The sequence below is a fragment of the Frigoribacterium sp. PvP032 genome (genome assembly GCF_017833035.1).
In the GTDB taxonomy this organism is placed as follows: Bacteria; Actinomycetota; Actinomycetes; order Actinomycetales; family Microbacteriaceae; genus Frigoribacterium.
Genome location: NZ_JAFIBM010000001.1, coordinates 1,875,719 through 2,106,404 on the forward strand (window position 1 = coordinate 1,875,719; position 230,686 = coordinate 2,106,404).

The following is a 230,686-nucleotide window of genomic DNA, read 5'->3' on the forward strand; positions in this document are numbered from 1 at the left end:
CTCCCGCTCCCGCTCCCGCCGCCGTCGAGCCGGCCCGGCCGACCGCCCAGGGCGAGCGGCCCGTTCGTCCCGCGTCGCGCCTCCTCGTCGTCGTCGGCCTCGTCCTCGCGGGCCTCGTCGTCCTCGCTGCGGTCGTGCTCACCCTCGTCGCTCCTGCCCTCCTCGCCTCCGCCGTGCTCGCCACGGTGGCGGTTCCCGTGGCCGGCGGCCTCGGCGCGGCAGCCGCCCTGCTCGCGGTCGTCCACGGCCCGACGGACGCGGAGCGCGTGGCGGTCCGTGGACCCGTCGCGGTCGTCGCGGGGATCGTCGTGTCCGCCGCCCTCGGCTACGGCGTCCTCGTGACCGTGCCGGCGTCGCTCGCCTGGCAGGGCTGGCTCGTCCGGCTCGTCGGCTTCACGGGCATGACGCCAGGGGTCGCCGTCGTCGCCGCGGTCCTCGTGGCGGCTGCCGCCGCCTTCGTCGTGGCCGTGCTCACGACGGGCCTGCGCCCGACCTCCCGCCGCTAAGCTGAGGGGGTGTCCACCCTCGCTTCCGTCAACGCCGTCGTCGAACGACTCTGGCCCCTCGCGGGCGCCGAGCCGTGGGATTCTCCGGGCATCGTCGTGGGCGATCCCGACCAGCCCGTGACCCACGTCCGCCTCGCCGTCGACGCGGTCCTCGAGGTCGTCGACGAGGCCGTCGACATCGGCGCCGACCTGCTGCTCGTGCACCACCCGCTCCTGTTCCGCGGCGCGACGACGATGGCCGAGAGCACGACGAAGGGCGCGGTCGTCTCCCGCCTCGTGCGGGCCGGGTGCGCCCTGATCGCCGCCCACACGAACGCGGACGTGGTCGAGACCGGCACCTCGCGCGTCGTCGCCCACCAGCTCGGCCTCGTCGACCAGCGGCCGATCACCGAGGGGGCCACTAGCTCGACCGGGCTCGGGGTGACCGGCCGCCTGCCCCGGCCCATGAGCCTCGTGTCGTTCGCGCGGCAGCTGGGCGAGCTGCTGCCTCCCACCGCCGCGGGCATCAGGGTCGCCGGCGACGCCGAGCGCGTGGTCGAGACCGTCGCCCTCTGCGCCGGGGCGGGCGACTCCCTGCTCGGTCACCCCGACGTCCTCGCGGCGGACGTCTACCTGACGAGCGACCTGCGGCACCACCCCGCGAGCGACGCCCGCGACCTCATGCTGCTCGGCCGCGGTCCCGCCCTCGTCGACGTCTCGCACTGGGCGAGCGAGTGGCTGTGGCTCGACACGGCCGCCGCCCAGCTGCGCGAGGCGCTCGACGACGTCGAGGTCACCCTGAGCGACCTGCGCACCGACCCCTGGGACTTCACGGTCGTGCAGTAGCCGACCCCCGCCTCCTCGTCTCCGGGCCGACCGGCGACGCCCCGTCACGACCGCTGCACCACGACCACGAAGCAGGCACCATGGCCCTCCAAGCAAGCCCCGCCGACCAGGCGCTCCTCCTCGACCTCCAGGCTCTGGACACGACGCTGCAGCAGCTCGCCCACCGCGCCGCGAACCTGCCCGAGATCGCCGTGCTCGCCACGATCGACGGCGACGCCTCGCGCCTCCGCAGCCGCCTCTCGTCCGAGCAGGGCGCCTGGGAGGACGCGCAGACCGAGCTGACGCGCATCGAGTCCGACGTGGCCGTCGTGGTGGCCAGGGCCGAGCGCGACCGCACGCGGCTGGCGTCGTCCTCGTCCGTGAAGGACGTCGCGGCCCTCGAGGGCGAGCTCGTCGCCCTCGCCCGTCGGCAGAGCGACCTCGAGGACGCGCAGCTCGAGGTGATGGACCGGGTCGAGTCGCTGGGCGCCGTCGCGGCGCTGACGAAGTCCGAGCTCGACCAGATCGAGACCCGGCGTGCCGAGGCCGCCGAGGGCCGCGACGCCGGGCTCGGCAGGCTCGAGGTCGAGAAGCGCGAGGTCGAGGCCGACCGTGCCGCGATCGCCGAGAAGGTGCCGGCCGAGCTGCTCGCCCTCTACGAGCGCCAGCGGGCGCGCTACGGCGTCGGCGCGTCGCTGCTCCGCGGCGGGGTCTCCAGCGCGAGCGGCGTGACGCTCACCGGCAGCGACCTCGCGGCCGTGCGGTCCGCCTCCGCGTACGACGTCGTGCTCTGCCCCGACAGCGACGCGATCCTGGTGCGCACGGGCGAGTCCGGCATCTGACCTGCCCGTCGCGGGGGCGCGCGACGCCCGCTAGCATGGTCGACGCGGATGGGTCGGCAAGACGGTCGCGTCACCACGGGGTCCGCCCCGCGGTGCCGAGGAACGTCCGGGCTCCACAGAGCAGGGCGGTGGGCAACACCCACCCGGGGCGACCCGCGAGACAGTGCAACAGAGAGAAGACCGCCCCGGTCGTCGTCGAGAGGCGGCGCCGGGGTAAGGGTGAAACGGCGGTGTAAGAGACCACCAGCGGTTCGGGTGACCGACCGGCTATGTAAACCTCGCCCGGAGCAAGGTCAGACAGAGGACGCCGAGGCTGCTCGCCGAGTCCTCGGGTAGACCGCTAGAGGGCTGCGGCAACGCAGTCCCGAGAGAGATGGCCGTCCATGGTGCTCACGCACCGGGACAGAACCCGGCGTATCAGCCGGCCCGTCCGCCTCAGCCGTGCACGCGGCTGACCACACGACGAGAGGGACCCTGGTCCAGGAGGCGCGCCTCCTGGACCAGGGTCCCTCTCGTCGTGACGGGGCCGGGTCCGCCTCAGGCGGCCGGCTGCGAGCTCGCGGCCAGGGCGGCCGCGCCCATGATGCCCGCGTTGTTGCGCAGGACTGCGGGCACGATCTCGGCACGCAGGTCGAGCAGGGGGAGGAACTCCTCGTGGTGCTTCGAGACGCCGCCGCCCACGATGATGCGCCGCGGGTAGAGCAGCGCCTCGAGGTGGGAGTAGTACTTCTGCAGGCGCTTGGCCCAGTGCTTCCAGCTGAGGTCGTCGCGCTCCTTGGCAGCGTACGAGGCCTTCGTCTCGTAGTCCTTGCCGCCGATCTCGAGGTGGCCGAGCTCGGCGTTGACGATCAGGACGCCGTCGTTGATGAGGGCGGTGCCGATGCCCGTGCCGAGCGTCGTCATGACGACGAGGCCGGGCACGTCCTTCGCCGCACCGTAGCGGGTCTCGGCGTAGCCGGCCGCGTCGGCGTCGTTCACGAAGTGGATCGACCTGCCGAGGGTGCTCTCGAACAGCTCCTCCGCCTCGAAGCCGATCCACTTCTTCGAGACGTTCGCCGCCGACAGGGTCTTGCCGTCCATGATGGCGGCCGGGAAGCAGACGCCCACGGGGATCGCGTCGTCGTCGAGGCCGAGCTCGTCGACGATCTGCTTCACGACCGCGACGATGGCGTCGGGCTCGCCGCCCTCGGGGGTCGGCTTCTTGATGCGGTCGGTGAGGAGCTCGCCCGACTCGACGTCGACGATCGCCCCCTTGATGCCGGTGCCGCCGATGTCGATGCCGACTGCCTTCTGTGCCACGGGTCGTCCTTCTTCCTGGTGCTCGTCGTCAACTGAGGGTGAGGACGTCGGCACCGCGTTCGGTGACGACGAGGGTGTGCTCGAACTGGGCCGTGAGCGACTTGTCACGGGTGGTGACCGTCCAGCCGTCGGCCCAGATGTCCGCCTCGACGCCGCCGAGGGTGAGCATGGGCTCGATGGTGAAGACCATCCCGGGCACCATGACGTCGTCGAACTGCGGAGCGTCGTAGTGGGGGATGACGAGGCCGGAGTGGAAGGCACGACCGACGCCGTGGCCGGTGTAGTCGCGCACGACCCCATAGCCGAAGCGTGCGGCGTACGACTGGATCGCACGGCCGATCACGTTGACCTCGCGACCGGGGGCCACCGCCTTGATGCCTCGTCGCAGGGCCTCTCGGGTGCGGTCGACCAGGTCGATCGTCTCCTGCGGCGCGTCGCCCACCAGCAGGGTGCGGTTCAGGTCGCCGTGCACGCCGTCCTTGAACGCCGTGATGTCGATGTTGACCAGGTCGCCCTCGACGAGCACGGTGTCGTCGGGGATGCCGTGGCAGATGACCTCGTTCACCGAGGTGCAGACCGACTTGGGGAAGCCGCGGTAGCCGAGGGTCGACGCGTAGGCGTCGTGGGCCACCAGGAACTCGTGCGCTACCCGGTCCAGCTCGTCGGTCGTCACGCCGGGGCGGACCGCGGCCTCGACGGCGTCGATCGCCTGCGAGGCGATGCGGCCGCTCGCGCGGATCAGCTCGACCGTGGGGGCGTCGTACACGTCGCCGCCCGTGTAGGGAGCGGGCCCCGCCTTGCCGACGTACTCGGGTCGGGCGATGGAGGAGGGGACCGGGCGCAGAGGCGAGACCCGGCCAGGGGTCAGTGATCCGTCGAGGTCCCTGGGCATGCCGTCCAGCTTAGGGGGAGGGCGGCTCCGCCGGACGCGTCGGCGTCGGGGACGTCGCCCGGGACGACGACGCGGCCGAGCGGTAACCTCGGCCCATGACGACAGAGTTCTGGTTCAACACCCGCACGCACGAGGTCGAGGAGGGCAAGGTCTCGCCCGCCGTGGACCGTGCCGGCCCCTACTCGACCCGCGAGGAGGCGGCGGCCGCGATCCGCACGATCCAGGAGCGCAACGCCCGCCTCGACGCCGAGGACGCGGCGGACGACTGACGGATCCGAGACTGCCGTGACCTTTGCCGACGGACGCGTCCACTAGCCTCGACGCAGAGCAGAAAGGCTGTCGATGGACAAGCAGAGGGACTTCGTCCTCCGGACGATCGAAGAACGCGGCATCAAGTTCATCAGGCTCTGGTTCACGGACGTGATCGGCACCCTGAAGTCGGTGGCCATCGCCCCGGCCGAGGTCGAGGGCGCGTTCGCCGAGGGCATCGGCTTCGACGGCTCCGCGATCGAGGGCCTCACCAGGTCGTACGAGGCCGACGTGCTGGCGCAGCCCGATCCGACCACGTTCCAGATCCTGCCGTGGCGCGGCGAGATCGACCCCACGGCGCGGATGTTCTGCGACATCACGACGCCCGACGGGCAGCCGGCCGTCGCCGACCCCCGCAACGTGCTCAAGCGGACGCTGGCCAGGGCCGGTGAGCGCGGGTTCACGTTCTACACGCACCCCGAGGTCGAGTTCTACCTCCTGAAGGACGCGCAGGGCGGCCCCGACGGCCCCCAGCCGGTCGACTCGGCGGGCTACTTCGACAACGTCCCGGGCGGCACCGCGCACGACTTCCGCCGCCGCTCCGTGCGCATGCTCGAGGACCTGGGCATCTCCGTCGAGTTCAGCCACCACGAGGCAGGCCCCGGCCAGAACGAGATCGACCTCCGCTACGCCGACGCCCTGACGACCGCGGACAACATCATGACGTTCCGCACGGTCATCAAAGAGGTGGCGATCGAACAGGGCGTGTACGCCACGTTCATGCCCAAGCCCTTCAGCCAGCACCCCGGTTCGGGCATGCACACGCACATGTCGCTGTTCGAGGGCGACGGCAACGCCTTCTACGAGGCGGGGGCCGAGTACCAGCTGTCGCGCATCGGTCGCCAGTTCATCGCGGGCCTCCTGCGCCACGCTCCCGAGATCACGGCGGTGACGAACCAGTTCGTCAACAGCTACAAGCGCCTCTGGGGCGGCGACGAGGCCCCCAGCTTCGTCACGTGGGGCCACAACAACCGCTCGGCGCTCGTCCGCGTGCCGCTCTACAAGCCCAACAAGGGCAACTCGAGCCGGGTCGAGTACCGGGCGATCGACTCGGCGGCGAACCCGTACCTCGCCTTCTCGCTCATGTTGGCCGCTGGCCTCAAGGGCATCGAGGAGGGCTACGAGCTGCCCGCCGAGGCGGAGGACAACGTGTGGGGCATGAGCGACGCGGAGCGTCGCGCCCTCGGCTACAAGCAGCTGCCGGCGAGCCTCGACCACGCGCTCTCGATCATGGAGGACAGCGAGCTGGTGGCCGAGACCCTGGGCGAGCAGGTCTTCAACTACGTGCTGCTCAACAAGCGGCAGGAGTGGAAGTCCTACCGCGCGCAGGTGACGCCCTTCGAGCTGCGCTCCAACCTCGAGATCCTCTAGCGGGCCGGCACCGTCATGCCCCGAGCCGCGACGGCGCTGTCCGACCTGGCACGGCTCGGGTTCGCCGAGCTCGGCACCGCGCGCGAGCGACTGGACCGCCTCGTCGAGGCGACCCCGTCGCTCGCGTCGGCGGTCGCCTCCTTCGCCCGAAGTCCCGATCCCGACCAGGCCCTCCTCCACCTCGAGCGCCTGCTCGAGCGTGCACCCGAGGGCGTCGTCGACCTGCTCTCGGCCGGGGGAGGGGAGCGGCTGCTGCGCCTCTTCGGGTCGTCGTCCGGCCTCGCCGAGTTCCTGGTGCGCCGTCCGGCCGAGCTCGACCTGCTCGCCCGCCCGGTGCCCGCTCCCTTCTCGCACGACGTCTACGTCGACGACCTCGTCTTGCGCGTGGCCGGGCTCGTGGACGAGGAGGCGAGGGTCGCCCTCCGCGTCGGCTACCGCCGTCACCTCGTGCAGATCGCCAGCTGGGACCTCGACCGCCCCGACCCCGTCGAGGCGCTGCCCGTCGTCGCTGCCGCCCTGGCCGACCTGGCGGGCGCCGCGCTGCACGCCGCCCTCGACGTGGCCAGGCGCGAGGTCCCGTTCCCCGCGGACGACGTGGCCCGCTCCCGCCTCGCCGTCATCGGGATGGGAAAGGCCGGTGCCCGAGAGCTCAACTACCTGAGCGACGTCGACGTCGTGTGGGTCGCCGAGGGCGCCGACGGCCTCGAGAACGGGCGGGCCGTCGAGATCGGCACCCGGCTGGCGATGCACACCGTGCGCGCGATCACCGACCTCGCCCTCGAGCCCGAGCTCTGGGAGGTCGACTCGAACCTGAGGCCGGAGGGCAAGGACGGCGCCCTCGTCCGCACGCTCGAGTCGCACGTCGCGTACTACGAGCGGTGGGCGAAGGGGTGGGAGTTCCAGGCGCTCCTCAAGGCGCGACCGCTGGCAGGGGACGCCGACCTGGGCGAGCGGTACGCCGAGCGCATCGCTCCCTTCGTCTGGTCCGCCGCTCAGCGGGAGGCCTTCGTCGAGTCGGTGCAGGCCATGCGCGAGCGCGTGACGGACCTGCTGCCCGCGGACGAGGTCGACCGCCAGCTCAAGCTCGGCCCCGGCGGCCTCCGCGACGTCGAGTTCACGATCCAGCTGCTGCAGCTCGTCCACGGCCAGGCCGACGACGGCGTGCGGCAGCGGTCGACGCTGGAGGCGCTGGCCGCCCTGGCGAGGCGAGGCTACGTCGGCCGCGCCGAGGCCGCGGAGTTCGACCGCGACTACCGGGTGCTCCGCGTGCTCGAGCACCGCGTCCAGCTGACCGACCTGCGCCGGACGCACCTGATGCCCACCGACGAGAACGCGCTCCGTGTCCTGGCCAGGGCCTCGGGGCTCAGCTCCTCGGGCACCGGCCTCGTCGAGACCTGGCACGAGGTGAAGCGGCGCGTCCGTACCCTGCACGAGCGTCTCTTCTACCGGCCCCTGCTCTCGGCGGTCGCCGCGCGCCCCGAGGAGGACCTGGCGCTCAGCACCGACCAGGCCGCCGCCCGGCTCGCCGCGATCGGCTTCGCGGACCCCCGTGGCGCCCTGGGGCACATCGCTGCGCTGACCGGGGGAGTCTCCCGGCGCGCGAGCATCCAGCGTCACCTGCTGCCTGCGATGCTGCAGTGGTTCGCGGACGGCACCGACCCCGACCTCGGGCTGCTCGCCTTCCGCCGGCTCAGCGACGGGCTCGGGGAGTCGTACTGGTTCCTCCGCATGCTGCGGGACTCGTCGGGGGCCGCCCACCGTCTGACGACCGTGCTGTCGTCGTCGACCTTCGTCGCCGACCTGCTCGACCGCACGCCCGAGGCAGCCGCGTGGTTCGAGTCCGACTCCGAGCTGCAGCCGCGGACACTGGCGAGCCTCCTCGACGAGACCCGCGCCACCGTGGGTCGACACGAGTCGCGGGAGGCGGCGGCCGGCGTGCTCCGGCAGGCTCGGCGCCGGGAGATCCTGCGCTTGGCGATCTCGGGGATCCTGGGGCTCGTCACCATCGACCAGCTCGCGCAGGGACTGACCGACGTGACGACGGCAACCATCACCGGCGCCCTCGCGCTGGCCCGCCGTGACGTGCCCGACGTCGAGATGGTCGTCGTGGCCATGGGCCGCTACGGCGGACGGGAGCTCGGCTTCGGGTCGGATGCCGACGTGCTCTTCGTCCACCGCGGGGCCGAGGGCGACGACACGGCCCAGCGCCGCGCGGCCGGCGTGGTCGCCGAGATGGGCCGGCTGACCTCTGACGCCCTCGTCCCGCTCGACCTCGACACGGGGCTCCGCCCCGAGGGGGGCAACGGGCCGGTCACGAGGTCCCTCGCCTCCTACCGGGCCTACTACGCCCGCTGGTCGCTCACGTGGGAGGCGCAGTCCTTGCTGCGCGCCCGCGTCGTGGCCGGCGACGTCGGCCTGGGAGCCGAGTTCACCGCGTTGGCCGACGAGGTGCGCTACCCGGCCTCGCTCTCCGAGCAGGAGGTGCGCGAGGTCAAGCGCATCAAGGCACGCGTCGAGGCGGAACGCCTCCCCAAGGGCGCGGAGCCCTCCCGTCACCTCAAGCTCGGCCGCGGCTCGCTGAGCGACGTCGAGTGGTTCGTCCAGCTGCTCCAGCTGCAGCACGCGCACGACGTTCCCGGCCTCCGCACCACCTCGACCCTGGCCGCCCTCGACGCCGCCGAGAAGGCCGGGCTCGTCGACGCCGACGACGCGGTCAAGCTGCACGACGCGTGGCTCATGGCCTCGCGCGCCCGCTCGGCGGTCGTCCTCTGGACCTCCCGGACGTCGGACGTCCTGCCGACCGACCGTCGCCAGCTCGAGGGTGTCGCACGCCTGATGGAGTACCCGCCGGGGTCCGCGACGCGGCTCGAGGAGGACTACCTCGCGGCGACCCGGCGTGCCCGCGCCGTCTTCGAACGCGGCTTCTACGGGCTGGACGAGGGGCCGGAGCCTACTGCCTGAGCTCGCTCCGCTCGACCGATCACCCGGGCGCCGAGTCCGACACGCCCGGGATAGCCTCACCCGGGGGGTGACGCCCGAATTGGTCACGGGTGATTTTCGCGTACCCCGAAAAGGGGGCGCGTACCCCGGTCGAGATGTCCGTCGCGTTTCGGCCACGTCACGGCCGGATGTGCCTACGATCTCGATTCCCTGCGGTTCCCTCACGTCGTCGCCCTGGGTCGACGCCGGCGGCCCGGGATGCAACACGGTCGTGAACTGGGATTTCACAGCGGCTCGCCGCGGCCGCCCTGCTGAGCGACGTCCGAGCATTCCCTGACGTCCGAGCCGTCGCGACAGGCCGTCCTGCCCTGTCGGCATTTCGTGCGACACCGATGAGGGGACACGTGCGTACCCCGCGGCATCGAGTCGAGTCCCCGAACGGGTGGCTGGTTGTGAGTCACCTCCGAACCGCCGCAAGATTGCACCGACCCGACAGACCCCCTTTCCTCGATGACGCGGAATCATCCTTTTCCCATCCCCGTGAGGCGGCCCTCGTGTTGACTTTCATCCTCCAGATCCGTTCGATGGCAGGCGGCCACGCCGAGCTGTACCTGTTCGCGGTCTACTCGGCCTTCATCTGGATCCTGTGGATCATCAAGGTGCTGCTCTCGCGGCGCTACCGCCCGTTCACCGGCGAGTTCTCCGGCACGACGAGCGTCGTCGTCCCGGTGGTCGACGAGCCCCTCGACCTGTTCCGCGACGTCATCGGCCGCATGGTCGAGCAGCAGCCAGGCGAGATCATCGTCGTCATCAACGGCAAGCCGAACCCCGAGCTGGCGGCCGTCTGCGACGAGTACGCCCCCCTCGTCCGCTGGGTGCACACCCCCATCCCGGGCAAGCGGAACGCCGTCATGATCGGCACCGAGCTCAGTCGCGGCGACATCACCGTGCTGGTCGACTCCGACACAGTCTGGACGCCGGGCACGCTCTCCGAGCTCGTTCGTCCGTTCGCCCACGAGAACGTCGGAGGCGTCACCACGCGTCAGCGCATCCTGGAGCCCGAGCGCAGCTGGATCACGCGCTGGGCCGACTGGCTCGAGAACTCGCGGGCCCTCTACTCGATGCCGGCGCAGAGCGTCCTGGGCCAGATCGGCTGCCTCCCCGGCCGGACGATCGCGTTCCGTCGCGAGATCCTCGTCCGCGTCATGGACAAGTTCATGACCGAGAAGTTCATGGGCGTCTTCCTGGAGGTCAGCGACGACCGGACCCTCACGAACCTCACCTTGAAGGAGGGCTACCGCACGGTGTACCAGCACACGAGCCTCGTCTACACCGACGCTCCGCTCGAGGTGAAGAAGCTCTTCAAGCAGCAGCTCCGCTGGGCCCGCGGCAGCCAGTACAACACCTTCCGGATGATGCCCTGGATGCTCGGGCACGCCCCGATGCTCGCGTTCTTCTTCGCGATGGACATCGTCCTTCCCTTCCTGCTGATGGGCGTGATCGGCGGCTGGATCTACCGGGGGATCACGGGCCAGGGGATCAACCTCTACCGCGGCATCCTCGCGGAGTACGGGGTCTCGACCGGGCTGATCAGCATCGTGGTCCTCATGGTGCTGTCGTCCGTGCTCAGCATGGCCATCCGACAGATGCGGCACCTCGCCGAGAAGCCGTCCGACTTCCTCCGCCTGCCGGTCTTCATCATCGTGTCCACCTTCTTCCTCATGCCGATCCGCGTGATCGGGTTCTTCCGGATGGGGCACGCCAGCGGCTGGGGCACCCGAGCCGGGGCCTACGCGGGCGGCGCCGCGGACGACGCGGCGCAGCAGATGGCGCACGAAGCGACGGGTGACGACTCCCTGCGGGTGCTCGAGCGTGAGTTCGACGACGAGTCCGACCCCGGCGTGGACGCTCTCTTCGACTTCGGCGGCTCCTCGAGCCCGGCCGGCCCCACGTCGGACGCGACGACCGTCCGACGCGACGACACCGGCGTGGTGCTGGTCCGCAGCCACCGCGCCGAGACCGCTGTCGAGACCGCGCCGTCGCCCCTGGGCGACGCCGTGACGACCTCGTCGGCGACCGCCTTCGCGGCCGCTTCTGCTCCAGTGGCCGCAGCCGCGCCTCCTCGTCGTCGCCTCAACCCCAAAGCCGGCTTCCCGTACCTGATCGGTGCCGTCATCATCGCCCTGGAGGTCTGGTTCATTGTCTGAGTCACCGCAGACGTTCGTCGCCCCGCTGCACGTCCAGTCCGGAGCCTGGTGGGCCTCGTCCCACGGGAACGCCCGGCGCACCGCCCTCGGCGCGACCGCCGCCGTGGTCCTGTTGGCCATGATCTCGTGGCTCATCTGGATCTCGCCGTCGGACAACCCCGTCCGCACGGCCGTCCAGCAGGCGGTCGGCACCTCGCCCGCCCAGGTCACGGCCATGAAGGAGGACCGCTCGGCCCTGCTCGACCAGCTCGTCGCGGCGAAGCAGCAACTGGCGGCGAGCAAGACACAGCTCGCCGACGTCCAGCAGCAGGCGTGGACGTCGGAGGGGCAGCTCACCGACGCACAGGCCCGTCTCGCCTCGGCGCAGGACGCGCTGCGGGACGCTCAGGCGGCCACCGGGGGCGACTCGGCGTCCGGAGGCTCCGGGACGGCGAACGGCGCGGGCGGCGGCGGCTCTGGCAGCGGCTCTGCCGCGGTCGTCCCCGGGACGAAGGGCGGTGGCTCGGGCAACGGGAACGGCTCCGGCTCCGGCAACGGGAGCGGCAACGGCAACGGCAACGGGAGCGGCAACGGCTCCGGCGACGGGGGCGGCACGACGGGTCCCGTCCCGATCACGGCTCCCTCCCTCGCGGACATCGTGTCGCCCGAGTCGCGCTACTTCGGCCTCTACACGACCCAGTCGCCGTTCAGCTGGTCCGAGTTCGACGACGTCAGCGCGAAGGTCGGCGTCCAGCCGAACATGGCCGGCTACTTCCAGGGCTTCGACCAGGAGTTCAACGCCACGGCCGTGAACCGGTCGTGGGCGAAGGGCGACCTGCCGTTCCTCACGTGGGAGTCGCGCCCGATCGCCGCCGCGAACGACGCGGTCGTCGAGCCCGACTACGAGCTCAGCAAGATCGTCGACGGCGACTTCGACGAGTACCTGACGCGCTGGGCCGACGCGCTCGTGGCCAACGGACTGCCCATGGCCATCCGCCTCGACCACGAGATGAACGGCAACTGGTACCCGTGGGCGGAGGGCGTGAACGGGAACGAGAAGGGCGAGTACGTCGAGATGTGGAAGCACGTGCACGACCTCTTCGAGGCCCGTGGCGCCAACGAGCTCGTCGCCTGGGTCTGGGCCCCCACCCGGGTCGAGGGCGTGCCCACCAAGAACAGGGGCGTCGAGTACACGGAGAGCCTCTACCCCGGCGACGACTACGTCGACTGGGTCGGCATGACCGGCTACCTGCGCAACAGCGTGGAGACGCCCCAGAGCGGGGACTTCCAGGGCACCTTCGGCAAGACCCTGACGCAGCTGCGCCAGATCACGTCGAAGCCGATCATCCTCGCCGAGATGGGCGCGGCCGAGCTCGGCACGACGAAGGACGCCCAGAAGCCCAGGTGGATCGACTCGCTGTTCACCGAGCTCGCGAAGCCGGAGAACGACGACATCCTCGGCTTCTCCTGGTTCAACCTCACGGCCACGACCGTGTCGAGCGGCTCGTACCTGACGAACGACTGGCGGATCGCCTCCCGGCAGGACTCCCTCGAGGCGTTCCGGCGCGGGATCGCCAGGACCGACACCGACTTCGCATTGAGGACCGCGCCGTGACCGCGGAACGTCCGTCACGGCCACGGTCGCCGCGGCCACGGCCCACCACCACCTCACCAGCACCCCTGACTGCAGCACCCCAGATCGCGAGGAGCGCATCATGAGCAAGAACACCAGCCCGGTCGACAGCGCCGGCACCGACCCCCAGTCCGTCGACGCCGCGGTGACGTCGGCCTCGACCAAGCCCCGCATCAGCGTGATCGGCACCGGCTACCTCGGCGCCACGCACGCTGCGGCGATGGCCGAGATGGGCTTCGACGTCATCGGGGTCGACACGGACCCCGCCAAGGTCGAGGCGCTCAGCCAGGGCCGCGTGCCCTTCTTCGAGCCAGGGCTGCCCGAGCTCATCCTCCGCCACGTCGAGTCGGGGCGCCTGCTCTTCACGACCGACATCGCCGAGGCCGTCGCCCTGTCCGACGTGCACTTCATCTGCGTCGGCACGCCGCAGCGGCGGGGGAGCCACGCCGCGAACCTCAGCTACGTGGAGGAGGCCACCCGCAAGGTGGCCCAGTCGCTCAGCCACGACGGCCTGATCGTCGGCAAGTCCACCGTGCCGGTCGGCACCGCAGCGCGGCTCCGCGAGATCGTCGCGGGCGCCCTGCCCGCCGGGGTGTCGGCGGACGTCGTCTGGAACCCCGAGTTCCTCCGCGAGGGCCACGCCGTCGAGGACACCCTGCGACCCGACCGCATCGTCTTCGGCGGGACGGACACGCGCACCGAGGCGATCCTCCGAGAGGTCTACGCCGAGCCGATCGCGACGGGCACCCCCGTCATCTCGTGCGACCTGCCGACGGCCGAGCTCGTCAAGGTGAGCGCGAACGCGTTCCTCGCGACGAAGATCTCGTTCATCAACGCCATCAGCGAGCTCTGCGAGGCAGCGGGCGCGAACGTCACGACCCTCGCTGACGCCCTCGGCTTCGACGACCGGATCGGCCGCAAGTTCCTCAACGCCGGCCTCGGCTTCGGCGGCGGCTGCCTGCCGAAGGACATCCGTGCCCTGATGTTCCGCGCCAACGAGCTCGGGGCGCACCGGGCCGTCGGGCTCATGCAGCAGGTCGACGAGATCAACATGGCCCAGCGCCAGCGGGTCATCGACCAGGCCATCGACGCCTGTGGTGGTTCGGTCCTCAACCGGCGCATCGCCGTCCTCGGCGCGGCCTTCAAGCCGCACACGGACGACGTCCGCGACTCGCCGGCCCTGAACGTGGCCGCCGCCCTGCACCTGCGCGGCGCCCAGGTGCTGGTGGTGGACCCGGAGGCGACCCAGACCGCCCAGCGCAGCTTCCCGACGCTGTCGTTCGCCGACACCATCGAGGAGGCGGTGTCCGACGCCGACGCCGTCCTCCTGCTGACGGAGTGGCCCGAGTTCGTCCACGCGGAGCCCTCCGCCCTCGCCGACCTCGCGGCCAACCCCGTCGTGATCGACGCGCGCAACGTTCTCGACGCCGAGGTGTGGTCGGGCGGCGGCTGGGAGGTGCGTCCCCTCGGGGGCCGTCGCACCCCGGCTCAGCGTCGCGTCCTCACCGGGAGCAGCATCCCCGCCTGACGACCGTCCCGCACACGGCAGGAGGCCCGCACCCCCGAGGGGTGCGGGCCTCCTGCCGTGCCGGCGGCCGACGCGAACGGGACGCGACCGGATCGGTCACGCCCCGTCGGCCTCGGCTAGACGCCGAAGTAGAGCTCGAACTCGAAGGGGTGCGGGCGCTGCGCCATCGGCAGGATCTCCTTCTCGCGCTTGTACGCGATCCAGGTCTCGATGAGGTCCTCGGTGAAGACGTTGCCCTTCGTGAGGAACGCGTGGTCGGCCTCGAGCGCGTCGAGGGCGCCGTCGAGAGACGCGGGCACCTGGGGGATGCCCTTGGCCTCCTCGGGGGGCAGCTCGTAGAGGTCCTTGTCGACGGGCTCGTGCGGCTCGATGCGGTTCTGGATCCCGTCGAGGCCGGCCATCAGCTGGGCCGCGAACGCGAGATACGGGTTCGACGCCGCGTCCGGGACGCGGAACTCGATGCGCTTGGCCTTGGGGTTCGTGCCGGTGATCGGGATGCGGATCGCGGCCGAGCGGTTTCCGGCCGAGTAGACCAGGTTGACGGGGGCCTCGAAGCCGGGGATCAGGCGGTGGTAAGAGTTGATCGACGGGTTCGTGAACGCGAGCACGGCGGGTGCGTGCTTGAGCAGGCCGCCGATGTACCAGCGGGCAAGGTCGGAGAGCCCGCCGTAGCCGTTCTCGTCGTAGAACAGCGGCTTGCCGTCGCTCCAGAGCGACTGGTGGGTGTGCATGCCCGAGCCGTTGTCGCCGAAGAGCGGCTTGGGCATGAAGGTCGCGACCTTGCCCCACTGCTCGGCCGTGTTCTTGACGATGTACTTGAACTTGAGGATGTCGTCGGCCGCGTGGACCATCGTGTCGAACTTGTAGTTGATCTCCTGCTGGCCGCCGGTGCCCACCTCGTGGTGCGCGCGCTCGAGCTCGAGGCCGGAGTCGATCAGCTTGAGGCTGATGTCGTCGCGGAGGTCGGCTGTCTTGTCGACCGGGCTGACGGGGAAGTAGCCGCCCTTGTAGGCGGTCTTGTTTGCGAGGTTGCCGCCCTCCTCGACGCGGCCCGTGTTCCAGGCGCCCTCCTCGCTGTCGACGCTGTAGAAGCTGGCGTTCTGCTTCACCTCGTAGCGCACGTCGTCGAAGATGTAGAACTCGGCCTCGGGGGCGAAGAACGCGGTGTCGGCGATGCCGGTCGAGGCGAGGTACTTCTCGGCCTTCTTGGCGACCTGGCGCGGGTCGCGGCTGTAGAGCTCGCCGTTCCGCGGGTTGAAGATGTCGAAGACGAGCACGAGCGTGAGCTCAGCACGGAAGGGGTCGACGTAGCCGGTGGTCACGTCAGGGATGAGCTGCATGTCCGACTCGTGGATCGAGGCGAAGCCGCGGATGGAGGACCCGTCGAAGAGCTGGCCGACGGAGAAGAACTCCTCGTCGACGGTGGACGCGGGGATGTTGAAGTGCTGCTGGACGCCGGGGAGGTCCGTGAACCGGATGTCGAGGAACTTGACGTCGTTGTCCTTGATGAACGTCAGCACCTCGGAAGAATCGGTGAACATCTAGGTGTCTCTCCAATGGGCTCAGATCGGTCAGACTGCCGGTCGCAGCCTTCGATGACGCTAGGGGGGCGCGGTTTCGTCGCGGTGTCCCCATTGTTTCAGAGATGTTACGGGTGGCGCGTCGATAGGCTCGTCGTCATGCACGACGACCGCTCCCGCCCTCCGTCCGACCCCCTCGACGGCGGTGCGGCCCCGCGGCAGGACTGGCCGGGCCAGCGTCTCGGCCTGCCGCGCACGGGCCCGCGCTCGATCGCGCGACTCGGTCGCCGGATCGCCGGGGTGACGATCGACTGGGGCCTCGCCTACGTCGTCGCATTCGCCTTCTTCGACGGCCAGGGCCTCGCCATCACGGTGATCTTCAGCGTCGTCCAGATCGTGTTCCTGGTCACGCTCGGCGGCACCGTCGGCCATCTCGTCCTCGGGATGCGCCTCGTGCCGATGGCGGGCGGGCGCATCGGCCTCTGGCGCCCGGTCGTCCGCACGCTGCTGCTCGCCCTCGTCATCCCCGCGGTCGTCTGGGACCAGGACCAGCGGGGCCTGCACGACCGCGTGGCCGGCACGGTGCTCGTCCGCGTCTGACGACGACCGGACAGACGGAGGCGCCCGTCCCCTCGAGGGGGACGGGCGCCTCCGTCTGTGGCTGGTTCGATCAGCGGATCGCGTCGATCAGCGCGGACGCCCGGCGCGGACCTTGAACGGGTCGACGCCCTTGGGGATCGGGAGGCCGTTCTTGCCGAGCGACTGGAGGCGGTTGCTGACGGCGAGCACCTCGTTCCGGTTCAGCGACGACTTGATCTTGTTCATGCGGCCCGCGATCTTGTGCAGCGGGACCGACTCGGCGTCGGGTCCGACGTTCAGCACCGTGATGGGGACGTTCGGCAGGATCCGGGCGACCTTGCGACGCTCCTCGTCGACGAGCTTCTTGGTCTGGGCGACCGAGCCCTCGCCGATCAGGACGACGCCGCCCTTGCCGACGGCCCGGTAGACGGCGGCCTGGGAGCGGCCCTGCACGGCGACGGGCATCTCGGCTGCACGCCACGATCGGCGCAGGCCGCTCTTCATGACGGCGCCCACCGCCCCGGGCTGGCCCTCGATCTGCGAGTACGCGGCCCGCTCGGCCTTGCGGCCGAGGACGATCAGCAGCAGCAGGATGCCGAGCATCAGGCCGACCACGATGTAGAGCACGAGTGCCAGGACGTTGCCGGCGGAGAGGAAGATCCCCGCGAGCACGCCGGCGGCCACGGGCAGCAGCAGTGCCAGCAGCATCAGCGGCAGCGCAGTCTTGTCGACGCGGCGGGTCATCTTGAACACCTGCCACATCTGCTTGAAGCGGCCCGGTTCCTTGGGCGGCTTCGGGGACGTGTTCTCCGGTGACGTGCGACGTGCCATGCAGATCAGGATACGGGGTCGCGAGCCGCCGTGGGTCCTCCCCGGGTCGGCCACGGTCGCCGTCCCTCCCCACCGCACCCGAGGAGGGGCGGCTCTGGGCCTGCCCGTCGGCCACGATGGCCCCATGGTCACCTCCTCGCTCGGTCCGTACGTGCTCGCGCCGGGCCGTTCCTGGCCCCCCGGCCGGGACGAGAGCGCGGAGGGCACGGCCCCCGACGGGCGCCGAGTCGTCCTCCGGCGGGCATCGCCGGCCTTCGTGGCAGTGGTCAGCTCGATGCCGCACCCGCACCTCCTGCAGCCCGTCGACGTGCTCGCCGACGACGACGGCGCCCTGGTCGTGGTCTCGGCCGAGCCCGGCGGGGAGCGTCTCGACACCTGGGCGCGGCGACGCGGGACGATGTCCGCGGGAGAAGCCGTGACCGTCCTGCTCCCGGTGCTCGCTGCCGTGTCGCACCTCGCCCGGCGTGGGGCGGTGCTCGGAGGCATCGGTCTCCAGCACGTCGTGATCGACGACCGGGGCGCACCCGTCCTCGTGGGCGGCGTCGTCGCGGCGTACCCCGTGCGCCGGCCTCCGACCCCGGGGCGTCTGCCGCCCGAGACCGTGCCGGAGGGCGCGCGTACCTTCGTCGAGGCCCTGGCCCTCCAGCTGTCCCCTCACGACAGGGACGAGCTCCTGGGGTCGGAGGGCATCGGCACGAACATGGACGAGCTCGTCGAGCTGGTCCACGACCTGGCTGCGCCGGTCGCGTTGCCGACGACGACGCCCGGCAGCGGCGTCGAGGAGGCGTCGGTCGTCTGGCGCCCGCCGCCGGGGGAGCCGCCGAGGTCCGGCTGGACCAGCGCGCTGCCCGAGTCCGCCCTGCTGGACGGCCTGGCGGACTGGTGGGAGGCGGTGTCGGCCGTGCCGATCGTGGAGCGGTTGCGTGCCGTGCGACCGCGTTCCTGGGCACTGGGCGGTCTCGTGGCGGTCTCGCTCGTGATCGGGGTGGCCCTCGTCCCCGACGGGGCGTCACCGGACGTCCCGACGTCGGACGCGTCCGGTCTCGGTGCGCCGGCACCGGACCCGGACCCGGACCCGGGCCTCGCTCACGGTCCCGCGACCAGTCCCACTGCCACGGCGACGGCGACGGCTTCGCGCACGGACGAGGCCTCAGTGCGGGGCGACGACGCAGCGGCCGCGACGGCGGTCCTGCTGCGCGCCCGGATCGACTGCGTCAGGGAACCCTCTACGTCGTGCCTCGCGGCCGTGGACCAGGCCGGGTCGCCCGTGGCCGGTGACGATGCCCGGGTCCTGGACGATCCCGCGTCGACGGACGGCCTCGTCCTCCCTGTCCGGGTCGAGTCCGAGGTGCAGCGACTCGGGGAGACAGTGCTGCTGGCGTGCCGGACGGCGGACGACGAACCGGCCTCGGTCCTCGTGGTGAGGACCGAGGCCGGTTGGCGTCTCAGGGAGGTTCTGCAGCGCTGAGAGGTTCTGCAGCGCTGACGCACCGCATCAGACGGACGAGGTCAGATGCCCAGCACGCCCGCGAAGTCGCCGGCCTCGAGACGGGCCTTGACCGCCACCAGGAACCGGGCGGCGTCCGCACCGTCGACGATGCGGTGGTCGTACGAGAGGGCCAGGTAGACCATCGACCGGACCGCGATCGCGTCCGCTCCGTCGACCGAGACGACGACGGGTCGCTTCACGACGACGCCGGTGCCCAGGATGGCGACCTGGGGCAAGAACACCACGGGCGTGTCGAAGAGCGCCCCGCGCGAACCGGTGTTCGTCACCGTGAAGGTGCCCCCGGCCAGCTCGTCGGGCTTCAGCTTGTTGTCGCGGGTCCGCTGCGCGAGGTCCGCGATCTGGGCGGCGATGCCGGCCAGGTCGAGGTCCGACGCGTCCTTGATGACGGGCGTGAGCAGACCTCGTTCCGTGTCGACGGCCATGCTGACGTTCTCGTGGTCCGGGTAGACGATGGAGTCGCCGTCGACCGTCGCGTTCAGCTTGGGGTGCGCCTTGAGGGCCTCCGCCGCCGCCAGGGTGAAGAACGGCAGGAACGACAGCTTGTTGCCGGTCTTCTCCAGGAACGCGGCCTTGTTGGCGTCGCGGAACTTCGCCACGGCCGTGACGTCGACCTCGACGACGCTCGTGAGCTGCGCCATGGCCTGCATCGACTGGACGGCGCGCTCGGCGACGACCTTGCGGAGACGCGTCATGGGCACGGTCGTGCCGCGCAGCGGCGAGACCTCGACAGGAGCCGGCGCCGACGTGGCGGCGGACGACGCGGACGAGGCGGCCTCGGCCGCGGCGAGCACGTCCTCCTTGCGGATGCGACCGCCGACCCCGCTGCCGCTGAGGGTGGAGATGTCGACGCCCTTCTCGTTCGCGAGCTTGCGGACGAGAGGGGTGACGTAGCCCGTCGGAGCAGAGGACGTGTCGGCCGGGGCCGACGACGCGGCGGCGGCGGGAGCAGCTGCGGCGGGTGCCGGAGCTGCTGCTGCCGGAGCTGCCGCTGCCGGTGCTGCGGGAGGCGCCGCGGCCGCGGGCGCCGCAGCCGCCGCAGGGGGTGCCGCCGCAGCCGGGGCGGTGGCGGGGACGGCCGGGGCCTGGTCGGCAGGCTGCTCGGCTGCAGGGGCCGGGTCCACGTCGTCGGCCGGGGCAGGAGCGTCGGAGTCCGCCTCCTCGCCGGGGGCCGGTGCCGCAGCGGACGCGACGACGGCGTCGTCCGCGTCGTCCTGGCCGCCCTCGGCGGGGGCCTCCGGCTGCTCGGCCTCGGTGGTCTCCTCAGCGGGGGCGTCGTCGGCGGAGTCGCCGCCCTGGCCGGAGCCGTCGCCGATGCGGACCAGCGCGGTCCCCACCTCGACGGTCTCGTCCTCGGCCACGAGGATCTCCTCGACGACGCCTGCGACGGGGGAGGGGATCTCCGTGTCGACCTTGTCGGTCGAGACCTCGAGCAGGGGCTCGTCGACCTCGACCCGGTCGCCGACGTTCTTCAGCCAGCGGGTGACCGTGCCCTCGGTGACACTCTCTCCGAGTGCCGGGAGGTTGACGGATTCGCTCATGCGGGGGACTCCTTCGAAGACATCGTGTGTCTCTGTGATCGGGTGGTACGGAAGTGTGGTGCGGGTGCAGCGGAGGTGGTGCCCACCGGGCTACATGGCGTGGAGCGGCTTGCCGGCCAGGGCCAGCATCGCCTCTCCGAGTGCCTCGTTCTGGGTCGGGTGCGCGTGCACGAGCGGGGCGACGTCCTCGGGGTAGGCCTCCCAGTTGACGGCCAGCTGGGCCTCGCCGATCAGCTCGCCCACCCGGGCGCCGATCATGTGGACGCCGACGACGGGGCCGTCGACGACCCGGACGACCTTGACGGAGCCGCTCGTGCCGATGATGTGGCTCTTGCCGTTGCCGGCGAGGTTGTAGTCGTAGCTCGTCACCTTGTCGGCGCCGTGCTTCTCCACGGCCTTCGCCTCGGTGAGGCCCACGGACGCGACCTCAGGGTCGGAGTAGGTCACCTTCGGGATGTTGGTGTCCTCGATGACCTGCGGCGCGAGGCCGGCGATCTCCTCGGCCACGAAGATGCCCTGCTGGAAGCTGCGGTGGGCCAGCTGCAGGCCAGGGACGATGTCCCCGATCGCGAACACGCCGGGCACGCTGGTGTGGAGCCGCTCGTCGGTGATGACGAAGCCGCGGTCGATGGTGACGCCCACCTCCTCGAAGCCGAGGCCCTGGGTGGAGGGCCCGCGCCCGACGGCCACCAGGAGGAGGTCGGCCTCGATGGTCTTGCCGTCCTCCAGGGTCACGACGACGCCGTCGTCGTTCTGCGTCACGCTCTGGAACCGGACGCCCAGCGAGAAGCCGATGCCGCGCTTGCGGAAGGCGCGCTCGAACTGCTTCGAGATGGACTCCTCCTCGTTCGGGACGAGGTGCGGGAGGGCCTCCACGATGGTGACCTCGGAGCCGAAGGACTTCCAGACGCTGGCGAACTCGACGCCGATGACGCCGCCGCCGAGGATGGCGACCCGCGCCGGCACGTGGTCGAGGGCCAGGGCCGCCTCGCTCGTGATGACCTTGCCGCCGATCTCGAGGCCGGGGAGGCTGCGCGAGTAGGAGCCGGTCGCCAGGACGACGTTCTGGCCGGTGAGCGTGGTGTCGCCGACCTGGACGGTCGTCGGGGACGTGAGGCGCCCCTCGCCCTCGACGACCGTGATGCCGCGGGCCTTGACCAGGCCCTGCAGGCCCTTGTACTTGCTGGCGACGACGCCCTCGCGGTAGGCCGTCACGGCCGGCACGTCGATGCCGTGGAAGTCGGTCGACACGCCGTACTTCGCGGACTCCCGCGAGACGTCGGCGACCTCGGCCGAGTGCAGCAGCGCCTTGGTCGGGATGCAGCCCCGGTGGAGGCAGGTGCCGCCGAGCTTGTCCTTCTCGACCAGCGCGACGCTCAGCCCCAGCTCGGTGGCCCGCAGGGCCGCGGCGTACCCGCCGCTGCCGCCGCCGAGCACCACCAGGTCAAAATTCTGTTCCGACACCCAGCAACTCCCTCGTGCGTTCGGAGGTGCCCGAGGCGGTGGAGGCGCCGTCGTGGTGACGTCGGCGTCGCGTCCGCGTCCACCTCGGTGAGGAGGAGGCGGCGTCGCCCGGGGAACCGATCTCGGCGGGTCGCTCCCGCCTCCTCGACCCTACTACGCGGCCGAAAACTCGCGGGCCAGCTCTAGCAGCGTTCTCACGGAAACACCGGTGGAGCCCTTGCCGGTGTAGCCCCAGCCGCCGCCCTTGTTGTTCGACGGCCCGGCGATGTCGAGGTGCGCCCACGGCAGCGGTGCGCCAGTGGCCTTCCTCTCGCCCACGAACTCGTTCAGGAACACGCCGGCGAGGAGCATCCCGGCGGCGGTGTTGCCCGGGGTGGCGTTGACCAGGTCGGCCACGTCGGACTTCAGACGGCTGCGGAGCTCGCCGGGCAACGGCATGCGCCAGGCGGCCTCGCCGGCCAGGTCGGCGAGCTCGACCACGCGCGAGGCGAGCTCGTCGTTGCCCATGACGCCGACGGTGCGCGTGCCGAGCGCGACGACCTGGGCGCCCGTGAGCGTGGCGACGTCGACGACCGCGTCGGGCTGCTCCTCGCTGGCGGCGACGAGGCCGTCCGCCATGACCAGGCGGCCCTCGGCGTCGGTGTTCGTCACCTCGACGGTGGTGCCGCCGCGGATGGTGAGGACGTCGTCGGGCCGGATGGCCGTGCCGCTCGGCATGTTCTCGGCGACGCAGAGCCAGGCGGTCAGGCGGACGGGCAGCTCCAGGCGTGCGGCCGCGACGATCACGGCGAGGACGGTGGCCGCCCCCGTCATGTCGTCCTTCATGCCGAGCATGCTGCCGGCGGGCTTCAGCGAGAGGCCGCCGGTGTCGTACGTGATCCCCTTGCCGACCAGGGCCAGGTGCTTGGCGGCGCCCGAGGGCGAGTAGGCGACCTTGACGAGGCGCGGGCCGCGGCTCGAGCCCTGGCCGACTCCGAGGATGCCGCCGAAGCCGCCCTCGCGCAGCTCGTCCTCGGCGAGGACGGTCACGTCGAGCGGCAGGTCCGCCGCGAGCTCGGCGGCGTGGTCGGCGAGGGCCTGGGGGAACATCTGCTGCGGGGGAGTGTTGGCGAGGTCCCGGACGGTGTGGACGGCCTGCGCGACCACGGCCGCCTGCCGCACCGTCGCCTCCTCGACCTCGAGCTCGGTCGCGAGCACCAGGGTGCGGGCGTGACGGCGCGACTCCGAGGCGGACGAGCCGCGGAACGCGTCGAACTCGTAGGAGGCGAGGGCCGCGCCCTCGAGGACGGCCAGGGCCTCGGCCTCGGTCGAGACGGGCAGGTCGAGCACGACGCGGTCGACGCCCGTCAGCTGGCGGACAGCGGCACCGGCCGCGTAGCGCAGGGACTCGGCGTCCACGACGTCGCCGAGGCCCACGAGGGCCGTCACGGTCGCCGAGCCGGTGCCGGGGAGCCGCACGAGCTCGTCACGGGCGCCGCTGACGCCGAGTGCACGGAGATCGGCGGGCAGGCCCGGCAGGTCGCGGGTGACCGAGGGGCCGTCGGCTCCCGTGAGGACGCCCACGACGAGGACGTCGGCCTCGACCTCGGCTGCGGGGGAACGGGTGGTGGACAGGAAGAGCTCGGTCATCCCTCGATCGTAGCCACCGCGGGTGTTCGCTCAGGGCACGTCGCCGGAGTCGGCCGGTGCCGGACTGGTTGCCTAGCATTGGAGGCATGCACGACCCCGCCGGACTCTACGACCTCGCTCTCGACGCCTCCGACGTGCCCGAGGGGCTGCCCCTCGTGGCGGGCCTGACGGGCTCCTCCGACGCGGGGGGCGCGGTCGGCCAGCTGGCGGAGTTCCTCGTGGGCGAGCTCGACCACTCGCTGGTCGCCTCCTTCGACGCCGACGAGCTGCTCGACTACCGCGCTCGTCGTCCCGTCTTCACGTTCGACCAGGACCACATCTCGGAGGTCGCGACCGCGACCCTCTCGCTCCGGCTGATGACCGACGACATCGGCCAGCCCTTCCTCTTCCTGTCGGGCTTCGAGCCCGACTTCCAGTGGCAGCGGTTCACGTCGGCCGTCGTCGACCTCGTCCGCCGCTACCGGGTGTCGACGACCACGTGGGTCCACTCGATCCCGATGCCCGTGCCCCACACGCGTCCGATCGGCGTGACCGTGAGCGGCAACCGCGCCGACCTCGTGGAGTCGCTGTCGGTGTGGCGGCCGGTCACCCAGGCGCCGGCGAACGCGCTGCACCTGGTCGAGCAGCGGCTCGGCGACTCCGGCCACCCCACGGCCGGCTTCGTGCTCCTCGTGCCGCACTACCTGGCCGACACCGAGTTCCCCGACGCCGCGGTGGCGGCCCTCTCGAGCATCAGCGCCGCGACCGGCCTGATCTTCCCCACCGACAGGCTGCGGTCCGAGGGGCGCGACTTCCTCGCCAAGGTCGACGAGCAGGTCCACGGCAACCACGAGCTCTCCCGCCTCGTGTCCACGCTCGAGGAGAGGCACGACACCTACATGGAGGGCAACCCGCTGCCCTCGCCGCTCACCGACCAGGACGGACAGGTCCCGTCCGCCGACGTCCTGGCCGCCGAGCTGGAGCGGTTCCTCGCGGGGCGCCGCGCGGACGAGGAGTCCTGACCGACGCGGGCCCTCGACGGTCGCGTCGTCAGCCGTCAGCCGTCTGCAGGGGCAGGTCGGAGGCTAGGGTCGTCGGGTGAACTCGTCGCGTGCCTGGATCGTCTGGGGCGCCGCCGTCCTCGCCTACGTCGTCGCCGTGCTGCAGCGGTCCTCGCTCGGCGTCTCCGGCGTCGAGGCCCAGCAGATCTTCGGCATCTCGGCCTCGACCCTCTCGACGCTCGCCGTCGTCCAGCTCGTCGTCTACGCGGGCCTCCAGATCCCCGTGGGCGTGCTGCTCGACCGCGTCGGCCCGCGGGCGCTCATCGTCGCGGGTGGCGTCCTGCTCGTCGTCGGGCAGGCCGTCGTCGCCCTCGCGCCCCCGCACATCGGTCTGGCGATCCTCGGGCGCGTCCTCGTGGGCGCCGGCGACGCGATGACCTTCATCAGCGTCATCCGACTGCTGCCCGCCTGGTTCCGCGGGCCGATCCTGCCCCAGATCTCGCAGTGGACCGGCAACGTCGGCCAGCTCGGGCAGGTGCTCTCGGCCGTGCCCCTGTCGCTCGTCCTGCACGGCAGCGGCTGGCGGCCGGCCTTCCTCGGCGCGGCCGGCCTCTCGGTCGTCGCCGTCGTGCTGGTCGTCCTCCTCGTGCGCGACTCGCCGCTCGGCCGTCCCGCCGAGTCGGCAGGGACGACCTGGCGCGACGCCGGCCGTCAGCTCGGCGAGAGCATCCGTCGACCAGGCACGCGCCTGGGCTTCTGGTCCCACTTCGTGACGCAGTCGTCCGGGACGGTGTTCAGCCTGCTGTGGGGCGTGCCCTTCCTCGTCGGGGCACTCGGGTTCTCCGCGGCGCAGGCCTCAGGGATGCTGACGCTGCTCGTCGCGTCCGGCGTCGTCGCGGGGCCGGTCCTCGGCCTGCTCACCGCCCGCTTCCCGCTGCGCCGGTCGAACCTCGTCCTAGGCATCGTCACGGCGCTGGGGGCCACGTGGACGGTCCTGCTCGCCTGGCCGGGGCAGCCGCCGCACTGGCTCGCCTACGTGCTCGTCGTGGTGCTGGGCGTCGGCGGGCCCGGCAGCCTCATCGGCTTCGACTTCGCTCGCTCGTTCAACCCGATGCGCAGCCTCGGCGTCGCCAACGGCATCGTCAACGTCGGGGGGTTCCTGGCGAGCTTCGTGATGATGTTCCTCATCGGCGTCGTGCTCGACCAGCTCGACGCGGCGCGGGTGGCGGGCGGGGCGCCGAGCGATCTCTTCTCGTTCGAGTCGTTCCGCATCGCGTTCCTCGTCCAGTACGTGGTCGTCGGGGCAGGTGTCGTCGGCCTCGTGCGGGAGCGTCGCCGCACGCGGCGGCTCCTGCACCTCGAGGAGGGAATCCAGGTGGCCCCCCTGTGGGTTGCACTGAACAGGAAGTGGCAGGCCAGGAGGCGCCGGAGGTCCTGACGGCCGATGGCGCCCGTGGTCGGCGTGGCCGACCAGACGTGCAACAATGGGAGTCGGACCCGTTCATGTCCCGTGCAGGTGCTCGACTCTCGTCGGTGTGCTCAGCCGCGAGGACTTGACATGGGTCCTAGTACTGCCCGAAAGGCCCGTGCACTGCCCTCAAGGCCCAGTGCAGAAGAAGTGGAAGGTGTTCGCATGGCTACTCGCAGCAAGGCGACCACGGTCGCCGACGAGACCGTGACCGACGGCGCGGTGCTCGAGACCGAGCCCGCGACGACCGACGAGGCGCCTGCGGCGCCCGAGAAGGCCCCCGCCAAGCGGGCGCCTGCCAAGAAGACGACGGCTGCGAAGGCACCCGCCGCCAAGAAGGCGGCACCCGCGAAGGCGGCCCCGTCCAAGGCGGCAGCCGCCAAGGCGGCGAAGGCTGCAGAGCCGGAGGACGAGGCCGAGCCCGTCGACGCCGACGCGGCCGACACCGACGTGGACGGCGACGGCGACAAGCCCGCAGCTCCCGAGCTGCTCCCCAAGGGCGCGCTCGTCATCTCGCAGGACGACGACGACGAGATGCCCGTCTACTCGACGACGATCACCGGCGCCACCGCCGACCCCGTCAAGGACTACCTGAAGCAGATCGGCAAGGTCGCCCTGCTGAACGCCGCTGAGGAGGTCGAGCTCGCCATGCGCATCGAGGCCGGTCTCTTCGCCGAGGACAAGCTCTCGAACAGCACCGGCCTCAGCAAAGAGCTGGAGCGCGAGCTGCGCTGGGTGTCCCGCGACGGCCAGCGCGCCAAGAGCCACCTCCTCGGGGCCAACCTGCGCCTCGTGGTGAGCCTCGCGAAGCGCTACACCGGCCGGGGCATGCAGTTCCTCGACCTGATCCAGGAGGGCAACCTGGGCCTCATCCGTGCGGTCGAGAAGTTCGACTACACCAAGGGCTTCAAGTTCTCGACGTACGCCACCTGGTGGATCCGGCAGGCCATCACCCGCGCCATGGCCGACCAGGCCCGCACCATCCGCATCCCCGTGCACATGGTCGAGGTCATCAACAAGCTGGCCCGCGTCCAGCGCCAGATGCTGCAGGACCTCGGCCGCGAGCCCACGCCCGAAGAACTCAGCCGCGAGCTCGACATGACGCCCGAGAAGGTCGTCGAGGTCCAGAAGTACGGGCGCGAGCCCATCTCGCTGCACACGCCCCTCGGCGAGGACGGCGACAGCGAGTTCGGCGACCTCATCGAGGACACGGAGGCGGTGGTCCCGGCCGACGCCGTGGGCTTCACCATGCTCCAGAAGCAGCTCGAGTCGCTGCTCGACAGCCTGTCCGAGCGTGAGGCCGGCGTGATCCGCATGCGCTTCGGCCTCGGCGACGGCATGCCCAAGACGCTCGACCAGATCGGCGACACCTTCGGCGTCACGCGTGAGCGGATCCGACAGATCGAGTCCAAGACGATGGCCAAGCTGCGCCACCCGTCCCGGTCGCAGTCGCTCCGCGACTACCTCGAGTAGGCCCGTGCGATACCTCCTGCCCGTGCTCGCGGGCCGTCTCGTCCGTGCGGTGGCGCGTCTCCGCGGCGGCGGGTCGGCCTACCCGGGCCGCACCGTCCTCGCGCTGGCGCCCGACTTCCTCACCCATGTCTCGTCCCAGTTCGAGCAGGGCGTCGTCTTCGTCCTCGGCTCCAACGGCAAGTCGACGACGACGATGATGCTGACCGAGACGCTGCGGGCCCACGGGCTCCGCGTCTTCACGAACCCCACGGGCGCCAACCTGCCGCAGGGCATCGCCTCGGCGTTCCTCCGCGAGGTGACGCCCTTCGGGAACGTCAGGCACGACATCGGCGTGATCGAGGTCGACGAGGCCTTCGCCGTCGAGCTCACCCGGTCGCTGCACCCGTCGACCGTGCTGATGCTCAACGTGCAGGTCGACCAGCTCTACAGGTTCTTCGAGACCGAGCGCGTCGGCACGATGATGACGGACACCGCCGCCTTGGCCACGCGCTTCGTCGTGACCAACCGCGACGACCAGCACCTCGCGCCGTACGAGGCGCGGCCGGGCCAGACGGTCACCCGCTTCGGCGCCTCGGCCGACGTCGTGGCGGCCGCGCCCAACGGGCTGCAGAACGCGAACGACTTCTCCCGCGAGGCGGACTCCACACGTCCCGTCGAGGCCGAGGTCGTCAGCATGGACGGCGACCGGGCGGGCATCAGGGTCGGCGAGACGACCGTCGACGTGCGGCTGCCCGCCCGCGGGCTGCACTACGCCGTCGACGCCGCCGCAGCCCTGCAGACCGCGTCCGTCGTCCTCGGACGGCCCGTCGACCAGGAGGCGGTGGCTCGCGCCTTCGACACGATGAAGCCGGCCTACGGACGGGGCGAGCGCATGTCGCTCGGCGCCGACGAGGCCGAGTTCATCATGTTCAAGAACGCGGCGAGCCTGCAGCTGAACCTCGACGCCCTCCCGCAGGACACCGAGCAGGTCATGCTCGCGATCGACGAGGGCACGCCCGACATCTCCTGGATCTACGACATCGACTTCTCGCGCCTCGACCACGTCGACGTGCTCGCCGGCGCCAAGGCCTGGCAGCTGGCCCTGCGCCTCGAGCACGAGGGGATCCCGGTGCACGTGATCGAGGAGGACATCGCGAAGGCGATCAAGCTGATGCGTGCGCTGCCCTCGCCGAGCGACCACACGAAGCACTTCGTCACCAACTACGAGCAGATGATGCTGGCCCGTCGCATCCTCGGCCACCCCGACCTGGAGAAGACCGCGTGAGCGCCGACACCCTCCGCATCGTCCACCTCTACCCCGAGCAGCTCGGCGTCAGCGGCGACCGGGGCAACGTGACGACGCTCGTCGCTCGTGCTCGGCGCGCCGGCCTCGAGACCGAGGTCGTCGAGTACCGGGCCGGCGACGGCGTGCCGACGGTGGCCGACGTCGTGCTCCTCGGGCACGGGCCGCTCTCGGGCGTCCGCTCCGTGAGCTCCGACGCCCAGCGTCTCCTGCCGGCGCTCGAGGGATTCGCGGCTTCCGGCGTGCCCGTCATCGGCGTCGGCGGCGGCATGGAGCTGCTGACCAAGGGCGTCGTCACCGACGAGGGCGAGACAGTCCCCGGCATCGGGTTCTTCGACGCCGTGGTGCGCCGTGGTGCTCCGCGCCGCACGAACTACTTCCAGGTGACGACGACCTACGGCGGGGACGAGCTCACCCTCTTCGGCTTCGAGGACCACGCCGCCCACCTCGAGCTCGGTGCCGGCGTCGAGGCCTTCGGCCGGGTGGTGCACGGCGGGGGCAACGGTGCCGACGGCGCCGAGGGCGTCGTGCGCGGCGCCTCCTTCGGCACACAGCTGAAGGGACCCTTGCTGCCGCTCAACCCCGCGCTGAGCGACCGAGTCCTGCGGGCGGCGCTGACGCGTCGCAGCATCTCGTACCACCCCGGAGACGCGCACGCGAAGCTCGACGAGTACGCGGCGCAGTCCCAGCGGGTCGTCCGCGAGAACCTCGAGCGGGCCTTCAAGGCCATGTGACCCCGGCACGGTGTGCTCGCGCGGCACCGTGCGGTCGCACGAAGGGCCCGCATCCAGGAGGATGCGGGCCCTTCGTCACGTCGCCGGGGTGCTGCGCCCCGGACGACCTCAGTTCTGGTGGAGCTTCGAGCTCTCGTCCAGCCACTCGACGGCGGTGGGCTGGAGCTTGTCCTTGACCTTGGCACCGTGGTGCGCGCAGAAGAGGAGCTCGCCGCTCGCCATGGTGACGCGGACGTAGGCCTGGGCCCCGCAGCTGTCGCAACGGTCGGCGGCGGAGAGCTGGTAACGGGAGCCGAGCTCGTCGACGGCGGTGTGGTCGGTGGCCATCTGAGTCATGTGATGCTCCTCCTGACGATGGTGCTGCGGATGTGTTGCCCTCATCAAAACACGCGCTCCCGAGTATCGGGTGCGATCCGAGCCGATTTCGCTCATCGCGTAGTGACGGAGGGGGGACGAGCGCCTCCCGGGACTGTCCGTGGACGCTCGTAGGATGGAACCAGACCCCCGCCTCCGGAATTCCCGCCGGTCGGCTCTGCCTCGCGTCAGGAGATCACCATCGCCACGTCGGACTACTCGGCCCGCCACCTGTCCGTGCTCGAGGGGCTCGAGGCCGTCCGCAAGCGTCCGGGCATGTACATCGGGTCGACCGACTCGCGAGGCCTCATGCACTGCCTGTGGGAGATCATCGACAACTCGGTCGACGAGGCCCTCGGCGGGCACGGCGACGCCATCGACGTCGTGCTGCACGCGGACGACAGCGTCGAGGTGCGCGACACGGCACGCGGCATCCCCGTCGACATCGAGCCCAAGACGGGGCTGACCGGCGTCGAGGTCGTCTTCACCAAGCTGCACGCGGGCGGCAAGTTCGGCGGCGGCTCGTACGCGTCGTCGGGTGGCCTGCACGGCGTCGGGGCCTCGGTGGTGAACGCGCTGTCCGAGCGGCTCGACGTCGAGGTCGACCGTGGCGGCAAGACCTGGGCCATGTCGTTCCGCAGGGGCGAGCCCGGCACGTTCGCCGACGACGGCGAGCCCACGCCCGACGCCCCGTTCACGCCCTTCGTCTCGGGCAGCGTGCTGCGCGAGGTGGGCAAGGTCAAGCGCGGCGTCACCGGGACGCGCATCCGCTACTGGGCCGACCGCCAGATCTTCACGCGCGGCGCCTCGTTCCAGCCTGACGAGCTGTCCGGCCGCGCGCGTCAGACCGCCTTCCTCATCCCCGGCCTCACGCTCCGCATCCGCGACGAGCGCCCCGGCTCGCTGACCGACGGCGGGTTCCCGCACGAGAGCACCTACCGCTTCGACGGCGGCATCAGCGAGTTCGTCGAGTTCCTCGCCCCCGACGCCCCGGTCACCGACACCTGGCGCATGACGGGCACGGGCACGTACACGGAGACGGTGCCCGTCCTGACCGAGGGCGGTGCGATGGTCGCCACCGAGCTCGAGCGCGAGTGCGAGGTCGACATCGCCCTGCGCTGGGGCGGCGGCTACGAGACGGTCCTCCGCAGCTACGTGAACATCATCGCGACCCCGAAGGGCGGCTCGCACCAGACCGGCTTCGAGGCGGGGCTGCTCAAGTTCATGCGACAGCAGGTCGAGCTCGCGGCCCGGCGGCTGAAGGTCGGCACCGACAAGATCGAGAAGGACGACGTGATGGCGGGGCTGACCGTCGTGCTCACCGTCCGCCTCCCCGAGCCGCAGTTCGAGGGCCAGACGAAGGAGATCCTCGGGACGCCCGCCGTCCGGGCCATCGTGGCGAACGTCGTCCAGACGCGCTTCGCCGAGCTCTTCGCATCGACCCGCCGCGAGGACAAGGCCCAGACGGCCCTGGTGCTCGACAAGGTCGTGTCCGAGATGAAGTCGCGCATCGCGGCGCGTGCCCACAAAGAGACCCAGCGACGCAAGAACGCCCTCGAGAACTCGTCGCTGCCGGCGAAGCTCGTCGACTGCCGCTCGAACGACGTCGGCAACAGCGAGCTCTTCATCGTCGAGGGCGACTCGGCGCTGGGCACGGCGAAGCTGGCCCGCAACAGCGAGTACCAGGCCCTGCTGCCGATCCGCGGCAAGATCCTCAACGTGCAGAAGGCGTCGGTCAGCGACATGCTCTCGAACGTCGAGTGCGCCTCGATCATCCAGGTGCTGGGCGCGGGCTCGGGCCGGTCGTTCGACATCGACGCAGCCCGCTACGGCAAGGTCATCATCATGAGCGACGCCGACGTCGACGGCGCTCACATCCGCACCCTGCTGCTGACCCTGTTCTTCCGCTACATGCGCCCGATGATCGAGCAGGGCCGCGTCTTCGCAGCCGTGCCGCCGCTGCACCGCGTCGTCGTGATCAACCCCGGCAGCAAGCCGAACGAGACGATCTACACGTACTCCGAGAAAGAGCTGCAGACGCTCCTCGCGAGGCTGCGTCGCTCGAACAAGAAGTTCCAGGACCCGATCCAGCGCTACAAGGGCCTCGGCGAGATGGACGCCGAGCAGCTCGCCACGACCACGATGGACCGCTCGGGCCGCATGCTCCGCCGCGTGCGCGTCGACGACGCCGAAGCAGCCGCCCGGGTCTTCGAGCTTCTGATGGGCAACGAGGTGGCTCCCCGCAAGGAGTTCATCATCGACGGCGCCGGACTGAGCCGGGAGCGCATCGACGTCTGACCGACCGAGACCGGTGGCCCGGCCGTCTCGACGACGGCCAGGCCGGGCTCATCGGGCTCATCCGGGCTCCGGGCTCCGGGCTCACTCGGGCTCGGTGCCGGCCGGTGCTCCCGTGGCGGCGTCGGTGACGTGGGCCAGCGACGCGCCGACGGCGGCGACCACAGCCTCGAGGGGCGTGCCCGAGGCGTCGCGACGCACAAGCGTCTCGGGGAGCGAGCGGACGCCTCCGTCGGAGGCCACCGCCCGAGCCGGGGCGGGCCCCACCCAGGCCAGCGACAGCTCCGACTCGCCCTTGAGCAGCGCGTGCGACCGCACGCCGCCGGTGGCGCGGCCCTTGGCGGGGAACTCGGAGAAGGCGCTGATCTTGGCGCGGCCGGGGTCGGTGCCCTCGAGCGCTCCTGCGGCGGACGAGATCGTGGCGACCACCGCCTCCTGCCCCTCCGGCACGGCGCCGAAGAAGACGACGCGGGCGTCGGGCGCGACCGAGACGCCGGCGACTCCGCCGCCGGCGGGTCCCTGCGGGCGGACCGACGACGCCGGGAACCGCAGAAGCTGCGTGCTCGACGTCACGAAGACCAGCTCGTCGTCGTCCGCGCCCTGGGCCGCCCCGACGACGGAGTCGCCCTTCTTCAGCGTGATGACCGGGAACTCGGGCTTCGGCGGGTACTGCCCCGTGGCCACGCGCTTGACGACGCCCCTGGCAGTGCCGAGGGCGATCGGACGGTCGGCCGTCAGCGAGACGAGCGCCAGCACGCGCTCGGACTTGTCGGCGAGGCCGAGGTAGTCGCGCACGGGGACGCCGGCCCCGAGCTGCACCGAGGTGGGCGGCACCGCCGGCAGGTCGACCGGCGTGAAGCGGAGCAGCCGCCCCGACGTCGTCACCGCGCCGATCTCGGCCCGCGTCGTCGTGTCGATCGACGAGAGCACGGCGTCGTGCGACGTCCGGCGCGACGGGGGAGCAGGTGTGGCGGCCGACGGGTCCTGGTGGTCGACGCGCAGGAGGCGCCCCGTCGTCGACAAGAACACCCGCGTGGGCGTGTCGGCGATCTCGAGCACCGGGGCGTTCTTGCCGCGGCCCTGCTTCGCGATGCTCGGGGCCGCCTCGGTGAGGAGGGTGCGGCGGGGCGTCCCGAACTGGTCGGCGATGTCGGCGAGCTCGCTCGAGACCAGCGCACGCAGACGCGCGGGGTCGCCCAGCAGCGCCTGGAGCTCGGCGATCGCGGCGCGGAGCTCGTCGCGCTCGGTCTCGAGCTCGACGCGGCTGAACTTGGTGAGGCGCCGCAGCTGCAGGTCGAGGATGTACTCGGCCTGGATCTCGCTGAGGTCGAAGACCTCGCGGAGGCGCGCGCGGGCGGCGGCCGTGTCGTCGCTCGAGCGGATCACCTGGATGACCTCGTCGATGTCGAGGATGGCGATCAGGAGGCCCTCGACCAGGTGGAGGCGCGCCTCCTTCTTGCCGAGGCGGTGACGAGTGCGTCGGGTGACCACCTCGATGCGGTGGCCGACGTAGACCTCGAGCATCTCCTTCAGGCCGAGGGTGCGCGGCTGGCCCTCGACGAGGGCGACCGCGTTGATGCTGAAGCCGTCCTCGAGGGGCGTGTAGCGGTAGAGCTGCTCGAGCACGGCCTCGGGGCTGAAGCCGGTCTTCACGCCGATGACGAGGCGGAGGCCGTGGGTGCGGTCGGTCAGGTCGGTGACGTCGGTGATGCCCGTGAGCTTCTTCGCCTGGACGCCGTCCTTGATCTTCTCGATCACCTTCTCGGGGCCGACGAGGTAGGGCAGCTCCGTGACGACGAGCCCGGACTTGCGGGCCGTGATGCTCTCGACCTGCACGCGTGCCCGGGTCTTGAACGACCCTCGCCCGGTGGCGTAGGCGTCGCGCACCCCGGCCAGGCCGGAGATCGTGCCCCCTGTCGGCAGGTCGGGACCGGGCACGAAGGCCATCAGGTCGTCGAGGCTCGCATCCGGGTGGTCGATCAGGTGCCGGGCGGCGCCCACGACCTCGACGAGGTTGTGCGGGGCCATGTTGGTCGCCATGCCCACCGCGATGCCGCTCGCCCCGTTCACCAGGAGGTTCGGGAACGCCGCGGGGAGGACCTCGGGCTGCATGAGCTGGTTGTCGTAGTTGGGCACGAAGTCGACGACGTCCTCGTCGAGGCTGCGCGTCATCGCGAGCGACGCCTCGGCCAGGCGCGCCTCGGTGTAGCGAGGGGCGGCAGGCCCGTCGTCCAGGGAGCCGAAGTTGCCGTGCCCGTCGATCAGCGGCACCCGCATCGTGAACGACTGCGCCTGGCGCACCATGGCGTCGTAGATGGCGGTGTCGCCGTGCGGGTGCAGCTTGCCCATCACCTCGCCCACGACCCTGGCGCTCTTGACGTGGCCCCTGTCGGGACGCAGGCCCATCTCGGACATCTGGTAGAGGATGCGGCGCTGCACGGGCTTCAGGCCGTCGCGGGCGTCGGGCAGGGCCCGCGAGTAGATGACCGAGTAGGCGTACTCGAGGAACGACCCCTGCATCTCGAGGGAGACGTCGATGTCCTCGATGCGCTCCCCGGAGTCAGCGGGCCCGGTCGTGTTCTCGGTCGTCGTCATGCACTTCTCTGCGGCAGGAGGTGCGCGAGGCACCTGGGCGGGTGGTCGGTCTCGGGAGGAGGCGGCAGCGGCGGCCGGGGAGTCCCCTCACGGAGCCGCTGTGCCAGACTGGTGCCGATGACGACCATCGTACCGGCGCGTCCCCCCGGCGCGGTGAGCCTGGCCGACGTCCTCCCGTCCGTCCTGGCCGCCCTGACCGGCGGCGCCGGGGCCGTCCCGCTGCCGCCCGCCCGCTCGGCCGTCGTGCTGCTCGTCGACGGGCTGGGCTCCGCGGCCCTCGGAGCCCGTCGCGGCCACGCCCGGCACCTCGGCAGCGTCTCCGGCAGCCTCTTCTCCGGTTTCCCGACGACCACGGCCTCCGCCCTCACGACCTTCACGACGGGCCGGCTGCCGGGCGAGCACGGGCTCGTCGGCTACTCGGTGCTCGACGCCGAGCGCGACCGCGTCGTCAAGCAGCTGTCCGGCTGGGACGCCGGCATGCGGCCCGGCACCTGGCAGCTCAGCCGAACCGTGTTCGAGGCCGCCGCCCATCTCGGCGTCCGGAGCGCCGCCGTGGGCCCTGCGCGCTACGCCAGGTCCGGTCTCACCGAGGCTATCCTCCGAGGGGCGTCGTACGAGGCGGCCGAGTCGATCGCCGACAGGTTCCGGCGTGCGCGTGAGCTCGTCGCGGCTCCCGGTGCGACGATCGTCTACCTCTACGTGCCCGAGCTGGACATGATCGCGCACCGCCTCGGCTGGCAGAGCGACGAGTGGACGGCCGCCCTCGAGGAGGTGGACGGCGAGGTCGGGAGGCTCGCCGCCTCCCTGGGGCCCGACGAGGGACTGCTCGTCACGGCCGACCACGGCGTGCTCGACGTGGGGGAGCGCGGCCGCGTCGTCTTCGGCGACCAGGCCGCGCTCGTGGACGGGGTGCGCCACGTCGCGGGCGAGCCCCGCTGCCTGCAGCTGCACTTCGAGCCGGACGCGTCGGAGGCCGTGCGCGCGAGCACGCTGGCGGCCTGGCGATCGACCGAGGCTGACCGCGCCTGGGTCGTCACCCGCGAGGAGGCGGTGCAGGCAGGCTGGTTCGGTCCCGTCGACGGCGTGGTCGCGCCGCGCATCGGGGACGTGCTGGTCGCCGCCCGCAAGGGCGTCGTCTGGTACGACGGCCGCTCGACCGGCGGCCAGGCCGGATCGATGGTCGGCCAGCACGGCTCGTGGTCGAGCGACGAGACCCAGGTGCCCCTGCGCAGGTTCGGCGCCTTCGCCCGCTGAGCGAGCCGCTACCCGCGTCGGGCGCGTTGCCGCCGGGAGGCCGGCCGGGCCCGGCTCAGGCGGGGTCGTCGTCCGAGCGGGCGCCGAACACGATCTCGTCCCAGCTGGGCATCGAGGCGCGGCCCCGCGCCTTCTTCGCTCCGCCCTGCCCGGGCACGATGCCGTCCGGTCCCGGCACGGGACGTCGCCCGCCGCGGACCTGACCGACCGTGCGGGGGCGCTGTTCGCCTCCTGCGACGGGTGCCGGAGGCCCAGGCAGGACAGCCTGAGGAGTCGTCTCGCCCTCTGGCAGGCCGAAGTCGTCCAGCGGCACGTCGATGACGCGGATGGAGCTGGTCGCGAGGTCGTCCCGTGACGAGTCGTCCGAGAAACGGGCAGCCTCGCGTTCGCCCCGACGTCGGCGGAGCGCCTCGAGCAGGTCGGCCGTCTGGGCGTGCGGGTCTCCCGCCGAGGCCTCGGGGTCGCGGTTGGTGGCCGCGAGGGAGGCGGGGGAGCGGACGTCCTGCCGGGCGAGCGCCGCGGGGCGGTCGCCCCTGTGGTCCTCGGGCGCTGCCTGGTCCGGACGCTCGTCCTCGGCGTCCTGGGGCTCGACGAGGAACGCGCCGCTGTCGAAGCGCCCCGTCACCGGCTCGTCGTCCCCTGGCAGGAGGCTGACGGCACGGAGGCGGGGCACGAGCGGCCCGGCGTCGGCCGAGTGCTGGGAGAGGGTCCGGGCGTCGCCGGCGTGCGGGACGAGCGAGAGCGCCTTCGGGTCGAAGCGCCAGGTGGCGTCGCGCGCCACCTCCTGCGTCACGTAGGAGACGGACACGAGCCAGCCGTGCTCGGCGTCCTTGTAGCTGGTCCAGTGACGGTCAGTCGCGGCGGCCGTGTCGAGACGGGCCTCGATGACGCCCCCGAACGACGAGGAGTCGCCGTCCGGCTGGACGTCCGAGGCGACGGTGACCGCGACGCCGAGGGCGTTGCGGAGAGCGTGCGACCTCTCGGCGAGGACGGGGCCCTCGAAGCGGCGGACGTAGGCCAGGTCGGCTCCCGTGCGCTCGGCCGTCTGCTCGGGCGAGAGCCCGGAGCGGATCAGGGACTGGATCTCACGCGGCGGCGCCTTGCGCTCGACCGGCGTGCTGTCGGGGGCGGCGGCGCGCAGCTGCGACCTCAGCGACGGGGTGACGGGCAGCCGGTACTCGGCCCCGCCGTCGGCGGCGACCACGAGCGCTCCGCTCTCGACCCCGATGACCCTCAGATCCTGCATCTCGCACGCCTTTCCACCGTCGTGTCCTGGCCAGAAGCGTCCCACGTCAGAGGCGTGTTCCCGGGAATGGAACGGGCGTGCCGCGAGTTCCTCCAGGGCGGCCGAGAGGCCCCTTCGGCGGGTTTGCTATTCGACAACGAGTGATGCAAACTGTGCCCGCCGAATTCGGTACACGAACTTCGGTACACGAACTATTGAAGAACTGGATGGGCATGGCCACCGACTACGACGCACCTCGCAAGAACGACGACGACGGCTCGGAGTCGATCGAGGGGCTCAAGGAGCGCACCCCCGACAAGACCACCGGAGTGATCGACGACGACGCGGACAACCCGGGCTCGTTCGAGCTCGCCGGCCAGGACCTGTCCGACCTCGACCTCGACGTGGTCGTCCTGCCCCCGCAGGTGGACGAGTTCACCTGCGTCGAGTGCTTCCTGGTGAAGCACCGCTCGCAGCTCGACCACGAGACCAAGCTCGGCGCTATCTGCCGGGAGTGCGCTGCCTGAGCGCCTCCAGGCGACGGACGACCTCGTCGGGCCGTCGCGTCGACACCAACCAGTAGGGTGCGGGATCCGTCTCGTCGGTGAGGGAGATCCTCACCACCGGCCTCACCCAGCCACGGAAGAGGGTCCAGGCTCGCGCGTCGAGCCTGGGCCCTCTCTGCTGTGTGGCCTCGGCTCCCGAGAAGCCCCGCACCTCGCCGATCTCGTGCGGGAAGAGGCGGGCGCGCCCGGCGGAGAAGCCCTCGTCGTCGATGGTGAGCACCGGCGAGGTGAAGACGAGGGCGACCACGGTCGCCGCGTAGAAGAGCACGGCCACGACCACGCCGACGAGCTGGTCGATCGGCAGGAAGACGAGCAGCGTCGCCGGCACCACCAGGGCGGTCGCGACGAAGACGGTGGCCGGCGGCGTGAGCCGTTCGCGGTACGGGTTCATGGGTCCATTCGACCAGACTTCTGCACTAGCCTCGACACGTGACCCCGACCCTCGACGTCCTCTTCACGGCCGACCGAGCCGGCGCCTCCTCGTCCCAGGGCGACCAGGCACCTCGCTACGCGCACCCGGGGGACGCCGGCGCCGACCTGCTCTCGTCCGAGGCGCTCGTCCTCCGCGCAGGGCACCGTGCCCTCGTGGGCACGGGCGTGTCGATCGCTCTGCCCGACGGCCACGCGGCCTTCGTCGTCCCGCGCAGCGGGCTGGCCGCCAAGCACGGCATCACCGTGGTGAACAGCCCCGGAACGGTCGACGCGGGCTACCGCGGCGAGATCAAGGTCACGCTCCTGAACACCGACCTCGAGTCGGACCACCAGATCGAGGTGGGCGACAAGATCGCCCAGCTCGTCGTCGTGCCCGTCGTCAGGGCCGTCTTCGTCCCCGTCGACGAGCTGCCGGAGAGCAGCCGGGGCACGGGCGGCTTCGGCTCGACGGGCTACGCACACACCACCGGAGGCACCGCATCATGAGGAAGTCGAAGCGCGAGGCGCAGCAGCTGGCCGAGATCGAGGTCGAGACCGCCGACGTGACCGACGTCGAGGTCGACATCGAGGGCCTGGACGACGCGGAGGTCGAGGTGTTCGACGACTCGAAGTCGGCACCGGCCGACCGGGCCGACGAGGGCCCGCTCGACGAGACCGAGGCCAACCCCGTCCGCCCCTACGTCGACCTCGGCGGGGTGAAGATCGTCCCCCGCGACGGCCTGCACCTGCGGCTCGAGGTGGAGGAGGGCAGCAAGCGCGTCGTCGCGGTCGGCCTCGACTTCGCGAAGTCGACCTTGCAGGTCCAGCCCTTCGCGGCTCCGCGCACCACGGGCCTCTGGAACGAGATCCGCGAGCAGATCAGCGAGCAGATCCAGAAGCAGGGCGGCACGACCACCGAGGTCGACGGCCCCTTCGGCCCCGAGGTCCGCGCCGAGATCCCGCTGATGGGCGGCGACCCCGGCAGCACGCGCCTGGCGCGGTTCATCGGCGTCGACGGCCCGCGCTGGTTCCTCCGCGGCGTGATCGCCGGCGACGCCACCGTCGACGACGAGGCGGCCGCCAAGATCGAGGAGCTGTTCCGCAGCATCGTCGTCGTCCGCGGCACCACCCCGATGCCTCCCCGCGAGCTCATCCCGCTCAGCATGCCGAAGCCGAGCGCGGTCGACGCGTCCGCGGGCGCCGCCGACGAGGCCTGACCCTCGTGCAGAGCGACGGGGCGGCCCGGCCCGACGACGAGCGACCTGGGCCCGGCGACGAGTCGCCCCTCGACGACCCGCGCGTCTCGCTGGCAGCCCAGCTGCGCGCCGCCGCCCAGAAGGCCGGCATCGGGCAGGTCGCACCCGGTGAGGTGCCCACCGCCTCCGCTCTCCTGACGGCCATCGGCGGGGTCCGCGGCCTGGCGGAGTCGATCGTCCCCGGGCTGGGCTTCGTGGTCGTGTACACGATCACCGGCGAGCTGCTGCCGTCGGTGCTGATCCCCGTCGCCCTCGCCGTGCTCTTCGTCCTCTCCAGGGCCGTGCAGCGCGGTCCGGTCGCGCAGGCCCTCGCCGGCGTGCTCGGCGTCGCGTTGTCGGCCGGGATCGCCCTGCTGAGCGGCCGCGCCGAGGGCAACTTCGTGCCCGGCGTCGTCATCAACGCGATCTCGCTCCTGGCGATGGTCGTCAGCATCGCCGTCCGCTGGCCACTGGTCGGCATCGTCGTCGGCCTCCTGACGAACGAGGGAGGCGCGTGGCGGCAGGACCGTGCCAAGCGCCGCGTCCTCGTGCTCGTCACCTGGCTGTGGGCCGGGCTATTCGCGGCCCGCCTCGCGGTGCAGCTCCCGCTCCTGCTGAGCGGCCAGGTCACGGCGCTCGCCACCCTGAAGCTGCTGATGGGCGTGCCGCTCTACGCCGGCCTGCTCTGGGTCACGTGGCTGCTCGTCCGGACCGTCTACCGAGCGCGAGCCTCGGGCGACGACGAGGTCGACGCGCGAGGCGCCGTCAGCTAGTCCACCGCCTCCGGTGCTAGGTTTGTCTCGACATCAAGACAGTTCGACGACAGGCGCCCCTGCATCCGTCGACGACTTAGGCTGACCTCGCTGGTGCGGTCCCTCGTCGTCGGGTGATGATGAGGGCGAAGTCCAGCAAGGGAGACGGCACGTGTCTGCAATCAACAGCTTCAGCTCGAAAGACGTCCTGACGGTCGGCGGCACCGACTACGAGGTCTACCGCATCGACGCGGTGGACGGCTCGCAGAAGTTGCCGTTCAGCCTCAAGGTCCTGCTCGAGAACCTGCTCCGCACCGAGGACGGCGCGAACGTCACGGGCGACCAGATCCGCGCCCTCGGCTCGTGGCAGCCGACGGCCGAGCCCGACACCGAGATCCAGTTCTCGCCGGCGCGCGTCGTCATGCAGGACTTCACGGGCGTGCCCTGCATCGTCGACCTCGCGACGATGCGGGAGGCGGTCTCCGCCCTCGGCGGCGACCCCACCAAGATCAACCCCCTGGCCCCGGCCGAGCTCGTGATCGACCACTCGGTGATCGCCGACCTCTTCGGCTCCGCCGACGCCCTCGAGCGGAACGTCGAGATCGAGTACGAGCGCAACGGCGAGCGGTACCAGTTCCTCCGCTGGGGCCAGACGGCCTTCGACGACTTCAAGGTCGTCCCGCCCGGCACCGGGATCGTGCACCAGGTCAACATCGAGTACCTGGCCCGCGTCACCTACAGCCGCGAGGTCGGCGGGGTCCTCCAGGCCTACCCCGACACGCTCGTCGGCACCGACTCGCACACGACCATGGTCAACGGCCTCGGCGTCCTCGGCTGGGGCGTCGGCGGCATCGAGGCCGAGGCGGCCATGCTGGGCCAGCCCGTCTCGATGCTCATCCCCAAGGTCGTGGGCTTCAAGCTCAGCGGCTCCATCCCCACCGGTGTCACCGCGACCGACGTCGTGCTGACCATCACGCAGCAGCTGCGTCGCCACGGCGTCGTGGGCAAGTTCGTCGAGTTCTACGGCGACGGCGTCGCCGAGGTGCCCCTGGCGAACCGCGCCACGATCGGCAACATGAGCCCGGAGTTCGGCTCGACGGCCGCCATCTTCCCGATCGACGACGTCACGCTCGACTACCTCCGCCTCACCGGGCGCAGCGACGAGCAGATCGAGCTCGTCGAGAAGTACGCGAAGCTCCAGGGCCTCTGGCACGACCCCTCGGTCGAGCCGGTCTTCAGCGAGTACCTCGAGCTCGACCTCGCGACCGTCGTCCCGTCGATCGCCGGCCCGAAGCGCCCGCAGGACAGGATCGAGCTGACGAACGCCAAGAGCCAGTTCGGCGTCGACCTCGACAACTACGCCACGACCGACCACTCGATGGTCGACGCCGCGGTCGAGGGCACGTTCCCGGCCTCCGACCCCGTGGGCTTCACCGCCGAGGACGAAGAGTCGTCGCACGCCCACTCGCACTCGCACACCTCGCACGCCCCGTCGACGGTGTCGAAGCCGACCCAGGTCGCCCTCGACGACGGCTCGACCTTCACGCTCGACCACGGTGCGGTCGCCATCGCGGCCATCACGTCGTGCACCAACACGTCGAACCCCTCGGTGATGCTCGCGGCCGGCCTGCTCGCCCGCAACGCCAGCCAGAAGGGCCTCAAGGCCAAGCCGTGGGTCAAGACGACCCTCGCGCCCGGGTCGAAGGTCGTCACCGACTACTACGAGAAGGCCGGTCTCACCAGCTACCTCGAGGACCTGGGCTTCTACACCGTCGGCTACGGCTGCACGACCTGCATCGGCAACTCGGGCCCGCTGCTGGACGAGATCTCGACCGCCGTGCAGGACAACGACCTCGCCGTCACAGCTGTCCTCTCGGGCAACCGCAACTTCGAGGGCCGCATCAACCCCGACGTCAAGATGAACTACCTGGCGAGCCCGCCGCTGGTCATCGCCTACGCCCTGGCCGGGTCGATGAACTTCGACTTCGAGAACGACGCCCTCGGCACCTCGACCGACGGCAGCGACGTCTACCTGCGCGACATCTGGCCCGACGCGGCCGAGGTGCAGTCGACCATCGACTCGTCGATCGACACCGACATGTTCACGCACGAGTACGCCGGCGTCTTCGACGGCGACGAGCGCTGGCGTTCGCTGCCGACGCCCACGGGCGCGACCTTCGAGTGGGACCCGGAGTCGACCTACGTCCGGAAGCCCCCGTACTTCGAGGGCATGACGCTCGAGACCACCCCGGTGACGGACATCGTCGGCGCCCGCGTCCTCGCGAAGCTCGGCGACTCGGTCACGACCGACCACATCAGCCCCGCCGGCTCGATCAAGTCGGACAGCCCGGCCGGCCACTACCTGGCCGAGCACGGCGTCGACCGCAAGGACTTCAACTCCTACGGCTCGCGTCGCGGCAACCACGAGATCATGATCCGTGGGACCTTCGCCAACATCCGGCTGCGCAACCAGCTCCTGGACGGCGTCGAGGGCGGCTACACGCGTGACTTCACGCAGGCCGACGCGCCCCAGTCGTTCATCTACGACGCGAGCGCCCGGTACCAGGAGCAGGGCACGCCCCTCGTCATCCTCGGCGGCAAGGAGTACGGCTCCGGCTCGTCGCGCGACTGGGCGGCCAAGGGAACGAGCCTCCTCGGCGTCAAGGCAGTCATCACCGAGAGCTTCGAGCGGATCCACCGTTCGAACCTGATCGGCATGGGCGTCGTCCCGCTGCAGTTCCCGGCGGGCGAGACCTGGGAGTCGCTGGGCCTCGACGGGACCGAGTCGATCAGCATCCACGGGCTCGAGCAGCTGAACGAGGGCACGACGCCCAAGACCGTGCACGTCACCGCCGAGCCGACCGAGCACTCGGCCGACGGCGCCAGCACGATCGAGTTCGACGCCGTCGTCCGGATCGACACGCCGGGCGAGGCCGACTACTACCGCAACGGCGGCATCCTGCAGTACGTGCTGCGCAGCCTGGTCTAGCCCGTTCCCGAGGCCCTCGACGTCGTGTCCGCACGACGCCGGGGGCCTCCCGGCGTTCCCGGCGGTCCGCGCCTAAACTGAGGGTCGCCGCCTCCGGGCTGCCGGAAAGGAAATCCCGATGAGCATCCTCGAGACGATCAAGGGTCCCCGCGACCTCGATCACCTCACCGACCAGCAGATGATCGCGCTGGCCGCCGAGATCCGCCGCTTCCTCGTGACCGAGGTCTCCAAGACCGGCGGGCACCTGGGGCCGAACCTCGGCGTGGTCGAGCTGACGCTCGCGATGCACCGGGTCTTCGAGTCGCCGCACGACGCCTTCGTCTTCGACACCGGTCACCAGTCGTACGTGCACAAGCTCGTCACCGGCCGACAGGACTTCAGCGGGCTGCGGCTGCGCGGCGGCCTCGCCGGCTACCCGCAGCGCTCCGAGTCCGAGCACGACATCGTCGAGAGCTCGCACGCGTCCAGCAGCCTCTCGTGGGCCGACGGCATCTCGCGCGCCTTCCAGCTCACGGGGCAGTCGGACCGCCACGTCGTCGCGGTGGTGGGCGACGGCGCCCTCACCGGCGGCATGACGTGGGAGGCGCTCAACAACATCAGCGACGACAACGGTCGCCGGCTGATCATCGTGGTCAACGACAACGGCCGCTCGTACGCCCCGACGATCGGCGGCATGGCGCGGTTCCTCAACACCGTCCGCACCCGCAGCACGTACCGCGACATGCACCGCGGCTCCGAGGCCGTGTTCGACCACCTCGGGCACCCCGGACGCGCGCTCTACCGGGGGGTGCGGGGCGGCCTGCACGGGTTCCTCAGCCGGTTCACGAACAACGAGGCCCTCTACTCGAACCTCGACATCAAGTACCTCGGCCCGGTCGACGGCCACGACCAGAAGGCGATGGAGGAGGCGCTGACGCAGGCGAAGGACTACGGCGCCCCGGTCATCGTGCACGCCATCACGGAGAAGGGCCGGGGCTACGACCCCGCCCGCGCCGACGTCGCCGATCAGTTCCACGCCGTCGGCCAGATCGACCCGGAGACCGGCGAGCCGCTCGAGACGACCAACGCCCCCTCGTGGACGAGCGTCTTCGCGGACGAGATCGTCTCGATCGCCGAGCGCGACGAGACCGTCGTGGGCATCACCGCCGCCATGCTCCGTCCCGTCGGGCTGCACAAGCTCGCCGAGCGCTTCCCGAGCCGTGTCCTCGACGTCGGCATCGCCGAGCAGCACGCCGTGACGAGCGCCGCCGGTCTCGCCTTCGGCGGCCTGCACCCGGTCGTGGCCCTCTACGCCACCTTCGTCAACCGCGCCTTCGACCAGGTGCTGATGGACGTCGGCCTGCACCGCGCGGGCGTGACGTTCGTCCTCGACCGGGCCGGCGTGACCGGCCCCGACGGGCCCAGCCACCACGGCATGTGGGACCTGGCGCTCCTCCAGATCGTCCCGCACATCCGCCTCGCCGCCCCGCGGGACGCCTCTCGCCTGCGCGAGGAGCTCCGGGAGGCCGTCGCCGTGACCGACGCACCGACGGTGGTGCGTTTCTCGAAGGGCAGTGTCGGCACCGAGCACGAGGCCGAGTCGCGCCTCCCGGACGGCGTCGACGTCCTCGCGAGCGACGAGCGGCGCGACGTGCTGCTGGTCTGCGTCGGCCCGATGGCGACCGTCGGCCTCGACGTCGCCGAGCGGCTCGCGGCGCAGGGGATCGGGGCGACCGTCGTCGACCCGCGCTGGGTCGTCCCCGTGCCGAGGTCCGTCATCGAGCTCGCCGCCGAGCACCGCCTCGTCGTCACCATCGAGGACGGCGTCCGCGTCGGCGGCATCGGGACCCGTGTCCGTCAGGACCTGCGCGAGGCCGGGGTCGACACGGCGCTGACCGAGCTCGGCCTGCCCGACGAGTTCCTCCAGCACGGATCACGGGCTGAGATCCTCGAGGAGGCGGGCCTCACCCCCCAGCACATCGCCCGCGACGTGGTGGCCCAGGTGCTCGGCAGCAAGATCCCCGTCGCCCGGCCCCTCGACGACGTGTCGTCGCGTCGGGTGGACGCCCAGCAGGACTGAGCGGCCGCCCAGGCGAGCACAGCCCGTGCTCGACGAGGCAGGGCCCCGACGACCAGGTCGTCGGGGCCCTGCCTCGTGACGGGACGAGCGCCTCCTCGACGGACGCCGGGACGTCCGACTCAGGCCGGGACGCGCACCGCGTGCTCCGGACCGACCACGAGGGGGTCGTGGAACGTGCGTCCCCGCACCCGCTCGGAGGCCCCGACCCGGTCGAGGTACGGCGTCACCCCGCCCATCTGGAACGGCCAGCCGGCCCCGAGGACCATGCACAGGTCGATGTCCTCGGCTGCCGCGACCACCCCGTCGTCGAGCATGCGGCCCACCTCGTCGGCGAGGCCGTCCTCGATGCGGCGCCGCAGCTCGTCGTCCGAGAGGGGAGTGCCCTCGCCGGCGACGAGCGCTACGGCCTTCTTGTCGAAGCCCTTGCGACGGCCCTTGGCGTCGCGCTCGAAGACCCGGCCGTGCTCGGCGAGCCGGTGCAGGCCGTCGCTCGCGAAGAAGCGGTCCGGGAACGCCGCGTGGTGCGTGTCGAGCACGTGCGCGCCGACGGTGAGGCCGACGAGCTCGAGCAGCTCGAACGGGGTCATCGGGAGGCCGAACGGCGCGGTGGCCCGCTCGACCGTCTCGAAGGGGGTGCCCGTCTCGACGGCGTGCATGGCCTCGCCCAGCAGCTTGGCCAGGATGCGGTTGACCACGAAGCCGGGCGTGTCGGCGGTGATCACGGCGTTCTTGCGCAGTGCGGCGGCCGTCACCATGGCCGTGCTGAGGGTTGCCTCGTCGGTCGCCGGCGCCTTCACGACCTCGATCAGCGGCATCACCGCGACCGGGTTGAAGAAGTGGAAGCCGACGAGGCGCTCGGGGTGCGCGAGGCGCGCGCCGATCTGCCCGACGCTGAGCGACGAGGTGTTCGTGGCCAGCACCGTCGTCTCGGAGACGACGGCCTCGACGTTCGCGAAGACCTCCTGCTTGACGCCGAGTTCCTCGAAGACGGCCTCGATGACCCAGTCCGCGTCGGCGAAGTCGGCGAGGTCGGTCGTGCCGGTCACGAGCGCGGTGAGCCGGTTCGACTCGTCGCCCGAGATGCGCCCCTTCTCGGCCAGCTGCAGGATCTCGCCGCGGATGCGCTCCACCCCGGCGTCCACGCGGGCCTGGTCGATGTCGGTGATGACCACCGGGACCTGCAGCCTCCGGACGAAGAGCAGCGCGAACTGGCTGGCCATCAGGCCGGCCCCGACGACGCCGACCTTGCCGACCTTGCGCGCCACGTCGGGCGACGGAGCCCCCGCGGGCTTCTTCGCCCGCTTCTGCACCAGGTCGAAGGCGTACATGCTGGCGTGGAACTGATCGCCCGACACGAGCTCGGCGAGGGCCTCGTCCTCCGCGGCGAAGCCCGTCGCCCGGTCGGTGTTCCGTGCTGCCTCGAGCAGGTCGAGGGCGACCCAGGGGGAGCGCGCGACCGTGCCGATCTTGGACTCGAGCGACTTGCGGGCGATCGAGATCGCGGCGCCCCACTTCACGGCGCGCTCGATCTTGCCTGGCACGTTCGGCCGGGCGACCTTCGTGCGACCCGCCACGACGCCGTCGGCCCAGCGGATCGAGTCCTCGAGGAATGCCGCCGGGCCGAACTCGACGTCGACGATGCCGAGCTCGAGGGCCTGCGCGGCCTTGAGCGTGCGGTTGTTCTTGAGCGGGTTCTCGAGCACGACCTTCAGCGCGTTCTCGATCCCGATCAGGTTCGGCAGCAGCCAGGCGCCGCCCCAGGCGGGGACGATGCCGAGGAACACCTCGGGCAGGGCGATGGCCGCTGCGGACGAGTCCACCGTGCGGTAGTCGGCGTGCAGGGCGATCTCGAGACCGCCTCCGAGGGCCAGGCCGTTCACGAACACGAACGTCGGGACCCCGGCGTCGTGCAGCTTGCCGAGCGTCGAGTGGCCCAGGCGGGCCAGCTCACGAGCGACGTCGCGGCTCGGGATCTGGCTGACCTTGCTGAGGTCGGCACCTGCCGCCAGGAAGTACGGCTTGCCGGTGACCGCGATGGCCTGGACCTCGCCGCGGGAGGCGCGGGCCCGGAGGTCGTCCAGGGTCGCGGACAGCTCGACGAGGGTCGCGGGCCCCAGCGTGCTCGGCCGCTTGTGGTCGCGGCCGTTGTCGAGGGTGACGAGGGCGAGGACGCCGCCAGAGGGCAGCGGCACGTCGCGGACGAACGAGTGCGTCACCACCTCGTCGGCGCTGAGGGCGGTGAGCTGGTCGACTGCGTTGCTCACGATCGAGCCGCCTTCCGTGAGTGGTGGGGGTTCTCCCAGATGACGCTGCCGCCCTGGCCGAGGCCGACGCACATGGCCGTGAGCCCGTAGCGGACCTCCGGGTGCTCTTCGAACTGGCGGGCCAGCTGGATCATCAGGCGGACGCCCGACGACGCGAGCGGGTGGCCCACGGCGATGGCGCCTCCCCAGGGGTTGACCCGAGGGTCGTCGTCGTCGACGCCGAAGTGGTCGAGCAGCGACAGCACCTGCACGGCGAAGGCCTCGTTCAGCTCGAACAGGCCGATGTCGTCGATCGTCAGCCCCGCCTTGCGCAGGGCCTTCTCGGTCGAGGGCACCGGGCCGATGCCCATGATCTCGGGCTCGACCCCGGCGTAGGCGAAGCTGACGAGGCGCATCTTGACGCCGAGGCCGAGCTCGTCGGCGGCTCCGCGGGAGGCGAGCAGGCTGACGGTCGCACCGTCGTTCAGCCCCGACGAGTTGCCGGCGGTGACCCGCCCGTGGGGGCGGAACGGCGTGCGCAGCCCGGCCAGCCCCTCCATCGTGGTCTCGGGCCGCGGCGCCTCGTCGCGCGTCGCGAGGCCCCAGCCCTCTGGCGTCTGCACGGCGACCGGGACGAGGTCGGGCTGGATGTGACCTGCCTCGTAGGCGGCGGCGAGCTTCTGCTGCGACCGCAGGGCGAAGCGGTCGGAGCGCTCCTTGGTGAGCTGCGGGAACCGGTCGTGGATCCGCTCGGCGGTCGAGCCCATGTTCAGGGCGTCGCCGCTGACGAGCTTCTCGGTGAGGAACCGGGGGTTGGGGTCGGCGGCGAAGCCCATCGGGTGCCGGCCCATGTGCTCGACCCCGCCCGCGAGGACGACGTCGTAGGCGCCGAACGCGATGCCCCCGGCGAGGGTCGTGACGCTGGTCATGGCGCCGGCGCACATCCGGTCGATCGCGAAGCCGGGCACCGACCGGGGCAGCCCCGCCAGGAGCGCCGTCGTGCGGCCGAGGGTCAGGCCCTGGTCGCCCTGCTGCGTCGTCGCCGCGATCGCGACGTCGTCGACGCGGTCGAGGGGGAGCGACGGGTTCCGCTCGAGCAGGCCCTTCATGGCCTTCACGACGAGGTCGTCGGCCCTCGTTCCCCAGTACATGCCTTTTTCGCCGGCCCTGCCGAACGGGGTGCGTACCCCGTCGACGAAGACCACGTCTGTTCTCTCGGCCACAGTGCCTCCAGTGCTCGGAACTGCTCCGATCCTAGGGAGGGCCCTGCTGCGGGGAGAATCCTTCGCGGATTGCTACGAAGCGTCGACGGGGTCGCTCTCGGGCTCTTGGTGGGCGTCGACAAACGCCTCCGCAAGCCGCTCGGCGACGGCGTCCACCTGCCACGGGCGCGCGCCGAGCTCGACGAGCGACGCTGCGAGGGTCTCGGTGTCGAACGGGATCGGCGGCTCCCAGCAGAGGCGCCGCAGCAGCTCGGGAGTGAGGAGGTTCTCGACGGGCAGGTCGAGTCCCTCGGCGATCTCGGCCACCGCAGGGCGTGCGTGCCGGAGGCGCGCGTCGGCCATCGGGTTCTTGTCGGCCCAGCTGCGGGGAGGCGGCAGGGTGTCGCCCGCCGGGCCACGGGAGGAGGGCAGGTCGCGAGTCGTCATCCCGCGCTCGATCGCGGCCCACCAGCGGTCGAGCTCGCTGCGGCTGGCGCGGCCGACGAACTCCTTCACCCCGGCGAGGGCGCGCTTGTCGGCGGGCTGTGCCTTGGTCGCGGCGACGAGCGACTGATCGGGCACCAGGCGGCCGGCTGCCGTGTCGACCTGACGCGCGTACTCGTCGCGGGCCAGCCAGAGCTCGCGGGCGACCGCGAGCGACCGGGCGCCGCGCACGGTGTGCAGGCCCGTCAGGCGGCGCCAGGGCTCGGCCTTGGCCGGCTTGGCCTCGCGGGCGACGGTCGCGGCGAACTCCTGACGCGCGATCTCGAGCTTGCCGTCGCGCTCGAGCAGCGCGGCCATCTCGTCGCGGAGGTCGACGAGGAGCTCGACGTCGAGGGCGGCGTAGACGAGCCAGCTCTGCGGCAGGGGCCGGGTCGACCAGTCGGCGGCCGAGTGCTCCTTGGCGAGGTGGACGCCGAGCAGCTGCTCGACCACGGCGCCGAGACCGACCTTCGGCAGGCCCGCGAGGCGCGCGCCGAGCTCCGTGTCGAAGACGAGGTCGGGGTCGAGGCCGACCTCGCGCAGGCACGCCAGGTCCTGGCTGGCGGCGTGCAGCACCCACTCCTCGTGGCCGATGACGGCCTGCAGCTCGTCGAACGAGCCGATGGCCGGAGGGTCGAAGAGGAACACCCCGCTGCCGCGGCGGAACACCTGGATGAGGTAGGCACGCTGCGAGTACCGGTAGCCGGACGCGCGCTCGGCGTCGATCGAGACGGGCCCGTGCCCCGCGGCGATCGACTCGACGGCCTCGAGGTAGGCCTCGCGGTCGGCGATGACGTGCACCTCGCCGTGCACCGAGTCGGCGGTCGCGGCGCGCGGCGCGATCGTCTCCGGCGCGACCGTGACGGCGGGGGAGGAGGGTGCCGACGACTCGTCGGCGGGGGATGACTCGGGTGTGGGGGCGCTCATGTCTCCGTCGTTCCGGGGGGTCAGTCGCGGCCCACGCGACGCGAGGCGAGGAGCGTGACGCCCTCGACGGTCGGCGGCAGGCCCGCGAGGGTGCAGATCAGCTCGCTCCACGCGGCGACGTGGGGGGCGAGGTCGGTGCTGGTGGGGGTCCACGAGGCGCGCAGCTCGAGCTGGGCCCCGTCGCCCTGGGCGGCGAGCTCGCCGTAGCCGGACGAGAGCACCTTCGTGGCGGTGCCCGACGCGGAGTGCCGGGAGGCGCCTCCTGCGTCGAGCGAGTCGACGAGCCAGGACCACGCGACGTCGGCGACGAAGGGGTCGAGGGCGAGGTCGGTCTCGAGGGGCGCCTGCGCGAAGCAGACGACGCGGAACACGCCGCCCCACGCCTCGGGCGCGCTCTCGTCGTACAGCAGGACGAAGCGCCCCGTGCCGAGCTCGGCGTCGGCCCTGCCTGACGCGCCCACCACGTCGCCGGCGAGGGCGAGGGCGTACGGGGCCAGTCCGCCGGGGGCGGGGATCTCGGACACGGCGAGGTCGTCTCGGGAGAGAGCCTCGCGGACGGCGGCCGACGCGGCGGCGAACGCGGCCGGTACCGGCGGCGAGGAGGTGTCGGACACCTCAGCAGACTAGGCTCCCACCCGGCTCACAGCCGAGCGGCACGCCGCAGGTGCCCGCCGGCTCGTGCCCTCGACCGACCGGAGGTCTCGTTGTCCCGTCGCACACGCCCTCGCCGCACGCCGGCTGCCGTCGCCGGCCTCGTCGTGTCGATCTCCGTCGGCGGCACGGTCGTCGCCGCGTCCCTCGCCCTGGCCGCCGGCGCCGTCACGATGGCCAGGAAGGTCGTCACGCCGGCTCGTCGGCGGCCCGACGACGTCCGCGTGCTCGGGCACGACCCCGCCGCCGCGACGGTGACACTCGCGGCGAACGCCGACACGCGCCTCCCCGGCCGCTACAGCTTCTGGTTCGACCACGGCAGGGGCCACGCCCGCCTCGGCGAGGTCGTCGAGGAGCAGCGCGGCCGGGTCGTGCGCCGCGTCGAGGTGGTCGACGAGGGCGACCTCGCCACGGCCAGGGCAGGCCGGATCGGCGGCTGGCTCTGGCGGTCGCCGCTCGACGCCGGGCTCGCGGTCGAGGACGTCGAGGTCGGGACGCCCGTCGGCCCGGCACCGGCCTGGCTCGTGCCGGGCCCCGAGGGCACCGACGGGCCCTGGATGATCGGCGTGCACGGGCGCGGCGTGACCCGGGCCGAGACGGTGCGCGCGGCGCCGGTGTTCCACCGTGCGGGGCTGACCTCGCTGCTCGTGTCGTACCGCAACGACACCGAGGCACCCCGCTCGCCCGACGGCCGGTACGCGCTCGGCGACGCGGAGTGGACCGACGTCGAGGCCGCGATGGGCTGGGCCGTCGAGCACGGCGCGACGTCGATCGTGCTGATGGGCTGGTCGATGGGCGGCGCCACCGTGCTGCAGGCGGTGACCCGGGCCGAGCACCGCGACCGCGTCGTCGGGGTCGTGCTCGAGTCGCCCGTCGTCGACTGGCGCACCACGCTCCGCTACCAGGGCGCCGCCATGCGCGTGCCGCGGGTCGTGCAGGAACTGGCGATGCGCCTCCTGCAGTCGTCTCGGACCTCGTGGCTCAGCGGCCGGGCCGAGCCCGTCGACCTCGACCGGCTCGACCTGGTCGAGCAGGCCGGCCTCCTGCACGTGCCCGTGCTGGTGCTGCACAGCGACGACGACGGGTTCGTGCCGTCGACCGCGTCGCACGCCCTCGCTGCCGCACGGCCGGACATCGTGCAGCTCGAGGTGTTCTCGGTCGCACGTCACACGAAGATCTGGAACTACGACCCCGAGCGCTTCGAGGCGGTCATCGCCGAGTGGCTGGGCCGTCTGCCACGAGCCAGCGCGCGTACAGGGCGCTCTGGTCGTCCAGCATCAGCTGGCTGAGCGAGAGCCGCGACGGGTCGAAGCGCTCCCGGCCGAAGACGGGCAGCCCGCTGCCGATGACGACGGGCGAGGTCGACAGGCAGAGCTCGTCGACCAGGCCGTCGTGCAGGAGCTGCCCGGCGAGCGACGGGCCGCCCTCGCAGACGAGGGAGCGCAGGCCGTGGCCGCGAAGGCGGTCGACGAGCGTCGAGGGGGCGACCACCCCGTCGACGTCCTCGACGACGAGCACGGTCGCTCGGGCCGCGACCTCGGGGCCGAGGGTCTCCGTGACGCGGTCGACCGCCGAGGCTGGACAGACGACGACGACACGGTCGGCGCGCTCGGGGTCCATCCGGTGCCCGCTGAGGTCGCCGCTGGCCGTGAGCACGGCGAGCTGGGCCGACCTGGGCACCCGGTAGCCCTCTGCCCTGACGCTCGCGGCGCCCACGAGCACGCCGTCGGCCAGGTCGCGGATGGCGGCAAGCACGGCGCGGTCGTCAGCGTTGCTCAGCGTGTCGGAGGTGCCGTCCTCGCCCGCCGCGTCGCCGCTGACGGCCGCGATCAGGTTGAGGCGCAGCCAGTCGGCCGCAGGAGGCGCGTAGAGCTCGCGCAGACGCGCCCGCCCCTCGTCGGTGTCCGCCTCCACGACGGTGCCGTTGCCTGCCCCGCCATCAGGTGCCGGTGCCGGGTGCAGCACCCGTAGAGTCACGCCGCCGACTTCTCTCGGACCTGGCGCTTCGCCCTGGCGAGCAGCGCGGTCATGCCCCGCACGCGGAGCGGGCTGACCGCCACGCCGAGGCCGATGGTCTGCGGGTAGTCGTCGGGGACGTCGTCGAGCACCTCGCGCACCGACAGGCCGCTCAGCCCCTGGGCGAGGATCGAGGCGAAGCCGCGGGTGGTGGGAGCCTCTCGAGGAGCCGTCGCGTGCATCGTCACGATGCCGTCGGACACCTCGACGAAGATGAACACGGGGGACTGGCACTCCTCGACCCGCTCGAGCAGGTCGGGGTGCCCCTCGTACTCTGCGGGGAGCGGAGGCAGCTCGTTCGAGAACTCCAGCAAGAGCTGCAGCCTGTCCCTCACGTCGAGGGCGAGGAAGTCCTCACGGGTCTCGGCGAGGACGCGGGGGAGCGCCGTGGGCTCGGAGGCCGACACCGCGCTCAGCGTCCCGGGACCGTGCCGGGCTCGACGCCCTGCACGATCGGCACGCGCACCGCGCTGCCCCACTCGGTCCACGAGCCGTCGTAGTTGCGGACGTTCTCGAACCCCATCAGGTGGTGCAGCACGAACCAGGTGTGGCTCGACCGCTCGCCGATGCGGCAGTACGCGACGACGTCGTCCCCGTCGGAGAGGCCGGCGCCGTCACGGTAGATCGCGTCGAGCTCGCCGAGGCTGCGGAAACGGCCGTCCTCGGCCGCCGCCCTGCCCCACGGCACGTTCTGCGCCGACGGGATGTGGCCGGCGCGGAGGGCGCCCTCCTCGGGGTAGGCCGGCGCGGTGGTCCGCTCGCCCGAGTACTCCTCGGGGGAGCGGACGTCGATCAGCGGCGAGCCGAGGTGCGCGAGCACGTCGTCCTTGTAGGCGCGGATGCGGCTGTCGTCGCGCTCGACGACGGGGTAGTCGGTGGCGACCGGCTCGGGAGCGTCGGTCGTGTACTCACGGCCCTCCGCCTCCCACGCCGCTCGTCCGCCGTCGAGCAGGCGCACGTCGTCGTGGCCGAAGAGCGAGAAGACCCACAGGGCGTAGGCGGCCCACCAGTTGTTCTTGTCGCCGTAGATGACGACGGTGCTGTCGCGGGCGATGCCGCTGCGCGACATCAGGGCGGCGAACGCCTCGCCGTCGACGTAGTCGCGCTGCACGGGGTCGTTCAGGTCGAGGTGCCAGTCGATCTTGACGGCGCCCGCGATGTGGCCGGTGTCCCAGAGGAGCACGTCCTCGTCGGACTCGACGACCACGAGGCCGGGCGTGCCCAGGTGCTGCTGCAGCCAGTCGGTGCTGACGAGGCGCTCGGGATGGGCGTACTCGCTGAACCGTGCGGACGTGTCGTGCTCGACGACCATTGCTGTACCTCCTGGGTCGGCCCCGTGGGGCTGGGCGGTGCTGTGGGGGCGGCGGATAGGATCGCCGCGCGGCCCCGTCGAGGCTACGCACCCTCGGTGTGCCCCGGCCGGGTCCCTCTGACTCTGACACAGATCGCGTCCCGGACATTCCCGCGGGCGCCCGTCCCGACGCCTGCGAGGTCGCACCGATGTCCACCGATCCCCTCCGCACCGTCGTGTCGCTCGTCGACCGGGCCCCGACCATCACGGGCGCCGAGATCGTGGCCGAGCTCGTGCCGCCGCGCCAGTTCGCCGAGGCGTCGCTCGAGAACTACCGGCCCGACGACGCGTTCCCGTCGCAGGCGGAGGCCGTCGAGGCCGTCGCCTCGTTCTGGGCCGCCGCCGAGCGCCCGGCCCGGCGCGGGCTGTTCCGACGTCGTCCCGACACGCAGGAGGCGCCTCCCGGCCTCTACCTCGACGGCGGCTTCGGCGTCGGCAAGACGCACCTGCTGGCCGCGGCGTACAACCGCGCGGCAGGCCGGCGCTACTTCGGCACCTTCATCGAGTACACGGCCCTCGTCGGTGCGGTCGGCTACGCGGGGGCCGCGAAGCAGCTCGAGGGCGCGGCGCTGGTCTGCATCGACGAGTTCGAGCTCGACGACCCGGGCGACACGATGATGATGACCCGCCTGCTGGGCGACCTCGCCGACGCGGGCACCCGCATCGCGGCGACCTCGAACACGCCCCCCGGCGCTCTCGGCGAGGGGCGCTTCGCCGCCGCGGACTTCCTCCGCGAGATCCAGGGCCTGTCCGACCGGTTCCGCACCCTCCGGATCGACGGGAACGACTACCGGCGCCGAGAGGTCGAGGCGAGGGCGCACGTCGTCGACGACCTGGACGCGGCCGTCGCCGCGGTCGCGGGCACCGCCTCCCTCGACGACTTCGGCGCTGCCGTGCAGCACCTCTCGACCGTGCACCCGAGCCGCTACGTCAAGCTCATCGACGGCCTCGACGCCGTCGGGCTGCGCGACGTCACACCGTTCACCAGCCAGACCGACGCCCTGCGGTTCGTCGCGTTCGTCGACCGCCTCTACGACGCCCAGGTGCGGGTGCTCGCGACCGGGACGCCCCTCGACGAGGTGTTCAGCGACGAGATGCTCGCGGGCGGCTACCGCAAGAAGTACCTCCGCGCGACGTCGCGGCTCGTGGCGCTGACGTCCTCCTAGTCCTCTCCAGCCCTCTCCGGGCACTCGCAGGGCGCGGTCCCTGCCGTCCCGGAGCCTCGGGAAACGCGTTGTTCACACGGGGCCTGATCCTGTTACATCGCCGAAACACGGGTGCACACGGTCCGAAATGCGGCGCCGCGACACTGGGGACCGCACCGCCCGAGCCCCGTGCTCACAGCCCGCTCACCCTCGCGGACGGGTCGGGCCCGGTGCGCCCCTGGCTCCCGAACTCGAGAGGTACCACCCATGGATCAAGGCAACACCGCGTTCATGCTGATCTGCGCAGCACTCGTGCTGCTCATGACGCCCGGACTGGCGTTCTTCTACGGAGGCCTCGTCAAGGCCAAGAGCGTCATCAGCATGATGATGCTCAGCTTCGGCGCGATGGGCCTGATCGGCGTCCTGTGGGTGCTGTACGGCTACGCGATCGCGTTCGGCAACCCGACCTCGATCCCCGGCGGCTCCGACGCGTTCGTCGGCATCCAGGGCTGGTTCGGCATCGACACCGCGTCCCTCGGCCTCGACAGCGCCTTCCAGGACAGCCTCGCCCCGGCCGGCGACTACCCGACGATCGCCTTCGCCGCCTTCCAGGCGACCTTCGCGATCATCACCGTCGCCCTCATCTCCGGCGCCATCGCCGACCGCGCCAAGTTCGGCGCGTGGATGATCTTCGCCGGCGTCTGGGCCACGGTCGTCTACTTCCCCGTCGCGAGCTGGGTCTTCAACTTCACCACGGACGACGACGGCAACGTGGTCGGCGGCTGGATCGCGGCCATGGGCGTCATCGACTTCGCGGGCGGCACGGCCGTCCACATCAACGCCGGTGCCGCAGCACTCGCCCTGGCCCTGGTGCTCGGCAAGCGCGTCGGCTTCGCCAAGGGCGCCGACAAGCCTCACAACCCGCCCTTCGTGCTGCTGGGCGCCGGTCTGCTCTGGTTCGGCTGGTTCGGCTTCAACGCCGGCTCCGAGCTCGCTGCCGACGGCGTCGCGGCCCTCGCGTTCCTCAACACGATCGCCGCACCTGCCGCCGCCGTGCTCGGCTGGCTCGTCGTCGAGAAGCTCAAGGACGGCAAGGCCACGTCGGTCGGCGCCGCCTCGGGCGCCGTCGCGGGTCTCGTCGCCATCACCCCGGCCTGCGCCGCGCTGACCCCCGGCTGGGCCGTCGTGCTCGGCGTCGTCGCCGGCGCCGTCTGCGCCCTCGCCATCGACCTCAAGTTCAAGCTCGGCTTCGACGACTCGCTCGACGTCGTCGGCATCCACCTCGTCGGCGGCCTGCTCGGGACGCTGTACCTGGGCATCTTCGCCAACGACACCGGCCTGATCTTCTCCGGCACCTTCACGCAGCTCGGCATCCAGGCGCTCTCGGCCGTGGCCGTGATGCTCTACTCGTTCGTGCTCGCCTTCGTCATCGGCTTCGTCATCGAGAAGACGATCGGCTTCCGCGTCAAGAACGAGGACGAGGTCGCCGGCATCGACCTCGCCCTGCACGGCGAGGAGGGCTACGTGCTCGAGAACGCGCGCGCCTAGCGCTCAGCCTCGCCGCACCTCCTCGGCGCACGTCCTCAGGCGGCCCCGGTCTTCACGACCGGGGCCGTTCTGCGTGCCCGGCCGGCTGCGTGCCCGGCGTCTGCGCGGCGGCGCAGGGGCGTCGACACCCGCGGAAGCCGCGCGGACCCTCGTGCGCGCCGAGGGGTGTGCGCGGCTTCGAGGGGTGCCGGCAGCCGAGGAGGCGCGGGCCGGGCACCCGGGGGAGCCAGCGGCCGCCTGGACCGGGTCGGGCGACGACGCGAGCTCGATGACAGCACGAGCCCGGGAACGACGGAGGCCCCCGATCTCTCGGGGGCCTTCTCTGTGTGAGCGATACTGGGATCGAACCAGCGACCTCTTCCGTGTCAGGGAAGCGCGCTACCGCTGCGCCAATCGCTCATGCTTGTTCAGTTGTGACCGTCTCGCGGAGACGGATCGATCATAGACCCAGAGGATGGTCCATGGAGGTGGAGACGGGATTTGAACCCGCGTGAACGGCTTTGCAGGCCGGTGCCTCGCCTCTCGGCCACTCCACCAGATGAGATACTCCCAGAGGGAGCCACCATCGGTGGACTCCCTCTGGTGAGCTTTACACTCGAGCGGATGACGAGATTCGAACTCGCGACCCTCACCTTGGCAAGGTGATGCGCTACCACTGCGCCACATCCGCATTTCGGTTCGCATTCCTGCGATGTTTCTTTCGTTCCGCATCGCTGCGAACAAGAAGAACACTACCCAGACCCTGGACAGAAAACAAATCGAGAGATGTTCGTGTCTTCGTCGCCTCCTCGACACCTCACCGGAGGTGCTGCCAGCCCCCTCGAATGGCGTCGGGGCCAGAAGATCCACTAGTATCGACGAGTCCCGATCAGGGGCGATTGGCGCAGTTGGTAGCGCGCTTCCTTCACACGGAAGAGGTCATCGGTTCGAGTCCGGTATCGCCCACCACGTTCTCCCCGCAGTCGACGAAGCCCCGGCCCCGCCGGGGCTTTCCTCATGCCGCAAGCCTCCCGACGGCCCGTTCGACCTGCTCGTCGAGGGCTGAGCCGAGGGGGCTGGCGCCACCGTCGCCATCGACGAGACGTCGCCCCCGTCAGGGCACACTGCAACTCCGCAGCCACCGCCTGACGCTGCACACGAGGGAGACATGACCACCGACTCGGACGAGCAGACCTCACGGCCCGCGGCCGCGACCCGTTCCGCGGACGGCGTCCTCACCGGTGCCGTGCTCTGCCCGGTGTGCCATCAGCACCGTGGCCGTGGGGTCTCGCACCGCTGCGCAGCACCCGGCCTCGTCGTCCTGCCTGCCCCGGCTCACCGCATCCTCGACGCGCTCCGCGCTGCCGGCGGCCGCCCGCTCGTCGTCGGCGGCGCCGTCCGCGACGCTCTCCGCGACGCTCTGAGCGGAGGGGCCTCCAGCGCGACCCCGAAGGACGTCGACATCGAGGTCCTCGACGTGGACGAGCTCGAGCAGCTCCGCCCGCACCTGGCCCGCGTCGCCCGGGTCGACGACGTCGGAGCCTCCTTCGGCATCCTCGTCGCGACCGTCGGCGGAGTCGACTTCGACATCTCCGTCGCTCGCGAGAGGTCGACCGCGGGGGGAGAGACCGCCGCGTCCAGCCGTCGCGACTTCACCGCCAACGCCCTCGGCTGGGACTACGCCACCGGCGAGCTCGTCGACCCCTGGGGCGGAGCTGCCGACGTCGCGGCGAGCGTCCTCCGCCGCGTGGGCCCGTCCTTCTCCGACGATCCCCTCCGGCCCCTCCGCGCCGTGCAGTTCGTCGCCCGCTTCGGGTGGCGCATCGACGAGGAGACGCTCGAGGCCTGCCGCGACCTCGCCCCGTCCTACGGCACCGTTCCGCGCAGCCGTGTCTGGGGCGAGTGGAAGAAGCTCGCCACCCGCGGGATCCACATCTCCCGGGCCGTGCAGGCCCTCGAGGACATGGGGTGGCTGTCGCACTTCCCTGCCCTCGCTGCGGCGCGAGGCGTCCCGCAGGACCCCGTCTGGCACCCGGAAGGCGACGTCCTCACCCACCTCGGCCTCTCGGCCGACGCCGCCGCGGCCTCCGCCGAGAGCAGCGGCCTGCCCGCTGACGCCCGCCTCCTCGCCGTCCTCGGGGCACTCGTCCACGACGTCGGCAAGCCGTACGTCACCGCCGTGACCGACGACGGCCGCATCACGAGCTACGGCCACGACACGGTCGGCGACCCCGTCGCGCAGGACTTCCTCACCGGGATCGGCTCACCGCACGTCCTCCGAGACCGCATCGGCGGGCTCGTCGCCGAGCACATGTGCCACGTCAGCACAGTGGGCTCGCCGACGAAGGCAGCGGTCAGGCGCCTCGTCAGGCGCCTGGACCGGCGGTCCGGCGTGACCATCCTCGACTGGGCCAGGGTCGTCGACGCCGACGTCGCCGGACGCGGCCCTGCCGGGAGCCCGCCGGTCTCGGGACCGTGGGTCGCCCTGGCGACCGAGCTCGGCCCTTCGCCCCGGAAGAGCCTCCTCACCGGACGTCACCTCATGAGCCTCGGCTACCGGCCGGGCCCGCAGCTCGGCGTGATCATCGCGGCTGCCGTCGAGGCGCAGGACGACGGGCTCTTCGACGACGAGGAAGGCGCCGTCGCGTGGTTCGTCGAGCAGGAGGTGCCACGGGCCTGAGAGGCAGCTGTCGCGCGCGCGACCGCCATCGTCGCCCGACGGTGCCAGGATCGGGGGATGCGCGCCGTCCAGTACGACCACTTCGGGTCCGTCCCGACCATCGTCGAGCTCCCCGAGCCTGCAGCGCCGGCGGACGGCGTGGTCGTCGGGGTCGCCGCGACAGGGGTCTGCCGCAGCGACTGGCACGCCTGGAAGGGGCACGACGACTCGGTGCGGCTGCCGCACGTCCCCGGGCACGAGTTCGCCGGCGTGGTCACGGCCGTGGGCCCCGACGTCAGGCGGGTCTCGGTCGGAGACCGTGTCACCGCCCCCTTCGTCTTCGCGTGCGGCACGTGCGACGAGTGCCGGGCGGGGGCGACCCAGGTGTGCACCCGCCAGGAGCAGCCTGGCTTCACCCGGCTCGGCTCCTGGGCCGAGTCCGTGGTCGTCCCGCACGCCGACGTCAACGTGGTCGCCCTGCCGGACGCCGTCGGGTTCGAGGCCGCCGCCGCGCTCGGCTGCCGCTTCGGGACGGCGTACCACGCACTCCACGACCGGGCCAGGGTGAGCCAGGGCGAGCACGTGGCCGTCTTCGGCTGCGGCGGCGTCGGCCTCTCGGCGATCGCGGTGGCCGTCGCCGCAGGCGCGCGCGTCGTCGCCGTCGACATCTCGCCCGCGGCGCTCGAACGGGCAGCTGCCCTCGGCGCCGACGTCGTCCCGATGGACGAGCAGGCCGTCGAGGCGGTCCGGGTCCTCACCGGAGGCGGTGCGCACGTCGCGCTCGACGCCTACGGCAGCCGTGCCACGTCCGCCGCCTCGGTGCGGTCCCTCAGGCCGCGGGGCAGGCACGTCCAGGTGGGGCTCCTCCTCGACGACGAGGCCGCACCGGTAATCCCGATGGGGAGGGTCATCGCCGACGAGCTCGAGCTGCTGGGCAGCCACGGCATCTCGGTCGGCGAGTACGCCGCGATGATCGCCGACGTCGTCGCCGGCCGCCTGCGACCCGACGAGTCGATCGGCCGGACGATCGGCTTCGACGACCTCCCCGGCGCACTGGCCGACATGGACCGCCCGGCGACCACCGCCGGCATGACGGTGGCCGTGTTCTGAGGACTCGACCGGGCGACCGGCCGCCGACCCGCCTCCTCAGTGGGGCTCGGCCGACGTCGGACGAGCACTCCGATCTGCGGCCACCGCGGCGACGACGAGCGCCGAGCAGACGGCCGCGACGCCGACGAGGGAGCCGCCGACCCCGAACGGCAGCGCGAGGAACGGCGTCGCGAGCACCACGGCGGCTGCAGGCAGCATGAGGCGCCCGCTCGTCCGTCGACCGTCTCGGAGCGGCGCGTGCACAGCCCAGACGACGACGAGCACGAGCGTCACGGGCACGGCGACGGCTGCGCCGACCACCACGTCGGAGGCGCGGAGATGGCCCCCGACAGCAGCGACCGACACCTCGAGCCCGGCCCCCAGGGCCCCGAGGGCGGCGAAGACGACGTAGTGGGCGTAGCCCCAGCGGTACGAGAGATCCCGACGGCTCTCGAGCAGCTCGCCGGCCGGCTGCAGCCACCAGATCCACCAGAGCGCGAAGACGACCACGAGTGCGCAGCCGGCCACGAGGACCAGCTCGAGGCTGACGCCTCCCTCGGCCAGCGCCTCCTGGACGCCGTTCACCGCGGCCAGGACGCTCTCGCCCAGCAGGATGATCGCGAAGAGCCCGTACCGCTCGGCGATGTGGTGCGGGTGCCAGCCGGGACCGCCGGCACGGGCCGCCCACAGCGGGACCGCGAGCTCGAGCCCCGCGAGGACGACGAAGCTGGCCACCCCCAGGTGGTCGGGCAGCAGGAGGCGGAGGACCCAGCCGACCTGGACCAGCGTCACCCCGACGGCGTTCCGCAGCGCCGTCCGCCGGTGCTCCGGCCCGGCCGCGGCCACGCGCAGCCACTGCGCGACCTGCGCGCCTCTCATCACCGCGTACCCGATCGTGACGGCCGTGTAGTCGCCCGCGCCGAACGCGGCGGGCACACCGGCGGCCAGGACGAGCACGCCCGCCATCTGCGCCAGGGTCAGCAGCCGGTACGAGACGTCGTCGGTGTCGTAGCCAGAGGCGAACCAGGTGAAGTTCATCCACGCCCACCAGATGGCGAAGAAGACCATCCCGTAGGGCAGCACGGCCTCGGCGAGGTGCCCCGCCTCCGCGCCGTGCACGAGCTCGCGGGCGACCTGGGCGATCGCGACGACGAAGGTGAGGTCGACGAGCAGCTCGAGCGGGCTGGACACCCGTCCCGACTCGTCGGAGGAGCGGGGGCGCATGCGCACGTGGGGGAGACCGGAGGTCGTCACGGCGGTCATCCTGGCACCGACACGGCCCGGCCCGCACGGCGGCCAGCCGCAGCGACGACGGAGAGCCCCGGGCTTCCCCGGGGCTCTCCGGCGTGCGAGCTACCTGCCCGTCGGCTACTTGCCCGTCGGCCCGTAGAAGCTCTCGATGTCGGCCAGCTCCATCTCGGCGGTCTGCTGGATGAGCGACAGCAGGTCCTAGTCGAGGCCGGGGGAGAACTCCTCCAGGCGCTCGGGCGAGATCGTCGACGGTGCGCCCTTCGGCGCCTGCCCGGTCGACGACAGCTCCGTGCCGTCGCCCGACGGGGAGGTGCCCTGGAAGATCTTGCCTGCCTCCGACTTGCCGTCGAGGTCGAACGTGTACTGCTTGCTCTGCAGCCCGAGGTCGACGAGCTCCTTCACCTCGGGGAACTGCTCGGCGTTGGTCTTCGGGATCGGCAGCAGCTTGCCCCAGTCGACGCCCAGCGTCTCGAGTGCCTTGGCGTAGGCGTTCTCGTGCGCCTGGTCGCGCACGATCAGGTACGCGACGGTCTTGCGGGCCACGGGGTTGTCCGTCATCTCGTAGATGCGGCTCTTCTGCAGCCGGCCCGTCGACTCGAGCATCAGGTTGTACAGCAGGTCGAGCGGCAGGTTGCCCGAGTTGTAGACGTAGCTGCCGCTCCACGGGTTGCCCACCGAGTCGACCGGCAACGCGCCCTGGGCGCCCACGAGGTAGTGGTGGATGTTGCCCGTGTCGAGCGCGATGGCCAGGGGCGTCGCGCCTCCTGCACCCGGGGTGTCGAGCGGGTCGGTGAGCTTGCCGGTGTAGTCGGGGCTGCCGTCGAGCAGCCGGCCACGGCAGTGGTAAAGACGGGGGACCAGGAGGCGGGGACGAGGAGGCGGAGGACGAGGAGGCGGAGGACGCGCGCGACTACCGCTCAGGCCGGCACGCGCTCCCAGCCGCCGTCCTCGGCGACGCGCACCGCGCCTCCGTCGCGGAAGGCCTCGAGCCAGCCGCCCATCGGCCACTCTCCCCAGCGCTCGGCGAAGCGCCGGCCGTTGCGGAGGATGTCGTCGAGGTGCTGCCAGGGCGGCGACGTCGTGGGGTGCCACTGGTGGTACGCGTGCGCCCCGCCGACCCAGACGAGCGGCAGGCCGAGCGACCGGGCCGTGAAGGCGAAGTCGGTGTCCTCGCCGCCGTAGCCCTCGTAGCCGGGCTCGAAGCCGCCGGTCCGCACCCAGGTGTCGGCCGTCAGGGCGAACGAGAGCGACCAGAACAGCGGGTACTGGTCGTGCCCGGCGACGACCGTCTCGCCGGCGACGGGCGACGGGCGCGCCGCGTGCGGACGGGTGGCCGCCGCGAGCGAGTCGTCGTCGAGGCCGACGTGCCCCTCAGGCAGGTAGGTGACCGGGCCGCAGAGCAACGAGCCGGAGTGCGCCGCCGCGGCCGCCTCGTACCGGGCGACGAGGTCGGGGCCGGGGACGCAGTCCGCGTCGAGGAACACCACGAGCGACGCGCCGAGGGCGATCGCCCGCTCGGAACCCGCGTTGCGACCGGCCGCGAGGCGCAGGCCGTGCGGTCCCGGCGGCACGTGCAGCACGTGCGCGTCCGCCAGCTCGGGGAGGTCGGGCGCCGGCGCCTCGTCGAGCCAGACGACGACGTGGGGCACCGACGGCCGGAGGCGCGCGAGGGCCTCGCGCTGCGGCAGGAGGTGGTCGAGACGGGCGGCCGAGCAGAGGGTCACCGCGACCGTCGAGCCGATCGGCCCCGACTGCTGCCCGGTCACCGGGCGACCTCGGCGATCACGGCCGCGGCGCGGGCGGCAGCGCCGTCGACCTGCCAGGGCGACCAGTCGGGACCGAGCGCGCGTGCCCGGTCGAGCAGGTCGGGCCAGTCGTCGGGGGCAGGCCACGCGTCGGGCGCGGTCGAGCCGGGCTCGGGCACGACGGCCAGCCCTCGGGCGGCGAGGAGGCGCGCGGTCGTCCGCTGCTCGTCGAACGGACGGTCCTGGGGCACGACGACGGCGCGGGCGCCGGCCGCCGCGAGGTCGGCGACGCTGTTCTGGCCCGCGGCGGAGACGACGACCTCCGCGCCGCGGAGGAGCGGCCACGGGTCGTCCACCCAGCTGTCGGCGGAGGCGCCGAGCACGGTCCACCGCCAGGCGGGCGTGGCAGCCGAGGCCGCGGCGACGCGCTGCGCGAGGCCCTCACGGCCCTCGGCGCCGCCGCCTGCCAGGACGAGGACGGTGCCGGACGACGGGGACGCGGGGCCGTCTGCACGGCCGTCGTGCCGGGAGATCCCGCCGACGAGCCGGACCCTGTCCCGCACGCGCTCGAGTGCTGGCGAGACGTGCAGCCCCTCCGCCCAGGGCGCGAGGAGGCGATCGGCCGCGTCCCAGCCGAGGGCGTGCGCGGCGTCCGACCGGTCGCCGGGCTGCACCACGACGACGGGCGGCACGCCGAGCAGGCGGACGAGCAAGGTCACCTCGACGGAGACGTCGACGACGAAGGCCCGAGGACGGGCGTGCGCGATCCAGGCAGCGACCGCCGCGAGCCGACCGGCGTGGCCGTCGTGGTGCAGCGGGGCCCAGTGCAGCAGCCCGCGCACGGTCGGGTCTGCGCCCGACTCGGGATCGCCGGGGGCCCTGGTGGTGCCGTCGGGCGCGACGACGTCGTGGTCGTCCCGGGGGAGCTGCAGCCAGGTCGTCCCCTCGGGCAGGACGGCCGGGGCGGCCAGGGAGCTGAAGACGACGACGTCCGCCTCGAGGTGCGGCCGCACGGCCAGCAGCCGCGTGAGGTGCCCGGCGCCGTGGTGGTGCACGTACCAGCCGACGAGGGGCCGCGGGGTCACGACCCTGCTCCCGGGACGAGCACGCGGACGGTGGCCCGGCCGCCCCCGGGACGGTACGCGGCGACCAGGGCCTCGTGCACCTCCTCGACGACCTCGGCCCGCCGGTGCAGCGAGAAGCGGTCGAGGGCGTCGGCCCGCACCCTGCTGCGGAAGCCCGGCGTCGTCGACGCCGCCTCCGCGAGGCCGGCGGCGAGGTGGGCGAGCCCGGCCACGTCGCCCCTCGGCACGAGGCCGGCGCCGATGCTCGAGCCGACGACCTCCGGGACGCCGCCGGTCGAGAACGACGCCACGGGCGTGCCGGTCGACAGGGCCTCGGCGATGACGAGCCCGAACGGCTCCTCCCAGCAGGGGGTGACCAGGGCGCAGGCGGAGCGGCCGACGAGCTCGGCCAGCTCCGGCTGGCGCAGCGGGCCGACGTGCTCGGCGTCCGCGCCCAGCAGGGGCACGACCATCGACTCGTGGTAGTCCACGTCGCCGACCCGTCCGGCGAGCACGATGCGCCGACCGGCGAGGCGCGCGGCCTCGATCGCCAGGTGCGGCCCCTTCTCGGGCACGATCCGCCCGGTCCAGACCAGGTCGTCCCCCCCGGGGCCGAGGGGCCAGAGGTCGGTGTCGACGGCGTTCGGCAGCACGCGCGCCTCGACGCCCTCGGCCCGCCAGACGGCCGCGGTGTGCTCGCTGACCGCGAGGAACGCGCTGCGAGGCTCGACTCCTGCACGGTGGTGCTCGAGCAGGTCGGGCAGCGTGGGGGTGTGCAGGGTCGAGACGACGGGCACGCCGAGCTCGCCGGCGCGGGAGAGGACGTGGCCGCTCAGGGAGTGGTTCTCGACGACGTCGATCTCGTCGGCGTGGTCGCGGATCCAGTCCAGGGCGCGGTGAAAGGCAGGCAACGCCACCTCGAGGTAGCCGTCGGGGTAGCTCGAGTCGGTGGCGTCGGCCGGGTCGTCCCAGTGCACGGCGGGGAGGGCGAACTCCGGCGGCCCGCCGAGCAGGTGGTCGCTGCCCTCGACGGCGCAGAGCAGCACCTGGTGCCCGCGGGAGCGGAGGACGCGCACCTGGTGCCAGACGCTCGACTCCAGGCCGCCGGCGTGCGGCTCGGCGATCGGGTAGCGCAGGGGGGCCACGACGACGATGCGGCGTGGACGCTCGGCGGTGCGGACGCGCTCGACGGTCGTGGCCGACGAGGAGGTGGTGCCCGAGTCGTGCAGGGCCGTCACGAGACGAGCTCCGCGGGTCGTGCCGAGCCGGCTGTGGCCTGCGCGATAGGCGCCGGACGGGCAGCGGCCGTGCCGACTGCGCGCTCGTACACGGCGAGGTGCGCCCGCGCGATCTCGTCGCGCTGCGCACGTCGCCGCTCCCGGCGCTCCGCCACGAGGGCCTCGCGGCCCTCCGACCCCGGCCGGGCGGGCTCGTCGGAGCGCGCCCGCAGGAGGGCGGCCACCGCGGCCGCCAGCTGGTCGGCGTCGCCGGCGTCGAAGGACGCGGTGTCCACGGCGTCGGGGTGCTGGTCGGCGACGTGGCCGACCCGCGGCGCCGCGACGGGCACGCCCAGGTCCCAGCTCAGCTCGACCCAGCCGGAGTGGGTGCCGTGCGAGTAGGGCAGCAGCACCACGTCGAGGTCGGCCAGCGCCTCGGCGAGCTCGTCGTCGCCCAGCCGCGGGTGCAGCACCAGGGAGACGTCGAGGTGGTCGGGCGCGTCGGCCACGAGGGCCCGCACCTCGGCGAGCGCCGAGGCGTCGCGCACGCGCTCGTTGACGTCGACGCGCACAGTGACTGGCTCACCGGCCTCGGCCAGCAGCCCTGCGGCGGCGATCAGGGTCGCGACGGAGCCCGGGCCGTCGACGTTGGGGCGCAGGTCGCGCAGGCTGACGCCGACGACGACCTCGTCGCGCGCCGTGCCGGTCGGGGCGACCGCGTCGAGGGGCAGGAGGTGCGGGTGCGGCACGACGACCGGCCGACGTCCGAAGGTGCGCTCGACCTCGGCAGCGGCGCCCTTTGTGAGCGTGATCAGCTCGTCGGACTCGGCGACGAGCAGCCCGAGGTGGGCCAGGTGCGGCGCCTGGTCGACGAGCTGGGGGTTGACCAGGTCGTGCACCGTGTGGACGAGAGGGATCCGCGCGGCACGGGCGGCGTCGACGACGCGGCGGAGGTGGTCGAGGCCGTACGACTCGGTGCCGAAGTGCACGTGCAGCACGTCGACCTCGTCGGCGTGCTCGGCGATCCAGCCGGCGTCGAGCACGACGGGCGGCCACCAGCGGGCGGGCTCCGCGGGGTCGGGCAGAGGGTCGGCGAGCCGCAGCACGGCACGGGTCACGGCGGACCCGTCGACCGGCTGGAGGTGCTGCACGTAGGGGTGCCCGGCGGGCACGGACGCGACGCGGAGGGCGTCGCGGGCGGGCGGCGGGGTGTCGATCATCGGGCCTCCTCGGCTCAGTCGTTGCGCGACGGTCGGCGAGGACCGTCGGGAGGTGAGCCGGGGCGACTCGGGGACCCTGGGGAGACCGGGGGCCCGGTTCGCGTCGAGGGAGGAGGCCGATGGGAGCGGCCTCTGTGCACCATAGCCCGCGACGGCCCCCCGTGCCCGCTCGCGGATCCTGGCCCTCGCGGCCCCGCATCCAGCACGATGGAGTCGTGACGTCCGCAGCTCACGGGACGTCACGGAGAGGCACCATGACCCCGCACACCCAGGCCGTCGACGGCCGCACCCGGCACTACGGGCATTTCTACGGTCTCGGCGAGCATGAGGGCGACGGCCCCGTGGCCGTCGTGATCGGCAACTGCCAGGCCGAGTCGCTCCGCGTCGCTCTCGACGGGGGCGGTCTCCGCACCGTCCGGACACCTGCTGTTCACGAGCTCGTCACCGCCGACCTGCCGCACCTGGAGCGCTGGCTGGCCCGCGCCTCCCTGCTCGTCTCGCAGCCGGTGCGCGACGACTACCACGACCTCCCGCTCGGCACTCGGCAGCTGACTGCCCGGCTCGGGCCGACGGCGCGCGTCGTCGCCGTGCCCGTCATCCGGTTCGCCGGCCTGTACCCGACGTCGGCGATCGTCCGGCCTCCGCACGACCCGTCGCTGGTGCCGCCGCTGGTCGACTACCACGACCTGGTCGTGCTGGCGGAGGCCGCTGCTCGCCGCGACGGCACGACGCCCCGCGTCCCCCGGCTCGACGCGGAGGCGGTCCGGTCGGTCGCGGCGCTCTCGCTGCACGAGCTGCGGAAGCGCGAGGAGGCGCACGACGCGGTGGTCGTGTCCGACCTGTTCGAGCACCCGTCGTTCGCGCAGATGCGGACGCTCAACCACCCGGGCAACCCCGTGTGGACGGCGCTCGCGTCACGGGTCCGTGAACGCCTGGGGCTGGCCGAGCACGTGGTCGACCCGGGACGTCAGCTGCTCGACAGCGTCCACGCACCCCGCCTGGAGGCGGTCGTCGTCGCCTACGGGCTCGACGAGGAACCCACCGACCACTGGGTCGTCGAGGGCACCCGCGTTCCCCGCGAGGAGGTCAGGGAGGCGCACCTCCGGTGGTACGAGCGCGAGCCGCAGGTCGTCGACGCCGGCCTCGCCCGCCATGCCGACTCGCTGGCGCTGCTGGGCCTGGCGTGAGCACCCTCGACCGCACGGCGCAGGCTCCGTCCGTGCCGGCCCTCGTCGTCACCGACGACCCGCAGCACGGCGTCAGCGGCCTCGCCCGCCACGTCTCCGAGGCCGTGACCCGCCGGACGGGCCGCGACCACTCGGTCTCGCCGGCCGACCTGGCCGGGCCGACGCCGCCCGCCGCCGCGCACCTGCACTTCACCGACCGGCTCTGGGCGACGTCTCCCGAGGCCGCCGCCGACCGCCTCGTCGACCTGGCTGGCCGCGTCGCGCTCACGGTCACCCTGCACGACCTGCCCCAGCCCTCGGACGGCGAGCGCAACCTCGTCCGGCGCGGCGACTGCTACCGGCGCGTGGTCGAGGCGGCGGCGGGCACCGTCGTCAACAGCGAGCACGAGGGGCGGCTGCTCGCCGAGCACACGACGACCACGGTGCGCCCGGCCGTCGTTCCCCTGCCCGTCGACCTCGCGCCGCCTCTCGCCGAACGACCAGCGCCCGACGGCACCGCGGCCGTCATCGGCTTCGTCTACCCGGGCAAGGGCCACGCGGAGCTCGTCGACGCCGTCGCCCGGCTGCGGGCCGGCGGCGACGACGCGGCAGGGGCGCTGCGCGTCACCGCGCTCGGCCGTGCCAGCGCGGGGCACGAGGCCGAGACCGACCAGCTCGTGGCGGAGGCCGCCTCCCTCGGGGTCGTCCTCGACGTGACCGGGTACCTCGACGACGCCGTGCTCCTCGACCGCTGCCGCCGCGCCTCCGTGCCGGTCGCCGTGCACCGGCACGTCTCGGCGTCGGGCTCGATCGCGACCTGGATCGGCGCCGGGCGACGCCCGATCGTGCCGGACACCCGGTACTCCCGCGAGATGGCCGCCCTCAGGCCCGGCACCCTCACGCTGATCGACGACGACCCCGACTCCCTGGCCCAGGCGCTCGTGCGGGCCGTCGCCGACCCCGACTCGACCTGGCTGTCGCCGGACGCCGTCACGGCGCCGGGCATCGACGACGTCGCGGCGGCGTACCTGGCGTGGTGGGCCGATGGCGACCAGCTCGGCCGTGGACACGCCGACCCCGAGCGCACGGCGGCGACGTCGTGACCGACGACCCGAGAGACGAGGAGGCGCGGGCGCAGTCCCCGAGACGGCCTCGGGGAGTCCCCGGCAACCGCTGGGACCTGCTCGACGGCCTCGTCCCCGACCCGCTGCCGACCGTCTCGGTGGTCGTGGCGCACTACCGCCAGCAGGCCGAGCTCGACCGCACCCTCGCCGCCCTCGCGCGGCAGGACCACCCGGCCGAGCTGCTCGAGGTCGTCGTGGTCGACGACGGCTCGCCCGAGGCGCCCCGGGTGCCCGACGGCGTGCGGCTGGTCGTCCAGGCCGACGAGGGCTTCCGGCTCTCCGCGGCCCGCAACCTCGGGGTGCGCTCGTCGACGGGCGAGGTCATCTGCTTCCTCGACGCCGACACGGCGCCCGAGCCCGGCTGGGTCACCGCCATGTCGAGGCTGCCCGGCCTCGCACCCGAGGCGGTCGTCGTCGGCACGCGGCGCCACGCCGACTTCGCCGGAGTCCCCGTCGACGCACCCGTCGAGCAGGAGGGGCCCCGGCACGAGCTTCCCGCACCGCGCTGGCTCGACGACGCCTACCGCGGCAGCCGCGACCTGCTCGACGCCGACGACCGCTCGTACCGGCACGTCATCGGCGCCGTGCTGTCGTGCTCCCGCTCGTTCATCGAGACCATCGGCGGCTTCGACGAGGGCTTCACCACCTACGGCGGCGAGGACTGGGAGTGGGCCTGGCGGGCCTGGCGTGGGGGCGCGCTGCTCGCCCACGAGCCCGCCGCCGTGGCCTGGCACGACGGCCCGGACTGGGCCGGCCGGGACTCGGTCGACCGCCAGCGCCAGAAGAACGGCGAGACTCTCGTGCTCAGCGGGCTCGTCCCGGTCGAGGGCTCGCGGCCCCGGGGCCTCCGCGGGACGACCGCCGACGTGCTGGTCCGGCTCGCCGCGGCGCCCTCGGCGGGCACGGCGTGGCTCTGCGTCGACACGGTCCTGGCCGCGCTGCCGGCCTGCGTCGTCGCGGTGCCCGACGAGCACCTCCCCCTCTTCGCCGCCGACCCCCGGGTCGTCGGGGCCTCGGACGAGGCCGCCGCGCGGGCGGCCCGCACCGCACGGGTGACCGTCGACCTGCCGGCGCCGGTGCGCGTCCGGGACGCGGCCCCCCTGCTCGAGGCGGTCGCCTCGGTCGGGGTCGGCACCCTCGGCACGGTCGAGGTGGTGACGGCGGGCGTGGCGGGCGACGAGCCGGACGGCGCACCCGGCGCAGGAGGCGGCGCTCCCGTCCTGCGCATCCGCTCGAGCCGGGCCGAGGCCCGCGCCCTGCTGCACGGCACCGAGGAACTCTTCGAGACCCGCAGTGGCCGAGCCCGGTGGTGCGAGCGGATCGAGGGCGAGCCCTCCCTCGCCGCCTACCTGGGCGGCTGGGGCTGAGAGCAACCGTCACCTCGTGAAAGCGACAAGACGACGCGGCATTCTCCGTCGTCTTGTCGCCTTCGCGGAGGTTCCCGGCGGTCAAGGTCGGCGGTGCGCGCGCCATCGAGCGTTCACCCGCGCTCCACCCGGCGCCCCCCGGCGCGACGCCGGGCCTCCCTACCGTGCACGCAGGCCGACCGACGCCCCTCCGCGAGCTGATCCCCAGACGCGACCGGCGGCCGAGCACCAGGAGGACCCACCCGTGATCGACAAGCGACACCTCGCCGCCGCCGCCGCCCTCGGCGCACTCGCCCTCGGCCTGACCGGCTGCTCGGCCTCCGCCGACGCGTCAGACGCGGCAGGCGCCTCCGGCACCGACGCCGCCACCGCGACCAGCGCCGCCGACCTGGGCGGCATGGACGCCCTCGTCGCCGCTGCCGAGGCGGAGGGCGAGCTGAACGTCATCGCCCTGCCCGACACCTGGGCCAACTACGGCAAGATCATCGACGCCTTCGAGGCCGAGTACGACATCACCGTCAACTCGGACAGCCCCGACGTGTCGAGCGCCGAGGAGATCACCGCGGCCCAGAACCTCGAGGGCCAGGACGGCGCCCCCGACGTCTTCGACCTCGGCTCGGCCGTCGCGCTGGCGAACACCGACCAGTTCGCGCCCTACAAGGTGACGACGTGGGACGACATCGCCGACGACCACAAGGACGCGGACGGCACCTGGGTCTACGACTACACCGGCCTCATGTCGGTCGGCTACGACGCCGACGCCGTCCCCGAGCCCACCAGCCTCGACGACCTGCTCGGCGACGACTACAAGGGCAAGATCGCGATCAACGGCGACCCGACCCAGGCGGGCGCGGCCGCGGCCGCCGTCCAGTGGGCTGCCCTGCAGGACGGGGGCAGCGCCGACGACGTGCAGCCCGGCATCGACTTCTTCGGCCAGCTCGCCGACGCCGGCAACTTCCTGCCGACCGACCCGACGCCCGCGACGATCGCCTCGGGCGAGACGCCGGTCGTCTTCGACTGGAGCTACAACAACCTCGCCGCCGCCGACGACGCGGGCGGCCGTGACTGGAAGACCGCCGTGCTGCCCGGCACGGCCCTCGCCAGCTACTACAACCAGGCGATCAACGTCGACGCGCCGCACCCGGCCGCCGCGCGCCTGTGGCAGGAGTTCATCATGGGCGACACGGCGCAGAACCTGTACCTCGCCGCCGGCGCCTACCCCGTCCGCCTGGCCGCGATGGTCGAGGCCGGCACCGTCGACCAGGACGCCCTGGACGCCGTGGGCGAGCAGCCCGAGGACACCGTGCAGCTGACGAGCGAGCAGACCGAGGCCGCCTCGGCCCTGCTCGCGCAGTCGTGGGCCGCGGCGATCGGCTGATCGTGACCACCCTGGCGGAGACCGTTCCCCAGGCCTCCGTCACCCCCGACGGCGCCGTGCCCACGAGGGCACGGCGCCGTCCGGCGGCGTGGTGGGGGCTCACGCCGTTCGTGCTGTACGTGCTCGCGTTCCTCGTGCTGCCGTGCCTGCTCGCGCTCGGCACCGGCCTCGTCGACGGCGACGGCCGCCCCACCCTGTCGAACCTGACGGCGCTCGGCGACCCCGTCGTGCTCCGCACCTTCGCCAGCTCGTTCCTCGTCTCCGGCGTCACCGCCGTCGGGGGAGCGGTCGTCGGCGCCCTCGTGTGCTGGGGCCTCACCGCCCTGCGACCCGACGGGCTCGTCCGCAGCCTCGTCGACGGCGCCGCCAGCGTGCTCGCCCAGTTCGGCGGCGTGATGCTCGCCTTCGCCTTCACCGCGACCATCGGCATCCAGGGCGTCGTCACGCAGCTGTTGCTGACCCGTGCGGGCGTCGACATCTTCGCGGGCGGGGCGTGGATCTACGAGGTCCCCGGCCTGTTGCTGCCCTACCTGTACTTCCAGGTGCCGCTGATGGTGATCACCTTCATGCCCGCGGTCACCGGCCTCAAGCCCCAGTGGCAGGAGGCGGTGGCCACCCTCGGCGGGACCGCCCGCCAGCACCTGCTCCGCGTCGTCGTCCCGGTGCTGGCGCCCGCCTTCGCCGGCAGCCTGCTCCTCCTCTTCGCCAACGCGTTCTCGTCGTACGCGACCGCCGCGGCGCTGATCAGCCAGGGCTCGCAGATCGTGCCGCTGCAGATCCGCGCGGCCCTGGTCAGCGAGACCGTGCTCGGCCGGGAGAACGTCGCGGGCGTGCTCGCCCTCGGGATGGTGCTCGTGATGGTCGTGCTCATGGTCGGCTACTCGCTGCTGCAGCGCCGCACCGACCGGTGGACGCGATGAGCGCGGTCGGCCGCCGCACGACCCGCGGCAGGGGTCCCGGCGCCGCGTCGCCCGCCGCCCGCCGCGCCGCCCTCGTCGTCATCGGCCTCGTCTTCGCCCTGCCGATCGCCGCCATGGTCGCCTTCTCGCTGCGGAGCGCCGACGGCACCGGCCACGACCTCGGCCACTGGCTGGCCCTGGCCGACCCGGAGAACGGCCGCGCCTACCGCAACCTCGTCGAGGGCGTGACGAACAGCCTGGTGCTCGCGGTCGTCACCGCGGTGGTCGTCCTCGTGATGCTCGTGCCGGCCATGGTGCTCGTCCACCTGCGGTACCCGCGGCTGTCACGCGTGCTCGAGTTCGTCTGCCTGGTGCCGATCACGGTCCCGGCGATCGTGCTCGTCGTCGGGCTCGCGCCCGTCTACTCGGTCGTGGCGCGCCTCCTCGGCTCGGGGGCCTGGACGCTCGCACTCGCCTACGGCGTGACCGTCTTGCCCTACGCCTACCGGGCCGTGCAGTCGGACCTCGCGGCGACCGACCTGCGCACCTTGACCGAGGCGTCGCGCACCCTCGGCTCGAGCTGGCTCGTGACGCTGGTGCTCGTCGTCGTGCCGAGCCTCCGGCGCGGGCTGCTCGCCGCGGCCTTCATCACCGTGGCCGTCGTGCTCGGCGAGTACACGATCTCGTCCCTGCTCAACCGCGTCACCCTGCAGACCTCGCTCGTGCAGATCAGCCGCAGCGACCCGTTCGCCGCCGTCATCGTGGCCCTGCTCGCGCTCGCCTTCGCCTTCGTGCTGCTCGTCGTGATGGGCCGGGTCGGCTCGATCGGCACAGCCCGCCCCGCCGCTCCCTCCACCACCTCCCGGAAGGCCCTCTCGTGACCGCCACCCTGCCTGAGCGGCCCGCCGCCGCCGCCTCCTCGACGTCGACCGTCCCCGTCGGCGCGGCCGTCGCCTTCCGCTCCGTGGTGAAGGAGTACGCGGGTCACCGTGCACTCACCGGCTTCGACCTCGACCTCGGCGCCGGCGAGCTGGTCGCACTGCTCGGGCCGTCCGGCTGCGGCAAGACCACGGCGCTCCGCAGCCTCGCCGGGCTGGAGGCCGTCACCAGCGGGAGCGTCTCGATCGACGGCCGCGACGTGGTCGGCGTGCCCACGCACCGCCGCGACGTCGGGATGGTGTTCCAGGCGTATTCGCTGTTCCCGCACCTCACGGTGCAGCAGAACGTCGAGTTCGGGCTGCGGATGCGGCGCGTGGCCCGGGGCGAGCGCGCGCGGCGCGCCGCCGAGATGCTCGACCTGGTCGGGCTCGGCGACCTGGGCGCCCGGTACGCGCACCAGCTCTCCGGCGGCCAGCAGCAGCGCGTCGCGCTCGCCCGCGCCCTCGTCACCCGGCCGCGCGTGCTGCTGCTCGACGAGCCGCTCAGCGCCCTCGACGCGAAGGTGCGCGTGCAGCTGCGTGACGAGATCCGTCGCATCCAGCACGAGCTCTCGATCACGACGCTGTTCGTCACCCACGACCAGGAGGAGGCGCTGGCGGTGGCCGACCGGGTGGCCGTCATGCGGGCCGGCGGCATCGAGCAGATCGGCGCGCCTGAGGAGCTCTACGCGACGCCTGCCACGCAGTTCGTCGCGGAGTTCGTCGGGACGAGCAACCGGCTGCGCTCAGAGGTCGTCTCGGGGCGCGTGCGCCTGCCAGGGGGAGAGGTGCCGGCGGTCGGCGTCTGCGCGGACGGCCCGGTCTGGGCCTACGTCCGGCCGGAGGACGTGGTGTTCGCGGACCGCGGGCTGGCCGGCACGGTCGAGCAGGTGTCGTTCCGCGGGGCCACCGTGCGGAGCGTCGTGCGGACCACCGGCGACGTGCTGATCACGCTCGACCACCGGGCCGACGGACGTCGCGCCGTGGGCGACGTCGTGTGCCTCGCCATCACGGCACAGGCCGTGGCCGTCGCCGCGATCGACTGAGCCCGCACGGGACCGGCCCGCACCGGACCGGTCCGCACCGGACCGGTCCGCACCGGGCTCTGCCGCGGCGGCGCGTGCCGCCGCGGCTGTGGCCTAGTCGTTCTTCTTGGTCTTCTTCGTGGCGATCGCGTCCCGCTCGCCGCGCAGCGACTGCACGGTCTCGGGGTCGAGGAAGTCGACGAACGGGTTCGGCTGACCCGTCTTGTCGGCGACGACCTGCGAGTAGGCCGAGGCGGCCTGGCGCACCTTCTCCGTGGCCCGGCCCGCGCGCTTGGCGCTGACGGGACGGTCGCTCATCACCTCGCCGTGGTGCTCGAGGGCCTTGACGAGGGACTTGAGGGCTGCGTCGATCTTCTTGCTCACGGGGGCATTGTGTCGCACCGAGGTTAACGCGCAAGTCGACGTCCCCCGGTCGACGTCCGGCGTCCCCCGCCGGCGACGCCTGTCGATCTCGTCACCGCGGACGAGCGAGATGCTCCCTGAGGACGACGCACCGCCGTGTCGCCGGCTCCTAGCGTCGGGAGGACGCCGACCCACGGCGTCGGGGGAGGCCGTCATGAGCAGTGCACGATCCGTCGCAGGCAGCCGCGCAGGAGGCGCCGACCGCCTCCTCGAGGCCGGTCGCGACCTCGTCGCGTTCGGCGTGCAGCAGGCGCTCTCCTGCGCCTTCGCCGTCGCCGTCCTCGCGGGCCTCGCCGTGACGAGCGTCGTCGACGTCGGCCTGCCGCGCTACGACGCGATGCTCGTCTGGTGCGTGCTCGTCCAGGTCGTCTTCGTCGTGACGCGGCTCGAGACGCGCGACGAGCTCGTCGTGATCTGCCTGTTCCACCTGCTGGGGCTCGGCCTCGAGGTGTTCAAGGTGGCGGTCGGGTCGTGGTCGTACCCCGAGCCCGGCGTGCTGCGGATCGGCGACGTCCCGCTCTACAGCGGCTTCATGTACGCGGCCGTGGGCAGCTACGTCTGCCAGGCCTGGCGGCGCCTCGACCTGCGGGTCGACCGGCTGCGGATGCTCCCGACCCTCGCCCTCGCGCTCGCCTTCTACGTCAACTTCTTCACGAACCACTGGATCGTCGACCTGCGCTGGGCGCTGCTCGGCGTCGCCGTCCTGCTGCTCGGCCCGAAGGGCGTGACGTTCCGGGTGCGGGGCCGTGACCGGCGGATGCCCCTGCTCGTGGCCTTCGCCCTGATCGGCTTCTTCATCTGGATCGCCGAGAACGCGGCGACCCTGATGGGCGCCTGGACCTACGCGGCCCAGGCCGGCGGCTGGGCGATCGTGCACCCGAGCAAGATCGGGTCGTGGATGGTGCTCATCGTCTTCAGCTTCACGCTCGTGCTGTGGCTGAAGCAGCGCCGGCCGAGGCAGCGCCGAGCAGGCTGACCACGGCGTCGAGCAGGGCGCGCGCCGTGTCCGCCTTGGTGCCGCTCGACTCGCCGACGACCGTGCCGTCCCGGCCGAGCAGGACCGCCACCGACTCGTCCCTGCCGAAGCCCTCGGCCCAGCCGACCTGGTTGAGCACGAGCAGGTCGGCGGGCTTGCGGGCGACCTTGCGACGGCCCAGGGCGATGAGGTCGTCCCGCCCGGTCGAGGTCTCGGCGGCGAAGCCCACGACGACCTGGCCCTCCCGGCGGCGCGCGACGAGGCCGGCCAGCACGTCGACGGTGCGCACCAGGTCGAGGGTGAGGCGGTCGCCCGCGTCGTCCTTCTTCAGCTTGGCGTCGGCGACGGAGGCGGGCGTCCAGTCCGCGACGGCGGCCGCCATCACGAGGACGTCGGCCGACTCGGCCGCGGCGGTCGTCGCGACGTCGAGCTCGGCCGCGGTGCCCGCGGTCCGCACCTCGGTGCCGGGCAGCTGCGCGACGGCGGCGGCGACGTCGTCGTCGACGTGAGCTGCGACGAAGACGACACGGGCCCCACGGGCCGCGGCCTCTCGGGCGACCGCGAGCCCCTGCTTGCCGCTCGAGCGGTTGCCGAGCCAGCGCACCGGGTCGAGGGGCTCGCGGGTGCCCCCGGCCGTGACGACGACGACGCGACCGGCGAGGTCGCGACTGGCCAGGTCGCGACCGGCCAGGTCACGCTGCCGCGCCTCCTCGGCCCGGCCCACGACGACCGCGAGCGCCGCGTCGACGATGACGTCCGGCTCGCTCAGACGCCCGGGGCCGCTGTCGCCGCCGGTCAGCGGGCCGTCGTCGGGGCCGACCACGACGACGCCCCGCGCCCGGAGGAGGGCGACGTTGTCCGTCGTCGAGGCCGCCTGCCACATCTGCGTGTGCATCGCCGGCGCGACGACGAGCGGCGCCGTGCTCGCGAGGACGGTCGTGCCGAGCAGGTCGTCGCTCAGCCCGTGGGCGAGCTTCGCGAGGGTGTGCGCGGTCGCCGGGGCGACGACGATCAGGTCGGCCTGCTGGCCGAGGGCGACGTGGCGCACCTGGGCGACGTCGTCGAAGACTGAGGTGTGCACCGGGTTGCGGCTGATCGCCTCGAGGGTGGGGGCGCCCACGAAGCGGAGCGCCGCCTCCGTGGGGACGACGTGCACGTCGTGGCCGCGCAGCACGAGCTCGCGCACCACGGAGACGGCCTTGTAGGCGGCGATGCCGCCGCAGATGCCGACCACGACGGTCAGGCGCCGGGCGTCGTCGGCCCCGGGGGAGGACTGGCTGGCGGCCGTGGTCTCGGCGGTGTCGGTCACGGTGGAGCCCCTCGTCGGTCGGCCGCCGAGCTCGTGCCCGTCGGCGGGTAGCGTTGCAGCCACCACGATGCCGCATCCCGACGGATCGTGTCGGAGGAGGCAGCACCGTGTGCACCGTCGTCGTGTCCGTCGCCCCCGGGGCCGAGTGGCCGGTGGTGTTCCTCGGGCTCCGCGACGAGTCCGCCGACCGCCCCTGGGATCCGCCCGCCGCCTGGTGGCCCGAGCTCGGCGACCGCGTCGAGGGCGTGCACGACCGCGAGGCAGGGGGAGCCTGGCTGGCCACGGCGACCGGGCCGGCCCGCGCCTCCGTCGTCCTCAACCGGCGTGAGCAGCCGCCGGTGCCCACCGGGGGCTGGCGCACCCGCGGGTCGCTCCCGCTCGAGGCCGCCGCGGCCGGACGACTGCCGACCGGACGTCCCGCGACCCGCACCTTCAACCTCCTCTCGGCCGACGCCTCCGGCGCGGTGCACACGAGCTGGGACGGCGACCGGCTCGAGACCGTGCCGCTCTCATCGGGGGTGCACGTGCTCACGCACGGGGCTCCCGACGACGACTCGGTTGCCCGGGTGGCGCGCTGGCTGCCGCTGTTCCGCGGTGCCGCCGCACCGGTCGGCCCGCTGCCCGAGCACGACGAGGGCAGCTGGCGGCCGTGGCTCGACCTGCTCCGCGAGAGCAGCACGCTGCCGCTCTCCGACGAGGAGGCGCTGGTCAGGGCCGACCTGCTGCAGGGCACCTGGTTCGGCTCCCTCTCGCTCAGCCTCGTAGCGCTCTCCGCCGACCGCGTCGCCCACGAGCACCTGCGGCTCGACACCGGCTCGGGCGTCGACCTGCCGGGTGCGCTCGCCGGCCGCTGAGCCCCCCTGCCGATGCTCCGGAGGCGTCATGCGACGACACCGGGAATCACGGCCGCGACTGCGCGGTTAGGGTCGGAGGCCCGGCAGACCCGGGCAGCTCATCGACCAGGAAGATCACCCGTGACGTTCTCGACTCCTCGCCTCTCCCGCACGACCCGGCTCCTCGCCGTCGGCGTCGTCTCCGCCGCGGCCCTGCTGCTGACGGCGTGCGCTCCCGCCTCGACCGACGACGTCGTCTCGCAGACCGGGGACGCCACGGCGGACACCAGCGCGGCGAAGAGCCTCTCCGACATCCAGGACGCGGGCGTGCTCGTCATCGGCACGGAGGGCACCTACCAGCCCTTCACCTACCACGAGGGCGGCTCGGGGGCCCTGACCGGCTACGACGTCGACGTGGCCACGGCCGTCGCCGAGAAGCTCGGCGTCGACGCGAGCTTCCAGGAGACGCAGTTCGACGCCCTGCTCGCCGGGCTCGACGCTGGCCGCTTCGACGTCGTCGCGAACCAGATCTCGATCACCGACGAGCGCGAGGCGACCTTCGACTTCTCGACGCCGTACACGGTCAGCCGCGGCGTCGTCGTGACGGCCGCCGACGACACCTCGATCACGTCGCTCGCCGACCTCGCGGGCAAGACGACCGCGCAGTCGCAGTCGAGCAACTTCTACGACACCGCGAAGGACGCCGGCGCCGACGTGCAGGTCGTCGAGGGCTGGGCCCAGTCGGTCGCCCTCGTCGAGCAGGGGCGAATCGACGCCACGGTCAACGACGAGCTCACCTTCCTCGACTACGTCAAGACCAACCCCGACCAGGCGGCGGCGATCAAGATCGCGGCGACGACCGACGACGTGTCCCGCTCTGCTCTCGTGACGACCAAGGGCAGCGACGACCTCGTGCAGGCGATGGACGACGCCCTCGCCGAGCTGAAGGCGGACGGCACCCTCGCGCAGATCTCCGACAAGTACTTCGGCCAGGACGTCAGCGAGTAACGTGCAGTCCTCACTCGACCTCTTCGGCCGGGCATTCTGGCCGATCGCGTCGGGTGCCCTGGTCGCCTCGATCCCGCTGGCCCTCGCCTCCATGGCGATCGGTCTGGTCATCGCCCTCGTCGTGGCGATGATGCGGTTGTCGGGGCGCGCCTGGCTGTCCGGGCTGGCCCGGTTCTACACGTCGGTGATCCGGGGCACGCCGCTGCTGGTGCAGTTGTTCGTCGTGTTCTACGGGCTGCCATCGATCGGCGTCCGGCTCGACCCGTGGCCGAGCGCGATCATCGCCTTCTCGTTGAACGTCGGCGGCTACGCGGCCGAGGTGATCCGGGCGGCGATCCTCTCCGTGCCCAAGGGCCAGTGGGAGGCGGCGCACACGATCGGCATGTCGCGTCCCCTGGCGCTGCGGCGCATCATCCTGCCGCAGGCGGCCAGGGTCTCGGTGCCGCCCCTGTCGAACACGTTCATCAGCCTCGTCAAGGACACCTCGCTCGCGAGCGTCATCCTCGTCGTGGAGCTGTTCCGGCAGGCCCAGCAGATCGCGACCGTGTCGAACCAGTTCCTGCTGATCTACCTCGAGGCGGCCCTGATCTACTGGGTGATCTGCCTCGTGCTGTCGTTCGGACAGGACGCCCTCGAGAAGCGATTGGACCGACATGTCGCCCGCTGACCCGCCCCTGTCCGGCGCCTCCTCCCGGCCCGGTCCCGGCCGCGACGGCCAGGCTGCCGCTCTCGTCCTCCGCGTCGAGGGCCTCCGCAAGTCGTTCGGCGCCACGGAGGTGCTCAAGGGCATCGACCTCGAGGTCCGTCGCGGCCGCGTGGTCGCGATCATCGGCCCGTCCGGCTCGGGCAAGACGACCGTGCTGCGGTCGCTGAACAGCCTCGAGGTGCCCGACGGCGGCCGGGTGACCCTGTCGGACGACCGCGTGGTCGACTTCGGCGGGAAGGTCGCGAAGCGCGACCTGCTGGCCCTCCGCGACCGGTCGTCGATGGTGTTCCAGCACTTCAACCTGTTCCCGCACCTGACCGTGCTCCAGAACGTGGTCGAGGGGCCGATCCGCGTCCAGGGCCGCGACCCCGAGGAGGCGCGGGCCGAGGCCCGCGAGCTGCTCACCCGGGTGGGCCTCGCCTCCCGCGTCGACGCCTGGCCGGTCGAGCTCTCCGGCGGCCAGCAGCAGCGCGTCGGCATCGTCCGCGCCCTGGCCCTGCGGCCGGAGCTGCTGCTCTTCGACGAGCCCACCAGCGCCCTCGACCCCGAGCTCGTCGGGGACGTGCTCTCCGTCGTCAAGGAGCTCGCCGACGAGGGCTGGACCATGGTCGTCGTCACCCACGAGCTCGAGTTCGCCCGCCGGGTCGCCGACGAGGTGGTCTTCATGGACGACGGGGTCGTGGTCGAGCGCGGGGCCCCCGCCGACGTGCTGAACCGCCCCCGGGAGCCGCGCACGCAGCAGTTCCTCCGCCGCGTGCTCAAGCCCCTCGACGACTGACCTCGCTCCGCCGGCGGCTGCGGGAACCCGCCGCACCCCGCCGTCCGGCTAGAAGTCGAACAGGTTGCCGCGCAGACCGCCGTCGCCGAGCTCCTGCCTGAGCACCCCGCGCCGCCGCAGCACCGGCACGAGCTCGTCGAGCATCCGGTGCACCGTGACGGGGTGCAGGTCGCCCGAGAAGATCATCCCGTCGCTGCCGCCGTCGTCGCCGAGCTCCTCGACGAAGTCGGCGAACTCGTCCGCCGTCCCGACGAACCCGGCCCGTTCGCTGACCAGGCCCTTGCGCGCCTTCACGGTGAGCAGCTCGCGCAGGGTCGCGTCCGCGAACGACCCCGCGCCGCCGAGCAGCCCCTTGATCGAGCCGTGCGACACGTGCTCGCCGAAGACGGCAGGGTCGACCGGCCGGTCGAGGTCGAGCGTCGTCAGGTCCGTCTCGAGGTCGCTCGACTGGCCGAGCGCGATCGCCCGCAGCACGTCGTCCGACGGGTGTCGGGACGCCTCGACGACCCGCACCGCCTCCTCCCGGCTCGGCACGATCTCGGGCTTGACGACGAAGAGCACCCGGATGTCGGACGCCGTGCGTCCGCGCTCCGTCGCGGCGCCCAGGATCCGAGCCCGGTAGTCGCGCACGCTCCTCGCGTCGAGCGGCGCGAGGGCCAGCTGCACATCCGACTGGGTGCCGGCGAAGGCGAGACCGCGAGCTGACCCTCCTGGCGAGACGACCACCGGGTCGCCGCGCTCGAACGGCACCGCGTTGAGCGGCCCCGCGACGTCGAAGTACTCGCCCTGGTGGCGGAACGCGTCGAGGGCGGCCCCGTCGGCGAAGCGACCGGTGCTCGGGTCGGCGACCAGCGCCTCCTCGCCCCAGCTGTGCCACAGGCGGCGGACGACGGCCATCCACTCGTCGGCGCGGTCGTAGGCGGCGTCGTGCCCGAGGGCAGGCAGGCCGAAGTGCCGTGCGCTGCCCGTGTCGGTGACGAGGTTCAGGCCGAAGCGGTCGTCGCTGAGGTGGGCCAGTGTCGCGAACTGGCGCGCGGCGAGGTAGGGCGGGTACGCGCCCGCGTTGATCGTCGGCGCGATCCCGATGCGCGACGTCGCGGCGAACAGGTACGGCGTCAGCATGAGCGGGTCGTGCTTGGGACCGCCGTAGGCGCCGCGGACTCGCAGGTCGAGCGTCTCGGGGGAGCCGAGCGAGAGCGCGTCCTCCATGATCACCAGGTCGAGCCCCGCCTGCTCGAGCTCGCGCACCGACTGCTGGTAGAGCGCGGGCTTCGTCCAGTCGTGGTTCCACTCCCGGTACGGGTGGCCCCAGCCCTGCGGGCCGAAGCCGCGCGAGAAGAACCAGCCGAAGTGCTGCAGTCGGGTCACGCCGCGTCCTCCTCTGCGGTCGGGCGCAGCCGAGGAGGCGCGGCGTCGGCCACCGGGACCGCGCCCGGGAGACGGGACGCCCCGGCCGAGCGCACTGCGGCCAGGCCGCGCCCGAGGTCGCGGAGCAGGTCGTCGACGTCCTCGATGCCGACCGACAGCCGCAGCAGCCCCGGCCAGATTCCGGCGGCGAGCTGCTCGTCCGGCGTCCGCAGCGCGTGCGTCGTCGTGCCCGGGTGCAGGATCAGCGACCTGACGTCGCCGAGGTGCGTCATGCGGCTGAACAGCTCGACGGCGTCGACGAACAGCTCGGCCGCCTCGATGCCGCCGCGCAGGGTGAACGAGAAGACGCTGCCCGCGCCCCGGGGCAGGTACCGCTCGGCGAGGGCGTGGTGAGGGCTCGACGCCAGGCCCGCGTAGTCGACGGACTCGACCTCGGGCTGCTGCTCGAGCCACACGGCGACGGCCAGGGCGTTGGCCGAGTGCCGCTCGACGCGCAGCGACAGCGTCTCGACGCCCTGCTGGACGAGGAACGCGTTGAACGGCGACGGCGCCGGTCCGATCCGCGCCGCCACGACCTCGCGGGCGTACGCGAGCGCGGCCCGCCCGCCGAACCGCTCGGCGTAGCTGGCACCGGCGAGAGCGCGACGCGGCTCGACCAGGTGCGGGAACCGCGGCGTCCCGCTCGCGTCGACGACGGTCCAGTCGAACGCCTCGCCCGTGACGACGACGCCGCCGAGGGCGGTGCCGTGCCCCGCGAGGAACTTGCTCGCCGAGTGCAGCACGACGTCCGCCCCGTCGTCGAGCGGACGCCAGAGGTACGGAGACGCGAGCGTGTTGTCGACGACGATCGGCAGCCCGGCCTCGTGGGCCACCCCGGCGATCGCCGCCACGTCGAGCAGGTCGTTCTTCGGGTTCGGGATCGGCTCGCCGTAGAGCAGCTTCGTCTCGGGACGGATCAGCCGGCGCCAGGCCTCGGGGTCGCCCGCCTCGTCGACGAACGAGACCTCGATGCCGAGCCGGGCGAAGTTGTCGACGAAGATGCCGCGCGTGCCCTCGTAGATGCTGCTCGCGCTCACGAGGTGGTCGCCGGCCTCCAGCAGGGCGAGCAGCGCGACCGTGATCGCCGCCTGGCCGGTGCCGACGAGCAGCGCGTCCGTGCCGTGCTCGAGCAGGGCGAGGCGGCGCTCGACGGCGGCCGTGGTCGGGTTGCCGCTCCGGGTGTAGACGTAGCCGGGGTCGTCGCCGGCGAAGCGGTCGCGGGCCTGGGCGAAGTCGTCGAAGACGAAGCCGGCGCTGAGGTGGATCGGCGAGACGCGGGCGCCGAAGTCGGCGTCGGTCGCGGCTCCTCCGTGCACCTGCTCGGTGGTGAACCCGTGTCGGTCGTGGTCTGCTCGCTGGTCTGCCTGGCTCACCGTGCGCCTCCTCTCAGTCGTGTGCTCAGCCGAACAGGCGCGAGCTCGCGATGCGCGCGCCCTCGCCGAGCGCAGCGAGCTTCGCCACGGCGATCTGCGGGTGGATCCGTCCGCCGAGGCCGCAGTCGGTCGACGCGACGACCCGCTCGGGCCCCACGACCGACGCGAACGCCTCGATGCGGTCCGCGACGAGCTCGGGGTGCTCGACGACGTTCGTCGCGTGGCTCACGATGCCGGGGATGATCTTCTTGTGCGCCGGCAGGTCGAGGTCGCGCCAGACCTTCCACTCGTGCTCGTGCCGCACGTTGGCCGCCTCGAACGAGTAGGCGCCGGCGGTGATCTCGAGCATGAGGTCGGCGATGTGCCGGAACTCGATGTCCGTCGTGTGCGGTCCGTGCCAGCTGCCCCAACAGAGGTGGAACCGGATCTGGTCCTCTGGCAGGCCGCGCAGGGCGTGGTTCAGCGCCTCGACCCGGATCCGCGTGAAGGCGCGGTAGTCCTCGACGCTCGGCTCGGGGACGATCTGGTCCCAGTTCTCGGCGATCGACGGGTCGTCGATCTGCACGGTGAGGCCGGCCTCGACGATCGCCGTGTACTCCTCGCGCAGAACCTCGGCCCAGGCCCAGATGTGCTCCTCCTCGGTCGCGTAGAAGTCGTTCGCGATGCGGGCGCCGCTGCCGGGGGAGAGCGAGGTGATGAAGCCGGACGACGGGTCGGCTCCGGTCGCGGCGAGCCCCGCCTTGAGGTTGGCGATGTCGGAGGCGATGGCCGACTGCCCGACGTAGGCGAGCGGCCCCGTCGTGCTGGGGAACGCGGTCGCGGTCTTGCCGGTGCTGATGCCCGAGGTCGGGTCCTGGTAGGCCTCGGCGAAGATCGTCCAGTCGCGCCGGTCGGGGAACGACGTCAGGCGCACGTTCCCCGGCGACGAGCGGACCGGCTCCTGCGAGAAGATGTCCGCGCCGGTGACCGACAGCCCCGACACGCGCTGGAACGAGTACGACCACCACGCGCCGTAGTCGACCGCGCTCGTCATCGCCTTGCCGTACTCGCCGTCGCCGACGACGGTGATGCCGAGGTCCTGCTGGCGCCGCACCAGGTCGACCACCGCGGCGGTCAGCAGCTCGTCGAACTCTGGCGTGCGCTCGAGCGTGAGGCCGTCGTCGGCCAGGCGGCGGGCGTCGTTGGCCGCGATGAGCTCGGGCGTGCGGGGCAGGCTGCCCGCGTGGCTGGTCTCGATCCTCTGGTTCGTCATGTGCCGATGCTGGTCCTCGCCCCCGCCCGTGTCACGTGCCTGCGTCACGCGCCGTCACGAAGGCGCAGGAGGCGGCGGTCCGGGAACAGGACCGGCACCCTGGTCGTTGCCCTGGTCGACCGCAGATCGGCCCTGGCTACGATCGTCGGGAAGGGACACAGTGACTCAGACACAGAACCAAGCACCCACCCAGCAGCAGGCCGTCGCCCGCGCCCTCGACGACGTCGAGGTCGAGCGCCTCAGGGCCGACTTCCCGATCCTCGCGCAGCAGGTCTCGGGCGAGCCCCTGGCCTACCTCGACTCCGGCGCGACGGCGCAGCGTCCGCGCTCGGTGCTCGACGCCGAGCGCCGGTTCCTCGAGACCGAGAACTCGGCCGTGCACCGCGGCGCGCACACGCTCGCGGCCCTCGCGACCGAGGCGTTCGAGGAGGCGCGCGAGACCGTCGCGCGCTTCGTGGGCGCCGCCTCCCACGAGGTCGTCTGGACCGCCAACGCGACCGACGCGATCAACCTCGTCGCGCACGGCTTCACGGCCGCGACCCTGGGTCGCGGAGGCGAGGCCGCACGTCGCTTCGCCCTCAGCCCCGGCGACGAGATCGTCGTGACCGAGGCGGAGCACCACGCGAACCTCGTGCCGTGGCAAGAGGTGGCGGCCACCACCGGCGCCGTCCTGCGCGTCGTGCCGGTCGACGACGACGGCGTCTGGACGCTCGACGAAGCCCGTGCCGTCGTCGGCGACCGCACGCGGGTGCTCGCCTTCGCGCACGTCTCGAACGTGACCGGGCTGGTGGCGCCCGTCGAGCAGCTGGTCGAGCTCGCGCACGGCGTCGGGGCGCTGGTCGTGCTCGACGCCTGCCAGTCGGTCCCGCACCGCCCGGTCGACTTCAGCAGCCTCGGCGTCGACTTCGCCGCCTTCTCCGGCCACAAGATGCTCGGCCCGACCGGGATCGGCGTGCTCGTCGGCCGCGGCGAGCTGCTCGACGCGCTGCCCCCGTTCCGCACGGGCGGCTCGATGATCACCACCGTCACGCTCGAGTCCGCCGAGTACCTGCCGGCGCCCCAGCGCTTCGAGGCCGGCACGCAGCCGGTCTCGCAGGCCGTCGCCCTGGCCGAGGCCGTCCGGTACCTCGAGGCCGTCGGCCTCGATCGCGTCCGCGACCACGAGGAGGCGCTGGCCGAGCAGCTGGTGGTGGGCCTGTCCCGGGTCCCCGGCGTCCGTGTCGTCGGCCCGCCCGCCGGCGTGCCGAGATCCGGCCTGGCGAGCTTCGTCGTCGACGGCGTGCACGCGCACGACGTCGGCCAGTACCTCGACGCCCAGGGCATCGCCGTGCGCGTCGGCCACCACTGCGCCCAGCCCCTGCACCGTCGCCTGGGCGTCACCGCGACGACGCGGGCGAGCACCTTCCTCTACACGACGGCCGCCGAGGTCGACCGGCTGATCGCCGGCGTCGCCGGGGTCCGCGGCTACTTCGGGGCGGAGGACGCCCGATGAGCGCCTCGCTCGACTCGCTCTACCAGCAGGTGATCCTCGACCACGCGAAGGCGCGGCACGGCGACGGCGAGCTCCCGGGCGCCGACGCCGAGCACTTCGAGCGGAACCCCACCTGCGGCGACGAGATCACCGTCCGGGTCCGGCTCGAGCCCGGCACCGACCGCGTCGCCGACCTGCGCTGGCAGGGCGCGGGCTGCAGCATCTCGATGGCGTCGGCCTCGGTCCTCTCCGGTCTCGCACCCGGCCGCACGCTGCCCGAGCTCGCGGCGCTCGTCGACGAGTTCCGCGCGATGATGCGGTCCCGCGGCGCGGGGGAGCCTGACGACGAGGTGCTCGGCGACGCCGTCGCGCTGCACGGCGTCTCGAAGTTCGTCATGCGCGTCAAGTGCGGCATGCTCGCCTGGGTCGCCGCCGAGGCCTGCGGCGCCGAGCTCTCCGCGCGCTGAGGCCCCATGCTGGGCCACCGCGCTGAGCCTCCTCCGCTGCGCCCTCTGCTCTGAGCCCCCACTAAACTGGCGCGCGTCCCCCCCATCGTCAGGAGCTCTCCACCGTGTCAGACCAGCCAGTCCCCGAAACCGTCCCCGTCGCCGCCGAGACCGTCGAGGCGACCGAGACCACGACGGGGCTCGAGCTGTTCACGGACAAGGGCGTCGTCGCGATGCGCGTCGCCGGCGAGCTCCGCGACCTCGCGTCCGAGCTGCACGCCGGGGACGTCGCCGAGGCCGTGACCATCGGCTCGCCCGACGGCCTGGCCGTGCTCCGCCACTCGGCCGCCCACGTGATGGCGCAGGCCGTGCAGGGGATCGACCCGGAGGCGAAGCTCGGCATCGGCCCGCCCGTCACCGACGGCTTCTACTACGACTTCGACGTCGCCGAGCCCTTCACTCCCGACGACCTCAAAGCTATCGAGAAGGGCATGGAGCGGATCATCCGCCAGGGCCAGCGCTTCCGCCGTCGCGTCGTCACCGAGGCCGAGGCCCGTGCCGAGCTCGCCGGCGAGCCCTACAAGCTCGAGCTGATCGGCCTCAAGGGCGGCTCCGCCGACGAGATCGGCGACGACGGAGAGTCGGTCGAGGTCGGCGGCGCCGAGCTGACCATCTACGACAACGTCGACCCCAAGAGCGGCGACGTCGTCTGGTCCGACCTCTGCCGTGGCCCGCACGTGCCGAGCACCCGCGTCCTCGGCAACGCCACGAAGCTGATGCGCGTCGCCGCCGCCTACTGGCGCGGCTCGGAGAAGAACCCGCAGCTGCAGCGCATCTACGGAACCGCCTGGCCCACGAAAGAGGAGCTGCGCGAGTACCAGGCCCGTCTCGAGGAGGCGGCGAAGCGCGACCACCGCAAGCTCGGCGTCGAGCTCGACCTCTTCTCGTTCCCGGACGAGATCGGCTCCGGCCTCGCGATCTTCCACCCGAAGGGCGGCATCATCCGCCGCGAGATGGAGGACTACTCCCGACGCCGCCACGAGGCGGCGGGCTACGACTTCGTGTACACCCCGCACATCACCAAGGCGAGCCTGTTCGAGACCTCCGGCCACCTCGGCTGGTACAAGGACGGCATGTTCCCGGCCATGAAGCTCGACGAGGCCAGGAACGACGAGGGCGAGGTCACCCGCCAGGGCGCCGACTACTACCTCAAGCCGATGAACTGCCCGATGCACATCCTCGCGTACCGCTCGCAGCCGCGGTCGTACCGCGACCTGCCGATGCGCCTCTTCGAGTTCGGCACCGTCTACCGCAACGAGAAGTCCGGCGTGATCCACGGCCTGACCCGCGTCCGCGGCATGACCCAGGACGATGCGCACATCTTCACGACGACAGAGAAGATGAAGGAGGAGCTGACCGGCACCCTGAACTTCGTCCTGTCCCTGCTCCGTGACTACGGCCTCACCGACTTCTACCTCGAGCTCTCGACGAAGGACCCGGAGAAGTACGTCGGAGACGACGACATCTGGGACACCGCGACCCAGACGCTGCGCGAGGTGGCGGAGGAGTCCGGCCTCGAGCTGGTACCCGACCCGGGCGGGGCCGCGTTCTACGGCCCGAAGATCTCGGTGCAGGCCCGCGACGCCATCGGCCGCACCTGGCAGATGTCGACGGTCCAGCTCGACTTCAACCTGCCCGAGCGCTTCGAGCTCGAGTACGCGGCCGCCGACGGCACCCGGCAGCGCCCGGTGATGATCCACCGCGCGCTGTTCGGCACCATCGAGCGCTTCTTCGGGGTGCTCACCGAGCACTACGCCGGGGCGTTCCCCGTGTGGCTGTCGCCCGTGCAGGTCGTGGCGATCCCGGTGGCCGACGAGTACGGCGACTACCTCGACGGCGTGGTGGCGCAGCTGCGCGGATCGGGCGTCCGCGCCCAGGTCGACCACGGCGACGACCGGTTCCCCAAGAAGATCCGCACGCACACGAAGTCGAAGGTGCCCTTCCAGCTCATCGCGGGCGAGGAGGACCGCGCCGCCGGCGCCGTGAGCTTCCGCTACCGCGACGGCTCGCAGGAGAACGGCGTGCCCGTCGCCGACGCAGTGGCGAAGATCCTCGAGGCGATCGAGACGAAGGCCCAGGTCTGACCGTGGGGGAGGGCGCCGACGCGCTGCCTGCCGACGTCGAGTCGGCGGACGGCTTCGCGTCGGCGCCCGACGCGTTCCAGCGCCTCTGGACGCCGCACCGCGCGGTGTACGTCAGCAAGGGCCAGGGCGCGCACGACGACGCGTGCCCGTTCTGCGCGGCGCCCTCCCGTCCCGACGAGGAGGCGCTGATAGTCGCGCGGGGCCGGCACGCCTTCGTGCTGCTGAACCTGTACCCGTACAACCCCGGCCACCTGCTGGTCTGCCCCTACCGCCACATCTCGACCTACGACCTGGCGACGCCGGACGAGGTGGCCGAGATCGGCGCCCTGACCCAGACGGCGATGCGCGTGGTGCGCGAGGTCTCGCACGCCCAGGGCTTCAACATGGGCATGAACCAGGGGTCGGTCGGCGGCGCCGGCATCGCCGAGCACCTGCACCAACACGTCGTGCCCCGGTACGGCGGCGACTCGAACTTCTTCCCGATCATCGCCCAGACGAAGGCCGTCACGCAGCTGCTGGGCGACGTGCGCGAGGCGCTGGCGGCCGCCTGGCCCGCCGGGGGAGACCAGGCCACTCGGTGACGAGCGGCACATCGTCGACGCACGCCCTCGGACAGCGCCTAAACTGAGGTCATCATGAGCGACAGCACCCCCACCTCCGTCCCGTCCGCCGGCACCACGACCGGATCGGACCGCGTCAAGCGCGGTCTCGCCGAGATGCTCAAGGGCGGCGTCATCATGGACGTCGTCGACGTCGAGCAGGCGAAGATCGCAGAGGACGCGGGGGCAGTCGCCGTCATGGCCCTCGAGCGCGTGCCCGCCGACATCCGCTCGCAGGGCGGCGTCGCCCGCATGAGCGACCCCGACATGATCGACGAGATCATCGCGGCCGTCTCGATCCCCGTCATGGCGAAGGCCCGCATCGGCCACTTCGTCGAGGCGCAGATCCTGCAGACGCTCGGGGTCGACTACATCGACGAGTCCGAGGTGCTGAGCCCCGCCGACTACGTCAACCACATCGACAAGTGGAACTTCACGGTCCCCTTCGTCTGCGGTGCCACCAACCTCGGCGAGGCGCTCCGTCGCATCACCGAGGGCGCGGCCATGATCCGCTCCAAGGGCGAGGCCGGCACCGGCGACGTCTCCGAGGCGACCAAGCACATCCGCACCATCTCGAAGGAGATCGCGCAGCTGCAGGGCCTCAAGACCGACGAGCTCTACGTCGCCGCGAAAGAGCTGCAGGCGCCCTACGAGCTGGTGAAGGAGATCGCCGAGACCGGCAAGCTCCCCGTAGTCCTCTTCACCGCCGGCGGCGTCGCGACGCCCGCCGACGCGGCGCTGATGATGCAGCTCGGCGCCGACGGCGTCTTCGTCGGCTCCGGCATCTTCAAGTCGGGCAACCCGGCCGAGCGCGCCGCGGCGATCGTCAAGGCCACGACCTTCTTCGACGACCCGCAGGTCGTCGCCGACGCGTCGCGCGGCCTCGGCGAGGCCATGGTCGGCATCAACGTGCCCGACCTGCCCGCGCCGCACCGCCTCGCCGAGCGTGGCTGGTAGCCGACAGCAGGAGGCGGCGGCCCCGCGGGTCGGGGTCCTCGCCCTCCAGGGCGACTTCCGTGAGCACCTCGCGGTGCTGACCTCGCTCGGGGCGGTCGCCGTCCCCGTCCGCCGGCCCGACGAGCTCGCGTCGGTGTCGGGTCTCGTCATCCCCGGCGGCGAGTCCACGGTGATGGACAAGCTCAGCCGCACCTTCGGCATGGCGGGGCCGCTGCGCGCGGCCGTCCACGGCGGCCTGCCCGTCTACGGCACCTGCGCCGGGCTGATCATGCTCGCCGACCGGATCGTCGGCGGCACGACCGCGCAGCGCACGATCGGCGGCCTCGACGTCGCCGTCCGCCGCAACGCCTTCGGTGGCCAGAACGAGTCGTTCGAGACCGACCTCCTCGTGCCCGTGCTGGGCGACCCGCCCGTGCACGCCGTGTTCATCCGCGCGCCCGTGGTGGCCGAGGTCGGACCGCTGGCCACCGCGGTCGGCGTCCTCGACGACGGCCGGGTGGTCGCCGTCGAGCAGGGCAACCTCCTCGGCACGTCGTTCCACCCCGAGGTGACGGGCGAGCTCCGGTTCCACGCGCGGTTCCTCGACAAGGTGCGCGCCTGGTCCTCGCGCTGACGCGCCTCCTCGTGTCGGTCCCACCTCGAGGGTGACGACGAAGCCGTCGCTGCCTCCCTGGCGGCGGGGCTGCCGGTAGGATGATCCGGATCGTCAACCGGAAGTGAGGAGCACCGTGTCCGGGCATTCCAAGTGGGCCACGACCAAGCACAAGAAGGCCGTCATCGACAGCCGTCGCGCCAAGTCGTTCGCCAAGCTCATCAAGAACATCGAGGTCGCGGCCAAGCAGGGCGGGGCCGACATGTCCGGCAACCCGACGCTCGTCGACGCCGTGCAGAAGGCCAAGAAGACCTCTGTCCCCAACGACAACATCGACCGTGCGGTCAAGCGCGGGGCGGGCCTCAGCGGCGAGTCCGTCGACTACCAGACCATCGTCTACGAGGGCTACGGCCCGAACGGCGTGGCGCTGCTGATCGAGTGCCTGACCGACAACAAGAACCGCGCGGCGGCGAACGTCCGCACGGTGATGTCGCGCAACGGCGGCACGATGGCCGACCCGGGCAGCGTCGCCTACAACTTCAGCCGCAAGGGCGTCATCGCCGTCATGAAGACCGGTGACCTCAGCGAGGACGACGTGCTCGCTGCGGTGCTCGACGCCGGCGCCGAAGAGGTGACCGACCGCGGCGAGGGCTTCGAGATCGTCACCGAGCCGTCCGACCTGGTGCCGGCGCGCACGGCCCTCCAGGAGGCAGGGATCGACTACGACTCCGCCGACGTCGAGTTCGTCCCCGGGCTCAAGATCGAGGTCGACCTCGACACCGCCCGCAAGGTCTTCCGGCTCGTCGACGCGCTCGACGACGACGACGACGTCCAGAACGTCTACGCCAACTACGACGTCCCCGCCGACGTGCAGGCCGCGCTCGACGACGACGACGACTGAGCCGCCACGGTGACCCTGCGGGTGCTCGGCATCGACCCCGGCCTGACCCGCTGCGGGGTCGGCGTGGTCGAGGTCGACGCGACCCGCCGGGCCACCCTGGTGGCGGTGACCGTGATCCGGTCGCCGGCCGACATGCCGCTCGAGCAGCGCCTGCTGACGATCGGCCGGGGCATCGAGCAGCTGGTCGACGAGCACCAGCCGGACGCCATGGCGATCGAGCGCGTGTTCGCACAGAACAACCTGTCGACCGTGATGGGCACCGCCCAGGTGAGCGGCCTGGCCCTGCGTGCGGCCGCCGAGCGATCCGTGCCCGTCGCCATGCACACGCCGTCCGAGGTCAAGGCGGCGGTGACCGGCTACGGCTCCGCCGACAAGGCCCAGGTGGGTGCGATGGTGGCCCGTCTGCTCGGCCTCGCCGAGGCGCCGAGGCCCGCCGACGCGGCGGACGCCCTCGCGCTGGCCATCTGTCATGCCTGGCGTCGCGGCGGCGTGCCGTCGGCACCTGCCGGCGCAGGCCTCACGGCCGCGCAGAGGGCGTGGCGCGAGGCGGAGAAGTCGGCCCGGACTCCTAGGCTGGGCAGATGATCTCGAGCGTCCGCGGCACCGTGCTGTCCTCCTCCGGCACCAGCGTCGTCGTCGAGGTCGGGGGAGTGGGCCTCCGGGTCGGGGTCACGCCCCAGCTCGCCCTCACCGCGTCGGTCGGCACGACCCTGCAGCTCTTCACGACGCTGATCGTCCGCGAAGACGACCTGTCGCTCTTCGGCTTCGCCGAGCTCGAAGAACTCGAGGTGTTCGACCTGCTGCGGAGCGTCACCGGCGTCGGTCCCAAGTCGGCCCAGGGCGTGCTCGCCACGCTCAGCCCCTCGCAGGTCGCGCACGCCGTCGCCGACGACGACGACGCTCCCTTCCGGCGCGTGTCCGGCATCGGGCCGAAGACCGCCAAGCTGATCGTGCTCTCGCTGGCGGGCAAGCTCGACGTCCGCGCCGCCGCGCCCACCGTGACCGCCGCCTCCTCGACCTCGGCCGACGTGCTCACCGCCCTGGTCGGGCTGGGCTGGTCCGAGAGGGAGGCGCAGGCCGCCGTCGACTCGGTCGTCGCCGACCGCGGACCCGACGTCGCCGTCTCCGTGCCCTCGCTCCTGCGCGCGGCCCTCGGCCACCTCGGCCCGCAGAAGTCGCTGGGCGCCCGCGCGTGACCGACGCCGACCTCACGCGGCCCGTCGTCGAGTCCGAGGCGGAGCTCGCCTTCGAAGGGGCGCTCCGCCCCACCTCGCTCGACGAGTTCGTCGGGCAGAAGAAGGTCCGCGGCCAGCTCGAGCTGCTGCTCAAGGCGGCCTCGATGCAGGGGCGCACCCCCGACCACATCCTCATGGCCGGTCCTCCCGGCCTCGGCAAGACCACGCTCGCGATGATCGTCGCCCACGAGAGCGGCCGACCGCTCCGCATGTCGTCCGGACCGGCGATCCAGCACGCCGGCGACCTCGCGGCGGTGCTCTCGGCCCTCGTGCCCGGCGAGGTCCTGTTCATCGACGAGATCCACCGCATGGCGCGCTCTGCGGAAGAGATGCTGTACCTCGCCATGGAGGACTACCGGATCGACATCATGGTCGGCAAGGGCGCAGGGGCGACCAGCATCCCGCTCGAGCTGTCGCCGTTCACCCTCGTCGGCGCCACGACGCGCAGCGGCATGCTGCCGAACCCGCTCCGCGACCGCTTCGGCTTCACCGCCAACCTCGAGTTCTACGACCAGGCCGAGCTGACCGAGGTGCTGCGCCGTGCCGCCTCCCTGCTGGGCATCCCCGTGGACGGCGACGCCCTGGCCGAGATCGCCGGTCGCTGCCGCGGCACGCCCCGCATCGCCAACCGCCTCCTCCGTCGGGTCCGCGACTACTCGCTCGTCCACGGGCGGGACGCCGACCTCGCGACCGTGCGGGACGCCCTGTCCCTCTACGACGTCGACGACCTCGGCCTCGACCGGCTCGACAGGGAGGTCCTGTCGACCGTGCTCAGGCGGTTCGGCGGCGGCCCCGTGGGGCTCGGCACCCTCGCCGTCTCCGTGGGGGAGGAGGCGGACACGATCGAGTCGGTCGTCGAGCCCTTCCTCGTGCGGATCGGCCTCCTGATCCGGACGCCGCGGGGCCGTGTCGCCACCCCGGAGGCCTGGCGGCACTTCGGCCTGCAGCACCCGTCAGGGACGCTGTTCGGCGATGAACTATGATCGCCGCTAGGCCTGTCGGCGCGAGGCACCCTCACCACCGCCCGCGCCGCCCATCCCCACTAGCTCCGAAAGGCAGTTCCTCATGGACGCCACAACAATCATCATGGTCCTCCTCCTGGTGGTCCTCGTCTTCTTCATGTTCCGCAACAAGCGCAAGCGCGACGCCCAGCAGGCGACGCTGCAGTCCAAGATGGTCCCCGGCGTCGAGGTGATGCTGAGCTTCGGCGTCTACGGCACGCTCGTGTCGATCGACGACGAGGCCAACATCGCCGAGGTCGAGGTCTCGCCCGGCACCGTCCTTCGCGTGCACCGCCAGACCCTCGGCCGCGTCGTCGAGCCCGTCGTCGCCGACGACGAGGTCGTCTCCGACGCCGACGAGCTCGACGCCCGCCCGGCCGACGCCCGTCCGGCCGACGACCTGATCGTCGACGACGCCGCCGACCGCACGTCGCCCGCCTACGGCGAGCGGGTCGACGAGACGCGCCTCGACACCACCACCGACACGGACAAGCCCCACAAGGCCTGACCCGCCGACAGCCCCGGCCCCTTCGTGAGCCGAGGCCCAGACGACGGCGCGCGCCCCTCGGGGCGCGCGCTCCCATGAGAAAGCAGAACATCCGTGGCACGTTCGACGCCGGTCAAGAAGGCAATTCGTTCCCTGACGTGGTTGCTCGTCATCATCGCCGGCCTCGCCGCGCTGAACGGCACGGCCACCGCCCTGAACGACTCGGGTCGTGACGGCTGGTGGGACGGCGCGAGCTGGGTCCCCGAGCTGGCGCTCGACCTGCAGGGCGGCACCCAGATCACCTTGGCCGCCCAGCTCGACAACGGCCAGTCCGTGTCGAGCCAGCAGCTCGACCAGGCCGTGACGATCATCCGTCAGCGCATCGACAGCGCCGGCGTCTCGGAGTCGGAGATCACGCGCCAGGGCGCGCAGAACATCGTCGTGTCCATCCCCGGCCGTCCCGACAACGAGACCCTCGAGCGCATCGAGGCGTCGGCCAAGCTGACCTTCCGCCCCGTGCTCTACACGGAGGCCGTGAGCAACGCGGCCGTCGGCGGCGACGCCGACGCGACGGCCAGCCCCTCGGCCACGCCCTACACGCCGAACCCCGACCTGAACTCGACGCCCACGGCATCGCCGACGAACGCCTCCGACCTGAACTGGATCACGGAGCAGCTCGCCGACGAGTACACGAACTACCAGTGCGCCGCCGACAACGACCTGTCGACCGCTCGCGACGACGAGCCGCTCGTGACCTGCTCCACCGACGGCACCGCGAAGTTCATCCTCGGCCCGGTCGAGGTGCAGGGCAGCGAGATCAGCGACGCCACCAACGGCCTCGCCACCGACTCGCAGGGCAACTCGACCAACACCTGGGCCGTCAACCTCGAGTTCGACGGCCAGGGCACCGACCAGTTCCGGGACGTCACCTCGCGTCTGGTGACGCTGCAGGCTCCGCAGAACCAGTTCGCGGTCACGCTCGACAACCAGGTCATCACGGCCCCGTCCGCCAACGCGGCGATCACCGACGGGAACGCCCAGATCACCGGCTCGTTCACCCAGGACTCGTCGAAGACCCTGGCCGACCAGCTCAAGTTCGGCGCGCTGCCGATCAGCTTCTCCGTGCAGAGCAACGAGAACATCACCGCCACGCTCGGTCAGACCCAGCTCGTGAGCGGCCTGATCGCCGGCCTCATCGGCCTCATCCTCGTCGTGATCTACTCGCTGATCCAGTACCGCGCCCTCGCCTTCGTCACCGTCCTGTCGCTGATGATCGCCGCGCTCCTGACCTACCTGGTGATCGCGATCCTGTCCTGGCGCGAGGGCTACCGCCTCTCCCTGGCGGGCGTGACGGGGTTGATCGTCGCGATCGGCATCACGGCCGACTCGTTCATCGTCTACTTCGAGCGCATCCGTGACGAGCTGCGCGACGGCCGCATCCTCGAGAGCGCCGTCGAGTCCGGCTGGAAGCGCGCGATCCGCACGATCGTCGCCTCCGACACCGTCAACTTCCTCGCGGCCATCACGCTGTTCATCCTCGCGGTGGGCAACGTGAAGGGCTTCGCCCTGACGCTCGGCATCACCACGGTCATCGACCTCGTCGTCGTGGCCCTGTTCACCCACCCGATGCTGCAGCTGATCGCCCGCACCCGCTTCTTCGGCGAGGGCCACGCGTTCAGCGGGCTGAACCCCAAGGCGCTCGGCGCCGTGTACCGCGGCCGGGCACAGTTCCGCACCCCCGTCCCCACGGGGGCTCGCAAGGGCGCGGGCGGCCGGGAGGCGGCCAAGCGCCAGACCATCGCCGAACGCAAGGCGGCAGAGAGCACGGGCACCCGAGTCGACGACTCTGCGCGCGGTGAAGGGAAGGACAGCTGATGGCCAGCTTCTCCAAGTTCGGCAACGACCTCTACACAGGGGCTCGTTCGTACGACATCGTGGGCCGTCGGCGCACGTGGTACATCATCGCCGCGGTCGTCATCGTCATCTGCGCGACGGTGCCGTTCCTCCGGGGCGGCTACCACTTCGGCATCGAGTTCACCGGCGGGTCCGAGTTCCAGGTCGCCCAGCCCGCCGAGCTCGACCAGGACGTCGCGACGCGCACGGTCGACGAGGCCGCTCCCGGCTCGAACCCCCGGGTCACGCAGGTCGGCAGCGACACCATCCGCGTCCAGACCTCCCAGCTCGAGGCGACCCAGACCAACGACGTGGCCGACGCCCTGGCGGCGGCCTACGACGTGCCCGCCGAACGAGTCACCTCGTCGTTCATCGGCGCCTCCTGGGGCGCCGACATCACGGGCCAGGCGATCAAGGGCCTCGTGATCTTCCTCATCCTCGCGGCGATCGGCATGACGCTCTACTTCCGCACCTGGAAGATGTCGCTCGCCGCCATGACGGCGCTGCTGCACGACCTCGTGCTGACGGCAGGCATCTACGGCATCGTCGGCTTCGAGGTCACCCCCGCGGCCGTGATCGGGTTCCTCACGATCCTCGGCTACTCGCTCTACGACACCGTGGTGGTCTTCGACAAGATCCGCGAGAACACGGCAGAGGACGGCGAGGGCTCGAGACGCACGTTCGGCCAGTCAATCAACCTCGCGATCAACCAGACCCTCGTCCGGTCGATCAACACGTCGGTCGTCGCGCTGCTGCCCGTGGCCGCGATCCTGTTCATCGGCGCGTTCGTCCTCGGTGCCGGCACGCTCCGCGACATCTCGCTCGCCCTCTTCATCGGCATCCTGGTCGGCACCTACTCGACGATCTTCATCGCGTCGCCGCTGTACGCGACGCTGCGGATCGGCGAGCCCGACATCAAGAAGCGCGACGACCGCAAGCGCGCCGACCGCGACCGCGACGCCGACGCCGCGGCGGCCTCGGTGATCGCGTCGTGAGCACGCCACTGGGCGGCGGCGCCGCCTCCTCGATGCCCGAGGTGACCGTGCAGGAGGCGGTGGCCCTGGTCCGCGACGGTGCCTACCTCCTCGACGTGCGCGAGCAGTCGGAGTGGGACGACGGCCACGCGCCCGACGCTGTGCTCGTTCCCCTCTCCGAGCTGGCCGACCGCGTCGACGAGGTCCCCGCGGACCGCGACGTCCTCGTCGTCTGCCACTCGGGCATGCGCTCGATGCGGGCCACCGCCGCGCTCCGTCGAGCCGGTCTCCGGGCCGTGAACGTCGAGGGCGGCATGCTCGCCTGGCGAGACGCGGACGGCGACGTCGTCAGCGAGGGCGACGCCCGCCCGACGGTCGGCTGACCAGGAGCGAGTAGCGTTGTCCCGACTCGTGCACGACCCGACGCCCGTTCCCGGAGGCGCGTCACCGTGCACGAGCGACGACGAGGAGGCGCGGTCGTGACCGAGATCACCACGAGGGAGAACCCCGCTGGGCCCGAGCAGGGCGGCACGGCCTCGCTCCGCACGCTCCTGCCCCGGTTGTTCTCCCGCAGCCAGCCCGCCGGCGCCGTCGACCGTCTCGTCAAGACGGTCCGCATGCACCACCCCAAGGCCGACCTCGTGGTCATCGAGCGGGCCTACACCGTCGCCGAGAAGGCCCACCGTGGTCAGCTCCGCAAGAGCGGCGAGCCCTACATCACGCATCCCGTGGCGGTGGCGCAGATCCTCGCCGACCTCGGCATCGGCTCCAAGACGATCGCTGCAGCCCTCCTCCACGACACGGTGGAGGACACCGACTACACGCTCGACATGCTGCAGCGCGACTTCGGCGACGAGATCGCGATGCTCGTCGACGGGGTCACCAAGCTCGACAAGCTCAAGTACGGCGACAGCGCCCAGGCCGAGACCGTCCGCAAGATGGTCGTCGCGATGTCGAAGGACATCCGGGTGCTCGTGATCAAGCTCGCCGACCGGCTGCACAACGCCCGCACCTGGGGCTTCGTCGAGTCGTCCTCCGCGACGCGCAAGGCCACCGAGACGCTCGAGATCTACGCCCCCCTGGCGCACAGGCTGGGCATCCAGGCGATCAAGTGGGAGCTGGAGGACCTCAGCTTCGCCGTCCTGCACCCGAAGCTCTACGTCGAGATCGACAACCTGGTCAAGCAGCGCACGCCCCAGCGCGAGCAGTTCGTTCAGAACGTCATCAACGCGGTCAAGTCCGACCTGAAGTCGACGAAGATCCGTGGCGAGGTCGTGGGCCGCCCGAAGCAGTACTACTCGATCTACCAGAAGATGATCGTGCGAGGGCGCGAGTTCGACGAGATCTACGACCTCGTCGGCATCCGCGTGCTCGTCACGTCGCTGCGCGACTGCTACGCCGTGCTCGGGTCCATCCACGCCCGCTGGAACCCCATCCCCGGCCGCTTCAAGGACTACATCGCGACCCCGAAGTTCAACCTCTACCAGTCGCTCCACACGACGGTCATCGGCCCCAAGGGGCGACCGGTCGAGATCCAGATCCGCACGCACGAGATGCACCAGCGTGCCGAGTTCGGCGTCGCCGCGCACTGGAAGTACAAGCAGAGGATGAACGGCGGCCGCGACGACACGGCCACCGGGGCCCGCACCGAGACCGACATGGCGTGGCTGGCGCACATCTCCGACTGGCAGGCCGAGACCGCCGACCCTGGGGAGTTCCTCGACAGCCTGCGCTTCGAGATCGGCGCGAAAGAGGTGTACGTCTTCACGCCCCAGGGCAAGGTCATCGGCCTGCCGTCGGGCGCGACGCCGGTGGACTTCGCCTACGCCGTCCACACCGAGGTCGGGCACCGCACGATGGGCGCAAAGGTCAACGGCCGCCTCATCCCGCTCGAGAGCGTGCTCAACAGCGGCGACGTCGTCGAGGTGTTCACCTCGAAGAACCCCGACTCCGGCCCGAGCCAGGACTGGCTCGGCTTCGTCAAGAGCCCGCGGGCACGGAACAAGATCCGTCAGTGGTTCACCAAGGAGCGACGCGACGAGGCGATCGAGCAGGGCAAGGACGCGATCGCCCGCGCGATGCGCAAGCAGAACCTCCCGCTGCAGAAGCTGATGAACCAGGACAGCATCACCGAGGTTGCGTCGCAGCTGCGCTACGACGACGTGTCGAGCCTCTACGCGGCCGTCGGCGAGGGGCACCTCTCGACGCAGTCCGTGATCGAGAAGGTCCTCGCGTCCGTCCAGCAGCAGACCGAGGTCGAGGGCGAGTACGAGTTCCCGAGCAAGGGCGTCTCGCGCCCGCTCCGCAACAGCGACTCCGGCGTCCTCGTCCGGGGCGCCCCCGACATCCTCGTCAAGCTCGCCAAGTGCTGCACGCCGGTCCCCGGCGACCAGGTCGTCGGCTTCGTCACGCGCGGCCAGGGCGTGAGCGTGCACCAGGCGACCTGCCACAACGTGCAGGGCCTGATGCAGGAGCCGGAGCGCATGATCGAGGTCGAGTGGGCCCCGTCGTCGAAGAGCGTCTTCCTGGTCCAGATCCAGATCGAGGCGCTCGATCGCGCAGGGCTGCTGTCGGACGTGACGCGAGTGCTCTCGGAGCACCACGTGAACATCCTCTCCGCCAACGTGTCCACCTCCGACGAGCGGCTGGCGATCAGCCGCTTCGTCTTCGAGATGGGCGACACGACGCACCTCGACCGCGTGCTCAACGCCGTCCGCCGGATCGACGCCGTCTACGACGTCTACCGGGTCAGCGCGGGCTGACCCTCGGGGCCTCGACTCCCCGAGCCCTGCTCGAGGAGTCGAGGCTCCTCAGACGACCAGTGGGTCCACGAGCGTCCGCAGCCGGTTCGCCGCGCGGCGCCGCCCCGGCAGGCGCCCGTGCCGTCGGACCAGGGCCGCGACTTGCCGCGGGTCGACGTGGTGGTCGACGAGCAGGGTGCGCACGAGTCTCTCCGCGTCGCCCGACCAGTCGTCGGCCCGGAGCAGGTCGAGCACGGTCCGCGTGGGGGAGGTCACCCGGACACGGCCGAGCTGCGTGATCTCGTCGTCGTCGATCAGCACCTCGCCGACCGTCAGGTCGGCCCGGTCGACGTGGTGACGCGCGGACGACGGCACCACGGCCTCCAGCCGCCGGGGTGCCGCTGCTCGCGCACCCCAGATCCACGCCGCCGTGCCGCGTGCCCCCACCACGATCGGGCCGAGGGCCTCGGCCAGCGCCTCCGCCCGGCGCCACGCGTCGTCGGGGTCGACGATCGACGCCCAGCTGTCGGCCACCCGGCAGACGTGGCCGTCGAGCGCGGCAGCCTGGAGCTCGACCTCGGGCAGGTCTCGGGCGGTCAGGAGTCTGGGCAGGGTCGGGCGCATGGCTCCAGGATGACCGACCGGTGCCGCGACGACGAACCGCCCGCCGCCTCCTGTGGAGAGCGGCGGGCGGTCGGTGCCGGGGGAGGCGCGGGTCAGGACCCGAGGGCGTCCAGCCAGACGCGGCGCGCGTCCAGAGCCTCGCGCGCCTCCTTCACCTTGCGGGCGTCGCCGCCGGCCTCGGCCGCGGCGAGCTCGTCCTCGAGCTTGGTGATGGCGTCCTGCAGCTGGCTCGCGAGCCCCTCCGAGCGTGCCTTGCGCTCGGGGTTGTTCTTCTCCCAGTGCGTCTCGTCGAGCTGGCGGACGTGCGACTCGACCTTGCGCAGCCGATCCTCGACGGGCCGCACCTGGTCGCGCGGCACGCGACCGATCTCGTCCCAGCGGAGCTGGATCGTGGTCAGGGCCTCACGAGCCGACACGCGGTCGCCGTTCGTGAGGATCTTCTCCGCGTCGTCGAGCAGCGCGAGCTTGGCCGTGAGGTTGTCGGCGTACTCGGCGTCGTCCTGCGCGACGATCTCGCCCTTGGCGGCGTAGAGCACGTCGCCGGCGCGCTTGAAGCGGGCCCAGAGCGCGTCGTCGTACTTCTTGCCGGCACGGCCGGCGCGCTTCCAGTCGTCGAGCAGCCGTCGGTACTCGGGGATGCCGTCGGCGCCCTTGGCCGCCAGTGCGTCCGCCGCCTCGACGAGGGCCTGCTTGCGCTGACGGGCCTCGCGGTGCGTGGCGTCGAGGTCGGCGTAGAACGCCTTGCGGTGCTGGTCGATGGTCGACCGGGCCGCGCGGAAGCGCTTCCAGAGGTCGTTGCCCTCGCCCTTCGGGATCCGCGGCCCCTCGGTCTGGTGCTTCTGCCAGCGGGCGAAGATGTCGTCGACGGAGGCGGTGACCTGCTTCCACTGCACGCGTGCCGGATCCTGGGCGGCGAGGGTCTCGGCCTCCACGACCAGGGACGTGCGGTAGGCGACGGCCTCGGCCAGCGCCTCCTGTGCCTCGGCGCTCTGCTTCTCGGTGAGCTCGCCCACCGTGCTGTCGAGGGCGTCGACGCGGGTGCGCAGCGCGGCGACGTCGCCGACGGCGCTCGGCTCGACGAGGAGCTGCTTCAGGTGCGCCACCGTCTTGGTCACGTCCGAGGCGGACGCGCCCCGCTTGACCCGCTGCTCGAGCAGGGTGACCTGCCCGTTCAGCTCGGTGTACTTGCGCTCGTAGTAGGCGAGGGCCTCGGCGGGCGTGGCGTCGGGGTACTGCCCCACAGCCCGCTCGCCGTCGCCCTCGCGCACGTAGACGGTTCCGTCGTCGTCGACGCGGCCCCAGGGTGCCTGATCGTCAGTAGCCACTGTCATCCCTTGCTGGAGGTGCTCGTCGCGGAGCCCAGGACGGGCCCCGGCGATGGGTCCCCAGCCTATTGCACGACCAGGGACGACGGACTACTGAAGCGTCAGGGACGTGATCGTGGTCGGCACGACCGGGGCGCCGTCGTTCGGCACCTCGGCCGTGGAGGGCGTGAGGCCCGCGTCGGTGACGTTCGCCGTGAGCTGGTCGAGACCGCTGGTCACGCGCCCGACGACGGTGTAGCCGCCGGTCGACGAGTCGAGGTACGTGTCGCCGTAGGTGACGAAGAACTGCGTGGACTGCGAGTCCGGCTCGGCACCCCTGGCCATCGCGATGGTGCCCGTCGGGTAGAGGCCGTCTGCGGGCACGTTCTCGAGGGGCCCGAAGGTGAAGCCCGCGTCGCCTGTGCCGTCCCCGTTCGCCGAGCCGCACTGGATGAACTTCGCCGTCTCGGCGTCGCTCATCCGGTGGCAGGTCGTGTCCGTGTAGAAGCCCTGCTGCGTCAGGTCGATGATCACCGACGCGGCCTGGGGCGCCGCGGCCCCGTCGAGCTCGATGCCGAGCTGCACGTCGTCGTTCAGGTCGAGCTGGCCCGTCCACGTGCGCCCCTCGGCGATGTCCGAGCTCGGGACGTCGCCGGTCGCCGACGCGGTCCCGGAGGGGGAGGGGCTGGCGGAGGCGGTGGCCTCGGCGCCGCTGCCGTCCGTGTCCCACACGACCTGGGTCACGACCGCGAGCCCGACGACCACCACGACGCCGACCGCGGCGAGGACGTTGTCGCGACGACGGCGAAGCACCTGCGTCTCGTGGACCCGCTGGCGGGCCGTGTACGCCCTCAGCCGGTCGCGTGCCTCACGGTCCTGGTTCCTGCTCGGTGCCACGTGTCCTCCATGCCGGTGATGTCCCGGACGACTGTATCCGAGCCGCCGGTCGGTGTCGGCGGCCCGGTCTACCATTGGTCCCCATGAGCCCTCTCCCGCAGAGCTCGACCCCCCTCGCGGTCCGCATGCGCCCCACCAGCCTCGACGAGGTCGCCGGTCAGCGGCACCTCCTCCGGCCCGGCTCGCCGCTCGTGACCCTGGCGAGCGACACGACCGGCGAGCAGGGCGCCGTCTCCGTCATCCTCTGGGGCCCGCCCGGCACGGGCAAGACGACGCTGGCGCAGGCGATCGCCCACACGTCGGGGCGTCAGTTCATCGAGCTCTCCGCGGTGACGGCCGGCGTGAAGGACGTGCGGCAGGTGATGGAGAAGGCCCTCACCAACCGCGACCTGTACGGCACCACGACCGTGCTGTTCCTCGACGAGATCCACCGGTTCACGAAGGCCCAGCAGGACGCGCTGCTGCCCGGCGTCGAGAACGGCTGGGTGATCCTCATCGCCGCGACGACCGAGAACCCGTCCTTCTCGGTGATCACGCCCCTCCTCTCCCGGTCGCTCCTGCTCACGCTCGAGCAGCTGAGCGACGACGACCTCGGCGACCTCGTCCGACGCGCCGTCGTCGACCCCCGCGGGCTGGCCGACCGCGTCGTGCTGGACGACGAGGCGCTGGCGACGATCGTCCGTCTCGCGTCCGGCGACGCACGTCGCGCGCTGACGGCCCTCGAGGCCTCAGCCCACTCCGCGGCGGCCACGGCCGAGGAGGCGCGGGGGGCCAGGCCTGACGACCCGTCCGCCGACGCGGACGCCGACTACGACCCCGACGCCGAGTACGACGACCCGGACGACGCGGACGACCGGCCGGTGATCACGGCCGAGACGGTGGCCCAGTCGGTCGACCGCGCCCTGCTCCGCTACGACCGCAACGGCGACGAGCACTACGACGTCATCAGCGCGTTCATCAAGTCGGTGCGCGGCTCCGACGTCGACGCCGCCCTGCACTACCTGGCGCGGATGATCGAGGCCGGTGAAGATCCGCGCTTCATCTGCCGACGCATCATCGTGTCCGCGGGAGAGGACATCGGCATGGCCGACCCGAACGCCCTCACGGTGGCCGTCTCGGCGGCCACCGCCGTGCAGATGATCGGCATGCCAGAAGGGCGCATCCCGATGGCCGAGGCCGTCGTCTACCTCGCCACCGCACCGAAGTCGAACCGCTCGTACAGCGCCCTCGACGCCGCGATCGCCGACGTCCGCGCGGGCGCCGCAGGCCCGGTGCCGAAGCACCTCCGCGACGCGCACTACCCGGGCGCGAAGCGGCTCGGCCACGGCAAGGGCTACAAGTACTCGCACGACTCCGAGTTCGGGGTCGTCGAGCAGCAGTACCTGCCCGACGAGCTCGTCGGGCGCACCTACTACGACCCGACGGCCAACGGCAACGAACGCGACGTCGCCGCACGGCTCGAGAAGCTGCGGCGCATCACGCGCGGCGGCTGAGCCGCCGCGACACGCGCCTCGACCCAGGGTCGACCGCGAGAGCCTGCTCCTGTATGCTCGGGGGGTTGCCTGCACTCGGGCGTCGACGCGCGGCTGCTGATGACGACCCGACCAAGGCGGTCAGACCTGTAGCCGGTCTCCGCCGCGGCGATCATCCCTCTTGTTAGGCCCGTCGGCGCTCACGCGCCTGGCTGGCGGAACACCACCACCGACAAGATCTCGATAGGAACACGCATGTCCACCAAGTCCCGCACCCGGAGCAAGACGCGTCTCTCGCGTGCTCTCGGCATCGCCCTCACCCCGAAGGCCGCCCGCTACCTCGAGAAGCGTCCCTACGCTCCCGGCGAGCACGGCCGCACCAAGCGCAAGACCGACAGCGACTACGCCGTCCGTCTCCGCGAGAAGCAGCGTCTGCGCGCCCAGTACGGCATCCGCGAGGCCCAGCTCAAGATCGTCTTCAACGAGGCCCGCAAGGCCTCCGGCCTGACCGGTGAGAACCTGGTCGAGCTGCTCGAGACCCGTCTCGACGCCCTAGTCCTGCGTGCCGGCTTCGCCCGCACCACGGCACAGGCCCGCCAGATGGTCGTGCACCGTCACATCCTCGTCGACGGCAAGCTCGTCGACCGCCCCTCGTTCCGCGTCAAGCCCGGCCAGATGATCCACGTCAAGGCCAAGAGCGAGACGACCGAGCCCTTCCAGGTCGCCGCGGCCGGCGGTCACGTCGACCTGCTGCCCAAGACCCCTGGCTACCTCGAGGTCGAGATCGACAAGCTGCAGGCCCGCCTCGTGCGTCGCCCGAAGCGCGCCGAGGTCCCCGTGACCTGCGAGGTCCAGCTGGTCGTCGAGTACTACGCCGCCCGCTAGTCGCACCTGCACCACTGCAGCACCCGCACCACTTCTGAGGGAGCGCTCCACATCGCGTGGGGCGCTCCCTCCGTCGTTCCCGGCGAGGCACTCCTCCCTCGGTCGTTCCCGACGGACGACGGCGACGAAGTAGGCTGACGTGTCGTCTCGTGTGCTCGTCACGGGACACGTCGTGAGGAGCACCCGTGAAGAACCTGGTCCTGCTGTCCGTCGGAGTCGCGCTCGGCCTCGTCGGTGCGCACCTCCTCAACTCGACCCCGCGCGGCCGCCGCTTCTTCGGCGAGCTCGACGGCGGTCTCGACCACTTCCGTGCCGCGGTCGTCGACGGCTACCGGTCGCGCGACGCCGAGCTGCGCGGCAGCGACCAGCACGACGACGGCACGACCAGCGCGAGCTGACCGCGTGAGGCGCCCGCGCCTCTTCGTCAGCAGCCCCACCGACCGACCCCTCCCTCAGGAGAACCATGCAGACCGCCGAGATCCGCCGCCGTTGGCTCGACTACTTCGGGGAGCGCGGGCACACCGTCGTCCCGTCCGCCTCGCTGGTCAGCGACGACCCGTCGCTGCTCTTCACCGTCGCCGGCATGGTGCCGTTCATCCCGTACCTGACCGGTCTCGTGCCGACTCCCTGGTCGCGGGCGACGAGCGTGCAGAAGTGCATCCGCACGAACGACATCGAAGAGGTCGGCAAGACCCCCCGCCACGGCACGTTCTTCCAGATGAACGGCAACTTCTCGTTCGGCGACTACTTCAAGGAGGAGGCGATCGGCTACGCCTGGGAGCTGCTGACCTCGAGCGAGGCCGACGGCGGTCTCGCGTTCTCGCCCGACGACCTCTGGGTCACGGTCTACGAGGAGGACGACGAGGCGATCGCCCTCTGGAAGAAGGTCGCCGGCCTGCCCGACGAGCGCATCCAGCGCCTCGGCAAGGACACGAACTACTGGCACACCGGCCAGCCCGGCCCCGCGGGCCCCTGCTCGGAGATCTTCTTCGACCGCGGACCTGCCTACGGCGCCGACGGCGGCCCCGCCACGGACGACGACCGCTACGTCGAGATCTGGAACCTCGTGTTCATGCAGTACCAGATCGAGAACGTCCGGTCGAAGGTCGACTTCGACATCGTCCGCGAGCTGCCGAACAAGAACATCGACACCGGCATGGGCCTCGAGCGCGTGGCGTTCCTCAAGCAGGGCGTCGACAACATGTACGAGATCGACCAGGTGCGACCCGTGCTCGACGCCGCCTCCGAGCTGTCGGGGCGTCGCTACGGAGCGGTCCACGACGACGACGTCCGCATGCGCGTCATCGCCGACCACGTGCGCAGCGCCCTGATGCTGATGAGCGACGGCGTCCGCCCGTCCAACGAGGGCCGGGGCTACATCCTCCGCCGCCTGCTGCGACGCTCGGTCCGCTCCATGCGCCTCCTGGGCGTCGAGGGCACCACCTTCCCCGTCCTGTTCGCGGCCTCGCGCGACGCCATGAAGTCGGCCTACCCCGAGGTCGAGCGCGACTGGGACAGGATCTCCGGCCTCGCCTTCGCCGAGGAGGAGACGTTCCTCCGCACCCTGGCTGCCGGCACGAGCATCCTCGACATCGCGGTCGACGACACCAAGAAGGAGGCGGCGGCCGGCACCGCGCCCCGCCTCGCCGGCGACACGGCCTTCCTGCTGCACGACACCTTCGGGTTCCCGATCGACCTCACCCTCGAGATCGCGGAGGAGAGCGGCCTCACGGTCGACCGCGAGGCGTTCGACCGGCTGATGAGCGAGCAGCGCGCCCGCGCCAAGGCCGACGCCAAGTCGCGCAAGGTGGCCCTCGCCGACCTGAGCGTCTACAGCGCCTTCCGCGCGCAGGGCGAGACGGTCTTCACCGGGTACGACGTGCTCGACACCGAGACGCGCGTGCTCGGCCTGATCGTCGACGGCGCGAGCGTCGACCGTGCCGTCGCGGGCGACATCGCCGAGGTGGTCCTCGCCGAGACGTCGCTGTACGCGGAGTCGGGCGGCCAGGAGGCCGACGCCGGCAGCATCGTCGGCACGGGCTTCGACCTCGAGGTGCTCGACGTGCAGAAGCCGGTCAAGGGGCTGGTCAGCCACCGTGTCCAGGTGCGGTCGGGCGAGGTCGGCGTCGGGGACGCCGCGACCAGCGTCGTCGACCCGGCCTACCGCCGCGGGGCCACGCAGGCCCACTCCGCGACCCACCTGGTGCACGCGGCGCTCCGGGAGGTGCTCGGCCCGGAGGCGCACCAGGCCGGCTCGTACAACAAGGCCGGCTACCTCCGCCTGGACTTCAACTGGAGCCAGGCGCTCAGCCCGGCCACCCGCAGCGAGGTCGAGGAGGTCGCGAACGCGGCCGTCCGCGACGACCTCGCGGTCACGACCCGCGTGCTGCCGCTCGACGAGGCCCGCTCGCTGGGCGCGATGGCGCTCTTCGGCGAGAAGTACGGCGAGACGGTCCGCATGGTCGACATCGGCGGCCCCTGGTCGCGCGAGCTCTGCGCGGGCACGCACGTCGCCACGAGCGCGCAGATCGGCCTGATCAACCTCGTCAGCGAGAGCTCGGTCGGCTCCACGAACCGCCGGGTCGAGTCGCTGGTCGGCCTGGACGCGTTCCGCGACTTCGCCGCGGAGCGGGCCATCGTGTCGCAGCTGACGTCCTCGCTCCGCACTCCTCGCGAGCAGCTCCCCGAGCGCATCGGCGACCTCGTGTCGAGCCTGCGCGCGGCCGAGAAGAAGATCGCCGAGTTCGAGTCGGCCCAGCTGTCGCTGCGCGTCCCGGCGCTCGTCGAGCAGGCGGCCCCCGTGGGCTCCCTGACCGTCGTCGCCGAGTCGGTGGGCACGGTCAAGTCGACCGACGAGCTGCGTTCGCTCGTCCTCTCCGTGCGAGAGCGCCTCGGCAGCGACTCCGCCTCCGTGGTGGCCCTGGCCGCCGACGTAGCGGGCAAGCCCGCCGTGATCGTCGCGACGACGGCGCCCGCCCGCTCGGCCGGCGTCAAGGCCGGGCAGCTGGCCCGCACGGCGGCCGGGATCCTCGGCGGCGGCGGCGGCGGCAAGGACGACCTGGCCCAGGGCGGCGGGTCCGACGTCGCAGCGATCGGCACGGCGCTCACGGGCATCGTCGCCGCGCTGCGGTCCTGAGGGCCACGTGAGGACGGGCGTGCGCCTCGGCGTCGACGTGGGCAGGGCCCGCATCGGCGTCGCCCGCACCGATCCGTCGGGGATGATCGCCACGCCCGTCGAGACCGTGCCGCGGGCGGCGTCGGGCTCAGCCGACGTCGACACGATCCTCGGCCACGTGGCCGAGCTCGAGGCCGTCGAGGTCGTCGTCGGCCTCCCGCTCTCGCTGTCGGGAGGCGACACCCCGTCCACCGGCGACGCGCGGGACTTCGCGGCGGCCATCGCGGCCCGCTGTCCGGTGCCCGTGCGGCTGGTGGACGAACGGCTGTCGACGGTGAGCGCACAGACTGCACTTCGCGCCTCGGGACGCAAGGGCAAGAGACAACGATCCGTCATCGATCAAGTCGCCGCTGTTATCATCGTCCAGCACGCGCTCGAGCTCGAGCGGTCGAGCGGTCTCCCGCCCGGTCACCTCGTGAGCGCCCCGGTCGTCGACGACGGCGCCGGAGACCGACCCGACACCGACGAAAGACGATGACGCGTGGCCGACGATCCGAACTGGGACGACATCTTCGCCTCCCAGCCCCCCACCGAGGCGAAGGGCGACGCCGGTCGACCTCCCGCCACCGCCCCGACGACCCGCAAGGCGACCCGCGAGCAGGAGAAGGCGCCGCGTCGAGCTGAGCGCCGCTCCGCTCGGGACGACGCCGGCCACCGGCCCCGCCGCAGCCGCAAGGGCGGCATCGTCCTCCTCGTCATCGCCCTCGTCGTCGTGGGCGGCGGGACCGCCGGCGTCGTCGCCGCGTGGGGCGCGGTCGCGCCCCTCGTCGCGAAGCTGAGCGGTAACGACGCGCCGGAGGACTACCCGGGCAGCGGCAACGGGACCGAGGTCTCGTTCGCGATCACGAGCGGCGAGAACGGCTCGGACATCGCCACCAACCTCTTCGACAGCGGCGTCACCGCCAGCTTCGAGTCCGTCTACTCGATGCTCGTCGCGGACACGACCCTCACCTTCCAGCCCGGCACGTACACGCTGCAGCAGGAGATGAGCGCCACGTCGGCGGTCACCGCCCTGCAGGACAGCGCCAACCGGGTCACCGACAGGCTCGTGATCCCCGAGGGCACCGCCGCCGTCGACGTCTACAGCCTCATCTCGTCGGCGACCGAGATCCCCGAGGCCGACGTCCAGGCCGCAGCCGCCGACGTGGCGTCCTTCGGCCTCCCTGCCGAGGCCACGTCCCTCGAGGGGTGGCTGTTCCCCGCGACGTACGAGCTCGACCCCGGGCTCGACGCGCACGGCTACCTGCAGCTCCTCGTCGACACGATGAAGCAGCGGCTCGTCGACGCCGGGGTGGCCCCGGCCGACCAGCAGCACGTCATCGTCTTCGCCTCGCTGATCCAGCGTGAGGCCGGGCTCGCGGACGACTACCCCAAGGTGGCCCGTGTCTTCCAGAACCGCCTCGACGACGGCATGCTCCTGCAGTCCGACGCGACCGTCGCCTACGGCACCGGCAACACGCACCGGGTCACGACCACGGACGAGGAGCGCGGCGACGAGTCGAACCCGTACAACACGTACCAGCACCTCGGCCTGCCGGTGGGGCCCATCTCCAACCCGGGCGACCTCGCGATCAACGCGGCGATCGCGCCGGCGGACGGCACGTGGCTGTACTTCGTGACCACCAACCTCGACACGGGCGAGACGACGTTCTCGACGACGCTGGCCGAGCACGAGGCCGCCGTGAAGGTGTGGCAGGCGTGGATGCGGGAGCACCCCGAGTACCAGTGACCCCCTCGACCGACACCACCGCCCGGGGCGCGGCCCCGCTCGACCGCCCCGTCGCGATGATCGGCCCCATGGGCGCCGGCAAGTCCAGCATCGGCAAGAAGCTGTCCCGGCGGCTGGGCGTCCGGTTCCTCGACACCGACCGCCTGCTCGTCCAGCGGCACGGCCCCGTGGCCGAGATCTTCGCGACGCAGGGCGAGCCGCGCTTCCGGGAGCTGGAGCGCGAGGTCGTCGCCGAGGCGCTCGCGTCGACCGGCGTGGTCTCGCTCGGAGGAGGCGCGGTGCTCGACCCGCTCACCCGGGAGCGCCTCCTGGGTGCCTCCGTCGTGCTCCTCACGGTGACGCCGGAGGCGGTGGCGGCCCGGATCGAGGGGTCGAGCCGGCCCCTGCTGGCCCAGGGCGGCATGGACGCCTGGCGGGCCATCGCGCTCGAGCGCGAGCCCGTCTACCGCAGCCTCGCCGACCTGGTCGTGGACACCTCCCGTCGCCCCGTCTCCCACGTCGTCGACGACGTCGTCGCCTGGCTGGCCGCCGGCACCGCCGCACCCACCGAACCCCACCACCGACAGGAAGACGACGCATGACCGACGAGACGACCGACGTCACCACCATCCGCGTCGAGGGCGAGGCCCCCTACGACGTCCTCGTGGGCCACGGGGTCCGCTCCCGCATCCCCGAGCTGCTCGGACCGCAGACGAAGAAGGTCCTGATCGTCCACGCGCCGACGCTCGGCCGCAAGGCGAACGAGCTGCGGGACGCACTGGTCGAGGCGGGCCTCGAGGCCCTGATCGCCGAGGTCCCGGACTCGGAGGACGCCAAGCGCGTCGAGGTGGCGGCCTTCTGCTGGCAGGTGCTCGGCCAGGCCGACTTCACCCGCACCGACGCGGTGATCGGCCTCGGCGGGGGAGCCGTGACCGACCTCGCCGGATTCGTGGCCGCGACCTGGCTCCGGGGCGTGCAGCTCGTCCAGGTGCCCACCACGGTGCTCGGCATGGTCGACGCGAGCGTCGGCGGCAAGACCGGCATCAACACCGCCGAGGGCAAGAACCTCGTGGGCGCCTTCTGGGCTCCGACGGCCGTGGTGGCCGACCTGGACATGCTCGACACGCTGAGCCGGAACGAGATCCTCGCGGGCTTCGCCGAGGTCGTGAAGGCCGGCTTCATCGCCGAGCCCGAGATCCTCGACATCGTCGAGGCCGACGTCGACCGCGCCGTCGACCCGACGACCCCCGAGTTCCGGCGGGTCGTCGAGCTGTCGATCGCGCTCAAGGCGCGGGTCGTCGGACAGGACTTCACCGAGCAGGGCCTCCGCGAGATCCTCAACTACGGGCACACCCTCGGCCACGCCGTCGAGCACGCGGAGCGGTACCAGTGGCGGCACGGGGCCGCGGTGTCGGTCGGCATGGTCTTCGCCGCCGAGCTCGGCCGGCTGACCGGGCGCCTGTCCGACGAGGCCGTCGACCGTCACCGCCGCATCCTCGAGTCGCTGACCCTGCCGACGAGCTACCCGCTCGGCCGCTGGAACACGCTGCTCGCGACGATGCAGCGCGACAAGAAGGCCCGCGCGGGCATGCTGCGCTTCATCGTGCTGGACGACATCGGCAAGCCGACGGTCGTCACCGGCCCCGACTCGAGCCTCCTCTTCGCGGCGTACCAGGAGATCGGTTCCTGACGAGCCCTCACGGGTCACTATGATCCGTCCGTGCGCGAATCCCTGATCCGGTCGCTGCGGCTCGCCGTCGAGCAGGCCCCGGACGACGTCCCCCTGCGGGTCCACCTCGGCGTCCTGCTCCTCGAGGACGGCGACGTCGACGCCGCAGTCGCGTCGCTCGCGTCGGCCCTGGTGCTCGAGCCAGGTCACGAGGAGGCGCGGGCCGGGATGGCGCGAGCCCTCGCGGACCCTGCCACGGCAGCGGTGTCGTCGGCTGTCGAGCCGCCCTCCGGCGAGGCCGCGCCCGCTGACGACAGCATCGACGAGCCCCGAGACGACGACCCCGAGTCCTGGCCCTCCGCGCTCCTCGGGATGCCGGTCGGAGCCGGCGCCTTCGACTGGGAGACGGCGGAGGACGATCTCAGGACCGCCTCCTTCCGCATCGACCGTCCCGACCTGAGGCTGTCCGACGTGGGCGGCATGTCGCAGGTCAAGGCCGCGCTGGAGCAGGCGTTCCTCGCCCCGCTCCGCAACCCCGAGCTCCGGGAGGCCTACGGCGCGAGCCTGCGGGGCGGGCTGCTGCTCTACGGGCCTCCCGGCTGCGGCAAGACGCACCTCGCGAGGGCCCTCGCGGGCGAGCTCGGCGCCTCCTTCCTGAGCGTCTCGCAGGCCGACCTGCTCGACCACGAGAGCGGCTCGCCCGCCCGTGCCGTCGCCGACGTCTTCGAGGCCGCGAGGCGCGCGGCGCCCTGCGTCCTGTTCCTCGACGAGGTCGACGCCGTCGCCCCGCGCCGGTCGTCGAGCGACAGCGCGTGGGCGCGGGCCGTGGTGAACCAGGTGCTCGTCGAGCTCGACGGGGTCGACTCGCGGAACGACGGGCTCTTCGTCCTCGCGGCGACCAACCGGCCGTGGGAGGTCGACCCGGCCGCCCGGCGCCCCGGCCGACTCGACCGTACCCTCCTGGTGCTGCCTCCCGACGAGCCTGCTCGTCGGGAGATCGCCCGCAGGCGGCTGGAGGGCCGACCGGTCGGCGACGTCGACCTGGACGCGCTCGCGCGGGCCACCTCCGGGATGTCGGGGGCCGACGTCGGCTACGTCTGCGACCTGGCGCTCCAGCGCGCCCTCGCCGACAGCGTCGCGACGGGCACGCCGCGCACGGTCACCGACAAGGACCTGCGCCGGGCTCGCTCGTCCGTGACCCCGTCGGTGGGGGAGTGGGCGGCCAGCGCGCGGAGCGTCGTGACCTACGGCGTCGACGACGGCACGTTCGCCGAGCTCAGGGAGTTCCTCGGGATGCGGAGGGGCCGGTGAGCGACGAGGACCTCCTGGCTGCGTCCGCGCACATGGCGGGCGGGCGGCCGAAGGAGGCGGCTGCGGCGCTCGAGCGGCACCTCGCGACCCGGCCCGACGATCCGTGGATCCTGCAGCACCTCGCCTTCGCGCAGCTGAGGGCGGGGCGGCGGATGGCGGCCAGGGACACCGCCCTCCGGGCCCGTGCCCTCGACCCGGACGCCGAGTGGGCGTGGCGGCTCTGGGCCGAGGCGTCCCTCCGCATGGGCGACGTCGACGACGCCAGGGCCGGCATGTCGGAGTCGCTCCGGCTCGCCCCGGACGACTGGCACGTCCACGCGGACGCGGTCCGCCTCGGGTTGTTCCCGCCCGACGAGACGAGACGGCACGCGGCGGAGTGCCTGCGGCTGGCGCCCGACGACCCGGACGCCTACCTGGTGGCCGCCGCCGTCGCTGTGCGGGACGGACGCCTGTCCCAGGCGCGGACGGCCTACCGCGCCGCACTGGCTCTCGACCCTGCGCACGTCGAGGCGCGCCGGGGCATCGACGACCTCGAGATCACCGCCGGCCGGTCGGACAAGGCGGCCGTGGGCGCGATGGCACAGCTGGCCGACGCCCCGACGTCGACCACCGCCCTGGTGCACCTGCGGTCCGTCGTCCACGAGGCAGTCACCGGCCTCGGCGCGCTCCCGGCGCTGCTGCCCTGGGGACTCGGCGTCGTCCTGCTCGGCCTCTCGTTCGCCTCGGAGGAGGGCACGTCAACGGGCGTGCCCTTCGGCCTGCGCTTCCTCCTGCTGGCGGCGGCCCTCGCGGGCGCCGGATGGTGGGCGGCCCTCGTCGCGCGCTTCGCGCGGCGGTCCGGGCTCGCGCCGTCCGCGCTGCTCGACCGGCTGCGGGACGTCAGCCCCGCGCACCTCGGCTGGCTCGGGCTCCACGCGACGGTCCTCGCCCTGCTCGTCCTGGCGTGCGCGGTGCAGCCCTGGACGGGGATGTGGTCGATCGGCTCGGACGTGGGCCCCGCCGGGCCCGCGGACGCGGTCGCGGCCGTCGCCGGCGCCGCCGCCTTCGGCCTGTCCCTGGTCTCGTGGCTCGGGGTGCCGGTGCTCGCCGGTCTCGTGTCCCGGCCGGCGCGCCGCGGCGGACGCGGGCGCCGCTGAGCGGTCCCCGTCCGCGCTCGACGCTCCTGAGGGCTCGCGGCCCGTCCGCTACACTCGAACCCGGCCAGATCCGGCCCCACCCACCTCACTCCCGATCGGACCTCGCACGCATGGCGACCACCAACGACATCAAGAACGGCGCCGTCCTCGACCTGGACGGCCAGCTCTGGAACGTGATCGAGTTCCAGCACGTGAAGCCGGGCAAGGGCGGCGCCTTCGTCCGCACCAAGATGAAGAACGTGCGCTCGGGCAAGGTCGTCGACAAGACGTTCAACGCCGGCACCAAGATCGAGTTCGCGAACGTCGACCGCCGCGAGTACACGTACCTCTACGCCGAGGCCGACGGCTACGTGTTCATGGACACCACCGACTACGACCAGATCAACGTCCCCGCCACGATCGTCGGCGACGCCAAGAACTTCATGCTCGAGAACCAGAACGTCCAGATGGCGCTGCACGACGGCAACCCGCTCTACATCGAGCTGCCCGCCTCCGTCGTCCTCGAGGTCACCTACACCGAGCCCGGCCTGCAGGGCGACCGCTCGACCGGCGGCACCAAGGCGGCCACCGTCGAGACCGGCTACGAGATCCAGGTCCCGCTGTTCCTCGAGACCGGCACGAAGGTCAAGGTCGACACGCGCGACGGCGGCTACCTCGGCCGCGTCAACGAGTAGTCGGCGGCCACCCGCACAGTGAGCGCACGCACCAAGGCGCGCAAGCGCGCCCTCGACGTCCTGTACGTCGCCGACATCCGCCAGATCAGCATGAGCGACGCCCTCGCGGCGGAGACCGCCAGGGCCCGTCAGGAGCCCGAGCGAAACTCCAGCTGGGGCTACGCCCGTGACATCGTCCAGGGCGTCATCGACCACCAGGTCGAGATCGACGAGCTCATCGAGACCTACGCGCAGGGCTGGACGATGGCCCGCATGCCCACGCTCGACCGCGGCATCCTCCGCATCGGCGTCTTCGAGCTGCTGCACAACGACGAGGTCCCCGACCACGTCGCCATCAGCGAGGCCGTCGAGCTGGCCCAGTCGCTCAGCACCGACGACTCGGCCCCCTTCGTGAACGGCCTGCTCGGCCGCATCGCCACCAGCGGCTAGGCTCGGTGCCGGTCCAGGGCTCCTCCTCGGCGGAGGCGCCGACCGGCACCACCAGCACCACCCGAACCACCACCGACGTCCTTTAAGTTCCGTCCCGAGAGGCGGGGAAGGAGGTCCGATTGAGCACACGCACCGTGCTGAGTCAGGCTGACATCACACGCGCCCTGACGCGCATCTCCCACGAGGTCCTCGAGTCGAACCGAGGCCCCGACGGTCTCGTCGTCCTGGGCATCCCCACGCGAGGCGTCGTCCTCGCCGAGCGGATCGGCGCCCAGCTCTCGTCGATCTCCGGCGTCGCCGTGCCGACAGGCTCCGTCGACGTGACCATGTACCGCGACGACCTGCGCCGCAACCCTACGCGGGCCAGCCAGCCCACGCGGCTGCCCGACGGCGGGATCGACGGCGCGACCGTGGTGCTCGTCGACGACGTGCTCTACTCGGGGCGCACTATCCGCGCGGCGCTCGACGCGCTCAGCGCGCTCGGCCGCCCGAAGGCCGTCCGCCTCGCCGTCCTCGTCGACCGGGGCCACCGCGAGCTGCCGATCCGGGCCGACTTCGTGGGCAAGAACCTGCCGACGTCCGCGGCCGAGCGCATCTTCGTGCGCCTGCACGGCGTCGACGACGACGAGCTCGTCGCCATCGAGGGCGGTGCCGACTCGTGAAGCACCTCCTGAGCACGGCCGACCTGAGCCGCGACGACGCCCTGCGGATCCTCGACGTGGCGGAGGACATGGCCGACGTCTCGACCCGACAGGTCAAGAAGCTGCCCACCCTCCGCGGCACGACCGTCGTCAACCTCTTCTACGAGGACAGCACTCGCACCCGCATCTCGTTCGAGGCGGCGGCCAAGCGCCTCAGCGCCGACGTCATCAACTTCGCCGCCAAGGGGTCGAGCGTCTCGAAGGGCGAGTCCCTCAAGGACACCGCCCAGACGCTGGCCGCGATGGGCGCCGACGGCATCGTCATCCGGCACCCGGCGTCCGGCGCCCCCCGCGTCCTCGCCGACAGCGGCTGGGTCGACGCCGGCATCGTCAACGCGGGCGACGGCACGCACGAGCACCCGACGCAGGCCCTGCTCGACGCGTTCACGATGCGCCGCCGGGTCCACGGCGACGCGAGCCGGGGCCGTGACCTCGACGGGCTCGAGGTGCTGGTCGTCGGCGACATCCTCCACTCGAGGGTCGCGCGCTCGAACGCGTGGCTGCTGCGGACCCTGGGGGCCCACGTGACGGTGGTGGCGCCTCCCACGCTGCTGCCGGTCGACGTCAGCCGGCTGGGCGTCGACGTGCACTACGACCTCGACGAGGCGATCGCCCGGGTGCAGCCCGACGTCGTCATGATGCTGCGCATCCAGCAGGAGCGGATGGCCGAGGCCTTCTTCCCCAACGCCCGCGAGTACGCCCGTTCCTGGGGCCTCGGCGCGGCGCGCTTCCGCTCGCTGCCGCCCACGGCGCTCGTGATGCACCCCGGGCCGATGAACCGCGGCCTCGAGATCGGCGACGACGCCGCCGACTCGCCCCGCTCGACCGTGCGCGAGCAGGTCGGCAACGGCGTGGCCGTCCGGATGGCCGTGCTCTACCTCACACTCGCCGGCGACCGGGAGGACTCCCTGTGACCACCACCCACCTGATCCGCGCCGTCGAGACCGTCGACGGCACGCGCACCGACGTGCTGGTCCGCGACGGCGTCGTGGTCGAGCTCGGCTCCGGCCTCAGCGCCGCGGGCGCCGAGGTGTTCGACGCCGACGGGCTCCTCGCCCTGCCCGGCCTCGTCGACCTGCACACGCACCTCCGCGAGCCCGGCGGCGAGGGGGCCGAGACGGTCCTCACCGGGTCCCGCGCCGCCGCGGCGGGCGGGTTCACCGCCGTCAACGCCATGGCGAACTCGTCCCCGGTCGCCGACACCGCCGGCGTCGTCGAGCAGGTGCAGGCCCTCGGCGGGCGGGCGGGCTACGTCACGGTCCGGCCGATCGGCGCCGTCACCCAGGGCCTCGAGGGCCGCCGGCTGTCGGAGATCGGCGCCATGGCCAGGTCCCGCGCGGCCGTCCGCGTCTTCTCCGACGACGGCCACTGCGTCTCCGACCCGCTGCTGATGCGTCGCGCGCTCGAGTACGTCAAGGGCTTCGGGGGAGTCGTCGCCCAGCACGCGCAGGAGCCGCGCCTCACCGAGGGCGCGCAGATGAACGAGGGCGCCCTGTCGGCCGAGCTCGGCCTCGGCGGCTGGCCCGCGGTCGCCGAGGAGTCGATCATCGCGCGCGACGTCCTGCTCGCCGACCACGTCGGCGCCCGTCTGCACGTCTGCCACGTCTCCACCGCGGGCAGCGTCGAGGTCGTCCGCTGGGCCAAGGCGAGGGGCATCGACGTGACCGCCGAGGTCACGCCGCACCACCTCCTCCTCACTGAAGATCTCGTCTCGAGCTACGACTCGCGCTACAAGGTCAACCCGCCGCTCCGCCGGGCAGAAGACGTCGAGGCGCTGCGGGCGGCCCTCGCCGACGGCACGATCGACATCGTCGCCACCGACCACGCCCCCCACACCTCGGAGGCGAAGCACTGCGAGTGGGACGCCGCCGCCAACGGCATGGTCGGCCTCGAGAGCGCCCTCTCCGTCGTGCACCAGACCATGGTCGAGACGGGCCTGCTCGACTGGGCCGACGTGGCCCGCGTGCTCTCGGTCGCACCGGCGCGGATCGGCCAGGTCGAGGGGCACGGACGACCGCTCGCGGTCGGGGAGCCCGCCGAGCTGACCCTCTACGATCGAGGGGTGAGCAAGACGTTCGGCACCGAGCACCTCGCGGGTCGCAGCCGCAACTCGCCGTTCCTCGGGCTCACGCTGCCCGGGCAGGTCGTGGCGACGCTGCACCAGGGCTACGCCACCGTCCGCGACGGTCGCGTCGTCGACGAGCGCGAGATCGCCGACCGGGCAGCCCGCGTGGCCGCCGCGGCGGTGCTGGCCGCGCCCGAGCCGACGAGCGCCGCGTGAACCGCTGGGTGATCGGCGCGGGCATCCTCGTCCTGCTCGTCTTCGTCGTCCTCCTCATGGTCCGCTCGTGGCGGGCCCGTGGCCGGCGGCAGGCGGACATCGCGCTGCCCGAGACGGCCCCCGACGTCCTGTCTCCCGCCCTCGTCGAGCACGACGGCTTCTACGTGGCGACGACCCGCGCGGGCGACCCCCTCGACCGCATCGTGGTCGGCGGGCTCGGCTTCCGGGGCAGGGCCGTCATCTCGGTGCACCAGGAGGGCATGCGCCTCGAGATCGCGGGCGAGCCCGCGAAGCTGATCCGCGCCTCCTCGATCCGCGACGTCGGCCGAGCGACCTGGACCATCGACCGCGTGGTCGAGACCGACGGGCTCGTGCTCGTCGCCTGGAGCCTCGGCGACACCGACGTCGACACCTACCTGCGCGTCACGGACGACCCCCGCCCGCTCGTCGACGCCGTCCGGACCATCACGACCTCGGCCCCCACGGCCGGCACCACCACAGGAGAGCAGACCATTGACTGACGCGTCCACCACCACCCGGGCCGTCCTGGTGCTCGAAGACGGGACCCGCTACGCCGGCCGCGCCTACGGCGCCGTCGGGCGGACGCTCGGGGAGACCGTCTTCGCGACCGGCATGACCGGCTACCAGGAGACCCTCACCGACCCGTCCTACGCCGGGCAGATCGTCGTCATGACGGCCCCGCACATCGGCAACACGGGCGTCAACGACGAAGACCCCGAGTCGCGTCGCATCTGGGTCTCGGGCTTCGTCGTCCGCGACGCCAGCCGCGTCGTCTCGAACCACCGCGCCCAGGGCAGCCTCGACGACCAGCTGGTCGCCGACGGCGTCGTGGGCATCCGCGGCATCGACACGCGCGCGCTGACCCGACGCCTCCGCGACGTCGGCTCGATGCGCGGCGGCGTCTTCAGCGGCCCCGACGCCGAGCTCGGCGACGACGAGCAGCTAGCGCTCGTGCGCGGCTCGGCCGACATGCGCGGCCTCAGCCTCTCGAGCCAGGTCTCGACCGTCGAGCCGTACGTGCTCGAGGCCGAGGGCGACCTCGTCGGCTCGGTCGCGGTGCTCGACCTCGGCGTCAAGACGTCGACGCTCCGGTACCTCGCGCAGCGCGGCTTCCGGGTGCACGTCCTCCCGCAGGACACGACGCCAGAGCAGCTCCGCGCCCTCGCGCCGGACGCGCTCTTCTTCTCGAACGGCCCCGGCGACCCCGCAGCCAGCGACGCCCAGGTCGAGCTGCTGCGCGGCGCCCTCCGCGACGGACTGCCCTACTTCGGCATCTGCTTCGGCAACCAGCTGTTCGGCCGCGCCCTCGGCTTCGACACCTACAAGCTGCCCTTCGGCCACCGCGGCATCAACCAGCCGGTGCTCGACAAGACCACGGGCAAGGTCGAGATCACGAGCCAGAACCACGGCTTCGCGGTCGACGCGCCCGTCGAGGGCGTCCTCGACTCGCCGGCCGGCTTCGGCCGCGTCGAGGTCAGCCACTTCAGCCTCAACGACAACGTCGTCGAGGGCCTCCGCGCCCTCGACATCCCGGCCTTCTCGGTGCAGTACCACCCCGAGGCGGCAGCCGGGCCCCACGACAGCAACCACCTCTTCGACCGCTTCCGCGAGGCGGTCGTGGCTCGCAAGTCCGGCAAGCCCGTCGACTTCGGCTCCGACCTCGAAAGCAGCAGCAACTGATGCCCAAGCGCGCAGACATCAACTCCGTCCTCGTCATCGGCTCCGGCCCGATCGTCATCGGCCAGGCGGCCGAGTTCGACTACTCGGGCACCCAGGCGTGCCGCGTCCTCCGCGAGGAGGGGGTGCGCGTCATCCTCGTGAACCCGAACCCGGCCACGATCATGACCGACCCCGACTTCGCCGACGCCACCTACGTCGAGCCCATCACGTCCGAGGTCCTCGAGGCGATCATCGTCAAGGAGCGGCCCGACGCGATCCTGCCGACCCTCGGCGGCCAGACGGCGCTGAACGCCGCCATCGTGCTCGACCAGGAGGGCATCCTCGCCAAGCACGGCGTCGAGCTGATCGGCGCCAAGGTCGAGGCCATCCAGAAGGGCGAGGACCGACAGCTCTTCAAGGAGCTGGTGCTCGAGTCGGGCGCCGACGTCGCGAAGTCCTACATCGCGCACACCGTCGAGGAGGCGGTCGACTTCGCCGAGGACCTCGGCTACCCGCTGGTCATCCGCCCGTCGTTCACGATGGGCGGCCTCGGCTCGGGCTTCGCGTACACCCGCGACGAGCTGGTCCGGATGGTCACCGACGGCCTGCACCAGAGCCCCACCACCGAGGTGCTGCTCGAGGAGAGCATCCTCGGCTGGAAGGAGTACGAGCTCGAGATGATGCGCGACACGGCCGACAACACGGTCGTCGTCTGCTCGATCGAGAACGTCGACCCGGTCGGCGTGCACACGGGCGACTCGATCACCGTCGCGCCCGCGCTGACGCTCACCGACCGCGAGTACCAGAACCTGCGCGACATCTCGATCGACATCATCCGCCGGGTCGGGGTCGACACCGGCGGCTGCAACATCCAGTTCGCGATCGACCCGGCCGACGGCCGCGTCATCGTCATCGAGATGAACCCGCGTGTCTCGCGCTCCAGCGCGCTGGCGTCGAAGGCGACGGGCTTCCCGATCGCCAAGATCGCCGCGAAGCTCGCTCTCGGGTACCGCCTCGACGAGATCCCGAACGACATCACCAAGGTGACGCCCGCCTCCTTCGAGCCGACCCTCGACTACGTGGTCGTCAAGGTGCCGCGGTTCGCCTTCGAGAAGTTCCCGGCGGCCGACACGACGCTCAGCACGACCATGAAGAGCGTCGGCGAGGCGATGGCCATCGGCCGCAACTTCACGCAGGCGCTGCAGAAGTCGCTCCGCTCGCTCGAGAAGCGCGGCTCGAGCTTCCACTGGGAGGGCGAGCCCGGAGACGTGGAGGCGCTGCTCACGCTGGCGCACACGCCCACCGACGGCCGCATCGTCACCGTGCAGCAGGCGCTCCGTGCCGGCGCCACGGCCGAGCAGGTCTTCGACTCGACCGCGATCGACCCCTGGTTCATCGACCAGGTCGTGCTGATCAACGAGGTCGCCGACGAGATCGCCGCCGCGGCCGAGCTCGACGCCGACCTGTTCGCCCACGCCAAGGACCACGGCTTCAGCGACGTGCAGATCGGCCAGCTGCGCGGCCTCGGCGAGCTCGAGGTCCGCGAGCTGCGCTGGTCGCTCGGGGTGCGCCCCGTGTTCAAGACGGTCGACACCTGCGCCGGCGAGTTCCCCGCCCTGACCCCGTACCACTACTCGAGCTACGACCTCGAGACCGAGGTCGCGCCGAGCGACCGCCGCAAGGTGATCATCCTCGGCTCCGGGCCCAACCGGATCGGCCAGGGCGTCGAGTTCGACTACTCGTGCGTGCACGCCAGCTTCGCCCTGAGCGACGCGGGCTACGAGACGATCATGGTCAACTGCAACCCCGAGACGGTCTCGACCGACTACGACACGAGCGACCGGCTCTACTTCGAGCCGCTCACCCTCGAGGACGTCCTCGAGGTCGTGCACGCCGAGTCCGCCAGCGGCGAGCTCGTCGGCGTCGTCGTGCAGCTCGGCGGGCAGACGGCCCTCGGCCTGTCGAAGGGCCTCGAGGCGGCCGGCGTCCCGATCCTCGGCACGTCGCCCGACGCCATCGACTCGGCCGAGGAGCGCGGGCTCTTCTCCGCCATCCTCGACGAGGCGGGGCTCCTCGCGCCCCGCAACGGCACGGCCACCGACTACGAGAGCGCCGTCGCCGTGGCCGAGGAGATCGGCTACCCCGTGCTCGTGCGTCCGTCGTACGTGCTGGGCGGCCGCGGCATGGAGATCGTCTACGACAGCCCGTCGCTCGCCGACTACTTCGTCCGGGTGAGCGACCAGGCGATCATCGGCCCGGACGCGCCGCTGCTCGTCGACAGGTTCCTGGACGACGCCGTCGAGATCGACGTCGACGCGCTCTACGACGGCACAGAGCTCTACGTCGGCGGCGTCATGGAGCACATCGAGGAGGCGGGCATCCACTCGGGCGACTCGAGCTGCACGCTGCCCCCGGTCACGCTCGGCAAGGGCGAGATCGACCGCGTCCGCGAGGCGACGCTCGCCATCGCCGAGGGCATCGGCGTCCGCGGCCTGCTGAACGTGCAGTTCGCGATCGCGGCCGGCGTCCTCTACGTGATCGAGGCGAACCCCCGCGCCAGCCGCACGGTGCCGTTCGTCTCCAAGGCGCTCGGCATCCCGCTCGCCAAGGCGGCGTCGCTCGTCATGGTCGGCCAGAGCATCCGCGAGCTCGTCGAGAACGGGCTGCTGCCCGCCCAGGACGGCTCGGACGTGCCGCTCGACTCGCCGATCTCGGTCAAGGAGGCGGTGCTCCCGTTCAAGCGCTTCCGCACGAAGGAGGGCCAGGTCGTCGACAGCGTCCTCAGCCCCGAGATGCGCTCGACGGGCGAGGTCATGGGCATCGACCGCGACTTCCCCCGGGCCTTCGCGAAGAGCCAGACGGCGGCGTACGGCGGGCTGCCGACGACCGGCACGGTCTTCGTCAGCGTCGCCGACCGCGACAAGCGCGCCATCGTGCTGCCCGTCCTGCGCCTGCAGCAGCTCGGCTTCCGCGTGCTGGCCACCGAGGGCACGGCGACGGTGCTCATCCGCAACGGCATCGCCGCCGAGATCGTCGGCAAGTTCAGCGCCGGCGGCGAGAGTGTCGTCGACCTGATCAACCGCGACGAGGTCGACATCGTGATCAACACGCCGAGCGGCTCGAGCGCCCGCGCCGACGGCTACGAGATCCGCGCCGCCACCGTCGCGGCCGACAAGGCCCTCTTCACGACCATCGCGCAGCTCGGCGCGGCGGTCGCCTCCATCGAGGCGATCCACACGCCGTTCGAGGTCACGAGCCTGCAGGACTACGGTCTGGCGCGGGCGGCACGGCGGTGACGGCCGCCTCCTTCGGCGCGCGCCTCGAGACCGTGCTCGAGACGTCCGGCGGCCTCTGCGTCGGCATCGACCCGCACCCCTGGCTGCTGGAGCAGTGGGGGCTGCCGACCAGCGCCTCCGGCGTGCGCGAGCTCGGCCTGCGCGCTGTCGAGGCCGCAGCGGGGTCGGCCGGGGTCGTCAAGCCGCAGGTCGCCTTCTTCGAGCGCTGGGGCTCGGCGGGCTTCGCCGCCCTCGAGGACGTCCTCACGGCTGCCAGGGACGCCGGGCTGCTGGTCGTCGGCGACGCCAAGCGCGGAGACGTCGGCAGCACCATGGACGGCTACGCCGAGGCCTGGTTCGCACCCGACTCGCCCCTCCGCGTGGACGCCCTGACCGTGTCGCCGTACCTCGGCTTCGGCTCGCTGCAGGGCACGATCGACCGGGCCAGGCAGGTCGGCGCGGGCGTCTTCGTCCTCGCGGCCACCTCCAACCCGGAGGCGCGGGCGGGGCAGACGGCACTCGTCACCGGCGCCGACGGCGCGTCACGGACCCTGGCGGCAGGTATCGTCGACCAGGTGCGAGACGACGACCAGGCAGCGGGGGAGACCCGACTCGGCTCAGTGGGCCTCGTGCTCGGGGCGACCGTCGACCTCGCGTCCTACGGCATCGACACGGCCTCGCTCGCCGGCGTGCCCGTCCTCGCGCCCGGCTTCGGCCACCAGGGGGCCCGTGTCTCCGACCTGCGCTCTCTCTACGGCTCGGCCGCTCGGAACGTGCTCGTCTCGACGTCCAGGGGAGTCCTCGCGGCCGGCCCCGACGGGATGGCCGAGGCCGTCCGCGACGCCGCAGAGGAGGTGCGCACGTGCCTCGCATGACCCCGCCGCCGGTCGACCGTGCCGCCGCCGCCAGGGCCGCGGTCGCTGCACGTCGTGCCCGCGCCGCAGTCAAGGCGTCCGTCGCCGAGCGCCGGCGCACCGCGCTCGACGTCGCCGAGACGGCCTGGGCCGGCGAGCCGACGGCCCCCGAGGCGACGCTGCGCGTCCGTGAGCTCCTCACCAGCATCCCCGGCATCGGGCCCACCCGCGTCGCCCGCATCATGACCGACCTCGGCATCGCCGAGTCCAAGCGCGTCGGCGGCCTCGGCGTCCGGCAGCGCCGCATCCTCGGCGACTGGCTCGCCGTCCGCGAGGCCAGGGGCCGCGTGCGCTCGCGCCTCGTCGTCCTCGCCGGGCCGACCGCCGTCGGCAAGGGCACGGTCTCGACCCACATCCGCGAGAACTACCCGGACGTGCACCTCTCCATCTCCGCGACGACCAGGGCGCCCCGCCCCGGCGAGGTCGACGGGGTGCACTACTACTTCGTCGACGACGCCGAGTTCGACCGGATGATCCGCGAGCGCGAGCTGCTCGAGTGGGCGACCGTGCACAACTCGTACCGCTACGGCACGCCGCGTCCGCCGATCGACGCCGCGCTGCAGGCCGGGCGGAGCGTCCTGCTCGAGATCGACCTGCAGGGCGCACGGCTCGTCCGCACGGCGATGCCCGAGGCAGTGCTCGTGTTCCTGCTGCCGCCCACGTGGGACGAACTGGTCCGTCGGCTGATCGGTCGCGGCACCGAGGACGCGGCCGAGCAGCAGCGCCGGCTCGAGACCGCGAAGGTCGAGCTGGCCGCCCAGGACGAGTTCGACGTCAAGGTCGTGAACCACGACGTGCCCGAAGCGGCTCGCGAGGTCGTAGAATTGATGACTGCGCCCGAGGACGCACGCCCGCGGGCGTGACTCGCGCCCCGATCTCTGCACCTGCCGGTGCCTGACAGAACCCCACAACGAGGAGTGACCATGGCCGACAAGAACAAGGGCATCATCGATCCGCCCATCGACGAGCTGCTCTCGAAGGTCGAGTCGAAGTACGCGCTCGTCATCTTCGCGTCCAAGCGCGCACGTCAGATCAACGACTACTACGCCGACCTGCACGAGGGCAGCCTGTTCGACAACGTCGGCCCGCTCGTCGACAGCACCATCGACGACAAGCCGCTCTCGGTCGCGATGCACGAGATCAACGAGGACAAGCTCGAGGCCAAGCCCCTCCCCGCCACCGCGGAGTAGCCACCTCACGATCGTCCACGGTCACCGTCGTCCAGCGACAGTGACGGTGGGCGGTCGTAGCATCGAACGAGGCCCCCGGGGAGACCGTCCCGCGGGGCCTCGCCGTGTCCTACGAGGCCTGACGCCCTCGACATCGCCCTCGCCCTCGCCCTCGACCCCGGAGTTCCTGTGACCTCGACCGACGTGACACCCGCCAGCAGCACGACCGCCCCGACGAGCCTCCGGCTCTTCACGTCGGAGTCGGTCACCGAGGGCCACCCCGACAAGATCTGCGACCAGATCTCCGACGGCATCCTCGACGCGCTGCTCGCGGTCGACCCGCAGAGCCGGGTCGCCGTCGAGACGATGGTGACGACCGGGCTCGTCCACGTGGCGGGCGAGGTCACCACCAAGGGCTACGTCGACATCCCCACGATCGTGCGCGACCTCATCGTCGGCATCGGCTACGACTCGTCGGCCGTGAGCTTCGACGGCCGCACCTGCGGGGTCGAGGTCTCCATCGGCGCCCAGTCGCCCGACATCGCCCAGGGCGTCGACACGGCGCTGGAGGCGCGGGGCGGCACCTCCGACGACGCTCTCGACCGCCAGGGCGCCGGCGACCAGGGCATCATGTTCGGCTACGCCACCAACGAGACGCCGCAGTACATGCCGCTGCCGGTGTGGTTGGCGCACCGGCTCGCGGAGCGCCTCGCGCACGTCCGCAAGAGCGGCGAGCTCGACTACCTCCGGCCCGACGGCAAGACCCAGGTCACGGTCGGCTACGACGGGGTCGTCCCGCGCACGGTCGACACGGTCGTCGTCTCGACCCAGCACTCGCCGAGCGTCTCGAGCGAGCAGCTCGAGGCGGACGTGATCGCCCACGTCGTGCGCCCCGTGCTCGACGAGGCCGGGCTCGACTCGACCGAGACGCGCTTCATCATCAACCCCACGGGTCGCTTCGAGATCGGCGGCCCCCAGGGCGACGCGGGTCTCACCGGCCGCAAGATCATCGTCGACACCTACGGCGGCGCGAGCCGGCACGGCGGCGGCGCGTTCTCCGGCAAGGACCCGTCGAAGGTCGACCGCTCGGCGGCCTACGCCATGCGCTGGGTGGCCAAGAACGCCGTCGCGGCAGGCCTGGCCGACCGCATCGAGCTGCAGATCGCCTACGCCATCGGCCGGGCCGCGCCCGTCGGGCTCTACGTCGAGACCTTCGGCACCGGCCACGTGGCCGACGACGTCATCATCGACGCCGTCCGGCAGGTCTTCGACCTGCGCCCGGCAGCGATCATCCGCGACCTCGACCTGCTGCGGCCGATCTACGCGGCGACCTCGACCTACGGCCACTTCGGCCGTGAGCTGCCCGAGTTCACCTGGGAGGCCCTCGACCGCGTCGACGCGCTCCGGGCCGCCGCCGGTCTCTGACCGGGCGCCCGTGAGCGTGCCCGTGCCGAGCGAGCGGCCGTCACCGCGCGCCGTGGCGCGGGTGCTGGTCGAGTCGCCGCTGCCTCAGCTGGACCGGCTGTTCGACTACGCCGTCCCTGCGCACCTCCGGGACGACGTCGTGCCCGGCATCCGGGTGAAGGTCCCGCTCCGGTCGGCCGGACGCATCGCCGACGGGTTCGTGGTCGAGGTCGTCGAGTCGTCGGCGCACGGCGGCGAGCTGAGCGAGGTCGAGGCGATCGTCTCCACCGCCTCCGTGCTGGCCCCCGAGGTGCACGCCCTCGCGAGAGCTGTCGCGGACCGTGCGGGCGGCTCCGCCAGCGACGTGCTCCGCCTCGCCGTGCCGCCCCGCCAGGCGAGGGTCGAGAAGCAGGTGCTCGCGGCCGCCGTGGCCGCAGCCGAGTCGGGCGAGACGGTCACGCACCCCGTCGTCGTCGCCTCCGAGGTGACGGGCTACCGGGCCGACCAGCTCGCGGGCATCGTCGCCGCCCGCGGCCGCGCCGCCGTCGACGCCGTCCCCCTGCTCGACGAGCTGCCCGACGGCTCGTGGGTCGGCCGGTGGGCCGTCACGGTCGCCCAGCTCGCGACGGTGGCGCTGGCCGCGGGCGAGAACGCGATCGTCGCGGTGCCCGACCACCGCGACGAAGACCAGGTCCTGCGGTCGCTGGCCGCCCTGCTGCCTGCGGAGAGCGTGGTCCGGCTCGACTCCAAGCAGTCGAACGCCGACCGCTACCGGGCGGTCCTGCGGGCCAGGGGAGACCAGCCGCTCGTCCTCGTCGGCAACCGGTCCGTGCTGCTCGCGCCCTCGGCCCGCCTCGGGCTGATCGTCGTCTTCGACGACGGCGACCCCCTGATGGGCGAGCCGCTCAGCCCCTACGTGCACGCCCGCGACACCGCCTTGGTGCGCCAGTCGCAGCAGCAGACCGCCCTCGTGTTCCTCGGCCACGCCCGGAGCACCGACGTGCAGCGGCTCGTCGAGATCGGCTTCCTCGCCGAGGTCCGTCCCGACCCCCGGTACCAGCCGCACGTGGTGCCCACGTCGCAGCAGGCCGCCCAGGACGGCTTCGCGGCCCAGGCACGGATCCCGTCGACGGCCTGGACGGAGGCGCGGGCGGCGGTCGAGCACGGGCCGGTGCTCGTGCAGGTGGCGCACCCCGGGTACTCGCCGCGACTCGCCTGCACCGAGTGCGGCGACACGGCACGGTGCACCCGCTGCGGCGGTCCGCTCGTCCAGCGCGCGCAGGGCGCGCAGCCCGCGTGCTCGTGGTGCGGCGCCCTCGCCGTGGGCTGGCGGTGCTCGACCTGCGAGGGCACGCAGATGAAGTCGGTGGGCACTGGCGCGTCCCGCACCGCCGACGAGCTCGGAAAGGCGTTCCCCGGGGTGCGCGTGGTCGTGTCCGACGGATCACGCCAGGTGAGGCACGTCGACGCCGAGCCCGCGATCGTCGTCGCGACGCGCGGGGCCGAGCCGATCGCCCCAGGGGGCTACCGGGCCGTCCTCCTCCTCGACGGCGAGCGGATGCTGGCCCGTGAGAGCCTCCGGGTGGCCGAGGACTGCCTGCGCTGGTGGGCCAACGCGGCGGCCCTGGCGGCGCGTCGCGCCCCGATCGTGCTCGTCGGCGTCGGCGGCGCCATCGCGTCCTCGCTCGCGACCTGGGAGCTGGCGCGCTACGCGTCCGGCGAGCTGGCCGACCGGCGGGAGCTGCGGTTCCCGCCCGCCGTCCGCGTCGCGACGGTCACGGGGGGCGTCGAGACCGTGGCCCGCGCTCTGGACGAGCTGCCAGAAGGCGTCCGCAAGGAGACCCTCGGGCCGGTCGACGTGCCGGACGCCGGCGTCCGGGCGATCGTGCGCTTCGACTACGCCAGCGGGCACGACGTCGCGCAGGTGCTGCGGTCGCAGGTGATCCGCGCCGCGACCGAGCGCCGCAAGGCGATCGGCTCCCGACGCGGCCGGGGGCTGCCTACACTCAGGGTGCGGTTCGACGACGTCGAGCCGTTCACCGACTGACCTCCAGGAATCCCTTGCGCCTCGTCTTCGCCGGCAGCCCGTCGGCCGCCGTCCCGTCCCTGACCGCCCTCGCCGCGAGCGACCACGAGGTGGTCGCCGTGGTCACCCGCGACGACACGCCGCAGGGCCGTCGCCGCGTCCTGACCGCGACCCCGGTCGCCCTCGAGGCCGAGCGCCTCGGGCTGCCGGTCGTCAAGACGCGTCGGATCACGGAGGAGGTGGCCGAGCGGATCGCCGACCTCGACGCCGACCTCGGGGTCGTGGTCGCATTCGGCGCCCTGCTCCGCGAGCCCGTGCTCTCCGCGCCCCGGCTCGGCTGGGTCAACCTGCACTTCTCCCTGCTGCCGCGCTGGCGCGGTGCCGCTCCCGTGCAGCGGGCGCTGATGGCCGGCGACGAGAGCACGGGCGCCGTCGTGTTCCAGCTCGTGCCCGAGCTGGACGCCGGCGATCTCCTGGGCACCCTGGAGCGCCCCCTCGACGGCACGGAGACCGCGGGGGCGCTCCTCGACGAGCTCGCGGCCAGCGGCGCCGTCCTGCTCGGCGACGTCGTCGACGGGCTCGCCGCGGGCACGGCCGAGCCCGTCGCCCAGGTCGGCGAGGTGACCCTCGCCCCCAAGCTCGTCCTCGACGACGGCGCGCTCGACCTCTCGTCGACCGCCGACGACGTGGTCGACCGGTGGCGGGGCACGACGCCCGAGCCGGGTGCGCACCTCCCGCTCGGCGACGCCCGTCTCAAGGTGCTCGAGCTGCGCGCCGCGCCCGCCGCCGACGACGCGGCCGCCGACGGAGCCGCGGGTGACGACCCGCTCCCGCCGGGGCGGATCGCCCTCCGCGGCCGCCGCCTCCTGGTGGGCACGGGCACCGCACCGCTGGAGCTCGTCCGCGTCCAGCCGCCCGGCAAGAAGCCGATGTCCGGTGCCGACTGGAGCCGTGGGCTGCCGTCCGCCGAGGACGTCCTGCTGACCGAGCCGACAGCCGTCACCACCACGACCGACGAGGAGGCCCCCGCGTGAGCCGTGTCCAGCCCGCCCGCCAGGTCGCCCTCGACGTGCTGCGCGCCGTCGCCGACGACGACGCCTACGCCAACCTGCTGCTGCCCGCCCGCATCGCCCGCGCCGGCCTCGACGCGCAGGACGCCGCCCTCGCGACCGAGCTGACCTACGGCACGCTCCGCATGTCCGGCTACTACGACCGCGTGGTCGCCCTCGCCGCCCGGCGACCGGCCGACGCGATCGACCCCGCCCTGCTCGACGTGCTCCGGCTCGGCGTTCACCAGCTGCTGTCGACCAGGGTGGCCGCCCACGCCGCGGTCGACGAGTCGGTCGAGCTCGCCCGCCAGGTCGGCAACCGCGCCGGCACCGGGTTCGTCAACGGAGTGCTGCGGACGGTGGGCCGGTCGACCCCCGATGAGTGGCGGGAGCGCGTGCTCGCCGCGGCGACCAGCGACGACGACCGGCTCGCCGCCGAGTGGTCGCACCCCGTGTGGGTCATCCGCGCCCTGCGGCGCTCGCTCGCGGCCGAGGGCCGCCAGGACGAGCTCGTCGACCTGCTTGCCGCGAACAACGTGCCCCCGCGGGTCAGCCTCGTCGCCCTGCCCGGGCTCGCGGAGCCGTCAGAGCTCGGCGGCGACGACGCCCTGCTCTCGCCGCTGGCGCGGGTCAGCGCCGGGGGAGACCCTGCCCAGCAGCCTGTCGTGCGTGCCGGTCGTGCCCGCGTCCAGGACGAGGGCTCGCAGCTCGCCGCCCTCCTGCTCAGCCGCCACCACGAGGTCGCGCCCGGCGAACGCTGGCTCGACATGTGCGCGGGCCCCGGCGGCAAGGCGGCGCTGCTCGCCGCCGAGGCGGCCAGGGTCGGCGCGCACCTCGTCGCGAACGAGCTGGTCCCGGCCCGCGTCGGGCTGGTGCGCCAGGCCCTCGGGGCCGTCCCCGGCGACGTCGACGTCCGTGAGGGCGACGCCGCCCGCTTCGGCGTCGACGAGCCCGGCGGCTACCAGCGCATCCTCCTCGACGCGCCGTGCACCGGCCTCGGTGCCCTGCGCCGTCGTCCGGAGGCGCGCTGGCGCAAGCAGCCGGCGGACGTGGGCGAGCTGACGCGCCTCCAGGCCGATCTGCTGGCCAGCGCACTCGACGCCCTCGCGCCGGGCGGGCTGCTCGCCTACGTCACCTGCTCGCCGCACCTCGCCGAGACGCGCGCGGTCGTCGAGTCCGGGCTGCGTCGCCGCGACGACGTCGAGCTGCTCGACGGTCCCGAGGCGGTCGCCCGGGTCGCCGTGGGCGAGGTCGACCTCGCCTCGGGGCCCTACGTCCAGCTCTGGCCACACCGCCAGGGCACGGACGCCATGTTCGTCGCGCTGGTGCGGAAGAACGCCTGACGCAGAGGGGCCGGGGGCCGAGGAGGCGCGTCGCCGGTAAGATCATCCGGTGCCCGTTCGCATCAGCCCCAGCATCCTCTCGGCCGACTTCGCCAACCTCGAGCGCGACCTGAACCGCATCGCCGACGCGGACCTCGTCCACGTCGACGTGATGGACGGGCACTTCGTGCCGAACCTCACGCTCGGCCTGCCGGTCGTCGAGCGCATCCAGCAGGTCAGCCCTGTCCCCCTCGACGTGCACCTGATGGTCGAGGACGCTGACCGCTGGGCCCCGCGCTACGCGGAGCTCGGCGCGTTCTCCGTCACCTTCTCGGCCGAGGCGGCCGCCGACCCCGTGGCGACGGCGCGCGCGATCCGCGCCAACGGGGCCCGCGCCTCCGTGGCCGTCAAGCCGGGCACCGACCTCGAGCCGTACCTGCAGACCCTCGACGAGTGGGACATGATCCTCGTCATGACGGTGGAGCCCGGCTTCGGCGGGCAGTCGTTCATGCCCGAGACGATGCCCAAGCTGGCCCGTGCCCGCGACGCGGTCCGCGCCTCCGGCCTCGACGTCTGGCTCGAGGTCGACGGCGGCATCGGGCTCGACACGATCGCGACGGCCGTCGAGAACGGCGCCGACACGGTCGTCGCCGGCTCGGCCGTCTACGGCGGCGAGCCCGCCGAGCGCATCGCCGCGCTGAGGGCCGCCGCCGCGACGGTAGCCTTGTCCTCGTGAAGTCCTTCGACCAGCTGTTCTCCGAGCTCAGCGACAAGGCCCGTGACCGTCCAGAGGGCAGCGGCACCGTCGCCGAGCTCGACGCCGGCGTCCACCAGATCGGCAAGAAGATCGTCGAGGAGGCGGCTGAGGTGTGGATGGCCGCCGAGTACGAGGGCGACGTGGCCACGGCAGAAGAGATCTCGCAGCTGATCTACCACGTGCAGGTGCTCATGATCGCCAAGGGCCTCACCCCCGACGACGTGTGGCGACATCTCTGAGCCCGTCCCCACCACCTCACGACGTGACGCCGCCGACCCGCGGCCCCAGAACGGACAGCTCACCACCATGCTCCGCGTAGCAGTGCCCAACAAGGGCTCCCTCAGCGAGACCGCCAGCCAGATGCTCCACGAGGCGGGCTACCAGGGTCGCCGCGACCCGAAGTCGCTGTACCAGGCCGACGAGCGCAACGGCGTCGAGTTCTTCTACCTCCGCCCGCGCGACATCGCCACCTACGTCGGCCAGGGCGCCCTCGACGTCGGCATCACCGGCCGCGACCTGCTGCTCGACTCCGGCTCGACCGCCGGCGAGATCGCGCCCCTCGACTTCGCCTCCTCCACCTTCCGGTTCGCCGGCCCGGCCGGCCGCTTCCGCGAGCTGGCCGACCTCGAGGGCCTCAGGGTCGCGACGAGCTACGTCGGCCTGGTCGGCGCGTTCCTCCGCGACGCCGGGGTCACCGCGCAGCTGGTGGGCCTCGACGGGGCGGTCGAGAGCGCCGTGAAGCTCGGCGTGGCCGACGCCATCGCCGACGTCGTCGAGACGGGCACGACCCTCCGCGCCGCGGGCCTCGAGGTCTTCGGGCCGGTCATCCTGCAGTCGACCGCCGTGCTGATCGCGTCGGACGCGCAGGCCGCGGGCATCGACGTGCTGCACCGCCGCCTCCAGGGCGTCCTCGTCGCGCGCCGCTACGTGATGATGGACTACGACGTGCCGGTGTCCGCGCTCGACGCCGCGACCGCCGTGACGCCGGGCATGGAGTCGCCGACGGTGGCGCCCCTGCACGACGCCGACTGGGCTGCCGTCCGCGTGATGGTGCCGCGCGGCGACACCAACCAGGTGATGGACGCCCTGTACGACCTGGGCGCCAGGGCGATCCTCGTGAGCCCGATCCACGCCGCGAGGCTCTGACCGTGACGACCGCCGATCCGTCCCTCGCGGTCCGCGTCGTGCCCTGTCTCGACGTCGCCGCGGGGCGCGTCGTCAAGGGCGTGAACTTCCTCGACCTGCGCGACGCGGGCGACCCCGTCGAGCTCGCCCGCACCTACTACGAGCAGGGCGCCGACGAGATCACGTTCCTCGACGTCACCGCGACGGTCGACGACCGTGCGACCACCTACGACGTCGTGCGCGCGACCGCCGAGCAGGTCTTCATCCCGCTGACCGTCGGCGGGGGAGTCCGCTCGACGGACGACGTGGCGCGTCTCCAGGCGGCCGGCGCGGACAAGATCGGCGTCAACAGCGCCGCGATCGCCCGCCCCGCGCTCGTCGGCGAGATCGCCGACCGCTTCGGCGCGCAGTGCGTCGTGCTCTCGCTCGACGTGAAGCGGTCGACCCGCACCCCCTCCGGCTTCGTCGTGACGACCCACGGCGGCCGCACCGAGACCGACATCGACGCCGTGGCGTGGGCTCGCGAGGCCATCGAGCGCGGAGCGGGCGAGCTGCTCGTCAACAGCATCGACGCCGACGGCACCAAGCAGGGCTTCGACCTCGAGCTCGTCGCGCTGATGCGCGAGAACAGCCGCGTGCCGGTGATCGCCTCAGGCGGGGCAGGCGCCCTCGAGCACTTCGCCCCCGCGGTGACCGCCGGCGCGGACGCCGTGCTCGCCGCCTCCGTGTTCCACAACCGCGAGCTGACCGTCGGCGACGTGAAGCGCGAGCTGGCGGCCGCCGGCGCCGTCGTCCGATGACACCGGGAGCCCCCATGACCGAGCAGACAGCGCCCGACGAGGCAGCGACCGCCCAGCCCCTGACCCGTGCGACGGTCGAGCCGGTCGTCGCGCGTGCCCGCTTCGACGCGAGCGGCCTGCTGCCCGCGATCATCCAGGACGCCGTCTCGAAGGACGTCCTGATGATGGGCTGGATGGACGAGGAGGCGCTGCGTCGCACCCTGACCGAGGGCCGGGTGACCTTCTGGTCACGCTCCCGGCAGGAGTACTGGCGCAAGGGCGACACGTCCGGCCACGCGCAGTTCGTCCGGGCCGCTGCCCTCGACTGCGACGACGACGCCCTCCTCGTCACCGTCGAGCAAGTGGGAGCCGCGTGCCACACCGGTGCGCACTCGTGCTTCGACGTCGATCCGCTCAGCCCGGCCACCGCCTCCTCGACCGACGAGGGCGCCGACGGCGCCGACAGCGCTGCCGACACCACAGCCGAGGCCGACCGTGGCTGACCGCTCGTCGACCACGCGCGCCGCCTTCGACGGACTGCTCGACGGCCACCGGGTGGTCCCCGTGGTCCGTGACCTCTTCGCGGACGGCGAGACGCCGGTGGGCATCTACCGCAAGCTCGCCGCGGGCCGACCCGGCACGTTCCTCCTCGAGTCGGCCGGCCAGGGCGGCATCTGGTCGCGCTGGTCGTTCGTCGGGGTGTCCTCGTTCGGCGTCCTCACGACCGATGCCGGCGAGGTGCGCTGGCTCGGGCACGGGCTCGACGCCGAGCGTGCCCTCGGCGGCGCGACCGGTCGTCCGCTCGAGGTCCTCTCCGCGCTGCACGAGCGCTGGGCGACGCCGCGCATCCCCGACCTCCCGCCGCTCACGGGCGGCCTCGTCGGCTTCGTCGGCTGGGAGGCGGTCCGCGAGCTGGAGCACCTGCCCGACGTGCCCCCGGCCGACTTCACCGTCCCGTCGCAGGCCCTCAGCTTCGTCTCCGAGCTCGTCGCCCTCGACCACCGCACCGGCGCCGTGATGCTGATCGCGACGGTCCTCAACGACGGCGTCGACGACGCGGACGCCCTCTGGGCCGACGCGCAGGCCCGCCTCGACCGGCTGCAGTCGGGCCTGGCGGCGCCGAGCGACACCTGGCTCTCCGATGTCGACCTGGGCGTCCAGCCGACGCCGGTCGACCGCACGCCGAGGGCGGACTACGCCGAGGCGATCGAGCGGTCGAAGCAGTTCATCCGCGACGGCGACGTGTTCCAGGTCGTCGTGTCGCAGCGCTTCGACCACGAGCTGACCGCTGACGCCCTCGACGTCTACCGCGTGCTGCGGACCCTCAACCCGAGCCCGTACATGTACCTCGTCAGCCTCGAGGACGCCACGGGCGAGCCCTACCAGATCGTCGGCTCGTCGCCGGAGGCGCTGGTCAAGGTCGACGGGCGGCGCGCCTTCACCCACCCGATCGCCGGCTCGGCCCCCCGCGGCGCCACGCCCGAGGAGGACGGGGTGCACGCTGAACGACTGCTCGGCGACGAGAAAGAGAGGGCCGAGCACCTCATGCTCGTCGACCTGGCCCGCAACGACCTGCTCAAGGTCTGCACGCCCGGCACCGTCGAGGTGACCGAGTTCATGCAGGTCGAGCGCTTCAGCCACATCATGCACCTCGTGTCGAGCGTCGAGGGCGACCTCGCCCCCGGGCGGAACGCCATCGACGCGTTCCGCGCGACGTTCCCCGCCGGCACGCTCTCGGGGGCGCCGAAGCCGCGCGCCCTCGAGATCATCGACGAGCTCGAGCCGGCTCAGCGCGGCGTCTACGGGGGAGTGGTCGGGTACTTCGACTTCGCCGGCTCCGCCGACGTGGCGATCGCGATCCGCACGGTCCTCCTGCAGGGCGGCGTCGCCAGGGTCCAGGCCGGCGCCGGCCTCGTCGCCGACAGCGACCCGGCAGCCGAGGCACAGGAGGCGCGCAACAAGGCCGCGGCCCCGCTCCGCGCCGTCGCCGTGGCCAACGCGATGACGAGGCTCACCTGATGGCGCCGCGGCGGCTGAAGCTCGTCACGATCCTGGTCGGGGTGCTCCTCGCCGGTGTCGGCCTGCTGACGTGGACGCAGCCGTGGTTCGGGGTCGTCGTCGACTCGCCGCAGGGCGGGCGACTCGACCTGACCGCAGCTGGCGACGTCGCCGGCTCGCCCGTGTCCGCCCTCTCCCTCGCGGCGCTGGCCCTCGTCGGGGCCCTCACGATCGCGGGCCGCGTCTTCAGGGTCGTCCTCGGCCTGCTGGAGGTGGCGCTCGGCGCCAGCATCGCGGTCACGGCGGGGACGGCCCTCGCCGACCCGGTCCGCGCCTCCGGCAGCGTGGTCACGGACGCGACGGGAGTCGACGGCCAAGACAGCCTCCGCGCGCTCGTCTCGTCCACGTCGGCCACCCCGTGGCCCTGGCTCGCACTCGTCGTCGGCGTCCTCGCCGCGCTGCTCGGCGTGGCGATCGTCGTCACCTCGGGCGCCTGGCCACAGGCCGGCCGCAAGTACACCGCCACGCGGCTCGTGCCTGCCGACCCGGCGAGCGACCCGAGCGCGACCTGGGACAGCCTCTCGGTCGGCGACGACCCGACCGACCCCACCGACCCCGGCGACTCGACCGACCCCGACGAGCCCGCCGCGCCGGTCGACGGCGCGGGGCCCCGCCCGGGCGCCGGCGACCGACCCAGCCGGTAGACTCGCACCGTACCGCACTGATCCGAGGAGCACCGTGAGCCAGCAGATGACGAAAGCCGCCGAGACCGAGACCGCCGACGACCTCGGCCACGGGAACTCCCCGGCGGCCTGGACCGCCGTCGTGATCATGCTGGTCGCGTTCTCGATCGGCACGGTCGCCTTCTTCTTCGCCGTCGTCTGGGTCGTCTGGGCCGCAGCGGCACTCGTGCTCGTCGGTCTCGTCGTCGGCCTGGTGCTCAAGCGCGCGGGCTACGGCGTGGGCGGGCACCGCTACGTGCCGAAGGCGCACAACTAGGTGCTCGACGACCTGTACGCGGGTGCCCTGGCCGACGCCGGCGCCCGCCGCGACGCGTTGCCCTTCGCTGCCGTCGAGGCCGCGGCGCTCGACCGGGCCCCGGCTCTCGACGCCCGGGCCGCGTTGGCTCCCGCTGCCGGCGTGAAGATCATCGCCGAGGTCAAGCGCGCGAGCCCCTCTCGCGGCGACCTGCACGCGATCCCGGATCCCGCCTCCTTGGCCCTCTCGTACGCGACCGGGGGAGCGAGCGCGATCAGCGTCCTCACCGAGGGCCGCAAGTTCAAGGGCAGCCTGGCCGACCTCGAGGCCGTCCGCGCCGTCGTCGACGTGCCCGTGCTCCGCAAGGACTTCATCGCCGACCCGTACCAGGTCCTCGAGGCTCGTGCCGCGGGCGCCGACCTGGTCCTGCTCATCGTCGCCGGCCTCGAGCAGGCCCGACTGGTCGAGCTGCACGACCTCGTGCGCGAGCTCGGCATGACGGCGCTCGTCGAGACGCACTCGGCAGACGAGGTCTCCCGCGGCCTCGACGCCGGGGCCGAGGTGCTCGGCGTCAACGCCCGAGACCTCTCGACCTTCGAGCTCGACCCCGACCTGTTCGGCCGCCTGGCCGACTCGATCCCCGCCGGCGTCACCCGCGTCGCCGAGTCCGCCGTCATGTCGCCCGCCGACGTGGCGCACTACCGTCGCGCCGGCGCCGACGTCGTGCTCGTGGGCGAGGCCCTCGTCACGCACGGCGACCCCGTCGACGCGCTCACCCGCTTCCTGGAGGTCTGACCGTGGCACTGCGAGACGAGACCGGGCCGTACTTCGGCTCCTTCGGCGGACGCTTCGTCCCCGAGTCGCTGGTCGCGGCACTGGACGAGCTCGACGCCGCCTACAAGGCCGCTGCCGTCGACCCCGAGTTCCAGGCCGAGCTGGCCGCCCTGCACGCGACCTACACGGGCCGGCCGTCGATCGTCACCGAGGTGCCGCGCTTCGCCGAGCACGCCGGCGGCGCGCGCATCCTGCTCAAGCGCGAGGACCTGAACCACACCGGCTCGCACAAGATCAACAACGTGCTCGGCCAGGCGCTGCTCGCCCGCAAGCTCGGCAAGACCCGCCTCATCGCGGAGACGGGCGCGGGCCAGCACGGCGTCGCGACCGCGACCGCCGCCGCCCTGTTCGGCATGTCGTGCGTCGTCTACATGGGCCAGGTCGACACCGAGCGCCAGGCGCTCAACGTCGCCCGCATGCGCCTCCTCGGCGCCGAGGTCGTCTCGGTGACGACCGGCTCCCGCACCCTGAAGGACGCGATCAACGACGCCATGCGCGACTGGGTCGCCAGCGTCGACACGACCCACTACGTACTCGGAACGGTCGCCGGTCCGCACCCGTTCCCCGCCATGGTGCGCGACTTCCACAAGATCATCGGCGAAGAGGCGCGCGAGCAGGTCCTGGCCCTCACCGGCAGGCTGCCCGACGCCGTCACGGCCTGCGTCGGCGGCGGCTCGAACGCGATGGGCATCTTCCACGCGTTCCTCGACGACCCCTCGGTCGAGCTCTGGGGCTACGAGGCGGGCGGCGACGGCGTCGAGACGGGCCGCCACGCGGCCTCGATCACCCTGGGCCGCATCGGCAACCTGCAGGGCACGAAGTCCTACCTCATGCAAGATGAGGACGGCCAGACTCTCGAGAGCCACTCCATCTCGGCCGGCCTCGACTACCCGAGCGTCGGGCCCGAGCACGCCTGGCTCGCCGAGAGCGGGCGCGCGCACTACGAGCCCGTCACCGACGCCGAGGCCATGGCCGCGTTCAAGCTGCTGACGCAGACGGAGGGCATCCTGCCCGCGATCGAGACGGCGCACGCCCTGGCCGGCACCATCAAGCTCGGCCAGCGCCACCCCGACTGGACGATCCTCGTGTCGATGAGCGGCCGCGGCGACAAGGACGTGGCGACCGCGAGCCGCTACTTCGGGGTCCTCGACGAGGAGGCGCAGCAGCTGTGACCGACACGACCTCCGCACCGCAGACCGGCAGCAAGGTCGCGACGGCCATCCGTGCCCGTCGCGACGCGGGCACCGGTGCCCTCATCGGCTACCTGCCCGTCGGCTTCCCCGACCTGGCGACGAGCATCGAGGCCGCCGTCACCCTGGCCGAGAACGGCGTCGACGTCATCGAGCTGGGCCTGCCCTACTCCGACCCCGTCATGGACGGGCCGGTCATCCAGGCGGCGACGCAGCGCGCCCTCGCCGAGGGCTTCCGGGTGCGCGACGTCTTCACGGCCGTCCGCGAGATCACGGCCCGCACCGCCGCTCCCGTCGTCGTCATGACCTACTGGAACCCGGTCGAGCAGTACGGTGTCCGGCGCTTCGCCGACGACCTGGCCGCGGCCGGGGGAGCAGGGCTCATCACGCCCGACCTCATCCCCGACGAGGCCTCCGCCTGGCTCGAGGCCTCAGAGGCAACCGGCCTCGACCGTGTCTTCCTCGCGGCGCCGTCCTCGAGCGACGCCCGCCTCCGCCAGTCCGTCGAGCGCAGCCGCGGCTTCGTCTACACGGTCTCGACGATGGGCATCACCGGCGCACGGACCGACGTCGACGCCGCGGCGCACACGCTCGTCGACCGGCTGCGGGCCGCGGGCGTCGAGCACGCCTGCGTGGGCCTGGGCATCTCGACCGCACAGCAGGTCCGCGAGGTGCTCGAGTACGCCGACGGGGCCATCGTCGGCTCCGCGTTCGTCCGGGCCCTCGCCGACGGCGGGCTGCCCCGCCTCGCCGAGGTCGCCGCCGACCTGTCGGGCGGCGCCGCCGTCCGTCGCTGACGTCCGTTCCTGACGACGGCCCACGCTAGAGTCGTCCTCGCGTCGGCCCGCCGTCGTCCCGTAGTCCCCCCTGAAAGGCGCCCCGCACGTGTTCGTTCCCCTGAGCATCCCGAGCCCCTCCGTCGACTGGCAGTACTTCGACCTGACGAGCTGGATCAACTCGACGTTCGGCGCGGCGCTGCCCGGGTCCCTCCGCATCCACGCCTACGCGATCTGCATCCTCGTCGGGATCATCGCGGCGGTCCTCCTCACGAACAAGCGCCTGGTCGACCGTGGCGCCGAGCGCTGGGTCGTCATCGACGTCGCCATCTTCGCGGTGCCGCTCGGCATCATCGGCGGTCGCTTCTTCCACGTCATCACGCACCCGGCCGACTACTTCTCGTCGGTCGACCGATGGGTGCACGTGCTCTACATCTGGGAGGGCGGGCTCGCCATCTACGGCGCCCTCCTCTTCGGCGCCCTCGGCGTCTGGCTCGGCTGCCGCGCCACCGGCCTGCGCTTCTCCGTCTTCGCCGACGCCCTCGCGCCCGGGCTCCTCGTCGCCCAGGCCTTCGGCCGGCTCGGCAACTGGTTCAACCACGAGCTGTTCGGCCTGCCGACCGACCTGCCCTGGGGCCTCGAGATCGAGTCGACCAACCCCGCCTACCCGGTGGGCCTGCCCGAGGGCACGCTGTTCCACCCGACCTTCCTCTACGAGATCATCTGGATGCTGGCCGGCGTCGCCCTCCTGCTGCTCATCGAGCGCAAGACGGCCATGCAGTGGGGCCGCGCCCTCGCGTTCTACCTGGTCTGGTACGGGATCGGCCGCTCGGTCTTCGAGTCCATCCGCACCGACCCGAGCCTCCTGTTCTTCGGCATCCGCACCAACGTCTGGATGTCCTTCGCCGCGATCGTCCTCGGCATCGCCATCTGGGTCGTCGCGAATCGTCGGCACACGGGCCTGCTGCCCGGTCCGTACGTGCCAGGGCGCGCGCCGTCCGATCGTGCGGCTGAGGTAGACTCGCGCGACACGTACACGGAGGACGACGAACCCGAGTTGGTCACCGTGGCATCATCGGACGACAACACCGAGACCACGCCACGCTCCTGAGCCAGACGGTCACCGACGACACGACCTGTTCCCTCAGCAGCACCCTCCGCGACGAGCACCGCCTCACGGCTGCCACAAGCAGCCACGGGAAGTCATGCTGCGCCGCACCCGGGCCCATCGCCGCCCGGTCAGCACCTGCCGACGACCGCCGCCTCCGCGGCGTCGTCTCGACGACGGGCCGACGACGTCCCGACCCCCATCGGATCTCCCCGTGAGGACGGATCACATGGCGCTCACGCCAGTTCACCAGCAGTTCAGCACCGTTCCCGCTGCTGCGGGCCTGTACGACCCGCGCAACGAGAAGGACGCGTGCGGCCTCGCCATGGTCGCGACGCTCCGCGGCACCCCGGGCCACGACATCGTCGACGCCGCCCTCGGCGCGCTCCGCAACCTCGAGCACCGCGGCGCCATCGGCTCCGACGCGGGCACGGGCGACGGTGCCGGCATCCTCTGCCAGGTCCCCGACGCCTTCCTCCGTGCCGTCGTCGACTTCGAGCTGCCCGAGGCCGGGCAGTACGCCGTCGGCCTCGCGTTCCTCCCCACCGACGAGCAGGAGCGCGCCGAGCTGAAGACCGGCGTCGAGCGCATCGCGAACCTGGAGCAGCTCGACGTCCTCGGCTGGCGCGAGGTGCCGGTGCGCCCCGACGAGCTCGGCTCCCTGGCTCGTGGGGCCATGCCGGCCTTCGAGCAGCTGTTCGTCCGCAGCCGCCGTCACGGTGCCGACGGCGAGCCCCTCTCGGGCGTGGCGCTCGACCGTCAGGCCTACCGCCTGCGCAAGCGCTCCGAGTCCAAGCTCGGCGCGTACTTCGCCTCGCTCGGCAGCCGCACCACGGTCTACAAGGGCATGGTCACGACCCTGCAGCTCGAGCCCTTCTACCCCGACCTCAGCGACGAGCGCTTCGCGTCGAAGCTGGCCGTCGTGCACTCCCGCTACTCGACGAACACGTTCCCGTCCTGGCCGCTCGCGCAGCCGTTCCGGATGATCGCGCACAACGGCGAGATCAACACGGTCCGGGGCAACCGCAACTGGATGCGGGCCCGCCAGTCCCAGCTCGAGTCCGAGCTGCTGGGCGACCTCAAGCCGCTGCTGCCCGTGGTCAGCCCCGGCGCCAGCGACTCCGCCTCGTTCGACGAGGTCGTCGAGCTGCTGAGCCTCACCGGTCGCTCGCTGCCGCACGCGATCATGATGATGGTCCCGGAAGCGTGGGAGAACCAGGTCGACATCGACCCGACCCTGCGCGACTTCTACGAGTACCACTCGATGATCATGGAGGCGTGGGACGGCCCCGCCGCCATCACGTTCACCGACGGCAGCCTCGTGGGCGCCACCCTCGACCGCAACGGCCTGCGCCCCGGCCGCTACCTGGTCACCGACGACGGCCTCGTCGTGCTCGCCAGCGAGATCGGCGTGCTGCCCGACATCGACCCCGCGAAGATCGTCCGCAAGGGCCGGCTGCGCCCCGGCAAGATGTTCCTCGTCGACACCGAGGCCGGCCGCCTGATCGAGGACGACGAGATCAAGCGCGACCTCGCCTCGTCCGAGCCCTTCGGCGAGTGGCTCGCCGAGGGTCGCATCCGCCTCTCCGAGCTGCCGGAGCGCGAGCACATCGTGCACACGCCTGCCTCCGTCATCCGTCGTCAGCGCACCTTCGGCTACACCGAGGAAGAAGTGCGGATCCTGCTCACGCCGATGGCGAAGACCGGGGCGGAGCCCCTCGGTGCCATGGGCAGCGACACGCCCATCGCGGTGCTGTCCGAGCGCCCGCGCCTCCTGTTCGACTACTTCACCCAGCAGTTCGCGCAGGTGACGAACCCGCCGCTCGACTCGATCCGTGAGCAGGTCGTCACGTCGCTGTCGCTCGGCCTCGGCCCGGAGCGCAACCTGCTCTCGGCGACCCCGGAGCACGCGCGCCAGGTCGTGCTCGACTTCCCCGTCATCGACAACGACGAGCTCGCGAAGATCCAGCACATCGACCCGAGCCCCGGGTCGCGAGTCACCTCGACGATCCGCGGCCTCTACCGGGCCGACAAGGGCCCGCGCGCGCTCGAGAAGCGCATCGCGGCGATGTGCAACGAGGTCGACGACGCCATCGAGGCCGGGGCCGAGTTCATCGTGCTCTCCGACCGCGACTCGAACCAGGACTTCGCGCCCGTGCCGTCCCTCCTGATGCTCGCCGCGGTGCACCACCACCTGATCCGCACCGAGAAGCGCATGTCCGTCGGCCTGATCGTCGAGGCCGGCGACGTCCGCGAGGTGCACCACGTCGCGACGCTGATCGGCTACGGCGCGTCGGCGATCAACCCGTACCTCGCCATGGAGACCTGCGAGAACCTCGTGCGGTCGGGCATGATCACCGGCATCTCGCCGGAGGACGCCGTCCACAACCTGATCAAGGCGCTCGGCAAGGGCGTGCTCAAGATCATGTCCAAGATGGGCATCTCGACGGTGTCGAGCTACGCCGCGGCCCAGGCGTTCGAGGCCGTCGGCCTCAGCCAGGAGTTCGTCGACACCTACTTCACCGGCACGTCGAGCGTGCTCGGCGGCGTGGGCATCGACGTCGTCGCGGCCGAGAACAAGCAGCGCCACACGAGCGCCTACCCGACCGACGGGTCCGTCGTGGCGCACGAGCGCCTGGCGACCGGGGGCGAGTACCAGTGGCGCCGTGAGGGCCCCCGGCACCTCTTCAACCCGGACACCGTCTTCCGCCTGCAGCACGCGACGCGCACGCGCCGGTACGACATCTTCCGCGAGTACACGAAGCTCGTCGACGACCAGTCCGAAGACCTGATGACCCTGCGCGGGCTGTTCTCCTTCAGGCAGGGGCTCCGCGAGCCGGTGCCGCTCGACGAGGTCGAGCCGATCGAGTCGATCGTCAAGCGGTTCTCGACGGGCGCGATGAGCTACGGCTCGATCTCGAAGGAGGCGCACGAGACCCTCGCGATCGCGATGAACCGCCTGGGCGGCAAGTCCAACACGGGCGAGGGCGGGGAAGACGTCGACCGGCTGCTCGACCCCGAGCGCCGCAGCGCCGTCAAGCAGGTCGCGTCGGGCCGCTTCGGCGTCACGAGCATGTACCTGACGCACGCCACCGACATCCAGCTCAAGATGGCGCAGGGCGCCAAGCCGGGCGAGGGCGGCCAGCTGCCCCCGACCAAGGTGTACCCGTGGGTTGCCCGCACCCGCCACGCGACGCCGGGCGTCGGCCTGATCAGCCCGCCGCCGCACCACGACATCTACTCCATCGAGGACCTGAAGCAGCTCATCTTCGACGTGAAGCGCGCCAACCCGACCGCTCGGGTGCACGTCAAGCTCGTGAGCCAGTCGGGCATCGGCGCGGTCGCCGCGGGCGTGACGAAGGCCCTCGCCGACGTCGTGCTCGTCTCGGGCCACGACGGCGGCACGGGCGCCAGCCCGCTCAACTCGCTCAAGCACGCCGGCACGCCGTGGGAGATCGGCCTCGCCGAGACGCAGCAGACGCTGATGCTCAACGGCATGCGCGACCGCGTCGTCGTGCAGGTCGACGGCCAGATGAAGACGGGCCGCGACGTCGTGATCGCCGCGCTGCTCGGCGGCGAGGAGTTCGGCTTCGCGACGGCCCCGCTGATCGTCGAGGGCTGCATCATGATGCGCGTCTGCCACCTCGACACCTGCCCTGTGGGCGTCGCCACGCAGAACCCCGAGCTCCGGGCGCGCTTCTCGGGCAAGCCCGAGTTCGTCGTCAACTTCTTCGAGTTCCTGGCGCAGGAGGTGCGTGAGATCCTCGCGTCCCTCGGCTTCCGCAGCCTCGACGAGGCGGTCGGCCGCACCGACGCCCTGGACGTCGACCGCGCCCTCGACCACTGGAAGGCGTCCGGTCTCGACCTGTCGCCCGTGCTGGTCGGCCCGCACTTCGACGACGACGAGCCCCGCCGCAACCGGAGGCAGCAGGACCACGACCTCGAGTCGCACTTCGACGTCGAGCTGATCGCCCGCAGCGCGGACGCGCTCGAGAACGGCGGCAAGGTGGCGATCTCGCTGCCCATCCGCAACACCGAGCGCGCCGTCGGCACCATGCTCGGCCACGAGGTGACCGTCCGCCACGGCGAGCACGGCCTCCCCCAAGGCAGCATCGACGTCACGCTGACGGGCTCGGCGGGGCAGTCGCTCGGCGCGTTCCTCCCGGCCGGGATCACCCTGCGACTCGAGGGCGACAGCAACGACTACGTGGGCAAGGGCCTCTCCGGCGGCATCGTCGTCGTGCGTCCTTCGCGGGAGAGCACCTTCGTCGCCGAGGACAACGTCATCGCCGGCAACGTGATCGGCTACGGCGCGACCCAGGGCAGCCTCTTCATCCGCGGCATCGTGGGCGAGCGCTTCCTGGTCCGCAACTCGGGTGCCAGCGCCGTCGTCGAGGGCGTGGGCGACCACGCGCTCGAGTACATGACCGGCGGGCTCGCCGTCATCCTCGGCGACACGGGCCGGAACCTCGGCGCGGGCATGTCCGGCGGCACGGCCTACGTGCACCGGCTCCGCAGCGAACGGGTGAACGCCGAGTCCCTCGCGTCCGGCGAGCTCGAGCTGCACCCGCTCGGCAGCGCCGACGTCGAGATCCTCACCGACCTCCTGTCGCGGCACCTGGCCGAGACGGGCTCGCCCGTCGCCGAGCGCCTGCTCGCCGACGTCGACGCCTCGGCGTCGGAGTTCGTCAAGGTCCTGCCGCGTGACTACGCCGCCGTCCTCGCCACCCGGCAGACGGCCGTCGACGAGGGTCTCGACCCCGATGGCGACGAAGCCTGGAAGCGAATCCTGGAGGTGACCGGTGGCTGATCCGAAGGGGTTCCTGAAGACCCAGAAGCGCGAGCTCCCGAAGCGTCGTCCCGTGTCCGTGCGGTTGATGGACTACAAGGAGGTGTACGAGCAGCAGGAGAGCGGCGAGCTCCGCCGGCAGGCGGGCCGCTGCATGGACTGCGGCGTGCCGTTCTGCCACCAGGGGTGCCCGCTCGGCAACCTCATCCCCGAGTGGAACGACCTCATGTGGCGCGGCGAGGGCCGCCAGGCCAGCGAGCGGCTGCACGCGACCAACAACTTCCCCGAGTTCACGGGCCGCCTGTGCCCCGCGCCCTGCGAGGCCTCCTGCGTCCTGGGCATCAACCAGCCGCCGGTGACGATCAAGCAGGTCGAGGTCAGCATCATCGACCAGGCCTTCCAGCAGGGCTGGGTCACGCCGCACCCGCCAGAGCGCCTCACGGGCAAGACCGTGGCCGTCGTCGGGTCCGGCCCGGCCGGTCTCGCCGCCGCGCAGCAGCTGACGCGGGCGGGCCACACCGTCGCCGTCTACGAGCGCGACGACCGCATCGGCGGCCTCCTCCGCTACGGCATCCCGGACTTCAAGATGGAGAAGAAGCAGATCGAGCAGCGGCTCGCCCAGATGCGGGCCGAGGGCACGCGCTTCCGGGCCGGCGTCGAGATCGGACGCGACATCGCCTGGGACGACCTCCGCGCACGCTACGACGCCGTCGTGGTGGCCACGGGCTCCACAGTGCCGCGCGACCTCGACATCCCGGGCCGCGACCTCTCGGGCGTGCACTTCGCCATGGAGTACCTGGTGCAGCAGAACCGCACGGGCGCCGGCGACCGGGTCGACGACCAGATCACGGCCGAGGGCAAGCACGTCGTCGTCCTCGGCGGCGGCGACACGGGAGCCGACTGCATCGGCACGGCGCACCGTCAGGGCGCCCTGTCCGTGACCAACCTCGCGATCGGGCAGCAGCCCCCGGAGGAGCGGACCGAGTCCCAGCCCTGGCCCACCTTCCCGACGCTGTTCGAGGTCGCCAGCGCCCACGAGGAGGGCGGAGAGCGGATGTACCTCGCCTCCACCGTCGAGTTCCTGCGCAACGAGGTCGGCGAGGTCCGTGCCGTCCGCGTCGCCGAGACCGAGTACCTCGACGGCCGTCGCGTGCCGAAGGCCGGCACCGAGCGCGAGATCCCCGCCGACCTCGTCCTCCTCGCCCTCGGCTTCACCGGCCCGGAGCGTGAGGCGATCGAGCAGCAGCTGCGCGTGCCGTTCGACTCGCGCGGCAACCTCGACCGCGGCGGCGACTACCAGACGTCCGAGCCCGGCGTGTTCGTGACCGGCGACGCCGGCCGCGGCCAGTCGCTGATCGTGTGGGCGATCGCCGAGGGCCGCGCGGCGGCCTCGGCCGTGGACGCCTGGCTCGAGGGCGAGACGATCCTGCCGTTCCCGGTCAAGCCCACGGATCGCGCCATTTCGGTCTGACCCGGCTCGAGTCGGGAATAAGGTGGTGGGACGGGTCCTCAGCCGTCCCACCCCCCTACCTACAGTAAGGAACACATGAGACGCGCAAAGATCGTCGCCACCCTCGGGCCGGCGACGTCGAGCTACGACGACATCCGGGCCATCATCGACGCCGGCGTCGACGTGGCCAGGATGAACCTCAGCCACGGCAGCTACGACGTGCACGAGTCCGTCTACGCCAACGTGCGCAAGGCCGCTGCGGACGCCGAGCGTCCCGTGGCCGTGCTCGTCGACCTGCAGGGCCCGAAGATCCGCCTCGGCAAGTTCTCCGACGGCCCGCACGACCTGGCTGTCGGCGACGTGTTCAAGATCACGACCGACGAGATCCTCGGCACGAAGGAGATCTGCGGCACGACCTTCAAGGGCCTGCCCGGCGACGTCGCCGTGGGCGACCCGCTGCTGATCGACGACGGCCGCGTGAAGCTGCGCGTGCTCGAGACCGACGGCACGACCGTGACGACCGAGGTCGTCGTGGCGGGCACAGTCTCGAACAACAAGGGCATCAACCTGCCCGGCGTCGCCGTGAGCGTCCCTGCCCTGTCCGAGAAAGACGAAGCGGACCTCCGCTGGGGCCTGGCACTGGGCGCCGACTTCATCGCGCTCTCGTTCGTCCGCGACGCCGACGACGTCACCCGCGTGCACGAGATCATGGCAGAGGAGGGGCGTCGTCTGCCCGTCATCGCCAAGATCGAGAAGCCGCAGGCCGTCGACAACCTCGAGGCCATCATCGACGCGTTCGACGGCATCATGGTCGCCCGTGGCGACCTGGGCGTCGAGCTGCCGCTCGAGGCCGTGCCGATCGTGCAGAAGCACGCCGTCGAGCTGTCCCGCCGCATGGCGAAGCCGGTCATCGTCGCGACGCAGATGCTCGAGTCGATGATCTCCAGCCCGATCCCGACGCGCGCCGAGACGTCCGACGTGGCGAACGCCGTGCTCGACGGTGCCGACGCGGTCATGCTCAGCGGCGAGACCAGCGTGGGGGAGTACCCCGTCGTCACGGTGCAGACCATGGCCCGCATCGTCGCCTCGACCGAGGAGCACGGTCTCGAGCGCATCCCGCCGCTAGGCACGAAGCCCCGCACCCAGGGCGGCGCGATCACCCTCGCGGCGGCCGACGTGGCCGAGTTCGTCCAGGCTCGGTACCTCTGCGTCTTCACCGAGTCGGGCGACTCCGTGCGTCGCATGTCGCGCCTCCGTCACTCGATCCCGATCCTGGCCTTCACTCCCAACGAGGCGACCCGTCGTCGCATGGCGCTCAGCTGGGGCGTGCAGTCCTTCCTCGTCGAGAACGTCACGCACACGGACGCCATGTTCGAGCAGGTCGACGACATCCTCCTCGGCAACGCGCTGGCGCTCTCGGGCGAGAAGGTCATCGTCATCGCCGGTTCCCCTCCCGGGATCGCCGGGTCGACGAACGACCTCCGCGTGCACCGCGTGGGCGACGCGCACGGCGAGGCCGCGCCGGCCTACGCCAGCAAGAACTAGCGCGCTCACCCGACGACGGCCGGGCCGCCTCCACGGAGGCGGTCCGGCCGTCGTCGTCCGCGGGCCCGTACCTGCCGAGACCCGCCGGAGCCGCGCGCACCCTCGCTCGCGCCGCGCGGTGCGCGCGGCTCCGGCGGGTGTGCACGGTCCCGCCGCAGACCACCCGTGCACCCACAGACTGCGGGCGTAGCCTCCCGCCATGTCCGTCGGCCCTTCGCATCCCCGCTGCTTCGTCGTCGGAGGCGCCCTGTGGGTGGTGCCGAGCGGCACCGGCCACGACGTCGACACCACCAGGCGCAGCCGAGCAGGCACCGGACGCGTCGGCGACGACCGCCCCGCCCTCGTCGACGCCTGGACGCTCACCGGGGGAGTCACGGGCGGGTTCTTCATGGGCACAGTGGCGGGCGCCGTCTGGCATGTAGAGGGGCTCGTCGACCTGGCGGCGTTCGTCGTCTCGGGCGCGGTCGTCGGTGCCGTCCTCGCCATCGGCACCAAGCGCCTCTTCGCCGACTTCAGTGAACCGACCCCGGTCCAGACGCAGCCCGTCGAGTCGGATCGTGACCTGCCGGCCGTCCGCGTGCCGTGGGACGTCGCGAACGCCGCCCCGGACGACGCCGACGGTGACGAGCTCGCCCTGTGGTCGCTGCGCGCCGAGCGCTGGCGGCTCGCCCGTGCCGCGAGGGAGGCTCGCGGGCTACGGCTCGGAGACGGACCCGATGACGAGAGAGCCGAGACCGAGGCGGAGTACCGGGAGGCCGCGGCCGACTACGAGCCCGTGGCGCGCCTCCTGGGCCTGCCGCTGCCGCTGCCGCTCTGACGGAGTTGCCGGGCGCACGAAGAAGCCCCGATCCGCCGGGGCGGATCGGGGCTTCAGTGTCGGGGACGATCAGATCGTCACCATCGGCGTCTCGAGGACGCCGCCGAGTCAGATGACGCGGATGTTCTCGGCCTGGAGGCCCTTGTTGCCCTGAGCCGTGTCGAACTCGACCTTCTGGTTCTCCTCCAGGTTGCGGTAGCCGTCGCCGGCGATCGCGGAGAAGTGCGCGAAGACGTCAGTGGATCCGTCGTCGGGGGTGATGAAGCCGAAGCCCTTTTCGGAGTTGAACCACTTAACGGTACCTGTTGCCATTTTTCTTGTTCCTTCAATCAGAGTTGTCGATCTCGATTTCGAGATCGCCAGTCGCGGTGCCTTTTTGTCCGCTCCCTCTGAGAACGACGCCCCCTGGCCGGGATTCCGAGGAACACCGACCTGGCACGTCGCGAGATACAAATGCGTAACACAACAACCAGTCACACCAGCGTAGTGCACGAGCGGCCCGGGTCAACTGTTTCGACACACGAAGTCGAGATCATCTCGATCTCACGCCGGGTCCGCGACGCTGCGGGGGCACTGCCGCGGCACGCGGACGCCGCGCGGAGGCACGCGGAGGGAGAGGAGTCGTCGACCGTGCCGGATGTGGGACTCGAACCCACACGCCCTCTCGGACAGAGCATTTTGAGTGCCCCGCGTCTGCCATTCCGCCAATCCGGCTCACGACGATCGAGGCGAGAATACCGTAGGCTCTGCTTCGTGAGTGACCAGGAAGCAACACCAGCAGCACCCCGTCGCGTCGTCGTCGCAGAGGATGAGTCCCTCATCCGTCTCGACATCGTCGAGATCCTCCGCGACAACGGATTCGAGGTGGTGGGCGAGGCCGGAGACGGCGAGACCGCCGTCGCCCTCGCGACCGAGCTCCGCCCCGACCTCGTCATCATGGACGTCAAGATGCCGAAGCTCGACGGCATCTCCGCGGCCGAGACGCTGAGCAAGAACCACATCGCGCCCGTGGTCCTGCTGACCGCGTTCAGCCAGAAAGAACTGGTCGAGCGCGCCAGCGAGGCCGGCGCCCTGGCCTACGTGGTCAAGCCCTTCACCCCGAACGACCTGCTGCCCGCGATCGAGATCGCCCTCTCGCGCTACACGCAGATCATCACCCTCGAGGCCGAGGTCGCCGACCTCGTCGAGCGCTTCGAGACCCGCAAGCTGGTCGACCGGGCCAAGGGCCTGCTCAACGAGAAGATGGGCCTCACCGAGCCCGAGGCGTTCCGCTGGATCCAGAAGGCGTCGATGGACCGCCGGCTCACCATGCACGACGTCGCCCAGGCGATCATCGAGCAGCTGAGCGTCAAGAAGTAGCCAGTCCGCGCGCACGAAGAGGCCCGTCCCCGGTTGGGGCGGGCCTCTCGCGTCTCGGTCAGCTGCGGGCGCCGTGCCCTGGTCTCAGGTGCGGGCGTCCGTCAGGTAGTTCGTGATGCGCACGGTCGACAGCAGCCGGCCCTGGTCGTCGGTCATGACGACCTGGTGCGTCGAGAGGGTCCGGCCGAGGTGCACCGCGGTGCACGTCCCGGTGACCCACCCGGTCGTGGCCGACCGGCTGTGGCTGGCGTTCAGCTCGATCCCCATCGCGAGGCGTCCCGCCCCGGCGTGGACGTTCGCCGCCACGGAGCCGAGGGTCTCGGCGAGGACGACGTGCGCCCCGCCGTGCAGGATGCCGACCGGCTGGGTGTTGCCCTCGACGGGCATCCGGCCGACGGCGCGCTCCGCGCTCATCTCGAGGATCTCGATGCCCATCTTCTCGGCGAGGGCACCGACGCCGCGGCGGCCGAATAGCTCGATCGCGTCGTCGCTGAGCGCCGCGTCGGGACGCACGGTCCGCTCGGCGTCGTTGGTCGACGCAGCAGGGGTCGAGGAGGAGGTGGTCGCGTCGGTCATGGTGCTCCGGATCCGCTGTCGGGGGCGCCCGCTAGGCTGACGGGGTGTCGGACGAAACGAAGCCTACCCTCCTGGTCATCGACGGCCATTCCCTCGCGTTCCGGGCGTTCTACGCCCTGCCCGTCGACAGTTTCGTGAACCGGGAGGGGCAGCACACCAACGCCATCCACGGGTTCATCTCGATGCTGCTCAGCCTCCTCAAGAACGAGAAGCCGACCCACCTCGCCGTCGCGTTCGACATCTCGCGGTTCTCGTTCCGCACGCGCGAGTACCCCGAGTACAAGGGCACGCGCTCCGAGACCCCCGTCGAGTTCGTGGGGCAGATCCCGCTCCTCCAAGAGGCGCTGCACGCCATGGGCATCACGACCATCACCAAAGAGGATTTCGAGGCCGACGACATCCTCGCGACCCTCGCCGTGCGCGGTCGGGACGACGGCTACCGGGTCCTGATCGTCTCCGGTGACCGCGACGCCATCCAGATGGTCAACGACGATGTGACGCTGCTCTACCCGTCGGCACGCGGCGTGAGCGAGCTGACCCGCTACGACCGCGACAAGGTGTTCGAGCGCTACGGCATCGAGCCCCACCAGTACCCCGAGATCGCGGCGCTCGTCGGCGAGACGAGCGACAACCTGATCGGCATCGACAAGGTCGGCGAGAAGACGGCCGTCAAGTGGATCAACCAGTTCGGCAGCCTCGACGAGGTCATCGCCCACGCCGACGAGATCAAGGGCGTCGTCGGCGGCAACCTGCGCGAGCAGAAAGAGCGGGCGATCCGCAACCGGCGGCTCAACCGCCTCGTGACCGACGTCGAGCTGCCCGTGGCGCCCGGCGACCTCGAGCGGCGAGCAGTCGACGCCGAGGCCGTGCGCGAGCTCTTCGACAAGCTCCAGTTCCGCACGCTCCTCGAGCGGGTGCTCACCCTCGCCGACGCGGGCGGCGCCGCGCCCGACGCCGCCGGCGAGGGCGCCGTCGTGGCCGCCCCGGCCGGCCTGCCCGTCGTCCGCACGCTCATCGACGAAGAGCTCGCCTTCTGGCTGAGGAAGCACGCGTCCGACCCGGCGTCGCCGGTGGGGCTCAGCGTCGAGTACGGCGCCGAGGGCGTCGTGGGCCTCGGCATCTCGTCCCACGACGAGTCCGCGTACGTGCCGTGGGCCACGGGCCGCGGCGACTACGTGGCCCTCGAGGCCTGGCTCGACGCCGACTCGCCCAAGGTGCTGCACGACGCCAAGCGCGCCTACAAGGCGCTGTCCAAGGCGGGTCTCGCGCTCACCGGCATCGCGGGCGACACGCGGGTCGCAGCGTGGCTGCTCAGGCCGGGCCGCACCTCCTTCGCCCTCACCGACCTCGTCTACGAGCAGCTCGGCGAGACCCTGCCGGTGGCCGACCCGAACCAGCTCGTGCCGGCCGACGAGCAGGTCAGCGTCGCGACAGAGGCCTGGTACACGCTGCGGCTCGCCGAGTCGTTCCACGAGTCCCTCGACGAGGGCTCCCGTCGTGTGCTCGTCGACCTTGAACTGCCCCTCGTCCCCGTGCTCGGCGACATGGAGCTCACGGGCGTCGCGGCGGACCACCCCGTCCTGGCCGAGCTCTCCACGCGCCTCGGCGAGACGGCGGCGGGTCTCGCGACGGATGCGTTCGCCGAGATCGGGCGCGAGGTCAACCTCGGCTCGCCGAAGCAGCTGCAGGAGGTCCTGTTCGACCAGCTCGAGATGCCCAAGACGCGCGCGACGAAGACGGGCTTCTCGACCGACGCGGCCTCCCTCGCCGACCTCCAGGAGAAGCACCCGCACCCGTTCCTCGGTCTGCTGCTGCAGCACCGCGACGCGACGAAGCTGCGTCAGATCATCGACACGCTCGACAAGTCGATCGCCGACGACGGTCGCATCCACACGACCTACGACCAGACGGGCACCACCACCGGCCGCATCTCGTCCGTCGACCCGAACCTCCAGAACATCCCGGTCAAGGCCGCGGTGGGCCGTGAGATCCGGGCCGCGTTCGTGCACGGGCCGGAGTACGAGACCCTCCTGACGGCCGACTACTCGCAGATCGAGATGCGCATCATGGCTCACCTCTCCGGCGACGCCGGGCTGATCGAGGCCTTCAACGCGGGAGAAGACCTGCACCGCTTCGTCGGCGCCCGCATCTTCGGGGTCGAGCCGGCCGACGTCAGCCCCGCGATGCGGACCAAGGTCAAGGCGATGTCGTACGGCCTCGCCTACGGCCTGAGCGCCTTCGGCCTGTCGAAGCAGCTGCGGATCGAGAGCTCCGAGGCGAAGCAGCTGATGACCGACTACTTCGCGCGCTTCGGCGCGGTCAGGGAGTACCTGCGCAACGTCGTCGAGAAGGCCCGCGAAGACGGCTACACCGAGACGATCTTCGGCCGCCGGCGCCCCTTCGCCGATCTCAAGTCGCCCAACCGCGTCCTCCGCGAGAACGCCGAGCGCGCCGCGCTGAACGCACCGATCCAGGGGTCGGCCGCCGACATCATGAAGAGGGCGATGCTCGGCGTCCGCAGCGAGCTAGACGAGCGGGAGATGGCCAGCCGGGTGCTGCTGCAGGTGCACGACGAGATGATCGTCGAGGTCGCGCCGGGCGAGGTCGACGACGTCCGCGACATCGTCAGCCGCCGCATGAGCGGAGCTGCCGACCTCCGGGTGCCGCTCGACGTCAGCGTCGGCCTCGGTGCCAGCTGGGACGCCGCAGCGCACTAGAGCGATGGCCGCCGCCCCCGAAACGGGCACAAGCGGGGGCGACACGCGCGTCGGACTTGACCAGCAGGCCCGAACGGACTTATATAAACCCGGAACAACATCTGTTCCTGTTCTTCCTGCCCCAGCTGTCCACCCCGCTCTCCCCGCTCGGCCTCACCGCCCCGCGAGCCGCACGACTGACGACGGAGTCTCCGCGCATGTACGCTCCCGAGCGCCACCAGCAGATCCTGGACTCGGCGCGCACGCGCGGCCGCGTCGAGGTCGCCGGCCTGGCCCGAGAGCTGTCCGTGACGCCGGAGACCGTCCGTCGCGACCTCACCGCCCTCGAGCGCCGAGGCGTCCTCCGTCGGGTCCACGGCGGCGCCATCGCCGTCGAGCGCCTCGGCATCGAGCCGCACGTCGCCGACCGCGAGGGCTCGGCCGCCGGCGAGAAGGAGCGCATCGCCCGCGCCGCCCTCGACGAGCTGCCCGACGGCGGTTCGATCATCGTCGACGCGGGCACCACCACGGTCCGGTTCGCCGAGCTGCTGCCCACCGACCGTGAGCTCACCGTCGTGACGCACTCGCTGCCGGTCGCGAACGTGCTGGTCGCCCGGCCCAACGTGACCCTCCACCTCCTGGGCGGCGTCGTCCGCGGCCGGACGCTCGCGGCCGTGGGGGAGTGGACCCGCACCCAGATCGCCGAGGTCTTCGCCGACGTCGCCTTCATGGGCACGAACGGCCTGTCCGCCGAGCGGGGCCTCACCACGCCCGACCTCGCGGAGGCGCGGGTCAAGAAGGCCCTGATGGCGGCCTCGCGCCGCACGGTCATCCTCACCGACCACTCCAAGTTCGGCCGTGAGGACTTCGCCCGCGTGGCCCCGCTCTCCGAGGTCGACACGGTCATCACCGACTCCGGCGTCGACGCCGACCTCGCCGACGACGTCGAGCGCTCCGGCCCCCGGGTGGTGATCGTGTGATCGTCACCGTCACCCTCAACCCGAGCCTCGACCGCACCGTCGAGGTCGGCCGCCTCGACCGCGGCGACGTCGTGCGCACCGGCGCGCCGCTCCTCGAGCCTGCCGGCAAGGGCGTCAACGTGGCCAGGGCCCTGACCGCCCACGGCGTCCACAGCGTGGCCGTGCTCCCGGTCGGCGGCCGCGAGGGCGCCGAGCTGAGCGCCCTCCTCGACGCGGCCGGCGTCAGCGCGCGGTACGTGCCCGTCTCGGGTCGCACCCGGTCGAACCTGACCGTCGCCGAGCCCGGCGGCACGGTGACCAAGCTGAACGAGCCCGGTCTCGCGCTGAGCCACGACGACCTCACCGCGATCACCGCGGTCGTCCGGGCCACGGCCGAGGACGCCACCTGGATCGTCGTGTCCGGCAGCCTGCCGCCCGAGATCAGCACGGCGACGTTCGCCCGCTTCGTCGACGACGTCCGCCGCACCGGGGCGAAGCTCGCCGTCGACACCAGCGGCGACGCGCTCTCCGCGGCCGTCGAGGCGCGTCCCGACCTGCTGAAGCCGAACCTCGGCGAGCTCGCCGAGCTGGCAGGCCGCTCGCTCGACACCCTCGGCGACGTCGTGGCGGCCGCCGAGGCCGTCCGTGCCTCCGGGGTCGGCACCGTGCTCGTGAGCCTCGGGGCCGAGGGCGCCGTCCTCGTCGGGCCCGGCGGCGTCGTCGTCGGCACGTCGCACGTCGCCGTCCCGCGCAGCACGGTCGGCGCGGGCGACAGCTTCCTCGCCGGCTACCTCGCGACCGAGACCGCAGGAGGCGCCCCCCGCGACGCCCTCCTCGCCGCCCTGACCTGGGGTGCCGCAGCCACGAGGCTGCCCGGCACCACCGTCCCTGCCCCCTCCGACCTCGACGCCTCCGAGGCGTCGCTCCTGGCGCAGCCCGACCTGACGAGCCCGCTCGTCGGGGACGCGGCCGCCGCCTCCTCGATCCCCACCCGACGCACCACGTCCCTGCCCACCACCCTCACCGAGACTCACCACTGAGTACGAAGGAGTACCGCCCCTCATGTCCGAATTCACCCCCACGGTCACCGGAACGGGAGTCCGCGCGCGCGTCCAGCGCTTCGGCGGCTTCCTCGCCGGCATGGTCATGCCGAACATCGGCGCGTTCATCGCCTGGGGCCTCATCACGGCCCTCTTCATCCCGACGGGCTGGACGCCCAACGAGACCGTCGCGTCGCTCGTCGACCCGATCATCCTGTACCTGCTCCCGATCCTGATCGCCTACACCGGTGGCCGGATGGTCCACGGGCAGCGCGGCGCCGTCATCGCCTCGATCGCCGTGATGGGCGTCATCGTGGCGACCGACAAGCCGCAGTTCCTCGGCGCGATGATCGTCGGCCCGCTGGCCGCCCTGCTGCTCAAGCAGTTCGACCGCGCGCTCGACGGCCGCATCAAGTCCGGCTTCGAGATGCTCGTCAACAACTTCTCGCTCGGCATCTTCGGCGGGGCCATGGCGATCGGCGCCTACTTCGGCATCGCACCGCTCACCTCGGGCCTGACCACCGTCCTCGGCAACGGGGTCGACTTCCTCGTGGAGCGCGGCCTGCTGCCGCTGGCGTCCCTGCTGATCGAGCCGGCGAAGATCCTGTTCCTCAACAACGCCATCAACCAGGGCGTGCTCACGCCCCTCGGCATCGACCAGGCCGCCGAGTCCGGCAAGTCCATCCTGTTCATGCTCGAGTCGAACCCCGGCCCCGGCCTCGGCATCCTGCTCGCGTTCCTCTTCTTCGGACCGCGTGCCATCCGTCCGTCGGCGCCCGCCGCGATCATCGTGCAGTTCTTCGGCGGCATCCACGAGATCTACTTCCCGTACGTGCTGATGAAGCCCATCCTGCTGATCGGCGCCGTCCTCGGCGGCGCGACCGGTGTCGGCTTCTTCCTCCTGACGGGGGTCGGCCTGGTCGCCAGCCCCTCGCCCGGCAGCATCATCGCCTACGCCCTCGTCGCCGCTCCCGGCGACTTCCCGGTGATCCTGGTCGGCATCCTGCTGTCCGCCGCCGTCTCGTTCGTGGTCTGCTCGTTCCTCATGGGCTTCGGCCGCAAGGAGAAGCGCGAGGCCGCCGCCGAGGACGACGCAGCCCAGGCACAGGCACTCGCCGACGCCCAGGCCGCCACGGCCGCCAACAAGGCGACCAGCAAGGGCACGGCCGCGCCCTCAGCGTCCAACTGATTGACTCGGGGGGTCGGCTCCGGCCGACCCCCCACCCTGAGAAACAAGGAGACTGACATGGCAACCCTCGACGGTTCCTCCATCAAGAAGCTCATCGTCGCGTGCGACGCGGGCATGGGCAGCAGCGTCATGCTGGCCTCGACCCTGAAGAAGCAGCTCAAGAAGAGCGGCGTCACCGTCGAGCACTCGCCCGTCGCCGACATCCCGGCCGACGCCGACGTCGTCGTGACGCAGAACAACCTCGCCGAGCGTGCGCGCGGCGTCGTGCCGAACATCCCCGTCGTCCCGTTCCAGCTGTTCATGGGCGACCCCTCGGTCGCCAAGGTGGTCAAGGCCATCCAGGACGGCACGACGGTCGAGGTCTGACGATGGCGGACCAGCAGGCACCCGAGCTGACGTCGCTCCTCGCGGAGTCGTCGATCCGTCTCGACGAGAAGGCCGCGAGCCGCGACGAGGCCATCCGCGCCGCGGGCCAGGCGCTGATCGAGGCCGGGGCGATCGACGAGACCTACGTCGACGCCATGTTCGAGCGCGAGAACTCGGTGTCGACCTACGTCGGCGAGGGCGTCGCCATCCCGCACGGCACGCTCGCCGGCAAGGACTCGGTGAAGAAGGACGCGCTGGTCGTGCTCCGCTTCCCGACCCCGGTCGACTGGGACGGCAACGAGGTCTCGGTCGCCGTCGGCATCGCCGCCGCGGGCAACGGACACATCGCCATCCTGAGCCAGCTCGCCAGCATCCTGATGGACCCCGACTCCGCCGCGGCGCTCCGCGGCGCCACGACGACGTCGGAGGTCTACGAGCTGCTCGCGTCGACCGACGACGACGAGTGACGGGCGGCTCGGTCTCCTCGTGAGAGCAGCGAAGTGGTGGGCCCCGGGCGACGTGCGTCTCGACGACGTGGCGACGCCCGGGGTCTCTCGCGGTGAGCTCCTCCTCCGGGTCGACAACTGCTCCGCCTGCGGCACCGACCTCAAGATCCTCCGGTCGGGCCACCCCCACATGACCGGCCCGCAGGTGATGGGGCACGAGGTCGCCGGCACGGTCGTGGAGGTCGGCGACGACGTCGACGGCTGGTCCGTCGGCGATCGCGTCCAGGTCATCGCGGCAGTGCCGTGCGGCACCTGCGACGTCTGCCGGGCCGGCCGGCCGAGCGTGTGCCCCCGCCAGACGAGCATCGGCTACCAGTACGCCGGCGGCTTCGCCGAGTTCATGGTCGTCCCGGCCGCAGTGCTCGCGGTCGACGGCGTCAACAGGGTCCCCGACCACGTGTCCTCCGAGGAGGCGTCGCTCGTCGAGCCGCTGGCCTGCGTCCTGAACGGCCAGGAGCTCGCGAGGGTCGGCGAGGGAGACAGCGTCCTCGTCATCGGCTCGGGTCCGATCGGCTGCATGCACGTGCGCCTGGCCCGCGCCAGGGGAGCGCGACAGGTGATCCTCATCGATGCCAACGCGGACCGCCTCGCGCGGGCCGCGGCCCTCGTCCGCCCTGACCTCGCCGTCGCGGTGGAGGCGGGAGCGGACGGTCGGCAGGACGTCCTCGACCAGGTGCGCGCCGCCTCCGGCGGGCTGGGGGTCGACGTCGTCATCACGGCCGCGGCCTCGCGCCCTGCCCAGGAGCAGGCTCTCGCACTCCTGGCGCCCGGCGGCCGCCTCAGCCTCTTCGGCGGCCTCGCCCGCGACGACTCGCAGATCAGCATCGACTCCAACCTCGTCCACTACCGTGAGCTGACGATCGTGGGCGTGAACGGGTCGAGCCCCGCTCACAACCGCGAGGCGCTGCGGCTCATCGCCTCGGGCGAGGTCGTGGTGGGCGATCTCATCACCCACCGCTTCCCGCTCGACCGCCTGCACGACGCCCTCGAGGCCATCGCCAGCGGCGAGGCCATCAAGGTCACGATCGAGCCCCACCCCCACGACTGACACCACCACGGGCCCCGGCCCGCACCCCGACCAGACCGGTCTCGACCAAGGAGAAGAAATGCCAGAACGCACCGTCACCATCGCCTCGAGCGTCGGCCTGCACGCCCGTCCCGCCTCGCTGTTCAGCCAGGCCGCCGGCAAGAGCGGCGCCAAGGTCACGCTGACGTCGCCCGCCGGCAAGACCGTCAACGCCGCCAGCATCCTCGGCGTGCTCTCGCTCGGCATCGGCCACGGCGACGAGGTCGTCCTCGCCACCGACGGCGACAACGCCGACGCGGCCCTCGACGAGCTGGCCACGCTGCTCGAGACGGACCTCGACGCCGAGTAGCACCTGTCCGTCCCGCGGGGCGTCGCGTCGACCGAGGTCGAGGGGACGCCCCGCCGTCGTGTCGCTAGCCTCGACCCATGACCGAGCCCACGACGCCTCCCGTCCGCCCGCAGACCCCGATCGACGGCATCGCCGAGCGCTGGGTCGACGAGCTCGTCGACCTCGACCCCACCACGGCGACGTGGATCGGGCGCGAGGGCCGCACCGGCGAGTACGGCGACTACTCGCCGGCCGGCCACGAGCGCCACGTCGAGGCCGTCCGGCGCGTGCTCGCCGAGCTGGAGGCCGCGACGCCGGTCGACGACGTGGACCGCGTCACCCAGGACGACCTCGGAGCCGAGCTCCGCCTCGACCTCGAGTACGCCGAGCAGCGCCTGCAGCTGCGCGACCTGAACGTCATCGCCTCGCCGCTCCAGGCGATCCGCGAGGTCTACGACCTCATGCCCACCGAGACCGAGGGCGACTGGGCCGACGTCGCCTCTCGCCTCGGCAGGGTCGACCAGGCCCTCGGGCAGCTGGTCGAGACCCTCCGCCAGGGGATCGCGGAGGGCGTCGTGCCGGCGCGGCGTCAGGTGGAGGCGGTCGCTGAGCAGTGCGCTCGGATCGGTTCTCCGGACGGCTTCTTCGCCGAGCTCGCCTCGTCCGCACGACTGGCCGACGGCACCGCCCCCTCGTCGGCGCTCGCGTCCGACCTCGCGAGGGGCGCCTCCTCTGCGGGGGAGGGCTATCTCGAGGCCCGCCGGTTCCTGCTCGACGAGCTGCTGCCCGCGGCCGCCGTCGAGGACGGCGTCGGCCGTGACGCCTACGCCCTGCACTCGAGGCGGTTCCTCGGAGCGACCGTCGACCTCGACGAGACGTACGAGTGGGGCCTCGACGAACTCGCCCGGATGACGAGCGAGCAGGAGGCGGTGGCCCGCGAGATCGAGCCGGGCGCGGACGTGGCGCGCGCGATCGCCGTCCTCGACGCCGACCCTGCCCGGCAGCTCGAGGGCACGGAGGCGCTGCAGCAGTGGATGCAGCAGCTCAGCGACCGCGCCGTGGCCGAGCTCGCCGGCACGCACTTCGACGTGCCGGAGCCCGTCCGGCGCCTCGAGTGCCGGATCGCGCCCACGAAGGACGGCGGCATCTACTACACGAGCCCCAGCGACGACTTCTCCCGCCCCGGCCGGATGTGGTGGTCGGTGCCGGAGGGCGTCACGAGCTTCGGCACCTGGCGCGAGACGACGACCGTGTTCCACGAGGGCGTGCCGGGGCACCACCTCCAGCTCGGCCAGGCGGTCTACAACAGCGCCCTGCTGAACACCTGGCGGCGTCAGCTCGCCGGCACGTCGGGCCACGCGGAGGGGTGGGCCCTCTACGCTGAGCGGCTCATGGACGAGCTCGGCTGGCTGTCGGACCCGGGCGACCGGCTAGGCATGCTCGACGGACAGAGGATGCGGGCTGCGAGGGTCGTGCTCGACATCGGCGTGCACCTCGGCAAGACCCTCCCCGGCTCGACCGAGCCCTGGAGCCACGCCTCGGCGCTGTCGTTCATGCGCGCCAACGTCAACATGGACGACGAGTTCGTGCGCTTCGAGGTCGACCGGTACCTCGGCTGGCCGGGCCAGGCGCCCTCGTACAAGGTCGGACAGCGCATCTGGGAGGACCTGCGGGCCGAGCGGGCTCGTCGCGAGGGGGCGGACTTCGACCTCCGCGCGTTCCACCGCGAGGCGCTCCAGCTCGGGGGCGTGGGGCTCGACACGCTGCGGCGCGCGCTGCTCTCCTGATCGTTGCCCGTCGGGGCGACGCGCAGGTAGTATGTACCAGCGCTATCTGCGCCGATCTGTCCGCACGCCGCGGTCGACACCCCCGAGAAGGCCCAGCCCTCCGGGACGACCACGGCCCGATACATGCTTTCACTGGAGCACTAACTACATGACAACCGTAACGACCAAGGCACCCAAGCAGGTCGCCATCAACGACATCGGATCCGCTGATGACTTCCTGGCCGCGGTCGAGAAGACCCTGAAGTTCTTCAACGACGGCGACCTCATCGAGGGCACCGTCGTCAAGATCGACCGCGACGAGGTCCTCCTCGACGTCGGCTACAAGACCGAGGGCGTCATCCCCTCGCGCGAGCTGTCGATCAAGCACGACGTCGACCCGACCGAGGTCGTCGAGGTCGGCGACACCGTCGAGGCCCTCGTCCTCCAGAAGGAGGACAAGGAAGGCCGTCTGATCCTGTCCAAGAAGCGCGCTCAGTACGAGCGTGCCTGGGGCGACGTGGAGAAGATCAAGGACGCCGACGGCGTCGTCACCGGAACGGTCATCGAGGTCGTCAAGGGCGGCCTCATCGTCGACATCGGCCTCCGTGGCTTCCTGCCCGCGTCGCTCATCGAGCTGCGCCGCGTCCGCGACCTCACGCCCTACCTGGGCCAGGAGATCGAGGCGAAGATCCTCGAGCTCGACAAGAACCGCAACAACGTGGTCCTGTCGCGCCGTGCGCTCCTCGAGCAGACGCAGTCCGAGAGCCGCACCACGTTCCTCAACAACCTGCACAAGGGCCAGGTCCGCAAGGGCATCGTCTCCTCGATCGTCAACTTCGGCGCGTTCGTCGACCTCGGCGGCGTGGACGGCCTCGTGCACGTCTCCGAGCTCAGCTGGAAGCACATCGAGCACGCCAGCGAGGTCGTCGAGGTCGGTCAGGAAGTCACCGTCGAGATCCTCGAGGTCGACCTCGACCGTGAGCGCGTGTCGCTCTCGCTCAAGGCGACGCAGGAGGACCCGTGGCAGGTCTTCGCCCGCACCCACGCCATCGGACAGGTCGCGCCGGGCAAGGTCACGAAGCTCGTCCCCTTCGGCGCGTTCGTCCGCGTCGCGGACGGCATCGAGGGCCTCGTGCACATCTCCGAGCTGTCGGCGAAGCACGTCGAGCTGGCCGAGCAGGTCGTCGCCGTCGGCGACGAGGTGTTCGTCAAGGTCATCGACATCGACCTCGACCGTCGCCGCATCTCGCTGAGCCTCAAGCAGGCCAACGAGGGCGTGGACCCCGAGGGCACCGAGTTCGACCCGGCGCTCTACGGCATGCTCACCGAGTACGACGACCAGGGCAACTACAAGTACCCCGAGGGCTTCGACCCGGAGACGAACGAGTGGCGCGAGGGCTTCGACTCGCAGCGCGAGAAGTGGGAGCAGGACTACGCTGCCGCCCAGGCTCGCTGGGAGGCGCACAAGAAGCAGGTCGCCGCGTCGCTCACCGAAGAGGCCTCGTTCGAGGCTCCCTCGGGCTCGACCTTCTCGAGCGAGACCGCCGGTGCCGGCACCCTCGCCGACGACGAGTCGCTCGCCGCTCTGCGCGAGAAGCTGTCCAGCAGCAACTAGTCACACCCAGGTCGCGGCGCCTCGGCGCCTGACCGACTCGAACGGCGGTCCCCTCCTCGAGGGGGCCGCCGTTCGGCGTTCCGGGGCCGCGGTCCCGGGTAGCCTCGACGCATGTTCGTCTGTGGCCTGACCGGGGGCATCGCCGCCGGCAAGAGCGTCGTGTCCCGCCGTCTCGCCGAGCGGGGCGCGGCCCACGTCGACGCCGACCAGCTCGCCCGCGAGGTCGTCGCGCCGGGCACGCCCGGACTCGAGGCGATCCGGCGGCGCTTCGGAGACCACGTCCTGACGCCGTCGGGCGACCTCGACCGGCCCGCGCTCGGCGCCCTGGTCTTCTCCGACCTGGCGGCCCGGCGTGACCTCGAGGCGATCACCCACCCTGCCGTCCGCGAGCTCTCCCGCCGGCGCATGCAGGAGGCGGTGGCCGACGACCCGGCGAGGGTGGTCGTCTACGACGTCCCCCTCCTGGTCGAGACGCGCGGCGCAGCCGAGTTCGACGTCGTCGTGGTCGTGCACGCGCCCCGCGACGTCCGCATCGGCCGGCTCGTCGAGCTCCGGGGGATGAGCGAGGAGGAGGCGGTCCGGCGGGTGGACGCGCAGGCCGACGACGAGGCCCGCCTCGCCGTGGCCGACATCGTCGTCGACTCGTCGATCTCGCTGGAGGCGACCCTCGCGCGGGCCGACGAGGTCGCCGAGGTGCTGCGTTCGCTGTCAGCGGCGAAGGCGGCGGGCCCCTCGGGGCCGAGTGTCAGTGGTCGCTCCTAGACTCGGAGACATGGAACCGACCCGCAGTGTCCGCCCCTTCGAAGTAGTCAGCGAGTACGAGCCGAGCGGTGACCAGCCGGCCGCCATCGCCGAGCTCGCGGGGCGCATCAACGCGGGCGAGACCGATGTCGTGCTGCTCGGCGCGACGGGCACCGGCAAGTCCGCGACCACCGCCTGGCTGGTCGAGCAGGTCCAGCGCCCGACCCTCGTCCTGGCCCACAACAAGACCCTCGCCGCGCAGCTGGCCAACGAGTTCCGCGAGATGTTCCCGCACAACGCCGTCGAGTACTTCGTCTCGTACTACGACTACTACCAGCCAGAGGCGTACGTCCCGCAGACCGACACCTTCATCGAGAAAGACAGCTCGATCAACGCCGAGGTCGAGCGGCTGAGGCACTCCACGACCAACTCGCTCCTCAGCCGCCGCGACGTCATCGTCGTCTCCACGGTGTCCTGCATCTACGGCCTCGGCACGCCAGAGGGCTACATGCAGGCGATGATCGCCCTGCAGGTGGGCATGAAGATCGACCGCGAGACGCTGATCCGGCGTTTCGTCTCGATGCAGTACCAGCGCAACGACATCGACTTCTCCCGCGGCAACTTCCGGGTGCGCGGCGACACCATCGAGATCATCCCGATGTACGAAGAGCTCGCCATCCGCATCGAGATGTTCGGCGACGAGATCGAGGCGCTGTACGCGCTGCACCCGCTGACGGGCGACGTCGTCCGCACGATGGACTCGGTCTCGGTGTTCCCCGGCTCGCACTACGTCGCGGGCACCGACGTGATGCACCGTGCCATCGGCACCATCAAAGAAGAGCTCGCGACCCGTCTCGACGAGCTCGACAAGCAGGGCAAGCTGCTCGAGTCGCAGCGCCTCCGCATGCGCACGACCTTCGACCTCGAGATGATGGAGCAGATCGGCTTCTGCAACGGCATCGAGAACTACTCCGCACACATCGACGGCCGAGGTCCGGGTGAGGCGCCGCACTGCCTCCTCGACTACTTCGCCGACGACTTCCTCGTCGTGATCGACGAGTCGCACGTGACGGTCCCGCAGATCGGCGCTATGTACGAAGGCGACGCGTCGCGCAAGCGCACGCTGGTCGACCACGGCTTCCGGCTGCCGAGCGCGCTCGACAACCGCCCGCTCAAGTTCGAGGAGTTCCTCGGCAGGGTCGGGCAGAAGGTCTACCTGTCGGCGACCCCTGGCAAGTACGAGCTCGGCATCACCGACAGCGTGGTCGAGCAGATCATCCGCCCCACGGGACTCGTCGACCCGCAGATCGTGGTCAAGCCCTCCGAGGGCCAGATCGACGACCTGCTCGACGAGATCCGTGTCCGCGTCGAGAAGGACGAGCGCGTGCTCGTCACGACCCTCACCAAGAAGATGGCCGAAGAGCTGACCGACTTCCTCACCGAGGCCGGGGTCCGGGTCCGCTACCTGCACTCCGACGTCGACACCCTCCGACGCGTCGAGCTGCTGACCGAGCTGCGCCAGGGCGTCTACGACGTCCTCGTGGGCATCAACCTCCTCCGCGAGGGCCTCGACCTGCCCGAGGTGTCCCTGGTCGCCATCCTCGACGCTGACAAAGAAGGCTTCCTGCGATCGTCGACGTCGCTCATCCAGACCATCGGCCGCGCGGCGCGCAACGTCTCCGGCGAGGTGCACATGTACGCCGACGTCATGACCGACTCGATGCGCAACGCCCTCGAGGAGACAGACCGCCGACGCGAGAAGCAGGTCGCCTACAACCTCGAGCGCGGCATCGACCCCCAGCCGCTCCGCAAGAAGATCGCCGACATCACCGAGGTCCTCGCCCGCGAGGGTGCCGACACGGCCGAGCTGCTGGCCGGCCGCCAGGGCGGCAAGCGCGCCCCGACGCCGAACCTCCGTCGAGAGGGCAAGGCCGCGAACGCGGCGAACGGGCTGGAGTCGATCATCGCCGACCTCAACGACCAGATGCTGCAGGCTGCCGCCGAGCTCAAGTTCGAGCTCGCCGGGCGCCTCCGCGACGAGGTCGCCGACCTCAAGCGAGACCTTCGCCAGATGGAGGCGGCCGGCCATGCCCGCTGATCGCCGCCTCCGCGTCGTCGTCACGGGGGCGACCGCGGGGCTGGGCTACTTCGCGGCCGAGCGCCTCGCCGCCCTCGGCCACCAGGTCGTGCTGGCCGCCCGTAGTCCCGAGCGGGCTGTCCGGGCTGCGGACGCCGTCCGCGACCGCGTCCCCGGCGCCGACGTGTCGACCGTCGACCTCGACCTCGCAGACCTGTCCTCGGTGCGGTCGGGCGCGGACGCGCTCACCGCAGCGGGCGGCGTCGACGCGCTCCTCGCGAACGCGGGGGTCGTCGGCTCGCGTCGCCGTCAGACGACGGCGGACGGGTTCGAGCTCCAGTTCGGCACGAACCACCTCGGGCACTTCGCGCTCGTCTCGCACCTGCTGCCGACGCTCTCCGAATCGCCTCGCGGCCGCATCGTGCACCTCGGCAGCATCAGCCACCGCTTCGTCCGCCTCGACCTCGACGACCCCATGATGGTGTCGAGCTACTCGGGCGCCGTCGCCTACGCACGGTCGAAGCTCGCGGTCATGACGTTCGGCCTCGAGCTCGACCGGCGCCTCCGGGCCTCGGGCTCGTCCGTGTCGAGCGTCATCGCCCACCCGGGGCTGTCGTGGGAGTCGCTCAGCGACCCGCGGCCGCCCGTGGTCGAGCCGCGTCGGCCACCGGCGGTCGTCACCTCCGCCATGCACGTCTTCTCCCAGGGCAAGGAGGCAGGGGCCGAGCCCCTCGTCCACGCGACCGTCGGCTCCGAGGTGCAGGGCGGGGAATACTGGGGCCCCTCCGGGTGGTTCCAGCTGACCGGCCCGCCCGCCGTCGTCCCGACGAAGAACCACGCGCGAGACCGAGCCTCCGCAGAACGGCTCTGGGCCGTCTCTGCCGAGCTCACCCACACAGAACCCGTCCTCTAGCGCGCGGACGCTCCTCCTGGCCTCGCCGGCCGGTCGATCTCATCGTCGGCCGAACTCGATGTCAGGGGCTTCCGTAGAATGGTAAGAGTGTCAATCTCACCCGTAGAAGGTTCCTCCGTGCTCAGCGTGCGGGGTGCCCGAGTCCACAACCTCGACAACGTCGACCTCGAGATCCCGCGTGACTCGATGGTCGTCTTCACCGGCCTCTCCGGGTCGGGAAAGTCGTCCCTCGCGTTCGACACGATCTTCGCCGAGGGCCAGCGCCGCTACGTCGAGTCGCTCTCCGCCTACGCCCGGCAGTTCCTCGGGCAGGTCGACCGGCCCGACGTCGACTTCATCGAGGGCCTCAGCCCCGCCGTGTCGATCGACCAGAAGTCGACGAACCGCAACCCGCGCTCCACGGTCGGCACGATCACCGAGATCTACGACTACATGCGCCTGCTCTGGGCCCGCATCGGCATCGCCCACTGCGCCGTGTGCGGCGAGGTGATCAGTCGCCAGACCGTTCAGCAGATCGCCGACCAGCTGATGACGCTCGAGACCGGCACGCGCTTCCAGGTGCTCAGCCCCGTCGTGTCGCAGAAGAAGGGCGAGTTCGTCGACCTCTTCGCCGAGCTCGCCTCGAGCGGCTACTCCCGTGCGATCGTCGACGGCGAGCAGGTCCAGCTGAGCTCGCCCCCCAAGCTCAAGAAGCAGGTCAAGCACGACATCTCGGTCGTGGTCGACCGTCTCGTCGCCTCCGACGATGGCCTCACGCGCCTCACCGACTCGCTCGAGACCGCGCTGCGCCTCACCGACGGCCTCGTCACGGTCGACTTCGTCGACACGGACGCCGATGCCGCGGGCAAGTACCGCACCTTCTCCGAGAAGCTCTCGTGCCCGAACGGCCACCCCGTGCAGCTCACCGAGATCGAGCCCCGCACGTTCTCGTTCAACGCGCCCTTCGGCGCCTGCCCCGAGTGCTCCGGCCTCGGCACGCGCATGTCGGTCGACACCGACCTCGTGCTCGGCGACCCGGACCTGAGCCTGGCCGAGGGCGTCATCCTGCCCTGGACGAACTCGGGCAAGGGCCTCTACAACTACTTCCAGAAGCTGCTCGAGGGCCTCGCGGCCGACCTCGACTTCAGCCTCAAGACCCCCTGGCGCGAGCTCCCCGCACGCATCCAGCAGGCCGTCCTGCAGGGCAACGACTTCGAGGTGACGGTGAAGTGGAAGAACCGCTTCGGCCGTGAGATGAAGTACTCGACCGGCTTCGAGGGCGTGATGCCCTACATCGAGCGCAAGTACGCCGAGGCCGAGACCGACACGCAGCGCCAGCGCTACTCCGAGTACCTCCGCGAGATCCCGTGCTCCGTCTGCGGCGGCAAGCGGCTGAAGCCCGAGGTGCTCGCGGTGACGGTCGCCGAGCAGAGCATCGCCGACGTCGCCGAGCTCAGCCTGACCGACGCGTTCGCGTTCATGAACGGGCTCACGCTGACGACGCGCGAGGCGCGGATCGCCGCGCAGGTGCTCCGCGAGATCCGCGTGCGACTCGAGTTCCTGCTCGAGGTGGGGCTCACCTACCTGTCCCTCGGCCGTGCCGCAGGGTCGCTCTCCGGCGGCGAGGCCCAGCGCATCCGGCTCGCGACCCAGATCGGCTCGGGCCTCACGGGCGTGCTCTACGTGCTCGACGAGCCGAGCATCGGCCTGCACCAGCGCGACAACCGACGCCTGATCGACACCCTCGTCAAGCTCCGCGACCTGGGCAACACGCTCATCGTCGTCGAGCACGACGAGGACACGATCAAGACCGCCGACTGGGTGGTCGACATCGGACCGGGCGCCGGCGTCAACGGCGGCAAGGTGGTGCACTCCGGCAGCTACGAAGACCTCCTGGCCAACACCGAGTCCTACACGGGCGACTACCTCGCCGGCCGTCGCTCGATCGCGACGCCGACGACGCGTCGTCCCCTCGACCGCGACCGGGTGGTCTCCGTCGTCGGCGCGAAGGCCAACAACCTGCGCGACGTCACCGTCGACTTCCCGCTCGGCGTCTTCGTCGCCGTGACCGGCGTGAGCGGCTCGGGCAAGTCGTCCCTGGTCAACGACATCCTCTACAAGGTGATGGCCAACAAGCTGAACGGTGCTCGCCAGATCCCCGGCCGGCACCTCCGGGTCACGGGCCTCGAGCACCTCGACAAGGTGGTGCACGTTGACCAGGCGCCCATCGGTCGCACGCCCCGCTCGAACCCCGCGACGTACACCGGCGTCTTCGACCGCATCCGCAACCTGTTCGCGGAGACGGTCGACGCGAAGGCCCGCGGCTACCTGCCGGGCCGGTTCAGCTTCAACGTCAAGGGCGGTCGCTGCGAGAACTGCGCAGGCGACGGCACGATCAAGATCGAGATGAACTTCCTGCCCGACGTCTACGTCGCCTGCGAGGTCTGCGGGGGCGCGCGGTACAACCGCGACACGCTCGCGGTCCAGTACAAGGGCAAGAACATCTCCGAGGTGCTCGACATGCCGATCAGCGAGGCGGCCGACTTCTTCGAGCCCATCTCGGCGATCTCGCGCTTCATGAAGACCCTGGTCGACGTCGGCCTCGGCTATGTCCGGCTCGGCCAGAGCGCGACCACCCTGAGCGGCGGCGAGGCCCAGCGGGTCAAGCTGGCGACCGAGCTGCAGAAGCGCTCGAACGGGCGCAGCATCTACGTGCTGGACGAGCCCACGACGGGCCTGCACTTCGAGGACGTGCGCAAGCTGCTGCTCGTCCTCGACGGCCTCGTCGACAAGGGCAACACGGTGATCACGATCGAGCACAACCTCGACGTGATCAAGTCCGCCGACTGGCTGATCGACATGGGCCCAGAGGGCGGCGCCGGGGGAGGCACGGTCCTCGCAACGGGCACGCCCGAGCACCTCGCGACCGTGCCCGAGAGCCACACCGGCGTCTTCCTCGCGGAGATCCTCGAGTCGGGCCACGCCGCGCCCGGCCCGGCAGCTGCCAAGAAGAAGAAAGCCGCGACGACGACGGGCACCCGACGTCGGGAGGCTGTCGAGGCTCGATGAGCAACACCGTCTCGTGGCGACCGCCAGCGCGTGAGATCCCGACCGACCCCGGGGTCTACCGCTGGCGGGACGAACGCGGCCGGGTCCTCTACGTCGGCAAGGCCAAGAGCCTGCGTGCGAGGTTGAGCAACTACTTCGCGCCGCTGCCGACCCTGCACGAGCGCACGCGTCGGATGGTCCTCACCGCTCGCAGCGTCGAGTGGACGGTCGTCGGCAGCGACATCGAGGCGCTGCAGCTCGAGTACACCTGGATCAAGGAGTTCGACCCGCCCTTCAACGTCAAGTTCCGTGATGACAAGACCTACCCGTTCATGGCCGTCAGCCTCGGCGACGAGGCTCCCCGGGTCATGGTCACCCGCAACCCCAAGATCAAGGGCGCCAAGTACTTCGGGCCGTACCCGAAGATCTGGGCCGTGCACGACACGATCGACCAGATGATCAAGGTCTTCCCGATCCGCACCTGCTCCGACAGCAGCTACAAGAAGGCGATGGAGACCGGAAAGCCGTGCTTCCCCGGCCAGATCGGTCGCTGCGGCGGGCCCTGCTCGCACAAGGTGTCGATCGAGGAGCACCGGGCGATCGTCGACGAGTTCGTCAAGTTCATGGGCAGCTACGACAAGAAGGTCATCGCCGACAAGCAGAAGGCGATGAAGACGGCCGCCCTCGAGCAGCGCTACGAGGACGCGGCGCGGTACCGCGACCAGGTGCAGGCCCTCGAGGCGGTGCTCGACAAGTCGGCCGTCGTGCTCCGCGACTCCGTCGACCTCGATCTCTACGCCCTCGTCGAAGACGAGCTGGCGGCCGCCGTGCAGCTCTTCACGGTGCGCGGCGGGCGCATCCGCGGTTCCCGCGGCTGGGTCGTCGACAAAGAGATAGACATCACGTCGGGCGAGCTCGTCGAGCAGGTGCTGCAGGGTCGCTACACCGCCGGTTCCGAGGTGCCGCGAGAGATCGTCGTGACGACGGTGCCCGACGACAACGACGCCCTCGAGGCCGTCCTCAGCGAGATCCGCGGCAGGGGCAAGGTCCAGGTGCGCACCGCCCAGCGCGGCGAGAAGGCCGCGCTGATGCAGACGGCCACCCTCAACGCCCAGCAGTCGCTGATGCTCTACAAGACGCGTCGCAGCGCCGACTTCGCGACCCGGTCGACCGCCCTGGCCGACATCCAGGAGGCGCTGGGCATGACCGAGGCACCCCTCCGGATGGAGTGCTACGACGTCTCGCACCTGTCGGGCACCAACATCGTGGCCTCGATGGTCGTCTTCGAGGACGGCCTCCCGCGCAAAGACCAGTACCGGCGCTTCAACATCCCGCAGTCGACCGACGACACCGAGTCGATCTACCAGACGCTCAGCCGTCGGCTCTCCCGCCTCGACGACGAGCTGGCCCCGGTGGCCGAGGTCGGCGAAGAACGCAAGCGCTTCGCCTACCGGCCGAACCTGCTGATCGTCGACGGAGGCCAGCCCCAGGTCGCCGCCGCACGGCGTGCCCTCGACGACGCCGGCGTGACCGACATCGCGCTCTGCGGCATCGCCAAGCGGCTGGAGGAGATCTGGCTGCCCGACGACGACTTCCCCGTCATCCTGCCGCGCAACTCCGACGCGCTCTTCCTGATCCAGCGGATCCGCGACGAGGCCCACCGGTTCGCGATCACGCACCAGCGACAGCGCCGCAAGCGCGACATCACGACGCAGCTGGCCGAGATCCCGGGCCTGGGGCCGTCGCGGGTCGCGCGGCTGCTGAAGCACTTCGGCTCGGTGAAGCGGCTCAAGCTGGCCACGGCAGACGAGATCTCGTCGATCCGGGGCATCGGCCCGACGCTCGCCGCGGCGGTCGTCGGTCAGCTCGGGTCGGCGGAGGCAGGCGACGTCTCGGTCGAGGCCGAGACCGAGACCGAGACCGCGGCAGCCGAGGACGCAGCCGAGGACGCGGCCGAGGCCGACGAGGCCCGTGCTCCCGCCTAGAATCGATCCGCCCGTCCCGCACCGACCCGCCACCAGCGAAGGCCCCGCCACCATGAGCGACGCACACGAGCAGCAAGAGGTCATGATCGTCACCGGGATGTCCGGTGCCGGTCGATCCACGGTCGGCAACGCCCTGGAGGACCTGGGCTGGTACGTGGTCGACAACCTGCCGGCCCAGATGCTGCGCCCCCTGCTCGACCTCGCCGAGCGCGCCGGCGACTCCCTGCCCAAGATCGCCGCGGTGGTCGACGTCCGAGGGGGCCGGCTGTTCTCCGAGGCGCAGGAGGCGGTGCGCACCCTCCGAGAGAGCATGCCGAGCAAGGTGCGGGTCCTGTTCCTCGACGCCACCGACGCAGCCCTCGTCCGCCGGTTCGAGCAGGTCCGTCGGCCGCACCCGCTGCAGGGCGACGGGACGCTGCTCGACGGCATCGTCGCCGAGCGCTCCCGGATGGAGGAGCTGCGGGAGACGAGCGACGTCATCATCGACACCTCCGAGCTCAACATCCACCAGCTCGCCACGACCATCACCGAGAAGTTCGCCGAGTCCGAGCGGGCCGGGGTGCAGGTGACCGTGCTGAGCTTCGGCTTCAAGTACGGGCTGCCCGCGGACGCCGACATGGTCGGCGACGCCCGCTTCCTGCCGAACCCGTTCTGGGTGCCGGAACTCCGGGCACAGTCGGGGCTGGACGAGCCGGTGACGAGCTACGTGATGGCCCAGACCGGAGCGCGTGACTTCGTCCGCGCGTTCGGTGCCGCCTGCGAGCCCGTGCTCTCGGGGTACCAGCGCGAGAACAAGAGACACGCTACGATCGCCATCGGCTGCACGGGCGGGAAGCACCGATCCGTCACCCTGGTCGGCGAGCTGGCGGCGCATCTGCGCGGGCTCCCCGGGGTGGCCGTCGCCGTGAAGCACCGCGACCTGGGCCGGGAGTGACCCGGCGGTCGCACGGGCGCGCCCTCCGGCTGCGCGGGGCCGTGCCCCGCACGCCCGACAACGACTGATGAAAGAGGAACGACCAGTGGCACAGACCGCCGACGTCAAAGAAGAACTCGCCCGCGTAGAGGTGAGCAGGACGACGGTCCGGGCCGCCGAGGTCGCGACCATCCTGCGGTTCGCGGGCGGGCTGCACGTCATCTCGGGGCGCATCGCCGTCGAGGCCGAGCTCGACAGCCCGGTGATCGCCCGCCGTGTCCGCAAAGACCTGGCCGAGCTCTACGGGGCACGCAGCGACGTCTCGGTCGTGTCGGCGTCGGGGACGCGACGCACGACCCAGTACCTCGTGCGGGTGCACGAGGCCGGCGAGACCCTGGCCCGCCAGACGGGCCTGATGGACGCTCGCCGTCGACCCGTCCGCGGGTTGCCGAACCGTCTCACGACCGGCTCGCGCGAAGACCTGGCGGCGATCTGGCGCGGTGCCTTCCTGGCCCAGGGCTCGTTGACCGACCCCGGCCGGTCCGCCTCGCTCGAGGTCGTCTGCCCGGGGAACGAGTCGGCGATGGCGCTGGTCGGCGCGGCCGGCAGGCTCGGCATCCCCGCCAAGGCCCGTGAGGTCCGAGGCGTGCACCGGGTGCTGGTCCGTGAGGGCGAGGCGATCAGCGCCATGCTCACGGTCATGGGCGCCCACAAGAGCGTGAGCGAGTGGGAGGAGATGCGCCAGCGCCGCGAGGTCAGGGCCACGGCGAACCGCCTCGTCAACTTCGACGACGCCAACCTGCGACGCAGCGCCCAGGCCGCCGTCGCCGCGTGCGCCCGCGTCGAGCGCGCGATGGAGCTGCTCGGCGACGACATCCCCGACCACCTCAAGTACGCCGGGGACCTGCGGCTGGCGCACCGCGACGCGAGCCTCGACGAGCTCGGGCACCACGCCGACCCGCCCATGACGAAGGACGCGGTCGCCGGTCGCATCCGCCGCCTGCTGGCCATGGCGGACAAGAAGGCCTCCGACCTCGGCCTGCCCGGCACGGAGGCCAGCCTGCCCTCCGACCTCGACCTCGACTGACACCCCGACGAGCCCCGCGTTCCCGGGGTCACGGAGGCGGTCGACTGCTACTGTCGTAGACGGACGCGAAGCCCGGTCGCCCCGGCCGGATCGCGAGCCACGGGCCTGGTCGCCCGCCCCCTCCACGCGTCCCCGCGACGCCTGATCAACAGGAGTTCCCTTGACCGTCAAGATCGGCATCAACGGCTTCGGTCGCATCGGCCGCAACTACTTCCGCGCGGCGCTCGCCAAGGGCACCGACATCGAGATCGTCGCCGTCAACGACCTCACCGACAACGCCGCCCTCGCTCACCTGCTCAAGTTCGACTCGATCACGGGTCGTCTCGACGCCACGGTCGAGCTCGACGGCGACTCGATCGTCGTCGACGGCAAGCCGATCAAGGTCCTCGCCGAGCGCGACCCGGCCAACCTGCCCTGGGGCGAGCTGGGCGTCGACATCGTCGTCGAGTCGACCGGCTTCTTCACGAAGGCGGAAGACGCGCAGAAGCACATCGACGCCGGCGCGAAGAAGGTGCTGATCTCGGCTCCCGCCACGGGCGACGACGCCACCATCGTCCTGGGCGTCAACGAGGGCATCTACGACCCCGCGAACCACCACATCATCTCGAACGCGTCGTGCACCACGAACAGCCTCGCGCCCCTGATGAAGGTCTTCCTCGACAACTTCGGCGTCGAGCGCGGCCTCATGACGACGGTGCACGCCTACACCGCCGACCAGAACCTGCAGGACGGCCCCCACAAGGATCCTCGTCGTGCTCGCGCCGCCGCGGTCAACATCGTCCCCACCTCGACGGGTGCGGCCAAGGCCATCGGCCTCGTCATCCCCGAGCTGTCGGGCAAGCTGGACGGCTACGCGCTGCGCGTCCCGGTGCCGACCGGCTCGATCACCGACGTCACGCTCATGACGAGCACGCCCGTCACGGTCGAGCAGATCAACGCCGCCTACAAGGCCGCGGCCGAGGGCGACCTCAAGGGCATCCTGCTCTACTCGGAGGACCCGCTGGTCTCGTCCGACATCACGACCGACCCGCACTCGTCGATCTACGACTCCGGCCTCACGAAGGTCATCGGCAACATGGTCAAGATCACGTCCTGGTACGACAACGAATGGGGCTACTCCAACCGTCTCGTCGACCTGACGAAGTACGTCGCCGACCGCCTCTAGGCGTCCGCACCACGATCGACCCGGGAGGCGGTCAGGCCCTCGGCCTGGCCGCCTCCTCGTCTCCCCACCGACCCACACCAGAGAATCGAGTTCCATGACCCTCCGAACCCTCGAGTCGCTCGGCTCGACGTCGGGCAGGCGCGTGATCGTCCGCTGCGACCTCAACGTCCCGCTGAAGGACGGCGTCATCACCGACGACGGCCGCGTCCGAGCCTCCGTCGGCACCCTGCAGACGCTCGTCGCCGACGGCGCCCGCGTCGTCGTCATCTCGCACCTCGGCCGCCCCGACGGCCAGCCCGTCGACGAGTTCAGCCTGCGCCCCGTGGCGGAGCGCCTCGGCGAGCTGCTCGACGCCGACGTCTCGTTCGTGCCCTCCACCGTCGGCAGCGAGGCCGAGGAGGCGGTGGCCGGCCTGGCCGACGGCCAGGTGGTCGTCCTCGAGAACCTCCGTTTCAGCCCGGCGGAGACCAGCAAGGACGCCGCCGAGCGTCGCGCCTTCGCCGAGCAGCTCGCCGCGCACGGCGACCTCTTCGTGTCGGACGGCTTCGGCGTCGTGCACCGCGAGCAGGCCAGCGTCTACGAGCTGCCGCAGCTGCTCCAGAGCGCGGCCGGCTCGCTGATCGAGACCGAGCTCTCCGTCCTGGAGAAGCTCACCGAGACTCCCGAGCGCCCCTACACGGTGGTGCTCGGCGGCTCGAAGGTGTCGGACAAGCTCGGCGTCATCGAGCACCTGCTGCCCCGGGTCGACTCGCTCCTCGTCGGCGGCGGCATGCTCTTCACGTTCCTCGCCGCGCAGGGCCACGCCGTCGGCGGCAGCCTGCTAGAGAAGGACCAGCTCGACCGGGTCAGGGGCTATCTCGCCGACGCAGACGAGCGCGGCGTGCAGATCGTCCTGCCCACCGACGTCGTCGTCGCCTCGGCCTTCTCGGCCGACGCCGACCACGTGGTCGTCCCTGCCGACGGCATCGAGACCTCCGAGCTCGGCGACGGGGCCATCGGCCTCGACATCGGACCGGAGACGGCGACCCGGTTCGCCGAGATCGTCGCCTCGTCGAAGACGGTGTTCTGGAACGGGCCCATGGGCGTGTTCGAGTTCGAGGCCTTCGCCCACGGCACGAAGACCGTCGCCGAGGCGCTCACGCGCGTCGACGGCCTGGGCGTCGTCGGGGGAGGGGACTCGGCCGCGGCCGTCCGTGCCCTCGGCTTCGACGACGACCAGTTCGGCCACATCTCCACCGGCGGTGGAGCCAGCCTCGAGTTCCTCGAGGGCAAACGACTCCCCGGACTGGAGGTCCTCGGATGGTGACCACGCGCACGCCCCTCATCGCCGGCAACTGGAAGATGAACCTCGACCACCTGCAGGCCATCGCCTTCGTGCAGAAGCTGGCCTGGAGCCTGAAGGACGCGAAGCACGACTACGCGTCCGTCGAGGCCGCCGTCTTCCCTCCGTTCACCGACCTCCGCAGCGTGCAGACCCTGCTCGACGCGGACGGCCTCTCGCTCGCCCTCGGCGCACAGGACCTGTCCGCCCACGACAGCGGTGCCTACACCGGAGAAGTCTCGGGCGCCTCCCTGGCGAAGCTCGACGTGCACTACGTCCTCGTGGGCCACTCCGAGCGCCGCACCCTGCACGCCGAGGACGACACGGTCGTCGCGACCAAGGTCGCCGCGGCGCACCGCAACGGCCTCGTGCCCGTGATCTGCGTCGGCGAGACCGCGGACGACCTCGAGACGCATGGGCCGAGCGCGGTCCCGGTCGCCCAGCTCCGCGCCTCCCTGGCCGAGGTCCCCGCCACGGCCGAGATCGTGGTCGCGTACGAGCCCGTCTGGGCGATCGGCTCGGGCAAGGCGGCGACCGCAGAGCAGGCCGAGCAGGTCTGTGCGGCACTCCGTGAGGCCCTCGTCGATATCGTCGGCGCGGACGCCGCCGCGGCGACGCGCATCCTCTACGGCGGCTCGGTGAAGTCGACGAACATTGCCTCGTTCCTCCGCGAGCCGAACGTCGACGGCGCGCTCGTCGGCGGCGCGAGCCTCGACGTCGACGAGTTCGCCCGCATCGTGCGCTTCGAGTCGCACGTCGGCGTCTGACGCTGATCGACAGACGGGTCCCTCTCCCGCCCGCGGGTGAGGGACCCGTCGCCGCGCGCGGCAGTTATACTCGTCAACGGTCTCACCGCATCGAAAGGTCCCCCTTGGAAATTCTGCAGGTCATCCTGCAGGTGCTGCTCGGAATCACGAGCCTCCTGCTGACCCTCCTCATCCTCCTGCACCGCGGTCGCGGCGGCGGTCTGTCCGACATGTTCGGCGGCGGCGTCACGAGCAACCTCGGTGCATCCGGGGTCGCCGAGCGCAACCTGAACCGCATCACCGTGTTCCTCGGGCTCGTCTGGATCACGTGCATCGTGGTCCTGGGCCTCATCACGAAGTTCTCGGCGGTCAGCTGATGGCCTCCGGAGGCAGCGCCATCCGTGGCTCGCGCGTCGGCGCCGGCCCCATGGGCGAGCAGGACCGCGGGTACCACGCCGAGCGCGTGACCATCTCGTACTGGGACGCTCTGGGCAACGAGGTCGTCCGCCACTTCGCGGCGAACGTGCCCGACGAAGAGATCCCCGAGACCGTCGACTCTCCGTCCAGCGGCCTCCCCGCCGGGCGCGACAAGGCCAACCCGCCGACCGTCGCCAAGCTCGAGCCGTACAAGACGCACCTCGCCTACGTGAAGGAGCGCCGCTCCGAGGAGGAGGCGGCCCAGCTCCTCGAAGAGGCGCTGCAGCAGCTGCGCGTCCGCCGAGGCAAGGCCTAGCCCGGTCCTCGCTCCCGGTCACGACCGGCAGCGCACGAGAGAAGCCCCGCAGCTCAGCTGCGGGGCTTCTCTCGTGTCGAGGCCTGGTCCGGCGACGGACCAGGCCGACGGGTCAGTAGGTCGAGGCGATCAGGTTCTCGGGGACCTCGGACGCCGCGTCGCTGTCGACGAAGAAGACCGTGCGCTTGCGTCCCTTGACCCCGGCGACGGGCACCTGGTCGGCACCGGCACCCGCGAGGGCGAGGCCCAGCGAGGACGCCTTCTCCGCGCCGGCGAGGATCATCCACACGCGCTGCGAGTTGTTGATCACCGGGAGGCTCAGCGTGAGGCGGACGGGCGGCGGCTTGGGGGAGTCGTCGACCGTGAGGACCGTGGGCCCGCTCATGCGCACCTGCGGCGCGTCGGGGAAGAGCGACGCGACATGGCCGTCGGGTCCGACGCCGAGCAGGGTGATGTCGAAGCGAGGCGCCTCGTCGTCGCCCTGGGCGTGCTCGAGGAGCTCGGCCCGGTAGGCGACGGCGGCCGCCTCGACGTCGGCGAAGTCGCCCACGGCACCGAAGCGGTGCACGTTCTGCGGCTCGACACCGATGTGCCCGAGCAGGTCGATCTCGGCCTGACGATCGTTGCGGTCGGCGTGGCCGCTCTCGACCCAGCGCTCGTCGGCCCACCAGAACGAGACCTTCGACCAGTCGACGCTGTCACGCGCCGGTGAGGCGTTGATGGCGGCGAGCACGACCGTGCTCACCGACCCGCCGCTGACGACGACCGAGGCGTAGTTCTGCTCCTCCAGCACGTCGATGATCTTGGTGATGAAGCGCGCGGCGACCGAGGCGCCCAGCGATTCCTTGTCGGGGTGAACCAGCACCCGGCGTTCGTTGCTCACTGTGTCAGTCTGCCTTAGTTCTCGACGGGCTCGGCCAGCTGGCGGACGCCCTGCTTCACGACCTCGCCGAAGAGGTCGTCGGGGTCGAGTCTACGGAGTTCCTCCGCGAGGCAGTCGCGCAGCGACCGGCGTGGCAGGGAGAGGTCGTGGGTGGGCTGGTCGGGCTGGGTCAGCGTGGCCACGTCGACGACGGCGCGCTCCAGGACGATCGGGCCGGAGGGGCGGACGAGCCGGACCCCGTGGATGCCGCTGGAGCCGTTGCCCCGCGTCAGCTCGTTCAGCACCGGCACCTGCAGCTGCAGCCGGAGCCACGCCGCGAGCAGGAGCGTCGACGGCGAGTCGGGGGCCCCGTCGACGCGGACCTCGGTGACGGGCTCGTACGGCGGCTGGTCCAGGACGGCGGCCAGCTGGGTGCGCCAGAGCGTGAGGCGCGTCCAGGCGAAGTCGGTGTCGCCCGGCTGGTAGGTCTCCGCGAGGTCGACGATGCTCTGACGCGGGTTCGGCTGGCTCGCCGCGTCGGTGATCCGGCGCTGGGCGATGCGACCGAGAGCCGACTCGGCGACGACCTCCGGAGCCCGTCCGGGCCACCAGACGACGACCGGGGCATCGGGCAGCAGGAGACCGGTGACCAGCCCCTCCTCGTCGCTCGCGGTGTCGCCGTAGGCGCGGAGCAGGATGACCTCGCTGGCCCCGGCGTCGCCGCCGACCCTGATCTGCGCGTCGAGGCGCGGTTCCTCGTCGTCGCCGCCAGGAGCGGTCGACACGACGATGACGCGCATGGGGTGCTCGCGCGAGGCGTCGTTGGCGGCCTCGATGGCCTCCTCCTCCTCGCCGTGGCTCGTCGAGATGATGAGGGTGAGCACTCGGCCGAGGGCGACGACGCCACCCTCCTCGCGGATGGTGACGAGCGTCTTCTGGACTCGGCTGATGGTGCTGGCGGGCAGATCGACGATCACGGGCGTCTCCAGGTTCGGCCGTCGCGGGCCATGAGTTCATCGGCGGACTGGGGGCCCCACGTGCCGGGGCGGTACTGCTCTGGCTGGCCCTGGGTCGCCCAGAACTCCTCGATCGGGTCGAGGATCTTCCAGGAGAGCTCCACCTCCTCGTGACGCGGGAACAGGGGCGGGTCGCCCAGCAGCACGTCGAGGATGAGGCGCTCGTAGGCCTCGGGGCTCGCCTCGGTGAACGCGTGGCCGTAGCCGAAGTCCATCGTGACGTCGCGCACCTGCGTGCCGATCCCGGGGACCTTCGAGCCGAAGCGCAGGGTGACGCCCTCGTCGGGCTGCACACGGATCACGAGGGCGTTCTGGCCGAGTGACGTCTGCGTGCCGAAGATGTTCTCCGGCACCTGCTTGAAGACGACGGCGATCTCGGTGACGCGTCGGCCGAGGCGCTTGCCGGCCCGGAGGTAGAACGGGACGCCGGCCCAGCGGCGGGTCGCGATCTCGAGCTTGACCGCCGCGAACGTCTCGGTGACGCTCTCGGGGTTCATCCCCTCCTCGTCGAGGAACCCGAGCACCTTCTCGCCGCCCTGCCAGCCGCCGGAGTACTGGCCGCGGGCGGTGCCGGCGGCGATGTCCTCGGGGATGCGCACCGCGGAGAGGACCTTCTCCTTCTCGGCACGCAGGTGCGACGCGGCGAACGTGACCGGCTCCTCCATCGCCGTGAGGGCGAGCAGCTGCAGGAGGTGGTTCTGGATGACGTCGCGAGCGGCACCGATGCCGTCGTAGTAGCCGGCACGGCCGCCGACGCCGATGTCCTCCGCCATGGTGATCTGGACGTGGTCGACGTAGTTGGAGTTCCAGAGGGGCTCGTACATCTGGTTGGCGAAGCGGAGGGTCAGGAGGTTCTGGACCGTCTCCTTGCCCAGGTAGTGGTCGATCCGGAAGACGGAGTCGGGCTCGAAGACGCTCTCGACCACGGCGTTCAGCTCGCGGGCGGTCTTCAGGTCGCTGCCGAACGGCTTCTCGATCACCACGCGGCGCCACGCGCCGTCCTTCTCCTCGGCGAGGCCGCTGCTGCGCAGCTGCTCGGTGACCATCGGGAAGGCCTTGGGCGGGATCGAGAGGTAGAAGGCGTGGTTGCCCATCGTGCCGCGCTCCCGGTCGAGCTCCTCGATCGTGTCCTTGAGGCGCGTGAACGAGTCGGCGTCGTCGAAGGTGCCCTGCACGAAGCGGAAGCCCTCCTTCAGCTGGCGCCAGACGTCCTCGTCGAAGGGGGTTCGGGCGTGCTGCTTGACGGCCTCGTAGACGACCTGCTCGAAGTCCTGGCCCTCGAACTCGCGGCGGGCGAACCCGACGAGCGCGAACCCGGGCGGCAGCAGGCCGCGGTGGGCGAGGTCGTACACGGCGGGCATCAGCTTCTTGCGCGACAGGTCGCCGGTGACGCCGAAGATGATGAGGCCGCTGGGGCCGGCGATCCGGTTCAGGCGTCGATCGGAGGGCAGCCGCAGGGGGTTGTGATCCGGCGTGATCTCGACGGGTGACATCGTGGGGGTTCCTTCAGGGTCGTTCTCTCGGGCACGGTCGCTCGGCACGTGGTCGTCCGACCACGGCGAAGGGGGCCGGCGTCCTCTCGGACACCGGCCCCCTCACGCTCAGCGGACTGCGGCGAGCAGTGCGGGCAACGTGCCCGCCACGTCGTCGACGGTCAGCCGGAGCACGGGACGACCATGGTCGGCCAGCACGTTCGCGTCGCCGGCGGCCTGCGCCTGGACCAGCTGTCCGAACGTGAACGGGCTCTCCGGGATCTCCAGATCGGTGGACGCCGTCTGGGTGATCTGGAGGAACACGCCGTTGGCGGGTCCGCCCTTGTGGTACTGACCCGTGGAGTGCAGGAAGCGCGGTCCCCACCCGAAGGTGACGGGGCGCTGCGTGCGCGCCGCGAGCACGTCGCGGAGCTCCTCGAGCTGCGGGTACGCCACGCGGTCGGCGTAGGCCTGGATCGACAGGTAGCCGTCGTCGGTCAGCGCCGAGAGGAGGGCCGAGACGGCCGACTCGAGCGAGTCGCCGAGCTCGACGCCGCCGACCTGGCGGACCTCGACGCCCTCGGCGGTGAACGCCGGGGGAGTCGGGGCCGGACGGTCGTCGAGGAGGGCACGCGTGGCGACCTTGGCCGACTCGACGTCGGGCTGGTCGAACGGGTTGATGTCGAGCAGACGCCCGGCCACCGCGACCGCGTACTCCCAGACCATGATCTGACCGCCGAGCGAGCCCGAGATCTCGACCTCGCCGGGAGCGACCTCACGGGTCTCGGCCGCGTTCGCGACCAGGCGCACGACCTGCACGTCGTGCAGGCCCAGGCTGATCTCGGGCGCGTCCGTGCCGAGCACGACGGGCAGGAGGCCCCGGCCCTGCTTGCCGGTCGACTCGGCGATCAGCTGCTCCGCCCAGTCGGGGAACCCGATGATGTGCGTGCCGTCGGCGACGATGGCGATCTTGTCGCGCAGGGGAGAGGTGCCCGCGAGGACGGCGCCCAGCACGAGGCCGGGGTTGTCCGCGCTGTCCTGCGAGAGCTCGACCGTGACGGCGTCCGCCTCGGCGAGCAGCTCGCGGATGTCGGCGCCGGCGAGGCCGGACGGCACGAGGCCGAAGGCCGACAGCGCCGAGTAGCGGCCGCCGATGGCGGGGTCGGCGTTGAAGACGCGGTAGCCGGCCTCACGGGCCTGCCCGTCGAGGGGCGAGCCCGGGTCGGTGACGACGACGATGCGCTCGACGGGGTCGATGCCGGCGTCGCGGAAGGCCTTCTCGAAGGTCTTGCGCTGGCTGGCGGTCTCGACTGTCGAGCCGGACTTCGACGACACGACGAGCACCGTGCGCTCGAGGCGGTCGTGCAGGGCCGTGAGGACCTGGCCGGGCTCGGTGGCGTCGAGCACGGTCAGCTCGACGCCGTAGGTGCGCGTGATGACCTCGGGGGCCAGCGACGAGCCGCCCATGCCGGCGAGCACGACGTGGTCGACGCCCTTGGCGGCGAGCTCTTCGCGGAGCGCGTCGATCTCGTCGAGGAGGGGCGTGGAGACCACGACGGCCTCGGTCCAGCCGAGGCGCTTGGCCGACTCCTCCTCGGCGTCCGGGCCCCAGAGGGTCGGGTTCTGGGCCGTGATGCCGGAGGCGACGAGGTCGCTCACCAGCTGGGGCACGACGGTCTCGACGGCGGTGGCCGCGTCGCCGCTCGCGGCGATCGTGATGGTCACTTGGCGTCCTCCGCGGTGGGCTTCGAGGACTCGAGGGCCGCGGTGACGGTGTCGAGCAGCTCGTTCCAGGAGACGATGAACTTCTCGACGCCCTCCTTCTCGAGGAGCTCGGTGACCTCGTCGTACGAGACGCCCTGGGCCGCGATCGCGTCCATGACCTCGTTCGCCGAGGCGTAGGAGCCGCTGATCGAGTCGCCACGGATCTCGCCGTGGTCGAAGGTCGCCTCGAGGGTCTTCTCGGGCATCGTGTTCACGACGTCCGCCGCGACGAGCTCGACCACGTAGGTCGTGTCGAGGACAGCAGGGTCCTTGACGCCGGTCGAGGCCCAGAGTGGACGCTGCTTGTTGGCGCCGGCGGCGAGCAGGCCCTTGGCACGCTCGGTGTCGAACGCCTGGACGTAGGCCTCGTAGGCGAGCTGGGCGTTCGCGACGCCCGCCTTGCCCTTGAGCGCCTTCGCCTCGTCCGTGCCGACGGCCTCGAGGCGCTTGTCGATCTCGCTGTCGACGCGCGACACGAAGAACGACGCGACCGAGTGGATCTCGCTGATGTCGATGCCCGCGGCCTTGGCCTGCTCGAGGCCGGTGAGGTACGCGTTGATGACGGCGCGGTAGCGCTCGAGGCTGAAGATCAGGGTGACGTTGACGCTGATGCCCTTGGCGATGACGGCGGTGATGGCCTCGAGGCCCTCGACCGTCGCGGGGATCTTGATCAGGGCGTTCGGGCGGCCCACCTTGGCGGCGAGCTTGACAGCCTGGTCGATGGTGCCCTGCGCGTCGTGCGCGAGGCCCGGCTCGACCTCGATCGACACGCGGCCGTCGAAGCCCTTCGTGTCGTCGTAGATGCCGCGGAAGATGTCGCAGGCGCGGGTGACGTCGTCGGTCGTGATCTCGAAGACGGCGTCGGTGACGCTGACCCCGGTCTTGGCGAGCAGCGCGACCTGGTCGTCGTACGCCTCGCCCTTGGCGAGGGCCGAGGCGAAGATGGTCGGGTTCGTGGTGACGCCCACGACGTTGCGCTCGGCGATCAGCTTCTCGAGGCCGCCGGCGTTGATGCGCTCACGCGAGAGGTCGTCGAGCCAGATGCTGACGCCTGCGGCGGAGAGCTGTGCGGTGTTGGTGTCGGTCATGTCGTTCTCTTCTTCCTTGCCGGCGCTCAGAGAGCGGCCAGCGAGTCCTTGACGGCGGCCACGGCGGCTTCGGTGGTGATGCCGAACTCGCGGTAGAGCGTCTTGTAGTCGGCGGAGGCGCCGAAGTGCTCGATGGAGATGCTGCGCCCGGCGTCGCCGACGATGCCGCGCCACGGGAGCGCGACGCCTGCCTCGATCGAGACGCGGGCCTTGACGGCGGCCGGGAGGACCGCCTCCTTGTACTCGGCGCTCTGCTCGTCGAACCACTCGAGGCTGGGAGCCGAGACGACGCGGGCGTTGATGCCCTCGCCGCGCAGGACCTCACGGGCCTCGACGGCGATCTGCACCTCGGAGCCCGTGGCGATCAGGATCACGTCGGGCGTGCCCCCGGGAGCCTCGGCGAGGACGTAGGCGCCCTTCGAGACGTTCGCGGCCGACGCGAAGACGTCGCCCTCGGCGTCGCCGTCGCCGCGCTCGAAGACGGGCAGGTTCTGGCGGCTGAGCGCGAGGCCGGCCGGGCCGTCGAAGCGGTCGAGGATCGTCTTCCAGGCCCAGGCGGTCTCGTTGGCGTCCGCGGGGCGGACGACGGCGAAGTCGGGGATGGCACGCAGGGCGGCGAGCTGCTCGACCGGCTGGTGGGTCGGGCCGTCCTCGCCGAGCGCGACGGAGTCGTGCGTCCAGACGTAGGTGACCGGGGACTTCATCAGGGCGGCGAGACGCACGGCGGGGCGCATGTAGTCGCTGAAGATGAGGAAGGTGCCGCCGAACACGCGCGTGTTGCCGTGCAGGGCGATGCCGTTCATGATCGAGCCCATGGCGTGCTCGCGGATGCCGAAGTGCAGCACGCGGCCGTAGGGGTTGCCCTGCCACTCGTGCGTCGACCACTCGGTCGGCACGAACGAGCCGCCGCCGTTGATGGTGGTCAGGTTCGACTCGGCGAGGTCGGCCGAGCCGCCCCAGAACTCGGGGACGACGCCGGCGATGGCGTTGATGACCTTGCCGGAGGCGGCGCGGGTCGAGACCTCTTTGTCGGTCGGGAAGACCGGGAGGGCCTCGGCGAGGCCCTCGGGCAGCTCGCCCTTGAGGACGCGGTCGAGGAGGGTCTTCTTCTCGGGGTTGGCCGAGGCCCACTCGTCGAAGGAGGCGCGCCACTCGGCGTGCTGCGCCTGGCCGCGCTCGACGGCCTTGCGCGTGTGCTCGAGGACCTCGGGGTCGACGTCGAAGGTCTTCTCGGGGTCGAAGCCGAGCACCTCCTTCAGGCCCGCGAGCTCCTCGGCGCCGAGCGCCGAGCCGTGGATCTTGCCGGAGTTCTGCTTCTTGGGCGAGGGCCAGCCGATGATCGTCTTGAGGATGATCAGCGAGGGCTTGCTCGTCTCGGCCTTGGCGGCCTCGATCGCGTCGTTCAGGGCTGCGACGTCCTCGACGTACTCGCCCGTCTTCTTCCAGTCGACGACCTGGACCTGCCAGTCGTACGCCTCGTAGCGCGCGTGCACGTCCTCGGTGAAGGCGATGTTGGTGTCGTCCTCGATCGAGATCTGGTTGGAGTCGTAGATCACGACGAGGTTGCCGAGCTGCTGGTGGCCCGCGAGCGACGACGCCTCGCTGGTGACGCCCTCCTGCAGGTCGCCGTCGCCGGCGATGACGTAGACGAAGTGGTCGAACGGCGAGGTGCCGACGGCGGCCTCGGGGTCGAACAGGCCGCGCTCGAAGCGGGCCGCGTAGGCCATGCCCACGGCGGACGCGAGGCCCTGGCCCAGGGGGCCGGTGGTGATCTCGACGCCGTCGGTGTGGCCGTACTCGGGGTGGCCGGGCGTCTTGGAGCCCCAGGTGCGCAGCGCCTTGAGGTCGTCGAGCTCGAGGCCGTAGCCGCCGAGGTAGAACTGGACGTACTGGGTCAGCGAGCTGTGCCCGACCGAGAGGACGAAGCGGTCGCGGCCGATCCACTCGCTGTCGCTGGGGTCACGACGCATGACCTTCTGGAAGAGGAGGTACGCGGCGGGCGCGAGGCTCATCGCCGTCCCCGGGTGGCCGTTCCCGACCTTCTCGACCGAGTCGGCCGCGAGGACGCGGACCGTGTCGACGGCCTTGTTGTCAATGGATTCCCACTGCAGATCTGCCACTTGGAGATGACCCTTCTTGTTGCGAACTGCGCGGGGTCGATTCGCTCCCGCGCTGACATGCGCCTGCCGAGACGTCGTCGGCTGCGGCCGCTCGGGCACGGACCGGAGGTCGCGCGACAAGGAGCTGATGGTTCGATGTCGAGGATTCCGTCGCCGTGCGGGCGTGCGACTGGCAAGCACCTGCAAGTATAGGGACGAAAGGCCTCGCTCCGCCCGCAGGAGCCAGCCCGTTCCGCCGTCAGCGTCGCCGGTCATCGCCTAGACTCGCTGGTTCGCCTAGACTCTCCGCGCCGAACCCCACATCTCGTCAGAGGGACCAATGACCGCAGCCATCGACACCCGCCCCACCACCGGACCCCGGGGCATCCGTCGCAAGGCTGGCGCCTACGTCGCGCTCACGAAGCCCCGGGTGATGGAGCTGCTGCTCGTCACCACGGCCCCGACCATGTTCCTGGCCCAGGGCGGCGTGCCGAACCTGTGGCTCGTCGCCGCCACCCTCATCGGCGGTGCGCTCAGCGCCGGCTCGGCCTCGGCGTTCAACTGCTACATCGACCGCGACATCGACCGCATCATGAAGCGGACCCAGGGCCGCCCGCTCGTCACCGGCGAGGTCACGGACCGCGAGGCGCTGGTCTTCTCCTGGGTCGTGGGCCTCGCCTCCATCGTCTGGCTCGCCCTGACCGTCAACCTGCTGTCGGCCGCCCTGTCACTCGGCGCGATCCTCTTCTACGTGGTCGTCTACACGCTGTGGCTCAAGCGCCGCACGCCGCAGAACATCGTCTGGGGCGGCATCGCCGGGTGCATGCCCGTCCTGATCGGCTGGGCCGCCGTGACGAACGACCTCAGCTGGCCGCCGGTGATCCTGTTCATGGTCATCTTCCTGTGGACGCCTCCGCACTACTGGCCCCTGTCGATGAAGTACCGCGACGACTACGCGGCCGCCTCGGTGCCCATGCTCGCCGTCGTCCGCGGCCGGTCGTCCGTCGGCCTGCAGGTCATCCTCTACGCGTGGGCCACCGTCGCCTGCTCGCTGCTGCTCGTCCCCGTCGCGCACATGGGAGTGCTCTACACGGTGGTCGCCCTGGCCAGCGGCACCTGGTTCGTCTGGGAGTCGCACCGCCTCTACAGCCGTGCGATCCAGCACGTCGCCGAGGTCCGGCCGATGCGCGTGTTCCACAGCTCGATCACCTACCTGACGCTGCTCTTCATCGCCGTCGGCATCGATCCGCTGCTGCCGTTCTGAGCCGCACCGTGACCGCGGGCACGACCGACGAGGTCGCCTGGACCGTCCGTGCGGGTCGACCCGACGACGTCGGCGAACTCGCAGACCTCAAGCTCGCCGCCCTCGAGCCCGACCTCCGGCGCACGGGCGTCTGGCGTCCGCCCTACAACCGAGCGCGATTCGAGCGCGAGTACGTGCCGGACGAGACGAGGGTCGTCGAGGCCGGGGGGGCGCGTCCTCGGCTGCCTCGCCGTGCACCCGGACGGCGACGACGTCTGGCTGCGCCACTTCTACCTCGCCGAGGAGGCGCGGGGACGGGGGATCGGCACGCGCCTGCTCATGCAGGCGCTCGCCTCGCTCGGCCCGCGGCCGGTGCTGCTCGACGTGCTGTCGGGCAGCCGGGCAGCGAACCTGTACCTGCGCCACGGCTTCGTCCCGATCGAGGACGACGGGGTCGACGTGATCATGAGGCGCGACCCAGGGGCCGACGTGCCGCCTCAGGCGCGGACGGACTCCGCGGAGCCGACGGGCAGCTGAGCCTCGGACGGGCTCTGGTCCTCACGCAGCGAGAGGACGAGCGCGGTCGTCGCCGCCACCAGCAGCGCGGCCAGCACCATGTGCGACCCGACCAGCAGCGGCGGCAGGCCGGTGCGAGCCTGGGCGATGCCGACCGCGATCTGGACGAGCTCGACGCCGAGGAGGGCGAGGGGGAAGCGACGGGGCAGTCCCGTGCGGAGCGTCCAGACGACGACCGCGAGGGTCAGGGCGAGGGTCGCGTAGGCCGGCCAGCTGTGCACGTGGTCCATCACGGCGGGGTCGAGGCCGTTGCGCGGCGTGGCCGCGTCGCCGGCGTGCGGACCGGAGCCTGTCGTCAGGACGCCGACGACGACGGTGACCAGGACGACGCCGGACAGCACGTGGACGAGCCGGGCGTAGGCAGGGGGAGTCGCGGCGTGGTGACCTCGAGGACCGCGCAGCACGCGCCACACGAACACGGTGGACAGCGCCACCAGGGCGATCGAGACGAGGAAGTGCGCGCCGACGATGTAGGGGTTGAGACCGGTGAGGACGGTGATGCCGCCGAGCACCGCCTGCAGCGGGATGCTCATGCCCTGGGCGAAGGTGATCCAGAAGAGCTCACGGCGCTGCTTGCGCATCCGCAGGACGAAGAGGAACGCGAGCACGACTACTGCGGTCAGCACGAAGGTGAGGAGGCGGTTGCCGAACTCGATCACCCCGTGGATGCCCATCTCGGGCGTGCTGACGAACGAGTCGGCGGTGCAGCGAGGCCATGTGGGGCAGCCGAGACCTGACCCGGTCAGCCGGACCGCGCCTCCTGTGCCGATCAGCAGGACCTGGCAGACCAGCGAGGCCCAGGCGATGAACCGGACGCGTCGGTCGGTCGTCGTCGGCAGCCAGCGCCAGAGGCGCGTCACCGGCCCGGGGCTGGTCACCTGTGCGTTGCTCACGAGTTGCTGCCTTTCGTCACATCCGCCGCTCTGCCCTGTAGAATCGATGAGTTCAGGGACACACCCGACACGAGCGTCGACGACGACGCCCGAGGGCCGTGGGATCCGCAGAAGCGGTACGCGGACCTCACGTCAGTCTAAGCAACGCCGGCTCCGCCTCCGCTCCACGCAGGCAGCCGTCGGAGCTCGACCGGGAGTCCGTCTCGCAGCGCGAGCAGCTGGGCCCCCATCCGACGGGGAATGGTCACGACCCGACCCACGTTCGGCCCAGCAGAGAAAGAGGTAGTCATGTCAGACGTGTTGATCGACCGACCAGAGCTCGAGAGCCTGGGGCAGTACGAGTTCGGCTGGTCCGACTCCGACGCAGCGGGCGCCTCCGCGCGCCGTGGCGTGTCGCCCGAGGTCGTCACCGACATCTCGGCGCTGAAGAGCGAGCCCGAGTGGATGCTCAAGAACCGGCTCAAGGGCCTGGCGCTCTTCGAGCGGAAGCCCATGCCGACCTGGGGCGCCGACCTCTCCGGCATCGACTTCGACAACATCAAGTACTTCGTCCGCTCCACCGAGAAGCAGGCGACGACGTGGGAGGAACTCCCCGACGACATCAAGAACACGTACGAGAAGCTCGGCATCCCCGAGGCCGAGCGCAACCGGCTCGTCGCGGGCGTAGCCGCCCAGTACGAGTCCGAGGTCGTCTACCACCAGATCCGTGAGGACCTGGAGGAGCAGGGCGTCATCTTCATGGACACCGACACGGCCCTCCGCGAGCACCCTGAGATCTTCCAGGAGTACTTCGGGACGGTCATCCCCGCCGGCGACAACAAGTTCGCCGCGCTGAACACCGCCGTCTGGTCTGGCGGCTCGTTCGTCTACGTGCCGAAGGGCGTCCGGGTCGAGATCCCGCTGCAGGCCTACTTCCGCATCAACACCGAGAACATGGGCCAGTTCGAGCGGACGCTGATCATCGCCGACGAGGGCAGCTACGTCCACTACATCGAGGGCTGCACGGCACCGATCTACAAGAGCGACTCCCTGCACTCGGCCGTCGTCGAGATCATCGTGAAGAAGAACGCCCGCGTGCGCTACACGACGATCCAGAACTGGTCGAACAACGTCTACAACCTCGTGACCAAGCGCGCCATCGCCCACGAGGGCGCCACCATGGAGTGGATCGACGGCAACATCGGCTCCAAGGTGACGATGAAGTACCCGTCGATCTACCTGGTCGGCGAGCACGCCAAGGGCGAGACGCTGTCCGTGGCCTTCGCCGGCCCCGGCCAGCACCAGGACGCCGGCGCGAAGATGATCCACATGGCGCCCCACACGACGTCGTCGATCGTCTCGAAGTCGATCGCCCGAGGCGGCGGCCGTGCCGGCTACCGCGGCGAGGTCCGCGTCGACGACGCAGCCCACCACTCGGCGAACACCGTGCGCTGCGACGCCCTGCTGGTCGACACGATCTCGCGGTCCGACACCTACCCCGCCATCGACATCCGCGTCGACGACGTGCAGCTCGGGCACGAGGCGACGGTGTCGCGCGTCAGCGAGGAACAGCTCTTCTACCTCATGTCGCGAGGCATGGCGGAGGACGAGGCCATGGCCATGATCGTGCGCGGGTTCATCGAGCCGATCGCCCGGGAGCTGCCGATGGAGTACGCGCTCGAGCTCAACAAGCTCATCGAGATGAGCATGGAAGGATCAGTCGGCTAGATGTCTGCCGCAGCACCCACCACCACAGACACCGCCCCCGAGGGCGTCCAGCACGGCGCAGGCGCGCACAGCGACGGCGGATGGGGCCTCGTGCCCGTCCAGACCCGTTCTGGCCGTTTCCGTTCCACCGACCCCGCGGCCTTCGCGGCCGTGACCGGCCGGGAGGTCGACTGGAAGCTCAGTCCTGTCGACCGCCTCCGTCCGCTGATCGACGGTCCGCTCGACGGATCGCCCTACGCCTACCTCGCCCGCGAGACCGGCGGGGCCGCCGTCGAGTGGGTCGACCGGGCTGACGCCCGGGTCGGCCGGGCCGGCGCACCGGAGGACAAGGCCTCGGCCAACGCCTGGGCCTCGACCGAGAAGGTCCTCACCGTGACCCTGACCGGGGACGAGCCGTCCACGGTCACGATCGGCCGGAGCGGTCTCGACCGCGAGCCCCGCGCCGGGCACACGGTCATCCACGCCACGGCGAACACCCGCTCGATGGTCGTCCTGCGCAACACAGGCTCGGCCCAGCTCGTCGAGAACGTCGAGATCGTCGTCGACGACGGCGCGCACCTCACCGTCGTCACCCTGCAGGAGTGGGACGACGACGCGATCCACCTCGCCAGCCACTTCGCGGCGATCGGTCGAGACGCGCAGCTCAAGCACTTCGTCGTCTCGCTCGGCGGCTCGGTCGTCCGTGTCAACCCCTCGGCGCACCTCGCCGGACAGGGCTCGGACACCGAGCTCTACGGCGTCTACTTCGCCGACGCGGGCCAGCACCTCGAGCAGCAGGTCTACGTGCACCACGACGCTCCGAACAGCCGCAGCCGGGTCAACTACAAGGGCGCGCTCCAGGGCGTGGGCGCCCGCACGGTCTGGATCGGCGACGTGCTGATCTCGCGCACCGCTCCCGGCACCGACAGCTACGAGCAGAACCGCAACCTCGTCCTCAGCGAGGGCACGCGGGCCGACTCGATCCCGAACCTCGAGATCGAGACCGGCGACATCGCCGGGGCCGGCCACGCCAGCGCCACCGGGCGGTTCGACGACGAGCACCTCTTCTACCTGCAGTCCCGTGGCATCTCGGAGCACGAAGCACGTCGCCTCGTCGTCCTCGGGTTCCTCAGCGAGGTCGTCCAGAAGATCGGCGAGCCCCAGCTGCAGGAGCGGCTGATCGACGCTCTCGAGGTCGAGCTCACCGCGGGCGAGGGCCTCCCGACGGCAGGCGGCGCCGCCTGATGGCCGGGGTCAAGGTGTGTGGCGTCGACGACGTCACGCCGGCTCAGGCGATGCGCGTCGTCGTCGACGGAGTCGCGATCGCCGTCGTGAAGGACAGCTCCGGCGACATCCACGCGATCGGCGACACCTGCACCCACGGCGACATCTCGCTGTCCGAGGGCTTCGTCGAGGACGACACGCTCGAGTGCTGGGCCCACGGCTCGAAGTTCGAGCTGACCACCGGCAAGCCGCTGACCCTCCCTGCCTACGAACCCGTCCCGGTCTTCCGTGTCACCGTCGTCGACGGTGACGTGTACGTCGACACCACCGCGTCGTCCGCCGACGTCGCACAGTAAGGAAAAGAACGCATGTCCACTCTCGAGATCCGCGACCTCAAGGTCAGCATCGACACCGACCAGGGCGTCAAGCCCATCCTCAAGGGCGTCGACCTCACCATCAACGAGGGCGAGATCCACGCCGTCATGGGCCCGAACGGCTCCGGCAAGTCCACCCTCGCCTACACGATCGCCGGGCACCCCCGCTACAACGTCGACGGCGGCAGCATCCTGCTCGACGGCCGCGAGGTCCTCGACATGTCCGTCGACGAGCGCGCCAAGGCCGGGCTCTTCCTGGCCATGCAGTACCCCGTCGAGATCCCCGGCGTCACGGTCGCGAACTTCCTGCGCACCGCCAAGACGGCCCTGGACGGCGAGGCGCCCGCGATCCGTACCTGGATCAAGGACCTGCGCACCCACATGAGCGACCTCAAGATGGACGCCTCGTTCGCCGAGCGCAACGTCAACGAGGGCTTCTCGGGCGGCGAGAAGAAGCGCCACGAGATCATGCAGCTCGAGCTTCTGAAGCCCAAGTTCGCCGTGCTCGACGAGACCGACTCCGGCCTCGACGTCGACGCGCTCAAGATCGTCTCGGAGGGCGTCAACCGCGCCAAGGCGAACACCGGGCTCGGCCTGCTGATGATCACGCACTACACGCGGATCCTCCGCTACATCAAGCCCGACTTCGTGCACGTCTTCGTCGACGGCCACGTCGCCGAGCAGGGCGGCCCCGAGCTGGCCGACCGTCTCGAGGACGAGGGCTACGACCGCTACGTGTCCGCTGCGGCCGCCGCCGCGGCCGAGACGACCCCGGCGGTCAGCTGACCATGGCCGTCGCCCTCGCGCCGGAGAAGTTCGACGCCACGATCGAGGCCCTCAAAGAGGTCGTCGACCCCGAGCTCGGGGTCAACATCGTCGATCTCGGCCTGATCTACGACCTCGCGATGGACGAGGAGCACGAGAACGCCCTCATCATCAGCATGACGCTGACCTCGGCCGGCTGCCCGCTGACCGACGTGATCGAGGCCGACACGGCCAACGCCCTCGACGGCGTGGTCGACGCGTTCCGGATCAACTGGGTCTGGATGCCGCCGTGGGGCCCCGACCGGATCACGGACGACGGGCGCGACATGATGCGCGCCATCGGCTTCTCGATCTGATCCACCCCGCACACTGAACCACCCCGAACACGAGGAACGCCCCCGGTCGTCGACCGGGGGCGTTCTCCGTGTGACGTGCGCAGCTGAGCCGTCGCTCGATTCGCTACTTGCCCAGGCGACCGAGGGCGCGCCATGCCAGCGGCAGGGCCGACGCAGCGATCAGCCACTTGGCGACGCCACCCACGATGAACGGGTAGACGCCGAGAGCGAGGACGTTGCCGAGCGAGGCGTCGACGCCGAGCTGGTTCAGCACGACCGCCATGTAGGGGAGCCCCGTGGCGAACGGGATCAGGCTGGCGAGGAAGAACGCGGCGGCGGACAGTGCCCACTTCTTGTCCCAGTCGCGCTGCGAGAGCCAGCCGATGACCAGCGCGGCCGGGACGAAGCCGAGGATGAAGCCGAAGCTCGGGCGGAGCACGCTGAGCGGACCGCCGGAGAACTCGGCGAAGATCGGCAGGCCGACGACGCCGAGCACGAGGTACGTCAGCATCGACAGGGCGCCGCGCCGTGCGCCGAGGGTGGCGCCGACGAGCATCACGGCGAGGGTCTGCCCCGTGATCGGCACGGGCCACATGGGCACCTGCACCTGCGCCAGGGTCGACGTGAACGCGACCCCGCCGAGCACCAGGGCGGCGTCGGTGGCCCAGCTCCGAGCCACCAGCCGGTCGGCGAGGACCGGCCGTGAGATCGTTGCGGCGGTGTCAGTCATGCAAGTCTCCTAGTATGGGTAGGTTGATCGGCCGAGTGGCTGGTCGGCAGCGCAGTGCTGCGACCCCTCTCCACGCGACGTCCTCAATCCTAGAGGCGGCCCCACACCGGGCCCCGTTGTGGACATCTCCCCAATCGATTGGACTTCTGCTGTGCTTTCCGTGCACGATCTCGAGATCCGCGTCGGCGCGCGCCTGCTGATGGCCGACGTGAGCTTCCGCGTCGACAAGGGCGACAAGATCGGCCTCGTCGGCCGCAACGGCGCCGGCAAGACCACCATGACCAAGACGCTCGCCGGCGAGACGATGCCGACCGGCGGCAAGATCGACCGCCACGGCGAGATCGGCTACCTGCCGCAGGACCCGCGCAGCGGCAACCCCGAAGACCTGGCCCGCACGCGCATCCTCGACGCCCGTGGCCTCGGACAGCTGCTGCTGGGCATCCAGGAAGCGACCCAGGCGATGGGCGACGCCGATCCAGACATCGCGGCCCGTGCCATGAAGCGCTACGGCGACCTCGACGACCAGTTCAACGCGCTCGGGGGCTACGCCGCCGAGGCTGAGGCCGCCTCCATCGCCAGCAACCTGAGCCTGCCCGACCGCATCCTCGACCAGCCCCTCTCGACGCTGTCCGGCGGTCAGCGCCGACGCATCGAGCTCGCTCGCATCCTCTTCTCGGCCGCGGACACGATGATCCTCGACGAGCCGACCAACCACCTCGACGCCGACAGCGTCGTGTGGCTGCGCGAGTACCTCAAGACCTACCAGGGCGGCGTCATCGTCATCAGCCACGACATCGAGCTCGTCGAGGAGGTCGTCAACCGGGTCTTCTACCTCGACGCCAACCGGCAGGCGATCGACATCTACAACATGGGCTGGCGCAACTACCAGCGCCAGCGCGCCGCCGACGAGGAGCGTCGCAAGAAGGAGCGCAGCAACGCCGAGAAGCAGGCCTCCGCGCTGCAGAAGCAGGCTGCCCGCTTCGGCGCCAAGGCCTCGAAGGCCGCGGCGGCGCACCAGATGGTGGCCCGGGCCGAGAAGCTGCTGTCCGGCCTCGAGGAGGTCCGTGCCGTCGACCGCGTGGCCAAGCTGCGGTTCCCCACCCCGGTGGCCTGCGGCAAGACGCCCCTGATGGCCTCGAACCTGTCGAAGAGCTACGGCTCGCTCGAGATCTTCACCGCCGTCGACCTCGCCATCGACCGCGGCTCGAAGGTCGTGATCCTCGGCCTGAACGGTGCGGGCAAGACGACGCTGCTGCGCATCCTCGCGAGCGTCGACGAGCCCGACACGGGTCAACTCGAACCGGGGCACGGGCTCCGCGTGGGCTACTACGCGCAGGAGCACGAGACGATCGACGTCAAGCGCAGCGTGCTCGAGAACATGGTGTCGTCCTCGCCGAACATCACGGAGATGGAGGCGCGGCGCGTGCTCGGCTCGTTCCTGTTCACCGGCGACGACTCTGCCAAGCCGGCCGGGGTGCTGTCCGGCGGCGAGAAGACGCGCCTCGCGCTGGCGATGATCGTCGTCTCGGGCGCGAATGTCCTGCTGCTCGACGAGCCCACGAACAACCTCGACCCCGCGAGCCGCCTCGAGATCCTCGACGCGCTGGCGAACTACGAGGGCGCCGTCGTGCTGGTCAGCCACGACGAGGGAGCAGTCGAGGCGCTGAACCCCGAGCGTGTGCTCATCATGCCCGAGGGCACCGAGGACCACTGGACCCCGGACTACTCTGACCTGATCAACCTCGCCTGACGCACGCCGGAGCCCGACGGCGACGCCGTCGGGCCCAGGCGGCGACGCTGCCGGCTGCCGACGACGTCAGCGCCCGGCGGCGTCGAGCAGCTCGTCTTCTTCTTCGTGGTCCGCACGCGGACGCGAGGCGCGCCGACGTTCACGCTCGGCCGCCTCCTCCGGGGTCTCGTCGTCGGCTGCGTCGAGCAGCGCGTTGCGTCGCTCCTGACGGAAGACGTAGAAGAGGAACCCGAAGGCGCCGACCGCGAACATGATCCACTGGACGAAGTAGGACAGGTTGAGGCCGGTGTCGATCTCCGGCGCGCTGGCCTTCACGGGAGCGGTCGCGGGTGCCGGGTCCTCCGACGCGAGCAGGCCGTAGCTCGCGTCGTAGATGTCACCGTCGACACGCTTCTGCACCTCGCTCAGCTGGATCGTGGCGATCTGGTTCGTGCCGGGGACGCCCGTGCGGTCGCCGAGCGCGGGCTCGCCCGGCTTCAGCCGAGCCGTCACGGTGACCTCGCCGGTCGGCGGGGCCGGGACGACGTCGGGGGCGTCCTGGTCGTTGCCGGTCGGCACCCAGCCGCGGTCGACGACGAAGATGTCGCCGCCGGTGACCTGGAACGGCACGAGCACGTCGAAGCCGGGCTGGCCGTTCAGCGGCCGGTTGCGGACGAGGAGCTCGTCGTCGACGAGGTACCGGCCGGTCATCGCGACCGGCTGCCACTCGAGGGCGGGATCGTACGAGCCCAGCTCTGGCACCGCCTCCTGCAGGGGGATCGGTGCCGCGTCGTAGCGCTGCTCGAGCTGGTGGACGACGGCCATCTTCTCTTCGTGGCGGCTCCACTGCCAGTGGGCCAGCAGGCCGCAGATGACCGCGAACACCACGACGACAGCCAGGTAGCCCAGCCACTTGGAGGCGGTCGTCGAGCGGGGCGTGCCCGCCCCTCGGCCGCTCATCGCGCCTCCTGCTCGACCCGGTCGACCGTCTCGCCCGCAGGCGTCAGGACGACCGGGAAGTCGCGGGCCCGGAGGAACTCGGCGAGGTAGCCGACGTGCTCGTCGCAGGCCGACCAGACCTTGACCCGCTCGAGGCCGTGGATCTTGGGGTTGCGCCAGTTGACGGCATGGACGGCCGCGGCCGTGCAGCCGGTACGGGAGCACTGGACGTCGCCGGGGCCCGGCTGCCCGATGCCCGGCATCACCGGGGGACTCCGTCCGAGCCGACGACGGGGTCGTCGTCCGGGTCGTGAGGTGCCGGGGGAGCCCAGGGCTCCTGAGGCCCGCGGTAGACCTCGAGGCCCCCTGGCCGCTCGACGTCCTGACCGCTCTCGTGACCGACGTTGGCGAGGACGACTGCCACGTAGGGGATGACGACGGCGCCGAACACCGGGATCAGCGTCCACCAGCTGAGCGGGATGACGAAGCAGAAGATGATGCAGACGATGCGGATGCCCGTGGCCAGCAGGTACCGGCGCATGCGGGCGTGCCGGTCGTCAGCAGGCGACGGGGGGAGCGTGGTGATCGGGGTGGATGTCTTCATGGCCTCACGGGCTCGGGACGCCGAGGGTCGGCGGTTGACTAGATCGTAATCCCGGCGTCCGACAGTAGGCTGGCACGCGGTCCACGGACCCGAGCACCCCTGACGTCCACACCGAGGAGCACCATCATGACCACCCCCCGCACCGTCCTCGTCACCGGCGGCAACCGAGGGATCGGCTTCGCGATCGCCGAGGAGTTCGTCGCGCAGGGCCACCGCGTCGCCGTCACCGCGCGGAGCGGCCAGGGCCCGGAGGGCACCCTCACCGTCGCCGCCGACGTGACCGACGCCGCCAGCGTCGACGCCGCCTTCACCACCGTCGAGGCCGAGCTCGGCCCCGTCGAGGTCGTCGTCGCGAACGCCGGCATCACGAAGGACGGCCTGCTCATGCGCATGAGCGAGGAGGACTTCACCTCGGTCGTCGACACGAACCTCGGCGGGGCCTTCCGCGTCGTCAAGCGCGCCTCGAAGGGCATGCTCAAGGCCCGCTTCGGCCGGATCGTCCTCGTCTCGAGCGTGGTCGGCCTCTACGGCGGTGCCGGCCAGGCGAACTACTCCGCGTCGAAGGCGGCCCTCGTCGGCTTCGCTCGGTCGCTGACGAGGGAGGTGGGCGCACGGGGCATCACCGCCAACGTCGTCGCCCCGGGGTTCGTCGAGACCGACATGACGGCCGTGCTGCCCGACGAGCAGCAGGCCGAGTACAAGAAGAGCATCCCCGCCGGCCGCTTCGGCACGGCCTCGGAGGTCGCCAAGGCGATCACCTGGCTCGCGAGCGACGACGCCGGCTACATCTCCGGCGCGGTCGTGCCGGTCGACGGCGGCCTGGGGATGGGCCACTAGGCCCTCGGCAGCACGGCCGCGGGGTCAGCCCCGCAGGCCGAGCAGCGGCAGCACCTGCGACAGGTCGCAGTGCGTCACGACGACGTCCGCGTGGTCGCGCACCCGGGGCTTGGCGTTGAACGCCACCGAGAGCGCCGCGGCGTCCATCATCAGCAGGTCGTTGGCCCCGTCGCCGACCGCGATCGTGTGCGCGGGGGCGACGCCCGCCTCCTCGGCCCACTCGCGGAGGGCGGCGGCCTTGCCTGCCGCGTCGACGACCGGCCCCTCCACGCGTCCGGTCAGGGCACCGTCGACGACCTCGAGCCGGTTGGCGCGCCAGAAGTCGAGCCCCAGGCCCTCGGCGATCGGGTCGAGCACCTCGTGGAAGCCGCCGGACACGACCCCGATCACGCTGCCGTGGGCGTGCAGGCCGGCGACCAGCTCGGGGACGCCGGCCGTGAGGCGGATCTGCGAGGCGGCGTCCGCGAAGACCGTGGACGGCAGCCCCGCCAGCGTGGCGACGCGCGCGTGCAGGCTCTCCGCGAAGTCGAGCTCTCCCGCCATGGCGCGTTCGGTGATGGCGGCGACCTCGTCCCGCGCGCCGGCGGCGTCGGCGAGGAGCTCGATCACCTCGTCCTCGATGAGCGTGGAGTCGACGTCGAGGACGGTGAGGAAGCGGGGCACGCGATCACACTAGTGTCCGGCCGGCGGACGACCGGACGGCGCCGTCGCCGTTCGTCACTCGACGCCCGGCGGCGGCGGCGCCCTTCGGGGCCAGGGCTACTGGTCGACCCGCACGCCCTTGCCCACGACGGTGATGCCCGACGGGGTGACGGTGAAGCCCCGCGCGCGGTCCGCCTCGGCGTCCACGCCGACGGAGGCGCCCTCGGCGATGACGACGTCCTTGTCGAGGATCGCCCGGTTCACGGTGGCGTTCGGCCCGATGTGGGCGCGCTCGAACACGATCGAGTCGACGACGCGGGAGCCGGAGTCGAGCGTGCACCACGGGCCGAGGACGCTGCGCTCGACGTGGGCGCCCGACAACAGCGAGCCGAGCGAGACGACCGAGTCGATGGTCGTGCCGAGGTTGCCGAGCCCGTCGCGGACGAACTTGGCCGGCGGCGAGTTGAGCTGCTGGCTGAAGATCGGCCAGTCGGTGTTGTAGAGGTTGAAGATCGGCAGCGCCGAGATCAGGTCTCGGTGCGCGTCGTAGAACGAGTCGATGGTGCCCACGTCGCGCCAGTAGTAGCGGTCGCGCTCGGTCGAGCCGGGGACCTCGTTGCGGTTCAGGTCGTAGACGGCCGCGTCGCCGCGGGACACGAAGTCGGGGACGATGTCGCCGCCCATGTCGTGGTTCGAGTCGGCCTTCTCGCCGTCGCGGAGCACCGCGTCGATGAGGACGTCGGCGTCGAAGACGTAGTTGCCCATGGAGGCGAGGATCTCGTCGGGGGAGTCGGGCAGGCCCGTGGCGTCGGTCGGCTTCTCGAGGAACCGGCCGATGCGGGTCGGGTCGTCGGGGTCGACCTCGATGACGCCGAACTGGTCCGCGAGCGAGATGGGCTGGCGGATGGCCGCCACGGTGACGCCGGCGCCCGAGGCGATGTGCGCCTCCACCATCTGCTCGAAGTCCATCCGGTAGACGTGGTCCGCGCCGACCACGACGACGATGTCGGGCTTCTCGTCGCGGAGCAGGTTGAGGCTCTGCAGGATGGCGTCGGCGCTGCCGGCGAACCAGCGCTTGCCGAGCCGCTGCTGCGCGGGCACGGAGGCGACGTACGCGCCGAGGAGCCCCTCGATCGACCAGGTCTGCGAGACGTGGCGGTCGAGGCTGTGCGACTTGTACTGCGTCAGCACGACGATCTGACGCAGGCCCGAGTTGATGAGGTTCGAGAGCGCGAAGTCGATGAGGCGGTAGTTGCCGCCGAACGGGACGGCGGGCTTCGCCCGGTCGGCGGTCAGGGGCATGAGGCGCTTGCCCTCGCCCCCGGCCAGGACGATGCCGAAGATCTTCTTTGATGCCATGGGGCCAGAATGGCACGTTTCTCCGACGCACGACTACGGTGATGCTCGTGCGAGTCGATGTCATCACGAAGGAATATCCCCCGAACGTCTACGGAGGCGCAGGCGTGCACGTCGTCGAGCTCGCCAAGGCGCTGAGGCAGTCGATCGAGGTGCAGGTCAGGGCCTTCGGCGACGTGGACCCCGAGCCGGACACGACCGGCTACCCCGACCTCGCCGAGCTCGCCCAGGTGAACGGGGCGCTCCGCACCCTCGGGACCGACGTCCGCATCGCCCAGGACGTCGCCGGCGCCGACATCGTGCACAGCCACACCTGGTACGCGAACGCGGCCGGCCAGCTGGCGCAGATGCTGCACGACGTCCCCCACGTGCTCACCGCGCACAGCCTCGAGCCGCTCCGCCCCTGGAAGGCCGAGCAGCTCGGCGGCGGCTACCGCGTGTCGAGCTGGATCGAGCGCCAGGCCTACGAGACGGCCGACGCCGTCATCGCCGTCAGCGAGGGCATGCGCCGCGACATCCTGCGCTCCTACCCCGGCATCGACGAGCAGAAGGTCAGCGTCGTCTACAACGGCATCGACCTCGACGCCTGGCAGCGCGTCGACGACGCCGACGTCGTCCGCGAGCTCGGCATCGACCCCGATCGCCCGTCGGTCGTCTTCGTCGGCCGGATCACGCGCCAGAAGGGCCTCCCGTACCTGCTGCGCGCGGCGAAGCTCCTGCCCGCCGACGTCCAGCTCGTCCTCTGTGCCGGCGCGCCGGACACCCCGGAGATCATGGCCGAGGTGAGCGGACTGGTCCGCGAGCTGCAGGAGGAGCGGACCGGCGTCGTGTGGATCGAGAAGATCCTGCCCCGCCACCAGCTCAGCGCCGTGCTCAGCGCGGCCACCACGTTCGTCTGCCCCTCCGTCTACGAGCCCCTCGGCATCGTCAACCTCGAGGCGATGGCCTGCGGCGTGCCCGTCGTGGGTTCGGACACCGGGGGCATCCCCGAGGTGGTGGCCGACGGCCTCACCGGCCGGATCGTCCCGCTCGAGCAGGCCCAGGACGGCACGGGCACGCCCCTCGACCCCGAGGCGTTCGTCGCCGACCTCGCGCGGATCCTCACCGAGGTCGTCTCGGACCCGGCCCTCGCACGGCTGATGGGACGGGCCGGTCGGATGCGCGCCGAGAGCGAGTTCTCCTGGACGCGGATCGCGGACCGGACCCTCCAGGTCTACGGCTCCCTGCGTCGATAGGCTGTCCATCATGCCTACCGTCCTGCAGCTGACCGATGTCTCCCTCGTCCGTGGCGGCGTCCCCGTCGTCGACTCGCTGACCTGGACCGTCGACTCCGACGACCGCTGGATCGTGCTGGGGCCGAACGGCGCCGGCAAGTCGTCGCTGCTGCAGGTGGCGGCGGCGCAGACCCACCCGAGCTCCGGCACCGCCGAGGTGCTCGGCGGCGACCTGGGCTCGGTCGACCTCTTCGACCTCCGTCCGCGGATCGGCTTCGCCTCCACGACGATCGCCCGCCGCATCCCGGCGAAGGAGAAGGTGATCGACGTCGTCCTCACCGCTGCCTACTCCGTCACGGGCCGCTGGAACGAGGAGTACGAGGGCGTCGACGTGCGCCGCGCACACCGCGTGCTCGACGAGTGGAGCCTCGACCACCTCGCTGACCGCACCTTCGGCGAGCTGAGCGACGGCGAGCAGAAGCGCGTCCAGATCGCGCGCGCGGTCATGACCGACCCCGAGCTCCTGCTGCTCGACGAGCCGGCCGCGAGCCTCGACCTCGGTGCACGCGAGGAACTGCTGCGCATGCTCTCCGGCTACGCACAGTCCGAGGGCGCACCCGCCATCGTCATGGTCACCCACCACGTCGAGGAGATCCCGCGCGGCTTCACGCACGCGCTCCTGCTCGACCACGGCTCCGTCGTGGCCGCCGGCCCGATCGACGAGGTCGTCACGGCCGAGACCCTCGGCGCCACCTTCGGCGTCGAGCTCGAGGTCACGTCCGAGGACGGGCGCTACACGGCACGCGCCGCCCGCTGACCTGTCCGTGTCGCCGCCCGGCTCGCTCCTCGGATCCGGGCTCGGCGTCTGGTATCGTTGACAGCTGGTACCGGAGCATCCGTGCGCCGCACCTCCTCGAACTTCACACCACCATCCACCGCTAGACCTAGGACTCTCATGAAGACCGACATCCACCCCGAGTACAAGCAGATCGTCTTCCGCGACCTCGCATCGGGCGCCACGTTCCTCACGCGCTCCACGACGACGAGCGACAAGACCATCGAGCTCGACGGGGAGACCTACCCGGTCATCGACGTCGAGATCTCGTCGGAGTCGCACCCCTTCTACACGGGCAAGCAGCGCATCCTCGACTCGGCCGGCCGTGTCGAGAAGTTCAACTCGCGCTACAAGAACTTCGGCAAGTAAGCAGCACCCCTCCAGGGCTCAGGCCCTGTCGACCCGCGAGAGGCGGCCCACCACCGTGGGCCGCCTCTCGCCGTCTGTGCTGTCGGACTTGGATGCTGTCGGACTTGGATGCTGTCGGACTTCGTCGCTGTCGGACTCAGGAGGCGGGGAGCGACCGGTGCGGCCACTCGCCGGACGTCGTGAACGTCGGGTCCTTGCGGCGCATGTACTCCTGGAAGGACGCCGCCTGGGTCGAGCACCAGCCGACCTGGAGGTCGTGCAGCTCGGTCGTCGGGACGTCGAGCTGAGCGGGATAGCGCTGCGCCATGGCCTGGGCCACCCGGCCCGCGGCGACGGCGTCCGCACCGGCGTCGTGGGCGTCGTCGAGGACGACGCCGTAGACACCGGCGGCGGCCTCGAGGGTGCGCTTGCCCTTGCGGAACCGGTCGACGGCCTTGTCGATCACGAGCGGGTCGATGACGCAGCCGATCTCGCCGACCTCGCCGAGGGGCTCGATGCCGTGCCGACGAGCCTCGCGGTCGAGCAGGGTGAGGTCGTAGGGCGCGTTGTAGACGACGAGGGGCACGCCACGGGCGAAGACGGCCCTGACGGCCGCGACGATCTCGGCGACGACCTCGGCTGCTGGCCGTCCCTCGGCACGTGCCCGCTCGGTCGAGATGCCGTGCACGGCGCTGGCCTGCTCGGGGATCTCGACGCCGGGGTCGGCCAGCCACTCGCCGTGGGCGACGGTCGCGCCCGTCGCGTCGATGAGCCCGACGTGCGCCGTCACGATGCGCGCCGTCTCGACGTCGATCCCGGTCGTCTCGAGGTCGAACACCCCGAGCGCCTTCCACCACGCCGACGGCAGGTCGGCAGTCTCGGCAGCTGTCGCGGAGACGTCGGGAGGGGTCACGGTCTCGGTCGGGTCGGTCTGGCTCACCCCCTGAGCCTAGGAGGCGCCGCCGACAGCCGGGGCCGACGCGGCGGGCACGTCGCCGACGTGCAGCCAGAAGAACTGCTGCGTGCCGAGCGTGATCGTGACCTTGCCCTCGTCGTCGAACGACGGGAACTGCGCTCCGCCGAAGAGGTCGAAGAGCGTCCGGCCCGCGAGGTGCGGCGCCGTGACCGTGACCGCCGACGGGTTGTGCGCGAACGAGAACACGCAGAGGACGTCCTCAGCCGAGGCGCCGAACTGGGTGCCCTCGCCCTCGTACGACCGGACGAACGCGAGCACCGACTCCTGGTCCGTCTCGGCCACCTCGAGGGTGCCGAGCCCGAAGACCGGGTGCGCCTTGCGGACGTGGATCACGTTCCGCACCCAGTGCAGCAGCGAGCGCGACTGGGCGAGCTGGCTCTCGACGTTGACCAGGTTGTAGTTGAAGACGAGCGACTGCACGACGGGCAGGAACAGCTTGCCCGGGTCGGCCGTCGAGAAGCCGGCGTTGCGGTCGGGGGTCCACTGCATCGGCGTGCGCGAGGAGTCGCGGTCGGGCAGCCAGATGTTGTCGCCCATGCCGATCTCGTCGCCGTAGTACAGGAACGGGCTGCCCGGCAGCGCGAACAGCAGGGCGTGGACGAGCTCGAGCTCGGCCCGCGAGTTGTCGAGCAGGGGAGCGAGACGACGACGGATGCCGATGTTCGAGCGCATCCGCGGGTCGTAGGCGTACCAGCCGTACATCGCCTGGCGGTACTCCTCGCTCACCATCTCGAGCGTCAGCTCGTCGTGGTTGCGGAGGAAGACGGCCCAGGCGGCGCCCGGCGGCACCTCGGTCGTCTCGGAGAGGATGCGCTTCAGCTCGGAGCCGTTCTGCGCCCGCAGCGAGTAGAAGATGCGCGGCATGACGGGGAAGTCGAAGGCCATGTGGCACTCGGGCTCTTCTTCGGTGCCGAAGAAGGCGGCCGTCTCGGCCGGCCACTGGTTCGCCTCGGCGATCAGCACGCGGCCGGGGAACTCGTCGTCGACCATGCGACGGAGGCGCTTGATGAACTCGTGGGTCGCGGGCTCGCCCTCGCCGTTGCCCTCCTCCGTCTCGAAGAGGTAGGGGATGGCGTCGAGCCGCAGGCCGTCGACGCCGAGGTCCAGCCAGTGCCGGACCACGTCGAAGACAGCCTCCTGCACGGCCGGGTTCTCGAAGTTGAGGTCGGGCTGGTGCGAGAAGAAGCGGTGGAAGAAGAACTGGCGGCGCACCGGGTCGAACGTCCAGTTCGACTCTTCCGTGTCGACGAAGATGACGCGGATGTTCGAGTACTCGTCGTCGGTGTCGCGCCAGACGTAGAAGTCGCCGTAGGGGCCCTCGGGGTCTTCCCGGGACTGCTGGAACCACTCGTGCTGGTCGGACGTGTGGTTGAGCACCATGTCGATCACGATGCGCATGTTGCGCTCGTGCGACTTCGTGACGAGGTCGCGGAACTCGTCGAGGGTGCCGAACTCGGGCAGGATCGCCTTGTAGTCGGCGATGTCGTAGCCGCCGTCGCGGAGGGGCGACTGGAAGAACGGCGGCAGCCACAGGGCGTCGACCCCGAGCCACTGCAGGTAGTCGAGCCGCGAGAGCAGCCCCTGGAGGTCGCCGGCGCCGTCGCCGTTGCTGTCGACGAACGAGCGCACCATCACCTCGTAGAACACGGCACGTCTGTGCCATGCGGGATCGAGGGTCAGTCCGGGCTGCTGGATGGGGGCAGTGAAGCTCACCCGGCCAACTCTAGGACGGCCGACGGCCGAGTGCGCGCGTTCCGCCAGGACCGCCTCCGTAGACTCGGCCCGTGATCGTCAGAGAGCCCCGTGTCCCGTCGCCGTACCGGCGCCTCCTCGAGTCCGTAGCGGTGCGCGAGGACGTCGTCCGCGTCGCGGGCAGCGACACCGCGTGGTGGACCTACGACACGCCGGACGCCGACGACGACAGCCCGGTGGTGCTCGCGGTGCACGGGTTCCGCGGCGACCACCACGGCCTCGAGCCGGTCGTCGCCCATCTCACGGGCGTGCGGGTGGTCATGCCCGACCTGCCGGGCTTCGGCGAGTCGACGCCGCTCGAGGGCGAGCACAGCGTCGCGGCCTACGCCGCCTGGCTGACCGCGTTCGCCGCCGCCGTCGGCCTCGACGAGTCGGTCGTGGTGCTCGGGCACTCGTTCGGGTCGATCGTGACCTCGGCCGCTCTCGCGGACGGGCTCCGCGCCTCCCGGCTGGTGCTCGTCAACCCGATCGCCGCGCCGGCGCTGTCCGGTCCACGCGGCGTCGTGACCCGCCTCGCCGTCTTCTACTACTGGGCAGGGGCCGCGCTGCCCGAGGCCCTGGGGCTCTCCGTGCTGCAGGCCGCGCCGGTGGTGCGCTTCACGAGCCTGGCCATGGTCAAGACCCGCGACGCGTCGCTGCGGCGCTGGATCCACGACCAGCACGACTCGTACTTCTCTCGCTTCGCGGACCGGCGTGTCGTGCTCGACGCGTTCCGCGCCTCCGTGTCGAGCGACGTCAGCAGCTACGCCGCACGCGTCTCGGTGCCGACGCTGCTCATCGCCGCCGACCGCGACGACATCACGGCGCTGCCCGCCCAGCACGAGCTGCGGGCGCTGTTCCCCGACGCGCGCCTCACGGTGATCGACGGGGTCGGGCACCTCATCCACTACGAGAAGCCGCAGGAGGCGGCCGCCGCGATCCAGGAGTTCGTCGCGTGAGGATCGCGGTCGACTGCCGCTACGTCCGCACCGGGCGGCACGACGGCATCAGCCGGTTCACGGCCGGCGTGGTCGGCGCCCTCGCCGAGCGCACCCGCGGCGACGACGAGGTCGACCTGACGATGATCGTCTCCGACCTGCGACAGCTGGACAAGCTGCCCGACCTGCCGCACCTGCTCGTCAGCGACCCGACGAGCGCGCGCGAGCCGCTCGTCGCCCGCCAGGTCACGGCGGCCCGCCCCGACGTCGTCTGGTCGCCGATGCAGACGATGGGCTCGTGGGGCCGTCGCCATCGACTCGTCCTGACCCTGCACGACCTCATCTACTACACGAACAGGACGCCGCCGACCGAGTTCGCCCTGCCGCTGCGGCTGCTCTGGCGGCTCTACCACCTCGCCTGGTGGCCCCAGCGGCTGCTGCTCGACCGGGCCGACGCGGTCGTCACCGTCAGCCGGACCACCCGCGACGAGATGACCCGCCACCGGCTCACGCGGCGCCCGGTCACCGTCGTCTCGAACGCGGCCGACCCGGTGGCCGAGGCCGTGCCCCGCACGGCACCGGTGCACCGTGACCTCGTCTACATGGGGTCGTTCATGCCGTACAAGAACGTGGCCGCCCTCGCCAGGGCGCTGCCCCTGCTCGACGGGCACCGGCTGCACCTGATGAGCCGCGTGTCGGAGCGGGAGCGCGCCTCCTTGACGGCCCTCGCCCCTGCGGGCTCGCTGGTGTTCCACGACGGCGCGAGCGACGAGGAGTACCGCGAGGTGCTGCTGGGCGCCACGGCCGTGGTGACCGCCAGCCGCGCCGAGGGGTTCGGCATCCCGCTGGTCGAGGGCATGGCGCTCGGCACGCCGGCAGTCGTCAGCGACATCCCGATCTTCCGCGAGATCGGCGGCGACGCCGCGCTCTACTTCGACCCGGAGTCGCCGTCGTCGATCGCGGCGGCGGTGCGTCGGCTCGAGGGGGAGTGGGCGGCACGCTCGGCCGCGTCCGTGCAGCAAGCGGCCCGCTTCAGCTGGTCAGCCTCGGCGGAGGTGTTGCTCGAGCTGCTGCTCGCGACGGGCCGCGCGCCGCGCCGCGGGCGCTCGCGCCTCAGCCTGCGCCGCTAGCGCCGCCGCCCCTGCGTCGCCACCGCTAGCTCCACCGCACCACGCGCGCCACCACTCAGGACGCTCAGTCCTGAGTTCGCACTGCGCAGGAAGTGCACACCTGAACCGTGCACCGCTCAGGACGACTGCACCGTCGCCTCCTGAATTGCGCAGCTCAGCCGCGAACAGGCGCTCACGTCGGCGCACTCGGCGCAGCCCCGGCGCACGGGGAGACATGCGGAAAGGCCCGGCAGCTCGAGGGCGCAGCAGGCGCGCGAGATGCACGCGGATGTCAGAGGCACAGGAGGCGGCAGCTGCGGAAGCAGGAGCAGCGGCGGCAGGAGGCGCGACAGCTGCAGGAGGAGCGACTCCAGCGGGCGCGACGGCGCTACTTCTCGAGGGCGTTCTGCCAGTCGAAGGCGAAGGTGCCGGCGCGCTCTGACTCGTCCTCGATCGGGTCGTCGAACTCGCGGAGCACGAGACCGCCGTCGCGCAGCTCGAACGAGTGGATCGAGCCGTTGCGGATGGGCGTCCCGAGGTGCAGGACGTCGTCGCCGGCCACGTGCGTGACGACGGCCCGGATGACGGCGCCGTGCGTCGCGACGACCACTCGTCCCTCGCCTGTACCGTCGCCGGCACCGTCGCCGGTCGAGCGGGCGATGTCGACCAGGGCCGGCAGCACGCGGGCCAGCAGCTCACGACGGCCTTCGCGGCCCGGCACGGGCGTGCCCGTGGGGAACCGCTGCTCGACCTCGGTGCCGGTGAGGCCCTCGGCGTCGCCGTAGCGTCGCTCGGCGACGGCCGGCACGAGCTGCGGTGCGGGCAGGCCGAGTCGGGCGGCGATGATCGACCCCGTCTCCGCGGCGCGCGACAGCGGGCTGGCGACGACCCGGTCGAACGAGCGACGGGCGAGCAGGTCACCCGCCTCGGCGGCCTGGGAGCGGCCGAGGTCGTTCAGGGGGATGTCCGTGGCGCCCTGGATGCGGCGGGCGCGGTTCCAGTCGGTCTCGCCGTGGCGGACGAGGTAGAGCAGGGTCATCGTGTCTCCGGGGCAGGGGCGGCGGCGGGCGCGAGGCGCTCTGCGGGCGCGAGGCGCGCGGCCAGCGCGGTCAGGGTCTCGGTCGTCCCGGCGTCGATCTTCACGGCGGCACGGGAGTCGCCCTTGGTCTCGCCCCGGTTGACGATCACGACGGGCAGGCGGCGCCTCGTCGCCTGGTCGAGCAGCCGGATGCCGGAGTTGACGACCAGCGACGAGCCCACCACCAGCAGCGCCTCGGCGCCGACGACGAGCGACCTCGCCTCGGCGAAGCGCTCGACCGGCACGAACTCGCCGAAGAAGACGACGTCCGGCTTCAGCATGCCGCCGCACACCGTGCACGACGGGACGACGAAGGCGTCGATGTCGTCGACCTCCACGTCGCCGTCCGGGGCCAGGCGGACGCTCTCGGGCTCGTCGATCCACGGGTTGTCGCCGGCGAGGCGGGCGGCGACGGTGTCGCGGGCGAACGACTGGCCGCAGGTGAGGCACAGGACGCGGTCGACGGTGCCGTGCAGGTCGACCACGCGGCGCGATCCTGCGCGCTCGTGCAGCGCGTCGACGTTCTGCGTCACGACGCCGTTGACCACGCCGGCGCGCTCGAGCTCGGCGAGGGCCCGGTGCCCGCCGTTGGGCGCCGACGCCCGGAAGGTCTTCCAGCCGACGTGGCTGCCCGCCCAGTACCGCTTGCGGTACCGCTCGCTCGAGAGGAACTGCTGGAACGTCATCGGGTTGCGCGGAGGCGCCCCGGCACCCCGGTAGTCGGGGATGCCGGAGTCGGTGCTGATGCCCGCACCGGTGAGCACCGCGACGCGACGACCGGCGAGGACCTCGACGGCGGCCTCGAGGGCGTCGCCGGCCGGGGCCGAGGGGGCAGCGACCGAGGAGGCGCGGGCCGGCCCTGCGGGGCCGGCGGCAGCCGGCGGCGTGGCCGGTTCAGTCACGGTGGGGCCTCCTTCGGGGCAGGTCGACCTTCGGAGCAGGTCGCCGTCAGCCTAAACGGCGCGGCCTGGCGATTCGTTCCCCGGACGTTAGCCTGGACCCCGTCCCTGCCCCCTCGTCCTCCCGCGTCGCCTCCCGCTGCCGCCGCCGACCGGACGCCCTGCCCTGGAGCGCCGTGCGCATCACCCGCATCACCGACCTCGACCGCCCCGACCTCGCGGACTACGCCCGGCTGACCGACGTGGCGCTCCGCCGCGTGTCCGAGCCGGAGGGCGGCCTCTACATCGCCGAGTCGAGCAAGGTGATCGAGCGCGCGCTCCGGGCGGGCCACGTGCCCAGGTCGGTGCTGATGACCGAGCGCTGGCTGGCCGACGTCGAGCCGCTCGTGGCCGACCTCGACGGCGAGATCTTCGTCGGCGACGCGGCCCTGCTCGAGACGCTGACGGGCTACCACCTGCACAGGGGCGCCCTGGCCGCGATGCACCGGCCCGAGCTGCCGAGCGTGGAGTCGCTGTTGGAGGGCGCGAGGCGCGTCGTCGTGCTGGAGGACATCGTCGACCACACGAACGTCGGCGCCATCTTCCGCGCGGTGGCAGGGCTCGGCGCGGACGCCGTGCTCGTCACGCCGCGGTGCGCCGACCCGCTGTACCGGCGCAGCGTGCGCGTCAGCATGGGCACCGTGCTCCAGGTGCCGTGGACGCGCCTCCCCGAGTGGCCCCTCGGCGCCGAGCTGCTGCGCGACGCGGGCTTCGAGGTCGCGGCCCTCGCCCTCGCCGACGACGCCGTGCCCCTCGACGAGTACGCCGCCTCCGCCCCCGAACGTGTCGCGCTGCTGCTCGGCACGGAGGGCGACGGCCTCAGCCGCGACGCCCTGCGCGCCGCCGACCGGGTCGTGACGATCCCGATGCTGCACGGCGTCGACAGCCTCAACGTGGCCGCCGCCTCCGCGGTGGCCCTCTGGGCGCTTCGCGTGCCGCCGGTCGCGGGCGCACCGACGCCCGGCGCCGGGGCGGAGTCGCCCTCGTGACCCGTCGTGCCGTCCTGAGACGGCGTCGCGCCGCCGTGGCCGCCGTCGTCGTGCTCGTGCTGGCGGTCGGCACCTACCTGCCCCTCACCCTGCTGGGCCCGCTCGCCCCGGCCTCCGCCACGGCGTCCACCTGGGAGGCGCCCGCCCAGCCGGGCGCGCAGCTCACCTTCCCCGCGTACGGCGCCACGGCCGTCGAGGCCCTGGGCTTCGACGAGAGCCTGACGACGAGCGGCGACGCGCAGCCGAGGCCGATCGCGAGCATCAGCAAGGTCGTGACGGCCCTCGTCGTGCTCGACGCGAAGCCGCTCGACGGCGGCGACGGGCCGTCGATCACCCTCACCGCCGCCGACGCGGCCCTGTACGACACCTACCGTGCGGTCGACGGGAAGGTCGTGCCGATGACGGCCGGGGCGGTCCTGACCGAGCGGCAGCTGCTCGAGGTGACGCTGATCGAGTCGGCCAACAACTACGCGACCTCACTGGCGCGCTGGGCCTTCGGCTCGGACGCCGCCTTCGTGTCGGCCGCGGCCGCGTGGCTCGCCGAGAACGAGCTCGCCGCGACGACGATCGTCGAGCCCACCGGCCTGTCGCCGCAGAACACGAGCACCGCGACCGACCTCGTGGCCCTCGGCGCACTGGCTCTCGCCGACCCCGACGTCGCGGCGATCGTGGGAACCGACGAGACGACGATCCCCGGCGTGGGCGTCATCGACAACTCCAACGAGCTGCTCGGCCTCGACGGGGTCAAGGGCATCAAGACCGGCACGCTCGACGAAGCGGGCGCCTGTCTGCTCTTCGCGGCGGACTTCACGGTCGCCGGCCAGACCGTGACGGTCGTGGGCGTGATGCTGGGCGGCGTCGACCACGACGCGCTCGACGCCGACGTGCAGCGCCTGCTGCAGAGCGTGACGGGGAAGTTCCAGACCATCACCCTGACCACGGAGGACGACGTCTGGGCGCGCTGGGACCTGCCCTGGGGTGCCTCGGCCCAGGCGGTGGCGGCCGAGGACGCCGGCCTGCTCGTCTGGGGCGACAAGGCCGTCACGTCCACGCTCCAGACCGACGAGGTCGGTCCGGAGGCCGCCGGGAGCGAGGTCGGCACGGTCCGCTTCGACGTGGGCGGCCAGGAGGTCGACGTGCCGCTCGTGCTCGACGCGACGATCCCGGAGCCCGGCGCGTGGTGGCGGCTGACGCACCCGCAGGACGTCCTCGGCTGACGCGCCCGACGCCTCCCGGAGCCCGAAGCCCGAAGCCCGCAGCCGCTACGGCTGCTGCTCGTCGCGGTTCATGACGGTCACCGCGTCCGGGCGCTTCGCCTGGCGGCCGTCGCCCGACGACTGGTGCCGGATGCGCCGCACGACCCACGGCACCAGGTACTCGCGGGCCCAGCCCATGTCGTCCGAGCGGGCCTGGCGCCAGGGGCGACGCTCGAGCGGCTCGGGCCGCCACGGCTCGAGGTCGTTCTCGACGGCGAGGGCCCCGAGCACGGCCCTGGCGATCGTGTGGTGGCCGAGCGGGCTGAAGTGCAGCCGGTCGGGAGCCCACATGCGCGAGTCGGACAGCTGCCGGAGCGCCCACATGTCGGCGACGACCGCGCCGTGCTTCAGCGCGATCGCGTGCACGTGCTCGTTGTAGATCGCGACCTTTCCGCGGAGACGACCGAGCACCGGGGTCAGCCCGATGTCCGGGCCGGTGAAGACGACGACCGTCGCGCCCTGGGAGCTCAGCTTCTCGACGAGCGCGTCGAAGCCCGCGGCGACCTGGTCGGGGTCGGTGCCGGGGCGGATGATGTCGTTGCCGCCGGCCGAGACCGAGATCAGGTCGGGACGCAGCGACAGGGCGGCGTCGGCCTGCTCGTCGGCGATCTGCTTCAGCAGACGCCCGCGCACGGCCAGGTTCGCGTAGGCGAAGTCGTCGGCGGACGAGCCGAGGACCTCGGCGACGCGGTCGGCCCAGCCGCGGTTGCCGCCGGGCGCGCGCTCCTCCGGGTCGCCGATCCCCTCGGTGAACGAGTCGCCGATCGCGACGTACCGGGACCAGGGGTGCAGCTGCGTCATGGCCTCCACGTTACCGCCGGGTGCCGACGTGGCTACCCTCGGTGCATGACCGACGGCGCCCGACCAGCCAGCTCCTCCTCGTGGTCGCCCTCTGAGCTGTTGCCGGACGACCTCCTCGCGCGGTTCCGCGGGCGTGCCGCCGGCCACGACCGGGACGGCGCGTTCCCCCACGACGACCTGGCCGAGCTGCGCGAGCGCGGGTACCTGACGGTCTTCGTGCCCCAGGGCGAAGGAGGCGCGGGCCTGGGGCTCGAACAGGTCGCGGCCCTGCAGTCCCGCCTCGCGGCCGCCGCTCCCGCCACCGCCCTCGCGGTCGGGATGCACCTCGTCTGGACGGGCTGCGCCGCCGTGCTGCGCGCCAGGGGCGACCGGTCGCTCGATCTCGTGCTCGCCGACGCCGCGGCCGGCGAGGTGTTCGCCTTCGGCGTCAGCGAGCCGGGCAACGACCTCGTCCTGTTCGACTCCGTCACGCGGGCCGAGCCGACCGGGGACGGCGGCTGGCGCTTCACGGGGACGAAGACGTCGACCTCGCTCTCGCCGGTCTGGACGCGACTGGGCGTGTTCGGCCGGGACGACACGGACCCGGCGGAACCGGTGCTCGTGCACGGCTTCGTGCACCGCGACCAGCCGGGCTGGAGCTCGCTCGGCGACTGGGACACGATCGGCATGCGGGCGACCGAGAGCCACAGCACCCGCCTCGAGGGCGTCGAGGTGCCCGCGTCGCGCATCGTGCGGCAGCTGCCGGTCGGCCCGAGCGCGGACCCCCTCGTGTTCGGGATCTTCGCCGTGTTCGAGACGCTCGTGGCCGCGGTCTACCGGGGGATCGCGCGGCGGGCCGTCGAGCTCGCGGTCGAGTCGGCGTCCGGCCGGACGTCGCGCCGCACGGGGGAGTCGCTCGCCCTCGACCCTATCGTCCGCTGGCGGGTCGCCGACGCCCGCCTGGTGCTCGACGGCCTCGAGCCGCAGGTCGACTCCCTCGCTCGCGACGTCGACCAGCTCGTCGACCACGGCGCCGACTGGTCGCCGCTGCTCGTCGGCCTCAAGACGCGCGTGACCGAGGCGGCGCGGGCCGTGGTCGACCAGGCCGTCGCTGTCGCCGGGGGCGGGTCGTTCCGGGCGTCGTCGGAGCTCGGGCGGCTGCAGCGCGACGTGCTCGCGGGGCGGTTCCACCCGTCGAGCACGGACTCGGCGCACGCCACGATCGCCGCGCGCCTGCTCGGGCCCGCGGACTAGCGGCGACGGCCGCGGCCGCGCGTCGATGTCGGCGGTCCGTGTGAGGATCACCGGGTGAGCAAACAGGACGGCAGCGGGCGACTCGTCACCGCGGACCCCACCGACGACGTGTCGGCGCCGATCCTGCACGTCGACATGGACGCCTTCTTCGCCTCCGTCGAGCTGCTCGACCGCCCCGACCTCGTCGGCAAGCCGGTGGTCATCGGCCACCGGTCCGATCGCTCCGTCGTCACGGCGGCGACCTACGAGGCGCGCAAGTTCGGCGTCAACTCGGCGATGCCGATGGCCATCGCGCTGCGGCGCTGTCCCCAGGCGATCGTGCTCGAGCCGCACGGCGAGAAGTACCGGCACTGGTCGTCGGTCGTGATGTCGATGTTCGACGACGTGACGCCGCTCGTCGAGCGGCTCGGCATCGACGAGGCGTTCCTCGACGTGACCGGCGCGATCCGCCTGATGGGGCCGCCGTGGCAGATCGCGACCGAGCTGCGGCGTCGCGTGCACGCCGAGACGGGGCTGCGCTGCAGCATCGGCGCCGCGTCGACCAAGTTCGTCGCCAAGCTCGCCTCGAGCGTCTCCAAGCCCGACGGGCTGCTCGTCGTGCCGCACGACCAGACCATCGCGTTCCTGCACCCGAGGCCGATCAGCGCCCTCTGGGGCGTGGGCGGCAAGACGGAGGAGGTGCTGGCGAACCTGGGCCTGCGCACGGTCGGCGACGTGGCCACGGCCTCGAGGGACACCCTCGTCCGCGCGGTCGGCGCTGCCGCCGGGGCCAAGCTGCACGACCTGGCGTGGGCGCGCGACCCGCGTCGGGTGCACACCGAGACGACGGAGAAGAGCGTCGGGCACGAGATGACCTTCTCGACCGACGTCGTCGACCCCGACGTCATCCGGCGTGAGCTGCTCCGGCTCAGCGACAAGGTCGGGGCACGACTCCGCGCCGCGGGCCTGAGCGGCCGCACCGTCGTGCTCAAGCTGCGCACGACCGACTTCGTGACGATCACCCGATCGCGCACGCTCGCCGACCCGACCGACCTCGGGCGGCGCATCTACGACGAGGTGCGCTCGGTGTACGAGGCCACCGGCAAGCAGCACGAGCGCATCCGCCTCGTCGGCGTGCGCGTCGAGCAGCTCGGCGCAGGCGACGACGGCGGGCTCTCGCTCGGCCTGTGGGACGACGACGCCGAGTGGCGAGAGGCCGAGTCGACGATGGACGCCCTCCGGGCGCGCTTCGGCGCGGCCGCGCCGACGCCGGCGTCGCTGCTCCGCGCGGGCGGCGACGACGCCCGGCGGCGATCGCGGCACGACCGTGACCGGCCGGGGCGTGACCGACCGGCCGCCGCCGACGAGTAAGATCGGGCCAAGTGAGCACAGCGTACGAGGACGACCCGGCCGGGGGTGCCGGCGACCAGACGAGCACCGACGACCAGACCGGCGCCGACGACCAGCTCGACCTGGGCGAGGTCGGCGCGACCGTCGGCAACTCCGCCGCCGAGCACCTCTCGCCGGCGTTCCCCGAGCGCGCCGCCTGGGGCACCGCGAGCAAGCTCAGGGCCTGGCAGGCCGAGGCCCTCGAGCAGTACTTCGCGACGTCCCCCCAGGACTTCCTGGCCGCGGCCACGCCCGGCGCCGGCAAGACGACCTTCGCCCTGCGCCTCGCGACGGAGCTGCTGTCGCGCGGCGAGGTCGACCGCGTCGTGGTCGTCGCCCCGACCGAGCACCTGAAGCGACAGTGGGCCGACGCGGCCGATCGTGTGAACCTCAGGCTCGACCCGATGTTCAAGAACGCCGACGTCTCGTTCGGCCGGCACTACCACGGCGTCGCCGTCACCTACGCGCAGGTCGGCATGAACCCGAAGGTGCACGCCGACCTGACCGCGGCCGGTCGCACCCTGGTCATCCTCGACGAGGTGCACCACGGCGGCGACGCCCTCAGCTGGGGCGACGGCATCCGCGAGGCGTACGGCCGAGCCACGCGACGGCTGTCGCTGACGGGGACCCCGTTCCGGTCGGACACCGCACCGATCCCGTTCGTCACGTACGCACCCGACGAGCACGGCATCCGCACCTCGCGGTCCGACTACGCCTACGGCTACGGGCGCGCCCTGGCCGACGGCGTCGTCCGGCCGGTGCTGTTCATGGCCTACGCGGGGCAGATGCGCTGGCGCACGCGCATGGGCGACGAGATGAGCGCCAGCCTCGGCGAGGCGGTCACGAAGGACATCACGGCCCAGGCGTGGCGGACGGCCCTGTCGCCGCAGGGCGACTGGATCCCGGCGGTCCTGTCGGCGGCCGACAAGCGACTGACCGAGGTCCGTCGCGGCGTCCCGGACGCCGGGGGACTCGTCATCGCCACCGACCACACCGCCGCTCGGCAGTACGCGGCGGTGCTGCAGAAGCTGACGGGCGAGCGACCGACGGTGGTCCTGTCGGACGAGAAGGCCGCCTCCGACCGGATCCAGGCGTTCTCGGACGGCGACACCCGCTGGATGGTGGCGGTGCGCATGGTCTCCGAGGGGGTGGACGTGCCGCGGCTGGCCGTGGGCGTCTACGCGACCTCCGCCTCCACGCCCCTGTTCTTCGCGCAGGCAGTCGGTCGCTTCGTCCGCGCGCGGCGCCGAGGCGAGACCGCGTCGATCTTCCTCCCGAGCGTCCCCAGCCTGATGGCCCTCGCGGGCCAGCTCGAGCTGGAGCGCGACCACGCCCTCGATCGGCCGGAGACCGCCGACGACGGCATCTTCGCGCCCGAGGAGGACATGATGGCGGCCGCGAACCGCGAGGAGAAGGCCTCGAGCCTGCTCGACCAGCAGCCGTTCGAGGCGCTCGACTCGCAGGCGTCGTTCGACCGCGTCCTGTACGACGGCGGCGAGTTCGGCACCGGCGGCGAGATCGGCAGCCTCGAAGAACTCGACTTCATCGGCATCCCGGGCCTGCTCGAGCCCGACCAGGTGCGCGACCTGCTGCGTCAGCGGCAGGCGAAGCAGGCCACGCGCTCACGCAAGACCGGCATGCCGACGGTGGCCGCGCCCGTCGCCGAGGCACGACCGCTCTACCAGACCATCAAAGAACAGCGACAGGAGCTCAGCCGGCTCGTGTCGATCTGGTCGCGGGTGTCGAACGAGCCCCACGGCATCATCCACGCGGACCTGCGACGGGTCAGCGGCGGGCCTTCCGTCGCCCAGGCGAGCACCGAGCAGATCCAGAAGCGCATCGACGTGCTCAGGGGCCGGATCGGCAACCGCACCTAGGCGACGCGCCTAGCCTGGCGGAGGTGCAGACCTTCCTCCCGTACCCCGACTTCGCCGAGAGCGCGCAGGTGCTGGACCAGGCCAGGCTCGGCAAGCAGCGCGTCGAGGCCCTCCAGGTGCTGCGCGCGGTGACCCTGCCGGGCTACGGCTGGCAGAACCACCCCGCGATCGCGATGTGGCGTGGACACCGCACCGCGCTCACCGCCTATGCCCTCGCGATCACCGACGAGTGGATAGCCCAGGGACACGCCGACACGGTGCGTCCGCAGGTGCTCGAGTTCGCGCCCGCGCTGCTCGGCGACGCGGACGGCGTCCGCGACGGCATCGCCGCCGACCTGCCGAGCTGGCTCGGCGACCCGGCCGTGCACCGCAGCCACCGGTCGAAGCTCGTGCAGAAGGAGCCCGAGTGGTACCGCGGCAAGTTCCCGGATGTCCCCGCCGACCTCGACTACGTCTGGCCGGGAGCCGATCCCGGCACCTCGGCCCCCACCGACGACGCGGCGCTGTCCTCGGCACGGCGAGCCTGGGTGGTCCGCCCCCGGGACGCGCAGGTGGCGGACGACTGGCGCCGTGCAGGCGTCGTCACCGTCGGCGAGTCGTCGCCCCGGGGCCGGACGACCCCCGCCTGGACTGCCCAGCGGGAGGTGTTCGCGACCGTCGGCGAGGGCGAGGTCGTCGCGGTCCCGGACGAGGAGCAGCAGTCGTTCTCGCTCGGGCGGCTGGTCGGTGACGCCGTCGCGGCCCAGGACGGGGACCGGGCGCCCGTGCTGCTGCGCCGCGTCGAGTGGGACGGCCAGGACGTGCAGCGCCACGACCTGCCCGACCCGGCCCTCGCCCAGGACACCCGGACCGTGTTCCCCCTCGCGCTGGCCTGACCCCTGGGTCGTCGGCCGCCACGCCAGGGGTCGGAAGTGCCGGTCCGGCTACCATCGAGACATGCTCGACCGCGCCTCCGACGACCGCTGGTTCGTCCGCTCGACGCCGGACGGCGCGGCCCAGGCCGTCGTCGAGGCGTTCGGGAACGGCTGGCGGCTGCGCCGCTGGTCGTTCGTCGAGGCCGAGCAGGAGCCCCTCGGGGTCTACACGTCGGCCGAGCTCGCCGAGACCGCCTGGTGGCGACACCTCGACCGGGGACGCGGTCAGCGCACGGCCAGCTCGTCGGAGAGCCGCAGACGCCTCGGCGAGGACTGAGCCCGCGCACCCCCGTGTCCCTCGCTGTCGCCCCCGGCCGCCCGGTCGTCACGCTGGAGGACGACCACGCCGTCGGACGCGCAGGTGAACACCGCCCGCACGGCGAAGCGGCGGGCGTCGGAGAGCCCGGTCAGCACGCGGTGCCACGCGTGGTCGGACGTCGTGGCGGACGAGGGGCCAGGACGCTCGAGGACGAACACCACGGCCGTGACGCCGAACTCGGTCGACACCGCCTCGAGAGCGTCGCCCCAGCGCTCCATGGCGAGTCGGTCCGGATGCTCGGGGACGCCCTCGAGCGGCACCAGGATGGGCAGCTGCACGTCGTCGGCGTCGAAGAAGAGGGTCCAGAGCTGTCGGCGGACGGCGACGGGCACGAGGCTCGTGACGCGGGCGGCGAGGTCGTCGTCCGAGACGACGGGCCGGTGCGGGTCGGGAGCGACAGCCGAGCCGGCGGAGGAGGCGGAGTCGGGGAGAGGGACGGACGGCAGGGAGGCGAGGGCGACGGTCATGGGGCCAGCGTCGCGTCCGCAGGGCGACCACCGTGCGTCGTCCACAGGCCCGGCTCGGCGCCCGGCCACCGTGACCGACCTGGGGAGGGACGATCATCGCCGCGGACGGTGCCGCCTGGGGGACGCTGCGTCAGCGGGCCCGCTCGGCCGCCGCCTCCTGCGCCGGGGCCCCTCCGGACAGCGCCCGCAGGGCGCGCCGCAGCACGGTGCTGGACGTGCTCATCGTGTAGGGGAAGTAGACGACCTCGACACCGACCTCCGCGAACTCGCGCTCGAGTCGGAGGCCCTTCTCGGTGCCCCGCCAGTCGTCGCCCTTGAAGAAGACGTCGAAGCGGAGCTCACGCCAGACGTCGAGCTTGTCGGGCACCGTCTCCGCGTACGCCGTGTCGACCACGTCGATGTGGTCGACGATCTCGAGGCGCTCCGCCAGCGGCACGACGGGCGTGATGCCCTTCGTCAGGGCGAGCATCTCGTCGGACACCACGCCGGCGATCAGGTGGTCGCAGTGCTGGCGCGCGTGCCGCAGCAGGTTGAGGTGCCCGATGTGGAACAGGTCGAAGGCGCCGGCGGCGTAGCCGACGCGACCGTCGCCTCCGAGGCGATCCAGCGTCGACGTGGTGGTGGTCGTCGTGGTCGTCATGACTTCACTTCCTCGAGCACTGGTGCTCGGTGGTCGGCTGCGCGCCAGCCGGCGCGCGGATCCCGTCGCCGGGGGAGGGGTGAACCGCAGAGGAGGACGCCGAGGGGCTCGACCCCGCGGCCGAGGAGCTGCGCGTGCATCAGCGAGAGCTGCCCCTGCGTCGTGCGGCCCTCGCCGACGACCAGGAGGACCGCGTCGGCGTGCGCGGACAGGGCCCGGGCGGGCACGGGGCGCGACTTCTCGGACGCCAGGGCCACGACCAGGTCGACGCCGCTGCTCACCTCGTCGAGGAAGCGGGACACGACGGACGTGTCGCCGCCCAGCACCGCGGCCGCGACGTCCAGGGGGACGGGGACGTGCTCGCAGCCGGCACCGTCCAGGGAGCGGGCCTCCGGCAGCACGTCCTCGTGCACGGTCGAGGGCCTCGACAGGGCACGGGAGTCGAAGTCCCCCTCGAGGATGGCCGTGTGGTAGCCGGCCGCCCTCGCTGCCCGGGCGAGGGCGCCGTCGACCCCGGCGACCCCGGCCGAGCCGAGGACCCCTGCCGAGTCGTCCGGCCGGACGAGGAGCAGGCGACGCGGGGCGACCCCGCCGCGCAGCTCGGCGACCGCGGCCAGCGCGTCGCGGGCCGCGGCTCGCTGACGACCGGTCGATCCGCGGCCGGACGTGTCGTCGCGACGACGGAGGGGCGGGAGCACCCCGACGACGGGCAGCCCCGTCAGGCGCCGCACGTCAGAGGCCGTCGACACGCGGGGGCGTCGTGAGAGCCCCGCCCACGACGGCACCAGGCCCGTGAGCACACCCACCAGGGCGCCGAGGACCCCGGCGACGACGACGGCGACCGGACTGGCCTCCACGGACCGTGAGGCCCCGAGCACCAGGCCCGAGCCCACGGCGGCCCCGACGACGGCCGACCCGATGAGGAACGGCCACCACGCGGTGAGCTCCCAGGCCCGGGGCCGACGACGGAGCGTCACGAGGCACCACCCTGCGGCGGCGCCGTCGTGGTGAGCGCCGACGCCGTCCGCGGCAGCGCGGTGAGCTCGCGGAACCACTTGGGCAGGGCGAGGACGAGGTAGGCCGTGTTGGCGACCAGCAGGGCGACGTAGACGACCGTGAAGCCGGGCGCCCACGCGAGGAGGAGGAAGGCGAGGCAGAGCAGACCGTAGTCCGTCGGCACCACGGCGAGCGAGTACAGCGCGCCCGTGCGGGGACGGACCACCGTGGGGCTGCCGCGTCGGACCGAGTCGGCGCGACGGAGCTGCTCGGTCAGGACGATCGCGAAGAAGGCCACGGTCGCCACGACCTGGTAGACGAGCGGCAGCGCCAGGATCGCCTCGCGGCCCTCTGGCTCGCGGAGCCACGACTCGAAGACCGCGAGGTGCAGGACGGCGATCTTGGTCGCGTCGATGACGTGGTCGAGCCACTCGCCGGCAGGGCTGCCGCCGCCGCGCAGGCGGGCGAGCTGCCCGTCGGCGGAGTCGAGGGCGTAGCCGACGACGAGGAGGAGCACGACGGCCACCGCCATGGCCGCTCCGGAGGGCACCGCCGCGACGAGCGCGATGCCGGCGAAGGTGCAGACCGCGCTGAGGGCGGTCACCTGGTTGGGAGTCGCGCCGACGACCCACGCCGCGGCGGCGGCCCACCGGCCGAGTCGGCGGTTCACGAACCGCGAGTAGGCAGGGGCCCCGCTGGAGGACTTCTGCGCCGTGGCGAGAGCCGACAGCGCCGCTCCGTACCGACGGGGGACGACGAGGCTCGCCTCGTCCTGGAGGGGCACGGTGGGGCTCACGAGGCCACCCCCGCGGGCAGGGCGGCGTCGAGGTCCTTGTGGAGGTGCAGCTCGCCCAGCACGACCGCCGCGAGACGGCGGCGCATCCGGTCGGGCGTGAAGCGCTCCGCCCAGGTCTCGTGCGCACGGCCGCCGGCCGCGGCGAGCTGGTCGACGTCGAGGCCGGCGAAGAGGTCGGCCAGGCCGTCGACGTCCTGACGGTCGAAGAGCCAACCGGTCCTGCCGTGCTCGACGACCTCCTCCGGCCCGCCGCTGCGGCTGGCGATGACGGGACGGCCCTGGCTGAACGCCTCGAGGGCGACGATGCCGAAGCCCTCGAGCGTGTCGGTGGGCAGCACGACGGCGTCGGCGTCGCGCACCCAGGTGGACGCGTCGTCCACCTCGCCGACGACCGTCACGGTCTCGGGTCGGGTGACGACGGCGGCGACGAGTCCCGGCACGTCGACGCCGGTGCCGGCGGCGGGAGGGCCGCCGAGGATGGTCAGGTGCCCGGGGCAGCCGGCGGCGTTCCAGGCCGCGAGCAGCGTCGCGTGTCCCTTGTGCGGGTTCCAGCGGCTGGCGACGACGTAGTGGGGGAGGCGGTGCTCCGGCGGCGCCGTGACGTCCGCGTCCCGGCGAGCCACGCCGTTGTGCACCACCTGGGCACGGTCGTCGCCTGCGAGGCCGGAGCTCTCGAGCACGGAGTGGGACACCGCTACCAGGGAGGTGCAGGACCGGGCGAGCACGGACAGGCCCGCGCGGTCCCCGTCTCCCCAGGGCTCCTGCAGGTGGCCGACGACGCTGTCCACCCGGGCGAGGCGAGCGAGGGGCGCGACGGCGAGGCACGCGCTCGTGGCGCACCAGACGAGATCGAAGTGGCGTCCGGCGAGACGGGCCGTGGTCTTCGCGGCGTCGCGGACGAGGCCGACCATGCCGCCGAGACGCATCCCGCGCCGGCGGAGGATGGGCAGGGGCGTGCGCTCGACACGGGCGCCGCGCTCACGCAGCAGCGGCCCGAGGGGGCCCGCCGCGACGTCCGTCGGCAGCCACACGGTCACGTCGAGGTCGTCGCGGGCGGCGAGCTCGCTGACGACCTCGAGCACGATGCGGTCGGAGCCGTAGAGCTCGTCGGACGAGTGCACGACGAGGACGCGCCCCCGGCGAGAGCCGACGTGGCGGGGAGGCACCTCCGCCAGCGCACGGCTGACGCCGTCGAGCGGGCGGGGAGCCGCCTCCGTCGCGCTGGTCCTGGTCATGTCGATGGTCATCTGTTCCCCCGTGGAGTGGTCTCGGTACGTGTCGTGGTGATGCTGCTGTTGCTGGCGGTGGTCCTCGGACGGCGCTCGTCAGGCGCTGCCATCAGTACGCGCCCTCGTGCCGGACGAGCACGCGGAAGGTGCGCCAGATGATGACGAGGTCCACGGCCATGGACCAGTTCTCGACGTAGTACAGGTCGAGTCGGACGCTCTCCTCCCAGCTGAGGTCGCTCCGGCCGTTGACCTGCCACATGCCGGTGAGCCCTGGCTTGATGTAGAGACGGCGGTGGACGTGCGTCTCGTAGTCCGCCACCTCGCGGGGGAGGGGAGGCCGGGGCCCGACGATGCTCATGTCGCCGCGGACGATGTTCCACAGCTGGGGGAGCTCGTCGAGCGACCAGCGCCGCAGGACCCGGCCGATCTTCGTGACGCGCGGGTCGTGCCTCATCTTGAAGAGCACGCCGGCACCCTCGTCGCTGGCCGACAGGTCGTGGAGCAGGAGCTCCGCGTCGACGACCATCGAGCGGAACTTGACCATGTCGAAGGTGCGGCCGTCCCGGCCCACTCGACGCTGTCGGAAGAGCACGGGTCCCTGGCTGTCGAGGGCGACCAGCAGCGCGAGGACGCCCAGGAGCGGCGAGAGCACGAGCAGCGCCGTTCCCGCCAGAGCGATGTCGAACAGCCTCTTGAGCACGTGGCGCGGGCCGTCGAAGCTCGGGATGTCGACGTGCATCAGGGGCAGTCCCTGGACGGGACGGAACGTGATGCGGGGTCCCGCGATGTTGGTGAGGCGGGAGGCGAGCACGAGCTCCGCGGCCCGGCCCTCGAGCTGCCACCCGAGGTCTCGCAGCCACTCGTGACCGAGCCCGAGGTCCCCGGCGACGATGACGCTGCTGACGTTGAGCTTCCAGACCGCGCGCGGCACGTCCTCGACGCCCGCCACGATGGGGACGACACGATCGCCGACGAGCACGCCGCCGCTCTCGGGGTCGAGGGTGGCCGCGCCGACGATGTCGTACACGGCACCGTGCGTGCGGTCGACCCTGTCGACGACGTAGCGGATGTCCTCACGGCTGCCGACCACGACGGCCCGCGACAGGAAGTGCCCCGTGCGGCGTTGCGCCTGGAGCCAGCGACGCATGGACCACCGGACGACCACGAGGGCGCCGCCGCCGAGGGGGAGAGCCACGAGGAAGTACATCCGGCCGCCGACGCCGCCGTCCAGCAGGGCCAGCCAGATGGCCGCCACCGTGAAGGCGAGCAGCGTGGCGTTGCCCACACGACGGTACTCGGCCGCGCCCGTGCCGACCACCGCGAGCTCGCGGGTGCGGTAGAAGCTGAGGCTGGCCGCCCAGACGAGCCCGACCAGGACGGGGACCCAGACGACGTCGGCGACGCCCGCGACGACCTGGTCGACCGTGAGCCGGTCCGTCACGACCGCGGTCCGCACGCTGGCGACGACGGCTGCGGCGACCACGGAGGCGGCGACGACGGCGGTGTCCGCGACGCGCAGTCGTCGGCGGTACCGGAGCGCCCACGGCGCGCCGGTGTCGCCAGCGTCCGACGCGTCGAGGCCGCGGCCGGGGGAGGAGGGGGCGGGAGCACGGAGGACGTGGCTCGACGAGGTCGGCAGGTCGACGTGGACGACGGGAAGAGGGGCGGTCAGTCGGTCCGTCGGGTCGACGGTGAGGCGTCTGCGCATGGGGAATTGCTCGCTCGGGTAGGCGTGGTGCCCCTGGCAGCCTTCGGGGGCCGCCAGGGACGGGAGGGCGACGACCGGGTTCGGGTCGGTCGTCGACCAGGTGGCGACGACGGCAGGGCGCAGCAGGGCTGCGCCGTGCCGACGTCGCCGTGGCCGCATTTCGGGTGCGGCCGTTCGGGTAGGCGACGAGCGGGAGGCTCGGAGTTCGGGTCGACGAGCCGGGGTGGGCTCGACGGGTGTCGGGTGTCGGGTGTCGGGTGCTGCTCGTCGTGTTCGGGTGCGACGGGATGACGCGCACGGGTCGAGCGCGACCGCGGGACGGTCAGCTCGACGAGGGCGTCGGTGGCTCGGTCGACGTCGGGTGGCGTCGTGAGCCGTTCGGTGACGCAGGGCTCATTTCGGGTGTGCCCTGCTCGGCGGTGGGGCCGCCGGTGGTTCGTTGACGACTCTAGGCCGGGGGACCCCCCCGACGGGGACCCCCCGTTCTGGGGGTCGTGCCCCCCTCGGCCCGGCCCGTCCGCACGGACTCACCCAGGGAGGAGCAGAGCCACCCGCGTGGACCGAGGCCCCGCGTCGTCGACGACGGCGGAGCCGGCTCTCGAGACGGGGGCCGCGGGACCGCGGGTCGATTCTCGCATAATGGCTGATGAGGGCACGATCGACCGGCGAGGCGAGCACGGCGGCACCGAGGACGACGTGAACACGGATGCACCACACCCGTCGTGTATCATGCATCGGCGCCTCGCCGCACCAGGGTGTGCGCACGACGAACGGCAGGTGTCGCCACCTGCCGTTCACCCTGCATCTAGCCCGTGTTAATCACCCTGGGGGCGATGCCTCACGGGCGTGTCACGAAGCCCTTCTCCACCATCCAGTCGAAGGCGACGTCTGCGGGCTCCTCGCCCTCCACGTCGACTCGGCGGTTCAGGGTGCGCAGCTCGTCGTCCGTCAGGGACGGCGAGATCTGCTCGTAGACGCTCGCCAGCTGCGGGTACGTCTCCAGCACGTCGTCGGTCAGCACCGGCGCCACGTTGTAGGCAGGGAAGAACCCCTGGTCGTCCTCGAGCACCGTCAGGTCGAGCGAGTCGATGCGCCCGTCCGTCGTGAAGACCTCGCCGAAGTTGCAGCGGCCACGGTCGGTGGCCTCGTAGACGGTCCCCGTGTCGAGGATGCTCACGTTGCTCGTCGGGACGCCGTCGGCGGCGCCGAGCTCCAGGCCGTAGCGCTCGAGCATCGGCGCGAAGCCGTCCGCCCGCGAGTTGAACTCGGCCTCGACGCAGAACGTGCGCTGCTCGACGGGCAGGGCCGCGATCTGCGAGAGCGTCGAGATGTCGCCCAGCTCGGCCACCGCCTCCGACCGGACCGCCATCGCGTAGGTGTTGTTCAGCGGCGCCGGCTCGAGCCAGACGAGCCCGTTGGCCTCGTCGGCGTCGCGCACCGCCGTGTACTGCTCCTCCTTGTCGGGGATGCCCGCCGCCTCGCCGAGGTAGGTGAGCCAGGCGGTGCCCGTGTACTCGTAGGTCATGTCGGCCCCGCCGTCGAGCATGAGCTGGCGGACGGCGACGCTCCCGGGCACGTTCGTCATGTCGGTCACCTCGAAGCCCGCGGCCTGGGCCGCGAGCACGGCGATCTTGCCGAGGATCAGCTGCTCCGTGAAGTTCTTGGCGGTGACCGTGATCGCGGCGTCGTCCGGCAGGTCGTCGATCGCCTCGATCGAGCCGGGGGCCACGGCGGGCACGAAGGCGGTCGCGGGCTGCAGCCCGCAGCCCGTCAGCAGGGCAGCGGTCGACGCCGCGACGACGCCCAGCAAGGAGGCGCGGCGCAGTGCCCGCAGACGGGGGCGCGAGGCATGGGCGGGGGTCATCGGAGGCCCTTCGGTCGGGCGACGTGCTCGACCACGCGGCCGAGCCAGTCGATCAGCAGAGCGAGGAGAGCGACGAGCAGGGCACCCGAGACGAGCACCTTCGGCAGGAACAGGTTGACGCCGGTCGTGATGAGCAGTCCGAGGCCGCCGGCGCCGATGAACGTCGCGAGGGCGGCCGAGCCGACGAGCAGCACGAGGGCGGTGCGGATGCCGGAGAGCATCACGGGCACGGCCAGGGGCAGCTCGACCCGGAACAACACGGACGTCGCGGACATCCCCATGCCGCGACCGGCCTCGACGAGGCGCGCGTCGACGCTCTGCAGGCCGACCATGGTGTTGCGCAGCACGGGCAGCGCCGCGTAGAGCACGAGGGCGATCACGGCGGTCCAGAACGAGAAGCCCAGCCACAGGGCCAGCAGCACGATGAGGCCGACCGCGGGGGCCGCCTGCCCGAAGTTCGCGAGCACGAGCACCGGCCCGGCCGCGCGCCGGAACGGGCGACGGGTGAGGAGGACGCCGAGGGGAACGGCGAGGACGAGAACGATCGCCGCCGACGCGAAGGTGAGCGCCAGGTGCTCGCCCGTGTAGGTGACCAGGGCGGACGGGTTCAGGGTCGTGCGCTCGGCGGTCGTGAGGTCCGCGACGGAGAGCCAGATGCAGAACGCGGCGAACACCACGGCCACGGCGGCCGGCTGCACGACGAGGCCGAGCCAGGACGGCCGGGCACGCCGGGGTCGGCTGGCGGACGAGGAGGCGGCGGGCGCGTCGGCGAGGGCGGTCACTGCCGCTCACCGGCCCGGTCGGCGGCCTCGACGCCCTCGACCACGGGAGCGCCGTCGACCACGGGGGCCCCGTCGACGGGACGCGCGTCCTGCGGCTCGCCGACGATCGGCAGCGGCCCCGTGTTCGTCCCGACCGGCGCGCCCTCGAGCGCGACGGCAGCCGCCTTCCGCGCCCGGGTGATGGCCTCCATGACGACCTCGACCGTGATGACGCCGACGAAGGCGTCGCGGCGACCGGTCACCAGCGCGGCGCCGGCGCTCGAGACGAGCATCGTGTCGAGCGCGTCGTTCAGCGTGGCTCCGCTGCCGATGACGGGCAGCTGCGGGTCCGTCCCGCCCGGCACGACGTCGAGCCGCGCGAGCTGCCGAAGGGACGGCCACCGGACGGGGCGGCCGCGGTCGTCGACGACGACGGCGTGCTCGTGCCCGGCGGCCTCGACGCGGGCGGCCACCTCGCGACCGGACTCGCCGGCCTCGGCGACGACCGCCTCCGCCAGGTCGACGTCGCGCACCCGGGTGAGCGTCAGCTGCTTGAGCCCCGCGCCGGAGCCGATGAAGTTCTCGACGAACTCGTTCGCCGGCTCGGCGAGGATGCGCTCCGGGGTGTCGTACTGCACGATGTGCGCGCCCTCGGAGAAGACCACGATCCAGTCGCCGAGCTTGACGGCCTCGTCGAAGTCGTGGGTGACGATGACGATCGTCTTCTGCAGCTCCTGCTGGATGTTGATCAGCTCGTCCTGCAGCCGCTGGCGCGTGATCGGGTCGACGGCACCGAAGGGCTCGTCCATCAGCAGGACCGGCGGGTCGGCCGCGAGGGCCCTGGCGACGCCGACGCGCTGCTGCTGCCCGCCCGACAGCTCGCGCGGGAACCGGTCGCGGTACGTGTCGGGGTCGAGCGAGACGAGCTCGAGCAGCTCGTCGACGCGGGCGGTGATGCGCTCCTTGGACCAGCCGAGCATCTTCGGGACGATCGCGATGTTGGCCGCCACCGTCATGTGCGGGAACAGCCCGCCGGCCTGGATCACGTAGCCGATGCGGCGCCGCAGCTCGTCGCCGTCGATGTCGGTGACGTCGTCGTCGCCGAGCACCACCCGGCCCTCGCTCGGCTCGATCAGCCGGTTGATCATCTTGAGCGTGGTGGTCTTGCCGCAGCCGGAGGGGCCGACGAGCATGACGATCTTGCCGGCCGGGATCTCGAGGGTGATGCCGTCGACGGCGGGCGCGGACTGGCCCGGGTAGCGCTTCGTCACCTGGTCGAGCAGGATGCTGCGGCCCGACACCTCCGGCGAGGCGGAGGGCGACGAGGAGGCGGTGGGGGAGTCAGTTCTGGACACGGATGCCTCTCGAGATGGTCAGGCGGCCGAGGCCGACGAGCAGGAGGTCGAGCACGAGGGCGAGGACGACGACGCCGACCACCCCGGTGACCACGGAGGCGAGCGCGTTCGCGCCGCCGGCTCGGGACAGGCCCGAGAAGATGAAGCCGCCGAGGCCGGGCCCCAGCGAGTAGGCGGCGACGGCGGCGATGCCCATCACCATCTGCGCGCTGACGCGCACGCCCGTGAGGATGACCGGCCAGGCCAGCGGCAGCTGCACCTGCACGAGGGTGCGGAGGCTCCCCATGCCGATGCCCCGTGCGGACTCGACCAGGGCAGGGTCGACCTGCGTCAGCCCGACGACGGCGTTCCGCAGCACGGGCAGGGTCGCGAAGAAGGTGACGACGACGACTGCCGGCAGCACCCCGAAGCCGAGCGGCACGATGAGGAGGCCGACGACGGCGAAGGAGGGCAGCGTGAGACCGATGGCCGAGACGCCGTTCGCCACGGCGGTGAGGCCGGGCACGCGGTACACGAGCGCGGCCACGACGACGGCGATCACGACCGCGAGCACGAGGCACTGCACCACCAACGAGAAGTGCTGCCAGGAGGCGAACCAGATCTGGTCCCACCGCCCCGTCACGTAGTCCCACGCCATCTGATCCCGCTTCCCCGTCACTCGTTCGTCGACCCGTCTGCACGAAAGCCCGGCCTGGACCGGGCGTTCGGCGTCCACCATAACGAGGACACGTCGGGTCCTGTCCAGGCGACGGGCGTCGTCGAGGGGGCCCTGGCACGCCGATCGTTACCTGGAGCCGGGCACGGAACGCCCGGTCAGGGGCGGGTCGGCGATCAGGGAGCAGCGGAGTGTAACGATCGTGAGCAGAACGCAGGAGGCGCGGCGCAGGACCTGCCTGCACCGCGCCTCCTGCGGTCGTCGCCTCGCGCGGCACCTAGACGGACTGCACCCGCGCGGACGCCTTGTGGCGGGCTCCGTGGTGTTCGTCCGGCAGCCGGTCGCCGCGGCCGAAGAGCTTCTGGCGGAGGGTGCCGGGCTCGTACTCGGTCGGGTAGACGCCGCGGGCCTGCAGCACCGGGACGACGTGCTCGACGATGTCCTCGAAGGTGCCGGGGGTGATGGCGTAGGCGAGGTTGAAGCCGTCGACGTCGGTCTCGGCGACCCACTCCTGCAGCTGGTCGGCGATCTGCTCGCCCGACCCGACGATGCGGGGTCCGAGGCCGCCGATGCCGGCCGCCTCGGCGATGTCGCGGATGGTCCACTCCTTGCCGCTGTCGCCCTCCTGCGCCTGGAAGTTGGCCAGCGCCGACTGGATCGCGTTGCTCTCCACGTCGCCCACCGGGTCGTCGAGCGAGTACGTCGAGAGGTCGACGCCCATCCAGCCCGACATGAGGGTCAGCGCGCCCTCGTGCGACGCGTACCGCTGGTACTCCGCGTGCTTCGCCTCGGCCGCCTCGGGCGTCGCGTCGGTGATGATCGTCAGCAGCGTGTAGATGCGGGCGGAGTACCGGTCGCGGCCCGCCTCCTCGAGGGCGTCGCGCAGCTTCGTGACGGTCGCGGCCAGGCGCTCCTTGGTGGGGGCGGCGACGAAGATCGACTCGGCGTTGCCGGCGGCGAAGCGGATGCCGCGGGGCGACGCGCCCGCCTGGTAGATCACGGGCGTCCGCTGCGGGCTCGGCTCGGAGACGTGGATGCCGGGGACCTTGTACCAGGTGCCCTCGTGCCCGATCTCGTGCACCTTCGTCGGGTCGGTGAAGACGCCCGTCTCACGGTCGCGGACGACGGCGTCGTCCTCCCACGAGCCCTCCCACAGCTTGTAGAGGACCTCGAGGTACTCGTCGGCCTGGTCGTAGCGGTCGTCGTGGTCAAGCTGGTCGTCGGCGCCCATGTTGCGGGCGGCGCTCGGCAGGTAGCCGGTGACGACGTTCCAGCCCACGCGGCCGTCGGTGAGGTGGTCGAGCGTCGACATCCGACGGGCGAACGGGACGGGGTGCTCGTAGGCGGTTCCCGCCGTGATGCCGAAGCCGAGGTGCTCGGTCGCCGCCGCCATGGCGGAGACGAGCAGGATCGGGTCGCCGACCGGCGTCTGCGTGCCGTTGCGGAGCGCCGCGTCGTGGTTGCCGCCGTACACGTCGTAGGTGCCGAGCACGTCGGCGATGAAGAGGCCGTCGAAGCGACCGGCCTCGAGGAGGCGCGCGAGGGAGGTCCAGTAGCTCAGCTTCGTGTAGTCGGGGGAGCGGTCGTCGGGGTGCCGCCACAGACCGGGGGACTGGTGCCCCACGCAGTTCATGTCGAAGGCGTTGAACCGGATGCGTCGAGTCATCCGGCCATCGTCGTCGCCCACCTTCGCGGGCGCCACGGGCCTGCAACACGGCGTCACACGCGACGCCTAGTCTTGGTCGGTGACCCGCCCTGCCCCGACCCGCCGAGACTCGCCCCGCCCTCCTCGTGCACGGCTCGGACGGGACGTCGTCGTGCTGGGCGTCATCGCCTTCTTCGTCATGGTCGGCTTCGGCGTCGTCGTGCCCGTGCTGCCCGTCTACGCGGCGAGCTTCGGCGTCGGCTACGTCGCCGTGGGCGCTGTCCTCTCGGCGTTCGCCCTGATGCGTCTCGTCGCGAGCCCGTTCGTGGGCCGGATGATCGACGTCGCGGGCGAGCGCGTCGTGCTCTCGGTCGGCATCGGCATCGTGGCGGTGTCGAGCGGCCTCGCGGGCCTCGCCCACGACTACGTCCAGCTGCTGCTGCTGCGCGGGGTCGGCGGCATCGGCTCGGCGATGTTCACGATCTCGGCGATGACCCTGCTGCTGGCGTCGACGACGCCCGACCGCCGCGCCAGGTCGATCGGCTTCTACCAGGGCGGGTTCCTGGTCGGCGGCATGGCCGGGCCGGCGCTCGGCGGCCTCCTCGCGACCGTCTCCCTGACGGCGCCGTTCTTCTTCTACGCCGCCACCCTTGCTGTCGCGGGCATCGTCGGCATCCTGCTGCTCAGCCCGCCGCGCCGAGGCGACGGGGCGGCCGCCGCCGCGGCCGCCGAGCCCGCGCGCCCTCTCGCCGACGTGCTGCGCGACGTGCGGTTCCGAACGGCGTGCGTGGCGAGCTTCGC

General features: G+C 71.9%; 204 protein-coding genes, 5 tRNA genes, 1 other RNA gene and 1 pseudogene (2 of these 211 cut by a window edge). 144 read left to right on the forward strand and 67 right to left on the reverse strand.

The window, feature by feature from the left end; genetic code table 11:
* The 4 genes from JOE35_RS08630 to rnpB form a co-directional block, all read left to right on the forward strand.
* Window positions 1-506: the end of a hypothetical protein gene (locus JOE35_RS08630; protein ID WP_209560751.1), read on the forward strand. It extends 847 nt beyond the left edge of the window; the window shows 506 of its 1,353 coding nt (coding positions 848-1,353); its start codon lies off the left edge, out of view; its stop codon occupies window positions 504-506.
* Window positions 507-515: 9 nt separating this feature from the next.
* Window positions 516-1,331: a Nif3-like dinuclear metal center hexameric protein gene (locus JOE35_RS08635; RefSeq protein WP_209560752.1), complete on the forward strand. Its 816-nt coding sequence runs from the start codon at window positions 516-518 to the stop codon at window positions 1,329-1,331.
* Between the two features lie 80 nt (window positions 1,332-1,411).
* On the forward strand, window positions 1,412-2,152 hold the full coding sequence (locus JOE35_RS08640) for a zinc ribbon domain-containing protein (protein WP_209560753.1): 741 nt from the start codon (window positions 1,412-1,414) through the stop codon (window positions 2,150-2,152).
* A gap of 49 nt (window positions 2,153-2,201) precedes the next feature.
* Window positions 2,202-2,585, forward strand: an RNA gene (rnpB, locus tag JOE35_RS08645) — RNase P RNA component class A.
* A gap of 104 nt (window positions 2,586-2,689) precedes the next feature.
* Here rnpB and ppgK read toward each other — a convergent pair.
* Together ppgK and map are read right to left on the reverse strand one after the other, a co-directional pair.
* A complete protein-coding gene (ppgK, locus tag JOE35_RS08650) occupies window positions 2,690-3,451 on the reverse strand; it encodes a polyphosphate--glucose phosphotransferase (RefSeq protein WP_209560754.1) in 762 nt (253 codons plus the stop codon).
* 28 nt (window positions 3,452-3,479) lie between these two features.
* Complete coding sequence (gene map, locus JOE35_RS08655; protein WP_209560755.1) at window positions 3,480-4,343, reverse strand: type I methionyl aminopeptidase; 864 nt, start codon at window positions 4,341-4,343, stop codon at window positions 3,480-3,482.
* A gap of 95 nt (window positions 4,344-4,438) precedes the next feature.
* Here map and JOE35_RS08660 point away from each other — a divergent pair, with 95 nt between their 5' ends.
* The 6 genes from JOE35_RS08660 to JOE35_RS08685 all read left to right on the forward strand — a co-directional run bounded on the left by JOE35_RS08660 (window position 4,439) and on the right by JOE35_RS08685 (window position 14,310).
* On the forward strand, window positions 4,439-4,612 hold the full coding sequence (locus JOE35_RS08660) for an SPOR domain-containing protein (protein ID WP_209560756.1): 174 nt from the start codon (window positions 4,439-4,441) through the stop codon (window positions 4,610-4,612).
* A gap of 73 nt (window positions 4,613-4,685) precedes the next feature.
* Window positions 4,686-6,023, forward strand: a complete 1,338-nt coding sequence (locus JOE35_RS08665; RefSeq protein WP_123546050.1) for a glutamine synthetase family protein — start codon at window positions 4,686-4,688, stop codon at window positions 6,021-6,023.
* A gap of 15 nt (window positions 6,024-6,038) precedes the next feature.
* Window positions 6,039-8,984, forward strand: a complete 2,946-nt coding sequence (locus JOE35_RS08670) for a bifunctional [glutamine synthetase] adenylyltransferase/[glutamine synthetase]-adenylyl-L-tyrosine phosphorylase (RefSeq protein WP_209560757.1) — start codon at window positions 6,039-6,041, stop codon at window positions 8,982-8,984.
* 533 nt (window positions 8,985-9,517) lie between these two features.
* Window positions 9,518-11,170, forward strand: a complete 1,653-nt coding sequence (locus JOE35_RS08675) for a glycosyltransferase family 2 protein (RefSeq protein ID WP_209560758.1) — start codon at window positions 9,518-9,520, stop codon at window positions 11,168-11,170.
* Window positions 11,163-12,764 carry a glycosyl hydrolase gene (locus JOE35_RS08680; protein ID WP_245186079.1) on the forward strand — a complete coding sequence of 534 codons (1,602 nt, stop codon included), beginning with the start codon at window positions 11,163-11,165 and terminating at the stop codon, window positions 12,762-12,764. The genes JOE35_RS08675 and JOE35_RS08680 overlap by 8 nt, the downstream gene beginning before the upstream one ends.
* 100 nt (window positions 12,765-12,864) lie before the next feature.
* On the forward strand, window positions 12,865-14,310 hold the full coding sequence (locus JOE35_RS08685; RefSeq protein WP_209560759.1) for a UDP-glucose/GDP-mannose dehydrogenase family protein: 1,446 nt from the start codon (window positions 12,865-12,867) through the stop codon (window positions 14,308-14,310).
* A gap of 116 nt (window positions 14,311-14,426) precedes the next feature.
* Here the strand turns inward: JOE35_RS08685 and glnA are convergent, their stop codons facing one another.
* Window positions 14,427-15,851: a type I glutamate--ammonia ligase gene (gene glnA / locus JOE35_RS08690; protein ID WP_209560760.1), complete on the reverse strand. Its 1,425-nt coding sequence runs from the start codon at window positions 15,849-15,851 to the stop codon at window positions 14,427-14,429.
* A gap of 138 nt (window positions 15,852-15,989) precedes the next feature.
* On the opposite strand from glnA, the gene JOE35_RS08695 reads away from it, so the two are divergent.
* Window positions 15,990-16,430: an RDD family protein gene (locus tag JOE35_RS08695; protein ID WP_209560761.1), complete on the forward strand. Its 441-nt coding sequence runs from the start codon at window positions 15,990-15,992 to the stop codon at window positions 16,428-16,430.
* Between the two features lie 87 nt (window positions 16,431-16,517).
* Here the strand turns inward: JOE35_RS08695 and JOE35_RS08700 are convergent, their stop codons facing one another.
* Window positions 16,518-17,240, reverse strand: a complete 723-nt coding sequence (locus JOE35_RS08700) for a DUF4191 family protein (protein WP_209560762.1) — start codon at window positions 17,238-17,240, stop codon at window positions 16,518-16,520.
* A gap of 124 nt (window positions 17,241-17,364) precedes the next feature.
* Between JOE35_RS08700 and JOE35_RS08705 the strand changes: the two genes are divergently transcribed.
* Window positions 17,365-18,708 (forward strand): hypothetical protein, encoded by a 1,344-nt coding sequence (locus JOE35_RS08705; RefSeq protein ID WP_209560763.1) that lies wholly within the window; start codon window positions 17,365-17,367, stop codon window positions 18,706-18,708.
* 41 nt (window positions 18,709-18,749) lie between these two features.
* Here JOE35_RS08705 and sucB read toward each other — a convergent pair whose 3' ends face one another.
* The 3 genes from sucB to JOE35_RS08720 form a co-directional block, all read right to left on the reverse strand.
* A complete protein-coding gene (sucB, locus tag JOE35_RS08710) occupies window positions 18,750-20,288 on the reverse strand; it encodes a 2-oxoglutarate dehydrogenase, E2 component, dihydrolipoamide succinyltransferase (RefSeq protein ID WP_209560764.1) in 1,539 nt (512 codons plus the stop codon).
* A gap of 90 nt (window positions 20,289-20,378) precedes the next feature.
* The gene (lpdA, locus tag JOE35_RS08715) at window positions 20,379-21,752 is read right to left on the reverse strand and encodes a dihydrolipoyl dehydrogenase (RefSeq protein ID WP_209560765.1); all 1,374 of its coding nucleotides are present in this window, start codon (window positions 21,750-21,752) and stop codon (window positions 20,379-20,381) included.
* Window positions 21,753-21,905: 153 nt separating this feature from the next.
* On the reverse strand, window positions 21,906-23,381 hold the full coding sequence (locus tag JOE35_RS08720) for a leucyl aminopeptidase (protein ID WP_209560766.1): 1,476 nt from the start codon (window positions 23,379-23,381) through the stop codon (window positions 21,906-21,908).
* A gap of 86 nt (window positions 23,382-23,467) precedes the next feature.
* Between JOE35_RS08720 and JOE35_RS08725 the strand changes: the two genes are divergently transcribed.
* From JOE35_RS08725 to JOE35_RS08745, 5 genes are all read left to right on the forward strand, one after another.
* Window positions 23,468-24,382 (forward strand): proteasome assembly chaperone family protein, encoded by a 915-nt coding sequence (locus tag JOE35_RS08725; protein ID WP_209560767.1) that lies wholly within the window; start codon window positions 23,468-23,470, stop codon window positions 24,380-24,382.
* Between the two features lie 76 nt (window positions 24,383-24,458).
* Window positions 24,459-25,799 carry a nitrate/nitrite transporter gene (locus JOE35_RS08730; RefSeq protein WP_209560768.1) on the forward strand — a complete coding sequence of 447 codons (1,341 nt, stop codon included), beginning with the start codon at window positions 24,459-24,461 and terminating at the stop codon, window positions 25,797-25,799.
* Between the two features lie 195 nt (window positions 25,800-25,994).
* A complete protein-coding gene (locus JOE35_RS08735) occupies window positions 25,995-27,302 on the forward strand; it encodes an RNA polymerase sigma factor (protein WP_209560769.1) in 1,308 nt (435 codons plus the stop codon).
* 4 nt (window positions 27,303-27,306) lie between these two features.
* Window positions 27,307-28,566, forward strand: coding sequence for a MurT ligase domain-containing protein (locus JOE35_RS08740; protein WP_209560770.1), 1,260 nt, complete (start codon window positions 27,307-27,309; stop codon window positions 28,564-28,566).
* Complete coding sequence (locus JOE35_RS08745; RefSeq protein WP_209560771.1) at window positions 28,563-29,318, forward strand: type 1 glutamine amidotransferase; 756 nt, start codon at window positions 28,563-28,565, stop codon at window positions 29,316-29,318. Before JOE35_RS08740 ends, JOE35_RS08745 begins: the two co-directional genes overlap by 4 nt.
* A gap of 108 nt (window positions 29,319-29,426) precedes the next feature.
* Here JOE35_RS08745 and JOE35_RS08750 read toward each other — a convergent pair whose 3' ends face one another.
* On the reverse strand, window positions 29,427-29,654 hold the full coding sequence (locus JOE35_RS08750; protein WP_209560772.1) for a hypothetical protein: 228 nt from the start codon (window positions 29,652-29,654) through the stop codon (window positions 29,427-29,429).
* A 219-nt stretch (window positions 29,655-29,873) separates the two neighbouring features.
* Here JOE35_RS08750 and JOE35_RS08755 point away from each other — a divergent pair, with 219 nt between their 5' ends.
* Complete coding sequence (locus JOE35_RS08755) at window positions 29,874-31,970, forward strand: type IIA DNA topoisomerase subunit B (protein WP_209561955.1); 2,097 nt, start codon at window positions 29,874-29,876, stop codon at window positions 31,968-31,970.
* An 81-nt stretch (window positions 31,971-32,051) separates the two neighbouring features.
* Here JOE35_RS08755 and JOE35_RS08760 read toward each other — a convergent pair whose 3' ends face one another.
* Complete coding sequence (locus JOE35_RS08760; RefSeq protein ID WP_209560773.1) at window positions 32,052-34,562, reverse strand: DNA topoisomerase (ATP-hydrolyzing) subunit A; 2,511 nt, start codon at window positions 34,560-34,562, stop codon at window positions 32,052-32,054.
* A 117-nt stretch (window positions 34,563-34,679) separates the two neighbouring features.
* On the opposite strand from JOE35_RS08760, the gene JOE35_RS08765 reads away from it, so the two are divergent.
* Entirely contained in the window at window positions 34,680-35,816 is a 1,137-nt protein-coding gene (locus tag JOE35_RS08765) for an alkaline phosphatase family protein (RefSeq protein WP_209560774.1), read from the forward strand.
* A gap of 55 nt (window positions 35,817-35,871) precedes the next feature.
* Here the strand turns inward: JOE35_RS08765 and sepH are convergent, their stop codons facing one another.
* Window positions 35,872-37,062: a septation protein SepH gene (sepH, locus tag JOE35_RS08770; protein ID WP_209560775.1), complete on the reverse strand. Its 1,191-nt coding sequence runs from the start codon at window positions 37,060-37,062 to the stop codon at window positions 35,872-35,874.
* Between the two features lie 212 nt (window positions 37,063-37,274).
* Between sepH and JOE35_RS08775 the strand changes: the two genes are divergently transcribed.
* Complete coding sequence (locus JOE35_RS08775) at window positions 37,275-37,568, forward strand: DUF4193 domain-containing protein (protein ID WP_123547235.1); 294 nt, start codon at window positions 37,275-37,277, stop codon at window positions 37,566-37,568.
* Here JOE35_RS08775 and JOE35_RS08780 read toward each other — a convergent pair.
* Entirely contained in the window at window positions 37,543-37,998 is a 456-nt protein-coding gene (locus JOE35_RS08780; RefSeq protein ID WP_209560776.1) for a DUF3093 domain-containing protein, read from the reverse strand. The genes JOE35_RS08775 and JOE35_RS08780 overlap by 26 nt on opposite strands.
* Before the next feature lie 38 nt (window positions 37,999-38,036).
* Here JOE35_RS08780 and dut point away from each other — a divergent pair, with 38 nt between their 5' ends.
* From dut to dxs, 5 genes are all read left to right on the forward strand, one after another.
* Window positions 38,037-38,525 (forward strand): dUTP diphosphatase, encoded by a 489-nt coding sequence (gene dut, locus JOE35_RS08785; RefSeq protein WP_209560777.1) that lies wholly within the window; start codon window positions 38,037-38,039, stop codon window positions 38,523-38,525.
* On the forward strand, window positions 38,522-39,235 hold the full coding sequence (locus JOE35_RS08790; RefSeq protein ID WP_209560778.1) for a DUF3710 domain-containing protein: 714 nt from the start codon (window positions 38,522-38,524) through the stop codon (window positions 39,233-39,235). The genes dut and JOE35_RS08790 overlap by 4 nt, the downstream gene beginning before the upstream one ends.
* 5 nt (window positions 39,236-39,240) lie before the next feature.
* On the forward strand, window positions 39,241-40,026 hold the full coding sequence (locus tag JOE35_RS08795) for a DUF3159 domain-containing protein (RefSeq protein ID WP_209560779.1): 786 nt from the start codon (window positions 39,241-39,243) through the stop codon (window positions 40,024-40,026).
* 151 nt (window positions 40,027-40,177) lie between these two features.
* Complete coding sequence (acnA, locus tag JOE35_RS08800; protein ID WP_209560780.1) at window positions 40,178-42,994, forward strand: aconitate hydratase AcnA; 2,817 nt, start codon at window positions 40,178-40,180, stop codon at window positions 42,992-42,994.
* Between the two features lie 118 nt (window positions 42,995-43,112).
* The gene (gene dxs / locus JOE35_RS08805; protein WP_209560781.1) at window positions 43,113-45,053 is read left to right on the forward strand and encodes a 1-deoxy-D-xylulose-5-phosphate synthase; all 1,941 of its coding nucleotides are present in this window, start codon (window positions 43,113-43,115) and stop codon (window positions 45,051-45,053) included.
* Window positions 45,054-45,172: 119 nt separating this feature from the next.
* Here dxs and JOE35_RS08810 read toward each other — a convergent pair whose 3' ends face one another.
* The 4 genes from JOE35_RS08810 to JOE35_RS08825 form a co-directional block, all read right to left on the reverse strand.
* Window positions 45,173-47,317, reverse strand: a complete 2,145-nt coding sequence (locus tag JOE35_RS08810) for a 3-hydroxyacyl-CoA dehydrogenase NAD-binding domain-containing protein (protein WP_307803004.1) — start codon at window positions 47,315-47,317, stop codon at window positions 45,173-45,175.
* Window positions 47,314-48,519: a thiolase family protein gene (locus tag JOE35_RS08815; RefSeq protein ID WP_209560782.1), complete on the reverse strand. Its 1,206-nt coding sequence runs from the start codon at window positions 48,517-48,519 to the stop codon at window positions 47,314-47,316. Before JOE35_RS08815 ends, JOE35_RS08810 begins: the two co-directional genes overlap by 4 nt.
* A 72-nt stretch (window positions 48,520-48,591) precedes the next feature.
* Window positions 48,592-49,908 (reverse strand): HRDC domain-containing protein, encoded by a 1,317-nt coding sequence (locus JOE35_RS08820; RefSeq protein WP_209560783.1) that lies wholly within the window; start codon window positions 49,906-49,908, stop codon window positions 48,592-48,594.
* A gap of 20 nt (window positions 49,909-49,928) precedes the next feature.
* The gene (locus JOE35_RS08825) at window positions 49,929-50,522 is read right to left on the reverse strand and encodes a DUF3000 domain-containing protein (protein ID WP_209560784.1); all 594 of its coding nucleotides are present in this window, start codon (window positions 50,520-50,522) and stop codon (window positions 49,929-49,931) included.
* Window positions 50,523-50,612: 90 nt separating this feature from the next.
* Here JOE35_RS08825 and JOE35_RS08830 point away from each other — a divergent pair, with 90 nt between their 5' ends.
* Entirely contained in the window at window positions 50,613-51,848 is a 1,236-nt protein-coding gene (locus tag JOE35_RS08830; protein WP_245186082.1) for a S9 family peptidase, read from the forward strand.
* Here JOE35_RS08830 and JOE35_RS08835 read toward each other — a convergent pair.
* The 3 genes from JOE35_RS08835 to JOE35_RS08845 are packed head-to-tail and all read right to left on the reverse strand — an operon-like array spanning window position 51,769 to window position 53,887.
* Window positions 51,769-52,536, reverse strand: coding sequence for a dihydrofolate reductase family protein (locus JOE35_RS08835; RefSeq protein WP_209560785.1), 768 nt, complete (start codon window positions 52,534-52,536; stop codon window positions 51,769-51,771). The two genes, JOE35_RS08830 and JOE35_RS08835, sit on opposite strands and share 80 nt — an antisense overlap.
* The gene (locus JOE35_RS08840; protein ID WP_209560786.1) at window positions 52,533-52,982 is read right to left on the reverse strand and encodes a SufE family protein; all 450 of its coding nucleotides are present in this window, start codon (window positions 52,980-52,982) and stop codon (window positions 52,533-52,535) included. Before JOE35_RS08840 ends, JOE35_RS08835 begins: the two co-directional genes overlap by 4 nt.
* Window positions 52,983-52,987: 5 nt before the next feature.
* Window positions 52,988-53,887 carry a sulfurtransferase gene (locus JOE35_RS08845; protein ID WP_209560787.1) on the reverse strand — a complete coding sequence of 300 codons (900 nt, stop codon included), beginning with the start codon at window positions 53,885-53,887 and terminating at the stop codon, window positions 52,988-52,990.
* 188 nt (window positions 53,888-54,075) lie between these two features.
* On the opposite strand from JOE35_RS08845, the gene zapE reads away from it, so the two are divergent.
* Both zapE and JOE35_RS08855 read left to right on the forward strand, forming a co-directional pair.
* On the forward strand, window positions 54,076-55,092 hold the full coding sequence (gene zapE, locus JOE35_RS08850; protein WP_209560788.1) for a cell division protein ZapE: 1,017 nt from the start codon (window positions 54,076-54,078) through the stop codon (window positions 55,090-55,092).
* Between the two features lie 246 nt (window positions 55,093-55,338).
* Entirely contained in the window at window positions 55,339-56,619 is a 1,281-nt protein-coding gene (locus tag JOE35_RS08855) for an ammonium transporter (protein ID WP_192041746.1), read from the forward strand.
* Between the two features lie 327 nt (window positions 56,620-56,946).
* Here the strand turns inward: JOE35_RS08855 and JOE35_RS08860 are convergent.
* The 3 genes from JOE35_RS08860 to JOE35_RS08870 form a co-directional block, all read right to left on the reverse strand.
* Window positions 56,947-57,018: transfer RNA gene (locus tag JOE35_RS08860), tRNA-Val, on the reverse strand.
* A gap of 63 nt (window positions 57,019-57,081) precedes the next feature.
* Window positions 57,082-57,155: transfer RNA gene (locus tag JOE35_RS08865), tRNA-Cys, on the reverse strand.
* 62 nt (window positions 57,156-57,217) lie between these two features.
* Window positions 57,218-57,289: transfer RNA gene (locus JOE35_RS08870), tRNA-Gly, on the reverse strand.
* Window positions 57,290-57,491: 202 nt separating this feature from the next.
* Here JOE35_RS08870 and JOE35_RS08875 point away from each other — a divergent pair.
* The 3 genes from JOE35_RS08875 (at window position 57,492) to JOE35_RS08885 (ending at window position 60,367) form a co-directional block, all read left to right on the forward strand.
* Window positions 57,492-57,567, forward strand: a tRNA-Val gene (locus tag JOE35_RS08875).
* Between the two features lie 199 nt (window positions 57,568-57,766).
* A complete protein-coding gene (locus JOE35_RS08880; protein WP_209560789.1) occupies window positions 57,767-59,278 on the forward strand; it encodes a CCA tRNA nucleotidyltransferase in 1,512 nt (503 codons plus the stop codon).
* Between the two features lie 57 nt (window positions 59,279-59,335).
* Window positions 59,336-60,367, forward strand: coding sequence for an alcohol dehydrogenase catalytic domain-containing protein (locus tag JOE35_RS08885; protein ID WP_209560790.1), 1,032 nt, complete (start codon window positions 59,336-59,338; stop codon window positions 60,365-60,367).
* 36 nt (window positions 60,368-60,403) lie between these two features.
* On the opposite strand, the gene JOE35_RS08890 is transcribed toward JOE35_RS08885, so the two are convergent.
* The 6 genes and pseudogenes from JOE35_RS08890 to JOE35_RS08915 all read right to left on the reverse strand — a co-directional run bounded on the left by JOE35_RS08890 (window position 60,404) and on the right by JOE35_RS08915 (window position 66,843).
* Window positions 60,404-61,609 carry a low temperature requirement protein A gene (locus JOE35_RS08890; RefSeq protein WP_209560791.1) on the reverse strand — a complete coding sequence of 402 codons (1,206 nt, stop codon included), beginning with the start codon at window positions 61,607-61,609 and terminating at the stop codon, window positions 60,404-60,406.
* Between the two features lie 105 nt (window positions 61,610-61,714).
* A pseudogene (locus JOE35_RS08895) lies at window positions 61,715-62,428 on the reverse strand (manganese catalase family protein); the annotation flags it as partial.
* A gap of 86 nt (window positions 62,429-62,514) precedes the next feature.
* Entirely contained in the window at window positions 62,515-63,363 is an 849-nt protein-coding gene (locus JOE35_RS08900; RefSeq protein WP_307803006.1) for a galactosyltransferase-related protein, read from the reverse strand.
* On the reverse strand, window positions 63,360-64,427 hold the full coding sequence (locus tag JOE35_RS08905) for a glycosyltransferase (RefSeq protein ID WP_209560792.1): 1,068 nt from the start codon (window positions 64,425-64,427) through the stop codon (window positions 63,360-63,362). Before JOE35_RS08905 ends, JOE35_RS08900 begins: the two co-directional genes overlap by 4 nt.
* Window positions 64,424-65,644 carry a glycosyltransferase gene (locus tag JOE35_RS08910; protein WP_307803007.1) on the reverse strand — a complete coding sequence of 407 codons (1,221 nt, stop codon included), beginning with the start codon at window positions 65,642-65,644 and terminating at the stop codon, window positions 64,424-64,426. Before JOE35_RS08910 ends, JOE35_RS08905 begins: the two co-directional genes overlap by 4 nt.
* Entirely contained in the window at window positions 65,641-66,843 is a 1,203-nt protein-coding gene (locus JOE35_RS08915) for a glycosyltransferase (protein WP_209560793.1), read from the reverse strand. Before JOE35_RS08915 ends, JOE35_RS08910 begins: the two co-directional genes overlap by 4 nt.
* Before the next feature lie 254 nt (window positions 66,844-67,097).
* On the opposite strand from JOE35_RS08915, the gene JOE35_RS08920 reads away from it, so the two are divergent.
* The 7 genes from JOE35_RS08920 to JOE35_RS08950 all read left to right on the forward strand — a co-directional run bounded on the left by JOE35_RS08920 (window position 67,098) and on the right by JOE35_RS08950 (window position 74,740).
* The gene (locus JOE35_RS08920) at window positions 67,098-68,030 is read left to right on the forward strand and encodes a WcbI family polysaccharide biosynthesis putative acetyltransferase (protein ID WP_209560794.1); all 933 of its coding nucleotides are present in this window, start codon (window positions 67,098-67,100) and stop codon (window positions 68,028-68,030) included.
* The gene (locus JOE35_RS08925; protein WP_209560795.1) at window positions 68,027-69,112 is read left to right on the forward strand and encodes a hypothetical protein; all 1,086 of its coding nucleotides are present in this window, start codon (window positions 68,027-68,029) and stop codon (window positions 69,110-69,112) included. Before JOE35_RS08920 ends, JOE35_RS08925 begins: the two co-directional genes overlap by 4 nt.
* Window positions 69,109-70,500, forward strand: a complete 1,392-nt coding sequence (locus JOE35_RS08930; protein WP_209560796.1) for a glycosyltransferase family 2 protein — start codon at window positions 69,109-69,111, stop codon at window positions 70,498-70,500. Before JOE35_RS08925 ends, JOE35_RS08930 begins: the two co-directional genes overlap by 4 nt.
* A 244-nt stretch (window positions 70,501-70,744) precedes the next feature.
* Window positions 70,745-71,878 carry an ABC transporter substrate-binding protein gene (locus JOE35_RS08935; protein WP_209560797.1) on the forward strand — a complete coding sequence of 378 codons (1,134 nt, stop codon included), beginning with the start codon at window positions 70,745-70,747 and terminating at the stop codon, window positions 71,876-71,878.
* Entirely contained in the window at window positions 71,878-72,798 is a 921-nt protein-coding gene (locus JOE35_RS08940) for an ABC transporter permease (protein WP_374099723.1), read from the forward strand. The genes JOE35_RS08935 and JOE35_RS08940 overlap by 1 nt, the downstream gene beginning before the upstream one ends.
* Window positions 72,795-73,658 (forward strand): ABC transporter permease, encoded by an 864-nt coding sequence (locus JOE35_RS08945; protein WP_209560798.1) that lies wholly within the window; start codon window positions 72,795-72,797, stop codon window positions 73,656-73,658. Before JOE35_RS08940 ends, JOE35_RS08945 begins: the two co-directional genes overlap by 4 nt.
* A complete protein-coding gene (locus JOE35_RS08950; protein ID WP_209560799.1) occupies window positions 73,655-74,740 on the forward strand; it encodes an ABC transporter ATP-binding protein in 1,086 nt (361 codons plus the stop codon). Before JOE35_RS08945 ends, JOE35_RS08950 begins: the two co-directional genes overlap by 4 nt.
* 93 nt (window positions 74,741-74,833) lie before the next feature.
* Here the strand turns inward: JOE35_RS08950 and JOE35_RS08955 are convergent, their stop codons facing one another.
* Window positions 74,834-75,103, reverse strand: a complete 270-nt coding sequence (locus JOE35_RS08955; RefSeq protein ID WP_209560800.1) for a hypothetical protein — start codon at window positions 75,101-75,103, stop codon at window positions 74,834-74,836.
* A gap of 193 nt (window positions 75,104-75,296) precedes the next feature.
* Between JOE35_RS08955 and JOE35_RS08960 the strand changes: the two genes are divergently transcribed.
* A complete protein-coding gene (locus JOE35_RS08960; protein ID WP_209560801.1) occupies window positions 75,297-76,118 on the forward strand; it encodes a DUF817 domain-containing protein in 822 nt (273 codons plus the stop codon).
* On the opposite strand, the gene coaBC is transcribed toward JOE35_RS08960, so the two are convergent.
* On the reverse strand, window positions 76,063-77,361 hold the full coding sequence (gene coaBC, locus JOE35_RS08965; RefSeq protein WP_209561961.1) for a bifunctional phosphopantothenoylcysteine decarboxylase/phosphopantothenate--cysteine ligase CoaBC: 1,299 nt from the start codon (window positions 77,359-77,361) through the stop codon (window positions 76,063-76,065). The genes JOE35_RS08960 and coaBC overlap by 56 nt on opposite strands.
* Window positions 77,362-77,534: 173 nt before the next feature.
* Between coaBC and JOE35_RS08970 the strand changes: the two genes are divergently transcribed.
* The 4 genes from JOE35_RS08970 (at window position 77,535) to JOE35_RS08985 (ending at window position 80,752) form a co-directional block, all read left to right on the forward strand.
* The gene (locus JOE35_RS08970) at window positions 77,535-78,281 is read left to right on the forward strand and encodes an NRDE family protein (protein WP_209560802.1); all 747 of its coding nucleotides are present in this window, start codon (window positions 77,535-77,537) and stop codon (window positions 78,279-78,281) included.
* A 120-nt stretch (window positions 78,282-78,401) separates the two neighbouring features.
* Window positions 78,402-79,268, forward strand: a complete 867-nt coding sequence (locus JOE35_RS08975; RefSeq protein WP_307803008.1) for a transporter substrate-binding domain-containing protein — start codon at window positions 78,402-78,404, stop codon at window positions 79,266-79,268.
* A 1-nt stretch (window position 79,269) separates the two neighbouring features.
* Complete coding sequence (locus JOE35_RS08980) at window positions 79,270-79,935, forward strand: amino acid ABC transporter permease (RefSeq protein ID WP_223269371.1); 666 nt, start codon at window positions 79,270-79,272, stop codon at window positions 79,933-79,935.
* The gene (locus JOE35_RS08985) at window positions 79,922-80,752 is read left to right on the forward strand and encodes an amino acid ABC transporter ATP-binding protein (protein WP_209560804.1); all 831 of its coding nucleotides are present in this window, start codon (window positions 79,922-79,924) and stop codon (window positions 80,750-80,752) included. The genes JOE35_RS08980 and JOE35_RS08985 overlap by 14 nt, the downstream gene beginning before the upstream one ends.
* A 48-nt stretch (window positions 80,753-80,800) precedes the next feature.
* On the opposite strand, the gene JOE35_RS08990 is transcribed toward JOE35_RS08985, so the two are convergent.
* The 3 genes from JOE35_RS08990 to JOE35_RS09000 are packed head-to-tail and all read right to left on the reverse strand — an operon-like array spanning window position 80,801 to window position 84,784.
* Window positions 80,801-82,120: an LLM class flavin-dependent oxidoreductase gene (locus JOE35_RS08990; protein WP_209560805.1), complete on the reverse strand. Its 1,320-nt coding sequence runs from the start codon at window positions 82,118-82,120 to the stop codon at window positions 80,801-80,803.
* Entirely contained in the window at window positions 82,117-83,532 is a 1,416-nt protein-coding gene (locus JOE35_RS08995; protein WP_209560806.1) for an O-acetylhomoserine aminocarboxypropyltransferase/cysteine synthase family protein, read from the reverse strand. The genes JOE35_RS08990 and JOE35_RS08995 overlap by 4 nt, the downstream gene beginning before the upstream one ends.
* Before the next feature lie 25 nt (window positions 83,533-83,557).
* Entirely contained in the window at window positions 83,558-84,784 is a 1,227-nt protein-coding gene (locus JOE35_RS09000; RefSeq protein WP_146900640.1) for a cobalamin-independent methionine synthase II family protein, read from the reverse strand.
* Between the two features lie 160 nt (window positions 84,785-84,944).
* On the opposite strand from JOE35_RS09000, the gene JOE35_RS09005 reads away from it, so the two are divergent.
* The 15 genes from JOE35_RS09005 (at window position 84,945) to JOE35_RS09075 (ending at window position 100,246) form a co-directional block, all read left to right on the forward strand.
* Window positions 84,945-86,276 (forward strand): SufS family cysteine desulfurase, encoded by a 1,332-nt coding sequence (locus JOE35_RS09005; protein ID WP_307803009.1) that lies wholly within the window; start codon window positions 84,945-84,947, stop codon window positions 86,274-86,276.
* The gene (gene sufU, locus JOE35_RS09010) at window positions 86,273-86,722 is read left to right on the forward strand and encodes a Fe-S cluster assembly sulfur transfer protein SufU (protein WP_209560808.1); all 450 of its coding nucleotides are present in this window, start codon (window positions 86,273-86,275) and stop codon (window positions 86,720-86,722) included. Before JOE35_RS09005 ends, sufU begins: the two co-directional genes overlap by 4 nt.
* Before the next feature lie 212 nt (window positions 86,723-86,934).
* Window positions 86,935-88,845, forward strand: a complete 1,911-nt coding sequence (gene thrS, locus JOE35_RS09015) for a threonine--tRNA ligase (RefSeq protein WP_245186518.1) — start codon at window positions 86,935-86,937, stop codon at window positions 88,843-88,845.
* 2 nt (window positions 88,846-88,847) lie between these two features.
* A complete protein-coding gene (locus JOE35_RS09020; RefSeq protein WP_374099702.1) occupies window positions 88,848-89,426 on the forward strand; it encodes an HIT domain-containing protein in 579 nt (192 codons plus the stop codon).
* A 54-nt stretch (window positions 89,427-89,480) separates the two neighbouring features.
* Window positions 89,481-90,401 carry a pyridoxal 5'-phosphate synthase lyase subunit PdxS gene (gene pdxS / locus JOE35_RS09025; protein ID WP_209560810.1) on the forward strand — a complete coding sequence of 307 codons (921 nt, stop codon included), beginning with the start codon at window positions 89,481-89,483 and terminating at the stop codon, window positions 90,399-90,401.
* On the forward strand, window positions 90,391-91,014 hold the full coding sequence (gene pdxT / locus JOE35_RS09030) for a pyridoxal 5'-phosphate synthase glutaminase subunit PdxT (RefSeq protein WP_209560811.1): 624 nt from the start codon (window positions 90,391-90,393) through the stop codon (window positions 91,012-91,014). The genes pdxS and pdxT overlap by 11 nt, the downstream gene beginning before the upstream one ends.
* 115 nt (window positions 91,015-91,129) lie before the next feature.
* Entirely contained in the window at window positions 91,130-91,894 is a 765-nt protein-coding gene (locus JOE35_RS09035) for a YebC/PmpR family DNA-binding transcriptional regulator (protein WP_209560812.1), read from the forward strand.
* A 9-nt stretch (window positions 91,895-91,903) separates the two neighbouring features.
* The gene (ruvC, locus tag JOE35_RS09040) at window positions 91,904-92,479 is read left to right on the forward strand and encodes a crossover junction endodeoxyribonuclease RuvC (RefSeq protein WP_209560813.1); all 576 of its coding nucleotides are present in this window, start codon (window positions 91,904-91,906) and stop codon (window positions 92,477-92,479) included.
* A complete protein-coding gene (ruvA, locus tag JOE35_RS09045; RefSeq protein WP_209560814.1) occupies window positions 92,476-93,090 on the forward strand; it encodes a Holliday junction branch migration protein RuvA in 615 nt (204 codons plus the stop codon). The genes ruvC and ruvA overlap by 4 nt, the downstream gene beginning before the upstream one ends.
* Window positions 93,087-94,112 (forward strand): Holliday junction branch migration DNA helicase RuvB, encoded by a 1,026-nt coding sequence (gene ruvB / locus JOE35_RS09050; RefSeq protein ID WP_209560815.1) that lies wholly within the window; start codon window positions 93,087-93,089, stop codon window positions 94,110-94,112. Before ruvA ends, ruvB begins: the two co-directional genes overlap by 4 nt.
* 82 nt (window positions 94,113-94,194) lie before the next feature.
* Window positions 94,195-94,638 (forward strand): preprotein translocase subunit YajC, encoded by a 444-nt coding sequence (gene yajC, locus JOE35_RS09055; protein ID WP_209560816.1) that lies wholly within the window; start codon window positions 94,195-94,197, stop codon window positions 94,636-94,638.
* Between the two features lie 93 nt (window positions 94,639-94,731).
* Window positions 94,732-96,492: a protein translocase subunit SecD gene (gene secD, locus JOE35_RS09060; protein WP_209560817.1), complete on the forward strand. Its 1,761-nt coding sequence runs from the start codon at window positions 94,732-94,734 to the stop codon at window positions 96,490-96,492.
* Window positions 96,492-97,505 (forward strand): protein translocase subunit SecF, encoded by a 1,014-nt coding sequence (gene secF / locus JOE35_RS09065; protein ID WP_209560818.1) that lies wholly within the window; start codon window positions 96,492-96,494, stop codon window positions 97,503-97,505. The genes secD and secF overlap by 1 nt, the downstream gene beginning before the upstream one ends.
* On the forward strand, window positions 97,502-97,867 hold the full coding sequence (locus JOE35_RS09070) for a rhodanese-like domain-containing protein (protein ID WP_307803010.1): 366 nt from the start codon (window positions 97,502-97,504) through the stop codon (window positions 97,865-97,867). Before secF ends, JOE35_RS09070 begins: the two co-directional genes overlap by 4 nt.
* 96 nt (window positions 97,868-97,963) lie before the next feature.
* Window positions 97,964-100,246, forward strand: a complete 2,283-nt coding sequence (locus JOE35_RS09075) for a bifunctional (p)ppGpp synthetase/guanosine-3',5'-bis(diphosphate) 3'-pyrophosphohydrolase (RefSeq protein WP_307803011.1) — start codon at window positions 97,964-97,966, stop codon at window positions 100,244-100,246.
* A 48-nt stretch (window positions 100,247-100,294) separates the two neighbouring features.
* Here the strand turns inward: JOE35_RS09075 and JOE35_RS09080 are convergent, their stop codons facing one another.
* The 3 genes from JOE35_RS09080 to JOE35_RS09090 form a co-directional block, all read right to left on the reverse strand.
* Entirely contained in the window at window positions 100,295-100,849 is a 555-nt protein-coding gene (locus tag JOE35_RS09080) for a type IV toxin-antitoxin system AbiEi family antitoxin (RefSeq protein ID WP_209560819.1), read from the reverse strand.
* A gap of 92 nt (window positions 100,850-100,941) precedes the next feature.
* Window positions 100,942-102,180, reverse strand: coding sequence for a DUF349 domain-containing protein (locus tag JOE35_RS09085; RefSeq protein ID WP_209560820.1), 1,239 nt, complete (start codon window positions 102,178-102,180; stop codon window positions 100,942-100,944).
* Between the two features lie 84 nt (window positions 102,181-102,264).
* On the reverse strand, window positions 102,265-103,050 hold the full coding sequence (locus JOE35_RS09090; RefSeq protein WP_209560821.1) for a peptidylprolyl isomerase: 786 nt from the start codon (window positions 103,048-103,050) through the stop codon (window positions 102,265-102,267).
* 83 nt (window positions 103,051-103,133) lie between these two features.
* Here JOE35_RS09090 and JOE35_RS09095 point away from each other — a divergent pair, with 83 nt between their 5' ends.
* The 41 genes from JOE35_RS09095 (at window position 103,134) to JOE35_RS09295 (ending at window position 149,476) form a co-directional block, all read left to right on the forward strand.
* Entirely contained in the window at window positions 103,134-104,543 is a 1,410-nt protein-coding gene (locus JOE35_RS09095; RefSeq protein WP_123545918.1) for a replication-associated recombination protein A, read from the forward strand.
* Between the two features lie 234 nt (window positions 104,544-104,777).
* Window positions 104,778-105,407 carry a 30S ribosomal protein S4 gene (gene rpsD, locus JOE35_RS09100; protein ID WP_146900693.1) on the forward strand — a complete coding sequence of 210 codons (630 nt, stop codon included), beginning with the start codon at window positions 104,778-104,780 and terminating at the stop codon, window positions 105,405-105,407.
* Window positions 105,408-105,592: 185 nt separating this feature from the next.
* The gene (locus tag JOE35_RS09105) at window positions 105,593-105,805 is read left to right on the forward strand and encodes a hypothetical protein (RefSeq protein ID WP_209560822.1); all 213 of its coding nucleotides are present in this window, start codon (window positions 105,593-105,595) and stop codon (window positions 105,803-105,805) included.
* Between the two features lie 65 nt (window positions 105,806-105,870).
* A complete protein-coding gene (alaS, locus tag JOE35_RS09110; protein ID WP_209560823.1) occupies window positions 105,871-108,543 on the forward strand; it encodes an alanine--tRNA ligase in 2,673 nt (890 codons plus the stop codon).
* A gap of 7 nt (window positions 108,544-108,550) precedes the next feature.
* A complete protein-coding gene (ruvX, locus tag JOE35_RS09115) occupies window positions 108,551-109,060 on the forward strand; it encodes a Holliday junction resolvase RuvX (protein ID WP_209560824.1) in 510 nt (169 codons plus the stop codon).
* 3 nt (window positions 109,061-109,063) lie between these two features.
* Complete coding sequence (gene mltG, locus JOE35_RS09120; RefSeq protein WP_209560825.1) at window positions 109,064-110,311, forward strand: endolytic transglycosylase MltG; 1,248 nt, start codon at window positions 109,064-109,066, stop codon at window positions 110,309-110,311.
* A gap of 56 nt (window positions 110,312-110,367) precedes the next feature.
* Window positions 110,368-110,892 (forward strand): shikimate kinase, encoded by a 525-nt coding sequence (locus JOE35_RS09125; RefSeq protein WP_209561965.1) that lies wholly within the window; start codon window positions 110,368-110,370, stop codon window positions 110,890-110,892.
* A complete protein-coding gene (aroB, locus tag JOE35_RS09130) occupies window positions 110,889-111,980 on the forward strand; it encodes a 3-dehydroquinate synthase (protein ID WP_209560826.1) in 1,092 nt (363 codons plus the stop codon). The genes JOE35_RS09125 and aroB overlap by 4 nt, the downstream gene beginning before the upstream one ends.
* Before the next feature lie 30 nt (window positions 111,981-112,010).
* Window positions 112,011-113,270, forward strand: a complete 1,260-nt coding sequence (locus JOE35_RS09135) for a 26S protease regulatory subunit (RefSeq protein WP_209560827.1) — start codon at window positions 112,011-112,013, stop codon at window positions 113,268-113,270.
* A complete protein-coding gene (locus JOE35_RS09140; RefSeq protein WP_209560828.1) occupies window positions 113,267-114,406 on the forward strand; it encodes a tetratricopeptide repeat protein in 1,140 nt (379 codons plus the stop codon). Before JOE35_RS09135 ends, JOE35_RS09140 begins: the two co-directional genes overlap by 4 nt.
* A 110-nt stretch (window positions 114,407-114,516) precedes the next feature.
* Complete coding sequence (gene efp / locus JOE35_RS09145; RefSeq protein WP_123545904.1) at window positions 114,517-115,080, forward strand: elongation factor P; 564 nt, start codon at window positions 114,517-114,519, stop codon at window positions 115,078-115,080.
* A gap of 18 nt (window positions 115,081-115,098) precedes the next feature.
* A complete protein-coding gene (nusB, locus tag JOE35_RS09150; protein WP_209560829.1) occupies window positions 115,099-115,509 on the forward strand; it encodes a transcription antitermination factor NusB in 411 nt (136 codons plus the stop codon).
* 119 nt (window positions 115,510-115,628) lie between these two features.
* Complete coding sequence (gene pyrR, locus JOE35_RS09155) at window positions 115,629-116,171, forward strand: bifunctional pyr operon transcriptional regulator/uracil phosphoribosyltransferase PyrR (RefSeq protein ID WP_209560830.1); 543 nt, start codon at window positions 115,629-115,631, stop codon at window positions 116,169-116,171.
* Window positions 116,168-117,124 (forward strand): aspartate carbamoyltransferase catalytic subunit, encoded by a 957-nt coding sequence (locus tag JOE35_RS09160; RefSeq protein ID WP_209560831.1) that lies wholly within the window; start codon window positions 116,168-116,170, stop codon window positions 117,122-117,124. Before pyrR ends, JOE35_RS09160 begins: the two co-directional genes overlap by 4 nt.
* Window positions 117,121-118,491 (forward strand): dihydroorotase, encoded by a 1,371-nt coding sequence (locus tag JOE35_RS09165; protein WP_209560832.1) that lies wholly within the window; start codon window positions 117,121-117,123, stop codon window positions 118,489-118,491. Before JOE35_RS09160 ends, JOE35_RS09165 begins: the two co-directional genes overlap by 4 nt.
* Entirely contained in the window at window positions 118,488-119,012 is a 525-nt protein-coding gene (locus tag JOE35_RS09170) for a hypothetical protein (protein ID WP_209560833.1), read from the forward strand. The genes JOE35_RS09165 and JOE35_RS09170 overlap by 4 nt, the downstream gene beginning before the upstream one ends.
* Window positions 119,005-120,192 carry a glutamine-hydrolyzing carbamoyl-phosphate synthase small subunit gene (carA, locus tag JOE35_RS09175; RefSeq protein ID WP_209560834.1) on the forward strand — a complete coding sequence of 396 codons (1,188 nt, stop codon included), beginning with the start codon at window positions 119,005-119,007 and terminating at the stop codon, window positions 120,190-120,192. Before JOE35_RS09170 ends, carA begins: the two co-directional genes overlap by 8 nt.
* The gene (gene carB, locus JOE35_RS09180) at window positions 120,192-123,467 is read left to right on the forward strand and encodes a carbamoyl-phosphate synthase large subunit (RefSeq protein WP_209560835.1); all 3,276 of its coding nucleotides are present in this window, start codon (window positions 120,192-120,194) and stop codon (window positions 123,465-123,467) included. Before carA ends, carB begins: the two co-directional genes overlap by 1 nt.
* The gene (pyrF, locus tag JOE35_RS09185; RefSeq protein WP_209560836.1) at window positions 123,464-124,321 is read left to right on the forward strand and encodes an orotidine-5'-phosphate decarboxylase; all 858 of its coding nucleotides are present in this window, start codon (window positions 123,464-123,466) and stop codon (window positions 124,319-124,321) included. The genes carB and pyrF overlap by 4 nt, the downstream gene beginning before the upstream one ends.
* A complete protein-coding gene (gmk, locus tag JOE35_RS09190; protein WP_209561966.1) occupies window positions 124,318-125,223 on the forward strand; it encodes a guanylate kinase in 906 nt (301 codons plus the stop codon). The genes pyrF and gmk overlap by 4 nt, the downstream gene beginning before the upstream one ends.
* 60 nt (window positions 125,224-125,283) lie before the next feature.
* A complete protein-coding gene (gene rpoZ / locus JOE35_RS09195; RefSeq protein ID WP_209560837.1) occupies window positions 125,284-125,550 on the forward strand; it encodes a DNA-directed RNA polymerase subunit omega in 267 nt (88 codons plus the stop codon).
* Window positions 125,551-125,733: 183 nt separating this feature from the next.
* Window positions 125,734-126,954, forward strand: coding sequence for a methionine adenosyltransferase (gene metK / locus JOE35_RS09200; RefSeq protein ID WP_209561967.1), 1,221 nt, complete (start codon window positions 125,734-125,736; stop codon window positions 126,952-126,954).
* A 10-nt stretch (window positions 126,955-126,964) separates the two neighbouring features.
* On the forward strand, window positions 126,965-128,980 hold the full coding sequence (locus tag JOE35_RS09205) for a primosomal protein N' (protein ID WP_307803012.1): 2,016 nt from the start codon (window positions 126,965-126,967) through the stop codon (window positions 128,978-128,980).
* A 14-nt stretch (window positions 128,981-128,994) separates the two neighbouring features.
* A complete protein-coding gene (gene fmt, locus JOE35_RS09210) occupies window positions 128,995-129,993 on the forward strand; it encodes a methionyl-tRNA formyltransferase (protein WP_209560838.1) in 999 nt (332 codons plus the stop codon).
* On the forward strand, window positions 129,990-131,351 hold the full coding sequence (locus JOE35_RS09215) for an RsmB/NOP family class I SAM-dependent RNA methyltransferase (RefSeq protein ID WP_209560839.1): 1,362 nt from the start codon (window positions 129,990-129,992) through the stop codon (window positions 131,349-131,351). Before fmt ends, JOE35_RS09215 begins: the two co-directional genes overlap by 4 nt.
* Before the next feature lie 49 nt (window positions 131,352-131,400).
* Window positions 131,401-132,066, forward strand: a complete 666-nt coding sequence (rpe, locus tag JOE35_RS09220) for a ribulose-phosphate 3-epimerase (protein ID WP_209560840.1) — start codon at window positions 131,401-131,403, stop codon at window positions 132,064-132,066.
* Window positions 132,063-132,326: a phosphoribosyl-ATP diphosphatase gene (locus tag JOE35_RS09225; RefSeq protein WP_123354635.1), complete on the forward strand. Its 264-nt coding sequence runs from the start codon at window positions 132,063-132,065 to the stop codon at window positions 132,324-132,326. Before rpe ends, JOE35_RS09225 begins: the two co-directional genes overlap by 4 nt.
* Window positions 132,327-132,393: 67 nt before the next feature.
* Window positions 132,394-133,233, forward strand: coding sequence for an ATP phosphoribosyltransferase (hisG, locus tag JOE35_RS09230; RefSeq protein WP_146900751.1), 840 nt, complete (start codon window positions 132,394-132,396; stop codon window positions 133,231-133,233).
* A 2-nt stretch (window positions 133,234-133,235) separates the two neighbouring features.
* Window positions 133,236-134,012 (forward strand): imidazole glycerol phosphate synthase subunit HisF, encoded by a 777-nt coding sequence (hisF, locus tag JOE35_RS09235; RefSeq protein ID WP_209560841.1) that lies wholly within the window; start codon window positions 133,236-133,238, stop codon window positions 134,010-134,012.
* Between the two features lie 14 nt (window positions 134,013-134,026).
* Window positions 134,027-134,494, forward strand: coding sequence for a phosphoribosyl-AMP cyclohydrolase (gene hisI, locus JOE35_RS09240; RefSeq protein ID WP_209560842.1), 468 nt, complete (start codon window positions 134,027-134,029; stop codon window positions 134,492-134,494).
* Window positions 134,487-136,010 carry an anthranilate synthase component I gene (locus JOE35_RS09245; protein WP_307803013.1) on the forward strand — a complete coding sequence of 508 codons (1,524 nt, stop codon included), beginning with the start codon at window positions 134,487-134,489 and terminating at the stop codon, window positions 136,008-136,010. The genes hisI and JOE35_RS09245 overlap by 8 nt, the downstream gene beginning before the upstream one ends.
* Complete coding sequence (locus JOE35_RS09250) at window positions 136,010-136,693, forward strand: Trp biosynthesis-associated membrane protein (protein ID WP_209560843.1); 684 nt, start codon at window positions 136,010-136,012, stop codon at window positions 136,691-136,693. Before JOE35_RS09245 ends, JOE35_RS09250 begins: the two co-directional genes overlap by 1 nt.
* A 46-nt stretch (window positions 136,694-136,739) precedes the next feature.
* A complete protein-coding gene (locus JOE35_RS09255) occupies window positions 136,740-136,988 on the forward strand; it encodes a DUF6704 family protein (protein WP_209560844.1) in 249 nt (82 codons plus the stop codon).
* Complete coding sequence (trpC, locus tag JOE35_RS09260; RefSeq protein WP_209560845.1) at window positions 136,989-137,762, forward strand: indole-3-glycerol phosphate synthase TrpC; 774 nt, start codon at window positions 136,989-136,991, stop codon at window positions 137,760-137,762.
* 2 nt (window positions 137,763-137,764) lie between these two features.
* A complete protein-coding gene (gene trpB / locus JOE35_RS09265) occupies window positions 137,765-138,973 on the forward strand; it encodes a tryptophan synthase subunit beta (RefSeq protein ID WP_133737528.1) in 1,209 nt (402 codons plus the stop codon).
* The gene (gene trpA / locus JOE35_RS09270; RefSeq protein WP_209560846.1) at window positions 138,970-139,788 is read left to right on the forward strand and encodes a tryptophan synthase subunit alpha; all 819 of its coding nucleotides are present in this window, start codon (window positions 138,970-138,972) and stop codon (window positions 139,786-139,788) included. Before trpB ends, trpA begins: the two co-directional genes overlap by 4 nt.
* 88 nt (window positions 139,789-139,876) lie before the next feature.
* Complete coding sequence (lgt, locus tag JOE35_RS09275) at window positions 139,877-140,878, forward strand: prolipoprotein diacylglyceryl transferase (RefSeq protein WP_209560847.1); 1,002 nt, start codon at window positions 139,877-139,879, stop codon at window positions 140,876-140,878.
* A 226-nt stretch (window positions 140,879-141,104) separates the two neighbouring features.
* Window positions 141,105-145,685 carry a glutamate synthase large subunit gene (gltB, locus tag JOE35_RS09280; RefSeq protein ID WP_209560848.1) on the forward strand — a complete coding sequence of 1,527 codons (4,581 nt, stop codon included), beginning with the start codon at window positions 141,105-141,107 and terminating at the stop codon, window positions 145,683-145,685.
* Window positions 145,678-147,135 carry a glutamate synthase subunit beta gene (locus JOE35_RS09285; protein WP_209560849.1) on the forward strand — a complete coding sequence of 486 codons (1,458 nt, stop codon included), beginning with the start codon at window positions 145,678-145,680 and terminating at the stop codon, window positions 147,133-147,135. The genes gltB and JOE35_RS09285 overlap by 8 nt, the downstream gene beginning before the upstream one ends.
* Before the next feature lie 75 nt (window positions 147,136-147,210).
* Window positions 147,211-148,659 (forward strand): pyruvate kinase, encoded by a 1,449-nt coding sequence (gene pyk / locus JOE35_RS09290; protein ID WP_209560850.1) that lies wholly within the window; start codon window positions 147,211-147,213, stop codon window positions 148,657-148,659.
* Between the two features lie 199 nt (window positions 148,660-148,858).
* Window positions 148,859-149,476 carry a hypothetical protein gene (locus JOE35_RS09295; protein WP_209560851.1) on the forward strand — a complete coding sequence of 206 codons (618 nt, stop codon included), beginning with the start codon at window positions 148,859-148,861 and terminating at the stop codon, window positions 149,474-149,476.
* Window positions 149,477-149,584: 108 nt separating this feature from the next.
* Here the strand turns inward: JOE35_RS09295 and JOE35_RS09300 are convergent, their stop codons facing one another.
* Entirely contained in the window at window positions 149,585-149,788 is a 204-nt protein-coding gene (locus tag JOE35_RS09300) for a cold-shock protein (protein ID WP_055797427.1), read from the reverse strand.
* A 319-nt stretch (window positions 149,789-150,107) separates the two neighbouring features.
* A tRNA-Leu gene (locus JOE35_RS09305) sits at window positions 150,108-150,190 on the reverse strand.
* A gap of 39 nt (window positions 150,191-150,229) precedes the next feature.
* On the opposite strand from JOE35_RS09305, the gene JOE35_RS09310 reads away from it, so the two are divergent.
* Window positions 150,230-150,835, forward strand: a complete 606-nt coding sequence (locus tag JOE35_RS09310) for an ANTAR domain-containing response regulator (RefSeq protein ID WP_146900783.1) — start codon at window positions 150,230-150,232, stop codon at window positions 150,833-150,835.
* A gap of 84 nt (window positions 150,836-150,919) precedes the next feature.
* On the opposite strand, the gene JOE35_RS09315 is transcribed toward JOE35_RS09310, so the two are convergent.
* A complete protein-coding gene (locus tag JOE35_RS09315; protein ID WP_245186538.1) occupies window positions 150,920-151,270 on the reverse strand; it encodes a PaaI family thioesterase in 351 nt (116 codons plus the stop codon).
* Window positions 151,271-151,455: 185 nt separating this feature from the next.
* On the opposite strand from JOE35_RS09315, the gene polA reads away from it, so the two are divergent.
* From polA to JOE35_RS09425, 22 genes are all read left to right on the forward strand, one after another.
* The gene (gene polA, locus JOE35_RS09320) at window positions 151,456-154,128 is read left to right on the forward strand and encodes a DNA polymerase I (RefSeq protein WP_209560853.1); all 2,673 of its coding nucleotides are present in this window, start codon (window positions 151,456-151,458) and stop codon (window positions 154,126-154,128) included.
* Between the two features lie 197 nt (window positions 154,129-154,325).
* Complete coding sequence (locus tag JOE35_RS09325; RefSeq protein WP_209561970.1) at window positions 154,326-155,087, forward strand: DeoR/GlpR family DNA-binding transcription regulator; 762 nt, start codon at window positions 154,326-154,328, stop codon at window positions 155,085-155,087.
* Window positions 155,084-156,106: a 1-phosphofructokinase gene (pfkB, locus tag JOE35_RS09330; protein WP_209560854.1), complete on the forward strand. Its 1,023-nt coding sequence runs from the start codon at window positions 155,084-155,086 to the stop codon at window positions 156,104-156,106. The genes JOE35_RS09325 and pfkB overlap by 4 nt, the downstream gene beginning before the upstream one ends.
* Before the next feature lie 22 nt (window positions 156,107-156,128).
* Window positions 156,129-157,295 (forward strand): PTS mannitol transporter subunit IICB, encoded by a 1,167-nt coding sequence (locus JOE35_RS09335; RefSeq protein ID WP_146900796.1) that lies wholly within the window; start codon window positions 156,129-156,131, stop codon window positions 157,293-157,295.
* Between the two features lie 57 nt (window positions 157,296-157,352).
* Window positions 157,353-157,661: a PTS lactose transporter subunit IIB gene (locus tag JOE35_RS09340; protein WP_146900799.1), complete on the forward strand. Its 309-nt coding sequence runs from the start codon at window positions 157,353-157,355 to the stop codon at window positions 157,659-157,661.
* Between the two features lie 2 nt (window positions 157,662-157,663).
* Window positions 157,664-158,128 (forward strand): PTS sugar transporter subunit IIA, encoded by a 465-nt coding sequence (locus JOE35_RS09345; protein WP_209560855.1) that lies wholly within the window; start codon window positions 157,664-157,666, stop codon window positions 158,126-158,128.
* A 19-nt stretch (window positions 158,129-158,147) separates the two neighbouring features.
* Window positions 158,148-159,215, forward strand: a complete 1,068-nt coding sequence (locus JOE35_RS09350) for a zinc-dependent dehydrogenase (RefSeq protein WP_209560856.1) — start codon at window positions 158,148-158,150, stop codon at window positions 159,213-159,215.
* Window positions 159,216-159,273: 58 nt separating this feature from the next.
* On the forward strand, window positions 159,274-159,543 hold the full coding sequence (locus JOE35_RS09355; protein WP_146900808.1) for an HPr family phosphocarrier protein: 270 nt from the start codon (window positions 159,274-159,276) through the stop codon (window positions 159,541-159,543).
* A 77-nt stretch (window positions 159,544-159,620) separates the two neighbouring features.
* On the forward strand, window positions 159,621-161,309 hold the full coding sequence (locus JOE35_RS09360; protein WP_209560857.1) for a DUF885 domain-containing protein: 1,689 nt from the start codon (window positions 159,621-159,623) through the stop codon (window positions 161,307-161,309).
* A 148-nt stretch (window positions 161,310-161,457) separates the two neighbouring features.
* Entirely contained in the window at window positions 161,458-162,903 is a 1,446-nt protein-coding gene (gene rpsA / locus JOE35_RS09365; protein ID WP_123545838.1) for a 30S ribosomal protein S1, read from the forward strand.
* 111 nt (window positions 162,904-163,014) lie between these two features.
* Window positions 163,015-163,665 carry a dephospho-CoA kinase gene (coaE, locus tag JOE35_RS09370; RefSeq protein ID WP_209560858.1) on the forward strand — a complete coding sequence of 217 codons (651 nt, stop codon included), beginning with the start codon at window positions 163,015-163,017 and terminating at the stop codon, window positions 163,663-163,665.
* 10 nt (window positions 163,666-163,675) lie between these two features.
* Window positions 163,676-165,742 carry an excinuclease ABC subunit UvrB gene (gene uvrB / locus JOE35_RS09375; protein WP_146900817.1) on the forward strand — a complete coding sequence of 689 codons (2,067 nt, stop codon included), beginning with the start codon at window positions 163,676-163,678 and terminating at the stop codon, window positions 165,740-165,742.
* Window positions 165,732-166,634 carry an SDR family NAD(P)-dependent oxidoreductase gene (locus tag JOE35_RS09380; protein ID WP_209560859.1) on the forward strand — a complete coding sequence of 301 codons (903 nt, stop codon included), beginning with the start codon at window positions 165,732-165,734 and terminating at the stop codon, window positions 166,632-166,634. The genes uvrB and JOE35_RS09380 overlap by 11 nt, the downstream gene beginning before the upstream one ends.
* 78 nt (window positions 166,635-166,712) lie before the next feature.
* Window positions 166,713-169,682 carry an excinuclease ABC subunit UvrA gene (uvrA, locus tag JOE35_RS09385; protein ID WP_209560860.1) on the forward strand — a complete coding sequence of 990 codons (2,970 nt, stop codon included), beginning with the start codon at window positions 166,713-166,715 and terminating at the stop codon, window positions 169,680-169,682.
* A complete protein-coding gene (gene uvrC, locus JOE35_RS09390; protein WP_209560861.1) occupies window positions 169,679-171,646 on the forward strand; it encodes an excinuclease ABC subunit UvrC in 1,968 nt (655 codons plus the stop codon). Before uvrA ends, uvrC begins: the two co-directional genes overlap by 4 nt.
* 52 nt (window positions 171,647-171,698) lie before the next feature.
* Window positions 171,699-172,580, forward strand: a complete 882-nt coding sequence (gene rapZ, locus JOE35_RS09395; RefSeq protein WP_209560862.1) for an RNase adapter RapZ — start codon at window positions 171,699-171,701, stop codon at window positions 172,578-172,580.
* An 85-nt stretch (window positions 172,581-172,665) separates the two neighbouring features.
* A complete protein-coding gene (gene whiA / locus JOE35_RS09400) occupies window positions 172,666-173,646 on the forward strand; it encodes a DNA-binding protein WhiA (protein WP_209560863.1) in 981 nt (326 codons plus the stop codon).
* Window positions 173,647-173,806: 160 nt separating this feature from the next.
* Window positions 173,807-174,811, forward strand: coding sequence for a type I glyceraldehyde-3-phosphate dehydrogenase (gap, locus tag JOE35_RS09405; RefSeq protein ID WP_209560864.1), 1,005 nt, complete (start codon window positions 173,807-173,809; stop codon window positions 174,809-174,811).
* Window positions 174,812-174,905: 94 nt separating this feature from the next.
* Window positions 174,906-176,117 carry a phosphoglycerate kinase gene (gene pgk / locus JOE35_RS09410; RefSeq protein ID WP_209560865.1) on the forward strand — a complete coding sequence of 404 codons (1,212 nt, stop codon included), beginning with the start codon at window positions 174,906-174,908 and terminating at the stop codon, window positions 176,115-176,117.
* Window positions 176,111-176,899, forward strand: coding sequence for a triose-phosphate isomerase (gene tpiA, locus JOE35_RS09415; RefSeq protein ID WP_209560866.1), 789 nt, complete (start codon window positions 176,111-176,113; stop codon window positions 176,897-176,899). The genes pgk and tpiA overlap by 7 nt, the downstream gene beginning before the upstream one ends.
* 104 nt (window positions 176,900-177,003) lie before the next feature.
* On the forward strand, window positions 177,004-177,255 hold the full coding sequence (gene secG / locus JOE35_RS09420; protein WP_056054823.1) for a preprotein translocase subunit SecG: 252 nt from the start codon (window positions 177,004-177,006) through the stop codon (window positions 177,253-177,255).
* Entirely contained in the window at window positions 177,255-177,611 is a 357-nt protein-coding gene (locus JOE35_RS09425) for an RNA polymerase-binding protein RbpA (RefSeq protein ID WP_123545816.1), read from the forward strand. Before secG ends, JOE35_RS09425 begins: the two co-directional genes overlap by 1 nt.
* 112 nt (window positions 177,612-177,723) lie before the next feature.
* Here the strand turns inward: JOE35_RS09425 and pgl are convergent, their stop codons facing one another.
* The 6 genes from pgl to tkt all read right to left on the reverse strand — a co-directional run bounded on the left by pgl (window position 177,724) and on the right by tkt (window position 185,933).
* Window positions 177,724-178,494, reverse strand: a complete 771-nt coding sequence (gene pgl, locus JOE35_RS09430; protein ID WP_209560867.1) for a 6-phosphogluconolactonase — start codon at window positions 178,492-178,494, stop codon at window positions 177,724-177,726.
* Window positions 178,495-178,508: 14 nt separating this feature from the next.
* Complete coding sequence (locus JOE35_RS09435; RefSeq protein WP_209560868.1) at window positions 178,509-179,450, reverse strand: glucose-6-phosphate dehydrogenase assembly protein OpcA; 942 nt, start codon at window positions 179,448-179,450, stop codon at window positions 178,509-178,511.
* Entirely contained in the window at window positions 179,447-180,982 is a 1,536-nt protein-coding gene (zwf, locus tag JOE35_RS09440; protein WP_209560869.1) for a glucose-6-phosphate dehydrogenase, read from the reverse strand. Before zwf ends, JOE35_RS09435 begins: the two co-directional genes overlap by 4 nt.
* Window positions 180,983-181,090: 108 nt before the next feature.
* A complete protein-coding gene (locus JOE35_RS09445) occupies window positions 181,091-182,686 on the reverse strand; it encodes a glucose-6-phosphate isomerase (RefSeq protein WP_209560870.1) in 1,596 nt (531 codons plus the stop codon).
* On the reverse strand, window positions 182,683-183,813 hold the full coding sequence (tal, locus tag JOE35_RS09450; protein ID WP_209560871.1) for a transaldolase: 1,131 nt from the start codon (window positions 183,811-183,813) through the stop codon (window positions 182,683-182,685). The genes JOE35_RS09445 and tal overlap by 4 nt, the downstream gene beginning before the upstream one ends.
* Before the next feature lie 26 nt (window positions 183,814-183,839).
* Window positions 183,840-185,933 carry a transketolase gene (gene tkt / locus JOE35_RS09455; protein WP_209560872.1) on the reverse strand — a complete coding sequence of 698 codons (2,094 nt, stop codon included), beginning with the start codon at window positions 185,931-185,933 and terminating at the stop codon, window positions 183,840-183,842.
* A 319-nt stretch (window positions 185,934-186,252) separates the two neighbouring features.
* On the opposite strand from tkt, the gene JOE35_RS09460 reads away from it, so the two are divergent.
* Together JOE35_RS09460 and JOE35_RS16110 are read left to right on the forward strand one after the other, a co-directional pair.
* Window positions 186,253-187,176, forward strand: a complete 924-nt coding sequence (locus JOE35_RS09460; protein ID WP_209560873.1) for a heme o synthase — start codon at window positions 186,253-186,255, stop codon at window positions 187,174-187,176.
* Window positions 187,177-187,224: 48 nt separating this feature from the next.
* Window positions 187,225-187,692 (forward strand): GNAT family N-acetyltransferase, encoded by a 468-nt coding sequence (locus tag JOE35_RS16110; RefSeq protein WP_307803014.1) that lies wholly within the window; start codon window positions 187,225-187,227, stop codon window positions 187,690-187,692.
* On the opposite strand, the gene JOE35_RS09470 is transcribed toward JOE35_RS16110, so the two are convergent.
* The gene (locus JOE35_RS09470) at window positions 187,653-188,624 is read right to left on the reverse strand and encodes a COX15/CtaA family protein (protein ID WP_307803015.1); all 972 of its coding nucleotides are present in this window, start codon (window positions 188,622-188,624) and stop codon (window positions 187,653-187,655) included. The genes JOE35_RS16110 and JOE35_RS09470 overlap by 40 nt on opposite strands.
* A gap of 288 nt (window positions 188,625-188,912) precedes the next feature.
* On the opposite strand from JOE35_RS09470, the gene sufB reads away from it, so the two are divergent.
* Genes sufB through JOE35_RS09495 form a run of 5 tightly spaced genes read left to right on the forward strand, consistent with a single transcriptional unit; the run spans window position 188,913 to window position 193,029 of the window.
* Entirely contained in the window at window positions 188,913-190,331 is a 1,419-nt protein-coding gene (sufB, locus tag JOE35_RS09475) for a Fe-S cluster assembly protein SufB (RefSeq protein ID WP_209560875.1), read from the forward strand.
* Window positions 190,332-191,555, forward strand: coding sequence for a Fe-S cluster assembly protein SufD (gene sufD, locus JOE35_RS09480; protein ID WP_209560876.1), 1,224 nt, complete (start codon window positions 190,332-190,334; stop codon window positions 191,553-191,555). It begins immediately after the preceding gene.
* A complete protein-coding gene (locus JOE35_RS09485) occupies window positions 191,555-191,890 on the forward strand; it encodes a non-heme iron oxygenase ferredoxin subunit (RefSeq protein WP_209560877.1) in 336 nt (111 codons plus the stop codon). Before sufD ends, JOE35_RS09485 begins: the two co-directional genes overlap by 1 nt.
* Window positions 191,891-191,902: 12 nt before the next feature.
* Entirely contained in the window at window positions 191,903-192,694 is a 792-nt protein-coding gene (gene sufC, locus JOE35_RS09490) for a Fe-S cluster assembly ATPase SufC (protein ID WP_146900876.1), read from the forward strand.
* 2 nt (window positions 192,695-192,696) lie between these two features.
* Window positions 192,697-193,029, forward strand: a complete 333-nt coding sequence (locus tag JOE35_RS09495) for a metal-sulfur cluster assembly factor (RefSeq protein ID WP_146900878.1) — start codon at window positions 192,697-192,699, stop codon at window positions 193,027-193,029.
* A gap of 103 nt (window positions 193,030-193,132) precedes the next feature.
* Here the strand turns inward: JOE35_RS09495 and JOE35_RS09500 are convergent, their stop codons facing one another.
* Window positions 193,133-193,738: a biotin transporter BioY gene (locus JOE35_RS09500; protein ID WP_209560878.1), complete on the reverse strand. Its 606-nt coding sequence runs from the start codon at window positions 193,736-193,738 to the stop codon at window positions 193,133-193,135.
* Window positions 193,739-193,889: 151 nt separating this feature from the next.
* On the opposite strand from JOE35_RS09500, the gene JOE35_RS09505 reads away from it, so the two are divergent.
* A complete protein-coding gene (locus tag JOE35_RS09505) occupies window positions 193,890-195,488 on the forward strand; it encodes an ABC-F family ATP-binding cassette domain-containing protein (protein WP_209560879.1) in 1,599 nt (532 codons plus the stop codon).
* A gap of 66 nt (window positions 195,489-195,554) precedes the next feature.
* Here the strand turns inward: JOE35_RS09505 and JOE35_RS09510 are convergent, their stop codons facing one another.
* From JOE35_RS09510 to JOE35_RS09520, 3 genes are read right to left on the reverse strand one after another with little or no spacing between them, the layout of a single operon-like run.
* Window positions 195,555-196,427: an SURF1 family protein gene (locus JOE35_RS09510; protein ID WP_209560880.1), complete on the reverse strand. Its 873-nt coding sequence runs from the start codon at window positions 196,425-196,427 to the stop codon at window positions 195,555-195,557.
* On the reverse strand, window positions 196,424-196,669 hold the full coding sequence (locus JOE35_RS09515) for a hypothetical protein (protein ID WP_209561972.1): 246 nt from the start codon (window positions 196,667-196,669) through the stop codon (window positions 196,424-196,426). The genes JOE35_RS09510 and JOE35_RS09515 overlap by 4 nt, the downstream gene beginning before the upstream one ends.
* The gene (locus tag JOE35_RS09520) at window positions 196,669-197,010 is read right to left on the reverse strand and encodes a DUF3099 domain-containing protein (RefSeq protein WP_209560881.1); all 342 of its coding nucleotides are present in this window, start codon (window positions 197,008-197,010) and stop codon (window positions 196,669-196,671) included. The genes JOE35_RS09515 and JOE35_RS09520 overlap by 1 nt, the downstream gene beginning before the upstream one ends.
* A 126-nt stretch (window positions 197,011-197,136) precedes the next feature.
* On the opposite strand from JOE35_RS09520, the gene fabG reads away from it, so the two are divergent.
* Complete coding sequence (fabG, locus tag JOE35_RS09525) at window positions 197,137-197,847, forward strand: 3-oxoacyl-ACP reductase FabG (protein ID WP_209560882.1); 711 nt, start codon at window positions 197,137-197,139, stop codon at window positions 197,845-197,847.
* A gap of 24 nt (window positions 197,848-197,871) precedes the next feature.
* Here the strand turns inward: fabG and serB are convergent, their stop codons facing one another.
* Together serB and JOE35_RS09535 are read right to left on the reverse strand one after the other, a co-directional pair.
* Window positions 197,872-198,510 carry a phosphoserine phosphatase SerB gene (gene serB, locus JOE35_RS09530; protein ID WP_209560883.1) on the reverse strand — a complete coding sequence of 213 codons (639 nt, stop codon included), beginning with the start codon at window positions 198,508-198,510 and terminating at the stop codon, window positions 197,872-197,874.
* 96 nt (window positions 198,511-198,606) lie between these two features.
* Complete coding sequence (locus JOE35_RS09535) at window positions 198,607-199,848, reverse strand: glucose-1-phosphate adenylyltransferase (RefSeq protein ID WP_209560884.1); 1,242 nt, start codon at window positions 199,846-199,848, stop codon at window positions 198,607-198,609.
* 47 nt (window positions 199,849-199,895) lie between these two features.
* Between JOE35_RS09535 and glgA the strand changes: the two genes are divergently transcribed.
* The 3 genes from glgA (at window position 199,896) to JOE35_RS09550 (ending at window position 202,263) form a co-directional block, all read left to right on the forward strand.
* Window positions 199,896-201,080, forward strand: coding sequence for a glycogen synthase (glgA, locus tag JOE35_RS09540; protein ID WP_209560885.1), 1,185 nt, complete (start codon window positions 199,896-199,898; stop codon window positions 201,078-201,080).
* 10 nt (window positions 201,081-201,090) lie between these two features.
* Window positions 201,091-201,876, forward strand: a complete 786-nt coding sequence (locus JOE35_RS09545) for an ABC transporter ATP-binding protein (RefSeq protein ID WP_209560886.1) — start codon at window positions 201,091-201,093, stop codon at window positions 201,874-201,876.
* A 138-nt stretch (window positions 201,877-202,014) separates the two neighbouring features.
* Window positions 202,015-202,263, forward strand: coding sequence for a type B 50S ribosomal protein L31 (locus JOE35_RS09550; protein ID WP_043594989.1), 249 nt, complete (start codon window positions 202,015-202,017; stop codon window positions 202,261-202,263).
* A gap of 136 nt (window positions 202,264-202,399) precedes the next feature.
* Here JOE35_RS09550 and JOE35_RS09555 read toward each other — a convergent pair whose 3' ends face one another.
* Complete coding sequence (locus JOE35_RS09555; protein WP_245186548.1) at window positions 202,400-203,110, reverse strand: 3'-5' exonuclease; 711 nt, start codon at window positions 203,108-203,110, stop codon at window positions 202,400-202,402.
* 81 nt (window positions 203,111-203,191) lie between these two features.
* On the reverse strand, window positions 203,192-204,931 hold the full coding sequence (gene treS / locus JOE35_RS09560; RefSeq protein WP_209560887.1) for a maltose alpha-D-glucosyltransferase: 1,740 nt from the start codon (window positions 204,929-204,931) through the stop codon (window positions 203,192-203,194).
* A 71-nt stretch (window positions 204,932-205,002) separates the two neighbouring features.
* On the opposite strand from treS, the gene JOE35_RS09565 reads away from it, so the two are divergent.
* Together JOE35_RS09565 and JOE35_RS09570 are read left to right on the forward strand one after the other, a co-directional pair.
* A complete protein-coding gene (locus tag JOE35_RS09565; RefSeq protein ID WP_307803016.1) occupies window positions 205,003-205,908 on the forward strand; it encodes an alpha/beta hydrolase in 906 nt (301 codons plus the stop codon).
* Window positions 205,905-207,017 (forward strand): glycosyltransferase family 1 protein, encoded by a 1,113-nt coding sequence (locus JOE35_RS09570; protein WP_209560888.1) that lies wholly within the window; start codon window positions 205,905-205,907, stop codon window positions 207,015-207,017. The genes JOE35_RS09565 and JOE35_RS09570 overlap by 4 nt, the downstream gene beginning before the upstream one ends.
* 367 nt (window positions 207,018-207,384) lie before the next feature.
* Here JOE35_RS09570 and JOE35_RS09575 read toward each other — a convergent pair whose 3' ends face one another.
* Together JOE35_RS09575 and JOE35_RS09580 are read right to left on the reverse strand one after the other, a co-directional pair.
* Window positions 207,385-208,035 carry a histidine phosphatase family protein gene (locus tag JOE35_RS09575; protein WP_209560889.1) on the reverse strand — a complete coding sequence of 217 codons (651 nt, stop codon included), beginning with the start codon at window positions 208,033-208,035 and terminating at the stop codon, window positions 207,385-207,387.
* Window positions 208,032-208,976, reverse strand: a complete 945-nt coding sequence (locus JOE35_RS09580) for an NAD-dependent protein deacetylase (protein ID WP_209560890.1) — start codon at window positions 208,974-208,976, stop codon at window positions 208,032-208,034. The genes JOE35_RS09575 and JOE35_RS09580 overlap by 4 nt, the downstream gene beginning before the upstream one ends.
* Window positions 208,977-209,149: 173 nt before the next feature.
* Here JOE35_RS09580 and JOE35_RS09585 point away from each other — a divergent pair, with 173 nt between their 5' ends.
* Complete coding sequence (locus JOE35_RS09585; RefSeq protein ID WP_209560891.1) at window positions 209,150-210,001, forward strand: RNA methyltransferase; 852 nt, start codon at window positions 209,150-209,152, stop codon at window positions 209,999-210,001.
* On the forward strand, window positions 209,998-211,218 hold the full coding sequence (locus JOE35_RS09590; RefSeq protein WP_209560892.1) for a D-alanyl-D-alanine carboxypeptidase family protein: 1,221 nt from the start codon (window positions 209,998-210,000) through the stop codon (window positions 211,216-211,218). Before JOE35_RS09585 ends, JOE35_RS09590 begins: the two co-directional genes overlap by 4 nt.
* 45 nt (window positions 211,219-211,263) lie before the next feature.
* Here JOE35_RS09590 and JOE35_RS09595 read toward each other — a convergent pair whose 3' ends face one another.
* Window positions 211,264-212,058, reverse strand: coding sequence for an SGNH/GDSL hydrolase family protein (locus JOE35_RS09595; protein WP_209560893.1), 795 nt, complete (start codon window positions 212,056-212,058; stop codon window positions 211,264-211,266).
* Window positions 212,059-212,103: 45 nt separating this feature from the next.
* Here JOE35_RS09595 and JOE35_RS09600 point away from each other — a divergent pair, with 45 nt between their 5' ends.
* From JOE35_RS09600 to JOE35_RS09620, 5 genes are all read left to right on the forward strand, one after another.
* Window positions 212,104-213,291 carry an acyl-CoA dehydrogenase family protein gene (locus tag JOE35_RS09600; protein WP_209560894.1) on the forward strand — a complete coding sequence of 396 codons (1,188 nt, stop codon included), beginning with the start codon at window positions 212,104-212,106 and terminating at the stop codon, window positions 213,289-213,291.
* A gap of 54 nt (window positions 213,292-213,345) precedes the next feature.
* Complete coding sequence (gene dinB, locus JOE35_RS09605) at window positions 213,346-214,641, forward strand: DNA polymerase IV (RefSeq protein WP_209560895.1); 1,296 nt, start codon at window positions 213,346-213,348, stop codon at window positions 214,639-214,641.
* Window positions 214,642-214,742: 101 nt separating this feature from the next.
* A complete protein-coding gene (locus JOE35_RS09610; protein ID WP_209561975.1) occupies window positions 214,743-216,536 on the forward strand; it encodes a DEAD/DEAH box helicase in 1,794 nt (597 codons plus the stop codon).
* 23 nt (window positions 216,537-216,559) lie between these two features.
* Window positions 216,560-217,411: an MSMEG_6728 family protein gene (locus JOE35_RS09615; RefSeq protein ID WP_209560896.1), complete on the forward strand. Its 852-nt coding sequence runs from the start codon at window positions 216,560-216,562 to the stop codon at window positions 217,409-217,411.
* Between the two features lie 61 nt (window positions 217,412-217,472).
* Window positions 217,473-217,727: a hypothetical protein gene (locus JOE35_RS09620; protein WP_209560897.1), complete on the forward strand. Its 255-nt coding sequence runs from the start codon at window positions 217,473-217,475 to the stop codon at window positions 217,725-217,727.
* Here the strand turns inward: JOE35_RS09620 and JOE35_RS09625 are convergent.
* The 11 genes from JOE35_RS09625 to JOE35_RS09675 form a co-directional block, all read right to left on the reverse strand.
* Window positions 217,676-218,236, reverse strand: a complete 561-nt coding sequence (locus JOE35_RS09625; protein ID WP_209560898.1) for a hypothetical protein — start codon at window positions 218,234-218,236, stop codon at window positions 217,676-217,678. The genes JOE35_RS09620 and JOE35_RS09625 overlap by 52 nt on opposite strands.
* Window positions 218,237-218,366: 130 nt before the next feature.
* Entirely contained in the window at window positions 218,367-218,876 is a 510-nt protein-coding gene (locus JOE35_RS09630) for an adenylyltransferase/cytidyltransferase family protein (RefSeq protein WP_209560899.1), read from the reverse strand.
* Window positions 218,873-219,853, reverse strand: a complete 981-nt coding sequence (locus JOE35_RS09635) for a hypothetical protein (RefSeq protein WP_209560900.1) — start codon at window positions 219,851-219,853, stop codon at window positions 218,873-218,875. Before JOE35_RS09635 ends, JOE35_RS09630 begins: the two co-directional genes overlap by 4 nt.
* On the reverse strand, window positions 219,850-220,668 hold the full coding sequence (locus tag JOE35_RS09640) for a CDP-alcohol phosphatidyltransferase family protein (protein ID WP_307803017.1): 819 nt from the start codon (window positions 220,666-220,668) through the stop codon (window positions 219,850-219,852). Before JOE35_RS09640 ends, JOE35_RS09635 begins: the two co-directional genes overlap by 4 nt.
* Window positions 220,665-221,903 (reverse strand): glycosyltransferase family 4 protein, encoded by a 1,239-nt coding sequence (locus JOE35_RS09645; protein ID WP_209560901.1) that lies wholly within the window; start codon window positions 221,901-221,903, stop codon window positions 220,665-220,667. The genes JOE35_RS09640 and JOE35_RS09645 overlap by 4 nt, the downstream gene beginning before the upstream one ends.
* A 103-nt stretch (window positions 221,904-222,006) precedes the next feature.
* Complete coding sequence (locus tag JOE35_RS09650) at window positions 222,007-223,605, reverse strand: sugar transferase (protein WP_209560902.1); 1,599 nt, start codon at window positions 223,603-223,605, stop codon at window positions 222,007-222,009.
* An 838-nt stretch (window positions 223,606-224,443) separates the two neighbouring features.
* Entirely contained in the window at window positions 224,444-225,469 is a 1,026-nt protein-coding gene (locus JOE35_RS09655) for a glycine betaine ABC transporter substrate-binding protein (protein ID WP_209560903.1), read from the reverse strand.
* On the reverse strand, window positions 225,466-226,251 hold the full coding sequence (locus JOE35_RS09660) for an ABC transporter permease (RefSeq protein WP_209560904.1): 786 nt from the start codon (window positions 226,249-226,251) through the stop codon (window positions 225,466-225,468). The genes JOE35_RS09655 and JOE35_RS09660 overlap by 4 nt, the downstream gene beginning before the upstream one ends.
* Entirely contained in the window at window positions 226,248-227,585 is a 1,338-nt protein-coding gene (locus tag JOE35_RS09665; protein WP_209560905.1) for an ABC transporter ATP-binding protein, read from the reverse strand. The genes JOE35_RS09660 and JOE35_RS09665 overlap by 4 nt, the downstream gene beginning before the upstream one ends.
* Complete coding sequence (locus JOE35_RS09670; RefSeq protein ID WP_209560906.1) at window positions 227,572-228,222, reverse strand: ABC transporter permease; 651 nt, start codon at window positions 228,220-228,222, stop codon at window positions 227,572-227,574. The genes JOE35_RS09665 and JOE35_RS09670 overlap by 14 nt, the downstream gene beginning before the upstream one ends.
* A 295-nt stretch (window positions 228,223-228,517) precedes the next feature.
* Window positions 228,518-229,906 (reverse strand): LLM class flavin-dependent oxidoreductase, encoded by a 1,389-nt coding sequence (locus tag JOE35_RS09675; protein ID WP_209560907.1) that lies wholly within the window; start codon window positions 229,904-229,906, stop codon window positions 228,518-228,520.
* 79 nt (window positions 229,907-229,985) lie between these two features.
* Between JOE35_RS09675 and JOE35_RS09680 the strand changes: the two genes are divergently transcribed.
* Window positions 229,986-230,686, forward strand: partial view of an MFS transporter gene (locus JOE35_RS09680; RefSeq protein ID WP_307803018.1) — the 5' portion only. Its footprint extends 523 nt past the window's final position; 701 of the gene's 1,224 nt are visible here — the first part of the coding sequence; the start codon lies at window positions 229,986-229,988; its stop codon lies beyond the right edge, outside the window.

Bases quoted from the DNA above. Each gene is read 5' to 3' on its own strand.
- gmk (WP_209561966.1), top strand. From the start codon at position 124,318: ATGACCCCGCCGCCGGTCGACCGTGCCGCCGCCGCCAGGGCCGCGGTC.
- coaE (WP_209560858.1), top strand. From the start codon at position 163,015: ATGTTCGTCTGTGGCCTGACCGGGGGCATCGCCGCCGGCAAGAGCGTC.
- aroB (WP_209560826.1), top strand. From the start codon at position 110,889: ATGACCGACGAGACGACCGACGTCACCACCATCCGCGTCGAGGGCGAG.
- glnA (WP_209560760.1), bottom strand. From the start codon at position 15,851: ATGTTCACCGATTCTTCCGAGGTGCTGACGTTCATCAAGGACAACGAC.
- JOE35_RS08670 (WP_209560757.1), top strand. From the start codon at position 6,039: ATGCCCCGAGCCGCGACGGCGCTGTCCGACCTGGCACGGCTCGGGTTC.
- JOE35_RS09360 (WP_209560857.1), top strand. From the start codon at position 159,621: ATGACCGAGCCCACGACGCCTCCCGTCCGCCCGCAGACCCCGATCGAC.
- JOE35_RS08685 (WP_209560759.1), top strand. From the start codon at position 12,865: ATGAGCAAGAACACCAGCCCGGTCGACAGCGCCGGCACCGACCCCCAG.
- JOE35_RS08775 (WP_123547235.1), top strand. From the start codon at position 37,275: ATGGCCACCGACTACGACGCACCTCGCAAGAACGACGACGACGGCTCG.
- JOE35_RS09095 (WP_123545918.1), top strand. From the start codon at position 103,134: ATGAGCCCTCTCCCGCAGAGCTCGACCCCCCTCGCGGTCCGCATGCGC.
- JOE35_RS09425 (WP_123545816.1), top strand. From the start codon at position 177,255: ATGGCCTCCGGAGGCAGCGCCATCCGTGGCTCGCGCGTCGGCGCCGGC.
- JOE35_RS08820 (WP_209560783.1), bottom strand. From the start codon at position 49,908: ATGAGCGCCCCCACACCCGAGTCATCCCCCGCCGACGAGTCGTCGGCA.
- map (WP_209560755.1), bottom strand. From the start codon at position 4,343: ATGCCCAGGGACCTCGACGGATCACTGACCCCTGGCCGGGTCTCGCCT.
- zwf (WP_209560869.1), bottom strand. From the start codon at position 180,982: ATGTCACCCGTCGAGATCACGCCGGATCACAACCCCCTGCGGCTGCCC.
- sufU (WP_209560808.1), top strand. From the start codon at position 86,273: ATGAGCGCCTCGCTCGACTCGCTCTACCAGCAGGTGATCCTCGACCAC.
- JOE35_RS08700 (WP_209560762.1), bottom strand. From the start codon at position 17,240: ATGGCACGTCGCACGTCACCGGAGAACACGTCCCCGAAGCCGCCCAAG.
- JOE35_RS09295 (WP_209560851.1), top strand. From the start codon at position 148,859: ATGTCCGTCGGCCCTTCGCATCCCCGCTGCTTCGTCGTCGGAGGCGCC.
- JOE35_RS09300 (WP_055797427.1), bottom strand. From the start codon at position 149,788: ATGGCAACAGGTACCGTTAAGTGGTTCAACTCCGAAAAGGGCTTCGGC.
- JOE35_RS09550 (WP_043594989.1), top strand. From the start codon at position 202,015: ATGAAGACCGACATCCACCCCGAGTACAAGCAGATCGTCTTCCGCGAC.
- JOE35_RS08665 (WP_123546050.1), top strand. From the start codon at position 4,686: ATGGACAAGCAGAGGGACTTCGTCCTCCGGACGATCGAAGAACGCGGC.
- JOE35_RS08765 (WP_209560774.1), top strand. From the start codon at position 34,680: ATGACGACCATCGTACCGGCGCGTCCCCCCGGCGCGGTGAGCCTGGCC.
- rapZ (WP_209560862.1), top strand. From the start codon at position 171,699: ATGAGCGACGCACACGAGCAGCAAGAGGTCATGATCGTCACCGGGATG.
- JOE35_RS09510 (WP_209560880.1), bottom strand. From the start codon at position 196,427: ATGAGCGGCCGAGGGGCGGGCACGCCCCGCTCGACGACCGCCTCCAAG.
- secF (WP_209560818.1), top strand. From the start codon at position 96,492: ATGGCCAGCTTCTCCAAGTTCGGCAACGACCTCTACACAGGGGCTCGT.
- JOE35_RS09595 (WP_209560893.1), bottom strand. From the start codon at position 212,058: ATGACGCAGCTGCACCCCTGGTCCCGGTACGTCGCGATCGGCGACTCG.
- JOE35_RS08760 (WP_209560773.1), bottom strand. From the start codon at position 34,562: ATGACGACGACCGAGAACACGACCGGGCCCGCTGACTCCGGGGAGCGC.
- fabG (WP_209560882.1), top strand. From the start codon at position 197,137: ATGACCACCCCCCGCACCGTCCTCGTCACCGGCGGCAACCGAGGGATC.
- JOE35_RS08790 (WP_209560778.1), top strand. From the start codon at position 38,522: ATGAGGAAGTCGAAGCGCGAGGCGCAGCAGCTGGCCGAGATCGAGGTC.
- JOE35_RS09545 (WP_209560886.1), top strand. From the start codon at position 201,091: ATGCCTACCGTCCTGCAGCTGACCGATGTCTCCCTCGTCCGTGGCGGC.
- JOE35_RS08890 (WP_209560791.1), bottom strand. From the start codon at position 61,609: ATGACCGCCGTGACGACCTCCGGTCTCCCCCACGTGCGCATGCGCCCC.
- JOE35_RS09080 (WP_209560819.1), bottom strand. From the start codon at position 100,849: ATGCGCCCGACCCTGCCCAGACTCCTGACCGCCCGAGACCTGCCCGAG.
- JOE35_RS08725 (WP_209560767.1), top strand. From the start codon at position 23,468: ATGCACGACCCCGCCGGACTCTACGACCTCGCTCTCGACGCCTCCGAC.
- JOE35_RS09000 (WP_146900640.1), bottom strand. From the start codon at position 84,784: ATGACGAACCAGAGGATCGAGACCAGCCACGCGGGCAGCCTGCCCCGC.
- JOE35_RS09515 (WP_209561972.1), bottom strand. From the start codon at position 196,669: ATGCCGGGCATCGGGCAGCCGGGCCCCGGCGACGTCCAGTGCTCCCGT.
- JOE35_RS09485 (WP_209560877.1), top strand. From the start codon at position 191,555: ATGGCCGGGGTCAAGGTGTGTGGCGTCGACGACGTCACGCCGGCTCAG.
- hisG (WP_146900751.1), top strand. From the start codon at position 132,394: ATGCTCCGCGTAGCAGTGCCCAACAAGGGCTCCCTCAGCGAGACCGCC.
- pgk (WP_209560865.1), top strand. From the start codon at position 174,906: ATGACCCTCCGAACCCTCGAGTCGCTCGGCTCGACGTCGGGCAGGCGC.
- alaS (WP_209560823.1), top strand. From the start codon at position 105,871: ATGCAGACCGCCGAGATCCGCCGCCGTTGGCTCGACTACTTCGGGGAG.
- JOE35_RS08640 (WP_209560753.1), top strand. From the start codon at position 1,412: ATGGCCCTCCAAGCAAGCCCCGCCGACCAGGCGCTCCTCCTCGACCTC.
- JOE35_RS09125 (WP_209561965.1), top strand. From the start codon at position 110,368: ATGATCGGCCCCATGGGCGCCGGCAAGTCCAGCATCGGCAAGAAGCTG.
- thrS (WP_245186518.1), top strand. From the start codon at position 86,935: ATGCGCGTCGCCGGCGAGCTCCGCGACCTCGCGTCCGAGCTGCACGCC.
- ruvA (WP_209560814.1), top strand. From the start codon at position 92,476: ATGATCTCGAGCGTCCGCGGCACCGTGCTGTCCTCCTCCGGCACCAGC.
- JOE35_RS09345 (WP_209560855.1), top strand. From the start codon at position 157,664: ATGGCGGACCAGCAGGCACCCGAGCTGACGTCGCTCCTCGCGGAGTCG.
- JOE35_RS09535 (WP_209560884.1), bottom strand. From the start codon at position 199,848: ATGGCATCAAAGAAGATCTTCGGCATCGTCCTGGCCGGGGGCGAGGGC.
- JOE35_RS09575 (WP_209560889.1), bottom strand. From the start codon at position 208,035: ATGACCCTGCTCTACCTCGTCCGCCACGGCGAGACCGACTGGAACCGC.
- hisI (WP_209560842.1), top strand. From the start codon at position 134,027: ATGACCGAGCAGACAGCGCCCGACGAGGCAGCGACCGCCCAGCCCCTG.
- rpsA (WP_123545838.1), top strand. From the start codon at position 161,458: ATGACAACCGTAACGACCAAGGCACCCAAGCAGGTCGCCATCAACGAC.
- JOE35_RS09460 (WP_209560873.1), top strand. From the start codon at position 186,253: ATGACCGCAGCCATCGACACCCGCCCCACCACCGGACCCCGGGGCATC.
- JOE35_RS09500 (WP_209560878.1), bottom strand. From the start codon at position 193,738: ATGACTGACACCGCCGCAACGATCTCACGGCCGGTCCTCGCCGACCGG.
- zapE (WP_209560788.1), top strand. From the start codon at position 54,076: ATGTCCACCGATCCCCTCCGCACCGTCGTGTCGCTCGTCGACCGGGCC.
- JOE35_RS09495 (WP_146900878.1), top strand. From the start codon at position 192,697: ATGGCCGTCGCCCTCGCGCCGGAGAAGTTCGACGCCACGATCGAGGCC.
- JOE35_RS08915 (WP_209560793.1), bottom strand. From the start codon at position 66,843: ATGATCGACACCCCGCCGCCCGCCCGCGACGCCCTCCGCGTCGCGTCC.
- JOE35_RS09620 (WP_209560897.1), top strand. From the start codon at position 217,473: ATGCTCGACCGCGCCTCCGACGACCGCTGGTTCGTCCGCTCGACGCCG.
- JOE35_RS09355 (WP_146900808.1), top strand. From the start codon at position 159,274: ATGCCAGAACGCACCGTCACCATCGCCTCGAGCGTCGGCCTGCACGCC.
- gltB (WP_209560848.1), top strand. From the start codon at position 141,105: ATGGCGCTCACGCCAGTTCACCAGCAGTTCAGCACCGTTCCCGCTGCT.
- JOE35_RS09650 (WP_209560902.1), bottom strand. From the start codon at position 223,605: ATGCGCAGACGCCTCACCGTCGACCCGACGGACCGACTGACCGCCCCT.
- JOE35_RS09380 (WP_209560859.1), top strand. From the start codon at position 165,732: ATGCCCGCTGATCGCCGCCTCCGCGTCGTCGTCACGGGGGCGACCGCG.
- JOE35_RS08750 (WP_209560772.1), bottom strand. From the start codon at position 29,654: ATGACTCAGATGGCCACCGACCACACCGCCGTCGACGAGCTCGGCTCC.
- yajC (WP_209560816.1), top strand. From the start codon at position 94,195: ATGGACGCCACAACAATCATCATGGTCCTCCTCCTGGTGGTCCTCGTC.
- JOE35_RS09645 (WP_209560901.1), bottom strand. From the start codon at position 221,903: ATGACCAGGACCAGCGCGACGGAGGCGGCTCCCCGCCCGCTCGACGGC.
- sufD (WP_209560876.1), top strand. From the start codon at position 190,332: ATGTCTGCCGCAGCACCCACCACCACAGACACCGCCCCCGAGGGCGTC.
- JOE35_RS08985 (WP_209560804.1), top strand. From the start codon at position 79,922: ATGTCGCCCGCTGACCCGCCCCTGTCCGGCGCCTCCTCCCGGCCCGGT.
- JOE35_RS09655 (WP_209560903.1), bottom strand. From the start codon at position 225,469: ATGACCCCCGCCCATGCCTCGCGCCCCCGTCTGCGGGCACTGCGCCGC.
- JOE35_RS09675 (WP_209560907.1), bottom strand. From the start codon at position 229,906: ATGACTCGACGCATCCGGTTCAACGCCTTCGACATGAACTGCGTGGGG.
- JOE35_RS08855 (WP_192041746.1), top strand. From the start codon at position 55,339: ATGGATCAAGGCAACACCGCGTTCATGCTGATCTGCGCAGCACTCGTG.
- carB (WP_209560835.1), top strand. From the start codon at position 120,192: ATGCCCAAGCGCGCAGACATCAACTCCGTCCTCGTCATCGGCTCCGGC.
- tpiA (WP_209560866.1), top strand. From the start codon at position 176,111: ATGGTGACCACGCGCACGCCCCTCATCGCCGGCAACTGGAAGATGAAC.
- efp (WP_123545904.1), top strand. From the start codon at position 114,517: ATGGCGACCACCAACGACATCAAGAACGGCGCCGTCCTCGACCTGGAC.
- pyk (WP_209560850.1), top strand. From the start codon at position 147,211: ATGAGACGCGCAAAGATCGTCGCCACCCTCGGGCCGGCGACGTCGAGC.
- JOE35_RS08720 (WP_209560766.1), bottom strand. From the start codon at position 23,381: ATGACCGAGCTCTTCCTGTCCACCACCCGTTCCCCCGCAGCCGAGGTC.
- sucB (WP_209560764.1), bottom strand. From the start codon at position 20,288: ATGAGCGAATCCGTCAACCTCCCGGCACTCGGAGAGAGTGTCACCGAG.
- uvrB (WP_146900817.1), top strand. From the start codon at position 163,676: ATGGAACCGACCCGCAGTGTCCGCCCCTTCGAAGTAGTCAGCGAGTAC.
- JOE35_RS09250 (WP_209560843.1), top strand. From the start codon at position 136,010: ATGGCGCCGCGGCGGCTGAAGCTCGTCACGATCCTGGTCGGGGTGCTC.
- JOE35_RS08845 (WP_209560787.1), bottom strand. From the start codon at position 53,887: ATGGTCGTCGAGCACGACACGTCCGCACGGTTCAGCGAGTACGCCCAT.
- JOE35_RS09325 (WP_209561970.1), top strand. From the start codon at position 154,326: ATGTACGCTCCCGAGCGCCACCAGCAGATCCTGGACTCGGCGCGCACG.
- pdxS (WP_209560810.1), top strand. From the start codon at position 89,481: ATGAGCGACAGCACCCCCACCTCCGTCCCGTCCGCCGGCACCACGACC.
- rpoZ (WP_209560837.1), top strand. From the start codon at position 125,284: ATGGCCGACAAGAACAAGGGCATCATCGATCCGCCCATCGACGAGCTG.
- JOE35_RS08660 (WP_209560756.1), top strand. From the start codon at position 4,439: ATGACGACAGAGTTCTGGTTCAACACCCGCACGCACGAGGTCGAGGAG.
- JOE35_RS09085 (WP_209560820.1), bottom strand. From the start codon at position 102,180: ATGACAGTGGCTACTGACGATCAGGCACCCTGGGGCCGCGTCGACGAC.
- JOE35_RS08885 (WP_209560790.1), top strand. From the start codon at position 59,336: ATGCGCGCCGTCCAGTACGACCACTTCGGGTCCGTCCCGACCATCGTC.
- JOE35_RS08695 (WP_209560761.1), top strand. From the start codon at position 15,990: ATGCACGACGACCGCTCCCGCCCTCCGTCCGACCCCCTCGACGGCGGT.
- JOE35_RS09315 (WP_245186538.1), bottom strand. From the start codon at position 151,270: ATGGGCATCGAGATCCTCGAGATGAGCGCGGAGCGCGCCGTCGGCCGG.
- rpsD (WP_146900693.1), top strand. From the start codon at position 104,778: ATGTCCACCAAGTCCCGCACCCGGAGCAAGACGCGTCTCTCGCGTGCT.
- JOE35_RS08960 (WP_209560801.1), top strand. From the start codon at position 75,297: ATGAGCAGTGCACGATCCGTCGCAGGCAGCCGCGCAGGAGGCGCCGAC.
- JOE35_RS09670 (WP_209560906.1), bottom strand. From the start codon at position 228,222: ATGGCGTGGGACTACGTGACGGGGCGGTGGGACCAGATCTGGTTCGCC.
- JOE35_RS09340 (WP_146900799.1), top strand. From the start codon at position 157,353: ATGGCAACCCTCGACGGTTCCTCCATCAAGAAGCTCATCGTCGCGTGC.
- JOE35_RS08705 (WP_209560763.1), top strand. From the start codon at position 17,365: ATGGTCACCTCCTCGCTCGGTCCGTACGTGCTCGCGCCGGGCCGTTCC.
- JOE35_RS08735 (WP_209560769.1), top strand. From the start codon at position 25,995: ATGGCTACTCGCAGCAAGGCGACCACGGTCGCCGACGAGACCGTGACC.
- JOE35_RS08880 (WP_209560789.1), top strand. From the start codon at position 57,767: ATGACCACCGACTCGGACGAGCAGACCTCACGGCCCGCGGCCGCGACC.
- uvrA (WP_209560860.1), top strand. From the start codon at position 166,713: ATGGTAAGAGTGTCAATCTCACCCGTAGAAGGTTCCTCCGTGCTCAGC.
- JOE35_RS08780 (WP_209560776.1), bottom strand. From the start codon at position 37,998: ATGAACCCGTACCGCGAACGGCTCACGCCGCCGGCCACCGTCTTCGTC.
- tal (WP_209560871.1), bottom strand. From the start codon at position 183,813: ATGACCGACACCAACACCGCACAGCTCTCCGCCGCAGGCGTCAGCATC.
- JOE35_RS09600 (WP_209560894.1), top strand. From the start codon at position 212,104: ATGACCGACGGCGCCCGACCAGCCAGCTCCTCCTCGTGGTCGCCCTCT.
- uvrC (WP_209560861.1), top strand. From the start codon at position 169,679: ATGAGCAACACCGTCTCGTGGCGACCGCCAGCGCGTGAGATCCCGACC.
- JOE35_RS09625 (WP_209560898.1), bottom strand. From the start codon at position 218,236: ATGACCGTCGCCCTCGCCTCCCTGCCGTCCGTCCCTCTCCCCGACTCC.
- sepH (WP_209560775.1), bottom strand. From the start codon at position 37,062: ATGCAGGATCTGAGGGTCATCGGGGTCGAGAGCGGAGCGCTCGTGGTC.
- JOE35_RS08945 (WP_209560798.1), top strand. From the start codon at position 72,795: ATGAGCGCGGTCGGCCGCCGCACGACCCGCGGCAGGGGTCCCGGCGCC.
- JOE35_RS09520 (WP_209560881.1), bottom strand. From the start codon at position 197,010: ATGAAGACATCCACCCCGATCACCACGCTCCCCCCGTCGCCTGCTGAC.
- JOE35_RS09630 (WP_209560899.1), bottom strand. From the start codon at position 218,876: ATGACGACCACGACGACCACCACCACGTCGACGCTGGATCGCCTCGGA.
- JOE35_RS09255 (WP_209560844.1), top strand. From the start codon at position 136,740: ATGACGAAAGCCGCCGAGACCGAGACCGCCGACGACCTCGGCCACGGG.
- dxs (WP_209560781.1), top strand. From the start codon at position 43,113: ATGAGCATCCTCGAGACGATCAAGGGTCCCCGCGACCTCGATCACCTC.
- sufC (WP_146900876.1), top strand. From the start codon at position 191,903: ATGTCCACTCTCGAGATCCGCGACCTCAAGGTCAGCATCGACACCGAC.
- sufB (WP_209560875.1), top strand. From the start codon at position 188,913: ATGTCAGACGTGTTGATCGACCGACCAGAGCTCGAGAGCCTGGGGCAG.
- JOE35_RS09335 (WP_146900796.1), top strand. From the start codon at position 156,129: ATGTCCGAATTCACCCCCACGGTCACCGGAACGGGAGTCCGCGCGCGC.
- JOE35_RS08920 (WP_209560794.1), top strand. From the start codon at position 67,098: ATGACCCCGCACACCCAGGCCGTCGACGGCCGCACCCGGCACTACGGG.